This is a genomic window from Neobacillus cucumis (assembly GCF_002860255.1).
Lineage (GTDB): Bacteria > Bacillota > Bacilli > Bacillales > Cytobacillaceae > Neobacillus > Neobacillus cucumis_A.
In genome coordinates this window covers 1-230,686 of sequence record NZ_PGVE01000028.1, presented here as the reverse complement: position 1 = coordinate 230,686, position 230,686 = coordinate 1, and the positions used below count along the sequence as shown (strand labels likewise).

236 protein-coding genes, 1 other RNA gene, 3 pseudogenes, 6 riboswitches and 1 other annotated feature (1 of these 247 cut by a window edge) are annotated in these 230,686 nt (G+C 39.1%); of the genes and pseudogenes, 169 read left to right on the top strand and 71 right to left on the bottom strand.

What is annotated here, in order from left to right; all coding sequences use genetic code 11:
• Positions 1–1,583: the 5' portion of an FAD-binding dehydrogenase gene (locus tag CVD27_RS06280; RefSeq protein WP_101647026.1), read on the bottom strand. 70 nt of this gene lie to the left of the window's left edge; only the first 1,583 of its 1,653 coding nucleotides appear in the window; its start codon is at positions 1,581–1,583; its stop codon lies beyond the left edge, outside the window.
• 167 nt (positions 1,584–1,750) lie between these two features.
• On the opposite strand from CVD27_RS06280, the gene CVD27_RS06275 reads away from it, so the two are divergent.
• From CVD27_RS06275 to CVD27_RS06265, 3 genes are all read left to right on the top strand, one after another.
• Entirely contained in the window at positions 1,751–2,260 is a 510-nt protein-coding gene (locus tag CVD27_RS06275) for a hypothetical protein (protein ID WP_101647025.1), read from the top strand.
• A 167-nt stretch (positions 2,261–2,427) separates the two neighbouring features.
• Positions 2,428–2,838: a VWA-like domain-containing protein gene (locus tag CVD27_RS06270; RefSeq protein WP_101647024.1), complete on the top strand. Its 411-nt coding sequence runs from the start codon at positions 2,428–2,430 to the stop codon at positions 2,836–2,838.
• Between the two features lie 56 nt (positions 2,839–2,894).
• A complete protein-coding gene (locus CVD27_RS06265) occupies positions 2,895–3,359 on the top strand; it encodes a GNAT family N-acetyltransferase (protein WP_101647023.1) in 465 nt (154 codons plus the stop codon).
• A gap of 21 nt (positions 3,360–3,380) precedes the next feature.
• Here CVD27_RS06265 and CVD27_RS06260 read toward each other — a convergent pair whose 3' ends face one another.
• Positions 3,381–4,685: an Nramp family divalent metal transporter gene (locus CVD27_RS06260; RefSeq protein WP_101647022.1), complete on the bottom strand. Its 1,305-nt coding sequence runs from the start codon at positions 4,683–4,685 to the stop codon at positions 3,381–3,383.
• Between the two features lie 273 nt (positions 4,686–4,958).
• On the opposite strand from CVD27_RS06260, the gene selB reads away from it, so the two are divergent.
• The gene (selB, locus tag CVD27_RS06255) at positions 4,959–6,842 is read left to right on the top strand and encodes a selenocysteine-specific translation elongation factor (protein WP_101647021.1); all 1,884 of its coding nucleotides are present in this window, start codon (positions 4,959–4,961) and stop codon (positions 6,840–6,842) included.
• A gap of 50 nt (positions 6,843–6,892) precedes the next feature.
• Here the strand turns inward: selB and CVD27_RS28985 are convergent, their stop codons facing one another.
• The 3 genes from CVD27_RS28985 to CVD27_RS06240 form a co-directional block, all read right to left on the bottom strand.
• Complete coding sequence (locus CVD27_RS28985) at positions 6,893–8,365, bottom strand: TerD family protein (RefSeq protein WP_101647020.1); 1,473 nt, start codon at positions 8,363–8,365, stop codon at positions 6,893–6,895.
• Positions 8,366–8,538: 173 nt separating this feature from the next.
• Positions 8,539–11,706 (bottom strand): MMPL family transporter, encoded by a 3,168-nt coding sequence (locus tag CVD27_RS06245; protein ID WP_101647019.1) that lies wholly within the window; start codon positions 11,704–11,706, stop codon positions 8,539–8,541.
• A gap of 3 nt (positions 11,707–11,709) precedes the next feature.
• On the bottom strand, positions 11,710–12,171 hold the full coding sequence (locus CVD27_RS06240) for a MarR family winged helix-turn-helix transcriptional regulator (RefSeq protein ID WP_101647018.1): 462 nt from the start codon (positions 12,169–12,171) through the stop codon (positions 11,710–11,712).
• 164 nt (positions 12,172–12,335) lie between these two features.
• On the opposite strand from CVD27_RS06240, the gene CVD27_RS06235 reads away from it, so the two are divergent.
• The 7 genes from CVD27_RS06235 to CVD27_RS06210 all read left to right on the top strand — a co-directional run bounded on the left by CVD27_RS06235 (position 12,336) and on the right by CVD27_RS06210 (position 18,015).
• Positions 12,336–13,289: an efflux RND transporter periplasmic adaptor subunit gene (locus CVD27_RS06235; RefSeq protein WP_101647017.1), complete on the top strand. Its 954-nt coding sequence runs from the start codon at positions 12,336–12,338 to the stop codon at positions 13,287–13,289.
• Positions 13,289–13,999: an ABC transporter ATP-binding protein gene (locus tag CVD27_RS06230; RefSeq protein WP_101647016.1), complete on the top strand. Its 711-nt coding sequence runs from the start codon at positions 13,289–13,291 to the stop codon at positions 13,997–13,999. The genes CVD27_RS06235 and CVD27_RS06230 overlap by 1 nt, the downstream gene beginning before the upstream one ends.
• Entirely contained in the window at positions 13,977–15,143 is a 1,167-nt protein-coding gene (locus tag CVD27_RS06225; RefSeq protein WP_101647015.1) for an ABC transporter permease, read from the top strand. Before CVD27_RS06230 ends, CVD27_RS06225 begins: the two co-directional genes overlap by 23 nt.
• A gap of 85 nt (positions 15,144–15,228) precedes the next feature.
• Positions 15,229–15,900 carry a response regulator transcription factor gene (locus tag CVD27_RS06220; RefSeq protein WP_101647014.1) on the top strand — a complete coding sequence of 224 codons (672 nt, stop codon included), beginning with the start codon at positions 15,229–15,231 and terminating at the stop codon, positions 15,898–15,900.
• An 8-nt stretch (positions 15,901–15,908) separates the two neighbouring features.
• On the top strand, positions 15,909–17,177 hold the full coding sequence (locus CVD27_RS06215) for a sensor histidine kinase (protein ID WP_101647013.1): 1,269 nt from the start codon (positions 15,909–15,911) through the stop codon (positions 17,175–17,177).
• Between the two features lie 42 nt (positions 17,178–17,219).
• The gene (locus tag CVD27_RS27965) at positions 17,220–17,393 is read left to right on the top strand and encodes a hypothetical protein (RefSeq protein WP_180960183.1); all 174 of its coding nucleotides are present in this window, start codon (positions 17,220–17,222) and stop codon (positions 17,391–17,393) included.
• Between the two features lie 79 nt (positions 17,394–17,472).
• Positions 17,473–18,015 (top strand): PepSY-associated TM helix domain-containing protein, encoded by a 543-nt coding sequence (locus CVD27_RS06210; protein WP_101647012.1) that lies wholly within the window; start codon positions 17,473–17,475, stop codon positions 18,013–18,015.
• A gap of 116 nt (positions 18,016–18,131) precedes the next feature.
• On the opposite strand, the gene CVD27_RS06205 is transcribed toward CVD27_RS06210, so the two are convergent.
• The gene (locus CVD27_RS06205; RefSeq protein WP_180960171.1) at positions 18,132–19,016 is read right to left on the bottom strand and encodes a cupredoxin domain-containing protein; all 885 of its coding nucleotides are present in this window, start codon (positions 19,014–19,016) and stop codon (positions 18,132–18,134) included.
• Between the two features lie 102 nt (positions 19,017–19,118).
• A complete protein-coding gene (locus tag CVD27_RS27960) occupies positions 19,119–19,262 on the bottom strand; it encodes a hypothetical protein (protein ID WP_180960170.1) in 144 nt (47 codons plus the stop codon).
• Positions 19,263–19,365: 103 nt separating this feature from the next.
• Positions 19,366–19,586, top strand: a binding site (T-box leader).
• An 81-nt stretch (positions 19,587–19,667) separates the two neighbouring features.
• On the opposite strand from CVD27_RS27960, the gene proS reads away from it, so the two are divergent.
• Together proS and CVD27_RS06195 are read left to right on the top strand one after the other, a co-directional pair.
• Entirely contained in the window at positions 19,668–21,098 is a 1,431-nt protein-coding gene (proS, locus tag CVD27_RS06200; protein ID WP_101647010.1) for a proline--tRNA ligase, read from the top strand.
• A 500-nt stretch (positions 21,099–21,598) separates the two neighbouring features.
• Entirely contained in the window at positions 21,599–22,159 is a 561-nt protein-coding gene (locus CVD27_RS06195; RefSeq protein ID WP_101647009.1) for a GNAT family N-acetyltransferase, read from the top strand.
• 33 nt (positions 22,160–22,192) lie between these two features.
• Here CVD27_RS06195 and CVD27_RS06190 read toward each other — a convergent pair whose 3' ends face one another.
• On the bottom strand, positions 22,193–22,777 hold the full coding sequence (locus CVD27_RS06190; RefSeq protein WP_101647008.1) for a YdcF family protein: 585 nt from the start codon (positions 22,775–22,777) through the stop codon (positions 22,193–22,195).
• A gap of 127 nt (positions 22,778–22,904) precedes the next feature.
• Between CVD27_RS06190 and CVD27_RS06185 the strand changes: the two genes are divergently transcribed.
• Positions 22,905–23,570 carry a vWA domain-containing protein gene (locus CVD27_RS06185; RefSeq protein ID WP_101647007.1) on the top strand — a complete coding sequence of 222 codons (666 nt, stop codon included), beginning with the start codon at positions 22,905–22,907 and terminating at the stop codon, positions 23,568–23,570.
• A 37-nt stretch (positions 23,571–23,607) separates the two neighbouring features.
• On the opposite strand, the gene CVD27_RS06180 is transcribed toward CVD27_RS06185, so the two are convergent.
• Positions 23,608–24,456 (bottom strand): DegV family protein, encoded by an 849-nt coding sequence (locus tag CVD27_RS06180; RefSeq protein ID WP_101647006.1) that lies wholly within the window; start codon positions 24,454–24,456, stop codon positions 23,608–23,610.
• 254 nt (positions 24,457–24,710) lie between these two features.
• Here CVD27_RS06180 and hmpA point away from each other — a divergent pair, with 254 nt between their 5' ends.
• The 5 genes from hmpA to CVD27_RS06155 all read left to right on the top strand — a co-directional run bounded on the left by hmpA (position 24,711) and on the right by CVD27_RS06155 (position 29,273).
• The gene (gene hmpA, locus CVD27_RS06175; protein WP_101647005.1) at positions 24,711–25,925 is read left to right on the top strand and encodes an NO-inducible flavohemoprotein; all 1,215 of its coding nucleotides are present in this window, start codon (positions 24,711–24,713) and stop codon (positions 25,923–25,925) included.
• Between the two features lie 171 nt (positions 25,926–26,096).
• Positions 26,097–26,873: an SGNH/GDSL hydrolase family protein gene (locus CVD27_RS06170; RefSeq protein ID WP_101647004.1), complete on the top strand. Its 777-nt coding sequence runs from the start codon at positions 26,097–26,099 to the stop codon at positions 26,871–26,873.
• Positions 26,874–26,884: 11 nt separating this feature from the next.
• Positions 26,885–27,799 carry an ABC transporter ATP-binding protein gene (locus tag CVD27_RS06165; RefSeq protein ID WP_101647003.1) on the top strand — a complete coding sequence of 305 codons (915 nt, stop codon included), beginning with the start codon at positions 26,885–26,887 and terminating at the stop codon, positions 27,797–27,799.
• Positions 27,792–28,772: an ABC transporter permease gene (locus CVD27_RS06160; RefSeq protein WP_101647002.1), complete on the top strand. Its 981-nt coding sequence runs from the start codon at positions 27,792–27,794 to the stop codon at positions 28,770–28,772. The genes CVD27_RS06165 and CVD27_RS06160 overlap by 8 nt, the downstream gene beginning before the upstream one ends.
• Positions 28,773–28,904: 132 nt before the next feature.
• Positions 28,905–29,273 carry a VOC family protein gene (locus CVD27_RS06155; protein WP_101647001.1) on the top strand — a complete coding sequence of 123 codons (369 nt, stop codon included), beginning with the start codon at positions 28,905–28,907 and terminating at the stop codon, positions 29,271–29,273.
• 164 nt (positions 29,274–29,437) lie between these two features.
• Here CVD27_RS06155 and CVD27_RS06150 read toward each other — a convergent pair whose 3' ends face one another.
• Positions 29,438–30,664, bottom strand: coding sequence for an NAD(P)/FAD-dependent oxidoreductase (locus tag CVD27_RS06150; protein ID WP_101647000.1), 1,227 nt, complete (start codon positions 30,662–30,664; stop codon positions 29,438–29,440).
• 276 nt (positions 30,665–30,940) lie between these two features.
• Between CVD27_RS06150 and CVD27_RS06145 the strand changes: the two genes are divergently transcribed.
• Positions 30,941–31,486, top strand: coding sequence for a hypothetical protein (locus tag CVD27_RS06145; RefSeq protein WP_101646999.1), 546 nt, complete (start codon positions 30,941–30,943; stop codon positions 31,484–31,486).
• A gap of 271 nt (positions 31,487–31,757) precedes the next feature.
• On the opposite strand, the gene CVD27_RS06140 is transcribed toward CVD27_RS06145, so the two are convergent.
• From CVD27_RS06140 to CVD27_RS06120, 5 genes are all read right to left on the bottom strand, one after another.
• Positions 31,758–31,973: a twin-arginine translocase TatA/TatE family subunit gene (locus CVD27_RS06140; protein ID WP_101646998.1), complete on the bottom strand. Its 216-nt coding sequence runs from the start codon at positions 31,971–31,973 to the stop codon at positions 31,758–31,760.
• A gap of 81 nt (positions 31,974–32,054) precedes the next feature.
• Complete coding sequence (locus CVD27_RS06135) at positions 32,055–32,639, bottom strand: hypothetical protein (RefSeq protein WP_101646997.1); 585 nt, start codon at positions 32,637–32,639, stop codon at positions 32,055–32,057.
• A gap of 156 nt (positions 32,640–32,795) precedes the next feature.
• Positions 32,796–33,818 (bottom strand): M42 family metallopeptidase, encoded by a 1,023-nt coding sequence (locus CVD27_RS06130; RefSeq protein ID WP_180960179.1) that lies wholly within the window; start codon positions 33,816–33,818, stop codon positions 32,796–32,798.
• Positions 33,819–33,872: 54 nt separating this feature from the next.
• Positions 33,873–34,823, bottom strand: a complete 951-nt coding sequence (gene corA, locus CVD27_RS06125; protein WP_101646995.1) for a magnesium/cobalt transporter CorA — start codon at positions 34,821–34,823, stop codon at positions 33,873–33,875.
• Positions 34,824–34,901: 78 nt separating this feature from the next.
• Positions 34,902–36,326: a hypothetical protein gene (locus CVD27_RS06120; protein ID WP_101646994.1), complete on the bottom strand. Its 1,425-nt coding sequence runs from the start codon at positions 36,324–36,326 to the stop codon at positions 34,902–34,904.
• Positions 36,327–36,475: 149 nt separating this feature from the next.
• Here CVD27_RS06120 and CVD27_RS06115 point away from each other — a divergent pair, with 149 nt between their 5' ends.
• Genes CVD27_RS06115 through CVD27_RS06105 form a run of 3 tightly spaced genes read left to right on the top strand, consistent with a single transcriptional unit; the run spans position 36,476 to position 39,997 of the window.
• Entirely contained in the window at positions 36,476–37,810 is a 1,335-nt protein-coding gene (locus tag CVD27_RS06115; protein WP_101646993.1) for a spore germination protein, read from the top strand.
• A complete protein-coding gene (locus tag CVD27_RS06110) occupies positions 37,794–38,900 on the top strand; it encodes a GerAB/ArcD/ProY family transporter (RefSeq protein ID WP_308301769.1) in 1,107 nt (368 codons plus the stop codon). The genes CVD27_RS06115 and CVD27_RS06110 overlap by 17 nt, the downstream gene beginning before the upstream one ends.
• Complete coding sequence (locus CVD27_RS06105) at positions 38,900–39,997, top strand: Ger(x)C family spore germination protein (RefSeq protein WP_257984283.1); 1,098 nt, start codon at positions 38,900–38,902, stop codon at positions 39,995–39,997. The genes CVD27_RS06110 and CVD27_RS06105 overlap by 1 nt, the downstream gene beginning before the upstream one ends.
• 44 nt (positions 39,998–40,041) lie before the next feature.
• Here the strand turns inward: CVD27_RS06105 and CVD27_RS06100 are convergent, their stop codons facing one another.
• Entirely contained in the window at positions 40,042–41,223 is a 1,182-nt protein-coding gene (locus CVD27_RS06100; protein WP_374703046.1) for a TIGR04053 family radical SAM/SPASM domain-containing protein, read from the bottom strand.
• Between the two features lie 361 nt (positions 41,224–41,584).
• Here CVD27_RS06100 and CVD27_RS06095 point away from each other — a divergent pair, with 361 nt between their 5' ends.
• From CVD27_RS06095 to CVD27_RS06085, 3 genes are all read left to right on the top strand, one after another.
• On the top strand, positions 41,585–42,346 hold the full coding sequence (locus tag CVD27_RS06095; RefSeq protein WP_101646990.1) for a C40 family peptidase: 762 nt from the start codon (positions 41,585–41,587) through the stop codon (positions 42,344–42,346).
• Positions 42,347–42,537: 191 nt separating this feature from the next.
• Positions 42,538–43,962 (top strand): PAS domain S-box protein, encoded by a 1,425-nt coding sequence (locus tag CVD27_RS06090; protein WP_101646989.1) that lies wholly within the window; start codon positions 42,538–42,540, stop codon positions 43,960–43,962.
• A 56-nt stretch (positions 43,963–44,018) separates the two neighbouring features.
• Positions 44,019–44,684 (top strand): TVP38/TMEM64 family protein, encoded by a 666-nt coding sequence (locus CVD27_RS06085; RefSeq protein ID WP_374703045.1) that lies wholly within the window; start codon positions 44,019–44,021, stop codon positions 44,682–44,684.
• Here the strand turns inward: CVD27_RS06085 and CVD27_RS06080 are convergent.
• Positions 44,677–45,027, bottom strand: a complete 351-nt coding sequence (locus CVD27_RS06080; protein ID WP_101646988.1) for a hypothetical protein — start codon at positions 45,025–45,027, stop codon at positions 44,677–44,679. The genes CVD27_RS06085 and CVD27_RS06080 overlap by 8 nt on opposite strands.
• A 92-nt stretch (positions 45,028–45,119) precedes the next feature.
• On the opposite strand from CVD27_RS06080, the gene CVD27_RS06075 reads away from it, so the two are divergent.
• From CVD27_RS06075 to CVD27_RS06050, 6 genes are all read left to right on the top strand, one after another.
• Positions 45,120–45,728, top strand: coding sequence for a LysE/ArgO family amino acid transporter (locus CVD27_RS06075; RefSeq protein ID WP_101646987.1), 609 nt, complete (start codon positions 45,120–45,122; stop codon positions 45,726–45,728).
• 145 nt (positions 45,729–45,873) lie between these two features.
• Positions 45,874–46,236 (top strand): hypothetical protein, encoded by a 363-nt coding sequence (locus CVD27_RS06070; protein ID WP_101646986.1) that lies wholly within the window; start codon positions 45,874–45,876, stop codon positions 46,234–46,236.
• 344 nt (positions 46,237–46,580) lie between these two features.
• Positions 46,581–47,597 (top strand): XdhC family protein, encoded by a 1,017-nt coding sequence (locus tag CVD27_RS06065; RefSeq protein WP_101646985.1) that lies wholly within the window; start codon positions 46,581–46,583, stop codon positions 47,595–47,597.
• Positions 47,598–47,622: 25 nt separating this feature from the next.
• The gene (locus CVD27_RS06060; protein ID WP_101646984.1) at positions 47,623–49,953 is read left to right on the top strand and encodes a xanthine dehydrogenase family protein molybdopterin-binding subunit; all 2,331 of its coding nucleotides are present in this window, start codon (positions 47,623–47,625) and stop codon (positions 49,951–49,953) included.
• Positions 49,940–50,779: an FAD binding domain-containing protein gene (locus tag CVD27_RS06055; RefSeq protein WP_101646983.1), complete on the top strand. Its 840-nt coding sequence runs from the start codon at positions 49,940–49,942 to the stop codon at positions 50,777–50,779. The genes CVD27_RS06060 and CVD27_RS06055 overlap by 14 nt, the downstream gene beginning before the upstream one ends.
• A gap of 16 nt (positions 50,780–50,795) precedes the next feature.
• On the top strand, positions 50,796–51,257 hold the full coding sequence (locus CVD27_RS06050) for a (2Fe-2S)-binding protein (protein ID WP_101646982.1): 462 nt from the start codon (positions 50,796–50,798) through the stop codon (positions 51,255–51,257).
• A 23-nt stretch (positions 51,258–51,280) separates the two neighbouring features.
• Here CVD27_RS06050 and CVD27_RS06045 read toward each other — a convergent pair whose 3' ends face one another.
• Positions 51,281–53,350, bottom strand: a complete 2,070-nt coding sequence (locus tag CVD27_RS06045; protein ID WP_101646981.1) for a peptidoglycan D,D-transpeptidase FtsI family protein — start codon at positions 53,348–53,350, stop codon at positions 51,281–51,283.
• 202 nt (positions 53,351–53,552) lie between these two features.
• Between CVD27_RS06045 and CVD27_RS06040 the strand changes: the two genes are divergently transcribed.
• The 3 genes from CVD27_RS06040 to pssA all read left to right on the top strand — a co-directional run bounded on the left by CVD27_RS06040 (position 53,553) and on the right by pssA (position 57,198).
• Positions 53,553–55,088: a carboxypeptidase M32 gene (locus CVD27_RS06040; RefSeq protein ID WP_101646980.1), complete on the top strand. Its 1,536-nt coding sequence runs from the start codon at positions 53,553–53,555 to the stop codon at positions 55,086–55,088.
• Positions 55,089–55,356: 268 nt separating this feature from the next.
• Positions 55,357–56,130 carry a TerC family protein gene (locus tag CVD27_RS06035; protein ID WP_101646979.1) on the top strand — a complete coding sequence of 258 codons (774 nt, stop codon included), beginning with the start codon at positions 55,357–55,359 and terminating at the stop codon, positions 56,128–56,130.
• Positions 56,131–56,496: 366 nt separating this feature from the next.
• Positions 56,497–57,198 (top strand): CDP-diacylglycerol--serine O-phosphatidyltransferase, encoded by a 702-nt coding sequence (gene pssA / locus CVD27_RS06030; protein ID WP_180960169.1) that lies wholly within the window; start codon positions 56,497–56,499, stop codon positions 57,196–57,198.
• Between the two features lie 67 nt (positions 57,199–57,265).
• On the opposite strand, the gene qoxD is transcribed toward pssA, so the two are convergent.
• The 4 genes from qoxD to qoxA are packed head-to-tail and all read right to left on the bottom strand — an operon-like array spanning position 57,266 to position 61,078.
• A complete protein-coding gene (gene qoxD / locus CVD27_RS06025) occupies positions 57,266–57,559 on the bottom strand; it encodes a cytochrome aa3 quinol oxidase subunit IV (protein WP_101646978.1) in 294 nt (97 codons plus the stop codon).
• 1 nt (position 57,560) lies between these two features.
• Positions 57,561–58,166, bottom strand: coding sequence for a cytochrome aa3 quinol oxidase subunit III (qoxC, locus tag CVD27_RS06020; protein ID WP_101646977.1), 606 nt, complete (start codon positions 58,164–58,166; stop codon positions 57,561–57,563).
• The gene (gene qoxB / locus CVD27_RS06015; RefSeq protein WP_101646976.1) at positions 58,156–60,132 is read right to left on the bottom strand and encodes a cytochrome aa3 quinol oxidase subunit I; all 1,977 of its coding nucleotides are present in this window, start codon (positions 60,130–60,132) and stop codon (positions 58,156–58,158) included. The genes qoxC and qoxB overlap by 11 nt, the downstream gene beginning before the upstream one ends.
• Positions 60,122–61,078 (bottom strand): cytochrome aa3 quinol oxidase subunit II, encoded by a 957-nt coding sequence (gene qoxA / locus CVD27_RS06010; RefSeq protein WP_101646975.1) that lies wholly within the window; start codon positions 61,076–61,078, stop codon positions 60,122–60,124. Before qoxA ends, qoxB begins: the two co-directional genes overlap by 11 nt.
• Positions 61,079–61,455: 377 nt before the next feature.
• On the opposite strand from qoxA, the gene CVD27_RS06005 reads away from it, so the two are divergent.
• The 13 genes and pseudogenes from CVD27_RS06005 to CVD27_RS05945 all read left to right on the top strand — a co-directional run bounded on the left by CVD27_RS06005 (position 61,456) and on the right by CVD27_RS05945 (position 74,057).
• Positions 61,456–61,767: a heme biosynthesis protein HemY gene (locus CVD27_RS06005; RefSeq protein ID WP_101646974.1), complete on the top strand. Its 312-nt coding sequence runs from the start codon at positions 61,456–61,458 to the stop codon at positions 61,765–61,767.
• Between the two features lie 145 nt (positions 61,768–61,912).
• Positions 61,913–62,668 (top strand): Cof-type HAD-IIB family hydrolase, encoded by a 756-nt coding sequence (locus tag CVD27_RS06000; protein WP_374703050.1) that lies wholly within the window; start codon positions 61,913–61,915, stop codon positions 62,666–62,668.
• Between the two features lie 103 nt (positions 62,669–62,771).
• On the top strand, positions 62,772–62,972 hold the full coding sequence (locus CVD27_RS05995; RefSeq protein WP_101646972.1) for a cold-shock protein: 201 nt from the start codon (positions 62,772–62,774) through the stop codon (positions 62,970–62,972).
• 304 nt (positions 62,973–63,276) lie between these two features.
• The gene (katA, locus tag CVD27_RS05990; protein ID WP_101646971.1) at positions 63,277–64,740 is read left to right on the top strand and encodes a catalase KatA; all 1,464 of its coding nucleotides are present in this window, start codon (positions 63,277–63,279) and stop codon (positions 64,738–64,740) included.
• A gap of 222 nt (positions 64,741–64,962) precedes the next feature.
• Positions 64,963–65,433: a GyrI-like domain-containing protein gene (locus tag CVD27_RS05985; protein ID WP_180960168.1), complete on the top strand. Its 471-nt coding sequence runs from the start codon at positions 64,963–64,965 to the stop codon at positions 65,431–65,433.
• A gap of 117 nt (positions 65,434–65,550) precedes the next feature.
• A riboswitch (FMN riboswitch) is annotated at positions 65,551–65,698 on the top strand.
• A gap of 168 nt (positions 65,699–65,866) precedes the next feature.
• Positions 65,867–66,526 carry a riboflavin synthase gene (ribE, locus tag CVD27_RS05980; RefSeq protein ID WP_101646969.1) on the top strand — a complete coding sequence of 220 codons (660 nt, stop codon included), beginning with the start codon at positions 65,867–65,869 and terminating at the stop codon, positions 66,524–66,526.
• A gap of 31 nt (positions 66,527–66,557) precedes the next feature.
• Positions 66,558–67,184: pseudogene (ribB, locus tag CVD27_RS05975) on the top strand (3,4-dihydroxy-2-butanone-4-phosphate synthase); the annotation flags it as partial.
• A gap of 28 nt (positions 67,185–67,212) precedes the next feature.
• Complete coding sequence (gene ribH / locus CVD27_RS05970; protein WP_101646967.1) at positions 67,213–67,683, top strand: 6,7-dimethyl-8-ribityllumazine synthase; 471 nt, start codon at positions 67,213–67,215, stop codon at positions 67,681–67,683.
• Positions 67,684–67,806: 123 nt separating this feature from the next.
• Positions 67,807–67,995: riboswitch (cobalamin riboswitch) on the top strand.
• A 126-nt stretch (positions 67,996–68,121) separates the two neighbouring features.
• On the top strand, positions 68,122–69,969 hold the full coding sequence (locus CVD27_RS05965; protein WP_101646966.1) for a DUF4430 domain-containing protein: 1,848 nt from the start codon (positions 68,122–68,124) through the stop codon (positions 69,967–69,969).
• A 52-nt stretch (positions 69,970–70,021) separates the two neighbouring features.
• Positions 70,022–70,864 (top strand): DUF4430 domain-containing protein, encoded by an 843-nt coding sequence (locus CVD27_RS05960; protein WP_101646965.1) that lies wholly within the window; start codon positions 70,022–70,024, stop codon positions 70,862–70,864.
• An 18-nt stretch (positions 70,865–70,882) separates the two neighbouring features.
• On the top strand, positions 70,883–71,761 hold the full coding sequence (locus CVD27_RS05955) for an energy-coupling factor transporter transmembrane component T (protein WP_101646964.1): 879 nt from the start codon (positions 70,883–70,885) through the stop codon (positions 71,759–71,761).
• The gene (locus CVD27_RS05950; protein ID WP_101646963.1) at positions 71,743–73,386 is read left to right on the top strand and encodes an ABC transporter ATP-binding protein; all 1,644 of its coding nucleotides are present in this window, start codon (positions 71,743–71,745) and stop codon (positions 73,384–73,386) included. Before CVD27_RS05955 ends, CVD27_RS05950 begins: the two co-directional genes overlap by 19 nt.
• Complete coding sequence (locus CVD27_RS05945; protein WP_101646962.1) at positions 73,365–74,057, top strand: ECF transporter S component; 693 nt, start codon at positions 73,365–73,367, stop codon at positions 74,055–74,057. The genes CVD27_RS05950 and CVD27_RS05945 overlap by 22 nt, the downstream gene beginning before the upstream one ends.
• 31 nt (positions 74,058–74,088) lie before the next feature.
• On the opposite strand, the gene CVD27_RS05940 is transcribed toward CVD27_RS05945, so the two are convergent.
• The gene (locus tag CVD27_RS05940) at positions 74,089–76,191 is read right to left on the bottom strand and encodes a transglycosylase domain-containing protein (protein WP_101646961.1); all 2,103 of its coding nucleotides are present in this window, start codon (positions 76,189–76,191) and stop codon (positions 74,089–74,091) included.
• Between the two features lie 172 nt (positions 76,192–76,363).
• On the opposite strand from CVD27_RS05940, the gene CVD27_RS05935 reads away from it, so the two are divergent.
• Positions 76,364–76,630 (top strand): phage holin, encoded by a 267-nt coding sequence (locus CVD27_RS05935; RefSeq protein ID WP_101646960.1) that lies wholly within the window; start codon positions 76,364–76,366, stop codon positions 76,628–76,630.
• A 96-nt stretch (positions 76,631–76,726) separates the two neighbouring features.
• Here the strand turns inward: CVD27_RS05935 and CVD27_RS05930 are convergent, their stop codons facing one another.
• Complete coding sequence (locus CVD27_RS05930; RefSeq protein ID WP_101646959.1) at positions 76,727–77,671, bottom strand: aldo/keto reductase family protein; 945 nt, start codon at positions 77,669–77,671, stop codon at positions 76,727–76,729.
• A gap of 186 nt (positions 77,672–77,857) precedes the next feature.
• Between CVD27_RS05930 and CVD27_RS05925 the strand changes: the two genes are divergently transcribed.
• The gene (locus tag CVD27_RS05925; RefSeq protein ID WP_101646958.1) at positions 77,858–78,067 is read left to right on the top strand and encodes a hypothetical protein; all 210 of its coding nucleotides are present in this window, start codon (positions 77,858–77,860) and stop codon (positions 78,065–78,067) included.
• A gap of 31 nt (positions 78,068–78,098) precedes the next feature.
• Here CVD27_RS05925 and CVD27_RS05920 read toward each other — a convergent pair whose 3' ends face one another.
• A complete protein-coding gene (locus CVD27_RS05920) occupies positions 78,099–78,335 on the bottom strand; it encodes a hypothetical protein (protein WP_101646957.1) in 237 nt (78 codons plus the stop codon).
• A 138-nt stretch (positions 78,336–78,473) separates the two neighbouring features.
• Between CVD27_RS05920 and CVD27_RS05915 the strand changes: the two genes are divergently transcribed.
• Genes CVD27_RS05915 through CVD27_RS05905 form a run of 3 tightly spaced genes read left to right on the top strand, consistent with a single transcriptional unit; the run spans position 78,474 to position 82,474 of the window.
• A complete protein-coding gene (locus CVD27_RS05915) occupies positions 78,474–80,096 on the top strand; it encodes a spore germination protein (RefSeq protein WP_101647072.1) in 1,623 nt (540 codons plus the stop codon).
• Complete coding sequence (locus tag CVD27_RS05910) at positions 80,093–81,307, top strand: Ger(x)C family spore germination protein (RefSeq protein ID WP_101646956.1); 1,215 nt, start codon at positions 80,093–80,095, stop codon at positions 81,305–81,307. Before CVD27_RS05915 ends, CVD27_RS05910 begins: the two co-directional genes overlap by 4 nt.
• Positions 81,308–81,328: 21 nt before the next feature.
• Positions 81,329–82,474: a GerAB/ArcD/ProY family transporter gene (locus CVD27_RS05905; RefSeq protein WP_101646955.1), complete on the top strand. Its 1,146-nt coding sequence runs from the start codon at positions 81,329–81,331 to the stop codon at positions 82,472–82,474.
• Between the two features lie 52 nt (positions 82,475–82,526).
• Here the strand turns inward: CVD27_RS05905 and CVD27_RS05900 are convergent, their stop codons facing one another.
• The 4 genes from CVD27_RS05900 to CVD27_RS05885 all read right to left on the bottom strand — a co-directional run bounded on the left by CVD27_RS05900 (position 82,527) and on the right by CVD27_RS05885 (position 85,433).
• Positions 82,527–84,179 (bottom strand): PAS domain S-box protein, encoded by a 1,653-nt coding sequence (locus CVD27_RS05900; RefSeq protein WP_101646954.1) that lies wholly within the window; start codon positions 84,177–84,179, stop codon positions 82,527–82,529.
• 122 nt (positions 84,180–84,301) lie between these two features.
• Positions 84,302–84,559 carry a YpbS family protein gene (locus CVD27_RS05895; RefSeq protein ID WP_101646953.1) on the bottom strand — a complete coding sequence of 86 codons (258 nt, stop codon included), beginning with the start codon at positions 84,557–84,559 and terminating at the stop codon, positions 84,302–84,304.
• A gap of 27 nt (positions 84,560–84,586) precedes the next feature.
• Positions 84,587–85,090, bottom strand: a complete 504-nt coding sequence (locus CVD27_RS05890; protein ID WP_101646952.1) for a GNAT family N-acetyltransferase — start codon at positions 85,088–85,090, stop codon at positions 84,587–84,589.
• A gap of 190 nt (positions 85,091–85,280) precedes the next feature.
• Entirely contained in the window at positions 85,281–85,433 is a 153-nt protein-coding gene (locus tag CVD27_RS05885) for a YpzG family protein (RefSeq protein WP_101646951.1), read from the bottom strand.
• Between the two features lie 294 nt (positions 85,434–85,727).
• Here CVD27_RS05885 and CVD27_RS05880 point away from each other — a divergent pair, with 294 nt between their 5' ends.
• The 18 genes from CVD27_RS05880 (at position 85,728) to CVD27_RS05795 (ending at position 104,582) form a co-directional block, all read left to right on the top strand.
• Entirely contained in the window at positions 85,728–86,087 is a 360-nt protein-coding gene (locus CVD27_RS05880) for a DUF3147 family protein (RefSeq protein ID WP_101646950.1), read from the top strand.
• 18 nt (positions 86,088–86,105) lie between these two features.
• Complete coding sequence (locus CVD27_RS05875; RefSeq protein ID WP_101646949.1) at positions 86,106–86,477, top strand: DUF3147 family protein; 372 nt, start codon at positions 86,106–86,108, stop codon at positions 86,475–86,477.
• Between the two features lie 183 nt (positions 86,478–86,660).
• Complete coding sequence (locus tag CVD27_RS05870) at positions 86,661–87,839, top strand: acyl-CoA dehydrogenase family protein (RefSeq protein ID WP_101646948.1); 1,179 nt, start codon at positions 86,661–86,663, stop codon at positions 87,837–87,839.
• A gap of 48 nt (positions 87,840–87,887) precedes the next feature.
• Positions 87,888–88,652, top strand: a complete 765-nt coding sequence (gene fabG / locus CVD27_RS05865; protein WP_101646947.1) for a 3-oxoacyl-ACP reductase FabG — start codon at positions 87,888–87,890, stop codon at positions 88,650–88,652.
• 19 nt (positions 88,653–88,671) lie between these two features.
• On the top strand, positions 88,672–89,121 hold the full coding sequence (locus CVD27_RS05860; RefSeq protein WP_101646946.1) for a MaoC family dehydratase N-terminal domain-containing protein: 450 nt from the start codon (positions 88,672–88,674) through the stop codon (positions 89,119–89,121).
• Positions 89,118–89,519 (top strand): MaoC/PaaZ C-terminal domain-containing protein, encoded by a 402-nt coding sequence (locus CVD27_RS05855; RefSeq protein ID WP_101646945.1) that lies wholly within the window; start codon positions 89,118–89,120, stop codon positions 89,517–89,519. The genes CVD27_RS05860 and CVD27_RS05855 overlap by 4 nt, the downstream gene beginning before the upstream one ends.
• Positions 89,520–89,710: 191 nt before the next feature.
• A complete protein-coding gene (locus CVD27_RS05850) occupies positions 89,711–90,859 on the top strand; it encodes an acyl-CoA dehydrogenase family protein (protein ID WP_101646944.1) in 1,149 nt (382 codons plus the stop codon).
• A gap of 22 nt (positions 90,860–90,881) precedes the next feature.
• Positions 90,882–92,063 (top strand): thiolase family protein, encoded by a 1,182-nt coding sequence (locus CVD27_RS05845; protein ID WP_101646943.1) that lies wholly within the window; start codon positions 90,882–90,884, stop codon positions 92,061–92,063.
• A 108-nt stretch (positions 92,064–92,171) separates the two neighbouring features.
• Positions 92,172–93,377, top strand: coding sequence for an acyl-CoA dehydrogenase (locus CVD27_RS05840; protein WP_101646942.1), 1,206 nt, complete (start codon positions 92,172–92,174; stop codon positions 93,375–93,377).
• A 14-nt stretch (positions 93,378–93,391) separates the two neighbouring features.
• Complete coding sequence (locus CVD27_RS05835) at positions 93,392–94,165, top strand: SDR family oxidoreductase (RefSeq protein WP_101646941.1); 774 nt, start codon at positions 93,392–93,394, stop codon at positions 94,163–94,165.
• A gap of 138 nt (positions 94,166–94,303) precedes the next feature.
• Complete coding sequence (locus CVD27_RS05830) at positions 94,304–95,473, top strand: thiolase family protein (RefSeq protein ID WP_101646940.1); 1,170 nt, start codon at positions 94,304–94,306, stop codon at positions 95,471–95,473.
• A 57-nt stretch (positions 95,474–95,530) separates the two neighbouring features.
• Positions 95,531–97,198: a long-chain fatty acid--CoA ligase gene (locus CVD27_RS05825; protein ID WP_101646939.1), complete on the top strand. Its 1,668-nt coding sequence runs from the start codon at positions 95,531–95,533 to the stop codon at positions 97,196–97,198.
• Between the two features lie 123 nt (positions 97,199–97,321).
• Positions 97,322–98,242, top strand: a complete 921-nt coding sequence (locus tag CVD27_RS05820) for an MBL fold metallo-hydrolase (RefSeq protein ID WP_219621285.1) — start codon at positions 97,322–97,324, stop codon at positions 98,240–98,242.
• Between the two features lie 24 nt (positions 98,243–98,266).
• Positions 98,267–99,784, top strand: coding sequence for a long-chain-fatty-acid--CoA ligase (locus tag CVD27_RS05815; RefSeq protein ID WP_101646937.1), 1,518 nt, complete (start codon positions 98,267–98,269; stop codon positions 99,782–99,784).
• 23 nt (positions 99,785–99,807) lie between these two features.
• Positions 99,808–100,698, top strand: a complete 891-nt coding sequence (locus CVD27_RS05810; protein WP_101646936.1) for a R2-like ligand-binding oxidase — start codon at positions 99,808–99,810, stop codon at positions 100,696–100,698.
• 38 nt (positions 100,699–100,736) lie between these two features.
• Positions 100,737–102,260, top strand: coding sequence for an aldehyde dehydrogenase family protein (locus CVD27_RS05805; protein ID WP_101646935.1), 1,524 nt, complete (start codon positions 100,737–100,739; stop codon positions 102,258–102,260).
• A gap of 19 nt (positions 102,261–102,279) precedes the next feature.
• Complete coding sequence (locus CVD27_RS05800; protein ID WP_101646934.1) at positions 102,280–103,488, top strand: iron-containing alcohol dehydrogenase; 1,209 nt, start codon at positions 102,280–102,282, stop codon at positions 103,486–103,488.
• 158 nt (positions 103,489–103,646) lie between these two features.
• Positions 103,647–104,582: a manganese-dependent inorganic pyrophosphatase gene (locus CVD27_RS05795; protein WP_101646933.1), complete on the top strand. Its 936-nt coding sequence runs from the start codon at positions 103,647–103,649 to the stop codon at positions 104,580–104,582.
• A gap of 83 nt (positions 104,583–104,665) precedes the next feature.
• Here the strand turns inward: CVD27_RS05795 and CVD27_RS05790 are convergent, their stop codons facing one another.
• The 3 genes from CVD27_RS05790 to CVD27_RS05780 all read right to left on the bottom strand — a co-directional run bounded on the left by CVD27_RS05790 (position 104,666) and on the right by CVD27_RS05780 (position 107,951).
• Positions 104,666–105,424, bottom strand: coding sequence for a hypothetical protein (locus CVD27_RS05790; RefSeq protein WP_101646932.1), 759 nt, complete (start codon positions 105,422–105,424; stop codon positions 104,666–104,668).
• Between the two features lie 126 nt (positions 105,425–105,550).
• Positions 105,551–106,372, bottom strand: a complete 822-nt coding sequence (locus CVD27_RS05785) for a Cof-type HAD-IIB family hydrolase (protein WP_101646931.1) — start codon at positions 106,370–106,372, stop codon at positions 105,551–105,553.
• A gap of 121 nt (positions 106,373–106,493) precedes the next feature.
• A complete protein-coding gene (locus CVD27_RS05780) occupies positions 106,494–107,951 on the bottom strand; it encodes an aldehyde dehydrogenase family protein (protein ID WP_101646930.1) in 1,458 nt (485 codons plus the stop codon).
• A 423-nt stretch (positions 107,952–108,374) separates the two neighbouring features.
• On the opposite strand from CVD27_RS05780, the gene CVD27_RS05775 reads away from it, so the two are divergent.
• Complete coding sequence (locus CVD27_RS05775) at positions 108,375–109,061, top strand: Dph6-related ATP pyrophosphatase (protein WP_101646929.1); 687 nt, start codon at positions 108,375–108,377, stop codon at positions 109,059–109,061.
• A gap of 48 nt (positions 109,062–109,109) precedes the next feature.
• Here the strand turns inward: CVD27_RS05775 and CVD27_RS05770 are convergent, their stop codons facing one another.
• On the bottom strand, positions 109,110–110,045 hold the full coding sequence (locus CVD27_RS05770; protein ID WP_101646928.1) for an amidohydrolase family protein: 936 nt from the start codon (positions 110,043–110,045) through the stop codon (positions 109,110–109,112).
• A 28-nt stretch (positions 110,046–110,073) separates the two neighbouring features.
• A complete protein-coding gene (locus CVD27_RS05765; protein WP_101646927.1) occupies positions 110,074–110,850 on the bottom strand; it encodes an IclR family transcriptional regulator in 777 nt (258 codons plus the stop codon).
• A gap of 257 nt (positions 110,851–111,107) precedes the next feature.
• Here CVD27_RS05765 and CVD27_RS05760 point away from each other — a divergent pair, with 257 nt between their 5' ends.
• From CVD27_RS05760 to CVD27_RS05735, 6 genes are all read left to right on the top strand, one after another.
• Positions 111,108–112,577, top strand: a complete 1,470-nt coding sequence (locus tag CVD27_RS05760; protein WP_101646926.1) for an aldehyde dehydrogenase — start codon at positions 111,108–111,110, stop codon at positions 112,575–112,577.
• A 65-nt stretch (positions 112,578–112,642) separates the two neighbouring features.
• Positions 112,643–113,371, top strand: coding sequence for a 2-keto-4-pentenoate hydratase (locus tag CVD27_RS05755; RefSeq protein ID WP_101647071.1), 729 nt, complete (start codon positions 112,643–112,645; stop codon positions 113,369–113,371).
• A gap of 15 nt (positions 113,372–113,386) precedes the next feature.
• Positions 113,387–114,178 carry a 2-keto-4-pentenoate hydratase gene (locus CVD27_RS05750; protein WP_101646925.1) on the top strand — a complete coding sequence of 264 codons (792 nt, stop codon included), beginning with the start codon at positions 113,387–113,389 and terminating at the stop codon, positions 114,176–114,178.
• A gap of 102 nt (positions 114,179–114,280) precedes the next feature.
• Positions 114,281–114,475: a 4-oxalocrotonate tautomerase gene (locus tag CVD27_RS05745; RefSeq protein ID WP_101646924.1), complete on the top strand. Its 195-nt coding sequence runs from the start codon at positions 114,281–114,283 to the stop codon at positions 114,473–114,475.
• A 103-nt stretch (positions 114,476–114,578) separates the two neighbouring features.
• The gene (locus CVD27_RS05740; RefSeq protein ID WP_101646923.1) at positions 114,579–115,433 is read left to right on the top strand and encodes a DODA-type extradiol aromatic ring-opening family dioxygenase; all 855 of its coding nucleotides are present in this window, start codon (positions 114,579–114,581) and stop codon (positions 115,431–115,433) included.
• Between the two features lie 117 nt (positions 115,434–115,550).
• Complete coding sequence (locus CVD27_RS05735) at positions 115,551–116,144, top strand: DNA-3-methyladenine glycosylase I (protein ID WP_101646922.1); 594 nt, start codon at positions 115,551–115,553, stop codon at positions 116,142–116,144.
• A 25-nt stretch (positions 116,145–116,169) separates the two neighbouring features.
• Here CVD27_RS05735 and CVD27_RS27955 read toward each other — a convergent pair whose 3' ends face one another.
• Positions 116,170–116,331, bottom strand: coding sequence for a hypothetical protein (locus tag CVD27_RS27955; protein WP_180960167.1), 162 nt, complete (start codon positions 116,329–116,331; stop codon positions 116,170–116,172).
• Between the two features lie 258 nt (positions 116,332–116,589).
• Between CVD27_RS27955 and CVD27_RS05730 the strand changes: the two genes are divergently transcribed.
• From CVD27_RS05730 to copZ, 4 genes are all read left to right on the top strand, one after another.
• On the top strand, positions 116,590–117,243 hold the full coding sequence (locus CVD27_RS05730) for a TetR/AcrR family transcriptional regulator (RefSeq protein ID WP_101646921.1): 654 nt from the start codon (positions 116,590–116,592) through the stop codon (positions 117,241–117,243).
• Between the two features lie 113 nt (positions 117,244–117,356).
• On the top strand, positions 117,357–117,863 hold the full coding sequence (locus CVD27_RS05725) for a CBS domain-containing protein (protein ID WP_257984280.1): 507 nt from the start codon (positions 117,357–117,359) through the stop codon (positions 117,861–117,863).
• Positions 117,864–117,986: 123 nt separating this feature from the next.
• Positions 117,987–118,322: a metal-sensitive transcriptional regulator gene (locus CVD27_RS05720; protein WP_101646920.1), complete on the top strand. Its 336-nt coding sequence runs from the start codon at positions 117,987–117,989 to the stop codon at positions 118,320–118,322.
• Between the two features lie 10 nt (positions 118,323–118,332).
• Positions 118,333–118,539, top strand: coding sequence for a copper chaperone CopZ (copZ, locus tag CVD27_RS05715; RefSeq protein ID WP_101647069.1), 207 nt, complete (start codon positions 118,333–118,335; stop codon positions 118,537–118,539).
• A gap of 39 nt (positions 118,540–118,578) precedes the next feature.
• Here copZ and CVD27_RS05710 read toward each other — a convergent pair whose 3' ends face one another.
• From CVD27_RS05710 to CVD27_RS05700, 3 genes are all read right to left on the bottom strand, one after another.
• Complete coding sequence (locus tag CVD27_RS05710; protein ID WP_101646919.1) at positions 118,579–118,983, bottom strand: VOC family protein; 405 nt, start codon at positions 118,981–118,983, stop codon at positions 118,579–118,581.
• Positions 118,984–119,126: 143 nt separating this feature from the next.
• Positions 119,127–120,401: an MFS transporter gene (locus CVD27_RS05705; protein ID WP_101646918.1), complete on the bottom strand. Its 1,275-nt coding sequence runs from the start codon at positions 120,399–120,401 to the stop codon at positions 119,127–119,129.
• Entirely contained in the window at positions 120,398–121,720 is a 1,323-nt protein-coding gene (locus tag CVD27_RS05700; RefSeq protein ID WP_101646917.1) for an alkaline phosphatase family protein, read from the bottom strand. The genes CVD27_RS05705 and CVD27_RS05700 overlap by 4 nt, the downstream gene beginning before the upstream one ends.
• Before the next feature lie 156 nt (positions 121,721–121,876).
• Here CVD27_RS05700 and CVD27_RS05695 point away from each other — a divergent pair, with 156 nt between their 5' ends.
• From CVD27_RS05695 to CVD27_RS05685, 3 genes are all read left to right on the top strand, one after another.
• A complete protein-coding gene (locus tag CVD27_RS05695) occupies positions 121,877–122,791 on the top strand; it encodes an alpha/beta hydrolase (RefSeq protein ID WP_101646916.1) in 915 nt (304 codons plus the stop codon).
• Between the two features lie 163 nt (positions 122,792–122,954).
• Positions 122,955–123,449, top strand: a complete 495-nt coding sequence (locus CVD27_RS05690) for a flavodoxin domain-containing protein (RefSeq protein ID WP_101646915.1) — start codon at positions 122,955–122,957, stop codon at positions 123,447–123,449.
• Between the two features lie 161 nt (positions 123,450–123,610).
• Positions 123,611–124,639 (top strand): ATP-grasp domain-containing protein, encoded by a 1,029-nt coding sequence (locus CVD27_RS05685; protein WP_101646914.1) that lies wholly within the window; start codon positions 123,611–123,613, stop codon positions 124,637–124,639.
• A gap of 47 nt (positions 124,640–124,686) precedes the next feature.
• Here the strand turns inward: CVD27_RS05685 and CVD27_RS05680 are convergent, their stop codons facing one another.
• Entirely contained in the window at positions 124,687–125,061 is a 375-nt protein-coding gene (locus CVD27_RS05680) for a nucleotide excision repair endonuclease (protein WP_101646913.1), read from the bottom strand.
• Between the two features lie 262 nt (positions 125,062–125,323).
• On the opposite strand from CVD27_RS05680, the gene CVD27_RS05675 reads away from it, so the two are divergent.
• The gene (locus CVD27_RS05675; protein WP_101646912.1) at positions 125,324–125,905 is read left to right on the top strand and encodes a TerD family protein; all 582 of its coding nucleotides are present in this window, start codon (positions 125,324–125,326) and stop codon (positions 125,903–125,905) included.
• A 162-nt stretch (positions 125,906–126,067) separates the two neighbouring features.
• Here the strand turns inward: CVD27_RS05675 and CVD27_RS05670 are convergent, their stop codons facing one another.
• Positions 126,068–127,402 (bottom strand): APC family permease, encoded by a 1,335-nt coding sequence (locus CVD27_RS05670; protein WP_101646911.1) that lies wholly within the window; start codon positions 127,400–127,402, stop codon positions 126,068–126,070.
• Positions 127,403–127,667: 265 nt separating this feature from the next.
• Between CVD27_RS05670 and CVD27_RS05665 the strand changes: the two genes are divergently transcribed.
• From CVD27_RS05665 to CVD27_RS28665, 16 genes and pseudogenes are all read left to right on the top strand, one after another.
• A complete protein-coding gene (locus tag CVD27_RS05665) occupies positions 127,668–128,063 on the top strand; it encodes a hypothetical protein (protein ID WP_101646910.1) in 396 nt (131 codons plus the stop codon).
• A gap of 268 nt (positions 128,064–128,331) precedes the next feature.
• Complete coding sequence (gene hutU, locus CVD27_RS05660; protein WP_257984279.1) at positions 128,332–130,005, top strand: urocanate hydratase; 1,674 nt, start codon at positions 128,332–128,334, stop codon at positions 130,003–130,005.
• A gap of 22 nt (positions 130,006–130,027) precedes the next feature.
• A complete protein-coding gene (gene hutI / locus CVD27_RS05655) occupies positions 130,028–131,320 on the top strand; it encodes an imidazolonepropionase (RefSeq protein ID WP_101646909.1) in 1,293 nt (430 codons plus the stop codon).
• Positions 131,298–132,338, top strand: a complete 1,041-nt coding sequence (locus CVD27_RS05650; RefSeq protein ID WP_101646908.1) for an agmatinase family protein — start codon at positions 131,298–131,300, stop codon at positions 132,336–132,338. Before hutI ends, CVD27_RS05650 begins: the two co-directional genes overlap by 23 nt.
• A gap of 287 nt (positions 132,339–132,625) precedes the next feature.
• Entirely contained in the window at positions 132,626–133,594 is a 969-nt protein-coding gene (locus CVD27_RS05645) for a hypothetical protein (RefSeq protein ID WP_101646907.1), read from the top strand.
• Positions 133,595–134,695 (top strand): glycosyltransferase family 4 protein, encoded by a 1,101-nt coding sequence (locus CVD27_RS05640; protein ID WP_101646906.1) that lies wholly within the window; start codon positions 133,595–133,597, stop codon positions 134,693–134,695.
• Complete coding sequence (locus CVD27_RS05635; protein WP_101646905.1) at positions 134,692–135,474, top strand: HipA family kinase; 783 nt, start codon at positions 134,692–134,694, stop codon at positions 135,472–135,474. The genes CVD27_RS05640 and CVD27_RS05635 overlap by 4 nt, the downstream gene beginning before the upstream one ends.
• Positions 135,475–135,595: 121 nt before the next feature.
• Positions 135,596–136,468 (top strand): UTP--glucose-1-phosphate uridylyltransferase GalU, encoded by an 873-nt coding sequence (galU, locus tag CVD27_RS05630; RefSeq protein WP_101646904.1) that lies wholly within the window; start codon positions 135,596–135,598, stop codon positions 136,466–136,468.
• A 205-nt stretch (positions 136,469–136,673) separates the two neighbouring features.
• Positions 136,674–136,946 (top strand): gas vesicle structural protein GvpA, encoded by a 273-nt coding sequence (gene gvpA / locus CVD27_RS05625; RefSeq protein WP_101646903.1) that lies wholly within the window; start codon positions 136,674–136,676, stop codon positions 136,944–136,946.
• Between the two features lie 75 nt (positions 136,947–137,021).
• Positions 137,022–137,924 carry a gas vesicle protein GvpN gene (gene gvpN / locus CVD27_RS05620; RefSeq protein ID WP_180960166.1) on the top strand — a complete coding sequence of 301 codons (903 nt, stop codon included), beginning with the start codon at positions 137,022–137,024 and terminating at the stop codon, positions 137,922–137,924.
• The gene (locus CVD27_RS05615; protein WP_101646901.1) at positions 137,921–138,667 is read left to right on the top strand and encodes a GvpL/GvpF family gas vesicle protein; all 747 of its coding nucleotides are present in this window, start codon (positions 137,921–137,923) and stop codon (positions 138,665–138,667) included. The genes gvpN and CVD27_RS05615 overlap by 4 nt, the downstream gene beginning before the upstream one ends.
• Positions 138,664–138,897 (top strand): gas vesicle protein GvpG, encoded by a 234-nt coding sequence (locus tag CVD27_RS05610; protein WP_101646900.1) that lies wholly within the window; start codon positions 138,664–138,666, stop codon positions 138,895–138,897. Before CVD27_RS05615 ends, CVD27_RS05610 begins: the two co-directional genes overlap by 4 nt.
• Before the next feature lie 25 nt (positions 138,898–138,922).
• Positions 138,923–139,753, top strand: a complete 831-nt coding sequence (locus tag CVD27_RS05605; protein ID WP_101646899.1) for a GvpL/GvpF family gas vesicle protein — start codon at positions 138,923–138,925, stop codon at positions 139,751–139,753.
• The gene (locus CVD27_RS05600) at positions 139,753–139,992 is read left to right on the top strand and encodes a gas vesicle protein (RefSeq protein WP_257984278.1); all 240 of its coding nucleotides are present in this window, start codon (positions 139,753–139,755) and stop codon (positions 139,990–139,992) included. The genes CVD27_RS05605 and CVD27_RS05600 overlap by 1 nt, the downstream gene beginning before the upstream one ends.
• On the top strand, positions 139,964–140,227 hold the full coding sequence (locus CVD27_RS05595; RefSeq protein WP_257984277.1) for a gas vesicle protein K: 264 nt from the start codon (positions 139,964–139,966) through the stop codon (positions 140,225–140,227). The genes CVD27_RS05600 and CVD27_RS05595 overlap by 29 nt, the downstream gene beginning before the upstream one ends.
• Positions 140,228–140,242: 15 nt before the next feature.
• Positions 140,243–140,530, top strand: a pseudogene (locus CVD27_RS28665) (gas vesicle protein); the annotation flags it as partial.
• Between the two features lie 298 nt (positions 140,531–140,828).
• On the opposite strand, the gene CVD27_RS05585 reads toward CVD27_RS28665, so the two are convergent.
• Together CVD27_RS05585 and CVD27_RS28660 are read right to left on the bottom strand one after the other, a co-directional pair.
• Positions 140,829–141,386 carry a hypothetical protein gene (locus CVD27_RS05585; protein WP_101646895.1) on the bottom strand — a complete coding sequence of 186 codons (558 nt, stop codon included), beginning with the start codon at positions 141,384–141,386 and terminating at the stop codon, positions 140,829–140,831.
• A 120-nt stretch (positions 141,387–141,506) separates the two neighbouring features.
• Complete coding sequence (locus CVD27_RS28660) at positions 141,507–141,635, bottom strand: hypothetical protein (RefSeq protein WP_257984276.1); 129 nt, start codon at positions 141,633–141,635, stop codon at positions 141,507–141,509.
• A gap of 396 nt (positions 141,636–142,031) precedes the next feature.
• Between CVD27_RS28660 and CVD27_RS05580 the strand changes: the two genes are divergently transcribed.
• The 10 genes from CVD27_RS05580 to CVD27_RS05535 all read left to right on the top strand — a co-directional run bounded on the left by CVD27_RS05580 (position 142,032) and on the right by CVD27_RS05535 (position 149,845).
• Positions 142,032–142,271 carry a glutaredoxin family protein gene (locus tag CVD27_RS05580; RefSeq protein WP_101646894.1) on the top strand — a complete coding sequence of 80 codons (240 nt, stop codon included), beginning with the start codon at positions 142,032–142,034 and terminating at the stop codon, positions 142,269–142,271.
• Between the two features lie 66 nt (positions 142,272–142,337).
• Positions 142,338–142,448: riboswitch (TPP riboswitch) on the top strand.
• 85 nt (positions 142,449–142,533) lie between these two features.
• On the top strand, positions 142,534–143,340 hold the full coding sequence (gene thiM, locus CVD27_RS05575) for a hydroxyethylthiazole kinase (protein WP_101646893.1): 807 nt from the start codon (positions 142,534–142,536) through the stop codon (positions 143,338–143,340).
• Positions 143,341–143,355: 15 nt separating this feature from the next.
• Entirely contained in the window at positions 143,356–144,165 is an 810-nt protein-coding gene (gene thiD, locus CVD27_RS05570; RefSeq protein ID WP_101646892.1) for a bifunctional hydroxymethylpyrimidine kinase/phosphomethylpyrimidine kinase, read from the top strand.
• Entirely contained in the window at positions 144,162–144,812 is a 651-nt protein-coding gene (thiE, locus tag CVD27_RS05565; RefSeq protein WP_101646891.1) for a thiamine phosphate synthase, read from the top strand. Before thiD ends, thiE begins: the two co-directional genes overlap by 4 nt.
• Before the next feature lie 5 nt (positions 144,813–144,817).
• Positions 144,818–145,333 (top strand): energy coupling factor transporter S component ThiW, encoded by a 516-nt coding sequence (gene thiW / locus CVD27_RS05560; RefSeq protein WP_101646890.1) that lies wholly within the window; start codon positions 144,818–144,820, stop codon positions 145,331–145,333.
• Between the two features lie 17 nt (positions 145,334–145,350).
• Positions 145,351–146,652, top strand: coding sequence for an acetylornithine deacetylase (locus tag CVD27_RS05555; protein WP_101646889.1), 1,302 nt, complete (start codon positions 145,351–145,353; stop codon positions 146,650–146,652).
• Positions 146,639–147,310, top strand: a complete 672-nt coding sequence (gene tenA, locus CVD27_RS05550) for a thiaminase II (protein WP_101646888.1) — start codon at positions 146,639–146,641, stop codon at positions 147,308–147,310. Before CVD27_RS05555 ends, tenA begins: the two co-directional genes overlap by 14 nt.
• 7 nt (positions 147,311–147,317) lie before the next feature.
• Positions 147,318–148,058, top strand: coding sequence for an ABC transporter ATP-binding protein (locus CVD27_RS05545; protein WP_101646887.1), 741 nt, complete (start codon positions 147,318–147,320; stop codon positions 148,056–148,058).
• Positions 148,045–148,818: an ABC transporter permease gene (locus CVD27_RS05540; protein ID WP_101646886.1), complete on the top strand. Its 774-nt coding sequence runs from the start codon at positions 148,045–148,047 to the stop codon at positions 148,816–148,818. Before CVD27_RS05545 ends, CVD27_RS05540 begins: the two co-directional genes overlap by 14 nt.
• A 19-nt stretch (positions 148,819–148,837) precedes the next feature.
• The gene (locus CVD27_RS05535) at positions 148,838–149,845 is read left to right on the top strand and encodes an ABC transporter substrate-binding protein (protein WP_101646885.1); all 1,008 of its coding nucleotides are present in this window, start codon (positions 148,838–148,840) and stop codon (positions 149,843–149,845) included.
• Between the two features lie 73 nt (positions 149,846–149,918).
• On the opposite strand, the gene CVD27_RS05530 is transcribed toward CVD27_RS05535, so the two are convergent.
• Both CVD27_RS05530 and CVD27_RS05525 read right to left on the bottom strand, forming a co-directional pair.
• The gene (locus CVD27_RS05530; RefSeq protein ID WP_101646884.1) at positions 149,919–150,665 is read right to left on the bottom strand and encodes a protein-glutamine gamma-glutamyltransferase; all 747 of its coding nucleotides are present in this window, start codon (positions 150,663–150,665) and stop codon (positions 149,919–149,921) included.
• 133 nt (positions 150,666–150,798) lie between these two features.
• Positions 150,799–152,043: an MFS transporter gene (locus CVD27_RS05525; protein WP_101646883.1), complete on the bottom strand. Its 1,245-nt coding sequence runs from the start codon at positions 152,041–152,043 to the stop codon at positions 150,799–150,801.
• Between the two features lie 336 nt (positions 152,044–152,379).
• Between CVD27_RS05525 and CVD27_RS05520 the strand changes: the two genes are divergently transcribed.
• The 3 genes from CVD27_RS05520 (at position 152,380) to CVD27_RS05510 (ending at position 154,988) form a co-directional block, all read left to right on the top strand.
• Positions 152,380–152,580, top strand: a complete 201-nt coding sequence (locus CVD27_RS05520) for a cold-shock protein (RefSeq protein WP_101646882.1) — start codon at positions 152,380–152,382, stop codon at positions 152,578–152,580.
• A gap of 143 nt (positions 152,581–152,723) precedes the next feature.
• Positions 152,724–153,515 carry a hypothetical protein gene (locus tag CVD27_RS05515; RefSeq protein WP_101646881.1) on the top strand — a complete coding sequence of 264 codons (792 nt, stop codon included), beginning with the start codon at positions 152,724–152,726 and terminating at the stop codon, positions 153,513–153,515.
• Positions 153,516–153,623: 108 nt separating this feature from the next.
• Positions 153,624–154,988, top strand: a complete 1,365-nt coding sequence (locus tag CVD27_RS05510) for an MATE family efflux transporter (protein ID WP_101646880.1) — start codon at positions 153,624–153,626, stop codon at positions 154,986–154,988.
• Positions 154,989–155,163: 175 nt separating this feature from the next.
• Here CVD27_RS05510 and CVD27_RS28470 read toward each other — a convergent pair whose 3' ends face one another.
• Both CVD27_RS28470 and CVD27_RS05500 read right to left on the bottom strand, forming a co-directional pair.
• Entirely contained in the window at positions 155,164–155,361 is a 198-nt protein-coding gene (locus CVD27_RS28470; RefSeq protein WP_101646879.1) for a hypothetical protein, read from the bottom strand.
• 137 nt (positions 155,362–155,498) lie between these two features.
• The gene (locus tag CVD27_RS05500) at positions 155,499–155,696 is read right to left on the bottom strand and encodes a hypothetical protein (protein WP_101646878.1); all 198 of its coding nucleotides are present in this window, start codon (positions 155,694–155,696) and stop codon (positions 155,499–155,501) included.
• Between the two features lie 311 nt (positions 155,697–156,007).
• Between CVD27_RS05500 and CVD27_RS05495 the strand changes: the two genes are divergently transcribed.
• From CVD27_RS05495 to clpP, 3 genes and pseudogenes are all read left to right on the top strand, one after another.
• Entirely contained in the window at positions 156,008–156,148 is a 141-nt protein-coding gene (locus CVD27_RS05495) for a YrzI family small protein (RefSeq protein WP_101646877.1), read from the top strand.
• Between the two features lie 102 nt (positions 156,149–156,250).
• Positions 156,251–156,952 (top strand): sigma-70 family RNA polymerase sigma factor, encoded by a 702-nt coding sequence (locus tag CVD27_RS05490; protein ID WP_101646876.1) that lies wholly within the window; start codon positions 156,251–156,253, stop codon positions 156,950–156,952.
• A 26-nt stretch (positions 156,953–156,978) separates the two neighbouring features.
• Positions 156,979–157,563: pseudogene (clpP, locus tag CVD27_RS05485) on the top strand (ATP-dependent Clp endopeptidase proteolytic subunit ClpP); the annotation flags it as partial.
• Between the two features lie 159 nt (positions 157,564–157,722).
• Here clpP and CVD27_RS05480 read toward each other — a convergent pair.
• Both CVD27_RS05480 and CVD27_RS05475 read right to left on the bottom strand, forming a co-directional pair.
• The gene (locus tag CVD27_RS05480) at positions 157,723–158,817 is read right to left on the bottom strand and encodes an AbrB family transcriptional regulator (RefSeq protein WP_180960165.1); all 1,095 of its coding nucleotides are present in this window, start codon (positions 158,815–158,817) and stop codon (positions 157,723–157,725) included.
• A 252-nt stretch (positions 158,818–159,069) separates the two neighbouring features.
• Positions 159,070–159,351: a hypothetical protein gene (locus tag CVD27_RS05475; protein ID WP_180960164.1), complete on the bottom strand. Its 282-nt coding sequence runs from the start codon at positions 159,349–159,351 to the stop codon at positions 159,070–159,072.
• A 181-nt stretch (positions 159,352–159,532) separates the two neighbouring features.
• Positions 159,533–159,633: riboswitch (SAM riboswitch) on the top strand.
• Positions 159,634–159,744: 111 nt separating this feature from the next.
• Between CVD27_RS05475 and CVD27_RS05470 the strand changes: the two genes are divergently transcribed.
• The 10 genes from CVD27_RS05470 to CVD27_RS05425 all read left to right on the top strand — a co-directional run bounded on the left by CVD27_RS05470 (position 159,745) and on the right by CVD27_RS05425 (position 169,924).
• The gene (locus CVD27_RS05470) at positions 159,745–159,855 is read left to right on the top strand and encodes a DUF2292 domain-containing protein (protein WP_374703049.1); all 111 of its coding nucleotides are present in this window, start codon (positions 159,745–159,747) and stop codon (positions 159,853–159,855) included.
• A gap of 76 nt (positions 159,856–159,931) precedes the next feature.
• Positions 159,932–160,648 (top strand): phosphoadenylyl-sulfate reductase, encoded by a 717-nt coding sequence (locus CVD27_RS05465; RefSeq protein ID WP_101646872.1) that lies wholly within the window; start codon positions 159,932–159,934, stop codon positions 160,646–160,648.
• A gap of 129 nt (positions 160,649–160,777) precedes the next feature.
• A complete protein-coding gene (locus CVD27_RS05460) occupies positions 160,778–161,845 on the top strand; it encodes an inorganic phosphate transporter (RefSeq protein WP_101646871.1) in 1,068 nt (355 codons plus the stop codon).
• A gap of 63 nt (positions 161,846–161,908) precedes the next feature.
• The gene (gene sat, locus CVD27_RS05455) at positions 161,909–163,060 is read left to right on the top strand and encodes a sulfate adenylyltransferase (RefSeq protein WP_101646870.1); all 1,152 of its coding nucleotides are present in this window, start codon (positions 161,909–161,911) and stop codon (positions 163,058–163,060) included.
• Between the two features lie 15 nt (positions 163,061–163,075).
• Positions 163,076–163,675, top strand: coding sequence for an adenylyl-sulfate kinase (cysC, locus tag CVD27_RS05450; protein WP_101646869.1), 600 nt, complete (start codon positions 163,076–163,078; stop codon positions 163,673–163,675).
• A 23-nt stretch (positions 163,676–163,698) separates the two neighbouring features.
• Entirely contained in the window at positions 163,699–164,475 is a 777-nt protein-coding gene (gene cobA, locus CVD27_RS05445) for a uroporphyrinogen-III C-methyltransferase (protein WP_101646868.1), read from the top strand.
• Between the two features lie 20 nt (positions 164,476–164,495).
• Positions 164,496–165,221: a sirohydrochlorin chelatase gene (locus CVD27_RS05440; RefSeq protein ID WP_101646867.1), complete on the top strand. Its 726-nt coding sequence runs from the start codon at positions 164,496–164,498 to the stop codon at positions 165,219–165,221.
• Between the two features lie 153 nt (positions 165,222–165,374).
• Positions 165,375–167,174: an assimilatory sulfite reductase (NADPH) flavoprotein subunit gene (locus CVD27_RS05435; RefSeq protein WP_101646866.1), complete on the top strand. Its 1,800-nt coding sequence runs from the start codon at positions 165,375–165,377 to the stop codon at positions 167,172–167,174.
• A 28-nt stretch (positions 167,175–167,202) separates the two neighbouring features.
• On the top strand, positions 167,203–168,921 hold the full coding sequence (gene cysI, locus CVD27_RS05430) for an assimilatory sulfite reductase (NADPH) hemoprotein subunit (protein WP_101646865.1): 1,719 nt from the start codon (positions 167,203–167,205) through the stop codon (positions 168,919–168,921).
• A 184-nt stretch (positions 168,922–169,105) separates the two neighbouring features.
• Positions 169,106–169,924: a rhamnogalacturonan acetylesterase gene (locus CVD27_RS05425; protein WP_308301751.1), complete on the top strand. Its 819-nt coding sequence runs from the start codon at positions 169,106–169,108 to the stop codon at positions 169,922–169,924.
• Positions 169,925–169,998: 74 nt separating this feature from the next.
• Here the strand turns inward: CVD27_RS05425 and CVD27_RS05420 are convergent, their stop codons facing one another.
• Positions 169,999–171,006, bottom strand: coding sequence for an NADPH:quinone oxidoreductase family protein (locus CVD27_RS05420; protein WP_101646864.1), 1,008 nt, complete (start codon positions 171,004–171,006; stop codon positions 169,999–170,001).
• 297 nt (positions 171,007–171,303) lie between these two features.
• Here CVD27_RS05420 and CVD27_RS05415 point away from each other — a divergent pair, with 297 nt between their 5' ends.
• On the top strand, positions 171,304–171,867 hold the full coding sequence (locus CVD27_RS05415) for a DUF2062 domain-containing protein (protein WP_101646863.1): 564 nt from the start codon (positions 171,304–171,306) through the stop codon (positions 171,865–171,867).
• Positions 171,868–171,919: 52 nt separating this feature from the next.
• Here CVD27_RS05415 and CVD27_RS05410 read toward each other — a convergent pair whose 3' ends face one another.
• The 3 genes from CVD27_RS05410 to CVD27_RS05400 form a co-directional block, all read right to left on the bottom strand.
• Positions 171,920–172,744 (bottom strand): GDSL-type esterase/lipase family protein, encoded by an 825-nt coding sequence (locus tag CVD27_RS05410; protein WP_180960163.1) that lies wholly within the window; start codon positions 172,742–172,744, stop codon positions 171,920–171,922.
• 79 nt (positions 172,745–172,823) lie between these two features.
• A complete protein-coding gene (locus tag CVD27_RS05405) occupies positions 172,824–173,954 on the bottom strand; it encodes a C40 family peptidase (RefSeq protein WP_257984275.1) in 1,131 nt (376 codons plus the stop codon).
• A gap of 114 nt (positions 173,955–174,068) precedes the next feature.
• Positions 174,069–174,980: an MBL fold metallo-hydrolase gene (locus tag CVD27_RS05400; protein ID WP_101647065.1), complete on the bottom strand. Its 912-nt coding sequence runs from the start codon at positions 174,978–174,980 to the stop codon at positions 174,069–174,071.
• A 258-nt stretch (positions 174,981–175,238) separates the two neighbouring features.
• On the opposite strand from CVD27_RS05400, the gene CVD27_RS05395 reads away from it, so the two are divergent.
• The 5 genes from CVD27_RS05395 (at position 175,239) to CVD27_RS05375 (ending at position 178,748) form a co-directional block, all read left to right on the top strand.
• Complete coding sequence (locus CVD27_RS05395) at positions 175,239–175,421, top strand: Fur-regulated basic protein FbpA (RefSeq protein ID WP_101646860.1); 183 nt, start codon at positions 175,239–175,241, stop codon at positions 175,419–175,421.
• Between the two features lie 176 nt (positions 175,422–175,597).
• Positions 175,598–177,025 (top strand): amino acid permease, encoded by a 1,428-nt coding sequence (locus tag CVD27_RS05390; protein WP_101646859.1) that lies wholly within the window; start codon positions 175,598–175,600, stop codon positions 177,023–177,025.
• 102 nt (positions 177,026–177,127) lie between these two features.
• The gene (locus CVD27_RS05385) at positions 177,128–177,388 is read left to right on the top strand and encodes an SRPBCC domain-containing protein (protein ID WP_180960162.1); all 261 of its coding nucleotides are present in this window, start codon (positions 177,128–177,130) and stop codon (positions 177,386–177,388) included.
• 17 nt (positions 177,389–177,405) lie between these two features.
• A complete protein-coding gene (locus CVD27_RS05380) occupies positions 177,406–177,594 on the top strand; it encodes a hypothetical protein (protein ID WP_180960161.1) in 189 nt (62 codons plus the stop codon).
• 149 nt (positions 177,595–177,743) lie between these two features.
• The gene (locus CVD27_RS05375) at positions 177,744–178,748 is read left to right on the top strand and encodes a DUF3231 family protein (protein WP_101646856.1); all 1,005 of its coding nucleotides are present in this window, start codon (positions 177,744–177,746) and stop codon (positions 178,746–178,748) included.
• Positions 178,749–178,815: 67 nt separating this feature from the next.
• On the opposite strand, the gene CVD27_RS05370 is transcribed toward CVD27_RS05375, so the two are convergent.
• Entirely contained in the window at positions 178,816–179,643 is an 828-nt protein-coding gene (locus tag CVD27_RS05370) for a YhcN/YlaJ family sporulation lipoprotein (RefSeq protein ID WP_101646855.1), read from the bottom strand.
• 21 nt (positions 179,644–179,664) lie between these two features.
• Between CVD27_RS05370 and CVD27_RS28655 the strand changes: the two genes are divergently transcribed.
• Together CVD27_RS28655 and CVD27_RS05365 are read left to right on the top strand one after the other, a co-directional pair.
• Positions 179,665–179,796 carry a hypothetical protein gene (locus CVD27_RS28655; protein ID WP_257984273.1) on the top strand — a complete coding sequence of 44 codons (132 nt, stop codon included), beginning with the start codon at positions 179,665–179,667 and terminating at the stop codon, positions 179,794–179,796.
• 41 nt (positions 179,797–179,837) lie between these two features.
• Entirely contained in the window at positions 179,838–180,863 is a 1,026-nt protein-coding gene (locus CVD27_RS05365) for a threonine aldolase family protein (protein WP_101646854.1), read from the top strand.
• Between the two features lie 100 nt (positions 180,864–180,963).
• Here the strand turns inward: CVD27_RS05365 and CVD27_RS05360 are convergent, their stop codons facing one another.
• Positions 180,964–181,305 carry a YkgJ family cysteine cluster protein gene (locus tag CVD27_RS05360; RefSeq protein WP_101646853.1) on the bottom strand — a complete coding sequence of 114 codons (342 nt, stop codon included), beginning with the start codon at positions 181,303–181,305 and terminating at the stop codon, positions 180,964–180,966.
• A gap of 164 nt (positions 181,306–181,469) precedes the next feature.
• Entirely contained in the window at positions 181,470–181,691 is a 222-nt protein-coding gene (locus tag CVD27_RS05355) for a hypothetical protein (protein ID WP_101646852.1), read from the bottom strand.
• Between the two features lie 164 nt (positions 181,692–181,855).
• Here CVD27_RS05355 and CVD27_RS05350 point away from each other — a divergent pair, with 164 nt between their 5' ends.
• Complete coding sequence (locus CVD27_RS05350) at positions 181,856–182,173, top strand: antibiotic biosynthesis monooxygenase family protein (protein ID WP_101646851.1); 318 nt, start codon at positions 181,856–181,858, stop codon at positions 182,171–182,173.
• 50 nt (positions 182,174–182,223) lie between these two features.
• On the opposite strand, the gene CVD27_RS05345 is transcribed toward CVD27_RS05350, so the two are convergent.
• Complete coding sequence (locus tag CVD27_RS05345; RefSeq protein ID WP_101646850.1) at positions 182,224–182,574, bottom strand: VOC family protein; 351 nt, start codon at positions 182,572–182,574, stop codon at positions 182,224–182,226.
• Positions 182,575–182,744: 170 nt separating this feature from the next.
• On the opposite strand from CVD27_RS05345, the gene CVD27_RS05340 reads away from it, so the two are divergent.
• The 4 genes from CVD27_RS05340 (at position 182,745) to CVD27_RS05325 (ending at position 187,326) form a co-directional block, all read left to right on the top strand.
• Entirely contained in the window at positions 182,745–183,512 is a 768-nt protein-coding gene (locus tag CVD27_RS05340) for a TSUP family transporter (protein WP_101646849.1), read from the top strand.
• A 12-nt stretch (positions 183,513–183,524) separates the two neighbouring features.
• A complete protein-coding gene (locus CVD27_RS05335) occupies positions 183,525–184,148 on the top strand; it encodes an NUDIX hydrolase (protein WP_101646848.1) in 624 nt (207 codons plus the stop codon).
• A 307-nt stretch (positions 184,149–184,455) separates the two neighbouring features.
• Positions 184,456–185,385, top strand: coding sequence for an LCP family protein (locus CVD27_RS05330; RefSeq protein WP_101646847.1), 930 nt, complete (start codon positions 184,456–184,458; stop codon positions 185,383–185,385).
• 393 nt (positions 185,386–185,778) lie between these two features.
• Positions 185,779–187,326 (top strand): malate:quinone oxidoreductase, encoded by a 1,548-nt coding sequence (locus CVD27_RS05325; protein ID WP_101646846.1) that lies wholly within the window; start codon positions 185,779–185,781, stop codon positions 187,324–187,326.
• Positions 187,327–187,466: 140 nt separating this feature from the next.
• Here CVD27_RS05325 and CVD27_RS05320 read toward each other — a convergent pair whose 3' ends face one another.
• Positions 187,467–189,191: a multicopper oxidase family protein gene (locus tag CVD27_RS05320; protein ID WP_101646845.1), complete on the bottom strand. Its 1,725-nt coding sequence runs from the start codon at positions 189,189–189,191 to the stop codon at positions 187,467–187,469.
• A 208-nt stretch (positions 189,192–189,399) separates the two neighbouring features.
• Between CVD27_RS05320 and CVD27_RS05315 the strand changes: the two genes are divergently transcribed.
• Together CVD27_RS05315 and CVD27_RS05305 are read left to right on the top strand one after the other, a co-directional pair.
• Positions 189,400–189,672, top strand: a complete 273-nt coding sequence (locus CVD27_RS05315; protein WP_101646844.1) for a hypothetical protein — start codon at positions 189,400–189,402, stop codon at positions 189,670–189,672.
• A gap of 553 nt (positions 189,673–190,225) precedes the next feature.
• The gene (locus tag CVD27_RS05305; protein WP_101646842.1) at positions 190,226–191,803 is read left to right on the top strand and encodes a phytoene desaturase family protein; all 1,578 of its coding nucleotides are present in this window, start codon (positions 190,226–190,228) and stop codon (positions 191,801–191,803) included.
• A gap of 95 nt (positions 191,804–191,898) precedes the next feature.
• Here the strand turns inward: CVD27_RS05305 and CVD27_RS05300 are convergent, their stop codons facing one another.
• Complete coding sequence (locus CVD27_RS05300; RefSeq protein WP_101646841.1) at positions 191,899–192,699, bottom strand: polysaccharide deacetylase family protein; 801 nt, start codon at positions 192,697–192,699, stop codon at positions 191,899–191,901.
• 396 nt (positions 192,700–193,095) lie between these two features.
• Positions 193,096–193,248 carry a lmo0937 family membrane protein gene (locus CVD27_RS27740; RefSeq protein ID WP_142384078.1) on the bottom strand — a complete coding sequence of 51 codons (153 nt, stop codon included), beginning with the start codon at positions 193,246–193,248 and terminating at the stop codon, positions 193,096–193,098.
• Between the two features lie 208 nt (positions 193,249–193,456).
• Between CVD27_RS27740 and CVD27_RS05295 the strand changes: the two genes are divergently transcribed.
• Entirely contained in the window at positions 193,457–194,941 is a 1,485-nt protein-coding gene (locus CVD27_RS05295) for a DHA2 family efflux MFS transporter permease subunit (RefSeq protein WP_101647064.1), read from the top strand.
• 286 nt (positions 194,942–195,227) lie between these two features.
• Here the strand turns inward: CVD27_RS05295 and thiC are convergent, their stop codons facing one another.
• A complete protein-coding gene (gene thiC, locus CVD27_RS05290) occupies positions 195,228–197,012 on the bottom strand; it encodes a phosphomethylpyrimidine synthase ThiC (protein WP_101646840.1) in 1,785 nt (594 codons plus the stop codon).
• Between the two features lie 136 nt (positions 197,013–197,148).
• A riboswitch (TPP riboswitch) is annotated at positions 197,149–197,263 on the bottom strand.
• A 163-nt stretch (positions 197,264–197,426) separates the two neighbouring features.
• Between thiC and CVD27_RS27950 the strand changes: the two genes are divergently transcribed.
• Positions 197,427–197,597 (top strand): hypothetical protein, encoded by a 171-nt coding sequence (locus CVD27_RS27950; RefSeq protein ID WP_180960160.1) that lies wholly within the window; start codon positions 197,427–197,429, stop codon positions 197,595–197,597.
• Positions 197,598–197,695: 98 nt separating this feature from the next.
• On the opposite strand, the gene CVD27_RS05285 is transcribed toward CVD27_RS27950, so the two are convergent.
• Genes CVD27_RS05285 through CVD27_RS05275 form a run of 3 tightly spaced genes read right to left on the bottom strand, consistent with a single transcriptional unit; the run spans position 197,696 to position 201,353 of the window.
• Complete coding sequence (locus CVD27_RS05285; protein ID WP_180960159.1) at positions 197,696–198,811, bottom strand: Ger(x)C family spore germination protein; 1,116 nt, start codon at positions 198,809–198,811, stop codon at positions 197,696–197,698.
• Positions 198,812–198,817: 6 nt separating this feature from the next.
• Positions 198,818–200,287 (bottom strand): spore germination protein, encoded by a 1,470-nt coding sequence (locus CVD27_RS05280; protein WP_101646838.1) that lies wholly within the window; start codon positions 200,285–200,287, stop codon positions 198,818–198,820.
• Complete coding sequence (locus tag CVD27_RS05275) at positions 200,277–201,353, bottom strand: GerAB/ArcD/ProY family transporter (RefSeq protein WP_101646837.1); 1,077 nt, start codon at positions 201,351–201,353, stop codon at positions 200,277–200,279. The genes CVD27_RS05280 and CVD27_RS05275 overlap by 11 nt, the downstream gene beginning before the upstream one ends.
• A 249-nt stretch (positions 201,354–201,602) precedes the next feature.
• Between CVD27_RS05275 and CVD27_RS05270 the strand changes: the two genes are divergently transcribed.
• The 4 genes from CVD27_RS05270 to CVD27_RS05255 all read left to right on the top strand — a co-directional run bounded on the left by CVD27_RS05270 (position 201,603) and on the right by CVD27_RS05255 (position 206,188).
• Positions 201,603–203,171 (top strand): amidase family protein, encoded by a 1,569-nt coding sequence (locus CVD27_RS05270; RefSeq protein WP_101646836.1) that lies wholly within the window; start codon positions 201,603–201,605, stop codon positions 203,169–203,171.
• A 425-nt stretch (positions 203,172–203,596) separates the two neighbouring features.
• Positions 203,597–204,034, top strand: a complete 438-nt coding sequence (locus CVD27_RS05265; RefSeq protein ID WP_101646835.1) for a MarR family winged helix-turn-helix transcriptional regulator — start codon at positions 203,597–203,599, stop codon at positions 204,032–204,034.
• A 261-nt stretch (positions 204,035–204,295) separates the two neighbouring features.
• A complete protein-coding gene (locus tag CVD27_RS05260) occupies positions 204,296–205,327 on the top strand; it encodes an NADH:flavin oxidoreductase/NADH oxidase (protein WP_101646834.1) in 1,032 nt (343 codons plus the stop codon).
• A gap of 36 nt (positions 205,328–205,363) precedes the next feature.
• Positions 205,364–206,188 carry an aldo/keto reductase gene (locus CVD27_RS05255; RefSeq protein WP_101646833.1) on the top strand — a complete coding sequence of 275 codons (825 nt, stop codon included), beginning with the start codon at positions 205,364–205,366 and terminating at the stop codon, positions 206,186–206,188.
• A 44-nt stretch (positions 206,189–206,232) separates the two neighbouring features.
• On the opposite strand, the gene CVD27_RS05250 is transcribed toward CVD27_RS05255, so the two are convergent.
• Positions 206,233–207,123, bottom strand: a complete 891-nt coding sequence (locus tag CVD27_RS05250) for a TetR/AcrR family transcriptional regulator (protein WP_101646832.1) — start codon at positions 207,121–207,123, stop codon at positions 206,233–206,235.
• Positions 207,124–207,314: 191 nt separating this feature from the next.
• On the opposite strand from CVD27_RS05250, the gene CVD27_RS05245 reads away from it, so the two are divergent.
• From CVD27_RS05245 to CVD27_RS05240, 3 genes are all read left to right on the top strand, one after another.
• Positions 207,315–208,841 (top strand): DHA2 family efflux MFS transporter permease subunit, encoded by a 1,527-nt coding sequence (locus CVD27_RS05245; RefSeq protein WP_101646831.1) that lies wholly within the window; start codon positions 207,315–207,317, stop codon positions 208,839–208,841.
• A gap of 137 nt (positions 208,842–208,978) precedes the next feature.
• Positions 208,979–209,140 carry a hypothetical protein gene (locus tag CVD27_RS27945; protein WP_180960182.1) on the top strand — a complete coding sequence of 54 codons (162 nt, stop codon included), beginning with the start codon at positions 208,979–208,981 and terminating at the stop codon, positions 209,138–209,140.
• A gap of 323 nt (positions 209,141–209,463) precedes the next feature.
• Entirely contained in the window at positions 209,464–210,639 is a 1,176-nt protein-coding gene (locus tag CVD27_RS05240; RefSeq protein ID WP_101646830.1) for a glucose-1-phosphate adenylyltransferase, read from the top strand.
• Positions 210,640–210,768: 129 nt separating this feature from the next.
• Here CVD27_RS05240 and CVD27_RS05235 read toward each other — a convergent pair whose 3' ends face one another.
• Complete coding sequence (locus CVD27_RS05235; RefSeq protein WP_257984271.1) at positions 210,769–212,544, bottom strand: bifunctional metallophosphatase/5'-nucleotidase; 1,776 nt, start codon at positions 212,542–212,544, stop codon at positions 210,769–210,771.
• A 144-nt stretch (positions 212,545–212,688) separates the two neighbouring features.
• On the opposite strand from CVD27_RS05235, the gene CVD27_RS05230 reads away from it, so the two are divergent.
• Positions 212,689–213,237, top strand: coding sequence for a hypothetical protein (locus CVD27_RS05230; RefSeq protein WP_101646829.1), 549 nt, complete (start codon positions 212,689–212,691; stop codon positions 213,235–213,237).
• A 207-nt stretch (positions 213,238–213,444) separates the two neighbouring features.
• Positions 213,445–214,158, top strand: coding sequence for an SDR family oxidoreductase (locus CVD27_RS05225; RefSeq protein WP_101646828.1), 714 nt, complete (start codon positions 213,445–213,447; stop codon positions 214,156–214,158).
• A 258-nt stretch (positions 214,159–214,416) separates the two neighbouring features.
• Here CVD27_RS05225 and rnpB read toward each other — a convergent pair.
• Positions 214,417–214,797, bottom strand: an RNA gene (rnpB, locus tag CVD27_RS05220) — RNase P RNA component class B.
• 111 nt (positions 214,798–214,908) lie between these two features.
• Complete coding sequence (locus tag CVD27_RS27940; RefSeq protein WP_180960158.1) at positions 214,909–215,052, bottom strand: hypothetical protein; 144 nt, start codon at positions 215,050–215,052, stop codon at positions 214,909–214,911.
• 211 nt (positions 215,053–215,263) lie between these two features.
• Between CVD27_RS27940 and CVD27_RS05215 the strand changes: the two genes are divergently transcribed.
• From CVD27_RS05215 to CVD27_RS05195, 5 genes are all read left to right on the top strand, one after another.
• Positions 215,264–215,491, top strand: a complete 228-nt coding sequence (locus CVD27_RS05215) for a hypothetical protein (RefSeq protein ID WP_101646827.1) — start codon at positions 215,264–215,266, stop codon at positions 215,489–215,491.
• 104 nt (positions 215,492–215,595) lie between these two features.
• Positions 215,596–215,679: riboswitch (cyclic di-GMP riboswitch) on the top strand.
• A 27-nt stretch (positions 215,680–215,706) separates the two neighbouring features.
• Positions 215,707–215,925: a hypothetical protein gene (locus CVD27_RS05210; protein ID WP_101646826.1), complete on the top strand. Its 219-nt coding sequence runs from the start codon at positions 215,707–215,709 to the stop codon at positions 215,923–215,925.
• A gap of 232 nt (positions 215,926–216,157) precedes the next feature.
• Positions 216,158–216,751, top strand: a complete 594-nt coding sequence (locus CVD27_RS05205) for a hypothetical protein (RefSeq protein WP_101646825.1) — start codon at positions 216,158–216,160, stop codon at positions 216,749–216,751.
• A 138-nt stretch (positions 216,752–216,889) separates the two neighbouring features.
• A complete protein-coding gene (locus tag CVD27_RS05200) occupies positions 216,890–217,192 on the top strand; it encodes a hypothetical protein (RefSeq protein ID WP_101646824.1) in 303 nt (100 codons plus the stop codon).
• Between the two features lie 214 nt (positions 217,193–217,406).
• The gene (locus tag CVD27_RS05195) at positions 217,407–218,285 is read left to right on the top strand and encodes an aldose 1-epimerase family protein (RefSeq protein ID WP_101646823.1); all 879 of its coding nucleotides are present in this window, start codon (positions 217,407–217,409) and stop codon (positions 218,283–218,285) included.
• A gap of 109 nt (positions 218,286–218,394) precedes the next feature.
• Here the strand turns inward: CVD27_RS05195 and CVD27_RS05190 are convergent, their stop codons facing one another.
• Positions 218,395–218,568, bottom strand: coding sequence for an aspartyl-phosphate phosphatase Spo0E family protein (locus CVD27_RS05190; protein ID WP_101646822.1), 174 nt, complete (start codon positions 218,566–218,568; stop codon positions 218,395–218,397).
• Positions 218,569–218,834: 266 nt separating this feature from the next.
• On the opposite strand from CVD27_RS05190, the gene CVD27_RS28650 reads away from it, so the two are divergent.
• The 4 genes from CVD27_RS28650 (at position 218,835) to CVD27_RS05175 (ending at position 220,925) form a co-directional block, all read left to right on the top strand.
• Positions 218,835–218,966: a hypothetical protein gene (locus CVD27_RS28650; protein WP_257984270.1), complete on the top strand. Its 132-nt coding sequence runs from the start codon at positions 218,835–218,837 to the stop codon at positions 218,964–218,966.
• A 10-nt stretch (positions 218,967–218,976) separates the two neighbouring features.
• On the top strand, positions 218,977–220,113 hold the full coding sequence (locus CVD27_RS05185; RefSeq protein ID WP_257984268.1) for an ATP-binding protein: 1,137 nt from the start codon (positions 218,977–218,979) through the stop codon (positions 220,111–220,113).
• A 110-nt stretch (positions 220,114–220,223) separates the two neighbouring features.
• Positions 220,224–220,598 carry a MerR family transcriptional regulator gene (locus CVD27_RS05180; protein WP_101646820.1) on the top strand — a complete coding sequence of 125 codons (375 nt, stop codon included), beginning with the start codon at positions 220,224–220,226 and terminating at the stop codon, positions 220,596–220,598.
• A gap of 15 nt (positions 220,599–220,613) precedes the next feature.
• Positions 220,614–220,925: a thioredoxin family protein gene (locus tag CVD27_RS05175; RefSeq protein ID WP_101646819.1), complete on the top strand. Its 312-nt coding sequence runs from the start codon at positions 220,614–220,616 to the stop codon at positions 220,923–220,925.
• 46 nt (positions 220,926–220,971) lie between these two features.
• Here the strand turns inward: CVD27_RS05175 and CVD27_RS05170 are convergent, their stop codons facing one another.
• From CVD27_RS05170 to CVD27_RS05160, 3 genes are all read right to left on the bottom strand, one after another.
• Positions 220,972–221,355 carry a GNAT family N-acetyltransferase gene (locus tag CVD27_RS05170; protein WP_101646818.1) on the bottom strand — a complete coding sequence of 128 codons (384 nt, stop codon included), beginning with the start codon at positions 221,353–221,355 and terminating at the stop codon, positions 220,972–220,974.
• Positions 221,356–221,536: 181 nt separating this feature from the next.
• Positions 221,537–222,025, bottom strand: coding sequence for a phosphatase PAP2 family protein (locus CVD27_RS05165; protein WP_101646817.1), 489 nt, complete (start codon positions 222,023–222,025; stop codon positions 221,537–221,539).
• A gap of 6 nt (positions 222,026–222,031) precedes the next feature.
• Positions 222,032–222,817 (bottom strand): alpha/beta fold hydrolase, encoded by a 786-nt coding sequence (locus tag CVD27_RS05160; RefSeq protein ID WP_101646816.1) that lies wholly within the window; start codon positions 222,815–222,817, stop codon positions 222,032–222,034.
• 242 nt (positions 222,818–223,059) lie between these two features.
• Here CVD27_RS05160 and CVD27_RS05155 point away from each other — a divergent pair, with 242 nt between their 5' ends.
• The 6 genes from CVD27_RS05155 (at position 223,060) to fdhD (ending at position 230,592) form a co-directional block, all read left to right on the top strand.
• The gene (locus CVD27_RS05155) at positions 223,060–224,559 is read left to right on the top strand and encodes a nitrate/nitrite transporter (protein WP_101646815.1); all 1,500 of its coding nucleotides are present in this window, start codon (positions 223,060–223,062) and stop codon (positions 224,557–224,559) included.
• Positions 224,560–224,944: 385 nt separating this feature from the next.
• Positions 224,945–225,757, top strand: a complete 813-nt coding sequence (locus tag CVD27_RS05150) for a formate/nitrite transporter family protein (RefSeq protein WP_101646814.1) — start codon at positions 224,945–224,947, stop codon at positions 225,755–225,757.
• Between the two features lie 146 nt (positions 225,758–225,903).
• Positions 225,904–228,876, top strand: coding sequence for a formate dehydrogenase subunit alpha (gene fdhF / locus CVD27_RS05145; protein ID WP_374703044.1), 2,973 nt, complete (start codon positions 225,904–225,906; stop codon positions 228,874–228,876).
• The gene (locus CVD27_RS05140; RefSeq protein ID WP_101646813.1) at positions 228,876–229,355 is read left to right on the top strand and encodes a DUF1641 domain-containing protein; all 480 of its coding nucleotides are present in this window, start codon (positions 228,876–228,878) and stop codon (positions 229,353–229,355) included. The genes fdhF and CVD27_RS05140 overlap by 1 nt, the downstream gene beginning before the upstream one ends.
• A gap of 49 nt (positions 229,356–229,404) precedes the next feature.
• The gene (locus tag CVD27_RS05135) at positions 229,405–229,761 is read left to right on the top strand and encodes a DUF2294 domain-containing protein (protein ID WP_101646812.1); all 357 of its coding nucleotides are present in this window, start codon (positions 229,405–229,407) and stop codon (positions 229,759–229,761) included.
• 27 nt (positions 229,762–229,788) lie between these two features.
• The gene (fdhD, locus tag CVD27_RS05130) at positions 229,789–230,592 is read left to right on the top strand and encodes a formate dehydrogenase accessory sulfurtransferase FdhD (RefSeq protein ID WP_374703048.1); all 804 of its coding nucleotides are present in this window, start codon (positions 229,789–229,791) and stop codon (positions 230,590–230,592) included.
• The last annotated feature ends 94 nt before the right edge of the window (positions 230,593–230,686 follow it).

Here is a 230,686-nt window from a genome sequence, read left to right as displayed (position 1 = left end):
TCTAATGATCGGTAGCCATGAATACCTCCGCCTCCAAAGCCTGAAACTTCTCCAGCGGCATAAAGTCCTGGAATAGGATTACCTGAGGCGTCCAAGACCCTTCCAGATAAATCCGTTTGCAGACCGCCGAGTGTTTTTCGGCTGACAATATTCAAGCGGACAGCAATTAATGGTCCCATCTTGGGATCAAGGATCTTATGCAGCGGAGCAACCCTGATTAATTTATCCCCTAAATAGTTACGTGCACCCCTCATGGCAGTAATTTGCAAATCCTTTGTAAATTTATTATCAATTTCCCGGTCCCGCGCGAGGATTTGGCGCTTGACTGCTTCAACTTGGAGGAGGTTTTCGCCAGTAAGTATATTCATCCCATCAACGAGGTCTTCCAGGGTTTTGGCAATAACAAAATCTTCTCCTTTGTCCATAAACGCTTTTACAGGTGCAGTAGGTCCAGGAAGGACACGGGCTAAAACCTTTTTAATACTCTTTTCTGTCAAATCAGGATTTTGCTCCGAACCAGAAAGGGCAAATTCTTTTTCAATTATCTTTTGGGTTAAAATAAACCACGAATAATCGTAACCCGACTTCATGATCGCTTCAAGTGTTCCGAGTGTATCAAATCCTGGGAAGTTTGGTGCTGGGAAACGGTTCCCTTTTGCGTCAAGCCAAAGGGAGGAGGGACCAGGGAGTATACGAATCCCATGGTTAGGCCAAACGGGATCCCAGTTTTTAATGCCTTCCGTATAATGCCACATTCGATCTCGATTTACAATACGGCCGCCCGCTTTCTCCGTGATAGCGAGCATCCTGCCATCCACATGTTCCGGTACCCCTGAAATCATGTGTTTCGGAGCTTCACCAAGACGTGCTGGCCAATTTTTTCGAATTAACTCATGGTTGCCCCCTAAGCCACCGCTAGTAACCAGTACGGCTTGGGAGTGAAACTTAAAATCTTTGATTACTTCACGGGAACTTGCTTCCCCACGAGCTGCAGAGCTGGCTATTAAAATATCGCCCCGTACGCCGACGACCTTTTCATTTTCCTTAAGTATTTCGTTCACCCGATGACGCGGTCGATAATCCACTAGACCTTTCACCATGGCCTCTCGCATTCGTTCCTCGAACGGTTTCACAAGTCCAGGACCAGTTCCCCAAACGATATGGAAACGTGGCACAGAGTTTCCATGTCCCTCTGCCGTATATCCGCCACGCTCAGCCCAGCCAACTACCGGGAAAAAGCGAACACCCATATCATACAGCCATTGACGTTTCTCCCCAGCAGCAAAATCCACATAGGCTTCAGCCCACTTTTTCCCCCAGTAATCCTCGTCCTCCTCGCGGTCATAGCCGGCGGATCCTAACCAGTCCTGCCAAGCCAGCTCCCGGGAATCCTTTATGCCCATTCTTCTTTGTTCAGGTGAGTCTACTAAAAATAAACCGCCAAACGACCACCACGCCTGGCCTCCCAATGAGGCTTGGGGCTCTTGGTCTAATAAAAGTACTTTTTTACCAGAACTAGCCAGTTCAGAAACTGCCACTAACCCGGCAAGGCCAGCACCAACTACGATCACGTCATATTTCAAAATTCTTCCCCCCATTTCGACTTAGACCTATGTATATTTTCTGAATAATCAATATTTTTATTATAGCATATATCGATCTCATGAAATAAGATGAATTCTATTAACAGAATAGATTTTCCATTAATGATGAATAATATGTTCAAACATGGTTAGGAGGATATTTTTCTATGAAAATGATAACATTCATATTATGGAGCCTGTTCATCGTTCTTTGTCCACTTAATACACGAGCCGATGAACTGCCTAGGTTATCTTCCGATTGCCTTGAGGATATGAAAATTCGAGATGTTGAATATAATAAATCCATTATGAAGGAGATTATTACTGAACTTGGGCTGGATATCGACAATCAAAATTATATTGAGGTTTCAGACAAAGCTTTAGACGCTGCCCATCTAATTTACGGCGGGAAAGAAATGGATGAAAACTACCGATCATTACATGAACAATTTATCGTGGCATCTCGAGGAAAACCGACCCTTTATATCAAACCAAAAGAAGCTTACCTGCTTTATAAACAGCCTGACAATACAAACGTAGCTGTTCATTTAAAACTGGCAGATTTCAAATGGGATGTAGTGGGTAAGAAAAAGAAAGAGGGAAATCCCGTTCATTACAAGCTTTTAAAGTGCGAAAAAGAATACTTAAAGAAAAAACGAGAGTACTTTAACCAATAATCATAATATAACCTGTACATCACAAAAAACGCTTGAGAAAAATATCCTGTTATTGTGATATACTTAAGAAATAGAGCAAATTTTCCCGCATTTAACCAATCATAAACCCCTTCACTAAAACCCAAAATAAGATAGTTCACTCATTCAATACAAAGGGGTTGTTGGGGTTGAGATGGCATAAAACGATACTATCAATGATTCAGCAGCGGCAGGATAAAAAGGTAGCATTAGCAGTGGATACCTCCACAAATGAGGCACCAGTGATCCTGATTAATAACATAGTAAAACTGTTTGAGCAGGTAAAACCCGACACATTATTAGTTCAAGCAGATTTTAAAATTAGAAGCATTTCCCCCATTCAAAGTGATTCGATTAAATATCATACTCATGGGAAGTCTTCTTATACATTAGTTTTAGAGTGGGCAAAAGAAGAGAAGATTGATACACTATTTTATATAACCGATGTCACAGGCTTTTTCTCTGAAGAGATGGAAAAGGTAGATTTTGAATTATTTTGGCTTGTACCAGGGGATTTCCTGCCTCGGGTTCCTTTTGGGAAGGCCATTAAAGTGGCATAATCCTTTATCCCTCACCTGGTGGGGGATTTTTTTAAGTTAGGGGAGAGGAGAACAAAGTGATAAAAGAACTGGATTTAAATCAAACCAGCGTACTGAAGGAGGTTTTTGACCTCCAAAAAGAATCCTATTTGGTTGAAGCCCAAATAATTAATTTTTATGAGATCCCTCCTTTTAAAGAAACAATCAATGAACTGAAAGACAGCGGTGAAACATTTTTGGGGTATTATAAGGGAGAGTGTCTCGCTGGTGCCATTTCATATACGCTACATAATCAGGAACTGACCATTTGCCGTATGGTCGTACATCCAGACCATTTCCGAAAAGGAATTGCTCAAAAACTGCTGACAAAAGTGGAGGAACACCATCAGGATATCTCTATACTGCATGTATCAACTGGAAGAGATAACCCTCCAGCCAAAAATTTATATTTAAAAAATGGCTACCAATGGATATCTGATCAAGAGGTAGTACCTAATTTTTATATTAGTCATTATAGAAAGGAAAAACACCATCCCGAATAAGATGGTGTTTCTTCATCTTCATTACCCAAAAATTACTTGTACAACCATCCAAATGTTTAAACCAAGGATGATTAAAGCAAATAGGGAAGAAAGAATTGTGGTAATTCGCTTATTTGTAAGTACACCCATAAGGTCTTTTTTCTGTGTAAAATAAATCAAAGCGATAATTGGAAACGGCAAGACAATGCTCAGGATGACTTGACTAATAATAAGTGTCTGAGTTGGGTCGACCCCAAGAGCGACGATAATCACGGTTGGCAGCATAGTTACTAATCGGCGGACCCATAAAGGAATGCTAAAGCCAACGAACCCTTGCATAATTACCTGGCCCGCCATTGTTCCGACCACCGAACTTGAAATACCAGATGCTAGCAGGGAGATTAAGAATACACTAGCAGCTGCCGAGCCTAGCAGTGGGGTAAGGGTATGGTAAGCTGTTGTCAAATCTGCAATATGACTTTGACCGGTTGTATTAAAAACAGAGGCGGCCATATACATCATCGCAAGATTAACAAAGCCTGCCAAAGTCATCGCAATCATAATTTCTTTCGTACTAAATTTTTGAATTTTAATCTTTTCCTGATTATTTCTAGGAACGATCCGATTTTGGGTTAAGCTTGAGTGTAAATAAATCGCGTGTGGCATAACCGTGGCACCAATCACACCAACGGCAAGCATGATACTTTCATTATTACCGAGCCAAGGAACCACACTATGATAGGCGATTTGTGAAAAATCAGGCTGTGATAGTACGGTTTCTACCAAGTAGCATAAACCAATTAACATCGCGAAGGCAGCGATGAATTTTTCTAATGGCCTGAATCCGAATTTCTCAAGCATCAGGATTAAATACGTGACCACACCAGTGATAAGGGTGGCATATAGCATAGGTATTCCTGCAAGTAAATTTAGTGCCAGTGTTGCCCCTAAAAATTCAGCGAGATCGGTAGCCATTGCAGCAAGCTCTGAAACAATCCACATTATTATCGTCAGCCATTTTGGCATATGGTCCCGACAAATCTCTGGTAAACTTTTTCCGGTGGCAATACCAAGCTTTCCTGACATATTTTGAAGGAGCATTGCCATAAGGTTCGCTAAAACAATGACCCATAGCATTTTATATCCAAAACGGGCACCACTTTGTATGTTGGTAGCAAAGTTTCCCGGATCTACATAAGCAATTGATGCAATAAAGGCTGGACCAAGGAATGGCAATAATGCCCGAATCCCTTTTACTTTTCCATTTATGGCATCCCTTGCGGCTAAAACAGTTTTGTTTTCTGCTGCTCGAGCCTTTTCAACGGCAAGTGAATTAGTCTGGCTCATAAGACACCATCCTTTCTTATGTTATTTTTCATAGGCGCAAGGTTTGTTCGTTAATCAACAAAAGTTGCACACGTGCAAAATCTTTAGATTTATTATAATAAATTTCTGATATTTTGTGTATATTTTTGCCTATTTAATTTTTATTTTTTTTGAAAAAAAATAAAACGACTTAGAACCGTTTTCTCTAAGTAAATATGTCTAAAAGTGTTCGCTTGAACAAATAACCATTTCAAGCTACAGTAGAATGGTAGAACGATTAAGAAGGTGCTTAATTTGGAAAAACGCTATTTTACGATTGGGATGGCAGGTCATATTGACCATGGAAAAACATCTCTAACAAAGGCATTGACGAATGTCGATACAGACCGTTTAAAAGAAGAAAAGGAACGGCAAATCTCCATAGAACTGGGCTTTGCTCCTTTATATGAAGACCAAGAAATCCAAATTTCCGTCATTGATGTTCCAGGGCATGAACGTTTTATCCGACAAATGATTGCCGGGGTAGCCGGTATCGACCTCGTCGTCCTTGTGGTTGCAGCGGATGAAGGTGTTATGCCGCAAACAAAGGAACATCTTGATATTTTAAAATTTTTAGGTGTGAAAACTGGGATTGTCGCCATTTCAAAAATAGACCGAGTTGATGAAGAATTCATTGAGCTGGTGAAAGATGATATTTTAGGAGAACTAACGGGGACTGTGTTTGAGGATGCCCCTTTTGTTTTAGTTGATAGTTTATCTAAAAAAGGGATAGAAGAAATAAAAGACTTAATTATTAGGACGCTAAAGGATCAAGAGATGCGAGATGCCAAAGGGGCTTTTCGTCTGCCGATTGATCAGGTGTTTACTGTAAAAGGTCAAGGGACCGTTGTACGTGGGACTGTTTATGAAGGAACAGTTGAGGAGGGACAAGTATTAAAAATTATGCCAAGGGGTCTTGAAGTAAGAGCTAGGCAAATTCAGGTCCATCATCACCCTGCAGAGAAAGCGTATGCAGGTCAAAGGGCAGCTATAAACATCTCAAACGTTTCAAAAGAAGAAATTGAAAGGGGAGATGTGTTAGTTTCCTCCGAGCATTTCATTGTAACAAAAACAGTCGATGTGGCGATTCGGGTTGTCGCAGACCTTGAACATATCGTCAAGCAGCGGATGCCGATCAAGCTTCATATTGGAACAGCGGAGGTTATGGGGCGAATTGTTTTCTTTGATCGGAATGAAATTAAAGAAGAAAACAGTGAAATTCTATGTCAGCTTCGATTGGAAGAAGAAATCCTAACAAAGCGGGGAGACCGTTTTATTCTTCGCCGCCCAAGTCCGCAGGAAACCATAGGCGGCGGATGGGTGATTGATCCACGTGGCAATAAATACCGTTTTGGAAACCAAACAATCGATGAACTGGGAAAAAAGAAAGTTGGAACACCAAGGGAGCGGATTTCGGCCGCACTCATGGAAGCAAAAAGCCTCCCATTAACCGAACTGATAAAACGTACGGCGCTTGATGAATCAACGTTAACAGAGCAGTTAGCTAATAAGGAATTTGTTTTATATAATGGAAAAGAGTATACACTTAAACTCTTAATTGAGTCCATTGAAGAAGCTATTTTTGACCAACTTCAAGAATTCCATCTAACCCATTCGATGAAGGCAGGGATCAATAAAGCAGAGCTGCTGCAGACACTTCAAGAAAGGTTCCCAAAACCACTACTTGATTTTATTGTGGAAGATGGTATGACGAATGGTATATTTAAGAGGAAAGAACAATTTGTATCCTTAGCAGCTTTTGTGCCTCATGTACCAAAAAGCTGGGCCAAACGTACAGATAATTTGTTGAATGAGTTAAAAAAAGACGGGCTTAAGGTACGTTACTTGAAGGATTATTTTGAAGCTGCAGGTATTCCAGCTGGACTTGAATATGACTTAAAAAAATTCCTAGAAGATCAAAGTATGCTTGTCCAGTTAGATGATCAATTTGCTTATCATGGGGATAGATTTAAAGAAGCTGTTGAAAGACTTCAAAACGGAACAGGAGCGGAGTTTGAAGTGGGGGACGCGAAGGATGTTCTAGAACTGTCGAGAAAATATATGATTCCATTTTTAGAAAGATTGGACGCAATGGGAATAACCAAACGCGTGGAAAATAAAAGAATATGGAAAAAATAATCTGAAAATGCCTCCATTCCATCTTGGACTGGAGGCTATTTTAGCTTAAATTACGAAAGGAACTCCGCTGGATTTAAACCAAGTTCACGGCAAATATCCGCAACCATTTGCTGTTCATTCTGATCAAAATTCCCATCTGCATAGCCAATGGCAATACAGTAGCGTGCCACTAATCGAGCAATTTCAGGCTTTGTCCTAATTTTACCCAGTGCACGAAATGCTTCCGCACGACCCATCATTCGATCATTTTCCATCCTTGATACAAACTGATTAAATTTTTGAATAACCTTTGCGGTATCAAATACTCGCAATTCCTCACTTTGATTCACAAAGTCAATCATTTTTTGACGCTCAGATGCATCTAAATAACCATCAGCCATGGCCACTAACGCACAAGCGGCCGTGACAGCATCAAGAAGGTCCTGACTTTTGTAACGATGGAACAATTCTTGTGCGCGTCGTTTTTGATTATTGGCCCATTCTACATAATCTGTTTGCGAAGGGGCCCATCCATGGCCGCAATGGTTACATGTAAACTTTAATTGGTTTTTTCCAATAAAACCTCCAAGTAATCCTACAGGTCCAAGAATTAAGCCGCCAATCGCTGCTTTCCCTATACCAAATCCTTTTTTTCCTGTTCTGACATTAGTTGAATGGCACCGAGGGCACATAATATCATCTCCGCCATATGACGATTGGCTGTGGGGATTTGAATAGGCCGTCTGTGGATATCCAAAAGCAGGCTGACGGTAAGATGATTCGGGTTGAAGATGGACATGCTGCTGTTGGTTCGTATTTCGGTTTATTTGGCTTTGCTGGTATGAGTCATAGTTCGTTTGGTTTTGTTGATTGGAGTTATATGAATTTGTGTTCATTGGTTGAGTAGAATGACTACTATAATTAACCGGCTGATTGGTTGGCTGCGGAGACGGTATGTATGGAGTCGGGTCATCAACAGTCACACCGAAGTTTTGGCATAAGGCTGCTAGTCCTCCTTGAAAACCGCTGGCAATCGCATTGAATTTCCACTCACCATTATGACGGTATAGTTCTGCTGCGACAATGGCGGTTTCGACTGTAAAATCCCTGCCTAGATTAAAGCGCAATAGCTCCTCGTTCGTATTTTCATCAAAAATACGTACATAAGCATCAGAAATTTGTCCAAAACTTTGCCTTTTTATCTGGGCGTCGTGAATGGTAATGGTGAAGGCAATCCGGTGGATATGGTCAGGAACCCTGCTTAAATCAATCCTAATTTGTTCATCGTCACGTACACCAGAACCTATACGATTATCTCCGCTGTATATAATCGATCCATTGGCCCCTGAAGGGTTATTGTAAAAGACAAAATCCTGGTCGCTGTTCACTTTCCCAGATGGTCCTAATAAAAACGCTGAGGCGTCTAAATCAAAATTTGAACCCAATTGGCTTATATTCCATCCCAGTCCGACAACTACTTTTTGAAGGCCTGGGTGTGATTTCGTTAAATCAACTTTTTGACCCTTGCTTAGAGTAACACCCATAATTTTCACTCCTTATCCTTTTATTTATGTACATTATAACGGTAAATCTAAAAAGGGAAAAATTTCAATTCAACTAATAAATTAGCTGCCTAAGTATGTACGAATGAAAAGGGGAAAAGTTTCAAGCTGAATATACAAAGGTACACTGTTCAGTTCGAACAGTGTACCAACTATTAATGATGATGATTTATACTGCTGTCATTATTTTTCATAAATGGCCACCAGTTTGCCTGACCAAATGTTTTTACCATTACCGGTACAAACAATGGAAGAATCACAAGTGAATACAGGCCTAAACCGATTAAGAGAATGGCGGCAATTTCTAACAATGAAAGTACTCCGGATGGCATCATTGCTGCAAAGGTACCACCTAAGATTACTGCAGCTGAAATGATGACACTGCCCATCTTTTTCATAGATATAAGAATTGCTTGTTGGACTGGCATATCCCGATACTCGTTAAATCGGTCCATTAAAAAGATGCTGTAGTCAATGCCTAGGGCTATTAAAATTACAAAAGCAAAAAATGGAACGGCCCAGCTAATTCCTGTATATCCAAGTATATTTACAAAAATAGATTCTGAGATTGCCATAGAAGTGTAATAGGTTAGGACTAGGGAACCAATTAAATAGAGCGGCATAATTAGTGAACGTAGCAGGATAATAAGGACGATACTAATCCCTGCCAGCATTAATACGACCGTTCTCGAGTAATCCGCTTTGGAAATAGTATCTAAATCATGGTGCATACTAGATACTCCGCCAACTTCTATTTTTGCGTTTTCAAGTTTTGTATTTTTCACCGCACGTTTTACCGCTTGGTTGATGTCAGGTACGCTATTAATTGCTTCATTTGAATAAGGATTTTTATTGAAAATAACATCGATCGTCATCACTTTGCGATCTTTTGACATATATGAATTTAAGACTTTTTCAAAATCCTTGCCATTCAGGACATCTTGAGGAATATAAAAACCGTTTTGTTTTTGCTTAGATACATCCGATAAATAATCCTGTGCGGAATTAAGGCCTTTCGATACTTGATTTAAGCCGTCAGAACTTTGGGTTAAACCGGTTGACAGTTTTGTTATTTGCCCGCCAATATCTTGGAAACCGGTAAGAAGCTGCTGCTGGCCATTTGCGATTCCCTCTAAACCACCAGAAAATTTAGGCAGATTAGCAATTGCCGTTTCTTGACCTTTTTCCATTTGATTAAGGCCATTTGCAAGTTTGTCAATACCATCAATTAGTTTGGCCATTCCATCAATCAGCTGTCCTTGCCCGGAAATCATCTTCGTTAGATTTTGATTAGCCGTATCAATGCCGTCCACGGCACTCTGTAAACCAGCATTAAGGGTGTTTAAACTAGTAAGCAAGGATACTCTTGGATCTTTAATAGAGGCATCAGTTGCAGTTTTTACACCGGTTACAGTCATTTTAATCATTTGATAGTTTTGATTTTGAGCAATATCTGCATATTGTTTTTCTAAATTTGCAAAGGCTTGGTCTGTTTTGACTAGGTTTTGATGGATAAGATTTAATCCGCCTGCAATTTCATCATAATGTTCTTTCATTGTACCAAGACCTGCACTTGCAGTCTTATAGCCTTCTAATAATTGTTTATATCCAGTTAATAATTTTTCAGATTGAAATTTTATTTGTTCTAAGCCTTTACGAGCTTCTGTTGCTCCCATGGAACCATCTCTCAGACCATTTTGAATTTTAGTCAGTCCATCTTGAAGAGAGCCCATACCCGTTTTAAGTTTGTTAGTTCCCGTAATTAATTGACTTATTCCATCCGTTGCTTCCTGCATTTTTGGCTGGTTAGCAGCCATCTGTGTGCCAGCCTCAGAAAGCCCATCACTGATTTTCTTTATCCCTTCATTTCCTTTGCCAAGTCCATCCCCAAGACTGGATACTTGTTTTGATAGATAAAAATCATCAATCGGTTTGCCAGTAGGGCGGGTGACGGAACGAACTGTTTCAACATTATTAACTTTCAGCAGTTCCTGGCTGATTTTATCTGTTAAAGTAATATATTCAGAGGTATTAAGTTTATCATCATTTTTAATAACAATTTGTGTCGGCATCGACTCACCAGGACCGAAGGAGTCCGCAATAATATTAAACCCTTTTATAGAAGGATAATCATCGCTTATTTCTTCTAGTGAGTTAAAAGATAGTTGATCTTGGTAAGTAAATAGAAAGGGAACAGAAATAATTACAACAAGGATAAATGCCAATAATGGACGTGCCAAAGCAAATTTACCCATGGCTCCCCATATTTTACTGTCACTATGCTCAAGTTTGCCTTTTGATGGCCAGTAAAGTTTCTTTCCAAGAACTGCCATGAAGAATGGAACGACAGTTAGTAAGGCAACTAAAAGGATAGCGACACCAACCGCTACAGCCGCGGCTGACTTGTAAAGCTGGAAGGTAGAAAGACCAATGGAAGCAAACCCAATCATAACAGCCATTCCACTAAAGAAAACCGTTTTTCCAGCAGTCCGATATGTTTCTACAATTGCATCGGTTACATTTTCATTCTTCGACATTTCTTCTTTAAAACGGCTTAAAAGTAAGATACAATAGTCCGTTCCAATTCCAAAAAGGACTGCCACCATAAAAGTTTGTGTAAAGGTGGATAACGGAAAATTCACATGATCCACTAATAGGCCGACAATAGACTGAGCGGTAAGATAACTGAATCCAACCGTCACTAACGGAATGATCGGTGCTACTATGGACCTAAACACAAGTAGAAGTACCGCCAAAATGAAAACCACGGTAATTCCTTCTGTTTTTTTCAAGCCCTCCTGTGAGTTAGTAACGAGGTCCTCACTAATTACCCAGTTGCCGGTATAATAATGATCCAGTTTGACGTTATCAAGTACATCATATAAATCCTTTGAAATCTCTTTTGCTTCCCTGCCTTTCGCTGTTACCTTGACAGAGACAAGAATGGTTTTACCATCTTTTGAAACGAGCTGATCCTTTAACTCCTCTTGGTTAAAATGAGTAAGTATTTCAGTGATGCCAAGTTTTTGTTTTTCTTTTTCAAGCTGATTGACGGCTTTTTCAGCAGTCGTAAAATCTTCGTTTGTCAGCTTTTTATTACTATGGAAGACAAGGGCTGTTTGTAGGTCAGATCCTTTATTTTCACTTGATTGAACATCTTTAAGAATCTTAGATGCAAGTGTAGATGAATATCCCTCCGGTACAGAAATTTGCCCTTTTTCACGTACAAGTGATTCCATATTTGGTGCCACCATAAAAAGCGCGGCGATAACAGCAATCCAAGCAATGAGGATAAACCATTTGCCTTTAATTATTGTTCTCACAAACTATTCCTCCATTTCTTCCCTTTTCTTGTCTAATATAGCTGCAAGTTTTTCGTAAGTATGAATAAAATTCTTAATTTCAACCTCTTCAAATTGAGTAATAATGGACTCAACTAGTTGCTCAATCTTTTCCTGACAGGTCTGATAAAGCATTTTTCCTTCCTCTGTTAGAGTTAAATAAACGACCCGTCTGTCATTCTGATCTCGAGTCCTCTCAATTAGCCCTCTTTCCGCCATTCGGTTAATAATTGCGGTAATGGCACTTTTATTTACTTCAAAAGCATCAGCCAATTCAGACGAGGTGCATTCTGCAGACTGAGAAATGTATCTAAGTATGTAGTGCTGATCATTGGTTAGATCATCTCCAATTTTCCCTTTAATTAACGTTTCAGCTTTTTTATGAACACGAAAGGAGACCGATACATAACGATCGATTAACTCCTGAATTGTAGGATGATGCTCCATTTTTTTTCCTCCTCAAAATTAGTTAAACTATTTAACTATTCACTTGTTTAACTATAAGTGAAAAGAAATTTTCAGTCAATGATTTCCTTTAAGGAAAAGTTAAGAAACAAAGATAATAATAGGCTTATTCAAATGAAACCGTATGGGAAAAGGAGTCAGCACAAATGAAAAAATGGATTTTAATAGCGGTGGCTGCAGTGGTTATTAGTATTGCTGGTTATCAATGGTATGCAGCAAAAACGAGTGCCGAGACCACATCTGAAGTACGGACTGCTGTTGCTAAAAAAGGCACCTTAGATGTAAACATTAGTGGCGCCGGAACTGTTCAGGCAGTCACTAGTCAAGATATCATGTCGACCTTTAATAATGATGAGATTGATGAGGTATTGGTCACGACTGGGGAGCAGGTCAATAAAGGGGATGAACTCATTACATTTACAGATGGAAGTGACCCGATACTAGCGACTGCAACCGGGAAAATTACCACATTATCCGTTTCGGCAGGAGATGGCGTTACATCCGGGCAAGTGGTAGCTCATGTAACGGACTATAGCAGTCTGCAAACAGCTGTACAAATTGATGAACTTGACATCTCTAAAATCCAAAAAGGGCAAACGGTAAACTTAAAAGTTAGTGCATTCCCTGATGAAAAATATACGGGGAAAGTATCCAATATTTCTAAAGAAGGTACTGCTTCCAATGGTATTTCTACTTTTACTGTTACGATTACAATTGATAAAATTGCTAACTTAAAAGTAGGGATGACTGTCGAGGCAAGTATCTTAACAGAAAGTAAACAAAACGTCATTTATGTTCCACTTGATGCTGTTCGATCATCAAATGACAAAAAATATGTCAATGTCGTTTCATCTGATGACACCTCAAACCCTACAAAGAAAACAGTTAAAACTGGCATTGCTAATGAAGATTATGTAGAAATAACGGAAGGCCTTTCAGAGGGAGAAACTGTTCAGCTGCCGAAATTAGCGAAAGCAAGTTCAACTACTTCTTCAACTCAAGGAAATAGTTTATTTAGCGGTATGGGAGGTACAGGTAGTATGAGAGCAATGTATCGGAGCAGTGGTGCCGGACAGTTTAGTGGAAGGAGTGGACAGTAATGGGTAAACCTATCATGCAAATTAGTAATCTAAAGAAAGCCTATAAATTAGGCGGAGAAATCGTCCACGCGTTAAATGACGTTTCCATTGAGATTGAAAAAGGAGAATTTTTGGCCATTATTGGTCCTTCAGGTTCTGGTAAATCAACATTAATGAATATGATTGGATGTTTGGATAAGCCGCAGTCGGGAAAGTATCTGCTTGATGGTAAGGATATATTTAAAATGGATGACAATGAATTAGCAACCATCAGGAATCAAAAAATCGGCTTTATCTTCCAAAATTTTAACCTATTAACCAAATTAACAGCGTTCGAAAATGTAGAACTTCCGTTATTATATGCAGGATTATCTTCAAAAGAACGAAAGGAGAGAGCCCTCGAGGCATTAGAAAAAGTAGGATTAAAGGAAAGGGCGGGACATTTGCCAAATCAGCTTTCAGGTGGACAGCAGCAGCGGGTTGCTATTGCAAGGGCACTTGCCGGTAATCCTTCCATTCTACTTGCCGATGAACCAACCGGAGCCCTTGACAGTAAAACAAGTAAGGAAATCATGCAGATTATGAAACAATTAAATGAATTGGGCCATACGATTATCCTAATTACCCATGACCTGGACATTGCCAAACAAGCAAAAAGAATGGTCAGCATTCAAGATGGACAATTACAGGAAAATGGAGGTGAACTCATTGGGCATCTTGCAATCTATTAAAATGGCTCTTAAAAGTATAAAAGGAAATAAATTAAGGTCTGTTCTTACCATGCTTGGGATGATTATTGGAGTTTCATCGGTCATTGTTCTTGTCTCCATTGCCCAAGGTTCTACAAAAAATGTGACGAGTCAAATCAATCAATTAGGGACCAATTTATTAACCATAAGCACATTTAGTACAGATGTGGCATTAACCGAGGATAAAATTAGTGAACTTAGTAAATTAGAGGGTGTAAAAGCCATCTCGCCGGTTGTTTCTGGACGGGTAAATGTTAAAAAGGATAGGACAACTTCACAAGTGAGCTTAACTGGAACGAATGCTGCCTATTCACAGGTGCGAGATACGAAAGTAAGTGCCGGGCGTTTTATCACAGACCTAGATATTGAATACAGGCAAAAAGTTGCCGTGATCGGTTCTTCTACGGCCACTACTTTTTTTGGAACAGAAGACCCCGTTGGTCAATATCTGCAAATTGAAGGAACTTCCTATAAAGTGGTCGGTGTACTAGTTTCAAAGGGAAGCTCAATGGGACAAGGCGGGGACAATACAGTGATCGTCCCACTAAGCACAGGCCAGCGTTTAATCGGAAGTACTACGATCAGTCAAGTTTATTTACAGGGTAAAAGTGAAGACCAGATGGATAATGTCATGAATGAGGTTGAAATGAAGATGGCCTCACTGTATCCAAATCAAAGTGATTCTTATAGTGTAACAAATCAACAGGATGTTATGGACACGATGAGTTCTGTCTCTGATACCATGACGTTAATGCTTGGCGGGATTGCAAGTATTTCCTTGTTAGTCGGTGGAATAGGTATCATGAATATCATGCTCGTATCTGTATCAGAAAGAACAAAGGAAATTGGAATCCGTAAAGCCATTGGAGCAAAAAGGAGAGATGTCCTTATCCAGTTCTTAATTGAAGCGGTTGTATTGAGCAGTGTCGGCGGACTGATAGGGATTATATCAGGATTAGGCATAGGGGAATTAGTCTCTTCCCTATTTAGCCTAAGTGTTTCTTTCTCATCATCCGTTATCTTATTCTCGTTTTTGTTCTCGTTAATAGTCGGAGTGGTATTTGGAGTATTCCCAGCGAATAAAGCTTCAAAATTAAATCCAATCCAAGCTTTAAGGTATGAATAATTTGGAAAAGAAGCGGATCGTCATTGTTGCGGCCGCTTTATTTCCTATATAATAGTATGAATTATATGTATTGAGGAGAGATTAGATGCGTTTACTAGTAGTAGAAGATAACCTTCCGTTATTAGAATCAATCGTTCAATTATTGTCGGATGAATTTGAAGTTGATCAAGCGTCAAACGGGGAGGATGCCTTATTCTTAGCTATGCAAAATATCCATGATGCGATTGTTTTGGATGTGATGATTCCTGAAATTGATGGCTTTGAGGTGCTTCAGACCATTCGTAAGGAAGGACTAAAGATTCCTGTTCTTTTTCTAACAGCAAGAGATTCTTTAGAAGACCGTGTCAAAGGATTAGACAGCGGCGGTGATGATTATTTAGTAAAACCATTTCAGGCAGCTGAGTTAAAGGCGCGAATCAGGGCATTACTTAGGAGAACTGGCAGCCTAACAACTAACCAAACCATTCAATATCGGGGGATTGAATTATTAGGAAAAGAACGAGATATTTTAGTGGATGGGGTTTCCATTAAACTCACGGCCAAGCAATATGAACTTCTTGAATATTTAATTCAAAATAAAGGGGTTATTTTAACAAAAGAACAAATTTATGACCGCGTATGGGGATTCGACTCAGATACAACGGTAGCAATTGTTGAAGTGTTTATGCACCATCTCCGTAAAAAACTTGAACCCTCTGGTTATCATTCTGACATTAAGACCATCCGCGGCGTCGGCTACATGCTGAATGAAGAATAGGGGCACTTATGTTTCGTCAAACACATATTAGACTTACTTTGATCAATTCTATTGTTTTTATTGTTTTAATCAGTATTCTAGGAAGCATTATTTATTTTTATACTGATAATAAACTATATCAAGATGTTAACCAATCATTATTAGAATCTGTCGATCATTTTCAAAGGCCCATCGGTCCAGAGAATAATCAAGTGGGGGATCATGATGGGGATACAAATTCAGAACCAAAAATTATGCGAAGAGATCCTCGAATTATTATGTTAATCTGGGATGAAAAAGGGCAGCTTTTGGCTGAGGAAAATCGAGGAACCGAGCTTTTTCAAGATAATGAAAAACTGATTCGTCCGAAAAAATACGGCACGTTAGAAGATGTAGATGTAGAGGACTTTACTTTTCGATATGTCGCATTCAAGACAGAATTGCCTCAAGTTGGAAAAATAACCGTACAAGTGATTCGAAATGTGGACTCCGAAAAAGAACTATTAGACAGGCTTTTATTAATCATGTTAATTGGTTGTGGTGCAGGGATTGTATGTGCGGTCGTTTCAGGTTATTTCTTGGCTGGAAGAGCACTTGTTCCTATTAAAAAATCTTGGCAAAAGCAGCAAGAATTTGTCTCTGATGCATCGCATGAGTTAAGAACGCCATTGGCGGTCATTCAAGCTAAAACAGATATCCTGTTTCGTTCACCATCTGCAACCATTCAGGATAAAATTTTAGATATCTCGACTATTTCAAAGGAATCTAGAAGGCTTTCAAAACTGGTAACCAATTTATTAACACTAGCCAGATCGGATTCTGATCAAATAGAAATGAAAAAATCTTCGTTCCAATTGGATGAACTTTTAAAAGAAATTATTCAACAGTTCGAAGATATCGCGTTGTATCAGGAGAAAACCTTAAGTTTAGAGGCAGTTGAACCTGTTACGTTTTTGGCAGACAAAGAAAGAATCCATCAATTGATTGTGATTCTATTGGATAATGCTATTAAGTATACAAAAGAAGGAGGAGAAATCTCTCTTTCCTGCACACAGAGTCATTCCTCTATATTCTTAAAAGTAACAGATACGGGAATTGGGATTCCTGAAGAGGATATTCCGAAAATTTTTGATCGCTTCTATCAAAGTGATAAATCCCGGACAGGAGTAGAGGGAACAGGACTAGGTTTATCAATTGCCAAATGGATTATAGAAAAGCATCATGGCAAAACAAAGGTTCAGAGTACCCTTGGTAAAGGAACAAAAATTGAAATCACATTTCCGAAGTCCCAAAAATAATTTTTGGGGCTTCTTAAATTTTGGCTCTTTTAAACGATAACGTTGTTTTTTTATACTCTGTTGATTGGAGCGGAAGGCGCTCGACTCCTGCGGGAGTACGGGGCAGGGGAGACCCCGCAGGCGATAATGTGCCGAGGAGGCTCCCCGGCACGCCCGCGGAAAGCGAGCGCCTGGAGCGGAAATCAACAGCCAAATTTAAAAGAGCCTAAAATTTAAGAAAATCTTAAGGAAACCTCTTCATAATGTTCTTATCTATTTAAACATGTTTCAAGATTTCCGAAGGGAGTAAAAAGAAATGAAAAGTACAAGAAAAGCACATTTATGGATTGGTCTCATTGCATCGATTTTTATCTTTATGGAATCAATTACCGGGTTATTGATGAATGAACCGTGGTTAATCGGACAAACACAGCAAGAAGGATTCAAAGGGAATTTTCAGCAAGGTCAATTTAACAGAGGCCAATTTAATAAGGGACAAGCAGGACAAGGGATGAACCAAAATTCCGGACAAGCAGCTGGACAAATACAAGGTCAAAATGGTAATCAAACTCAAAGATTTAATGGCAATGGACAATTCCAAAGACGTGGAAATTTTGGCGGAAATGGAAACTTTCCTGCTGGAATGACTAGGGAAGGTATGGGACAAACCTCGGCAATGGGGATCATCCGTGGTCTTCACGAAGGTAGAATTGGCAATACCAATATTAAATGGTTAATTGATTTAATTGCTATTGAGGTGATGGCATTAACAGGTACTGGAATCTATTTATCGATTAAGGTTCTAGGTGCTGAAGCTAAACGAAAAAAACGCCAAACTGATATGTTTTCCGATATCTAATTAACAAAAGCACACGTGTCAAGACTCCGTGTGCTTTTTGGTGTTTAAGAAAATGATAGAATAAAACTTTTTATAGGTTTAGACACGCAAAGTTTCGGCTCCTCAGCTTTTATTACTTACTCGACAATGATTTTCCCTGTGAACATCTTCATTCCACAGCTAAAGGTATATTCGCCCGTTTTATCAGGGGTAAAAGATAATTCCGTTATACCTGTTTTAAGGGGTATCTGATTAATATTGAAATCCGGGATCATGAAGGTTGATAAGCAGCTGCTACTATCTAACGGATTAGTAATTTCAAGTTTAACGGGAACGCCTTTTTTGACCCGGATTACATTTGGAGTATACCCGTTATTGTTCACAAGCAGTTTAACTCGTGGTGAACTCTCTCCAGTTACATTTACTTCCGTTGCAGCCGCCACTTGACTACTTGCTGCTTGTGCTTGAGTTGTATCGTTTTTACCTGGAATCTTTACGATATCACTGCTGTACATAAATAAGAATAATGAAACAAGGACTATGCCTCCTGCGATAATAGCAAAAGGTGAAAGTTCTTCTGTGTTGATTGAAAAATGGTTGTTCGTTGCTACTTGAATATAAATGATGACAAAGCCGATGATGACAATGTAAAATCCTAATAAGATTCCCAGCAAAATCGTTGGGTTGATATATTGTAGGAATAGACCAAGAATGGCCCCATTAATCCCGCCAATTAACCCAGAGATGGATCCCATTAATATTGATAAGATCCCGGCCGGATGGCCGGCCAAAAAACCCACCACAAACCCAGTGATCATGCTGATTCCTACAGTCAAAAAGGTCTCGCCAGATATAATCCCCATGATACTTCCAGCAAGTAAACCAGTGATGACAGCAATTACCATACTAATCAAGATTCCCGGAGTATTGTTCAATTTGTTTTTATTACGGTATAGAAGATAAATGGAATAGCCTGTGCCGAAGGAGACAAAGGCGGCTGAAATCATCAAAAATAGATTCATGTTTCTTCTCCTCTTATGTGCATTTTTAGTAAGCAACATAAGAGTATTATAAATATAAATAATGGCTGAAAATTTGTATATTCCGTGATTTATATGAACGTTTTATGACTCTTCATACTTTTCTTTGTTTTTATCTAATGTATTTTTATAGATTCTTTTAAGGGCTTCATTTTGGAGTTTCATGTATTCGAGTAAAATCTCTTTTTCTACTTCTTCCTTTTCAAACTCATCCTTATCTTTGGTCATTCGAGCACCCCTTTTTGTCCTGAATTTGGTTCACAGTGTAAAATAATCCATAATATATTTGACTTTTATTATAGAGAAATATATAATTTTTTCAAAAATACTATTTGAAACGTTGACGGGGATTAGTAAATTGACTTCAGTCTTACCAAGAGAGGAAACCATTGGTGTGAGGTTTCTTAAGACAATCAATTGAACCTGCCTCACGAGTTCTGTATCGGATTATTATTTGAAGATACATGCGGATAAAATCCGTTATCATGTAAGAGAGTTAAAAGCATTTGCTTTTTGAATTTAGGGTGGTACCGCCAGGCCTTGGTCCCTTTTTTTGGATCAGGGTCTTTTTGTATTCAAAAAGCAGAAATACGCTCGATAATTCTCTGTAATTAATAATAATGGGGTGTCAAAATGGCAAAGGAATTTGTAAAAGATGTAACCAGCATGGACGAAGATTTCGCCCAGTGGTATACAGATGTTGTAACGAAAGCTGATTTAATCGATTATTCAAGTGTACGCGGTTCAATGATTATCCGCCCATATGGTTATGCATTATGGGATAACATTAAAAATGAGCTTGACCGCCGCATTAAAGAAACAGGGCATGAAAATGTATATATGCCATTATTTATTCCAGAAAGCCTACTTCAAAAGGAAAAAGATCATGTCGAGGGATTTGCTCCGGAAGTGGCTTGGGTAACGCACGGAGGTTCTGAGCCACTAGCAGAACGGTTAGTAGTCCGTCCGACATCTGAGGTATTGTTCTGTGAACACTACAGCAACATCATTCATTCTTATCGTGATTTACCAAAGCTGTATAATCAGTGGGCAAACGTTGTTCGTTGGGAGAAAACAACACGTCCATTTTTGAGAACGCTTGAGTTCTTGTGGCAGGAAGGCCATACAGCTCATGCGACCGATGAAGAGGCAATGGAAGAAACCATTAAAATGTTAAATGTGTATGCTGCCGTATGTGAAGAAATTCTTGCGATTCCGGTTGTGAAGGGTCAAAAAACGGAGAAGGAGAAGTTTGCTGGTGCAAAAGCTACCTTTACTATTGAAAGCTTAATGCACGATGGAAAAGCATTACAATCCGGAACTTCCCATCACTTTGGTACTGGTTTTGCTGAAGCGTTTAACATTCAGTATACAGACAAAGAAGGTAAGCTTCAGTACGTTCATCAAACCTCATGGGGCTTCACAACAAGAATTATCGGTGCATTGATCATGGTTCACGGTGACGACCGAGGTTTAGTTATTCCTCCAAAAGCAGCTCCAACTCAGGTGATGATTGTTCCTATTGCACAGCATAAGGAAGGCGTACTTGATTTTGCTTATGATTTGAAAAAATCTCTTGGTGCGATTGCTCGTGTTGATATCGACGCTAGCGACAAGAAGCCAGGCTGGAAGTTCAATGAGTATGAGATGAAGGGAATCCCTGTTCGTCTTGAAGTTGGACCAAAAGATATTGAAAATAAACAAGTTGTGTTGGTTAGAAGGGATACATTAGAGAAGGTTATTGTTCCTTTAGCTGAATTAGAAACAAAGCTTGTTGAATTGTTGGATGATATTCAATCAAATCTTTATAATAAGGCATTAAATCACCGCGAAGAGAGAACCTCCGCAGCAACGACTCTTGGAGAGTTAAAAGATACTCTGGAGGCAAAGCCAGGGTTTATTAAAGCCATGTGGTGCGGTGATTTAGCGTGTGAAGAAAAAATCAAAGAAGATACGGGTGCAACTTCTCGCTGTATCCCATTTGAGCAAGAAAAAGTGGCAGATAAATGTGTTTGCTGTGGAAAAGAAACAGAGCAAATGGTTTATTGGGCAAAAGCATACTAAGATAGATGAAGGCTCTTCCAGTTTTGGGAGAGTCTTTTTATATATGGCGCCTAATACTAGGTCTGAGGACAAACTTTATAAAGAAACAAGGTCCCCAGTCCACATGAAAGGCCCATGAGGACAAACTGTGTGAAGAAACCAAGGTTCATGTCCACATGAAAGGCTCATGAGGACAACCTGCATCAAGAAACAAGATCCCATGTCCACATGAAAGGCTCATGAGGACAAACTGTATAAAGAAACCAAGACCCATGTTCACATGAAGGGCTCATGAGGACAACCTGCGTAAGGAAACCAAGGATCATGTCCACATGAAGGGCTTATGAGGACAAACTGTGTGCAGAAACCAGAAACCTGTCCTCATAGAGGTATATCTCGGACAACCCCTTAAAGGTATCTACAGGCTGACACATAATAAAGAAATCAACCTTTTCCCATTTAAAAAAGGAAAATTAAATATGAATATCGAAATTCTTTTATTCAGAAAGGAGCGAGATTAAATGAAACCAATTTTAATAGAGTTTCCAGAAGAAATTTATACTGAGAGACTATGGATTAGAAAGACGATGCCTGGAGATGGAAAAATGGTATATGAAGCTATACAGTCATCCATAAATGAACTGAAACCATGGATGCCTTGGGCTAATAGAGAACAAACCGAACAAGAGGTTGAAGCCAACATGCGTGATGCGCATGCCAAGTTTTTAACCAGAGAGGACCTTAGACTCCATATCTTTCATCGGGAAACAGGTGAATTTATCGGGGCTTCAGGTTTGCATCGCATGAACTGGGATGTACCAAAATTCGAAATCGGCTACTGGATTGATACCAGGTTCAGCGGTAAAGGATATATCACAGAGGCAGCTCAGGCAATTACCGAATTTGCTTTTCGCGAACTAAACGCAAAACGAGTGGAAATCCGTTGTGATAGGAAAAATACTAAAAGCAGGGCTATCCCTGAAAAACTAGGATTCAAATTGGAAGGCATCTTAAAAAATGACGGTATTTCTGCAGATAGCAAAGAAGTAAGAGATACCTGTATCTATGCAAAAATAAAATAATGAAGAAAACTCGACTAAAAATCAGTCGAGTTTTTATGCTATTACCTTTTTTAAGTAGTATTTAGTAATAGCCAAATATTCACGGGAGTAATTTTTTAAAACGGCTAACCATGGTGTTTTTGCAGGCAGACCCTTAACATGTAAACCTTGATCATTGGCAATAGAAAGCGCACGATATAAATGGAATGTATTCGTCACTATAACCCCAAGTTCAGCATTAGGAGGAATGAGCTTTTTGGAGAACTCTATATTTTCATAGGTATCCGTTGAGCGGTCTTCTAATAATATTCGAGATTTGTTAATTCCTTGCTTAACTAGCTCCCTTTTAATTGCCTTGGCTTCAGAGATGTCCTCGCCTGGTCCTTTGCCTCCTGAGGCAATGACAATGGTTTTTGGGTTTTCTTTTAGGTACGTAGCTGCTGTATCAATCCTGCTTGCAAACGCCAGAGAAGGCTTTTCACCTCTAACTCTTGCTCCAAGAACAATCAAATAATCCGCATCCTTTGGGGCTTTTAGATGGCTATATTGAATAATCTTAACCTGTAATATACTCACATAAATTAACCCTATTACTGTAAAGATACTTAGTATCCATAACATTCTTTTGTTTTTTTTCATCATTTCAAATCCATTTCACACATTTATTTTATAGAAAATAATCTAACATATTTTTTTAATGAAGTATAATAATAGAAGATGATTATTTTCTAAGAATCGCACCATTATCCATTGGGAGGAATAAAAAATGTCATCCATTAGTTTATTAAAACAAAAAGCAGGAATCGTTTTAGAAAAAAAGAAGCTAACCAATGTTGTTGCCAGAGTTGGTTTAGTGTTGGATATTTCAGGCTCAATGAGAAGTTTATATAAAAATGGTACTGTTCAAAAGGTTGTTGAGAGAATATTAGCGGTTGCCAGCCAATTTGACGATGATGGTACTTTAGATGTCTGGGTGTATGATAATGAATATTCCCGTTTAAAATCGGTTACGGAGCGGGACTTTGTGAATTATGTGGAAGAGTATATTTTAAACAACGACCTAATACATAAATTCGGAAGGAACGATGAACCACCTGTCATGGTAGATGTGATTAAGAAATATACAGAAGAGTCACCTTCATCAGAGCCTGCTTTTATTGTATTTATAAACGATGGAGGATGTAAAAAAACCATTAAGAAACCAGTAGTCGAATCATCTACAAAGCCAATCTTTTGGCAATTTGTCGGAGTGGGTGATTCCAATTTTGAAGTACTTGAAAAATTAGATACAATGGAAGGCCGCTTTGTAGATAATGCTAACTTTTTTCACATTAAAGATATTGAAAAAATAACAGATGAGGAATTGTATAATCAGTTATTAAATGAGTTTCCTGGGTGGTTAACAGAAGCAAAAGCTAAAGGTATATTATAGGGGATATACAAAAAAAGGACTGATGAGAATCAGTCCTTTACTCACATACCCATGAAAGCCCTAGTGTCCCGACACCGGTATGAACTCCTGCAACCGTGATGAGCATTAAAATTTCTGTTTCAATATCTGGAAAATGATCGTTCATGTATTTTTCAATCTCCGCAGCCTTTTCGGGATCATTCGCATGGACAATAGCTACTTTTTTTACTGTTTTTGTTTCAAGATCTTCTCTTAATTTAGAAGCAAGATAAGCAATGGCTTTCTTTTCAGTCCGAACTTTATCTTTAATCTGTGCAGCCCCATCTTCAATTGCCAGAATCGGCTTAATATTAAAGAGAGAAGCTAAGATTTTTTGACTGCCTGACACCCGCCCGCTTTTGTGAAGCTGGTCCAAATTAGAAGGGACCAAATACAATCTAGTATTGCTGCGCAAGGCATTCAGACGTTCAACCACCTCGTCCGCTTCTAAACCTTTCTCAACAAGTTCAATCCCCTTTTTTATTAAAAATGATAGAGGATAGGAACCTATCTTGGAGTCAATGGCGTATAACTTAAAATCTTCCATATTTGCTGCCATAACTGATGATTGATAGGTTCCAGTTAAAGTACTTGAGGCATGGACCGCGATTCCAAAATCATAGTCCTCTTTTAATTTCCTATATAGCTCAACAAAGTCGTTAATAGAAGGTTGGGAAGACTGAAATTTTCCTTCCTCGTTTTTCATCCGTTCATAAAATTCATGTTCCGTTATATCAATTGTTTCTTTATAAAATTCATCATTAATGACAACATGTAAGGGAATGACATAGATATCGTGTTCCTCAATAAATTTTTTGCTCAGAGAAGCAGTGGTGTCTGTAATCCACGCAATTTTTGCTTTACTCATAATAATCCTTTTCCTCCGGTAAATACACAAATTAGGTTGTCTTTAGAAGTCTATAATAAACATTACTATATTGAAAACAGTTTCACTAGTTATATCTGTCATATTAATCTTTGAACATTTTGTGAAAATTAGAAGAAAAATGCTGAAATTAATATATAAAAATAAAAATGTGTGATTTGAATCACTTAGTTACTTTGATTTATTGCATATAATCACTATGGATATAGTGATAACTAGATAAGGAGTGTTCTAATATGTTAGATCAAAAAACAATTGAAATTATTAAATCAACAGTACCAGTATTAGAAAAGCATGGAGAAACAATCACCACTACTTTTTATAAGTTAATGTTCGGAAATCACCCGGAATTATTAAATATCTTTAATCACGCTAATCAAAAACAGGGGAGACAGCAAAAAGCTCTTGCTGGAACGGTATACGCGGCGGCCATGTATATCGATAACCTTGAAGCAATTTTACCAGTAGTTAAACAAATTGCGCATAAACATAGAAGTCTTGGAATTAAGCCAGAACATTATCCTATCGTTGGAAAACATTTGTTAATGGCCATTAAGGAAGTATTAGGTGATGCGGCAACGGATGAGATTATCGATGCATGGGCTCAAGCTTATAACGTAATTGCTGACGCTTTTATCAGTGTAGAAGCTGAAATGTATGATGAAGCAACAAGCCAGCAGGGTGGATGGAGTGGCTTCCGGAATTTTGTGGTTGACCGTAAAGTAGTAGAAAGTGACGTCATTACATCATTCTATTTAAAACCAGAGGATCAACGTGATATCGCAAGTTTTAACCCAGGACAGTATATTAGTATTAAACTAGAAATAGCGGGTGAGAAGTTTACCCATATTCGTCAATACAGTTTGTCAGACGCCCCAGGAAAAGAGTATTACCGAATCAGTGTTAAAAAAGAATCAGGAACAGCAAACCCTGATGGAATGGTATCGAATTACTTACATGATCATGTGAATGAAGGAGATATTCTAAAAGTCAGTGCACCTGCAGGCGATTTTATTCTAGATACAAACAAGACTACACCTGTTGTATTATTAAGCGGCGGTGTCGGCCTAACACCAATGATGAGCATGCTAAAAACGGTTGTTGAAGTACAGCCTGAACGTAAAGTAACGTTTGTCCATGCAGCGTCTAACAGTAATGTCCATGCATTAAGAAGTGAGGTCGAAGAGTTAACCGCTCTTGATTATGTGAATTCATATGTTTTTTATGATTCACCAACAGAAGAAGACCGCTTAAATAAGCGTTTTGATGTTGAAGGCTATATAACACGTGAGTGGTTAAAGGATCATGTATCCTTTGAGGAATCAGAATTTTATTTCTGTGGGCCAGTACCATTTATGAAATCAATAAACCGCTCCTTAAAAGAACTTGGAGTAAATGAAAGCAGGATTCACTTTGAGTTCTTTGGACCAATGGGTAATTTAGAAGAATAGATTGTGCAAAGCCGATTTCCTAAATGGGAGTCGGCTATTTTTATAAAATCTAAAGAAATGGTTAACAAATAATGAATTTTAAATTAAAACCTATAAATCACAAGGGTCAAAAGTTTGATTCAAACCACAACTGTGATTAAATTAAAGAAAAGGCCAGAAAGGGTGTCACACATGGGTAAGAATACCATCCGTTCCATCACTGCTGTTGGGGTATTGTTCTGTCTCCTCTGGCTGATTGGACTTGGCTGGGCAGTAGGTCAATATTATGCAGGTAAACCTGATAAGCTTCCTGAAACAAATACGGTAAGCAAAAAAGTAGAAAACAAAAAGGGACTAACCATTGTGGCTATAGGAGACTCACTAACGAGAGGAACAGGTGACGAGACCGGGAAAGGATACGTCGGAGATTTGACCGATGAAATTAAGGAAAAAACCAAAAAGCCTGTGCAGCTGACTAATCTCGGCATTAATGGTCAAAGATCAGATCAGCTTCGTAAACAGGTTCAAGAAACTGAAGTGGCAAGGCAAATCCAAAAGGCTGATATCGTGTTAGTAACTATTGGAGGAAACGATTTGTTCCGAGGCGGCCAGGGATTAACCGATTATTCAACAGCCAATATTGCCAAAATTGAAAAGCAATATCTTGATAATTTAAAGTTTATTTTTGAGCAGATTCGAAAAAACAATCAGAATGCAAATGTGTTCTTCATTGGACTATACAATCCATTTATTGAGTTAGACCAAGGGAAAGAGATGTCTAGGGTGGTCCGCCACTGGAACTATGACAGTGCCGAAGTAAGTGCAGCATTCCCTAAAATCGTCTTTGTACCAACATTTGACTTATTTGAGTTAAGAGTAAACGATTATCTGTATTCGGATAAGTTTCATCCAAACACAAAAGGGTACCGTTTAATTGCTGAGCGTGTTGCCTCGCTGCTTACCTGGTAAGGAGAAGAATTATGGAGAAAAAGATTACCTTAGCTGTTGATAATTTGAGAAAGGTCATTGGAAAAAGAGAAATCATTAAAGGATTGACGTTTGATCTGCGCGAAGGAGAGGTATTTGGCTTTTTGGGACCAAATGGAGCAGGGAAAACAACGACGATCCGAATGCTTGTTGGGCTTATTAAACCGACTGCGGGAAGTATTTACATATGCGGATATAATGTAGAGAATCAATTCCGAGAGGCAATGAGCAACCTTGGCTGCATTGTCGAAAATCCGGAGCTATATCCATACTTATCGGGTTACAATAATCTCCTTCATTTTGCCCGAATGATTGATGGGGTAGGGGAGGACCGCATTAGGGAAGTCACTGAACTTGTCGGCTTGACTGATCGTATCCATGATAAAGTTAAAACCTATTCATTAGGGATGCGGCAGCGTCTTGGAATCGCTCAAGCCCTATTAGGACGCCCAAAGGTGTTAATTTTAGATGAACCAACAAATGGACTGGACCCGGCAGGAATAAGGGAAATGAGGCAGTTTATCCGCTTTTTGGCAGAACAAGAAGGGCTAAGTGTTCTTGTTTCGAGCCATTTGTTAAGTGAAATACAATTATTGTGTGACCGGGTGGCAATTATTTCAAAAGGAACCATTATTAAAATTGATACGGTAGAACAGCTGCTTTCAAATCGGGAACGTGTTGTCTGGCGGGTTTCACCGTTTGAAAAAGGAAAACAAGTATTAAGTTCCTTAACGGCAATTGAAGTAAAAGATGATGGCACCATTCTAACGGAATTTAATGAACAGAAGACGCCGGAATGGAATAAACAGCTTGTATCAGCAGGTGTCTCCGTTACAGAAATCAATCGAAAAATGCCAGTATTAGAAGACTTATTCCTCGAACTTACGGGGGGTGATACCATTGAATAAATTAATTCAAAATGAAATGATGAAGCTTATTGCCAAGAAGAGGCTTGTGGTCATTGCACTGATTATTGGTGTCCTTGTCATGCTGTTTACCTATGCGCAATATAAGCAGGTTCAAACACAGCGGGAAAAGTTAGGCACAAGTGATTGGCGGACCATTTTACAACAGCAAATTGTCGACACAACCAACCGCCTTAGCAGCAGCCGAATTTCTGATGAATGGAAAAAACAGCTGCAAATTTCGCTCCAACAGCAGCAATATTATTTAGATCATGATATTAATCCATCAGAGCCGGGCGCACCAACCTTCATGCGTATCTTTTTGGAAAACTCGATTGACTTATTTATTCCGCTAATGGTTATGGTCATTGCAAGTGATTTAGTTTCTTCCGAACATAGCCTTGGCTCGATCAAACTGCTTCTGACAAGGCCGGTAAAGAGGTGGAGGGTACTTTTAAGTAAATACATCACACTTTGTTTAGCAGTTTCGTTGATTATTGCGATAACAGGAATCATCTCTTATGTCATTTCTGGAGTCGTATTTGGCTATAAGGGGTGGGGAACCCCAATCCTGACTGGTTTTAACGTAACCGAATCAGGTTTAAATACATCCGATGTAAAACTCCTAAGCCTATGGAAGTTTTTATTGATGGATTTTGGACTAGTATGGTTTGTTGCCATCGTTGTTGGCACGTTATCCTTTATGTTGTCAGTTCTCATTCGAAGCACCGCTGCAGGGATGGGGGTTATGCTTGCAGCACTTATCTCAGGAGCCATCTTAAGTAATATGGTCTCATCCTGGGAATCAGCCAAATACCTTTTTATGGTCAATTTACGGTTAACGGATTATATGAAGGGGAATGCACCGCCAATTGAAGGCATGAACCTCTCATTCTCCATGATGGTACTATTAATCTGGTGGGCCGTTGCATTGGTGGTCTCTTTTACGGTTTTTACAAAAAAAGATGTGTATTAGACATTTAGCTATTCCTAGAATCATGGGAATAGCTTTTTCATTGACCATTTTAAATGGACACTTCTTAAAATTTGATAGAATATTATTAATTTTATAAAATAATGGTAAGCTCTAAATTACGGAGGGGTCTAAATGACATTTGAGATAAAAAAACTCGATCATGTACAACTTGCTGGTCCAAAAGGGTGTGAACAAACGGCAAGGGAATTTTTTTCAGGAATCCTTGGGCTTATTGAGGTTGAAAAACCCGAAGAGTTAGCGAAACGTGGCGGTGTATGGTTTGAATTTGCCACCTTTCAGCTTCATATTGGGATTGAGGAACCATTTTCCCCAGCAAAAAAGGCTCATCCTGCCTTCGTCGTTGAAAACATTGAGGGATTAAAGCATCACTTAAAAGAACATAAAATAGCATTCACAGAAGATGATAACCTCCCGGGAGCAAGCAGAATCCATGTCCTTGACCCATTCGGCAACCGTCTCGAATTTCTTGAATGGGATTAATAGATGTATCTATTTATAGTAAAAAACAGCCCTATCCCATTGAATGAATGATGGGTTAGGGCTGTTTTCGCCTTTCGGGGATTAAAGGCAATTATTTTTGGGATATATCAAATCATTAGCAAATAGGAGGGGGAATCCTACGCCTTGAAAGGAACCAAAATCATTTATTTAACTTTTGCGGTTACTTTTATCGGAGCACGGTCAACGCCAAAATGCTGCTTGATAATTAAGGATGGGCCGCCCAAATTAAAGAGATAACGAGCTTCAATGACTAGTTTCATGAAGGCTCCTATTACTCCGGATAGGCTGAGACTGCCGACCTTTCCAACACCAACTTTAAGTCCTATCGATGCGACAGATCCCTTATGGTGGTATTCAAATTTTTTTAAAGATTCACCACGAAGAGACGCAACAATATTTTTCGCACATACAGGTGCCTGTTGCAGTGCAACTTGGGCAGTTGGTGCTAAGGCGTTCTTTTCATCTTTCATAAAAAGGGAGCAATCACCAAGGCTAAAAACATTATTTATGTTTTTTACTCGAAGATAAGAATCAACAGCAATCTTGCCTCTTACAATTGGAAGTCCCCAATTATGAACAATTGTATTTCCTTTCACACCACAAGACCAAATTAAAGTTCGAGTGGGAATTTCCCAATTAGGTTCTATAACAACCATTTCAGGGGAGCATTTAAGAATTTTTCTGCCTGTGATTAATTCAATATTCATCTTTTCTAAAACTTCGGTTGTATACTCAATGGATTGTTTAGGGAAGAAGGGAATCACTGATGATGCCGCTTCAATTGCTACAATTTTAACTTTTTCAAATGGTATATTGTGTTCTTTACATAATTTGGGCATTCCATCAGCAAACTCTCCAAGCAGCTCCACACCTGTAAAACCTCCTCCAGCTACTACGAAAGTTAACCTGGAAGGATCTTGGTCTTGCTTATATAAGTTAAATTGTTTAATAATTTGATTATAAATTGCTTTTGAACTTCTAAAGCTTCTAATTTCGAAGGCGTTTTCTTTTATACCAGGTGTTCCATAGGTTTCAACTTCAAAACCAAGTGAAACTAACAGATAATCATATGGCACAGTGTCACCGCCTTCAAGGTGTACTTCTTGTTCATTAAGGTCAACAGATGATACAGTAGCTTGTAAGAATCTAGTTTTGTTCGGATTAATTAGGTTTGGGATAGACATAGCGATTTGGCGATCCGCTGCTGTTCCGACAACTGTTTTATGAAGCTGTGTTGTTATGTAGTGATATTCATGCTTATTAATTAGTGTAACATCTGCTTCCCCTGATTTTAATAACTTCTCGAGACTCTTGCTTGTGATGATTCCACCATATCCGGCACCTAGAATGACAATTTTTGGTTTATTCATTTAACTCCCCACTCCAAACTCATTTATATTTATCTTTATCTATTTTTTTGTGAAATTCTTCACAATAAAAATGATAAAAAAACGAGCAATGCTCCTTATCGAATTATTGTGAAATAATTCACATTTATTTATTTGATTTTAGGATACGTCAATTAGTATCATTTCTCAAGTATTTTTTTACTGAAAATTTGTCGATTTGGTAAATTTTTTTTTGACAAACGGGGAATGATAATCCCAGCTATAGGAAAAATTTAGACAGTTGGAAGGAGAGTTGTTATGAAGCTTAAAGGATTCATTCTTACTTTAACATTACTATTAATGCCTACTGCTGCATTTGCTAATGGAGGAATACCTGCAAATCATGAGGATAAGCCTTGTGATTGCAAGGGTGGTAAACGTCAGCATATGACACATAAAGATTGGCAGGCAATGATGGCGGAGAGAGAACAAAAGCTCCTTGTTTGGGTAACACAGTATACTCCTGATAAGAAGGCAGAATGGACGAAGGTACTTGAAGAAAAGAAAAAACTGCGAACTCAATGGTTGAGTCCGGAAAACTTAGCGAAGCGTGAACAATGGAAAAAAGAAAGAATGGCTAAAATAGAGGAACTGAAAAAGCAATTTGAATCAGGCAAGATGACAAAAGAGGAATTTATCAAACAAGCACATGGCGGTAAAGAGATGGGACACTGGAAGACCTTCCATGAATTAAGAATAGCTGTCGATAAAAAGGATAACAAACAAGCAGCCGTTCTTTTAAATCAGCTCTTAGAACAAACGAAGCAGCATAATCAATTAATGAAAGAAAAACTCGCTCTTTAAAAGGTTAAGAAGTCAATTTCTTTTTTTGAATTGACTTTTTTTATGTTAGAAGTCGTCGCTTTAAGGGAAAATAGATAAGGAAGGCATTTCTCGAGGAGGTTGTAAAATGAACAGAAAAAATTTGATGATGACAACGATTGGTTTAGGTGCTGCCTATTTGCTTCGTAACCCCAAAGCGAGAAGAAAATTAATGGATCAGTTCCAGGCCTTTTCAAAAAAGAGGTAAAGTAAGAGGCATCCACTTGTATACTGTGGATGCCTCTTTCATTTCTTATTTTTTTAAATCGATTGAGTTTTTCTTTGCTTCTACGATATCCTCTTTAATTTCTTCCTTAATATCATCTGCTATTCCTTCGGTCGCTTTTTTGAACTCACGTATCGATTTTCCAAAAGCACGTCCAATTTCAGGGAGTTTGTTTGGTCCAAAAATAACTAAAGCCACAATTAAAATTAAAATCAGACCGGGAACACCAATATTTGAAAGCATTTCTTCATCTCCTAGTGATGAGTTGTAATTATTCCACCGCTATTATATCGTTTTTTCCTCAATTGTACTAGTGATATTAAGCTAAGAGAAGTTAGCGTGGATAAAAAATAAGATTAAGAAACCGATGGCGAGTTTGAAATGCAAATTGCGGTCATTTCTTTTGAATCGCTTAAGCCCCATAAACATTAATGGAAGAAGAGTTATGGTTGATATAATACCTGAAATATAAGTAAAGTCCAGCTTAAATCCCCTTAATAGAGCCATGTAAACATGGAGAAAAACTATTCCTGTTGATAATAAAGCAATAGGAACATGCCACTGCCGAACCAGCTTTCCAATAAATTGTAAGATGGTTTTTAATTCGAAGGATCCCCATTTCAATCCTTTAATTTTCTTATTTTTTAAAAGGAAAAAGACTGGATAAATAGCCAGAGTAACATAAAAACCAATTTGCGCAATCGAGCCAAACTGTTTAAATGTTCCCTTATAATGCCGAAAATCTTGGCTCATTAATTGCTGGCGATACAGATAAACATAAAATACTTCTGCCAAAATTAAACAAATAGCAATAATAAGAAATACGTTGATTCTTTCCCGTTCTTTGGAATTAGGAATAAAATTGGCTAGGAAGCCGGTTTTTTTATGCGATAGGGAATCTTGTTTCATGTTCCTCACACCTTCTGCTACAAATTTATTTAATTATACAAAATAAAGATTAAATTTCTATTAAAAGTGTTCAAAGGGAGATTAATTTTAAATGAAGTGAAGGAAGGGCGGATCATCCGGAAGGTTTTCCGGCTGATCCTTCATAATATACCTGTATTAAATGACTAGTTTGGATTGTACGTAAAAATATAACAGCTTGGCTGTATTTTCTATGGAAGAAACATGGGTCCGTTCGAAGGCATGTGATGAATCAATTCCAGGACCGATTAAGCCGTGGATAATATCATGTCCAGAGCGAATGGCAGCAGAAGCATCTGAACCATAGAAAGGATAAATATCGAGTTTGTAACCAATATGGTTTTCTTCGGCAAGTCGAACCAAGTGTTTGCGTAAGTTATAATGATAAGGCCCGCTTGAATCTTTTACACAGATTGAAACTGTATATTCATCGGTAGACTGGCCGTCACCCATTGCCCCCATGTCAACAGCAAGGTATTCTACTGTTTCTGGGGTGATATTGGAGTTTCCGCCGTACCCAATTTCTTCATTATTCGAAATCAGAAAATGAGTAGTATACGGTAACTTTATTCCTTCTTGTTTGATTTGTTTTATTAATTGAAGCAGGATGCCGACACTTGCCTTGTCATCCAAATGGCGCGATTTTATGTAGCCGCTTGGAGTGACCTCTACTCGAGGATCAAACGAGACAAAATCACCTACTTCAATTCCAAGCGCCCGAACTTCTTCAACTGTATGTACTTTTTCATCGATACGTATTTCCATATTATCTTGATTTCGCTCTGCTTTACCTGCATCTTTATAAACATGAACAGAAGTTTGATGCATGAGGATGGTTCCGGTAAATTTTTTGCCGCTCTGAGTTTCAATTTGGCAGTATTCACCTTCGATGGAGTTAAATCGAAATCCTCCGATTAAGTCGATTTTTAATCTCCCATTTGCTTTTACTTCCTTTACCATCGCACCTAGTGTATCAACATGAGCGGTCAGCATCCGATGGCTGTGGGTATCATTCCCCTCAATGGTGGCAATTAATCCACCTTTACGATTACGGTAGGTATCAACCTGTAACTCTTTAAGAAAATTTTCTACAAAAGTAATGACCTCGTTAGTATTTCCTGACGGACTTGGAATTGATACTAAATCAGCTATTAACTTCATTGTTTCCTCTAAATTTATTTGAACCACTTTCAATACCCCTTTCTGTTATTGCTCTTATTTAAACCAGCCTTTCTTTTTAAACCATAAAGACATCCCGATGGTAATGACTGCCATGATAAATAATGCCCAAGGATATCCGTATTTCCACGTTAACTCAGGCATATAGCGGAAATTCATTCCGTACAAACCAGCAATGAATGTAATCGGCATAAAAATGGTGGTAATGACTGTTAAAACTTTCATGACATGATTGGTTTGATGGGAATTTAACGAAATATAGCTGTCACGAATATCAGTGGTTAATTCCCGATTGGCTTCGATCATTTCTGTTAGTTTAAGTAAATGGTCATGAATGTCAGAAAAATATTCGCTTCTCCCTTTTATGTATGTTTCTCTTTGGGCGTTCAGAATTCTGTATAGAAGATCTCGCATCGGAGTAACCGTATGTCTTAAGGATAATAAACTATGCCTTGTATCAAATAAGTCCTCGAGTAATTCTTCCATTGATCTTCTTTTTGAATTTTCATCCAGTTCATTTAACATATCTTCAATTTGGTACACAAGAGGGAAATAATTATCTACCATCTTATCTAAAATTAAGTAAAACACATAGGAAGCATCCCATTTTTCAAGATTTTCGGAAAGCACTAATCGTTTCCAGACTTCATCTATCTCCGTGCAAGACTGATGATGAAAGGTAATAATATAGTTTTTACCTAAGAAAAAATCTACTTCTTCTTTAAGTGTAGCTAATTGATTTAAGGTCTGTGTGACAAAAAATGTATATCCTTCATAGTAATCGAGTTTGGGGCGCTGCATATGGTGCATACAATCTTCAATTGCTAGTGGATGAAAAGAGAGGGGAGTCCGTAAATAATCCGTCTCTTTTTCTGTTGGCTGGTGAAAATCAACCCAGTACCACAGATAATTTCCATTCACGATTTTTTCTATTTCTAAATCTTTAACTAGTTGATTATTTTGGTCTAATGCAATTGTTCGTATCATAAAATCTGTTTCTATCTCCTTATCAACATTATACCTTTACTATAAAGGAATGTCTGAAAAAGAAAAGCCCGATTTGTCCTATCCATTTTTTTTCGAGGACCAAACGGTTTGACGAACCCATTTTTTACGTTTTTTTCGGTTCTTATATCCTTGTATTAATCCCTGAATGGTAAGAGTAAGTACGACGATCATCCCGCTAAAAACAATAAACACAGCAAAATATTCGAAGGGATTATAGGTTTTAAAGTGATCCCATTTTATATGGCCTTGTAAATCATGAGTAAAAAGATTCATACTAAAAATTCCGCAAATCACGGTATAGATCGTTAAAACTAACAGTAACATACTGTCTTTTTTAGCTACATTGTTATCTTCATACTTTACTATACTAAAAAGAATCTCTTTGGTGTTGGCATACAAAGGGTCAATTCCAAGGCTTTTTCTTAGCAGCCTAAACATTTCCTGTCCTTCAAAAGTCAGCGGATAGACTGTATAAAAGTAATTAGATGTAAAAGAGTTTAGGGTATAATTTAAGCTTTCAATTTTCTCTTTATCCTGTTCAATATGAATAGCCGAAAAGCAACTTGCTATTTTTAACAACACTAATTTATGGAAAAGATTAAGCAGTAGAGCATAATAATAAAACCCATAAAATCGTTGAGTTTGCGAACAAGAATTAACTATGGTTGTTATACCAGCAAAACAGTTTTGTTCAACAATATAATTAGTTGTTGGTGCAAATCGGTCATATGCGTAATCCTGAATAAACTGGGAAATAAAGTCCATGTTATTGGCATTTACAAAGGGTTTTCCAGCTGTATCATAGCTGCATAATGTTCCAAATCTATAAAGGTCGACTGTATCAATGGTTTCTTCTTCATTCAGGGAAAGTAATGATTGAACATACATATTTTTTTTCTCTAAGAAAAGTACTTTATCATTGTTCATGTGCTTGGATAAATCTGGGCAAAATTGATTGATTAGGAACATTAATAAATTTTGATAGGTATCTCCGTCAATAGTAAGCTCAAATTTAAGTGTGTCCCCATTTCGTCGTCGCATGCAGTTGGCAAACTCAATGGAATTGGATAGGGAACTGTTTCGTATTTCCGTCCGAATGGTTAAAAAACCTAAATCAAATGGGCAAGTAACAATATCGATTGAATGAATTTTAAAAGGAATAATAGTATCTTTTAAGTTTAAATCCCCCTCCAAACTAAGTTGTTTGGAATATCTTTGAAACCCCTTTTCATGCTGAGCAATGGGAAAAAGGATATTTGCCGTTAAAGGGAGGAAATAGGTTTCCATCTCACTATGATTTAAACGGAAATTTCCATAATAGGCATTTTCGCTTTCCATATCGCTTAAACGAAAAAGATTAAAATCAAGCTCCTCTAAATAAGTGATAACCTCCCGGGAGGCACCGGCTTTTAATGAAAAAGGTGCAATAAATTGAAAAAGTGCCTTAGAAACATGTTTTTCTTTTAAAGCGATTGGCTGCATCCAGTGTATTTCCCTCCATAAATATTTCTAAAAACAACTTTCCCAAAATAGAAGAAACTTAACCGCTAGCTTGTGGGTATTACCTTTTAGAATAAAATGGCAATAACGGAGGGAACTTATAAAGAAATAAGCTCGGTGAGGTAAGAGAAATGCCAACTTCCAAAACCATCAAAGATAGCTTAAAGGATAGCCTATCCAATTCAGAGGATGTTGTATTAAAAGAACTACATTCAAAGGAAAAATCAATTGAGGTATTATATATTAAATCCATTAGTGATTTTCAAGTTTTTCAAGAAAAGTTAATCATCCCGTTTTATGAAATTAAAGATCCTTTTCAATTTTTAGCTTATCTGCAATCCCATCCATTAGTGAAACCATATGAAAATAAACAAACAGCACTTGAAGAGCTTCTTAGGGGTGTGACAATTCTTTTTTACCTAGATTCCGTATTCCTTTTAGATAGTAAAGCGGATCGGAATAACTCAGTTTTGGATACAACAGTTGAGACAACGATTCAAGGACCACAATCAGGGTTTAGTGAAAGTTTGCCGACAAATATAGGATTAATTCGTCAGCGGTACCCAGAGCCTACCTTACAGGTTGATTCAACAACGGTTGGCAGTATTTCCAAAACAAAGGTCATGATTGTCCATGATAAAAGATTAGCCGACCCGTCCACTTTGAAAAGGATTAAAGAATTTTTATCCCAAATTGATGTACAGATGTTCGAAACGGGCGAGCAGCTACTAGATCTTATTAAAAAAAGTAATCGTGCTCTTGTACCTATGATGCTCGTTACGGAACGGCCTGATCGAGTAGTCGTAAATATAGCAGCAGGGAAAATTATTCTGCTGGTCAGCGGAAGTCCGTTTGCTGTTGTTTTACCTACCGTAATGAAGGACTTTATGGCTTCAATGGAGGATATTTATCAAACTTTTTGGGTGACAAAGTTCCTGCAGCTTTTAAGATATATCGGCTTTTTTACAAGCCTTGTTCTTCCAGGCCTGTATGTAGCGATTACCAGTTATAATCCTGAGGTTTTTAGGGTTCAATTAGCCTTAAGCATTGCAGGGAGCCGGACAGGTGTCCCTTATCCCTCTTTTATTGAGGTAACGATTATGCTGGTTATGATGGAAATGCTGACAGAAGCCAGTATCCGGCTCCCAAAGGCTATTGGTCCGACTGCCACAACAGTAGGTGGTTTAATTTTAGGCCAAGCGGCGACGGAAGCAGGTCTTGTCAGTAATATTATGATTATCATCACATCTACTGTGGCCATCTCGAACTTTGTAGTCCCGATTAATGCCTTTAGTTTTACACTACGAATTATGAAATACATTATTTTAGCCTTGGCAACGGTATTTGGATTAGTAGGAGTAGTTGTGGGTTTAATGATGCTAATAGCATACATGGTTAAGCTAGATAGCTTTGGAACGCCGTTTCTGACCCTAGTGCAAACTCAACCAAATAAAGAGGAAAGGTGATAAGGAGGGGAGGGCGCTGAATCGTTATTTTCTTTATTTAGTATTCTTGAATATGATCATAAATGTCATAATCTTTATTCCAAAGATTTTGATTAGGTATAGGTATGAGGGAGCTGTGATGGGGGTGATTTTGGCTATACCTGTTGGTGTGGCTCTTAGTTATATTTATAGTACAACTATTACCAAGTTCTCGGAAAAAGGGCTGCCCGAAATTCTCTCTACCTCAAAACGGTATTGGTTAAAGACTTTTCATCTTGTAAGTATTCAACTGTTCTGGTTTACAGCTGGTCTCCTTACTCTACTTGGATTTATTGATATTTTATCCCGTTTCGTAAACCCTGAGATGCCCAAACTTTTACTGCTGATGATTTATTTGGCCGCTATTTTTCTAATTATCCAGCTGCCTACCGAAAGGGTGATGTACTTACTGGAAATTGTCCTATTCCTAAATACACCACTGATTTTGTTCATTATTTTTAAGGCTTATACAAATGAATTCCTAAACTGGGATTCGATACTTGAAGTAGGTACCCACATTTTTAAATGGCCAAGTTTAAAGGCATTTGCTGCAGCCACCTATTGTTTTTCAGGTTATGGAAACTTAATTATATTTAATCGTGTGATAAAGGGAAAATTAAAGATTTGGAATTTTATTATTATCTTTGTTTTAGGAATAATAAACTCATTTACAACTTTCTTTATTCCTATTGGATTTCATGGTTCAGACGGTACACAGGAATACCTTTATCCATGGATCAGTACCGCCGATTCATTGAGGCTGGTGTATAGTCCTATTGAACGTGTTATCTTTCTATTTTTAATGTTTTATATGAACATTACACTGATGAGTATATCCATTCACTGGCACGTAGCACTCGAGTTAATAAAAGGAACGTTTAAAGGAGAAATGAGTAAGAAAAAGAGCTGGATGATTCTCCTCGTTTTCACAGGAATAGCTATGGCGTCAATTATTTTTTTAAATACCATCCTCTTAATGAAAGCCGCAGTTAACTGGTTAATTATTCGGCTACTCTTTGAGATTTTGGTCGTAGTCATATTCTTTATTTGGGCTAGGAGGAGACTGGCTTGATGTCCCTTGACAAATGGAGATACGCGTTACTAGTGCTTCTGTCCACATTGGTTTTAGCCAGTTGTGGGTTTAAAGATATTGATAAGCGTTTTTTTGTCGTGAGTATAGGTGTGGATGCAGCAAAGAATAGTTCAAAAAAATATCTGGTTAGCTTAAAGTTTGCCGTTCCCGGGGCTTCTAAAGATAATCCGAGCCAGTATCAAATTGTTTCACAAAACGCTAATTCCATGTCTGAAGCAGTTCGAATTATTAAAACAAAAGTCGATAAGGAAATTGATTTCAGCCATGCAAAGGTATTCTTGTTTAGTGAGGAAATAGTGAAAAACCACGGCAATGCAGGCATGTATTACTGGTTTACTCGAAGAAGGGACATACAAAAAATTGCCTGGGTGAATATTGCTAAGCCTACCGCTTTGGAGGTATTAAAAGTAAAACCAAAATCAGAGCATATCCCTTCAAATGCCCTCTTTCTAGCATTAGGGAAAGAAGGTTCAGAGACTCCTTATATTACTCCAGAATATTTATTTGACCTGAAATACAGGCTAATTGAAAGAGGAATAGACCCATTCATGCCAATTGTGAAGGCAAAAAAAGACTTATTTGAAATAAATACGGTTGGACTATTTAATAAAAGTGCTTTAAAACTTACACTTAACCCTGAGGAAGCCAAAATGCTAAATTTTATGATGAATCGTGAGGAAAAGAGTGCTATCAAAGTTACAAAAGGGAAAACAACCATAATCATCAATACAGACAAAGTAAAAACAAAATATAAACTCAATACACAAAAAGGAAAAACACCCATTATAAATGTACATGTTTCTGTAGATGGCAATTTGGAAGAAGCATCTGATCGGGTAGCCATTCCAAAATTATCTGAATTTGAGAAAGCAGCGGAAGAATCAATCAATAAGCGGTTTGAAAAATTTCTTGTCAAGATTCAAAAGGCTAACCTCGATCCAATTGGCTTTGGGCTAAGATACCGTTCAAGACATTTTAATGAAGATGATTGGGAGCAATGGAAAAGAATCTATCCAAACGTTGTATTTAAGGTACAATCTAAAGTACAAATCGAGGATACAGGATTAATAGATTAAAAAGGGCATTCCAGTTTAACCAGAATGCCCTTTTTAAGATAGAATTAAACTGAAGGTGCCGATTCTTTGTTACGCATTGTCTGTGGAATGTACACACAGAATGGCTCACTTTCCAAATAATCACCAGTCACTGCATAGGTTCTGGAACGGGAACCACCGCAGATTTTATTATATTCACAGATACCGCATTTCCCTTTATAATGATCCGGCTGCCTGAGCTCCTTAAATACTTTTGCCTCTCGGTATATTTTGGCAAGGGGGGTTTCCAGAACATTTCCGCCCACAATTGGAAGCAAACCGCTCGGCATGACGTCACCGATATGAGAGATAAAGGCAAATCCATTTCCATCATTCACTCCCTTTGGAGCACGCTTTAACCCATCGTGCATGGAAGCAAAATCTGTCGTAATCGAATCTTCATATTGAATATTGCCTTTTTCAATTAGGTGGTCACGCGTTTTTTGTTGTAATACAACGCGGCGGTAATGTTGTGCAGCTGTCGTTTTAATATCATAGGGTGCGGTCTTACTCAGCTCATATAGCCATCTGAATACCTTTTCATGATCAGCAGGAGAGATACATGCATCTATCTGTCCTCGGCCAGTAGGAACCAGCAGGAAAATATACCACATCACTGCACCAAGTTGGGCAACTAATTTTGACATTTCTTCGAGCGAATCATAATTATATCGAGAGATAACCGTGTTAATTTGTAAAGGCATATCAAGTTCATTTAAATATTTTATTTTTTCAACAGTTAAGTCGAAGGATCCTGGAGTTCCACGGAAATGATCATGGATTTCTGGAGTAGGTCCGTCTAAGCTAAATCCCCATCGTGATAGTCCAACATCTTTAAATAACTTCATTTTTTCCTTCGTTACATTAGCAGTGGCGCTTGGTGTCATCGAAACACGCATACCTTTTTTTATGGCATAATCAGCAAGTTCATATAAATCTTCCCTCATCATACAATCCCCGCCGGTAAAAACGAGCATTGGATTATCCATTTCATAGATTTGATCAATAAGATTCATGCCTTCCTCATGTGTTAGCTCCCTTGGGTCAGGAGTCAGCTGTGCATCTGCCCGGCAGTGCACACATTTGAGCTGACAGGCTCTTGTTACCTCCCAAATGACAATAAACGGGTTTTCATCATAATCTACTTTTTTACCTGCAGAATGCGGATGTCCCATTGTATGTGGGTGTCCTTTACTTATACCTTGCATCTTCATCACCAGAATTCATTAATATTTTTTTTCATAATAAGTGTTTCTATAGATTTATTATAAATAGGTCTTTTTTACCGTGGATGAAGGGTTTGTTACAATATTTCTACATTCGCTGATGTAGGTATAATTGTTACAGGAATATTACGATTTGATGAATGGAAAATCATAGATTTTAAGATGAAGGCATCATAATTCCTATTAATAGAGGGTTTTACTCTAAGAATACTTGTAACAATAGATGATGATTTTTCCAAATATGGGGATTCTTCTACTGAAAACCATATCTTTGGTATTTTAACCAATATCAGCTCTCTAGTAAGATAAAAGTATCAATCAATCGAAGGAGAACTGACCATCTATGAATAAACACCTACTGACAGCGGCTGCAGCTGTAAGTCTCTTGTTTGCTTCATTTACAGGAACGGCTAGTGCACATGAAAATATTTATACGGTTCAATCCGGTGATACCCTCTGGAAGATTGCACAAGCTAACCAAATATCTGTCACAGATTTAAAGACTTGGAATAACCTCACAAGTGACTCTATCTATGTAAATCAAAAACTATCTTTATTGGCGCCACACAGCCATGACACCACCTATACAGTCCAAAGCGGAGATACCCTATGGAAAATTAGCTCCCGGTTTGGAATTTCAGTTACTCAGTTAAAATCTATTAATAACTTAACATCTGATACAATTTATATAGGACAAGTCCTTAAAATTTCAACAGCTTCTACAACGGCTCCTGAAACTACAGTTTCAAAGGCACAAATGGTTATTAATGAAGCAAAAAAATATATTGGAACTCCCTACTTATGGGGAGGTAACTCTCCAGCGGGTTTTGATTGCAGTGGATATACAAGTTATGTGTTTGCAAAAGTAGGAATCACCATTCCAAGGACTGCAGCCACACAGTGGTCAGGATTAAAACCAGTTAGCGCGCCAAATCCCGGGGATCTTGTTTTCTTTGAAACTTATGCACCTGGCCCATCTCATGTTGGTATTTATTTAGGTAACAATCAATTTATTCAGGCCGGATCAAATGGGGTATCGATTGCGGATATGACCAACACCTATTGGAAACCAAGATATTTAGGAGCTAGGACGGCTATTAATTAAATATTAGATGGAGGATATCTATAACAGGATTTTAACCTGGTAAGGATATCCTCTTTTATTTTCAGAAAATCAGAAAATTAGTACTTTAAGATTTCTTCGTTTCGCTATATACTAATAAAGTGTCTTTTTTTTCTAAATACAAATGACCTCATAATTTTGAAAAAAATGGAATGGATTGGTTGGATGTTTAGATGTTTAATTTAACACAGTTTCGAGAGGTTTTTTATCAAGCAAAAATTCCTCAATTAATTAGTTCAGTAGATTATTCCACGACCCAATTTAACCCGGCATTTTGTGAGTTTTTGGGATATTCCTCGGATGAGTTGGCAAACCTGTCGATGGAAGAGATTTCACATCCGGATGATATGGTGAAGGACGCACAATTATTTGGGGAAGTTTTGAACCGGCAAAGGGATCGATACCAGCTTGAAAAGAGGTATTTCCACAAATCAGGTGAAATTAAAACTGGAATTCTAACAGTCTCTAGGATTCAAATACAGGTAACAGGGGAAGAGTTTTTACTTGGACAAGTTTTAGATATCACAGAGAAAAAACAAATGGAGAACGCTCTAAAGCACAGAGAGAAAAAATATCGGCTCCTTGCAGAGCATTCTTCCGATATGATTATGTTACATAAAGTTGATTACACCTACCTTTATATTTCTCCTTCAGTTAAAACCGTACTTGGGTTTCAGCCCGAAGAATTGATTGGAAAAAATCCTCGAGAATTTATCCATCCTGATGATTTAAACGAGTTAAGAAAGCAGCCCATTCGCAATGATGTTCATGCACCAAAGCTAATTACATACCGATTCCAAAGGAAAGACGGTTCATACGTTTGGATAGAATCAACCGTTAAAGCATTAATCGATCAAGTAACCGGGGAGATTAGTGAACTGGTTACGGTTTCACGGGATATTGAACAGCGTTTAGAAACCCAGGATCGGCTGCGTAAATCTGAAAAATTAGCTGTAGTTGGCCAGATGGCAGCGGCTGTTGCCCATGAGATTCGGAATCCTTTAACTCCTATAAAGGGTTTTATGCAGCTGTTAAATTCGGAAAAAGAAATAAATCCAGTATATTTAAGTATTATCTTAGATGAATTGCAGCGAGTGGAAGCGATTATTTCTGAATTTTTAACAATGGCTAAACCTCATACAGAAAAACTAAGAGGAGTTTATATAGACCATTTAGTTCGCCAGGTAGTACAGCTATTACAACCCGAAGCAAAGATGTCACAGAAGGGTTTGTATTTTTATGTCGAACACCCAAATCTATCCATTATGGGTGACACCGATTCTTTAAAACAAGTATTTCTCAATATTATTAAAAATGCGCTTGAGGCATTATCGAAGATGGGACAGGTTCATATTAGAGTGTTGGAGGAAAGTACAGGTGTGAAGGTTGAAGTTTCAGATGATGGGTGCGGAATACCTGAGAATCGATTACAAAAGCTTGGTGAACCGTTTTATTCAACAAAGGAAAAAGGGACAGGTCTTGGTTTACTAACTTGCTATCGAATTATTGAAGCTCATCAAGGAAAGATTCATATTGAAAGTAAAGAGGGAGAAGGGACAACTGTCAGCATATGGCTGCCTTATCATTTAAGAAAGTAATGGAGACTTACCACTCTTAAAGTTCTGATGTTCCTTTTAATGGTACAGAATATGGTATGATGGATTCAAAAAAGGTTGAGGAAAGTGCCATGCAAAAAAGAATCATCAGTATCTGTATTCTGCTTTTTATTATTGCCCTTGGTTTCTTGCAGAAAGATGAATTACTAGAAGTTGTAAAGCAGGGCGGAATTTTGGCCGTTCTAGTCAGCATGGTTTTTGTAGCCATTTGTGTTTTCTTTCCTGTTGTCCCCTTTCCTGTTTTAGCAGGTGTAATCGGCGCTGTATTTGGAATGATGCAAGGTGTATTTATATCGTTAGTAGGGGCGATGGCCGGCACAATGGGTTTCTTTTTTCTTAGCCGTTATGGTTTCAGGGACATAGCAGAAAGCAAGTTGTCCCATTATCCAAAAATCACCCAATACGAGGAGTTTTTTAATAAAAATTCATTTGTGGCGATTCTTACCTTCCGGCTTATTCCAATTATTCCTGCACCAATAGTCAATATTATTTGTGGTTTAAGCAAAGTTAAAGCAATCCCATTCTTTATCGCCTCGGTATTAGGGAAAATTCCGAACATCTTGATATTGTCCTATGCCGGGTCGCTTTTTAGCAGCAACAAGCTTTTTTCGTTTGGAATGTATGGCTGTTATGTAATAATTATTTTTTTAATAAATTTTGTCCTTCTTTTTCGAAGGTCAGCTAATAAACCATCAATTAAATAGCATGTTGTTCGTTCAAATTGTCCATTTTATGAATCAAGATGATTTCTTTAAAGTAACTTTTTAAGATTAACCATTTTGCTGGATAGGTATAAATAAACTCTTCAACTGTTTGTGGAGAGTAATAAATTAAGCAATCAAACGCGCTTTCTTTTTTACGTAGATCGTAAAGTAATGCATGAGGGAGAGTATAATACTCTTTCAATTGGTATGGATTTAGGGATACCACCTGAATGTCTTGCTTCATAATATATTCCTTAATAGACTGTTCTTGTAAAAGAGTACTTTCCTCCAGGGAACGCCCATCAATACTGATGCGATCATTTACAAGGTAAATTCCTTTCATACGAACCACCCTTTCACCTTCATTGGTATTGTTATTGACAGGGAGAGGGTGAAGTATACTTAGAGATAGAAAAATGATAGAGGAGATACATCATGGTTAGTGCAGCCATTCATGGTTTTTTACTTTCTTTAGGACTCATTTTGCCTTTAGGCGTACAAAATGTGTTTGTCTTTAATCAAGGGGCGGTACAAAAAAATTTGGTACGAGTACTTCCAGTAGTTATAACTGCCTCAATTTGTGATACATTATTAATTTCATTAGCTGTATATGGTGTATCAACAGTTGTTTTTGGTGTCTTTTGGATAAAATCCATACTACTGCTAGCAGGTGTCCTTTTTTTACTTTATATGGGTTTTACAACTTGGCGGAGTAAACCTAGTCAAAATGAGCCCTCGCAAGTATCTTTTACACCCAAAAAGCAAATTGCTTTTGCAGCATCTGTCTCTTTACTAAATCCGCATGCAATCATGGATACGATTGGCGTAATTGGGACAAGCTCATTATCTTATAATGGTACAGCGAAAATTATTTTTATGCTAAGCTGCATTCTTGTATCGTGGATATGGTTTTTTAGTTTAGCGCTGGCAGGAAAAATCATCGGCAGATTTGACCAATCTGGCAGATTTATTCTTTTATTAAATAAAGTTTCAGCCATTATTATGTGGGGGACCGCTGTTTTTCTTATTTTTTCATTGATTTAACTCCAAAACACCTCACAGTAATTGCCAGTTTTGTTCGGAATGAAAACCTCTAATTGCGCGAAATATAATCTTGGGTTGGAGCTTCAACCTATTGATTTTAAAGGGTTTGAACGCGTATGATATCCAAAAAATTGGAGGTAAATACATGAACACTCAACATTCGATTACACATATTAATCAATGCCGTCAACTTTCCCAGCAGCTCATTCAACAAACACAGATGAGTAATCAGCAATATCAACAAATGCTGCAAAATGAGCAGCAAAATGTGCATATGCTGGAGCAAATGCTGCAAAAGGAAAGAATGGCGGTACAAACGATTCAGCAAAGCTTACAAGGGCATGAAATGGCCATTCAGCGATGCCAAGAAGTTATTGCACAGTGTAATCAATTGGAGAGAGAGTTAGCGGGACAACAGGGGACGTTTGGATATCAATCTGTTTCAAATATAAATCCGGCTTTTCAAACCCAATCGTTTCAACAGTACCAACCCCATTCATACCGCTAAACAAACTAACAAAAGCACGCACATTTTAAAATTGTGCGTGCTTTTTCATGTCAAAAAAATGACCCGGCAAATGCCGGGCAGATCAAACCTAATCTATATTAAGGGGGGCGGAGGTTAAAAGGTTCTTCCTAGAACCTATTTATATCTTAAAAGATAATTATGAACAAACTATGAAGGATTAATTAATAGTTTAAGAAGGTTCATAGATTATATTAAACAAAATACAGCCTCTGGAGATTCGCCTTACATTTTTTATTATCTGAAATATTTCATTCTAGGAATAGCTTACAACCTAATATAAATAACAATAGGGAATTTATGAGTCTAAAGAGTGGGGGAAAAGTGTGGAGGATTTTTATCAAATTTTAGATGTTCTTCATTACCCAGGGGAAAAGGTCCTGGCCACGATTGTTGGTGTAGAGGGTTCGGCTTATAAAAAAGAGGGCTCCTCAATGCTATTTTTTTCGGATGGTACACAAATTGGAATGTTGACTGCAGGCTGTTTAGAGGAAGACCTGACTGTAAAAGCGCGGGAGGTGTTTAAGAAACAAGAGGCCGTGATCATCCAATACGATTTGTATATGGAAGATGACTTGAACTGGGGGCAGGGTACTGGCTGTAATGGCACCATTGATATATTGATCGAACCGGTAACAGAACGATTAATTGAGGATTATCTAATGGTTAAAGAACTTCTGCGTATGCATAAGCCTGTAATTGCCTTAAAAAAACTCGACGACCTAGGGGAATATGTTTTTATTGAGGAAAATGGTGAGCCGTTTGGTAATTGGTCCGGACCGCTCCCAACAATTGAGTTTTCCTCAAAGAGTGGACCTTTAACTAGAGATGGTTCAGCTGTCTTTCAACAAACATTCCATCCGAAACCTCGATTAATTGTCTTCGGTGCAGGACCAGATGCAAGACCACTTGTATCTTTTGCAGCTGAGATCGGCTTTTCAGTAACGGTTTGTGATTGGCGGGAAGCGTTATGTCAGAAAAAATACTTTACAGGGGCAAATGAGTTAATCATTGGGTTTCCTGCGGATCTCCTTAAACAAATCTCTTTTTCTCCTTATGACTTTGTTGTCATCATGACCCATCAATTTAAAAGAGATCAGGAGTTACTGATGAAAATAATAAATAAAAATATACGATACTTAGGGATTCTTGGTCCAAGAGAACGTACCAGAAGGTTATTAAATGGTAAAGAAGTTCCTGATGGCGTCTTTTCACCAATGGGTACGGCAATAGGGGCAAAAGGTCCTGTTGAAATAGCTGTTAGTGTGTTGGCTCAAATGATTGAAGTATGGAGAAAACCAGTGCACGAAAGAGTAGAATTGCTCTGGACCATTCCAGATTAGTATCAGCGTGTTAGGAGGGCTGGCTATGAAGGTTATTGGAAAAAGTATCATTCGAAAAGAAGCTCTCGACAAGGTGACAGGTCGAGCCAAATATACAAATGATTTTAATACAAAACCAATGCTGTCAGTCAAAATGGTTATCAGTCCTTACGGGCATGCGAAAATTGTTCATATTGATACATCCGAAGCTTCAAAAGTCCCTGGTGTGAGGGCTATACTAGCTGGTCAGCGCTTCCCCTTAACGGGTGAAGCGATTCGTGACCGTCCGCCGATTGCGGTTGATAAAGTCCGTTACCATGGTGAACCTGTTGCACTTGTTGTAGCAGATACTCCATTTCAAGCTAAAAAAGCAGCAGATCTGATTAAAGTTCAATACGAATTACTTCCAGTCGTAAATTCACCAACTCAAGCATTTCAACAAGGAGCACCTCTGATTCATGAACAGTTGGGATCCTATGATAAAGAAGTAGATTCACATCCGGTAGAGGGGACAAATATTGCTACTCTTATTAAAATTAGAAAAGGTCAAATGGAAGCAGGTTGGGCAGAAAGTGAAATAGTAGTGGAGGAGAGCTTTTCTTTTGCATCTTCTGACCATGCGGCCATTGAAACGAGATGTGCAACCGCAGAAATCGAGCCAAATGGAACGATTATCATCATGACTTCCTCACAAGCACCCTTTATGGTCAAACAATTAATTTCTAAATACTTTGGTGAGGAAATGGGCAAGATTATCGTCCATACACCCCTTGTGGGCGGAGCATACGGTGGGAAAGCCTCTGTACAGTTAGAGGTTCTCGCTTATTTGGCTTCTAAGGCTGTTGGCGGGAAACCTGTTAAACTTTTAAATGATAGAGAACACGATATGATTACATCCCCGTGTCATATTGGACTTGATGCCACCATTAAATTTGGAGCCGACCGTAATGGCAAAATAAGAGCGGCGGAAATCCATTATTTATGGGATGGAGGGGCTTATTCAGATAAGGCTGTAGATGTTACGAGGGCTGGAGCAGTCGATTGTACAGGACCCTACAATATTGAACATGTTTGGTGCAATTCCTATTGTATGTATACAAATCATCCCTTTGCCGCTCCGTTCCGAGGGTTTAGCCATTCTGAACTATCCTTTTGTATTGAACGTACAATGGATATTTTAGCCAAAAGATTAAATATGGATCCGCTTGAGCTTAGGAATATCAATGCGATAAGGCCTGGTAATACTACGCCGACGCGGGTAGTGTTGAACGAAAACAACCTTGGTAACTTACCAAAGTGTATTGAGAAGTTGCGATCTCTTATTAGATGGGAAGAAGGTGCTATTAAAGAAATAAATGAAAGGTTTGTTAGGGTAAAGGGTGTATCATGCAGTTGGAAAACATCCACTATTGACCCAAACGCTCCTTCAGGGGCCATTATTACCTTTAATCGCGATGGCAGTCTTAATTTAATGTCTGGAGTAATTGAGGTCGGAACAGGTACAAAAACCATTCTTGCTCAAATTCTTGCCGAAAGGTTGAAAATGGATGTTGATAAAATCCACGTCAAAATGGAAGTTGATACTCAAACGACCCCTGAACACTGGAAGACCGTTGCAAGCCGGGGAACCTATATGGGTGGAAGAGCGGTTTTAGAAGCAGCGGATGATGTAATTAGACAGTTAAAAGAGGTAGCGGCTTCTGTGTTAAGAGCACCCATTGAAGATATGGAAATAGCGGACAGTAGAGTATTTTTACGTGAAGAACCTTCGATCGGTCTTCATTTTAAAGATATAGGCTATGGATATCAATATCCGAATGGAAACACAATTGGGGGACAAATCATCGGCCGGGGTAATTTTGTCCTGCGTCATCAAACCTATTTAGATCCTGAAACAGGGGAAGGCAAGCCAGGACCCGAGTGGGGCGTTGCAGCATATGCGGTTGAAATCGAACTAGACAAAAGGGATTATACTTACCGGTTGATAAAAGCATGTACGGTTCTTGATGCTGGAAGAGTAATGAACGAAAAAGCAGCCATAGGTCAAGTAATGGGTGCAATGAGCATGGGATTGGCTTTTGCAGGGAGAGAGACGTTTTATTTTGACGAATTGGGCAGGGTCTTGAATCCACAACTTAGGACTTATAGGCCTCTAAGGTACGGAGAAAATCCTGAATACCTGGTAGGTTTTGTTGAAACACCAGACCAGGAGGGACCATATGGTGCACGAGGACTCGGAGAGCATGGTTTAATGGGCATGCCAGGGGCGCTTGGCAATGCCTTATCGATTGCTGCAGGTGTAGAGCTTCGGAATCTTCCGCTTATTCCTGAGTTAATCTGGAGAATAAAGGGGGAAGCCCATCATGCTTCCCTTTGATTTTGAATATTACCGTCCAAAAACAATAGAAGAATCGGTAGGTTTATTTCAATCACTATACAAGCAGGGAAAACAGCCATTTTATTTTTCCGGAGGAACAGAATTACTGACACTTGGAAGAATCGACTTAGCCTATACAGAAGCGGTTATTGATATTAAGGATATTCCCGAATGCAAGGTTATGCAAAACAGCGGGGATTATTTACTCTTAGGCAGTTCACTGACTTTGACGGCTGTGGAAGAAGCCAATCCTTTTCCTCTGTTAACAAAGACTGCCAGTGAAGTAGCCGATCATACTGCACGCGGAAAAATTACTTTAGGCGGAAATATTTGTGCGCGAATTTTCTATCGAGAAGCAGTTTTGCCCTTTTTACTAGCCGATAGCAGGGTATTGATTGCTGGCAATGATGGGAAAAAACTTGTTCCAATTAATGAAGTATTCCAAGAACATTTACGATTAAAACCAGGTGAAGTCTTAGTACAAACAGCTACAGAGAACCGGTTTATTCACGCCCCTTATTTTACGGTTAAAAGAAGACAGCAATGGGATACTGGTTACCCTCTGATTACGTTGGCTGCCATAAAAATTGACCAAATGATTCGTATAGCAATTAGCGGATTATGTCCATTTCCATTCCGTTCTACGTCGGTCGAAGCTGCTATAAATGCAAATGGTCAATCGAATACGAGCAGAGTGGAAGGAGCCATTGCTGCGTTGCCTCAAAATATTTTAGACGATATTGAAGGTTCAAGGGAATATCGTTTATTTATCGTTCGAAATTTGATGTTGGATGCCCTAGAAGCCCTAGATCGTGTACAGTATTGATGGGGAAGGAGAGAGTATGAAAACCTATACTGTAACTTTGGATGTGAATGGTGAAGCTCATACATTACAGGTTAGACCGGCGGACACGCTGTTGTACATTTTACGCAACAAGATTGGCCTGACAGGAGCTAAGCCCGGATGCTTAAATGGGGACTGTGGGGCATGTACCATTAATATTGATGGATGGCCGATGAAATCTTGTTTAATGTTGGCAGTAGAAGCAGAGGGGAAGAAGGTGACGACGATTGAAGGACTGTATGGAACAGCGATTCAGCAGGCTTTTATCGAACAGTTTGCCTTTCAATGCGGTTACTGTACTCCCGGATTTATTATGAATTGTCATTCGTTAATTGAACAGCACCCGGATGCTGATGATAAAAAAATAAAAGAATGGCTGGAATCAAATATCTGCCGCTGCACCAGTTATGAGGAGATTGAAAGAGCGGTAAAATCAGTTTTGAGAAGGGATACACCATAATAGGAGGGTACCGTTGTGGTACCCTAATTGTTTTTCATTTGAAAATACGTATCCAAAACTCTCCGGCCGATTTTTAGATTAGCCCGATTATCATCTTTTCCGTCGTATGCCCAAGGGACTAAAACTGCCATGGCTACTTCAGGGTTAGAGCTAGGTGCGTAACTCACAAGGCTTAAATTCATTACAGGAGGGGGCTCTTGACCAAAATGGCTTCGTAATGGGCCATCATAAAAGGCCTGTGCGGTTCCCGTTTTTCCGGCAGGTGAGTATCGTGCGCCTTTAAAAAACTTGTAAGCGGTGCCGCCTGGCTCTTGCATCACTTTTTTAAACCCTAATTGTACACGGCTCAGCCATACCTTTTTTACATCAATCGTATTTAGGACCGTTGGGTTAATTTCTTTTAGTATTGGACCCAGCTTTTCATCGTCACGTGCGGGCTCCCGAATTTGTTTAACTATATGAGGCTGCATACGGTAGCCTCCATTTGCAATAGTTGAGACATATTGTGCAAGCTGCATGGCAGAATAGGTGTCATATTGACCAATGACGAGGTCTAGTAGATATCCTGGCAGCCTGCTTTGTCCTTTAAATCCCGACTGCTCATTTGGTAAATCAATTCCGGTTCTTGTTCCTAAACCAAAGGAAGCAAAGGAATTTCTAATGGTTTCAAACGCCATTTTATTTGAAAAATTTAATGGTTTATCGTATTCATAATGTCCCTTACCAATCCTTATAGCAGTATGAAACATATAAACATTTGAAGATAATTTTAAGGCATTAATTTCATTTAAGCGCCCTAAATAAGCATAAGATTTCTTAATAGGAGTATCCTTGATTTTAATTCCAGCATCATCAAAATATGTATTAGGAGTGATCGCCCCAGTTTTATAGCCGGTTAAAATGGTAGCTCCCTTTACAGTTGAGCCTACATTATAGGTGGTCGTAAAAGTCCCAAGGGCATCATCCATCATTTCAGTCCTTCCGGTTTTACTATTTCTCACCATTTTCTTCCCTGACATCGCTAAAACATCCCCTGTTTTTGGATCCATTAAGACCACATACGCTCGATCCGTCAGTCTTGTGCCAGGCCATTTTTTTGCTGCCCAAAGTTCCTCTTCAATAATCTTATCTACAGCCATTTGTAAATCCATATTAATAGATAAAACAAGATCTTTCCCTTTATTTCCTGCAAATACGGTTTCTGTTTCAATTATATTTCCTGACTTATCTGTAATATTTTTCACCTTTGATTTATTTCCGTGCAAAACATCCTCATATTGCAATTCCAGCTGGCTCTTTCCCACCCGGTCATTCCGGCTGTAACCTCTAGCCAAAAAATATTCTAATTGATCTGCGGGAAGGCCTTCTCCGGATTTCGTCACGTTCCCTAAGACGGACCGCAGAGTATTTTCAAAGGCGTATGAGCGATCCCAATCAGTAGTCGTTTCGACACCTGGCAGTGATTGAAGATTTTCACTAACGACTGCAAATTCCTTTTCCGTGACGCCCTCATTCTTAATCATTTCCGGTAAAAATTTAAATCCTTTACTAAGTTCCCGGTAAATCGCCAAAATCTCAAGATCGTTGGCAGTTAATTGATTTAATTCTTGTGCGGTGATTCGTTTTAATTTTAAATTATATAGATCCCAATCTGATAGTTTCTTTTCAGCAAATAAAGCCAATTCTTGCTTAGTTATTTTGGCTTCAGCCTGTATTGGATATTTCAACATCCAAAAGTCCCGTATATCACGATCGGTGACCAAATCTGTTTTTTTCTCAATGAATTTTGCTAATTTTTCTGCAGTTTTCAACATTTCCGACTGGTTAAATCCCTGATTTGTAAAAGAAATAGCACTCTTGGGGATATTATCCACTATGACTCGATAATTGCGGTCGAATATGATTCCTCTAGGAACTGGATTACTAACCGTAATATCTTCCTTTCTTTCCAAATCCCGCTTGAAATTTTCTCCATAAACAATTTGCACAAAACCAAGTCTAAGAATCAATACAGAAAATAAAAAAAACACACTGAAAAAAAGCAAATTTAAGCGAAAAGGAAAATGAGATTTTTTCTTTTTCTGCTTTTCCAAATTGGTAACACATCCTTTTTTTCAAAAAGTTTCCTTTTAGTATGCCTGAATAATGTATTAGCTACTACATTATTAAAGGGAAAATTAGGAAAAATATTTGGTACATAATTAATGAAATTAATTGATTTTCCGAAACTTTTCCATAATTTAAATTTTTAATTTATAATAAATGAGTGAGTCAGATCAGACAGGGGGGCTAAATATGGAGCAGAAAGTGGTTCACCAAACAGCATTACAGAAGGTTTTGGAGCAATTTAACTATTTAGATGAGAAAATAACGCATTACTCAAGTATCTTGGGTCTAGCAGATTGGGATCTAAAGGTGATGGCACCGAAAAAAGGGCGGAGTGTTTTTGCAAAGGCAACTGGAACTTTACGTACCGAGATTTTTCAACTGTCAGTTTCAAAAGAAATGGGCGATTTATTAGAAACTCTTTCAACAGATGAACTTCATTCTCAATTGGATGAGGTGACAAAGGCCAAGGTGAGAGAGTATAAGGAATATTATCAGAAGTCTAAAGCCATACCTGCTGATCTTTTTAAGGAATATAGCATTCTAACAGCGCAGGCCAATGATGCGTGGGAGGAGGCTAGGGAGTACAATGATTTTGACCGCTATCTCCCTTTTTTAGAGAAAATCATCGATTTTAAACGGCGGTTTGCAGAAATATATGGATACGAAGAACATCCTTATGATGCTTTGCTTGATGAGTTTGAACCTGGATTAACAGTAAAAAAATTAGATCCTATATTTGCTAAATTAAGAGAATCAAGTGTAGACCTATTAAACCGCATTAGAGAAAGTGGTCAGCCAACTAAGGCAGAATTGTTTGACCAATCATTTGATATTGAAAAACAAAAGGCCTTTAATCGATATATATTACCTCTTATTGGTTTTGATATGGAGGCTGGGCGTCTGGATGAAACCGTACATCCTTTTGCTCAGACGGTTAATATAGGAGATGTTCGTTTAACAACACGTTATTTAGAGAAAAATGTAAGGTCAGCTTTATTTGGAACCATTCATGAGGCTGGACATGGCATCTATGAGCAGCATATTAATCCTGAATATGAAGAAACGGTTTTACAAAGCGGGGCATCCTTTGGGATTCATGAATCACAATCTAGATTTTTAGAAAATATGGTTGGACGCAGCAGGGAGTTTTGGCAATTCTTTTTTCCAAAGCTTAAAGAGCATTTCCCTGTTCAATTGGATGAGGTGTCAGTGGAAGAATTCTATCGTGCTGTAAATACCGTTCAACCTTCGATGATTCGGGTTGAGGCAGACGAATTAACCTATAATTTACACATCATGCTTCGCTATGATATTGAAAAATCTTTAATCGGCGGGGAAATTGAAGCAAAGGATTTACCGCAGATTTGGAATCAGAAAATGCAGGATTATTTAGGGATCACACCTTTGACTGACACAGAAGGAGTCCTGCAGGATGTTCACTGGTCATTCGGTGGGATCGGTTATTTTCCATCCTATTCATTAGGTAACCTATATGCCGCGCAAATTCTTCGTAAGATCCAAAAGGATATTCCGGAATTTTACCAACATATTGAGAATGGCAGATTTGAAAAAATTCAAGCTTGGTTGAAGGAGAATATTCATCAGTATGGGAAGCTCTATACACCGAATGAGTTAATTGTTAAAGTGACTGGTGAAGAGTTAAATGCCGATTACCTTATTGAATATCTTGAAAAAAAATATACTAAAGTATATGGATTATAAAAATTATTGACATTTTGATTATAGTTTAATATATTATAAGTAATTAAATATTTCCTTTTAAAGGGGAGTAGCTGCTACAATAAAGTCGTCATTTCGAGAATGTTATTTCTCCGGCTTTATTGGCAACATGAACGTTGTTAGCAAGACCTTTACTTTACTGTAAAGGTCTTTTCTGTGTTTTTTTAGGCCTTTACTGTTCACAGTAAAGGCCTATTTTTATGGCGTGAGGGAGTATTTTGAAAAATCAACCATTTAGGAGGTATTTTTGATGGATTTTACTTTATTACTAGAATACGGTTGGGTTTTACTGATTTTGATTGTATTAGAAGGCCTATTAGCTGCAGATAATGCCCTCGTCCTCGCAATTATGGTAAAACACCTGCCAGAAGAAGAGCGGAAAAAAGCATTGTTTTATGGGTTAGCCGGGGCATTTGTCTTCCGCTTTGCCTCTTTATTTGTTATTTCGTTTCTCGTTGATGTTTGGCAGGTGCAAGCAATTGGTGCGCTTTATTTAATATTCATGGCTGCTAATCATATTTTTCGGAAGGTCGTTAAAGGAAAAGCAGAGAATAATAATGAATCGAAGGTAAGAAAGAGCAGTGGGTTTTGGACGACTGTCTTAAAGGTTGAATTAGCTGATATTGCGTTTGCTGTTGACTCAATCTTAGCTGCAGTAGCCATGGCGGTTGTTCTTCCGGACACCCCGCTGCCAAATATAGGCGGTCTGGACGGAGGGAAGTTCCTGGTGATATTTGCTGGAGGAATTATTGGATTAGTTATCATGCGTTTTGCTGCTAATCAGTTTGTAAAGTTATTAGAGAAGAGGCCAGGTCTTGAAATCGCCGCCTTTACAATTGTTGGCTGGGTAGGGGTAAAGCTTGCCGTATACACTTTATCACATCCTTCATTAGCTATTTTAAACGAAGAATTTGCTCATTCAACGGAATGGAAAGTAAGTTTCTATCTAGTATTGGTTGGTATCGCTGCTGCAGGTTGGTTATTCTCAAAAGAGCCAGGGGAAACAAAAAAGGCAAATGTTTAAAAAAGGAAATTTTCGCAAAGATTGTTGTTTATCGTATAGGTTTATCAACCGTATAAATATATGCTTCGCGGCATCTTTTCGTAAGAAATTTTGCGAAAATTGACTGGAAAATTTGTAAATGACCCGTATTAAAGTCGAGAAGCAACACTGTTTACGAAAAGAGCCTTAATAAATTGAACTCGCCAATTGGCGAGTTTTCCTTTATTCTGTAATATAGTGTCAGTTTCCCATTCACATACTATTCAATATAAAAAGAGATATTATAGAGGAATTATTTTTTTTGTTTTTCCAAACTTATAAAGAAAAACGTTATAATAAAAAGTATAACCGGCAAAGGGAAATTGCCTAATTTTATTATTTTTTGGAGTGATACATATTATCAGAAACAGTATTCCTAACCTTTTTACCTTAGCAAATTTATTTTTTGGCTTTTTATCTGTCATGAACTCTGCAGAAGGGGATTATAAGAATGCAGCGATCTTGATTTTAATCGGGATGATGCTCGACAGTATGGATGGCCGGATTGCCCGAATGCTGCGAGCAGATAGCGAATTGGGCAAAGAATTAGACTCCTTGGCTGATATTGTCACCTTTGGAGTTGCACCTGCTATGATGGCTTATTATTCATATTTTTCATCTTTTGGTATTATTGGCATGTCAGTGGCGGGTCTTTTCCCTTTATTCGGAGCTTATCGTTTAGCTCGTTTTAATATCAACGCAGTTAAATCTTCGTTAAAATATTTTACGGGTGTTCCGATTACAGCAGCTGGTGGTTTGTTAACACTTTTAACTTTATTTCAGTTAAAAATGCCTGGTTTTGTTTTTGTCATTGCTTTTTGCCTATTATGTATTTTAATGGTAAGTACACTTAAAATACCGAGCTTAAAGGAAATACCACTCCCAAAATACGGGATTATTATTACATTATTCTTAGGGTATGCACTATACATAGTCTTTAAAAAAGAACAGCATCGATTTCCATACTTCATCTATGTGGCGATCCCGCTATATGTCGCATTTATCGGTTACCAATTAGTTCGGACAAAACGAAAAAACTCCACAAAATAAAAACAGGCACCATGTGAAGTATTCACATGGTGCCTGTCACCTTTATTTATGTTTTCACTATTTATATCTACATTCCAAATGACATGACCCAGATGGATCCGGCTACCGCTACGAATGCGATGAATACGCCGGAAGCGATGTTGATCATATTTGATTTGCCGTCTTCACCTTCGTTCAAGTGCATGAACATAAAGAGCTGCAGGGCAGCTTGGATGACGGCTAAGCTGCCAATCACCCAAATAATTGTTTTGAAGGAAAGGGATGTTTTTAAGGCTACGAAAAGGGCTGCGAAGGTAAGTACCAACGAGGCGATAAAGCCCAAGACGTGAGTTAAAGGAAAACCTTTTGTATTTTTAGCCATCTTATGCCACCATCCTTGCTAAATACACAAATGTGAAGATAAAGATCCAAACAACATCCAAGAAGTGCCAGTAAAGTCCGATAATAAACGTCTTACGTGCAGTAACAGGTGTTAAACCTCTCTTCAGTAATTGGATAATAACCATTGTTGCCCAGCCAATACCCATACTAACGTGAAGGCCGTGTGTACCAAGCAAGACAAAGAAGCTTGATAGGAAGGCGCTTGTTGTCCATGTTGCACCTTCATGTACATAATGAATAAATTCAGTTACTTCAAAGAATACGAAGCCTGCACCAAGCAGCAGGGTAATAACAAACCAAAGAATTAACCCATTACGATTGCTCCGGCGCATTTCATAAATAGCAAGGCCCATGGTAAAACTACTTGTTAATAGCAAGATGGTCTCAATCATGACACCTTTGATTTCAAAAAGTTCATGTGGAGTAGGACCACCCGCATATCTGGCATTAAGGACCGAGAATGTTGCGAAGAGTGTACCAAAAAGGATAATCTCGGCTCCTAGGAAGATCCAGAAGCCAAGAATGTTCATACGGTTTTGTTCTGTTTGATATTCAAGTGGTAAAGCTGTATTTACATTAGCTGACATGGTTGTTCACCCCTTTATCTTTACCGCGCCATGCCTTTTCAATCTGTTTAATTTCATCTACTTTTACATGGAATCCGTCATTATAATCGAAAGAACGTACAATTAATCCGCCAAGGATACCGACAGTTGCCACAAGGGCAGCAATCTTCCATTCAAAGACAAGGAAGAAACCTGCAACTCCAAAAATAACGCCCATATAGAATGGAAGACCTGAATTGCTAGGCATATGAATCTCTTCAATTTCTTCTTCTTTCAAAGTAAGACCTTCATTATGCTTTTTCATATACCAGAAAGCATCGATTGACTTTACTTCTGGTTGTTTAGCAAAGTTATAGAATTGAACAGGTGAAGCAGTTGCCCACTCTAGTGTTCTAGCATCCCATGGATCGTTAGATATATTACGGTCTGCATATCTAGCACTCCAGTAAATGTTATAGCAAAGAACTGCAAAACCAGCCGCTAAAATAACCGCACCAATAGCAGAAACTAAGAACAATGGAGCAAATCCTGATTCAGCAGAGAAAGTGTACGCACGACGTACGGCTCCATCAAGTCCAAGGAAGAACATTGGCATAAATGTTACGTTAAAACCAATGACGAATAACCAGAAATGAATTTTACCAAGCTTTTCATTTAACATATGACCAAACATTTTTGGCCACCAGTAATATAGCGCCCCGAATACCGCAAAAACGACACCAGGAATTAATACATAGTGGAAGTGAGCAACAAGGAATAGGGTGTTATGATATTGATAATCCGCTGCACCCATCGCAAGCATAACCCCTGTGACACCACCGATAACAAAGCAAGGAACGAACGCAAGTGCCCAAAGCATCGCTGTGGTAAATTGAATCCGGCCTTTTCTCATCGTGAATAACCAGTTAAACATCTTAACCCCTGTCGGGATCGCAATCATCATCGTTGTGATGGAGAATACGGAGTTAACTGCAGGGCCGGAACCCATTGTAAAGAAGTGGTGAACCCATACTAACATACTTAAAGCTGCGATTCCGACAATGGAAACTACCATTGATTTATAACCAAAAAGCGATTTACGAGAGAAAGTCGAAATAATCTCAGAGAACATACCGAATGCTGGAAGTACTACGATATAAACCTCAGGGTGTCCCCATAACCAGAATAGGTTTGCCCACATCATATCCATACCGCCTGCGCTTAATGTAAAGAAGTGAGTACCAAAAATACGGTCAAAAGTCATCAACGCAAGGGCAACTGTGAAAATTGGGAAGGCCGACACAATGATAACAGACGCAATAAAAGAGGTCCAAGTAAACATTGGCATTTTCATAAGGCCCATGCCTTTTGTTCTCATCTTTAGAACTGTAACAACAAAGTTAATCCCGGTCATCAGGGTACCGATACCTGCAATCTGCAAGGCGATCGCATAATAGTTGTTACCGATACCTGGAGTAAATTCTTTACCCGCAAGAGGGAAGTAAGCGGTCCAACCAGCATCTGGTGATCCACCGACAACAAACGAAATGTTGAATAGCATCGCACCTGCAAAGAATAACCAAAAGCTAAGGGCATTCAATTGAGGGAACGCCACGTCACGTGCCCCAATTTGTAAAGGAACAACAACGTTCATGATACCAATTAATAATGGCATCGCTGCAAAAAGAATCATGATAACGCCATGTGTAGTAAAAATCTCATTATAATGCTGTGCATCTAAAAACTTTAATTCCGGACGAGAGGTTTGAGCTTTCATTAAAAGTCCATCCACACCACCACGGAAAAACATTAACACACCAGAAATGATGTACATAATGCCGATTCGTTTATGGTCAACAGTGGTTAGCCATTCACGCCAAAGCCACTTCCATTTTTTTAAATAACTAACACCAGCTACTATACCAATCATCGTTAGTAAAATAGCAATCTGGGAACCTAAGATGAGCGGGTTGCCGACGATAAAGAAATCATGCCAATTAATGCCCATCGTGTTCACCTCCATTTGAGTTTTCAGTAGTTTCATTGGATGGTTCTTCATCCTTGAATATTTGGCCTTTCACGCCGTGAACTTCATATAATTCAGGATTTGTATAAGTACCAGAATTCATTTTTCCATGGTCAACCCATTGAAGATGTGTACCAATGTAGGTTTCACGTCCTAAATGTGTTGGTTTTAGTAATTCGTTGTATTTTTTCTCCGTTAATTTAGGAGCAGTAGCTTTTACTTCTTTAACCCATTTTTCAAAGTCTTTTGTAGACTTCGCTTCCACGGTAAATTCCATATCCGCGTAGCCTCTTCCGTTAAAGTTTGTATTTCTTCCTAAGTATTCTCCTACTTCATCAGCAGTAAGATATAGTTCTGTTTCCATTTTATTCATGGTGTACTTCTGACCGCCTAATTGCGGAACCCAGAAAGATTGCATGGTACCAGCAGAAGTCAATTTAAATTTAACAGGTGTGCCGGTTGGTATGTTTACATAATTGACTGTTTCAATACCTTGATCCGGATAGCTAAAAATCCATTTCCAATCAGCAGAAGTGACGTTAATTGTAATTGGCTTTTTATTTTCATACCCAGCTGGAACTTTCTCAAGACTGTAAATGGTTTTTACCGTAGGAATAGTAAGGGCAATGACAATTACAATTGGAATAAAGGTCCAAATTAATTCTAATTTGGTACTGCCGTGTTCCTCAGGCGGCTCATAGTCTTTATTCTCAGGTCTTGCACGGTACTTCCAAATGATATATCCAAATAATCCAAAGACAACAACTACCACAAGTGCCATAAATACAAGTGACCAGTTGATTAAGTCAAGAATTTCTCTCGCTGCCGGCCCTTTTGGATCAAAAACAAGCATTTTTGAATCACAGCCGCTTAGCAGGAGCACAGGCAATAATGCCAAAAGTGGAACAAATAAGCTCTTTCTAAACATGTTCGTATTTCCCTCCAAATTATTTGTTCATTTGTTCACAATTCCAACGTGAATGTATTCACAAACTTCATTAGAATAATACATTTACTCCAAAATTACAAGCAAATGATTTTAGATTAATTACAAGCTAATATTCATTAGCAATGATGTTTGATAACACAATATTAACAATATCGGCATAATGTTTATATAGGTTTTTTGAAAAAGTTGTGACAAATTTGTTAAGGATTTAAAATGCTAATCTGGATAATTACTGGAAAAAGTATTTGAAGTTACCAAACTTCGTTGATCCAATAGTGGCTTTAATACTTAACATTGTCTATTTTAGAACGTCCGTGGGATAATATAATGGAATACATAATAGAGGAGAGCATACAATGAAAGTGAAAATTAATCGAAATGCTGCTAAAGCTTTAAAAAAAATTATGGCAGACGAAGGTGCGGCTGCTGAAGGAAAGCTGTTCCGTGTGTTTGTGACAAGTGTTCACGGTGACCATGCTCACTATGATTTATCGCTTGATACACCAACTGAAAATGACGAAGTAGTAAAAACAGATAAGGATATCGATTTTATCCTTGATAAAAATGATGAGTATTTAGACGGTGTTTGGATTCAATTTTTTCAAGTTCCAAAAGAAGAATGGCTGATTACCAACCCTGCAAAAGGCGGACATCATCACCATCATTAACTATTGATAAATCCTGCCGATTAGAGCAGGATTTTTTTGTCAACTATAAATACATTATGTAAACTGATACACACCCTTTTGAAAAGTTACTAATAAAAATGTTATCTTTATAACAGATGAAGGGTGAAGGGAGTTTATGACAGTAATGGAAAACATCAAGAATGATGTTGAAATCAAGTTAGTTGCACTGGATATGGACGGGACCTTATTGAATAATAAAGGTCAAGTTTCAGAGGAAAATCGCAAAGCGATTAAAGCCGCACAAGATAAAGGAATTATCGTTGTCCTAAGCACGGGGCGTTCTTTACTTACTGCTCGAGAACATGCGGATGACTTAGAACTTACCTCTTATCTTGTAACAGTAAATGGCAGTGAGATTTTTGATGAAAAAAGGGAACTTGTTGAAAGAAATCTTGTGAATTCCGATCATATAGAGTGGATGTGGGACTTGTCGAAACTTCATAAAACTAAGTTTTGGGCCATTAACACGGAGCGGACCTGGCATAATGAAATGCCAGAAGAACTACATAAACTGGACTGGTTAAAGTTCGGCTTTACGATTGAAGATGATGCAACAAGAGAATTGGTTTTAAAGGAACTAACCGCAAAGGGGGAATTTGAATTAACGAATTCTACCTTAAAAAACATAGAAGTAAATGCGTCAGGAATTCACAAAGCTCGCGGACTTTCTGTTGTCTGCTCCAAGTTAGGAATAGAAATGAAGAATGTCATGGCTGTTGGAGACAGTAGAAACGATTTAATGATGATCAAAGAGGCTGGGCTTGGCGTTGCCATGGGAAATGCACAAGACGTAGTGAAAGAAGCAGCTGACTGGGTTACGGACACTAATGAAGAAGATGGGGTCGCTAAAGCGATTAAAAAATGGGTACTTGAGAAATAAAATAATTGATTGTATAAAGAATAGATACTTGGGTAAAACTAGATTTCGCAAGTATATTTTGCAAATTTATGTAATGGCTACATGCTAGGAGGCTACAAAGCAAATGGAACATGGTAAAGTAAAATGGTTTAACAGTGAAAAAGGATTTGGATTCATTGAGCGTGAAGGCGGAGATGATGTATTTGTTCATTTCTCAGCTATTCAAGGCGAAGGTTACAAAACTTTGGATGAAGGTCAAGAAGTTACATTCGAGATTGAAAATGGCCAGCGTGGACCACAAGCAGTAAACGTTCACAAGCAGTAAACGTTCAAAAACAATAACCTTTCAATAAACAGACTCTCACAATGGTGGGGGTCTGTTTTTTTAATTACATAAGTACACATTACGAAAGTACCTTTTAGGGTATCTAAAATATAATAAAATTTTTTGGACGTTATTTCTTTATTTTGGGAATAACGTCCTTCTTTTTTTAATACGAATGTAATAGTGAGTACAGGTTATATTTTATTTTTTATTAGATTATAATAATTATAAAATGATATTGATTTTTACTAAATTTATATTATAATCTACTTAATGTTTTAAAAATAGTTTACGAGGTGATTAAATGAGTAACACAAACAAAAAACATTTAACAACAGGAACAGGTGCCCCAGTCGGCGATAATCAAAATTCCATGACGGCTGGTTCACGCGGACCAACCTTAATACAAGATGTACACCTACTAGAAAAATTAGCTCACTTTAACCGTGAACGAGTACCTGAACGTGTAGTTCATGCGAAGGGTGCCGGTGCACATGGTTATTTTGAAGTGACAAATGATCTGTCTAAATACACAAAGGCCAAATTGTTCAATGGCATTGGAAAACGTACTCCGATGTTCATTCGCTTTTCAACTGTTGCTGGCGAGCTGGGGTCAGCTGATACCGTAAGAGATCCGCGTGGTTTTGCCGTTAAGTTTTATACAGAAGAAGGCAACTATGATTTGGTAGGAAACAATACACCTATCTTCTTCATTCGAGACGCAATCAAGTTTCCAGACTTCATTCATACACAAAAACGGGATCCTAAAACCCATTTGAAAAATCCAAATGCAGTCTGGGATTTCTGGTCGCTATCACCTGAATCGCTTCACCAAGTAACCTATTTAATGGGGGACCGTGGTCTTCCAGCTACATTACGCCATATGAACGGTTATGGCAGCCATACCTTTAAATGGGTCAATGAGGATGGGGAAGCCGTTTGGGTGAAATATCACTTTAAGAGTGAACAAGGTGTTAAGAACATGTCAGCTGATGTTGCGGAAAAATTAGCTGGTGAAAATCCTGATTACCATACAGAGGATTTATTTAATGCGATTGAAAACGGAGACTTCCCAGCTTGGAAGCTGCATGTTCAAATCATGCCATTTGAGGATGCAAATACGTATCGGTTTGATCCATTTGATGTAACAAAAGTTTGGTCACATAAAGATTATCCTTTAATTGAAGTCGGCAGAATGGTTCTAAACCGTAATCCTGAGAACTATTTTGCAGAGGTAGAGCAGGCAACCTTCTCACCTGGTACGATGGTACCTGGTATTGAAGCTTCACCAGATAAGATGCTTCAAGGCCGTATCTTTGCATACTCGGATGCCCATCGTTACCGTGTAGGTCCTAACCATAACCTATTGCCGATCAACCGTCCAAAGGTAGAAGTGAATAACTATCAGCGTGATGGTGCCATGAGGTTTGACAATAATGGCGGAGGATCTGTTTACTATGAACCAAACAGTTATGGCGGTCCAAAGGAAGTACATGAACATCGACAAACACCATTTGAAATTACTGGTGCTGCAGCACAAGCTGCCTATGACCATGATGATCATTATACACAAGCTGGAGACCTCTACCGCCTAATGGCTGAAGACGAGCGTACACGTTTGGTAAATACGATTATAGGGGCTATGAAACCGGTAGAGAGAGAAGATATCAAATTACGTCAAATTCAACATTTCTATAAAGCGGACTCTGAATACGGAGAAAGAATCGCAAAAGGTTTAGGTTTAGCAATTCCACAAGAAGTTAAGTAAAACGGATGCAGGCTGTTCCATTGAGGAATAGCCTGTTTTTTATTATTTTTAACATGATGCGACAACGTTTTTATATTTCTTATTAAACTAGCTAATAGATAGGGGGATTTGAAATTTAACTTTTTTAGAAAAATTTTTCGGGAGCGTCGAATTATTTAGGCAGGATTTTATGGATATTGTCCGAATTATAGGAATAGTATGGAACAAAAAGGGGGTCTTAAGATGAGTGTAAAAGTAATAGAGAAAGAAGAAATAAAAGTAGTAGGTCTTCCTTGGACTGGTACTTATGGAGAAGCAAAAACTTTACCAAGTCTTTTTAACAAAATGGAGGAAAGGCTCGAGGAAGTTGCCTGCCTGACAAATGAACCTGTCGTGATTGCTCCGTTCCATAGCAGGGAAACAGAATTTACTTATTATGTTACAAAACCTGTTCAAAAAATTGAGGATGTTCCAGAAGGGATGGTTGGTTTTACTATCCCAAGGAAAAACTATGTAGTCACTACTCATAAAGGACGGCTCGAGGAAGTAGAAAATACATATCATCAATTGTTTACCTGGATGAAAGAATATGGATATGAACAAGATCACCATGCATTAGGATTAGAAATCTTTAAAGAAGAACATAAACAGCAAAATGTATCAGGAGACTTGCATTTTGAGATATATTTACCTGTAAGGTCTTATAAAGAGTAATAACGAAGGAGTTTTTTAACTCCTTTTTTTAAAAATATGTGAAGAAATGAACAATTTGTTCGAGCATTTCCCTTTACTAATCCCATTTAGTATAATAACATAATAAACAAATCTAAATATTTCCTTCGGGGTCAGGTGAAATTCCTAACCGGCGGTGATGAAGCTATGCTTCTTAGTCCGTGACCCGGTTAACCGTAATGGTTAAACGGTGGATCTGGTGAAACTCCAGGGCCGACAGTTAAAGTCTGGATGGGAGAAGGAAAAAAAATGCAGGTTTTGAGAAGGGGTGAAATATGCCCATTTCTAACCTTTATTTCCTATTGTCATTTTTTAAAGACCCTGAAGAATTCTGTTTCTTTAGGGTCTTTTTTATTTAATTGAAGAAACTAAGTGAAACAAGGAATGCTGAACAAATTGAAGGAGAAGAAGGATTATGTTTACCGGAATCATTGAAGAGATAGGTAAAGTAGCGAAGATAAAGCGGACTGCCAATTCGTATGTATTAACGATTGAGGCTGAAAAAATACTACAGGATATACATCTCGGTGACAGTATTGCTGTTAATGGGGTCTGCCTGACAGTTACTTCTTTTTCAGGTAAGCAGTTTTCAGTGGATGTGATGCCAGAAACAGTTAAAGCGACCAGTTTAAATAACGTTCAAACTGGTACAAAGGTTAATTTGGAACGTGCAATGGCAGCAGGCGGAAGATTTGGCGGTCATTTTGTCTCCGGGCATATTGATGGAACTGGGATCATTAAAAGAAAACAAGCCTTTGAAAATGCAGTGTATTATGAAATAGAGGCAGATCCTGAGTTATTAAGATATGTTATTTTTAGGGGATCTGTTGCAGTAGATGGGACAAGTTTAACGGTATTTGAGGTTTCAGACACAAGCTTTACATTGTCATTGATTCCTCATACTTTATCTGAAACGGTAATTGGTTTTAAGGGTTCAGGTGATATTGTAAATTTGGAATGCGATATGATTGGCAAATATGTCAGTCATTTTATCAAAAACCTTGGCAATGAACCACAGCAAATGAAAAAATCTGGAATTACTCAAAGTTTCTTAGAAGAAAACGGATTTTATTAAACAGTATCTTAATTTGAAAAGGAGTGGTCACATGTTTAACACAATTGAAGAAGCCCTTTCGGATTTAAAAGAAGGCAAGGCCATCATCGCTTGTGATGATGAAGACAGGGAAAATGAAGGGGACTTTATCGCCTTAGCCGAAAAAACGACTCCAGAGGTCATTAACTTAATGGCTACATATGGAAGAGGGCTGATCTGTGTTCCTATCGAAGAAGAATTGGCCGTAAAACTTGATTTACCACCCATGGTCTCCACCAACACCGACTATCATGGGACAGCTTTTACAGTAAGTATAGACCATAAATTTTCTACTACAGGAATCTCTGCCTATGAGCGATCAGCGACCGTGTTAAGTTTGCTAGATCCAGAAGCAAAAGCGGAGGATTTTAAACGGCCAGGGCATATTTTCCCACTTATTGCAAAAAAAGGCGGCGTGTTACAAAGAAATGGACACACCGAAGCAGCCGTAGATCTTGCCAAATTATGCGGTGCCAAGCCTGCTGGGGTTATATGTGAAATAATGAATGAAGATGGCACAATGGCCCGTATTCCGCAGCTTAGAGAAGTAGCCGATAAATTAAACTTAAAATTGATTACAATTAAATCATTGATTGACTATATAAGCAAAAAAGAAAGTCCTTTAAAAACGAAGGCAGAATAATAATATAATTTTGGAGGGAATCAACATGACAAATATTTTTGAAGGAAATTTAGTAGGTACTGGGTTAAAAGTAGGGATTGTTGTAGGAAGATTTAATGAGTTTATCACTGGTAAATTATTAGATGGTGCACTAGATGCGTTAAAACGTCATGGTGTCAACGAATCGGAGGTAGATATTGCTTGGGTTCCAGGTGCGTTTGAACTTCCGTTAATTGCTCAAAAGATGGCATTTAGTAAAAAATATGATGCAGTCATTACACTTGGAACTGTAATTCGCGGTGCAACCCCACACTTTGATTATGTATGTAATGAAGCTGCTAAAGGCATTAACGCAACAGCATTAGCAAGCGGTATTCCAGTCATATTTGGAGTTTTAACAACCGATTCAATCGAGCAGGCGATTGAGCGTGCAGGAACAAAAGCAGGAAATAAGGGATGGGATTCTGCAACTGCAGCGATTGAAATGGCGAATTTATGCAGAACTATTGAACAGTAATATATCAGCAGTAAAAATAAGAACAGGCAGACTAATGCCTGTTCTTATTTCAAAATCTCATTGAATTTTCAAGTAGGTATATACAAATCAAACGATTTATCTATATAATGATCTTATCATAAAAAAATAATCGGAAAAACAGGTGCTTTAAGTCTATACTAGACTATAAGCTTAATAGGGAAGTTGGTTTAAAGCCAACGCGGTCCCGCCACTGTAATTGGGAGCAACCTATAGAAGTCACTGTCGTAAGATGGGAAGACGTAGGGAGCGATGATCATGAGCCAGGAAACCTGCCTGTTTTAGACACCAATAGCCTACGCGGATAGGAGAGTGTTAAGATAGGAACGTATTTGTTTCTGCTTAACGTACATAACACTCCTCCTCCTTTATAGGGGGATTTTTTTATGTCTATTTTTTAATGAAAGGAATGCAAGTAGAATGCTAAAAAGAAAGAATCTATGGATGTCTTTATTGCTTGTCTTTATGGTTTTGACAAGTGGTCTGCAAACACCAGTATTGGCGGCCGAGGCAAAACAAGGAACTGTAACAGTACTTGGACTAGACTCTACGGCGGTAGTTCCAGAAAAGACACTCCCATTGGGTGAGAAAGAAACAGCTGCCGAAGCATTAATCGATGCGGTTGGAAAAGATAACCTCGAATATACGGATACCAGTTATGGGCCGATGCTAACAGGGATTAATGGAGTTAAAGCGGGAGAAAACCAATTTTGGGCGTTCTTTATTAATGGAATCTCAGCACAGGTCGGACCGGATTCTTATGTCCTTCAAAATGGTGATAAAGTAACCTTCCGGTTAACCGATTTTACGAAACCAGCAAACTCATCTGTTTCTCTTAAAATTTTGGATGACAAAAAGAATACAGTTGCTGAACTTTCATCCATTGAGGTGATTGGCAGTCCAAATGCCTTTCAGCTTTTACAAATTGCCTTAGGTACAGATCAGGTTGGTTTTGAAGAAACACAATATGGAAAGTTGATTACCTCTATTAAAGGAATCAAAGCGGAAGGATCAAACTACTGGGCATTCTATGTGGATGGGAAAATGGCTGCAGTTGGCGCAGAGGGCTATCAGCTGCAAAAGGGTAACCAAATTAGTTTTCAACTTGAATCCTATGACCCAGCACCTGGAGATGGCGGTAACGGTGAAACAACAACACCAACAACACCGACGGCTCCAACCACTGGAACAATTACAGCACAAGATTTGCAAACAGCTGTGAACTCTTCAAGTGCTTATGTACTAAAAAACGAAGTTGGAGAATGGCAGGTAATTGCCTTAAAACAAGCAGGAAAAGAAATTCCTAAAAACTATCTTACTGATGTACAATCAGTTTTAAAAGAAAAACAAGGTAAGTTTTCAAGAATCACAGATACAGAACGGTATGCTTTAGGGATATTAGCCGCTGGCGGCAATCCGTCAAATGCAGAAGGTTTTAATTTGATTGAAGCTATATATAATGGAAATGTAACTAAACAAGGTTTAAATGGAGTTGCCTATGCACTAATTGCTCTAGACAGCGCAAACTTTTCTGTACCAAGCTCAGCACAATGGACAAAAGAAAAACTCATTAGTTATCTGACCGATAGACAAAATCGTGATGGAGGCTGGGCTTGGGACGAAAGTACAACAAGCGATATTGATACAACAGCCATGATTTTAACAGCTTTAGCACCATTTAAAGATCAGGCTGGAGTAAAGGAAAAGGTCGATGCAGCTATCAAGTATCTATCTAGCCAATATCAAGCTTCAAAAATTGATAACAGCTCGACTGCCGCTCAAGTCATTATCGCTTTATCGTCTCTTGGAATCGATTCAAATACAGGAGATTTTTCAAAAGACAATAGCGGGCTTGTTCAATACTTGCTTTCTTTCCAAAATAAAGATGGCGGTTTTGATTGGCAGGGCGGAGACACAAGTGATCCATTTACTACGTCTCAAGGGATTCAGGCATTAGTTGCCTACCAATTATTTACTAAAGAAAAAGGATCCTTATACCATTTCAATCTGCCAGAGGAAACTCCTGCTGCAGAGACACCTGCTGCAAAGACACCTGCTGTTGACACTACTAAAACACCACAACCTACTACAGTTGTGGTGGAGACAAAGACTAAAACAAATTCAAATACAAATACAAATTCAAATACTCAGACAGGGCATGCACTTCCAAATACAGCCACAAACATGTATAACCTCTTGGCTATAGGAATTTTACTGTTGATTGCTGGTAGTTACATGTATATGAGACAAAGAAAACTTAACGCATAAAAATCCTAATCCCCTCTTGGTTTCCAAGAGGGGATTGATTGGAGGAAGGACAATGAATAGATTTATTAATAAGATTACATCTCTTTTATCTATTATATTAATAATAGTTAGCTTAGCTGGATGTAGTTCAAATGAAGTTTCTCCGAAGGAAACAAAAAAAGAAACAACAACTGAAGTAAGTGCAAAAGCAGAGAAAGAATCAAAGCCGGATACGAAACAACAGCCTGCTGAAGATAAAACAAAAACGTCAGCTGCTTCAACAGAAACAAAGCAACAACAGCCTGCGGCTGAGAAAACAGAGACTGAAAAAAGTACACAACCAGCTCAGCAAAGTTCCTCTACTACAAGTAAAAAAACAACAAGTGTGCCTTCAACAACTACTAAAGATAGTGGAACGGCAACAACACAAACAACAGGAGCCACAACAACAAAAACGACAGGAACAACTTCAACAAAAACGACAGGTTCAACTTCGACCAAAACGACAAGTACGCCAACGGGTAAAACAACTAGCACAACACCTGGGACAACAACCAATTCAACTCCTGCTACAAAGCCGGCAGCAACTGCACCCAAGCCAGTCGCAATGGTCTCTTTATCTATAGTGGGGCCAAAAGATCGCGGGACCATTTTAGGAACTTCAAAGATTAACATACAAGATGGGTATACTATTTTTGATGTGGTAAAACAAGCAGCTAAAGCGAAAGGAATCGTTGTAGATTCAACAGGAAGCGGTGCATCCACCTATATCGAGGGAATTGACAACATTTATGAATTTGATTATGGTGCGAAAAGCGGCTGGATGTTTAAACATAATGGTGCTACTATTACCAAGAGCGTCGGGGTTATAAAAGTTAAAGCTGGTGATCGTATTGAATGCTACTATACTGAATAATATTTGGGGGAACAAGCGATGAAAACATGGTTTGACCGATTTCATCCGCTTGTTACCTTTCTTTTTTATGCAGGGGCTGTTTCGTTGCTGATCTTAATGCTGCATCCTCTTTTTTTGGTCATCTCGATGGGGGTTGTTGTTTTTATAAATATCCTTCATGATCACTTGGGCGGTTTACGACGATGGTCATTTTTCATGATCATTACCTTTCTGCTTATGTTAATTATGAATCCACTTTTTAATGAGAGAGGACGCCATTTATTATTTGAAATAAACCAACACCGTATTACAGCAGAAGCAGTCATTTATGGCGGAATGAATGCACTCTCAATTATTGGGATTATTGCCTTATTTGTTTCTTATAACGTAATTATGACACCAAATAAACTTTTATTTTTATTTGCAAAAATCCTGCCGCAGTTTGCTGTACTTCTTATGCTGACACTCCGATTTATACCATTAATGAGAAGAAGACTGGAAGAAATATCAGTTGTTCAAAGGAGTAAAGGTTTATCTGTAAGTCATGGCAATTTGAGGTCAAGGGCAAAGACTGGTATGCTCTATGTTCAAACATTACTAACCTTTTCATTAGAAGAAGCAATACAAACGGCTGATTCTATGAAAGCCAGGGGATATGGCGAAGGCACTCGTTCCTCTTATGAATATTTTAAAATAAACCAAGCAGATGTCCTGGCGATTATTTATTTATTAAGTCTTTTTGGTTTTATATTCTTTGGATGGGTTTCAGGATATGGTGTGTTAACGGTCTATCCGATCATGGAATTCTGGCATTTATCGTTGATGGACACCTTGGTTCTAATTTGTTATACCATGTTTTTAAGTTTTCCTATACTAGTTGAAGCAGGTGGACCATTCCGATGGCGCTTATCGAATTAAATAATGTTAGCTTTACCTATCCGGATTCTACCAAACCGGCCATTCGGAATTTCTCCCTAAACATCAACAAAGGAGAATTTGTTGTTTTATTTGGTGCATCAGGTTCCGGAAAAAGCACGCTTTTACGCTTATTAAAAAAAGAAATCCAGCCTTATGGAACGTTGACAGGAAAGATTATGATAAATGGTCAGCCTGTACATGAGAAGGACGGGCTGACTAAGGATGTTGGCTTCGTTTTTCAAGATCCGGAGAATCAGATTGTGGCCGATGATGTTTTACATGAATTGGTCTTTGGTTTAGAGAATATTGGTCTTAGTACAAATGTGATGAGAAACAGAGTGGCAGAAATGGTTCACTTTTTTGGTGCAGAATCCATACTTTCCCGGAAGTCGGAAGAGCTCTCGGGCGGGAAAAAGCAACAAATTAATTTAGCTTCGGTACTATTAATGCAGCCGAATATTTTAATATTAGATGAACCCACTGCTCAGCTGGATCCAGTAAGTGCGCGGGAATTTATTGATATGCTTAAAAGATTAAATGAAGAATTTGGTATGACTGTTATTTTAGCCGAACATCGGCTGGAAGAAGTATTTACGTTGGCCGATCAAATCATCATGATGGAAAATGGACATGAAAAAATTTCAGGTGAGCCGAAAGAGGTGCTTCGTGAGCTTTGGAACACCTGTTATAAGGCTTATGTGCCGAAGATACCGGCGTTATTCTTGAGCCTGGATGGTCTTGGACAGGTTCCTCTAACCGTAAAAGAGGGTAGGGACTGGGTACAAAATCTGAAAATAGAGCCCGATCTTTTAAAAGGAGACAAAAGCTCTCTAAAAACAGGAGTACGGATACAGGTGAAAAATATTTCGTTTCACTATGATAAAAAAAGTGAGGTTATCTTGAATGAGCTTGAGCTGAGCTTAAAGAAAGGTGAGTTTTATGCCTTATTAGGAGGCAATGGTTCGGGAAAATCTACGCTGTTAAAGGTGATTGCTGGTTTGATCAAACCCGATCATGGGAAAGTCATTTTAGATGTTTTACCTCTTAGGAAATATAAACAGAACGAATTAGCTAGTAAAATAGGTTATTTACCACAAAATCCGAAGCTGTTTTTCATACAGGATACGGTAGAAAAAGAGCTTAAAATGGCGATGGAGCAGTGTAATATCACAAGTGATATTGAAGTAAAAAAGCTATTGGAAAAATTAGAGATAGCGCATTTAATGGCTAAACACCCGTATGACCTCAGCGGGGGAGAATTGCAAAAGGCAGCTTTGGCTTGTATTTTAATACGGAGGCCGGAAATTCTATTATTGGATGAACCGACCAAAGGGCTAGATCCTATTTCAAAAGAAAATTTAGCTAAAATTCTCCTCTCACTGCAAGCAGCTGGAATGACTATTCTTATGTCCACACATGATGTTGAGTTTGCCGCACAATACGCCACCAAATGTGGGATGATGTTTCAAGGCAAAATTACTTCTGAAGACATACCTGAGAAATTTTTCAGTGGGAACTTTTTTTATACCACGATGATTCAAAGGGTATTTCGAGGGTTATCTGATAGGGTTATTCCGATGACGCTTGAGGAGGTTACGCATTTATGCGCAAACACAAGGCAGTAGTGATCGCTTTTCTTTTTATCATGATGATCGTTTTGCTGGGGCTGAACTATATCTGGGACGATTCCTATTTATGGTTCAGCTTCGGTCTAATTATTTTAGCTCTTGTTCTTTTTCTCTTTAAATTTGAATCTAGAAAGGTTGAACCTCGTGAACTCGTACTTTTAGCAGTATTGGCATCGATTGCAGCTGTGGGAAGAATCCCTTTTGCAAGTCTCCCGAGTGTGCAGCCGACCACCTTTGTGATTATGATGTCCGGATATGTGTTTGGGGCGGAAAGCGGTTTTGTGATTGGAGCTGTTGCTGCTCTAGCTTCAAATATGATCATGGGGCAGGGGCCATGGACACCATGGCAGATGGTGGCATGGGGCTTGGTAGGTATGACAGCTGGCCTGTTAAAAAATACTTTTTTTATGAACAGAAGATGGGGACAAATAACTTTCGGGGTAATCTGGGGTTACCTGTTTGGCTGGATTATGAATCTATGGGGATTTCTAGCTTTGATTCAGTCCGGCGGCTCGCAAACTTGGAGGGCATTTATCGTTTATATGATTGGCAGCGCCACGTTTGATACCTTTCACGCCATCTCGAATGTTTTCTTTTTAGTAGTTTTCGGTGCCATTTGGATTAAGATCTTAACACGATTTAAAAGGAAATATGGGTTGCTAGAATAAAAAAACTCCAGTGTTAGCTGGAGTTTTTTAGTTATGGATTTAGGCTCTTTGCCTTATCGATTAAAGCATTAATACCCTTGCCGATGGTATACAAAGCCTTTTCAACACCATTTTTTATCTCAGGAGCATGCTCTTTAATAGTCGAGCCAATTTTCTTCGCGTTGTTATTTAACTCTTTGCCTATTTCTTTTGCTTGGTCGTTGAATTTGCTTTGCTGTGCTGCTTCACCGGCCAGTTGAGCGTTTATCGAGGTAACTTCAAAACTTTGATTAGGGAGGTGCCGTATTGATTCACGCATAATTTCTTTGAAAATCGGAACCACATTGGACGAGCTAGCACTTGGCAAATAGTGCTGTCTGTCTGTTTGGTCATAGCCAATCCAAATCGCACCAACAAGGTTCGGCATGTAGCCGACCATCCACTGATCCTTCGTTCCGTTAACTCCGCTGAATGGCAGCTGAGTCGAGCCAGTTTTTCCAGCTATCTGGACACCTTGGATATGAGCTTTTCTACCGGTACCTGTCTCAATCACATTTAATAACATCGAGGTCATTTCATTCGCGACCTTATTCGATGTGACTTTAGTCGTTTTTTCTTCATGTTCAGCTATCACATTCCCAGTCGGACCAACGATTTTTGTAATCAAGTGACTATCCTGACGATTTCCCTCATTGGCAAAAGTAGAAAATGCATTAGCCATTTGCAGTGGAGAAACCCCTTTGCTCATTCCTCCAAGGGCGATTGCTAGGTTTTCGTCTCCTTTTTCCACAGGAATACCAAAACGCTTCAAGGAATCCAAGCCTTTATTGAGTCCAATTTCATTTAATAACCAAACAGCAGGAACATTTAAAGATTCCTCAAGGGCTTTGTACAATTGAACCTTTCCTTGGAACGTTTTTGAAAAATTCTCCGGTTTATAATTTCCAAAGGTGGTTGGCTTATCTTCAAGTTCGGATGAATATTTATAGCCTTCTTCAAGAGCAGGTGTATAAACGGCCAGAGGCTTGATGGAAGATCCTGGCTGTGCCTGTAATTGGGTGGCCCTGTTAAAACCGCGGAATACGTGTTCTCCACGTCCCCCGACTAGGGCACGGACACCGCCTGAAGATGGATCCATTAATACTGAACCGCTTTGTACCAATTTTCCTCCCATGCCGCGAGGAAATAAGTAACTCTTGCTATAAACCTTTTCAAGTCCGGCTTGAAGATTTTGATCCATTTCGGTATAAATTCGATAGCCTCTAGTTAAAATCTCATCCTGTGTTAAGCCATATTTAGATATCGCTTCATTTAATACGGCATCGACATAATAAGGATATGTCCGCTCCACATTGCTTCCGCCGCCGTCATGAAGATGTATCTTTTCTTTCTTCGCTGTATTGTACTGTGAAGCCGTAATCATACCCAATTCTTTCATCTTAGCTAAGACGACATTCCGGCGCTTCATTGCTAAATCATAATTATTATAAGGATTAAGATAATTGGGTGAATGTAATAACCCGGCTAGCATGGCTGCCTCACTAATGGTGACGTTTTTAATATCTTTATTAAAGTATTTTTTCGAGGCGCTGCCAATCCCCCAGGCACCTCCACCAAAATAAACCTGATTTAAATACATTTGTAAAATTTCATCTTTTGTATAAACCTTTTCGATTTTTACCGCTAAAAATAATTCTTCGGCTTTTCGTTTATAGGTCCTCTCTGGCGAAAGAAGTGCATTTTTTGCAAGCTGTTGTGTTAAGGTACTGCCGCCAGCTGTAACCCTGCCAGCAAACAGATTCCCGAAAAGGGCCCGGGCAATCCCTTGTATATCAAATCCGCCATGTTCGTAGAAACGTTCATCTTCAATGGCCACGACCGCATTCGGGACATACTTAGGGACATCACTAATAGCAATTCCCTTCGTTCGATTGGTAGCCACATTGCTGGCTACTTCTCCATCTTTATCATAAATCACGGTCGGCTGACTTAAGCCTTGTTTTAATGACTCTACGTTGGCCCTCGAGGCCAGCCATCCAAAATACGCAATCGTTACTAATACCACAACAAGAAGCAATAATAAGAGAATTTGTGTTAGATGTCTCTTTTTCCAGAAACGGACGATCATTCCCCATAAGGGTTGTAATTTTTCCATGCTATCTCCTATCTTTCAAAAGGAATTTTCGTTTTATCTATTATAGAGTTTCTCAACTAAAAAAACCAATATTTCGCTATCAAGGATAGAATCGTGATAACCGTGGACAACCTTTTTATATGGAAAGCATATATTAATAGAAAAAGTAGATTAATAGGAAAGGATGGGGAAAATGATTAACTGGAAAGTCCGTTTTAAGAACCGGAATTGGGTAATAGCCTTTATTTCACAATTAATGATTGTAGCAGAAATGGTTTTGTCTGGCTTAAATACAATGGGACTCATTCATTTTCAATTAACAGATGCAATCCAAAGTTCAATCTTAACATTTGTTAATGCAGTGTTTGTATTGCTGTCCATGTTAGGAATTGTACAAGATCCTACTACTAAAGGTTATAGGGACAGCGATCAAGCATTAAAATACAAAGAGCCTAAATAAACTCAAGAAAGTCAGTATCATTTGATACTGGCTTCGTTATTTTAAATGCAATTAAAAAGAAATGCCTCCTTTGGAAAATGGAGGCATTTCTTACTCTTATCTTAGAATATCTTCAATTCTAGCTAATGTTTCTTCACTTAATTTCACACCTGAAGCTTTTACGTTTTCTTCCATTTGTTCAGGACGGCTGGCACCAACTAATGCACTTGCTACATTATTTTGTCTTAAAATCCAAGCAAGAGCTAGATTGGCAAGTGAGAGTTCATTTTCAGCAGCAACTTCTTTTAAAAGTTCGACCCGGTCTAAATTTTCGTCAGTTAACAATCCAAATAGGCCTTTATAATTTTCTTGCGCTGCCCGGCTGCCTTCTGGGGCCTTTTCACCTTTTTTATACTTACCTGTCAATACACCTTGAGCAAGTGGAGACCAAACTACTTGGCCAATACCGTGTTTTTCGGAAACAGGGAGGACTTCTTTTTCAATATATCGTTGAAGCATGCTGTATTGCGGTTGATTCACCACAATACGGTCCAGCAATTTTTTATCCGCTAAATGAACAGCTTCGGTAATTTGCTCCGCCGTCCACTCACTAACACCAACGTATAAAACTTTTCCTTGTCGGACAAGGTCATCCAATGCCCGCAATGTTTCTTCGAGTGGTGTTTCAGGATCATACCGATGGCAATAATAAATATCAACATAGTCTGTATTCAGACGTTTTAAACTAGCATGGCACTGTTCAATCACATGTTTACGAGAAAGACCGCGATCATTTGGACCGTCACCCATTGGCCAAAACACTTTCGTTGCGAGTACATAAGAATCACGTACATATCTTTTAAGCGCTTTACCAACAACGATTTCTGCTTCGCCGCGCATATAAACATTAGCAGTATCGAAAAAGTTAATTCCTAAGTCGTAAGCCTTTTCAATTGAGGCGGCAGCATTTTGCTCCTCCACATATCCTCCATATGTAAGCCAGCTTCCCAAGCTAATTTCACTAACCTTTAATCCGGTGTTCCCTAAACGGCGGTATTGCATATGATCCTCTCCTTAAAAAATTTCGTTTTACAAAATAAAAATACTATATTTGTTACCAAAATGTCTACAACTTGGTAAAATTTTGATAAGATAAATAGAGTAATAGGAAAAAAATTACAAAGCAAATAGACTTCTTTGAATGAATTGTCAAAAAGGTGGGGCATCACTATTTAAAGGGGGCTTGTCATGTCAGTACGGTTTTGGGGCACGGTGTTATTTTTGCTTTTTGTGATTTTAGAGGAAGCTATTTATTATAGTTGGAATCGGTATCTTTATGGTAAAAACATTGAAATGAGACAAAAATGGAAAACAAGAATATTAAATGTTAGGTCCCTTTTTAGAAGAAAAAAACAGATGGTTATCCAACATAGTGACCAAGAAAAGAGCTCCAGTTAATTATAGCGGAGTTCTTTTCTTTTTGAACAGGTTAATTGGTTTGTGAGTCTCCCTGCTGTCTCTTTTTTAGGAAGGATTTCAGCAAACGAAGGCAAAAGAGCAGAGTAAATAAAAAAACAATCACATATTCAGCTGGCTCCATTACACGGAAAGGGTTTAAGGCCTTCCAAACAAGTCTTATGGGAGCTGTCCCCATAATAAAATCAAGAAAAATAATTAAGGAAAGCAGGCCGCCTGCAAGGACTAAAACAATTAATATCGGTTTCATTCTGTTCACCCTCATTCCACGTTATGACTTATTATTTAGCCTTTTAAAAGGCTTTATTCTTCTGAACTATTGAAGTTTTTGTCAATATGGATATTCATGTGCCTTTTGGGCAAAATACCCAATATTAATCGCTTGGAAATGAGGTGGAAGCTTGTGTCAATTTTGTCACAGATTTTAAAAAAGAAACAGCAGAAAAGACAGAATGATAACTATAGGCAAAATCAAGATCCACTTAAACCAGAGGAATTGCCAATCCTTCGCAACTATAAAGAGAATATAGACCGGATAAAAGGTGAATTAGGTAATAGTTCGGATGTAGGTATCCGTGTGGTTAGTGCAGGTAACCACAAGTGTGCATTGGTATTTATAGATGGATTAATTGACATAAAAATGATCAATGACTTTATATTAGAACCGTTTATGGAAAAGAATCTTATACCTGAACAACAGGATATTTATCAATATCTTATCGATAATGCAACTGCCATAGGAAGTGTACAAACGATCGATAATTGGAATCAGGTATATGATTCTATCCTATCTGGTAATACAGTTATTTTTATAGATGGTTATAACAAAGCGATCAGTGCTGAAACAAAGGGCTGGGAAAAACGTTCAATAACCGAACCATCAACGCAGCTCTCCATTAGAGGGCCAAAGGATTCGTTTACTGAAACACTTAGAACGAATACAGCTTTAATAAGAAGGCGGATTAAAAGCCCTAATCTTTGGTTGGAAACTATAAAATTAGGCTCCGTCACTCAAACGGATATTGCAATCATGTATATAAAAGGGATTGCCAACGACAAAATTGTGGATGAAGTCAAAAAGAGATTAAAACGAATTGATATGGACGCGATTACCGCATCGGGATATATTGAACAATTAATTGAAGATCAAACCTGGACCACCTTTCCAACTACTTTTCATACAGAAAGACCGGATGTAGTCGCATCACATATTCTAGAAGGAAGAATTGCCCTTGTTGTTGATGGAACACCCTTCGTCCTCACGGCACCTGCCCTTTTTGTTCAGTTTTTTCAGGCGCCGGATGACTATTATTCCCGGTTTGATATCTCAACTGGAATTAGGCTCCTTAGGATCATAGCCTTTTTAATTGCATTAATAGGGCCTGCCACGTATATTGCTGCAACAACATTTCATCAAGAAATGATTCCAACAACCATGGCTATTGCGATTGCGGCACAAAGGGAGAATGTTCCTTTCCCTGCCTTTATCGAAGCTCTAATTATGGAAATTACCTTTGAAATCTTGAGGGAGGCAGGCTTAAGGCTCCCTCGTGCCGTCGGCCAGGCGGTATCAATCGTAGGAGCGCTTGTAATTGGGCAGGCCGCTGTTCAAGCTGGTTTTGTTTCACCTGTGATGGTCATCGTGGTGTCGGTCACAGCTATCGCTAACTTTTCCACACCGATCTTTGCTATGGCCATCGCTGCTAGATTGCTTCGCTTTGTCTTAATGGGCTTGGCTACGATGTTGGGATTTTATGGGATGATGCTTGGACTGATGTTTATGGCACTCCATTTATGTTCACTTCGATCTTTTGGCGTACCTTATATGATGCCGCTTGCACCATTTAATATTAGTAATCAACAAGATGCTTTTGTTCGCTTTCCACTCTGGGCATTTAAAAATAGACCTCCATTTATCAGTAAAGGGAATATGAAAAGGGTTGGAGAAAATCAAAAGCCCGGTCCCCCAAGTTCTGATGAAGGAAAAAGCGATAAAGGTGATAAGTCATGAAAAAGGGCTTAATCATTTTAACGATACTAGTAATGCTTTTGCCGTTATTAACCGCATGCTGGAATCAAAAAGAATTGACGGACTTGGCTTTTGTCATGGCTATGGGGATTGATAAAGGGAAGGATAAAAAATTTAAGGTTTCTTTCCAATTAGTTAATCCCGGTAACGTAACAGCCGGTCAAGGCGCAGGCGGGGGGGGAGGTCAAGGACTTCCCATTGCCGTTTATAGGAGTACTGGAGACACGATAACAGAAGCTGCTAGAAATGCGACGAAAAAGGTTTCCCGACGTCTATATTACGCACATACCAATGTAGTGGTTGTCAGTGAGGAGATTGCCAAAAAAGAATTGATATATATTCTTGATGCGCTTGATCGAGATCCTGAATTTAGAACCACGACCGAGATGGTTGTGGCAAGAGGCTGCAGTGCAGAGGAAATTGTTACAACTCTTACCATTCTCGACAGGCTCCCAGTAAATAAGATTACTAAGCAGATTAAGGCTTCAGAAGCAATGCTGGGTGAGAATACTTCAGTAAATATAGATGATTTTATTTTGGGGGTAGTAAGTAAAGGAAAGCAGCCTTTTTTAAATGGCTATCGCTTAATAGGTGATAAACCTAAGGCAAGGACCGCGGATAACCTGACAAAAACCACAACTGATGCCTACCTTGCATCAGATGGAATAGCGGTATTTTATCAAACTAAATTGCATGGCTGGCTGGATAAAGAAAAAGCCCGCGGGGTGGTTTGGCTTCGGGATAAAATAAAAAGTACGGATATCAATGTCGAATGGAAAAAGAAAAAGAAAGCAATTGTGGTTGCTCCATTACGCTCTAAAACAAAAATTTCTATAAAGTTTATTCATCAGAAGCCTGTGATAAATATTGCTATTGAAAGTGAGGGTTGGATTAGTGAAGCCAATACAGACATTGACTTAAATAATCCGGAGATTATCAGTAAAATCGACAAGCTGGTGGAAAAAGAAATCACCAAGGAAATTTTAACCACTGTTAAAGCGGCGCAAAAACTAAAATGTGATATCTTTGGTTTTGGAGATAGAGTGCATTTATCCTACCCGAAAAGGTGGAAGAAATTAGAGGGGAATTGGCCTGAGGAATTTGCAAACTTAAATGTGAATGTGAAAACAAACTTTTATATTCGCCGTGAAGGTATTCGAACACTGCCGATTTGGTCCACAATGGGGAAATAGCTCAGGCAAGGGGGGGTGTACATGGAAAGTGCAAAAATTAAGGCCTATCAGCTCTTTGTACTAATTGTCTTGTTTGAAATGGGAAGTGCGATACTCGTTGGCCTGGGAGCACAGGCAAAACAGGATGCCTGGATTTCTATATTAATCGGTCTTTTTGGAGGATTGGGTGTTTTTCTTATTTATTATCGTCTATACAAATATTATCCTGATCTCCCACTCACAAGTTATGTTCAAAAAATAATGGGTAAATGGATCGGCCGAGCAATTGGAGTGGCATATATTATTTACTTTCTCTACTGTGCTGCCAGGGTACTCAGGGACTTTGGGGAATTATTAACCTCAACCATTTACACCGTTACCCCTCTCATAGTCATTAATTGTTTAATGATATTTACGATTATTTACGGTATTTACAAGGGATTTGAAGTTATTGCCCGTGTAGGGGAACTTTTTTTTATGATCGTTTATATGATGGCAGTAGTCGGTTTCGGATTAGTTATCTTTTCGGGATTAATTCATCTAGAGAATCTTCGACCCATTCTTGAGAATGGCATAAAGCCGGTTTTAAAAACTGCTTTTACAGAGACGATTAATTTCCCTTTTGGAGAGATGATTGTCTTTACCATGTTGTTGCCCTTTTTAAATGATGCCAAAAAGGCAAAATGGGTTTGCTTAGGAGGAATGATTCTAAGTGGAATTAATATTACCATTACAGCAGTCATTAACGTTGCTGCATTAGGAACGGATTTATTTATGCGAGCTAATTTCCCATTATTATCCACCGTATCGAAAATTCAATTGGCAAATTTTATTGAACGGCTTGATGTTCTTTTCATGTTATATCTGGTTATAGGGGGATTTTTCAAGATTTCGATATTCTTCTACGCCGCGGTTGCAGGGACGGCAGATATTTTTGGAATTAAACATCAAAGTAAGCTTAGTTTTCCTATGGGGGCTCTTGTATTGTTTTCTTCCATTACGATTGCCTCCAATTATGCAGAGCACATTAAAGAGGGATTAAATATTGTTCCTATTTATTTACACTGGCCATTTCAGATTATACTTCCTTCGTTTCTATTAGTAATGGCTTTCTTTCGTAATCGAAAGAAAGGAAACAAGCAGGAGAATGAAACTCCATCAAAAAAACAGGAAGAAGCTAAATCATAAAAGAATGTAAAGAACAAAGACTGCCTTACGGAACATAAAGGCAGTCTTTTCGTTAAGAATAATTCCTTTTTTTATTTATTTGTTTAATTGGAAGGGAAATCTGTACAGATGTTCCTTGATTCTTTTGGCTGTCAAAACGAATCGTTCCATTGTGGGTTTGCACGATTCTATAACTAACTGTTAATCCTAAACCCGTACCTTTTTCTTTTGAAGAGTAAAACGGTTCACCAATCCGAGCTAATCGTTCTTTTGAGATTCCACAGCCATGATCCTTTACATTGATCAACACTGTCTCACCTTGGTCTGAATTCAGCTCAATTTCAACTGTACCACCTTTTTCAGAAGCTTCAATAGCATTTTTAATAATATTAATAAATACTTGTTTTAATTGATTTGGTTCACATTCAATTAATAGTTCATCTTCTGTAAAAGAGGAAATGATCTGAACATTATAGTAAATGGCTTCAGTACTTAACAGAGAAATGACATCACCTAACAGCTTTTGAATCACTGCCTTAGAGAATTTTAAATGCTGCGGTTTAGCCAAGAGTAATAATTCACCTACAATATGATTGATGCGGTCTAATTCATCATGCATAATTCGATAATAAAATTGATGCTTTTCGTCTTCTACTTGTAAAAGTTGGACAAACCCTTTAAGAGAGGTAAGCGGATTCCGAATCTCATGGGCCACACTTGCAGAGAGTTCACCTACCACAGACAGCTTTTCTGTTCTTCTTAACCGTTCCTCCGTTATTCTCAAGGTAGTTACATCACGTCCATAGCCAATAATACCGGAAATTTTTCCATCCACGATAATTGGCAGTGACGTACATTGTAAGGTGATACTTGTTCCGTTTTTATGAGGAATGTGAATTTCATACATAATCGGCTTAGCTTCATCTACAACAGAATGAATAAATTTTGGCAGAGATCGTTGATACTCTTCAGGCAGGAGAGTACGAACATTTTGCCCAATCATTTCTTCACGCTTGTATCCAGTAATCACATCAAAATGCGGATTTAAATTGGTAATATTACCAGCCAGGTCAAGCATATATACAATATCCGGGCTATATTCAAATAACGACTTATATTGCTGCTGACTTTCAGCAAGCTGTTTTGCCATTTCCATATTTTCTGTAATATCACGGCCAATAACAACTAGCCCTTTCCGGCTGTGATCTGGATTAAATAAAGGGACTTTAATCGTGTCAAACGTTCGATAAGTCCTATCCGGCATTTGGAGAACCTCTTCCATCCGGGTGATTTCCCCTTTTTTCCATGTTTCTTCATCGGATATCTCACAATATCTAAGGGCATCACCATGGAATTCAGAATAATCGGCTAGCTCGGCGTCCGTTTTTCCACGATAATCAACATTTTCAAGCCCAAACAACTTCAGTCCAAAATTATTCGCTTCAATCCATCGTCCTTCCCCATCCTTAAAATTAACAAAGTCAACCATTGAATTAATAAGGGTGGAAAGCTGCTTTTGGTCTTCTTGGGAATCTGTTAATTCTTGCTGTTTGCTGTATGAGAAATAAATAAAAGCACCTGTAACTGCTATATATAAAATTTCTTTTGTTCTCTCTACAATCCAAATAAACGAAGAGGGCAGAAACTCTTCAATCAGGTAATTTGAACTATAAATCCATATAATACTACTAATTATATAAAGAAGAACTAGCTTTTTTTTATCCATATTATTCTCCGAGTCCTTTCTAGGATTAGTTTCCTAGAATAATAGAAAACATTTCTACTATATAGTACAAGAAAATGTTCTTTTTTGGAATAATAAAAAGCTATGTTCTATTTAATGGAAGCTTATGCGTCTTTCAGCGTATATTCTCTAACCATGTCAACTGTAACTAATTTGCGAGAGGGAATGATGCCTTGCCGCGCTAAATCATTAATTTGATTCGTAATCTCATTTATTTTTTCTGTTGTAAAAGGTTTTCCGGCTTTACATAATGTTACTGCTTCATCAATGTACATTTCTCTTAGCTGGTCTAATTTAAAAAAATTATTAATCTTCTTATTTTGTTTGTTGACGTGTTCTGTAATTGCCTTATGTACGCTCATGTTATTTACCCCTTTGTTTCATTAGTTTTAGTACACTCTTTTCCCAAGGATAAGGAGATCTCTTTCTACTCCATCTAATTCTGCTACATTTGGCAGGTGGGCCCATTTTTCAAATCCAAAGCTTGTAAATAGCTTAAGGCTTGGCTCATTATGTCCAAAAATAAATCCGAGCAACGTCTTTATTCCTACTTTCGGACAATGATCAATGGCTTTTTGAATAAGAAATTTCCCGAGCTTCTTGCCGCGGAAATCGTGATGAATATAAATACTTACCTCAGCTGTTGCGTTATAAGCAGGCCGGCCATAAAAAGATTGAAAACTGACCCAGGCGCAAATCTCACCGTTCGTCTCTACGACCCATAAAGGACGAAAGGAAGGTGAGTGTTCATTGAACCACTGCATCCGGCTTTCAACGGATACTGGCTCTAAATCGGCTGTAACCATCCTTCCTGGGATGGTGGAATTGTAGATATCAACAATAATCGGCAAATCATTTACTTCTGCATCTCTAATTGTAAAAGATTCAAACATGCGAAACACTCCGTTTTGTATTATGTAATTAGGTTTTATCATATCGTTGAAACATTATCTTTTCAAGCCATTTGACATAATAATTCCGTATAAAGAAAGACCCTTTTCGAATAGAGAAAAGGATCTTTCCTTCTTTGGACTGCACGAGTCATTGTACAGTCCGAATTCGTTTCGATACTAAGACTCTTGCTTACCAGCGATGTGCCTTAGCATTGCTCCTTAAGATGATCTGATTTTGTGACAATCTTGTCTGACCGTTCACCTGTGCTTTGGTGTGCTTCGGTCTTGTGAAAGTGTAGTGAAAAAGCTCCGACTGTGAATCTAATGTGTCTCTATAGCTCATCAACAATCACCTCATCATAGGATACTTGAAACGGATATTCAAATGAATATCATCTTTATCATTTGTAAAAAGGGAGGAAAATAGTCAATAATTTTAAATGAATCAAAAAAGTACTAAACGTTACAATATAAAAGCAGTCAAAAAAATAATCCCCACATGAAACCGCTTCGAAAACAGTAATAAAGTGTTCACAAGATTATTTGAAATATTGATGTAAAATGGATACATAAATTAGTTTGTGACTTCACTCACAAACTTAAAATCAACGAGGGACACAAAAGAGGCGAATAAAAAATGGCTCATTTATCCTTAAGTGCACTGCTTATCCGATTCATATTAGGCGGACTAGCTGTTGTGGCATGTACAATCGCAGCGAAAAAGCTGGGTGAGAAGGTTGGCGGAATTTTTGCAGCCTTCCCTGCTGTCTATTTAGCTGCCCTGCTTACAATTGGTCTGGATTTTCATGGCGGGCAGTTGATCTCCCATTCAATTATGTTATCTAGAGGTGCCATTTTCGGAATGGCGATTAATATATTAGTTGCACTTATGGCAGGATACCTCTTACCTAAGTTTGGATGGAAAAAAGGAATACTGCAATCAATGGCTTGTTGGTTTGCTATCTCTATCATCGTTGTATTGATAATATCACATTAATTGGAAGGGAAGATCAACGTGAATAAACAGGATTTATTTATGCGATTTTTACTCGGTGGGTCAGCCGTTTCCCTTAGTTATTTAATCACAGTTGTTTCTCCTTGGAAGATTCTAGCAGGAATTTTTGCAGCGTTTCCGGCAGTTATGCTGACTGCAGTAATAATGGTAGGAATCGCATCAGGTACAAAGAAAGCTGCGAATATTGCCAGAGGTTCTGTTTATGGAATGATCGGCGGTATTATATGTGTCATTGCAGTACTTCTTTCATTGCAAGGGACCAACAATTGGATTTTTAGTATCACATTTGGACTTATTTCTTGGCTTGTCAGCTCCGTGACGATTTCTACATTGCGTGAGCGCATGACAAAAAAAGCGATCCGTCAAATATAAATCCTCAGCTCTTTGGAGTTGAGGATTTTTTTACAAATAATCTAGTTAACGCTTGTATTATCTGAAATTTCGGAATAAAATTAGTATTAACATACCAACCGGTAGGTATGTGTTAAATCCTTCCTGCATACTCTTTTATTGAAGAAAAAACTAGATTTCAAGATTAAGAATGGAGTGAAAAAAATGCATTTACGCCTTACTGATGAACAAAAAATGGTGCAAAAAACAATTAGAAGATTTGTTGAAAAAGAACTCATTCCACTTGAAAATGACGTTTTAAGAAATGAGCGTGAAGGTAGACCAAGCCTGCCTCCAGGTAAATTAAAAGAGCTGCAGTTAAAGGCGAAGGAAGCTGGGTTTTGGGGAATTAATACACCTGAGGAATACGGCGGTGCAGATCTTGGACAAATGATGATGGCCATTGTCTTGATGGAAGTATCAAAGACCTTTGTCCCCTTTTCATTTGGCGGCTCTGCAGATAATATTCTTTATTATGGAAATGAAGAACAAAAACAAAAATATTTACTGCCAACAATTAATGGAGAGAAAAAATCCTGTTTTGCCATGACGGAACCAGGAGCAGGCTCTGATACAAGAAACCTCAAAATGACGGCCGTCAAAGATGGAAATGACTGGGTTTTAAATGGAGAAAAGACATTTATTACTGGTGGAAATGAAGCCGATTTTGTTATGGTAATCGCCATTACAGATAAAGAAAGGCATCAAGCCACACTTGGCCGTGAGGGCGTGACCTGCTTTATTGCAGACCGTGATATGGGCTGGAAATCCGAGTATATACATACGATGGGGGAATGGGGTCCAGCTGGCTTAGTATTCGATCATGTTCGTGTTCCTGAGGAAAATATCCTAGGAGAATTACACAAAGGGTATAATATCGGACTTGAATGGATTGGCTTTGCAAGATGGATTGTCGGCGCCAGAGCCGTTGGAGCAGCAGAGCGCCTGCTGCAAATGGCGATTGATTATTCAAAAGAACGGATCACCTTTGGAAAACCGATTGCTGAAAGGCAAGCGATTCAATGGCAAATCGCTGATTCTGCGGTTGAAATTGAAGCAGCAAGATGGCTTGTATTGAATGCTGCTTTTACTCTTGATCAAGGTGAAGATAACCGGCACCTTGCGTCGATGGCAAAATTATATGGCTCCAATATGGGGAATAAAGTGGTAGATCGCGTTCTGCAAATCCATGGTGGAATGGGTTACACAAAGGAATTGCCGATTGAGCGCTGGTACCGTGAAGCAAGGTTATGGAGAATTTACGACGGAACGGATGAAATTCAACGAATGATTATTGCACGCAACCTAATCAAAGGTCATGTGAGAGTTGGCCAGTATGTGTAATAAAATGTAAGCGTTAACTAATAAATTTTTAAAAGAGGGGGAAGAGGAATGGCTAAAAGATTTTCAGGAAGAGTGGCATTTGTAACAGGAGGGAGCCGTGGAATTGGGAAAGGCATTGTTGAACTATTTGCCGAAGAGGGAGCAAAGGTAGCATTAATTGATTTAAATGAGGAGGCATTAAATGAAACAACCAGTGAATTAAGAGAAAAGGGCTATGAAGTCTATTCAAAGGTTGCAAATGTAGTTGATGCGGAGCAAGTGGAAAATGCAGTAAAAGAAGTATTTGAAACGCTTGGATCGATTGATATTTTAGTTAATAACGCAGGGGTGATCAGAGATAATTTGTTATTTAAAATGACAGATTCTGACTGGCAAACGGTAATGGATGTACACTTAAAAGGTTCGTTTAATGCCGCTCGTGCTGCTCAAAAATACATGGTTGAGCAAAAATATGGGCGGATCATCAATATTTCATCTACCTCCGCTCTTGGAAATCGCGGGCAGGCCAATTATGCAGCTGCCAAAGCGGGCTTACAAGGCTTTACAAAGACATTAGCGATTGAGTTGGGGAGATATGGAATAACGGCAAACTCTGTTGCACCGGGATTTATTGAGACAGAAATGACGAAAGAAACCGCTGCCCGAATTGGAATTACGTTTGATCAGTTAATTCAAGCAAGTGTGGCACAGATTCCAGCCGGAAGAAGCGGTAAACCTGCCGACATTGCCAATGCCGTGGCCTTCTTTGCCGATGAAAAGTCCTCATTTGTAAATGGCCAGGTCATTTATGTCGCCGGCGGACCTAAATGCTAATAAGGTGAGGTGAAGAACATTGTTTAACGAACAAATTGGTAAACAATCAAACAAAGTGAAAAATACCGTGGAAAGAGGAGCGGTAAAGAAATTTGCAGAAGCGATTGGCGATCTCCATTCGATTTACTTTGATGAAGACACGGGGCGATTATCAAGATATAAAAACAATATTGCTCCACCAACCTTCCCTCGGGTATTTGATTATGGAACGATTGAGGGATTGAATCTGCCAAACAAAGGTTTAATTCATGGGGAACAAACCTTTCATTATAAACGTCCATTAGTGGTGGGCGAAGATGTATACTGTTATTCAAAAGTAAAAAACTATTTTGAGAAAAAAGGCAACTTTGGTCAAATGGGGTTCCTAGTATTAGAAAGCTTTGGGGAAGATGAAGCAGGGAATGTCATTTTTAGTTCTACTTCGACCGTTGTAATTTCCGAAGCCGTAAGGAAGGTGTTGGTAGAATGAGTACACTGACACAGATACAATTGGGGGAGTCACTGCCGGAAATTCAGCTTCAACCTGTTTCACGGATGGATCTTATAAAATATTCCGGAGCATCCGGTGATTTTAACCCAATTCACACCATTGACGATGAAGCGAAAAAAGCGGGATTACCAGGGATCATTGCCCATGGGATGTGGACGATGGGTAATTTGGCTAAGCTGTTTACCTCTTATTATGAGGAAGGTTTCGTAAAGGATTACTCGATTCGTTTTAAAGGAATGGTATTTTTAAATGATGTAGTGATATTAAAGGCGACCTTGAAAGAAAAGCAGGAACAAACTCTCCGCTTTGATGTTCAAGCGATAAACCAGGAAGGAAATGTAGTCCTAAAGGGTGAAGTTGTCTATTACCTATATTAAGATTTAATTGACCTTTTGACCCGGCATGTATGGTAAGTTCTTTTTCATGCTGGGTTTCTTTCTATTATCAACCTAACAGGATGGAAGATTCTCATCCTTACATAAACAAAACATAATATGAGGTGGTTAAAATCCCAGAAAGAGGAAGATGGGAGCGCTCGGGCAGATAAATTTATATGGAGGTGTCAGCGTTGAACTTTGCGTTAGACGACGACATACTTACTCTAAAAAAGAACGTCAGGGATTTCATTCAGTCAAAAGTAGAAGCGGTGGCTATGCAAATTGAAGAGGAAAACCATATTCCGGAAAGGATTATACAGCTGTCCAAGGAAATGGGTCTATTTGGGCTTAGTATACCAGAAGAATATGGCGGTTTAGGGATTGATATGGTAGGTAAATGCGCGTTATATGAGGAAATTGGGCAAACACATAACGGATTTACGACCTTAATCGGGGCTCACACAGGAATTGGGACAGTCGGGATCGTTGAGATGGGGAATGAGCATCAAAAGAAAACATATTTACCTGATATGGCAAACGGCGATAGGATTGGCGCATTTGCCCTAACAGAGCCGGATGCCGGTTCGAATGCGGCCAATCTAAAAACGACTGCTGTGCGTAAAGGGGATAAATACATTTTAAATGGATTAAAGCATTATATAACAAACGCAACGGAAGCAAGCGTGTTTACGGTCATGGCGGTAACTGACTCTGACAAAGGGGCAAAGGGAATTACCTCCTTTATCGTAGAGAAGGATTTTCCAGGGTTCCAGGTAGGGGCAGTTGAGAAAAAGATGGGGTTACGAGGTTCGCACTCAGCGGAATTGATTTTTGAGGATTGTGAGGTACCCACCCGAAATGTTCTGGGGTTTGAAGGCCAGGGCTATATGAATGCTTTGAAGATACTAGCAAACGGAAGGGCCGGTTTGGCTTCTCGTAATTTGGGTTCTTGTCAAAAGCTCTTGGACATGTCTACTAAATATGCGAAGGAAAGAATTCAATTTGGTAAACCCATTATTATGAACCAAGCGGTAAGCCATATGCTGGCGGAAATGGCGGTCGAAATTGAAGCGTTACGTTCGTTTACCTATCGGGTTGCCTGGATGGTAGATCAGGGAATGAAGGTGATTAAAGAAGCGGCTATGTTAAAACTCTATGGTTCTGAAGTGTATAACCGAGTAGCGGATAAAGCTGTCCAGATACATGGGGGGCTTGGCTATATTGCCGATTATCCAATCGAGCGCTTTTATCGGGATGCGCGGATTACTAGGATTTATGAGGGAACTTCGGAAATTCAGAAAAATATCATTGCCGCACAATTAGAAAAGGAGTACAGCTAATCTTTCAAAAAGGAGGAAGAAGATGGACGATATTGTGATTTTAAGCGCCGTCCGTACGCCGGTAGGGAGGTATGGGGGTGCTTTAAAAAGCATCCAGTCTGGTTATCTTGCTTCAGTTGTTGTGTGTGAAGCCGTCAAGAGGGCAGGAATCTCACCAGCACTTGTGGATGAAGTCATATTAGGTGAGGTCCGGCAAACAACTGAATCTTCAAATGTTGCAAGAGTTGCGGCATTACGTGCTGGTATACTGGAAAATGTTCCTGCTTTTACCATAAACCGCTTGTGTGCATCAGGGCTTCAAGCGGTGGCTACAGCTGCACAGCAAATCCTTACCCAACACGCTGATATTGTGGTGGCCGGCGGAACTGAAAGCATGAGTAATGCGCCGATCTATCTAAGAAACTCCCGGTTCGGCGGCGATTCTGCTAAACTCGTGGACTCAAACAACGAAGCCGGCCAGCAGCCGCACGAAATTTACGGCAGTGAGCTCGGGATGGGGATAACAGCAGAAAATGTAGCCGAAAGATTTTCCATCTCAAGGGAGGACCAAGATGCTTTTGCCCTTGAAAGTCAGCGTCGCGCAGCAAAAGCAATCCATGAAAATCGATTTGAGGATGAGATGGTTCCTGTTGAAGTGACAGGGAAAAAAAGTTCCTATTCATTTTCGGTTGATGAACATCCACGCCCGGAAACAACTCTAGGGGACTTAACGAAACTTCAGCCAGTCTTTAAAGAAAACGGCACCGTCACCGCAGGAAATTCTTGCGGCCGAAATGACGGAGCAGCTGCACTTGTATTGACATCGGCAAATCACGCGAAAAGATTAGGGTTAAATCCAATGGCAAAAATAGTGGATTGGTCTGTGGCAGGTGTGTCACCTGAGGTTATGGGAATAGGTCCTGTTCCTGCGGTTAGACAGCTTCTTGAACGTACTGGATTGACGTTGGAAGATATTGATTTAATTGAGTTAAATGAGGCGTTTGCTTCGCAGGCATTAGCTGTTATTCGCTCCTTAAAACTTGATTGGGAGAAAGTAAATGTGAATGGCGGTGCTATTGCTTTAGGACATCCGTTGGGAGCGACTGGCGCAAAAATTTTAACTACATTGCTCTATGAATTAAAGCGGCGACAGTTAAAAAGAGGAATTGCTGCTCTGTGTGTTGGAGGAGGGCAAGGAATGGCATTGATGATTGAACTCATATAAAGGTATGGGGGAAATTGTCGGATGATTGAGTGTTGAGTACTGTCTTTAATTACATTAAGATATGATTAGCAACATACTAACTAGTTGGTATGTTAAGGAGGGAATACGATGAATTTTAGTTATTCTGAAAAAGTTCAAGAGCTGCAGAAAAAACTAACAAAGTTTATGGACGAATATATTTATTCAAATGAAAAGCTCTATCATGAGCAAATTGATAAAAATGACTCTTTTTCAAAAATACCACCGATCATGGAGGAGTTAAAGGAAAAGGCGAAACAGCACGGATTATGGAATTTATTTTTACCGGAGAGTGAGTACGGTGCCGGCTTAACTAACTTAGAATATGCGCCGCTTTGTGAAATTATGGGAAGATCTGCAATTGCCCCTGAAGTCTTCAATTGTGCGGCTCCGGACACAGGAAATATGGAAGTTCTAGTCCGTTATGGGACACAAGCTCATAAAGAACAATGGCTTAAGCCGCTTTTAGCAGGGGAAATTCGTTCCTGTTTTTCAATGACAGAACCAGATGTGGCATCGTCGGACGCTACCAATATTCAAGCGAGTATTATTCGAGATGGGGACGAGTATATCATAAATGGAACAAAATGGTGGTCATCGGGTGCAGGAGATCCCCGCTGTAAGATTGCGATTGTTATGGGGAAAAATGATCCATCTGCCCCTGCCCATGAACAGCAATCTATGATTCTAGTACCTCTAGATACACCAGGGGTAACCATTAAAAGAGTTTTACCAGTGTTTGGATATGATCATGCTCCGCATGGTCATGCCGAAATTGAATATAAAAATGTCCGGGTTCCTGCTTCTAATATCCTTTGGGGAGAAGGGAAGGGCTTTGCGATTGCCCAGGGAAGGCTTGGACCAGGAAGAATCCATCATTGTATGAGAACCATAGGGGCAGCAGAGAGAGCTCTTGAAGAATTGTGTGAGCGTGTTCAAAGTCGAGTGGCTTTTGGAAAAAGACTCTCTGAACAGGGGGTAATCCAGGAATGGATTGCTGAGGCCAGAATTGAAATCGAACAGGCTAGATTGCTTACGCTAAAAGCAGCCTACATGATGGATACAGTTGGGAATAAAGAAGCAAAAGCAGAGATTGCGATGATTAAAGTGGTAGCCCCTAATATGGCATTGAAAATCATTGACCGTGCAATTCAAGCATTTGGCGCTGCCGGGGTGAGTGAGGATACTCCGCTTGCCGCCAGCTGGGCGAATATCCGTACGCTTAGATTAGCAGATGGGCCCGATGAAGTTCACAAACGGGCAATTGCCAGATACGAACTGAAAAAATATCGATAAGGGGGTATAAGCCAATGAACGTAAAACAGCTCTTCGATTTAACGGGTAAGGTGGCAATAGTGACAGGTGGCGGCCGGGGGCTTGGCCAGCAAATAGCGGAAGGTTTTGCGGAAGCAGGGGCGAATGTGGTGGTCTGTTCTCGAAACTTAGAGGCGTGTGAGGAAGTGAGTGAAGAATTAAAAAAGCTGGGCGTTGAAAGCCTGGCTTTAAAATGTGATGTTTCAAATCCTGAGGATGTAAGGAATGTGGTTGAGAAGACGGTCGAAAAATTTGGCCGGATTGATATATTGGTTAACAACAGCGGCGCATCTTGGGGGGCACCGGTGGAGGAAATGCCGCTAGAGGCGTGGCAAAAGGTTATGAATGTCAATGTAACTGGCACGTTCTTAATGTCCCAAGCTGTGGGAAAAGTAATGCTTGGACAGCAGTCCGGAAAAATCATTAATATAGCCTCCGTTGCTGGCTTAAAGGGCAGCAATCCTAAGGTAATGAATGCAATTGGGTACAACGCCAGTAAAGGGGCCGTTATTACGTTTACGAAGGATTTAGCTGTGAAGTGGGGACCAAAAGGGATTTATGTAAATGCTATTGCCCCAGGGTTTTTCCCGACGAAGATGTCGAAAGGGCTTTTGGATGCTGGAGGAAACGCGATTCTTGAAGGCACACCGCTCCGAAAGTTCGGCTCTGATACGGATATGAAGGGTGTAGCATTGTTCTTAGCATCACCAGCTTCTGATTTTGTGACGGGAGATGTGTTAGTGGTGGATGGAGGAGCCCATGCAATGTAATTTGCGGTTAGGGTGAATGAACTTGCGGATTTAAAAGAGATAAATGGTCACCGGGGGGCACTTAGAAGATCATATAAAAATAAAAAACATTGTTGTCGGAGGTCCAAAAAACTATTAAAAAAAGGGGGAAATCTATTAATGAAAAGAGATGCAGTCATCGTTTCGGCTGTCCGAACGGCTATTGGCAGACAAGGCAGCGCTTTGGCAAGTGTGCCTGCCCACGTATTAGGGGCAGAAGTGATCAAAGAAGCCGTAAAAAGAGCAAATATTCACCCTAAAATGATTGATGATGTCATTTTTGGCAACGTCCTCTCAGGCGGAGGTAATATTGCTAGATTAACAGCTTTACAAACAGGGCTATCCATCGATCTACCAGGACTAACCGTTGACCGGCAGTGCGGTTCGGGAATCAATGCGATTAATCTGGCGGCACAAGCCATTCGTGCTGGAGACGGAGATGTTTATATTGCCGGAGGAACCGAAAGTATGAGCAAGGCACCCTATTTAATGGAACGGCCTGAAAAACCTTACAGCCCAATGCCGCCAAGCTTTCGGAAATCACAGCTTTCACCAAAGGAAATCGGGGACCCTCCAATGGGGATTACGGCTGAAAATTTGGTGGAAAAATATGGCATAACAAGAGAAGAACAGGATCAATTTGCTCTGCAAAGTCAGCAACGGATGGCCCGGGCGATGGTTGAGGGACGTTTCGATGAACAAATCGTTCCCATTACTATTCCTAAAAAAAAGGGAGAGCCGATTGTTTTTAAAACAGACGAACATCCAAGACCACAGACAACGTTTGATGCACTGTCAATATTACCGCCTGCCTTCTTGAAAGATGGAACCGTAACAGCGGGTAATAGTTCAGGCTTAAATGACGCAGCCTCTGCGCTTGTCATCATGTCGAGGGAAAAAGCGGAAGAATTAAATCTAACCCCGCTGGCAGTGGTTCGAGACTATGCAGTAGCTGGAGTAGATCCTAACATCATGGGGATTGGTCCCGTACCTGCCGTTCAAAAGGTTATGGGGAAATCTGGTCTATCACTAGCTCAGATAGATTTAATCGAAATAAATGAAGCCTTTGCGGCCCAGGTATTAGCCTGCATACGTGAACTGGAAATGGAAATGGAAAAGATAAATGTAAACGGCGGAGCGATTGCCCACGGACACCCGCTTGGTGCAACCGGTGCAATCCTTGTTACTAAAGCAATTTATGAGTTACAGCGCACCGGGGGCAGATTTGCCTTGATTACAGCTTGTATCGGCGGGGGACAGGGTATTGCCACCATCATAGAACGAGAATAGAAACTTTGTTTACTTAAAAATGACAGCGTTTGCAAAAATTGATAGGGAGAGATGTTAATGGTGACTCTTCATTACCCATTCTGGCCAAAAATCTCTAAATCTTTAAAAGTTCCTTCTACATCTTTGTATGACAACCTCAAAGTTAGTGCAAGTCGTTATCCTGATCAGGACGCTATTTTTTACTATGGCAATAAAATCACCTACGAGCAATTGGATCAAGAGGTCACTGCACTTGCAGGATATTTAGAACATAAGTTAAACGTCCAAACAGGGGAAAAGGTATTGCTCTTCATGCAGAACTCTCCACAGTTTGTGATTGGCTATTACGCTATCCTTAGAGCCAATGCCGTTGTGGTCCCAATAAATCCAATGCTAGTGAGTAACGAACTGGAATTCTATGTTAAAGATTGCGGGATAAAGACGGCACTTGCAGGTCAAGAATTATACGACCGGGTCGCTCCGCTTATTGGTAAAACTTCCTTAGAAAATTTAGTTATTGCAGCTTATTCTGATTATGCCGGATCTGGATTTGAAGGATTGCTGCCAAAGGAAGTGGAAGACCCAAGGTTCAATTATACCCAGTCTGGACATTATTTGTGGAGTCATGCCATTGAAGCGGAGCTATCCCCTTCAGAACACACTGCTGTGGGAGACGACTTGGCTTGTCTGCCTTATACATCTGGTACAACGGGGCTGCCAAAGGGATGCATGCATACAAACCGGACTGTGAATGCGAACACTGTCGGTGCCTATCACTGGTCATCTTCGACACCAAATGCCGTTCATCTCATGACATTGCCTCTCTTCCATGTAACCGGCATGGTTCATAGTATGCACATGCCGATTTTTAGCGGAAGTACAATCGTGATTATGACGAGATGGAATCGCGATGCAGCAGTGGAGTTAATTAAAAATCTAGGTTGTACCCACTGGGTAACCATTGCGACCATGATCGTTGATTTCTTGGCCAATCCTAATCTAAAGAAAGAGGATATGGCCTCCTTAACTTCTATCTCAGGAGGGGGAGCAGCTTTACCCGAGGCCGTTGGTGAAAAATTATTTAATCTATCAGGATTGCGTTTCGTAGAGGGATACGGCTTATCCGAAACCATTGCCCAGACCCATTTTAATCCACCTGACCGTCCAAAAATGCAATGTCTTGGCATTCCATCCTTTGATGTGGATGCTAGAGTGATTGAACCAATCACAGGAAAAGAACTGAGTGTTGGAGAAATCGGTGAAATTATTGTGAATGGTCCGCAGGTAATGGTCGGCTATTATAATCGGGACGATGAAAATAGAAACTCTTTTATTGAGATTGATGGGGTAAAGTTTTTTAGAACGGGGGATATTGGCCGATATGATGAAGAAGGATATTTCTTCATTGTCGATCGGGTAAAACGAATGATTAATGCTTCCGGTTTTAAAGTATGGCCAACCGAAGTAGAATCTTATCTCTACAAACATCCTGCAATTCAGCAGGCATGTGTGGTTGGAGTCCCTGATCCAAGAAGAGGAGAAACCGTCAAAGCCTTTGTTATTTTAAATGAAGGGTTTGAAGGTAAAGTAAGTGAGGATGAAATTATTGAATGGGCAAAACAGCATATGGCTGCTTATAAATACCCAAGGCAGATTGAATTTAGAAAGCAATTCCCGATGACTTCCAGCGGAAAAATTTTATGGCGTACTCTTCAAGAGGAAGAGAAAGTAAAAGCACAAAATTAATAAAAAAATTCGGGGAGCAGACAAATAAGGGATGCTCCTCCATAAAAGCTCTCCGCCAAATAAAAAACAGCAAAATGCTAGAGAAGGGAGGGGCATAATTTGTTAGAATTCATTCCCATTGTATTGGAAACCGACTTCGCCGAAGGAACAGTCAATGCTTTTTTAGCTATTGGCGATGATCTAACCTTAATCGATACAGGGAATCCCGGCAAAGAGTCCTTTCAACAACTGAAGACAAAACTACATAAACATGGCGTGACCTTCAATGATTTAGACAAAATCGTCCTTACCCACATTCATATCGATCATGCAGGAGGTATTCCGTACATTCAAGCTGAAACGGATATCCCAATATTTGTGCATGAACAAGCAAATGGATTGATCAATTCAAGCATTGCTAGGTTTGAAAAAGACCAGCAGTTTTTCGGGGATTTCCTCCAATCATGCGGCGCAGATCCTACAAAGCATATCGTTCAGCGGCAATTTAAAGAAGAAAATTGGAGAAATGTTACTTATATAAACGATGGTGATACGGTTTTTATTGGGGGCAAACCCTTTGAAGTGATTCATGTGCCAGGGCACAGTCAATCAGACATTTTAATGTGGAACCATGAGACGGGAGATACATTTGCAGGGGATCATTTAATTAAAGCATTTTCTGTTAATGCCTTTATTGAACCACCGCTTTTAGACGGTGAGGGTCGTCCTAAGCCGTTGTTGCAGTACCGGCAATCCCTTGAAAAAGTTAGCCGTCTTCCACTGAACACTATCTATCCTGGTCACGGAGAGCCATTTACTGAACACAAAGAATTGATACAGACACGTTTGCAAGAGCAAGAAAAACGATGTGAGCAGATTCTAGCTATTCTTGCTAATAATAGAAAAAGTATTTTTGAGATTTGTAAAGTAATGTATCCCCGCTTGAAGGGAAAGACAATCTTTCTAGGGCTATCTCAAATCCAAGGACATTTAGACTTATTGGAAACTAGGCAAAAAGTAAGCTTTGAACAGAATGGGCTGCTGGTAGAGTATTTTGCAATATAAATTTCTGCTAAAGGAGAGGAATTTGTGAAGCTAACAGACTTGCTTGAAACCAATATCGCGGATTTTGGTGAGTATCCGTTTCTATTTTTTAAAGAAAAAACATATACAAACGTGGAAACAAAGCGATTTGCAGAACAATTTGCTGGCGGTCTTAGGAACCTCGGAATATCAGAAGGTGACCGGGTTATCGTTTGTATGCCGAACTGTCCAGAAGTCCTCTTTGCTTATCAAGGGGTGACAAGAGCAGGAGCAATTATCGTGCCTGTCATGTTTACGCTGCATCCTAAAGAACTTTTTTATATTGCCCATAACTCCGGGGCCAAAGCAGTCATTACTTCTTCTTATGTCCTTCAAAATGTTGAAAAATCACTAGAAGCCCTGCCTGAAAGACCAACAATTATCGTCACCGATCTCCCAACAGATAAAAACAAACTTAACTTTTACGATGCAATGGTACGTGTGGAAAGAGAATTTGCGGACAATGTAAAAGCTGATGACATTGCCGTTATTTTATACACTTCAGGGACTACTGGAAATCCTAAAGGGGTCCTGTTAACGCATAAAAATTTATTTTCCAATGCACAAAATTCAGCAAAGCACAATGAAACAGAGCGAGGTACCACCCTGGGCGTTCTGCCGCTTGCCCACGTCTATGGTCTTACGGTTTCTAATGTATGTTACCATACGGGCAGTGCGATTGTTGTTTTTTCCAGCTTTGATGTAAAAGAAGTTTTAAAAGCAATAGAAAGGTATAGGGTACGGACCTTTTCAGCCGTACCAGCGATTATTCATGCCTTAGTTTCGTACCCGAATGCCGCAGACTATAATACTTCAAGTCTAGAATCAGTAGGCTCTGGTTCGGCCCCGCTTCCAGTTGCCCTTCTAAATGCCTTCGAACAAAAGTTTGGTGCTAAGGTGTTAGAGGGCTATGGTTTATCGGAGGCAGCCCCAGTTGTCACTGCTCATAGCAAACGCATTGAGATGAAGCCAGGTTCGGTCGGTGTGCCAATTCCGGGTGTGGAAATCAAGATTGTCGATGAAATGGGTGAGGTGGTTCCTGTTGGAAAGGTCGGTGAATTAGTGGTTCGCGGGGAGAATGTCACACCGGGATATTATCAAAACCCAGAAGAAACAAACCGTGTCATAAAGGATTCCTGGTTATTTACAGGGGACATGGCCAGGGTTGATGATGAAGGCTATGTATATATTATCGACAGGAAAAAAGATTTGATTATCCGCGGCGGATTTAATGTCTACCCTCGTGATGTGGAGGAAATCTTGAACAGCCATGAAGAAGTGCTTGAAGCCGCTGTTGTGGGTGTTCCTGATGAAAGGATGGGCGAGGAAATGATCGCCTGTGTCGTGAGGAAACCTGGTTCCCAAGTGGCTGAAGACGAGTTAATCCGTTTTTGTCAAGATCACTTGGCTAAAAACAAAACACCTAGAAGAGTCATTTTCCTTGAGGCCATGCCCCGAAATGGAGTAGGCAAGATTTTAAAGACCCATTTGCGTCAAACGGCCTCCGATTTAGTGGTTGGTTAAAAATAAGGAAGGGAGAGTTAAGGATGGAAAAAAGGACTATTTTAACGACGAGCACAAGGGGATTACTGGAGGATTCTTTTCCATATCGTCTTTATCAAAAAGCAAAACGGTTAGGAAATTGGAACCCGGCAGATATTGATTTTACCCAAGACCAAAAAGACTGGAAATCAATGACTGTAGAGCAACGTGAGGATATTCTTCGGTTAATCTCACAGTTTCAAGCAGGAGAAGAGGCAGTAACTTTAGATTTGCTCCCGCTTATTATGGCAATTGCCAAGGAAGGCCGGCTTGAAGAGGAAATGTTTTTAACGACCTTTCTGTATGAGGAAGCGAAACACACAGAGTTCTTCCGGCTGATATTGAATGCTCTTGGTGAAAGGGGAGATTTGTCCCATTTTCACACCGAAACCTATCAAAAGATTTTTTATGAGATCTTACCAACTACGATGGCCCGTCTTATGACGGATCAATCTCCTGAGGCGATTGCCGAAGCATCGGTGGTATATAACATGTTTGTCGAAGGAGTTTTGGCGGAGACTGGTTATTTTTCCTTCTATAATGCTTTGGAAACCGCTGGGATTATGCCCGGTTTGTTGGAGGGAATAGGCAATTTAAAAAGAGATGAGTCGCGCCATATCGGTTACGGGACATTTCTTTTGCAGCGTTCGATATGTGAACATCCCCATCTGTTCGATTTTGTAGCCGCCAAGATGGGGGAGCTGACCCCATTAGCCATTAGACTCAATCAAGAGGGAATTGCAGGTAGGAAGGTAAGTGCATTCGGAGGGAATCCTGATGACATTATGAATTTTACCCTTAAACAGTTATCTGTCCGGATGGAAATTTTAGCGAGGGCGAAGGGCAAAAAAATTGAAGAGATTTATAGTTATTCAGATAGCGAGTTAGGTGTGTAGCAGGGGATAAAAACAATTTAGCAGAGGAGGAAGAAATCATGACAGTTAATGTAGACGTGCAAACATTTTCCCACTTTATTAATGGAAAGTGGGAGCAAACGAGCAGCGGGGAAACCTTTGATGTGTTTAATCCTGCAACAGGAGAGCTTGTCGCAAAAGTAGCAAAAGGAACGGTGGCGGATGTCGATCGTGCCGTCAAAGCAGCCCGCTCCGCTTTTGACAAAAGTGACTGGAAAAACATGAAACCGAAGGAACGGGCAAAGGTACTTTTTGCGATTTCATATAAAATTGCCGAGCACGCACAAGAACTAGCATACTTAGAAGCTATTAGTTCAGGAGGAACCGTCCGGCGCATTGGAAATAGTGATATTTTACAAATGGTCGATCTATTCCAGACACTTGCTAACTTTACATTAGAATATCCATTCTCAGAAACGCTTCCGGTTCCGCCGTTTCCAGGACCTGCACATAACTTCATTTGGCGGGAACCAATCGGTGTTTGTGCAGCCATTACGCCGTGGAACCTGCCAATGGTTATTGCTACATGGAAAATTGGCCCAGCGCTTGCCATGGGGAATACCATTGTCATTAAACCTGCGAGCTATACCCCGCTTTCAACATTAAAGTTGGCGGAAATTATCTCAGAAGTTGTCCCACCAGGTGTCATCAATGTAGTAACTGGAGCGGGGGCAGAAGTCGGGGAAGCCTTAGTGAACCATCCAGAGGTTGATAAAGTTGCTTTTACCGGTTCAACTGAGGTTGGCCGGAGAATTATGGGTCTTGCTGCCGGCACCATTAAAAATACAACCTTAGGGCTTGGCGGAAAATCACCAAATATCCTTTTAGAAGATGTCGACCTAAGCATCGCCTTGCCGGGAAGCCTTTTTGGCGTATTCCTTCATTCCGGACAGCTCTGTGAATCCGGCACCCGTTTATTTGTACCTGATGCACTCTATGATCAAGTTGTCGCAGGACTTACTGCACTTGCCAGTAACCTAAAATTAGGTAATCCGCTTGACCCAACAACAGATGTTGGACCTGTCATCTCGAAAAAACAAAAAGAAGCCATTCTCGGCTTTATTGACTCAGGCAAACAGGAAGGGGCAACACTTGTTTGCGGCGGAAAAGAAGTCATCGTCCCGGGCTGTGAGCAAGGCCATTTTATTGAGCCGACCATATTTACAAATGTCACCAACGATATGAAAATTGCCCAAGAGGAAATTTTTGGACCAGTCCTATGTGTGATTCGTTATTCAGAATTAGATGAAGCCATTCAAATGGCCAATGATACCATTTATGGATTAGCAGCGGGTGTATGGACACGCGATGTAAATAAAGCTTATGAAGTGGCAAGAAAGCTTCAGGCGGGTGTGGTTTGGATCAATGACTGGCATATGTTTCGCAGTGACGCACCGTTTGGCGGATATAAGCAAAGCGGGATCGGAAGGGAGATGGGCAAGCACTCTCTAGATGCCTATACACAATTAAAACATGTGCATACATCAATGTCACCTGAATTGGAAAGACGCAGCTGGTATGGAATTTTGTTTGGCCAAAACTAATAAAGAGGTGAGGAGAAGGATGAAAACAACCTTATCACAGTTTATGTTACGTACTGGCATCTACAGTGGATCAAATTCTCGCGCAATGGTGCCAAGTTTATTTGGCGGCCTTGGGGCAAAGCGAGTCCTCTTGTTAAGTGACCGGGGTTTGGAAAAAGCAGGGATAGTAGAAAAAGTGGCCTCCATTTTTGAATTGACAGGTCATGGCTCTGGACCACAGCTAGTCGGTACGTACTTGGATATCGCCCAGGATGCTGAAAGCCGTTGTATCAATGATGCTGTCCGCTATGCGAAGGAAGTGGGTGCTGATAGTTTACTTGCCGTTGGCGGCGGAAGTGTACTTGATACGGTAAAAGGGGTCAAATATGCCCTTCATAAAGGCTTATCAGATATTAAAGAGGCCATTCCTGGCGGTCTTCTATATGAGCAATTCCCGAAAGCAACCCATATTCCCATCCCGCATATAGCCATCCCGACAACGGCTGGTACCGGGTCTGAAGTTTCGCCAATCGCTGTTATTTTTAATGAAGAGATTCAAATGAAAACAAATATTATTAATCCATTTATTAATGCTGATATGGCGATATTAGATCCGGATTTAACCGTTGGTCTGCCCCCAGTGATAACAGCGTTTACAGGATTTGACGCATTAACACATGCGATTGAAGCACTAGCTTCGCCAACTTCAACTGGTTTAACCGATGCCTATGCCCTTCATGCCATCCGCTTAATTGAAAAAAATCTGCCGATCGCTGTGGATGATGGAGGCAATCTGAATGCTCGTATGGATTTGCTGCAGGCAAGTCTGATGGGAATCACCGCTTTTAGCTTTGCGTTAAATGCCATTCCGGTCCATAATATGGCCCATGCCTATGGAGCCATGTTCCGTATCCCACACGGCTTAGCCAATGCCGTCTTTTTACCAGTGGTCATGGAGCTTGTACCACAGCTATATTTACCAAAGGCCGTAGAACTGGCCCAGGCGTTGGATGTGGATGTGAAGGATGATACAAAAGAAGCAGCACTCACCAAAGTAATTGAAAAAATAAGATGGCTTCAGCAAAGCGTCGGCTTGCCGGCAGACTTCAAGCAATACAATATTAGTGAAGAAGCACTTGCTGCAACGATTCCTGCCGTTATGAAGGACCCTGCAGCCCTAAGTTTCCCAATGCCTCCTGAACTGATCGCAGCTATTGGACAAAAGGTTGTACCTGTAGCTGTTAAATAAGGATGAAAAGAAACAAAGGAACTCTTCGGAGAATCCCTTTGTTTCTTTTTGTATTTTTTGCTTTGTATCCATAAACATCTTGATATATAATTTGCAATAGGGTCATTTTGTTAAAGGACTTGATCTACATAAAAATTTAGATGAGTAGGAGTAGTAAAATGGAAAAAGTACTTATTTTCGGTCATAAAAATCCAGACACCGATACCATTTGTTCTGCAATCGCTTATGCAGATTTGAAAAAACAATTAGGCATAGACGCAGAACCGGTTCGTCTTGGTCAAATTAATGGAGAAACACAATTCGCGCTTAACACATTCAATGCCGAAGTGCCTCGTTTAGTAGAAACAGTGGCAACTGAAGTAAATTCTGTTATCTTGGTTGACCACAACGAGCGCCAGCAAAGTGCCAATGACATTGCCGATGTTCGTGTTTTAGAGGTTATCGACCACCACCGTATCGCTAATTTTGAAACAAGTGATCCTTTATACTACCGCTGCGAGCCTGTCGGCTGTACAGCAACGATTTTAAACAAAATGTACAAAGAAAACGGTAAAGAAATAAAGAAAGAAATCGCTGGTCTTATGTTATCTGCAATCATTTCTGACTCTTTATTGTTCAAATCACCAACTTGCACTCCTGAAGATGTAGCGGCTGCCAAAGAATTAGCTGCCATTGCGGGTGTAGAGGCAGAAACTTATGGTTTGGAAATGTTAAAAGCTGGTGCTGATGTTCGCGATAAATCTATTGACGAACTTTTAAGCCTTGATGCTAAAGGCTTTGAAATGGGTTCTAGCAAAGTTGAAATTGCTCAAGTAAACGTTGTGGACACTGCTGATGTCCTAGAACGTCAAGCAGAATTAGAAGCAGCGATTTCTAACATCATTGCTGAAAAGAACTTAGATTTATTCCTCTTTGTCGTTACAGATATCTTAACAAATGATTCTGTTGGGTTAGCATTAGGAAGCAAGACAGCTGCCGTTGAAAAAGCATACAATGTACAGCTTGAAAATAATACAGCAACTTTAAAAGGTGTTGTATCCCGTAAAAAACAAATTGTACCAGTATTAACTGATATCTTTAACCAAGGTATCTAATAAAAGCAAAAACCGTTCATACGTAAGTATGGACGGTTTTTTATCATCCATCCAACAGTGCGAAGCTAACGCTAGATGTGTCCTTATTCAACACGTTCCTGGTTATCGTCTTTCTTCTGATTCATCAAGAAAAATGTGAGAGGCTGCTCGGAACCTGTCATTAATTTGTATACATATGAAGAGGTGAGTTTATAGCCTTCTTCAATTTTCCCCGCTAAGTAATTGGTTCGTTCAAATAGGATGGAACGGATTTGGTTTACTTGACGGGCCAATTTATCTAATAAAGCATCCTGCTGATCGAGACGCTCTAACATCCCGCCGTGAATCTCCTCTTGTTTTGTTAATTTTTCAGCTGCCTGTTCTTGCATTTCCAGCTGTTTTTTCATTTGATTGGCGATCTGTTGCTGTGCCTCTTCATTCTTTTCTAAACGAATCGCAATACTGTCACAAGTCTTACTTATTTGACTTATTTGACTAGTTAAGGATTCTCTTGCATGTGTTTCTTTTTCAACCATAGCTTCTAATTGGATATTTTTTTCGTGGAGGGAATGTAAGTTTGTAACTATTTCATTTTCAAATTTATGTTGCCTTAAGGTACTATTTTTTAAATCATTCAATTGATAATCCACTTGCTTCCACTGGGAGTTCTGGTCCTCTGTCTGTTGCTGATACCGCTTTTGCAAATCAGTCAATGCTTGATTCAAAGCATGATTTGCTTTTTGCTGCTCCTTCATTAGTTCGGTTAGGAAGTCTTGCCTTGATTCAACTTGGTTTGGTGCCGCCAATTGGCTGCTATTTTTAAATAAACTTGGATGTGCCTTCTTATTAATGTATAATCCCATACCTCTCTCCGCCTTTGATTTTTTAATTGTGATAGTTTATGCAAAGAAATTGATTCTGGGGACAGGATTGGGCTAGAGCACAATTGGACAAATAAAAAAATGCTTGGAAAATCCAAGCATTTTCAATTAAACAAGCTGAGGTGCTTTCAAAACGAACTTTTCAACAACCTTAGCTACACCATCATTCATATTGGTGTCAGTTACATAATTTGCTTTTTCTTTGATATCTTCTGGGGCATTGCCCATGGCAACACCGAGGCCAGCGAACTCAATCATTGCTAAATCGTTGTAACTGTCGCCTATCGCCATTACTTCTTCGCGGGTTATGCCAAGTTTTCCAATTAAATGATTTAAGCTAGTACCTTTCGTCACACCCTTTTCGGTAAATTCCAAAAAGAATGGTTTAGAGCGCATGACACTTAGTTCATCTGCTAATTCTTGTTGAAGCTTTTTTTCTACTTCAGCAAGTTTTTCCGGGGCATCCAGCATCAATACCTTAACAACCGGTTCATTTACTGATGCTACAAAACTGTCCACTTCAAAAATATCTAAGCCTGTTATGTCAGATTCAATATCAGTATATTGATTACCTGCTTCGGTAACAATCAAATCACCAATATAAGTGTGAATCCATACATCTTCACGTCTACTTAAGTTATATAGACGGTGAGCGGTCTCAGGTGATAAGGTGCTGCTAAAAATTTCTTCACCTGTTTGGCAGTTGGTGATTTTTGCACCATTAAAGGATAGAATGAAGCTTCCGTATTCCTTCAATTCAAGTTCTTCAGCGATATCGTACATTGCATAGGTTGGCCGGCCGGATGCCAGTACAACTTTTACACCTAATTTTTGAGCATCCATTAACGACTGTTTGGTGCGAGGGGAAATGGTGTGGTCGTCTTGAAGCAATGTATCATCTAAATCTAGTACAATCATTTTATATGACATTTTTGATGTGTCCTTTCTTTTGTTATACTTATTCCATCTTACTATAAGTCTAGGGAAATACATATAACAAATGAAGGGAAAAAATATAACAAGGTGGAATTCCTTCCACCTTGTTGCAAGTTTAAAATGGATATTGACGGTCTTTCATTGTCACTGAGACCCATTTTGTTATGGTAAATTCTTCTACAATCCATGGATTACCAAATCTTCCTAAACCACTGGCTTTGTTTCCGCCAAATGGTATATTCGGTGCATCATTTACCGTTTGGTCGTTCACATGTGTCATACCGCTATCAATTTCAAGTGCTAATGCTTCACCACGGGCTAAATCACTCGTGAAGATAGAAGAGCTTAGGCCATAAATCGTATCATTGGCCATTTCGATCGCTTCGCTATCAGTTTTTGATTTGATAATGGTAGCAATCGGGGCAAATAGCTCGGTTTGAGCTAGCTTACTAGAGTTGTCTACATCTTTAAAAACATAGGGTGTTAGGATATTACCAACACGTTGCCCCTCTAAAGCAACTGTGGCACCTTCTTGCTTCGCCTCCTCAATATATTGCAGTGCTTTTTCTATCTGTCTTTCATTGATTAACGGCCCAATGACGATTGCCGGATTACTTGGGTCCCCATAAGGGAGTGCCTTGGCACGAGTAACAAACTTGTCTACAAATTCATCGTATTTGTCTTGGTGAACAATCATACGGTTAATAATCATACAGATTTGTCCTTGGTGAATAAACTTACCGAAAATAGCTGCATTGACGGCTTGATCAACATCCGCGTCAGATAAAACCACAAATGGACTGTTACCGCCTAATTCAAGGGCAACACGTTTTAAATTTTGTCCTGCAATGCTTCCGATGTGTCTGCCCACAGCAGAGGAGCCTGTAAAGCTAATCAGCTTTGAATGTGGATTGGTTAACATGTCATCGCCAATTTCTTCAATATCTGTTAAGATCACATTCAAAACACCCTTTGGCAGGCCTGCATATTCAAATGCTTTTGCAATGATTGATCCACCAGAAAGACCGACCTGAATATCCGGCTTATGAACCACACTATTTCCTAAGGCAATGGCAGGAGCGATCGTCCGCATGGATAGATTCATAGGGAAGTTGAAAGGGGAAATCGATGCGATTACTCCCAATGGCAAGCGATAAATGTGATTTAATTTTTCAGATGAACCAGGGGCCTCTCTCACTTGATAGATTTCGTCTGCATACTTAATAGCTTCTTCTAAAAATTCCAACGTAAGATGAAACTCAGCATTTGCTTTCAACATCGACCCGCCTGTTTCTTTGACGATGGTCTGTACACATTCTTCACGGTGATCTTCTAAATATTGAGCTGCTTTGTGGAGAACTCCGCGCCGTTCTTCTACTGTTGACTTAGACCATTGGTTTTGCGCTTGCTTAGCAATCTCAAAGGCTTCAGAAAGCTGTTCTTTAGTTGCTAATTGAACAGTTGCAATGACAGAGCGGTCATACGGATTCAAGATATCATAGGAACGGCTGCTTTTTCCTTCTGTCCATTCACCATTAATGTAACTTTTGTTTAAGACACCAACTGTTTGCATAAAAAAGACCCCTCTCAAATTAATTTAAAATAAATACCCTTTAAATTTTAATAGCCATTTCTTCATTTGAAACAAGAGATTAATGTACAAAAAGTTCGTTTCGGTTTTATAAACAGCTGCAACCTCTTTGCGGGTAATTTTTTATGAACGTTGTGTGATGCCTCATTAACAGCTGCTTTTCTTGGCTCTCTCATAAATAAATTATAATATTTTGAATTATATAATTTAAAATAAGGGGTTGTATATTCACTTATTGCTGTATATGAAACAAATGGAAAAAAGTTTTTAAAAAGAACTAGTTCTTTAAAATAGTAAATAAATGAGGGGGGACGGTTGGTTTTCTTTGCTCAGAATAACAAAAAGAAATTTCACTGCACAAGAAACGAATAAATTCTGTTACCATGATATTAGGAGGAGGAGAAGATGAAAAAAACAGCGGTTTCCTTTAGTGGGAAGGATTCGACCTTAGCTTTACATGATCTATTAAATTCAAATGAATATGAGGTCAAACTATTATTTTCTACCGTGACCGATGGATTTAATCGGACGAGTATACATGGTGTGAGAGAGGAATTACTTGAGGCTCAGGCAGAGTCTATTGGTCTTCCATTGAAAAAAATCAGAATCCCCGAACAGTGTTCGAATGAAAAATATGGAGAAATTATGTTGAAAGAAATCAATGACATGAAGGAAATGGGGATAGACCACATCGCATTTGGCGACTTATTTCTTGAGGATGTGCGCAAGTATAGGGAAGAAATGTTAAAGTCTGTAGGGATCAAACCAATTTTTCCTTTGTGGGGAATAGATACAATGGAGGTAATTCAACGATTTCTTTCTCTTGGATATCAAACCATAACCACTTGTGTAGACTTAACTCAATTGCCCGAAAGTTTTTCAGGCAGGGAAATCACTCAACAATTTTTGGAGGAGCTGCCAGCTGAGGTGGACCCTTGTGGAGAAAATGGGGAATATCATTCCTTTGTTTTTGATGGTCCTATTTTTAAAGAGCCTATTTTGTTTAAATTGGGAGAGAAAAAGTTTACAAACGACATCTATACTGGCCACATTAGGTTTTGCTATACAGATTTAATTCTTAGTAAAAAATGAAGCAGAGGGCCCCTGCTTCATTTTTTGTCAGATTTTTAAATAGAAATATTAATCTAGTAATGAACGTACCGCCAATTCTAGTTTTCCAGTTGGTGGCCAAACGGAAAGATCAAATGGGTAATCAGAACCGGGAACCACTCGGTCCTCGCCAACTGCTTTGATAAGGAACTCTAAGCTGTCCTGATTCCATAGAACAGTATCATACCAAAAGCGTTTTAAATATTCTGAAGGCTTTGCTGTTAATTTTGATGAAACAAGCGGCCATTGTTCATAACCTTTATCAAGCCTGCCAATCTGATAAGGAAGAAAGCCGCCGCCATGGGCAAATAATATTTTTACATGAGGGAACCGATCCACTAGCCCGCTTAATAACAAGTCGGTCGCACAAACCGTTGTTTCCCAAGGAACCCCAATTAAATTAGGCATCATTCTTCTCTTTAACCGCGGATCTTCACATAATAACGGATGGATAAACACAATTGCTCTTAATCGATTCGCTTCCTCAAAAAAGGGATAGAAAAATTCGTCAGATAACATATGATCGGCAAGACCAGGACCAATAATAGCCCCTTTAAGTCCAAGATTCATGGCCTCATGTAAGACTTCGGCTGCTTTGTTTGGATTAGTTAGCGGAACCGTACCTAATGCAGAAAGTTTCTTAGGAGTTTGCTCTGTCCACTCGGCTAAGGAATGGTTGTAGACTTTGGATAGATCAAGCGTAATTTCTTCAGGAAAATCATACATAAATAGCTGGGGAATCGGTGATACGACAGAATGTTTCACACCTGCTTTTTCTTGCTCTTCGAGGTACAAGCTTCCATCAATAAACGCCTTTTTTAATTCAAAACCCCATTTTTCATTAATAACTAGAAAATCATCCTTATTTTCCTCTTTTTTTATCCATTTTGCCTTTACCGAATTCTGATGATCTTTTAACCAAATCAAAACATGAGGGGGGATGAAATGAGTATGAAAATCGTGCACCTTGTACAGCTCCTTTATGATAAATTAGTTATCCTCGATATCCCATCCGCATGGAAATTTCCTTCGCAGCACTTATCACTTTTTTTGCATACCCAGGGATTTTCTGCGGAAGGATTCTTTGCATAGGCCCCACGACCGAAAGAGCAGCAATCACTTTCCCTCGATAATCATAAATGGGTGCCGCAATCGAGGTGACGCCTTCAAGAATTTCTTCGGCACTGCTTGCGTAACCGCTTTCTTTTACTTGTTTTAAATGTGTTCGCAACTTTTCTGGGCTCGTAATGGTGTTCTTTGTGAATTTTTTTAATCCTTTTTCAAGCACTTGTTCAAGAACTTCTTCGTTAGAAAAAGCTAATAATACTTTACCAGAACTAGTGCAGTAGGGAGGATTTCTTTTCCCAATATGGGTTAAAAATCTTACAGGATGATTACATTCTACTTTTTGAAGATAAATAACATCTAAATTATCTAGAACGGAAATATGCGCCGTTTCACCGATCGTTTCGACTAATTTGTTCAATACGGGCTGTGATTCCCGATAGATGTCCATGTTACTGTTTACAATTCCACTTAAGGAAAGGATGGATAGGCCTAATCGATACTTTTTGGATTCTGGGTCTTTGTAAACAAAACCTTCACTTGCAAGCGTTGTCATTGTTCGGCTTACTGTACTCTTGTTGAGTCCTAGCGAAGCGGATAGATCACTAATCTTTTTTTCTGGTTGGTCCATAGTGAAGCTTTTTAAGATACGCAGGGCATTTTTAACAGATGATAGATGGCTATCCTCTTGATTTTTAAGTTCCAAATGGCTTCCTCCTTCTTTTTTGTTCCGTTATGTAAAACCGTGTTGCTCTATAGTGGGCAATATAACAGAAAATTTGAAAAAGGGAAAGAGAGAATTAAAAATTTTTCAAATAATTTATGCCATGCCTAAATAGTCAAAAAAATGTTGCAAAAAAACATCAGTTGTTGCATATAGAGAAACAACTGTGTTGTACGTGAAATTCGGAAGCGTTACCATAATGTTAAGAAAATAAGAAATATAAACTTTTTAGGAGGAGTATGAAAATGCAAGTAGAAACTAGAGTAAGAGCCATTAATTGTTTACACTTTATCAACGGTCAATTTGTCGAATCACAAAACCAAAAGACATTCGATAATATTAACCCGGCAACAGAAGAAGTGTTAGGTACGGTTGCAGAAGGGGGAAAAGAAGAGGTTAATTATGCGGTGGCCGCTGCCCGCAGAGCATTAAATGGAAGATGGAAAACGATGTCTATTGTTGAGCGTTCAAAGATTCTCCGCCGTATCGGGGATTTAATTCTCGAAAGACAGGAAGAACTGGCGCATCTTGAATCCATGGACACCGGTAAACCATTTTCTTTAGCCAATAGTGTAGATATCCCTCGGGCAGCATTTAACTTTCACTTTTTCGCTGATTATATGATTTCAGTCAATACCGATTCAAATATGCAAGATGATATTGCCTTGCATTATACGTATCGCCGTCCAGTAGGTGTTGTTGGTATTATTAAGCCATGGAACCTGCCACTATTATTGTTGACCTGGAAGTTAGCCCCATGCTTAGCAATGGGAAATACGGCTGTTATTAAACCTGCTGAATGGACGCCAATGACAGCTACTGTATTAATGGAGATTTGTAAAGAAGCAGGAGTTCCGGATGGAGTAGTAAACTTAGTTCATGGGTTTGGCCCTAATTCTGCAGGTGCAGCCATCTCGGAACATCCGGATGTAGATGCAATTTCATTTATTGGTGAGCCAAGAACTGGTACGGCTATTATGAAATCTGCAGCCGATAGCTTGAAAAAGCTTTCCTTTGAATTAGGAGGTAAGAATCCTAATATTATCTTTGCAGATGCTGATTTAGATGAAGTGATTGAAACAACCATTAAATCGAGTTTTGTGAATCAAGGAGAAGTTTGCCTTTGCGGTTCACGTATTTATGTAGAGCGTCCAATATACGAAGAATTCTTAACAAGATTTGCTGAAAGGGTTAGAAAGTTAAAGGTAGGCCACCCGCTCGAAGCAGATACAAATGTCGGTGCACTAGTCAGTAAAGAACATTATGACCGGGTGAATAGCTATATTGAGATTGCCCGTCAAGACGGTGCTGCCATTTTGACAGGCGGGAAACGTCCGGACGGATATGAAAAAGGTTATTACTTAGAACCTACTATTTTAACAGGGCTTGATCGTAATTCTCGTTGCGTCCGTGAAGAAATTTTTGGACCAGTAGTAACAGTTATGCCATTCGATATGGAAGAAGAAGTAATCATGCAGGCAAATGATACTCATTATGGTTTGAGTGCTACGATTTGGACAAATGATTTGAGAAGAGCCCATCGGGTCGCGCACAGCCTTGAGGCAGGCATTATTTGGGTAAATACTTGGTTCCTGCGCGATTTAAGAACACCATTTGGCGGTATGAAGCATAGTGGAATCGGCAGAACAGGCGGCATGCATAGTATCGATTTTTACTCAGAACTTTCCAATGTCACTATTAAACTATAAGAAAGGAAGTAAGGGATTTGACTAGTAAGGTAAAGCAATTTGCAGAACAGTTGGCGGAAGCAGAAATGACGAAAGTAGGGATAGCCCCTTTAACATCTGTGGACTCTGGGCTAACCGTTGAAGAAGCATACCATATCCAGCTTGAGAACATTAATAAAAAATTAGCACAAGGGCAAAAAATCGTTGGTAAGAAAATCGGGTTAACTTCCTTAGCCATGCAAAACTTACTCGGAGTGGATGAACCGGATTACGGTCATTTATTAGACAGTATGGTTGTTGAAAATGGGGGATATATTTCAATTGAATCCGTCCTACAGCCGAAGGTAGAGGCTGAGATCGCCTTTATTTTAAAAAAGGACTTACGTGGACCAAATGTGACCGCTCTTGATGTTCTTCAGGCAACAGAATTTGTGGTTCCAGCGCTTGAAATCGTCGACAGCAGGGTGCAAGATTGGAAGATTAAACTGCAAGATACGGTGGCAGATAATGGTTCATCCTGTTTGTACGTATTAGGAGGAAAGCCTGCTAGAATAGAAGATATTGATCTTGAATTAATAGGGATGGTCTTAACGAAAAACGGTGAACTCGTTAATACTGGTGTCGGCGCTGCGGCGCTAGGAAATCCAGCTGCATGTGTGGCGTGGTTAGCAAATAAACTATCAGAATTTGATATTTCTCTTCGAGCTGGTGAAGTTATTCTTTCAGGTGCATTGTCAGCAGCGGAAGCAGCGAATAAAGGAGATTCATTTACGGCAAGATTTGCGCATATTGGACAGGTCAGTGTGCACTTTTAAATTGAAGAAAAGAAGGTGAAAAGTTTGAGTCAAATAAGGGAAATTGCCAATTATTTAGTTTCTGCTGAAATTGAAAAACGTGAAGTGGTAAAGGTTACAGCCAACTTAAAGCCTAATTTAACTGTAGAGGAAGCTTATCAGGTTCAAGAAGAAATCGTACAAATGAAACGCCAAGAAGGCAGAAGAATTATTGGACCTAAGATGGGTTTAACCAGTCATGCCAAAATGAAACAAATGGGAATTGAAGAACCTATCTATGGATATGTTTTTGATTATATGCTGATTGAAAATGGCGGAAAGCTGCCATTACATGAGATGATTCATCCGAAAGTGGAAGCAGAAATTGCGTTTGTGATTGGTGAAGATATTGAAGGTCCGGGAGTGACTGGAGCTCAGGTCCTTGCAAAGACGGAATATGTGCTTCCGGCTTTAGAGATTATTGACAGCCGTTATGAAAATTTTAATTTTACCTTACCGGATGTTATTGCTGATAATGCCTCCACTTCTAGGGTTGTTTTTGGTTCCAACTTAAAGAAACCAGAGCAATTTGAACTGGATTTACTGGGTTCGACTCTTTCTATTAATGGGAGAATGGTGGAATTAGGAGCGGGTGCAGCGGTACTGGGTCACCCGGCACATTCAGTAGCCATGCTTGCCAATATGCTTGCAAGAAAGGGCGAAAAGGTGCGTAAGGGTGATGTCATTTTAACAGGTGGAATTACTAGCGCAGTGATGCTGAAATACGGAGATGTCGTTAGCGGAAAATTTGATGGACTGGGTGAAGTTACCTTTACAGTTACGGATTAAATAACTGATTAAATAACTGATTTAAATAAAGGCTCTGTTAAACGATACCTGTTTATTGGAGCGGAAATCAATAGCCAAATTTTACAGAGCCTAAATAAAAGGATGAGGAAAATGCCACTGATAAATGTGCAGATTATGGAAGGACGGCCTCCAGAGAAAGTAACAGAATTAATTCAAAATCTTACCAATACGGTTCAGGAAACTTTAAACGCACCAAGAGAAAGTATCCGAGTAATTGTCACGGAAGTTCCAAAAACCCATTGGGGGATTGCAGGAATACCTGCATCAGAAAGATAGAAATTCAAAATGGGAGCATGGGGAATATCAGTGCTCCCCGCCTTTTTTTCTTTTTGTAAGCGTTAACTTAATGCAGAAGATAAAATTTTTACAGGAGGATATTATGACGATTGAGTTTAGTATGATAGTTCCCCATGTCCCTAGTATGTGTCATGAAAATCAGGTCCCAGAATTCCAACAAGATATGGCTTCCTCTATGAAAGTAGTAGCCCAACAAATGAAAGAAATCAACCCAGATGTGATTGTATTAGTTTCCTGTCACTGGCCGTCCACTTTTTTCCATTATGTAGATTGTACGCCTGTTCATAAAGGCATCTTAACTGCTTTTGAGGCGCCTGACTTAATCAAGGATGTTCCCTATCAGTTCCCTGGAGATGAAGAACTAGCCAATCAGTTGGTGAAGGCAGGGGAAGATGCAGGCCTCCAGGTCCAAGGTGTAAATGATCCTTATTATCTCTGGGATTATGGGAGTGTTGTTCCATTACGGTACCTAAATCCAGATGAAGATATTCCTGTCATTAATTTATCGGTTACATTGGCAGCGAGCATCGAAGAAACCTATAAATGGGGTCAGGTAATCGCCAAGGTTTTACAAGAAACCGATAAAAAAGTGGTCTTTATTTCCAGTGGCGCCTTATCACATAATTTAGTGAGAGGCAGACATAACAAGCCAACCGTCACAGAACATGCGATGGATAAACAATTTCTTGAATTTGTGATGAATAAAAACTATCAGGCTGCGTATGATATGCTTCCCGAATATGCAAGAATGGCAAGAGTAGAATCGGGCGGTCGTCATCTTGCGATGTTACTTAGCATGCTCGATAAAGAATGTAAACCAACTTTCTATGCAGATGGGCAGTCTTCCGGCAGTTGGAACGTATTGATTACCTTTAATAAAGTCACAGCACCAACGGCCAATTTATTGACAGAGAACGAATTCGTACAAAATAACTAAGAATCTTTTTGAAGCTGGATAAATCCGGCTTTTTTCAATGGAAAAGTGTGAACTATACCTTTTTTAGGTGAACTATGTAATACTTAAAAAAATAATAACTTTATGGGAGAATAGGCAATGAATGAAAAACAAATTAGGTGTGGCTGGGTGAATAAAGACCCACTCTATATCGATTACCATGATCATGAATGGGGGGTTCCGGTATATGATGACCGCTTGCTCTTTGAGTATTTGAATCTCGAAGGCGCACAAGCAGGACTTAGTTGGTATACCATTTTAAAAAAACGGGAGAATTATCGTCAAGCTTTTGATAACTTTGAACCTGAAAAAATTATCCACTTCGATGATCATAAGATAAATGAACTTTTACATAATGAAGGAATCGTCAGGAATAAACTAAAAATAAATGCTGTGATTACAAATGCGAAAGCTTTCTTTAAGGTTGTAGAGGAATTTGGATCCTTCAAGGATTACATCTGGTCGTTTGTGGATGGAAAGCCCATCCAAAATCACTTTAAGGAATTAAGTGAAGTGCCGGCAACTACTGAGATAAGTGACCGATTAAGTAAGGATTTAAAGAAACGAGGCTTTAAGTTTGTAGGTTCTACCATTTGTTATGCCTTTATGCAGGCCGTAGGGATGGTCAATGATCATCTCACGATATGTATGTGTTACAATAGTTTAAATAGGAATAAGAAAGGCCCATCATAAAAATGAAGGGCCTTTTTAACATTGTTTATTTTGTTGGTTTTTCCATTAAAAAATCAGAAGCTGGGACTGGAATGACTTTTCCGCCTATTTGGACATGAACGGTATCGTTGAATATGGCTTTGACAATTCCTTTTAATGATATAGTGGAATTAACAGATATTTTTTTAGAATCAGATTGATTTGCCAAATTAATCAACACCTTCCGATTGTTATAAAAACTATATGATTAAAACTTTAAAAATCAAAATTAAGATACTTTAAATTATTCGCATTAAAATTGTAAATTCCTTCTTTGTAGGATAATTTTTCAAGTATTTATTTAAAATAATGTGATTATAATGTGAACTATAATTCAAGTATTTCATAACTAACTTAAAGTGTCAATTTAAACATGAACTATGGTTCAAATTAGTGGAACGTGGTATGATAATAGTGAGGTGAAAACATGTCAGATGATGAAAAACTTGTAGGTGAATTTCCATTTTTGCCAAAACAGGAACGGGCTCAAGTTAAAAGAAATGCATTAATTGAAAGTGGCTATGCGTTGTTTCAAGCAAAGGGTTATGAGCAGACAACGGCAAAGGATATTGCTGCACATGCAGGGGTAGCAACAGGAACTTTTTATCGATATTTTTCTGATAAACGGCAGCTCTTGATGTCATTGCTTGAGGATAAGATTGAGACCTTTCTTCCTCCTGAAATTAGCTGGATTTCTAATGATCCGGTTTCATCATTGGCGACTTCATTGGAGAATCATTATAACCGGATCCATGAATTCGGGCTACGTCATGTTTTGCCAGAACTGTTATCAAAGGATTCTGAGCTTGCGAACGTACTGGAAAAGGCCAGAAAGAGGATACATGAAAGGATCCAATCTAGCTTAAAGCAAGCGAGGGAAAAAGGGTTAGTCTGGAGTGATCTGGATCTAGATACGGTCTCTTGGGCGATTATGATCATTGTTGAGAACGGACTTGATAAGATAAATAAAACGGAGAATAAGTGTGCCTATCAAGACATAGCCAAACTCATATGCCGGATGGTTTTTCCACCTACAGTATTAAATCAACTACGTGGAAGTGATGTTGAAGCATTTGAATAATGATAAATTGGATGCAGCTCTTCATTAATTAAAGTTTGAAATAGTATCTAGAAAGATGGAATTTATTATATTCTGCATAATATGCATTTAGAACAAAATGGATTTAATTCAGCATGAATTATTTTGGAAATGATCCAAAGGAAGCGGTGACCATAATGAAAGTAAGAGATTTTATGGTGAGAGACGTTATTGGTGTGAGTCCGGAAACTACGATTAAAGACGTTATGTCTACTTTTGTGGAAAAGAAAATTGGCGGTGTACCAATTATGAAAAAAGACGGGACGTTATGCGGAATTGTAACAGATGGGGATATTTTACGCGCTCTTAAACCATTAGACCGACGAATTCATGATTATTTTAGCTTTATTACCTATATAGCAGTAGAAGATAGGGAAGTTCACTTGAGTGAAATCATTAATCGGGAGATTATTAAGATTGCAAAAACAAATGGTATCGTTACTGTCCGTCCAGAGGATGAAATGGAAACAGTTATTAATCTCTTAGCTAAGCATCACTTTAAAAAACTCCCAGTTGTAAATGGTGCAGGCCGTGTAGTTGGTGTAATCAGCCGCGGAGATGTCATTCGCAATATCCAGCAAACCATAGTAGAAAGTTTGTAATCTTAGTGGTTTAAAAGTAGGCTTGTGATTTTTTAAAAAATGACAAGTCTATTTTTTATTTTTTGTTGATTATATAGAATAGGGGGGTATGATATAATAAGTCCAAAAAAGGAGGCGTTTTGTATGTCTCATGAACAGGAGTTAACCGAAGAATCGTTCTGCGAACCAGGGGGGAACCATCGCAAAAGTCACCATTCGGATAAAGTAAAGAGCAATTTGATCACAAGGTTAAACCGGATTGAAGGGCAGATTCGCGGGATTAAAGGATTAATTGAAAAAGATACGTATTGTGACGATGTCATTAACCAGATCGCTGCAACACAATCTGCGTTAAATAGTGTTGCGAAAGTTTTGCTTGAAGGTCATATGAAAAGCTGTGTCGTGGAAAGAATTCAAGAAGGTGATTTCGAGGTCCTTGATGAGGTCCTTGTTACCATCCAAAAATTAATGAAAAAGTGAGGAATTTATGATGGACCATGTTACGTTAACTGTAAGTGGAATGTCTTGTGGACATTGCGTTAAAGCAGTTGAAGGCAGTGTTGGAGAACTTCAAGGTGTAAAAAAGGTGGCTGTGGACCTTGCGAAAGGCCAAGTAGATGTAGAATTTGATACGAAACTCGTTTCAATCGATAAGATTAAAGAAACAATTGATGATCAAGGATATGATGTGAAATAAGAATGGGCACCCAGGTTTAAAACCTGGGTGTTATTCTTGTTAATTAACTGTAAACATCCAAGTTACTCCATATTTGTCCTGTACAGAACCATGCAGCTTGGCAAAAAAGGTTGGCTGGAGTTCCATATATACAGATCCGCCTTCTTTAAGAATCTCCCAGGCGTTTAAAGCCTTTTCTTCAGAATCAAGCTCTACGCTGATAGTTACTTTTGGGCTGCCTTCATAATTGCGTTGTCCATCAGATCCATAAATCATTCCAGATTCTGTTAACTTTAATTGGGCATGTAACACTAGGTTTTTATCATTTTCAGCCACAGGAAATTCAGGATTTGGAGGCATGTCTCCATACTTTTGGATGGCAACCATTTCACCATCAAAGGCTTTTTGGTACATTTTAAAAGCCTCATCACATTCTCTGTTAAACATTAGATAAGGTGTAATCATTTATATATGCTCCTTCCATTTTATTTCAGTATAAATCAATGATGTTAGTACCATTATAAACGAACGTTAGTTCTGTAATCAATCAAAAATAAAAACAGTGCTTATTCAAAGAAGAAGAATGCACTGTTTTAAGGATTTTACTACTATTGTGAAAGGGTATTAGATTTGGGGATAGGGTCGGTTTCGGGTACTCGTATTAGGAGGATTCCGCCGATAATAAATAAAACAATCAGGCTAAACACACCGCTATTGGTATTCCCGGTTAATTGTGCGGTTAATCCAACTAAAAACGGACCTAAGATGGCTGCAAATTTATAAAAGATACTATAGAAGCCAAAGAACTCATTTACACTCTCCTTCGGGACCAGCTTAGCAAAATAGGAGCGGCTTAGTGCCTGAATTCCGCCTTGTGAGGATGCCACAAGCATCGCGAGAATCCAGAAATCCAAGGTTGTTTTTAAAAAATAAGCATAGATACAAATCACAACATAAACAAAAATTCCCACTAAAAGCATTGTTTTTCCTTTAAATCGATCAGCTAGTTTTCCATATAGAATGGCAAAGGGTGCCGCCACCACTTGTGTAGCAAATAAGATAATTAAAAGATTAGTTGAGGTGATTCCTAAATCCGAACCGTAGGCGGTGGACATGGTTATAATTGTATTAACCCCATCAATGTAAAAGAAATAGGCAAATAAAAATAAAAATAATGGTCGATAAAGTCTAATCTTTTTAAAGGTTAAGAAAAGCTGTCTAAATCCATTTATCACTGGGTTTGGGACTCGGTCTTTATAATAGACTTGCTTAACATTCTTCAGCATTGGAATGGTAAATACCCCCCACCATAGTGCGGTGATGGCAAATGCAGCTTGGCTTGCAACTGTTACAGAAAGAGGGATAACACCCTGCTGCGACATAATGATAAGTGCGATACCCATAATAAATGGGATGGTACTGCCGATATAGCCCATTGCATAGCCTTTAGAGGAAATTTGGTTCATGCGGTCTTCAGATGTCACATCGACAAGAAAGGCATCATAGAAAATATTTGTTCCTCCAAATCCAATGACGGTCACCATGTAGCATATTAAGAGAATCAGCCACTCTCTGCTAGGAACAACGGCAAGTAGTAAGGTAAAGATTATACCGAGCGCAAAGAAAAAGGTAAAGAATCGTTTTTTGAAGTCTTTAAAATCGGCGATACTCCCTAATATAGGGGCGCAAAGCGAGATTAATAGGGTTGCAAATGAATTGGCATAGCCCCAGTAGGCTGTAGAGGTAGACGCAGCAAGACCTGCTCCGTTCGCAGCTGCTTTAAAATATAATGGAAAAATAGCAGTTGTAATCAGGATGGAATAGGCAGAATTTGCCCAATCATAGAATACCCAGCTCTTTTCTTGCTTGGTCATAGCACTCATATAACTTCCTCCTTTAATGTTAACAACTCTTCAATCACTTTCCCATCGGTATTGCCCAAGCTGACACCCAGAAGCCTAGCGAAGGTTGGACCCTCATCAATAAGCCGGATATAAGGTAATGTGATTTTTTGAATTCCATTTCCCGCAGCCATCAAAATCGTTCCGTAGTTTTCTTTTTCTGGTGAATAGCCGTGACAGGCTAATGTATATTTTTTATCTGCCGCTGATTCTTTTTTCGAAATCGTTTTGATAAATTCCCCTGAGAAGTCTTCTAAAAAATAAAATCCCTGTCTTGCTTCAAGCATAAAAGCGCAGGCGGGGTCTGCTCCTCTTGCTGCTGCTTCTTCTCCAGTTATGAATGTTTCAATCCCAAAATCTGGTTCCTCCAACAATAAATTCAAGAGATTGTGGACCTTTTGAAACGTGTCAACATCTGTAGGATTTTTAAGATAAATATATGCGGACCCATCACAACTTTTACAGTAGGCCTTCCAATCCAACAGCTTCCTATTTGCATTTGTGGTGATTAAGTTTTGGGTAGTAAAAAGAACATTGAGATGAATAGCTTTTTGTTCATCTAAAGCACTGTGATCACCAAGAGCAATAACGGTGGATTGTTCATAGATTCTAGCTTCCTTCAGTGCTTCGAGTATCCTTCCAAGTCGTTGGTTATGTCGGTGGAGAGCCATCATGGACTCCTCAGAAGAAAAGCCATGCTCATGACGCTGGGTATCCAAATCGGTAAAGTGAACCATTAAAAGATTCGGTTTTTTAGTTTTAATGGTATCGACCGTTGTTTCTAAGATAAAATTATCTAATTCTGGTTGTTGAAGCCCTTTGCGGATATGACCGTAGCGTTTGCTCATCTCCCATTGAAATCGGGGGCTTCCGTTCATTAAAGATACTAGTATTTGATTTTGCCATGGTCGGTTACTGAAGATTTCAGGCATGTTATAGTCAATGTCTGCCTTTGCTGTTACTGGCCATAAAAGGGCGGCTGTTGTCATATTTGCCTTTTTTACTTCATCATAAAGGGTAGTTCCGTGAATGCATTTCCGGTACCAGTTCCAATCCGGTGAGGCCATACCAGGTTGAAGGAGTGTATTATTAAAGACCCCGTGACGGTTTGGATAATTTCCGGTTACAATCGTTGCATGACAAGGGTACGTGACTGAAGGGTAAATGGATTCAACATGTTCCACCAGTGCACCTTCAGAAAGAAGGGTTTGAAAGTGTGGTAATTCTCTTAAGATGGGAAGGTCTAATGCAGAAAGACAATCAAAGGAAATAATAATTAAATGATCGGTGAGACGATTCATAGAACACCCCCTGTTAAGCTAATTGTACTATAGGCAGGACGATTGTTACAGAATATTTACAAAACTTTAGAATACAAGTTGAATGGTTTCTTTTTTGGATGACTTTTTTAGTATAATGAAATTAACAGATATTGGGTGAAAAGGTGGAGGGGAACCATGCCAAGTTTCCAAAGTTATTTTTTTGAAAAAGCAATTAAGCTTTCGGTAAAAAGGGCCGTTAAAAAAGGCATCCGTCAAAAGGGAATAGAGGAACAGCGGGAGATGCTGGATGCTGCCGCCAGCAAAATGGGCAAGCTTCCGAAAAATTGTCAGGTAGAACATTTGAAAATCGATGGGTTATATGCAGAATGGCTGACGACGGGTGCTGTGTTGGAAAATAAAGTGATTCTCTATCTCCATGGCGGGGGTTATGCTTTGTGTTCAGCGAATACACATCGTCCGCTTGCTGCCCGGATTGGTCACGCAGCCGGTGTGAATGTGCTGTTTCCTGAATACCGCTTGGCACCTGAACATCCTTTTCCTGCAGCGATAGAGGATTCAGTCAATGTTTACCATTGGCTTTTAAAGCAGGGATATGAGGGAAAGGATATCATTTTTGCAGGTGATTCAGCGGGAGGAGGCTTGTGTTTGGCAACAGCTCTCGTATTAAGGGATCAAAATGAACCGCTTCCAGCAGGAATTATATGTCTTTCACCATGGGTAGATTTAACGAGCAGCGGGGAAAGTTATCAAAAAAATGGCGAAGTGGATCCTTATTTAAGTCTAAAGGCCGTGAAGGAAGCGGCTCGTATATACGCTGGAACAGAATCGCTAGACCATCCTTTAATTTCACCTGTTTTTGCAGATTTAAGTGGATTACCACCACTAATGATTCAAGCGGGGAATCACGAAATTTTGCAAAGTGACGCCCTATCGCTTGCCGCTAAGGCTAAGGATGCAGGGGTGGATGTGTCATTAAAGGTGTGGGACGGAATGTGGCATGTCTGGCAAATCAGCGGGGATATATTGCCAGAAGCAAAAAAGGCGACAAGAGAAATCGGTCAATTTATAAGAAAGGTATTTAAAACGTGAAGGTCTGTTGAAGGACCTTCACGTTTTTTTTTGTAATAAGATTGCCAATATTTGTACAAATTTTGTATTTAAAAGGATTTATAATGGAATTAGTATATTCGCACCTTTGTTCCAGAATGTCATGGTGCCTTTTTTCTTGTAAATTGAAGGAGGGGTTAATAGCATGAAAAGTTTAATTGTTTATTGCTCGTCCCATGGGACTACGGAAAAAGTAGTTGGAATATTAAGTGAAAACCTGGCTGGTGAGGTGACATCAATAGATTTAAAAAAAGAGAAATCAAATCTTAATTTAAATGATTATGATGCAGTAATCATAGGCGGTTCGATACATGCCGGCATGATTCAGCGAAGAATTAAAAAGTTTCTTCAAACCTATCATGATGAATTATTGGAAAAGGAATTAGGCCTATTTCTAGTCTGTATGCGTGAGGGTGAATTGGCTGTTGAACAATTTAATCATGCCTATCCACAAGACTTGCGAAAAAATTCCGCAGCACTCGGATTGTTCGGCGGGGAATTCCTCGTCTCCAAAATGAATTTTTTTGAAAGACAAGTAGTGAAAAAGGTGGATGGAATTACTACCGACCAATCGAAGATAGATTTGGAAGCGATTAAGGAGTTTGCTTCAAGATTTAATCATTTAAAGATCTTCGCTTAAGACTTTAGAAAGGGTTTTTATTCACCAAAAAACCAACTTACTTAGAAATTTTAAATCGTCCCAGCATAGGCTGGGCTTTTTTTATTTTAATTTAAAAGTTATAAAATTTTTCCTCGTTGTCCATAATGGAAAGGTCAATTTTAAAGTAAGAGAGGTTTACAATGAAAATTTGGTTTAATCGATGGTTTACAACGGTCACGCATTATATGGATATGATTCGAGATAATGAAGATCATCGGAAGTTTACAATTTATGGAACAAGCCCTAATAAAGATGCCCTCTATTTGCAGAAATGCGATTTTGCCTTTGTTGAACCAGATATCTCTGGGAACGAATATATAGAGTTTTGTCTTTATTTTTGCCAAACGCATGGGATTGATATTTTTATCCCTCGAAAAGAAAATGTTCTCATTTCCAAGCGGTTAGGTGAATTTGAGAAATTGGGTGTTAAAGTTCTTGTGTGTCCTGATGCAGCACTTATGGAAACAATGGATAACAAGGCGGCAGCCTATCAAGCCTTAACAAACGGCATACCGATTTTTTCAATACCTGACTATTATGTCGTCAATAATATTAATGATTTTAAAAAGGCTTACTCTGCCCTTAAGGAAAAGGGCCATACGGTTTGCTTTAAACCTGCGGTTGGAGAAGGGGCAATGGGATTTCGGGTAATCAAGGAAGAAATGGAATCCATCCATCATCTTTTCCATAGCGGGGGCGGCTATCGGATCTCATACAATCATGCCTGTGAGGTCCTAAGTCAGCAGGAGACGTTTCCAGATTTAATGCTATTGGAGTATTTAGAGGGCAGGGAATATAGTATTGATTGCTTGGCATCACCGGAACGATTGTATGCAGCCATTCCTCGGATGAAGGGGGATGGGCGTGTTCGGGAGCTCGTGGAAAGTGTGGAGTTAATTGAATTGGCGCACAAGTTTCACCAGACGTACCGATTGCCTTTTGTGTTTAATATTCAGGTGAAATACAGTAAGGGAGTGCCTAAGCTGCTCGAGATCAATCCACGGATGAGCGGCGGCTTGCATTTCAGCTGTTTGTCCGGGATTAATTTTCCGTATATGGCAATTAAGATTTTATTAGGTGAAAAAATAAGGCCCTTAAAGCCTCGGTTTGGTATACGGGCCAGTCACCTTGAAAAAGAAATGATTTTAAAGTATGACGAAATTAGTTAAAACAAAGAGCAGGTCCCGCTTAAAAAGCGAATACCTGCTCTTTCTGCTTATTTATAGAAAACTTTCTCGACATTGTATTTCGCTTGAAGGGTATTAATGATATAGGTTTCGTAGATTTCTCTTTCCATTGGTGAGTCCACCACTAATACGGCAATTTTATATATATCGTCGCGATGCGCTTTGATTGGAGAAACCGTATCCTCGAAGTGGCGCTTAACCCGAGGTCGAAGCTTTCTCGCTTTTCCTACAAAAAGCAATTCATCCTTGGCGTTAAAAAATAAAATGATTCCGCCTTTGTCTCTGGGAATTTTATTATAATTAGTAAAACCATAGACACTGCTCAAAGGGGCCTCTACTTTTTCGCCGACTTGTCTGCTTTTAGTAATCACGACATCTGGATTTGGTATTTCAATTTTTATCATAAAATGATTCGCTCCCTGCTGAATAATAAAAGGCTAAACCTTAGCCAAGAGTCCATTATAGCATATCTTGCCAGTTTAGGTTTGACTTTCTTAATTTAACCATTTATGTCGATTTGAAACCGATTTAATTATTGTTGTGGTTATGTGTTAAAAGTAGTAAAACTAATTTTATTTTTGTAGAATAAAGGAAGGTATTGGGAACTTTTTATGGTGTCCAATAGACCTGAGTAGTTACATAAATATTTTTAGAAAGGGTGTTAGTATGGCAATTTCATTGTCTAAGGGTCAAAAGATCGATTTAACGAAAACCAATCCTGGTTTATCCAAGGTTATTGTCGGACTGGGCTGGGATACCAACCGTTATGATGGCGGTCACGATTTTGACTTAGATTGCAGTATTTTTCTTTTAGGTGCCAACGGAAAGTGTGCTTCTGAAAAGGATTTTGTTTTCTATAATCAGCTTGAAGGCGGAAATGGCTCCGTAGTACATACAGGTGATAATCGTACTGGAGCAGGAGACGGTGACGATGAGCAGGTGAAAGTGGACTTAGCAGCAGTTCCGGCACAAGTGGAACGCATATCATTTGTTATCACGATACATGACGCCGAGGCGAGAGGGCAAAATTTTGGACAAGTTTCAAATGCCTTCTGCCGTGTTGTAAACGAAGAAACCAATCAAGAGATTATTCGTTACGATCTAGGCGAGGATTTCTCCATTGAAACCGCCATTATCGTGGGCGAACTATACCGCCATAACGGCGAATGGAAATTTTCAGCAGTCGGATCAGGCTATCAAGGCGGCCTAGCCCGTATCGCCACAGATTTCGGACTAGACGTTGGATGATCCAGTTTGGAGTCACTGTAGGATAAAACACAGTGGCTGGTGAAAAATCGGCTAAAAATTTAATTTCTACAAAAAGGGCAAGAAGAGCATCACTCTCCTTGTCCTTTTTTACGTCTTTTTTCTATCTCGTTGGTAGTGTAAATGGTGACAGGCACCATTGGATTAGCTTGCTTTTTTGGATAGGCTTTGTTTTTGTTTATTGGCGTTTAGTTTTAGGTAGACGGGAATGCCGATCAAAGTTACGACGATTGATAACAAAGCGTCCACTGGTTTAGTGATGAGTGTATTGCCAAGTATATATAAACCACCTATGATGGCGAGGCTTGGTGTAAGTGGATATAATGGCACCTTGTACAAGTTTTGGCTTAATCCTTGTTTACGGAGTTTGAATACCGCTGCAAAGGAGAAAACATAAAAAGTAAAGACAGAAAAAATTGCAATATCAGACAAACGATCAGGGTTTGTTAATACCATCATTAAGATAGCAATAATAAGCTGCCAGATGGTAGCCCCCACTGGAGTTTTTGTTTTTGGATGAATATATGCCATGGATTTTGCAGCTGGTAAATATCCATCTGCGGCCATTGCATAAGGAATCCTTGGGAACGTTAGAATTTTACCGTTTAAGCAGCCGAAAATTGAAATGAGAATTCCAATGGTTAATAGGTTTCCACCCATTTTTCCAAATAGAATGGTAGCAGCACTACTAGCTGCATTAGGTCCGAGCTCAACAATTTTCCTAGCAGGAAGAACATGCAGCATAGCGATATTAACGGTTAAATAAGCAACAATGACAATAACAATTCCTGAAATAATCGCACGTGGCAGAGTTTTAGCAGGGTTTTTCATTTCTCCTGCCATATAGCCCACGTTCATAAAGCCATCGTAGGCCCAAAGAGTAGCTAATATCGCAGCACCCATATTAAAGGATTGGTGAACTCCGCTATCCATATTAAGAACTGGGACATCCCCTTGGAAAATACCAAAAGCGGCAATAAGTATTATTGGTATTAGTTTACCAATCGTGGAAATATTTTGGATAAATCCGCCGTAACGTGTTCCTAAAAGATTCATAAATCCTAAGAAAAGAATGGTGATGATTCCGATAAGCGTATTACTTTCCGGTGATAAACCAAATAATGCTGCCACAAGAGATCCAAAATACAGTCCGAGTGCACCCATAATTGCAGGGCCATAGATTAGGGTTTGGACCCAGCCACACAGAAATCCCCAAAACTTTCCGTATACTTCTTCAATGTATGCATATAATCCGCCGGTTTTTGGGATTTTGACGCTCACTTCAGCAATCGTTAAACCGCTTGCGAGGGTAATAATCCCGCCGATAATCCAGGCCCATAGGGCATAAGTGGAATTTCCGGTCTCTGAAATGACAATCCCAGGTTTCATAAATATTCCGGAACCAATAACAGTACCAACGACTAGTGATGTCGCGACGAAAAAGCCAATATTTTTCTGTAAATGCGCCTCTTTTCCCATGTGTTGTGTCCTCCTCCAGTAAACAGCTGTATTTTTAAGGTATACACTGGATTATAACATGAAAAAATTTGGATTTATTTTTTTAAAATATTTAAATTATTATATAACGAAAGTAATGTTGAAGATATCGACTCTCCAGTGAAAGGGAGATGCAATATAAAACTAGTGAAAATAATAACCTAATTATACCTTAGTATTATCATTACACGTCTCTTTGTGTTATGGTAATTAGGTGAATGAATTAGCAGTTTGAGGTGAAAATTAGATGAAATATTTGCTTAAAACGCAAATAGTTGCAATATTATTAACTTTATGTTGGAGCATTTATTTAGTTATTTTAGCCTTTCTAGATCAGCCTGACAGGGCACTTCGTTATATAAATACATTTGTGTTTGGGTTGGCGGTTGTTTTAGCCTTAATTTATTTTGTGTTGGCGAAGCGTCTCCTAGGGAGAAACTGGTCAGCGCTTGTTTTGGTCCTAATCCCGTATTTACTTTTATATAAGCCCATCTTTGAGGGGATTCTGCTAAATATAACCAATGACGGCAATGGAAGTATAATTAAATTCCTTTCCATATCGACTGGAACCGTCCATTTGCTTGCAGCTCTCTTTGGAATCGGTTTTGGCATTCTCTTCTCCAGACCAAAATTCAATAACTAAAACCAAAAAGGATAAATCCCGCCATGGAAAATTATTTGCCGGGATTTATTCTTTTTTTTTTTTACCATGGCTTATTCAGGATGTGGGATAGATGTGCACACGGAATGGACAGTGTCTACGTTTGGTGTCAGGCAACAAAAAGGCACCAAAAAGGCACCAATATCACTATTCACGTGTTACTAAAGAAAATGTTGAAATTTATCCGTATTTTTCGGAAGATTTTGTTTTTATAATGAAGATAGATTGATATGTAAAGGGAGTGAAGAGAATGGGGAGGAATATGGATAAACAACGGGAGATTCAGAACTATACGGGAACAGAATTGCATGCAAAGGGTTGGATACAAGAAGCTGCTTTGAGAATGTTGATGAACAATCTAAATCCGGAGGTTGCGGAAAGACCTGTGGACTTGGTGGTATATGGAGGGATCGGCAAGGCGGCGCGAAACTGGAAGTCCTATGATGCGATTGTCAAAACACTTCTTGAATTAGAAAATGATGAAACCTTACTTATTCAATCCGGTAAACCTGTTGCTGTTTGGAAATCCCACAAAGATGCACCACGTGTTTTACTGGCTAACTCCAATCTTGTTCCAGCATGGGCTACCTGGGAGCATTTTCATGAGCTTGATCGAAAGGGATTAATGATGTACGGCCAGATGACTGCCGGCAGCTGGATTTATATCGGAAGCCAAGGAATCGTCCAAGGAACCTATGAAACTTTTGCTGAATTAGCACGACAGTCATTTGGCGGTTCATTAAAACATACGATTACACTAACCGCCGGTCTTGGAGGTATGGGGGGCGCACAGCCTTTAGCTGTTACGATGAACGACGGAGTCTGTCTTGCGATTGATGTCGATGAAACTAGAATCGACCGGCGAATCCAAACCGCTTATTTAGACATCAAATCAAAAGACCTTGATGAGGCATTAAAATTAGCTAGAGAAGCGAAAACAAAAGGTAAGGCAATATCAATTGGGTTACTCGGTAATGCTGCAGAAATCCTGCCGCAGATGATTGAAAAAGGGTTTACTCCCGATGTATTAACTGACCAAACTTCGGCCCACGATCCATTAAACGGTTATCTCCCTTCCGGACTCACGCTCGAAGCCGCAACAGCTTTACGGAAGAAAGAGCCTTCAAAATATGTGAAGCTTGCCAAGCAAAGTATGTCCACTCATGTGAAGGCGATGTTAAAAATGCAGGAAAAGGGTGCCGTTACCTTTGATTATGGAAATAACATTCGTCAGGTGGCCAAAGATGAGGGGGTCGAAAATGCTTTTGATTTTCCCGGGTTTGTGCCAGCCTATATTCGTCCTCTCTTCTGTGAAGGGAAAGGACCATTTCGGTGGGCGGCTCTTTCTGGTGACCCGGAAGATATTCGGAAAATTGATGAAGCTCTCTTACGTGAATTTAAAGAAAATCAACACTTATGCAAATGGATACAGATGGCACAGGAAAAAATCAGCTTTCAAGGGCTTCCTGCACGGATTTGCTGGCTAGGCTACGGAGACCGTGCCCGATTTGGGAAGCTCATCAATGATATGGTGGCATCAGGCGAAGTCACGGCACCAATTGTCATTGGCCGCGACCATTTGGACGCAGGTTCGGTCGCCTCACCAAACCGGGAGACGGAAGGGATGAAGGATGGCAGCGATGCTGTATCAGACTGGCCGATATTAAATGCCTTGATAAATGCTGTCGGTGGTGCCAGTTGGGTATCCGTTCATCATGGAGGAGGGGTTGGAATGGGATACTCACAGCATGCTGGTATGGTTATTGTTGCAGATGGGACGAAAGAGGCAGCCATACGGCTCGAACGGGTCCTTACCACGGACCCAGGAATGGGAGTCGTCCGTCATGCGGATGCCGGATATGAATTAGCTATTAAGACCGCAAAGGAAAAGGGCATTAAAATGCCAATGCTCGACGAGGACTAACGAAAGATGGATGGTGAGAGACATGGGAAAGGCAATTTTTATAAGAAATGCTGCTCAGCTAATTACTATAGGGGGGAGTTCCTGTGCTCCTTTAGTAAAAGAAGCAATGTCTGAACTAGGAATTATTGAAAACGGCAGTTTGTGGGTGGAGGAAGGGATTATTCAAGCGGTTGGCAAGGATGAGGAGATTGTTGGAAAATTTTCCGACCGGCTAGCACTGGCCGAAATCGTTGATGCTACAGGAAAACTTGTCACTCCAGGCCTCGTTGATCCACATACCCATTTAGTTTTTGCCGGAAGCAGAGAAAACGAATTTGATATGAGGCTCAAGGGTTTGTCTTATATGGAAATTATGAACGCCGGGGGAGGTATTCATGCCACGACAAAGAGGACCAAGAAAGCCACCTATGAGGAGCTTCTTCATGAAAGCTTCGAGCGGTTAAATCAATTCTTGCTGCATGGAGTAACAACGGTTGAAGCAAAGAGCGGCTATGGGATGGAATGGGAAACCGAACGTAAGCAGCTGGAAGTGGCAAAGTTATTAAACATTAAGCATCCAATTGACGTGGTCTCAACATTTATGGGGGCACATGCCATACCGAAAGAATATAAGGATCAACCGGATGGTTTTGTGGAACTTTTGGTGAAAGAAATGATTCCGAAAGTGGCAGAGCTGAGACTCGCAGAATTTAATGACGTTTTTTGTGAGCAGGGAGTTTTTACACCCGAGCAATCCCGAAGGATCCTCGAAGCGGGGAAGGCTTACGGTTTAACGCCGAAAATCCATGCTGATGAGATTGAACCATATCAAGGGGCAGAGCTGGCTGCCGAGACAGGGGCCCTATCTGCCGATCATTTATTAAAAGCATCTGAAAATGGGCTGAAGGCGATGGCGGAAAAAGGAGTCGTCGGAGTACTTCTGCCGGGGACTGCTTATTTTTTAATGACGGAGCCGGCTAATGGCCGTAAGGTGGTTGATTTAGGGGTACCCGTAGCTCTGGCGACCGATTGTAATCCAGGCTCCTCTCCAACCGTTTCCCTGCCCTTTATTATGAATCTTGCATGTCTACAAATGGGGCTGACACCAGCAGAGGTTATCACAGCAGCTACAATAAATGCAGCACATGCCATAGGGCGCGCCAGTCAAATAGGCAGTTTAGAACCAGGGAAAAAAGGGGATGTAACGATTTTTAATGTAGAGAATTATATGAAACTCCAATACTTATATGGAATGAATCATATCGATACCGTCATCAAAAATGGCAGAGTCGTAGTAAAGGGAGGTAGGCTGGTTGAAAAGCTTTCTCTTTCCTAAATTAAATCCACCGAGTTTTATCTGGGTAAGACCTGAAGCAAGTGCCCAAGTAACCAAGGTTCATGAATGGATCCAACCGCTGACAACGGATTCTAATCCGGAACAAACCAGAAACGCGGATGTTGTTATTGTGGGCGTTCCACTTTCCCGTTCATCCATTAGTCCTTCTGGCGCATCTGAATTTCCTGATGCGTTCAGACGTGCCTGGAAGGGATTCACCACATATAACATTGATGAGGATTTGGACTTAGCAGATTTGATGGCACTGGACGTGGGGGATGTTCCCATGCACGTAACCGATATCCGCCGCTGTCATGACAATATTGTCGAGGCATCAGCGACCATCCATCGGAATTTTACTAACTCCACAGTCGCTGCTATTGGTGGTGACCATTCGATTACGGCTATGATGGTAAAAGGATTACATTGGGCGAAGCCACAAGAGAAGATCGGAATATTGCAATTTGATACCCACTTTGATTTAAGAAGTTTAGCAGAAAATGGACCATCTAACGGAACACCTATGCGAAACTTGATCGATAGCGGTGTGGTGAACGGAGACGATTTATACAACATCGGCTTGCATGGGTTTTTCAATACTAAAGATTTAAAGCAGTACGCAGATGAAAAAGGCGTAAATTATATTACACTCCGCCAGGCCAGAAAAAGAGGCGTTGCAAAAACGGTTACTCAATGCTTAAAAAAGCTGGAAGAAAAGGTCGATGCAATTTACTTAACTGTTGACATGGATGTTCTAGATATTGCCTATGCACCAGGTGTGCCGGCCTCAACTCCAGGTGGAATGACTTCAGCGGAACTGCTTGATGGTGTATTCACTGCTGCCAAGCATCCAAAAGTAAAAGCCATCGACATCGTCTGCCTTGATCCACTAAGAGACACACCAGTCCAACCAACCGTAAAACTCGGAACCCACGTCTTATTAACCTTTCTAACAGGGGTAATGATACGAAAGGTGACAGGCACCGAAAAGTGGGTTAACAAGTTAAATAAGGAATAAATCCTTTCAGGTGGTCAATCATTCGTTTGTGCTCTAGCTTTTGCTGGCGCGGAATGTTTGGCCATCTTTTTTCGATTTTGTGGACAAACGCCTTTACCAATTTTTAGCTGAATGAATTAATTATAGTAAGCGGCGGTGAAAGTTTAGATTTTGGTTTTGACTAACTAAATGGAAACGTTTATTAGACAAGCACCTAAATGTGTATAAAAAGTTTTAACTTACATACCAGCTTTAGATAAATAAGGTTGATAATGGCTGGTAAGATTATTAATGTTAGGAGGAAAAAAGTGGATACTGAACAATTAAAAAAGTGGATTAAGGATATTAAAGTTAACAATCTAGAAAATGCTGATGTTGAAGTGGAAAATAATTCTCCATTAGAGATGCTTGGGAAAGGACGGCAAGGGGCGGTCTTTAAAGTAACAGATGATATTTGCGTAAAGGTATTTGGCAATGAAGAAGATTGTGAACGGGAACATTACGCTCTATCTCTAGGACAGCACACAGATCTCTTCCCGAAGATTCATGCTAAAGGAAAGCGTTATATAGCAATGGACATAATTAAAGGTATTGATTTACGTGAATATTTACAATCACAGCCGCTAACACCGGAACTTTCTTATAAATTAATAGAGATGTTAATTACGTTTAAAGCCATTGGCTATGAGCGGATTGACCATCACAAAAGGCAAATTTTTATACAGCCTGAAGGGAATTTAAAGGTCATAGACGTGGCAAGAACTGTTTGGCGTGACCGTGTTTACCCATACCCGCGTAAATTATTAACCTCTCTAGGGGAAGAGAATAAAGAAATATTTTTAAAGCATGTTCAAGAGATGGCTCCCGAAGTATATGAAGAATGGCAGCACTATATTCAAATGGAAGAATTGGCCAGATATATTACAGAACACGCGCTCCCGGAAAATGATAAAGAAAAATTAAGAGAGATTAGCAATCAATTGATCACAACAGACGATGAGGAAAAATACGTAAAACAATTAGAAGGGTTAGTGAAAAAGGTATTCAAGGAAGAGTGGATTAAGGTTATGATTGCCCGCGGAGCAAAGCCTGAAAAAGTGATGAAAAAAGTGGATGAGTATTGGGATTACCGTGAAAGACGAGGAAGTTCTAAAGGCTATTCTGGCAGCCGCTACTCTGGATCAAGCCGCCGTGATTCTGATAGGAAACGTTATGAAGGAGAAAGATCTCATAGAAGTTCCTCCCGACGTGATAATAGGAAGAGGAGACATAGTTAAATGAAGGTGCTCGTAATCTGGCGGCTTTTAACCGTTGGCGGTGTTAACGCTGGCTGGAGAAATCGCTCGATTTACTTTAAAAAGCATGGAATTGAAACAGAATTCCTCTATACTACAGACCATGGCGGTCTTCATATCATGCAGGATGTGGCCACTGTGTATTTAACTAAGGATGAAGAAAAGATTATTAAAATCATTAAAAAGAATAACTACGATGCCATCATAGTGGTTGATACGAGTGCGGCATATAAATGGATACGTAAGGCTAAATATAAAGGTCCCGTTATTATTGAAGCCAGAACCCCAGAACTTATCAAACTGACACCACATTTAAAATCATTTAAAGGAATTCATCCTAAATTAATTGTTGTCCCCTCCAATTACCAAAAACGTTTAGTCTCTATTCTTACAGATGAAATCCCAATCCAAGTGATATACAACGGAGTCGACACATCTTTTTTCCGAGCGCTCTCGTCTGAAGAAATTGATTTCAATGCCGCTCCACTTCTTCCCAAAAATAAAAAAGTGATCGGCTGGATTGGCCGATTAGACAAACGCAAAAACTGGCAGATGATGATAGAAATCGCCAAAAAAATAAAAGCTGTACGCAGTGATCTGGAAATCTGGGTCATTGGCGGGGCACAAAGTGTTCAGCGTGAAGAGTTTAAGACTGCTTGGGAAGAAGAGCAGCTAACTGACATCATTAAATGGTTTCCGGTCATCCCATATCAACAAATGCCTCATATGTATGCAAAAATCCGGCAATCGGGAGGCTGTACACTTGCAACAACCAAGACAGAATCCTTTGGTAATACGTTTATCGAATCGATGATTTGCGGCGTTCCGGTTGTAGCTTCTAAAATGATGCCAGTAACGGAATTAGTAGTTGATGGGGTGACGGGCGGTCTTTATCGGGGGCAAAATGTGGATGATGCTGTCCGTCAGATTTATAACATTGTGGATGATCCAATCAAACATCAGGAAATGTCTCAAGCATCTATTGAACGGGTTCAGGAAAATTTTGCGATTGAAAAAGTCGCAGATGAGTATATCCACTTATTAAAAAAACTCACCAATAATAATAGGGTGATTGAACAATGATTGAACCAGTTCGTATTTTGACAAAGCTAGAAGGAAAATCAAATGCTCATTTAATCTCGTTTAATGATGGAAAAGACTACGTCGTGAAATTTTTCCAACCCGGTATGGAAAAAACTCTTCCAAATGAGTGGATTGGATACTGTTTGGCCCGCTATTTAGGACTGCCTATTCCTTTTGCCCGGATAGTTGAAATTCCTCCCGAGTTTTCTTCGCGTGAGCCTGAACTTGCTAATTCTTCTTTTACTCAATATCAATTCGCTTCTTTATATGTGAAGGATTGTAAAAATGGACATCAAGTAGAACAAGACCCAATTATTTTAAATCATCAACCATTAGCTGGAATTATTATACTAGACTATTGGCTATGTAATCAGGATCGGACACGAAAAAATATCTTATTAAAGGAAGCAGAGGATGACAGTCATTTTTTGTGGATGATTGATCAGGCGGAGATTTTTGGTACGTTCAGCTGGCTCCGTACCGATTTGGAGGATCTGCCAGTAGAGGTGTTTAAGAGTGCTACGCACCAAATCATGGCACAAAACATACGTGATGAGCAAAGTTTTTATGAGTATTTTGAACTCATTCAAACCATGCCGATCTATTTAATAGAAGAAATTGTATCTGTTATCCCGGATGAATGGATGGTTACACCGGAGGAAAAGAAGGCCATCGTCACAACCTTGGTGACTAGACGCAGGAAAATTCTCCCTGAGTTAATGCAAAGGTTCATAAAAAAGGTTTACCGTCCATTGCATAACAAGAGTGATAGCAGATAAATAGAAAACTAGAATTGATTTTCTATAAAAGATAAATTGAAAACAACTAGGCAGCTTGTGTGACTTAGGGCTGTCTAATTGCATATACAAGAGTAAGAAATTTTAAGGAAGGAGGCAGATTATGAAAATCCGAAAGGCCATTATACCAGCGGCTGGTCTCGGGACTCGTTTTTTACCTGCAACGAAAGCATTACCGAAGGAAATGCTGCCGATTGTTGACAAACCTACTATTCAATATATTGTTGAAGAGGCAGTAGCGTCGGGGATTGAGGAAATCATCATCATAACCGGCAGGGGAAAACGGTCAATTGAGGATCACTTTGATAAATCATATGAGCTTGAGGATACACTGTTCAAAAAAAATAATCTGGACATGTTGGCAGAGGTTCAGAAAATCTCTAATCTTGCAAAAATTTATTATGTACGACAAAAAGAACCGAACGGGTTAGGTGACGCTATTTTATGTGCCAAAAATATTGTGGGAGATGAACCGTTTGCGGTCATGCTGGGGGATGATATAGTTACCTCAGATGTTCCATGTTTAAAGCAGCTAATGAATATTTTTGAGTATTATAATAGTTCGGTTGTAGCGATTCAAACCGTTCCGGAACAAGAGGTTGATAAATATGGAATCATTAGTCCACGGGCGGCATTAATAGAGACAAACCTCCTTACCATAGACTCGTTGGTAGAAAAGCCAACAATTGATGAGGCCCCTTCAAGATACGCAGTCATGGGTCGTTATGTATTAGTTCCTGAAATTTTTACCCTCCTTGAGCAGCTTCCACATGGACATGGAAGCGAACTGCAACTAACCGATGCAATCAACGAATTAAATAAACAGCATGCTGTACTAGCCTACAACTTCCAAGGCACCCGCTATGACATCGGAGATAAAATTGGCTACATCAAAGCAACCCTCGACCACGCCCTAAACCGCCCCGACATTCGACAAGAAATTCTAACTCATTTAGAAAAAATAGTAAATGGGTGACAGGCACCATAAACTGGGTTGTCCAATTGGCAATAGTGAAGAACTTGTCTAATCCAAGTTTCTACTTGTTTCATATAATATTGTAATTCGTTTATTCGAAGAATTTATGTAGCTGATTAGGGCTGGGTATTACTCGCTTAAAAGAAAAAGTGGAGAAAAGGAAAGTCCTATTTAGTTGCAATGAATGGAAGGAGGGATATTAATTATGGCTGCTATTCAAAAAAGTGTGGACTCCTCAAGCTTAGCTGAAGTTATTGACCGTATTCTGGATAAAGGTGTTGTAATTGATTTGTGGGCTCGTGTTTCGTTGGTTGGTATTGAATTGCTGACAATTGATGCTCGTATTGTTATCGCAAGTGTTGAGACATGGTTAAAATACGCAAAAGCCGTAGGTCTGTTGAAACATCATCATCATCACGACCATCATGATGATCACCATCATCATGGAGAAGAGACAGGGTTAGAGGCTGCACTTTAAATAGTGTCTTTAGTAGGAGCCAAGGCAGAGCACTGCCTTGGCTCATCTTATGAAAATTGTAAAGGAGGAAGGATGTTGAATCAGCCAAGGAAAGCAAATGAGACAGGCGGATTTGTGAAAACGGCATTTTTTGAGGACATTATTAAACGATCGCTCCGCTACCTGAAAGCGGGATATCCGGTGCATTTTGTAGGCCCTTCCGGAGTTGGGAAAACCAGTATTGCTCAGTATATTGCCTCACTATTAAACAAACCGGTTACGATCATCCGAGGTCACCATGAACTCTCTAATCATGATTTGATCGGTCATTATTCGGGATTTACTAAGAAGGAAGTAATCGATAATTATATCCATTCTGTATATAAAACAGAACAAGAAGTGAAACAAAACTGGGTTCAAGGTCAACTGATCGAGGCTGTTAAAAAAGGACATGTAGTAATTTATGATGAGTTCTCACGTTCCCGCCCAGAAACGAATAATATATTTTTATCATTATTAGAGGAGAAGGTACTTCCTATTTACGGGAAGGGGAAAGAATCGTTCATCAAATGCCACCCAGACTTTACGATCATATTTACGAGTAATCCTGATGAATATGCGGGTACCTTTCATACACAAGATGCACTTTTGGACCGATTAATCACAATTGATGTAGATTATTGTGATAAAGAAACAGAGATTGAAATCATAAGACAAAAAACGGGTGTTAATCAACTTCAAGCTAAAGAGATTGTTAGACTTGTATCTATTTTAAGGTCATATGGAAAAGAAACCTGTCCTAGTTTAAGGGCTTCCATCATGATCGCCTCTGTTGCCAAAAAAATGAATATCCCCATCATTTCGGAAGATAAACATTACCAAAGGCTTTGTCTTGATGTGTTAACACGGCCGGTAAATCAAATATTTCCGGAGTTGAGCCGGGGTGAGGTGGAGGAGTTCATTTTAAAAAAATTGGTTAGAAAGGAGAAGCACCCATGAGTGTGTATGTTTTTTGTGTCATTCCGGAAAAGAATCGGCAGAAATTTGGCAAGGTGACTATAAACGGACAAGAAAATGAAATTTATACAATTCATCACCAAGACACCGCTATGGTGGTTACAAAAGTAACCGATGAAGTATTACCAGACCGAAAAAACCTATTTGCGCACCAGCAAACCATTTCAAAAGTAATGCAACATTACACCGTCATACCAATGAGTTTTGGAAATGTCTTTCATTCAGAGAGAGATGCTCTGCTAATCGCAAAACATCTACAACAGGAATTTGAAAAGCTATTATTACAATTAGAAAATAAAATCGAGGTTGGATTAAAGATTATTGCGAAACAAGACTGGATGGATCGATTAACCAAAGAAGACCCCATTCTAAGTGAATGGAAAGCAGGTAATAAGGACATTGATAATCCGGCCACTTTTTATGACCAAATTCATTTAGGGGAACGTGCGCAAAACCTTGTTTTAGGAATAGAGAGGAAAGTGGAGGAAGAAATCTATCGTCCATTATTGGAGTTAGCTGAGGCTGGGAAGCAAAATAATACAATTCCAGGAAAAGTAGTCTTAAATGCAGCATTTTTAATTGATCGAAATAAAGAAGACGTATTTGATCAAAAGGTGAATGATTTATATGAATTGTGGAAGGAACAAGTGGAATTTAAATATTCCGGCCCATGGCCTGCCTATAATTTTGTCAATATTCGCTTAAGGATAGAAGGGAAAATATGATTCATAAATTATTTACTCTGCCGATCCGTTCCTTAATCAAACTGGGGGAAAAAATTCAAGAAGAAGTTGACCAAGAAATGTACAATTTACCTTATCTGCAGCAGCAATTAGTAGAATTGCATATGATGTATGAACTAGGCGAAATTGACGAGGAAACATACGAAGAGCAAGAAAAGGAACTGCTAAGGAGATATAAGATAGCGAAAGAAAGCGAACAAAATATGGACTAAAGATTGTATTTTAGGAGGAGACAATATGGCTTCTACAAGGATTGTTCCCGATTATTTATATTTGTATGGGGTCATTTTAGCAGAGGAACTTCAAGATTCAGAGGTTCCTTCTATTATGGGGATCGATGGGGAACTTATTAAGATTAAAATCCATAAAGAACTAGCTGCCATTATTACCCCCGTAAACGCCGATAGCTTTTCGCAACAACAAATTGATTTGCAGTTGAAGGATCCAGAATGGCTGAAAGAGAAGGCCTTTCACCACCATGAGATGATATCAGTAATCCATAAGCATTTTACAGTTCTCCCAATGTCTTTTTGCACCGTTTTTCAAAATATCGATAATTTAGAAGTCGTCCTTCATGAACAATATTCGGACCTTTTCGATAAATTGCTAAGCTTAAAGGGTCAACAAGAGTGGAATGTGAAAATTTACAGTAATAAGGAAAAAACATTATCCCATATCCAATTCCATCATCCTCCAGTTGTAGAGTTAAAAGAAAAAATTCCATCCATGCCAAAAGGTAAGCAGTTTATCATGAAAAAAAAGCTCGAACAGTTGATTGCTTCGCAAGTTGAACTAGAGCAAGCCAAATGGTGGCAAGAGATTAATAATGAATTAACTCCATATGTAACTGCCGCTAATTATCGAAAAATTTGGAGCAGAGAAGTAACTGAGCGTACAGATGACATGATGGTAAACTGTGATTTCCTTGTTGAAATAGAGGCAGCTCCTCGTTTTTTTCATAAGATTCAAGAGCTAAGACTAATATACGAAGAATTTGGCTGCACGTTTCAACTCACCGGCCCATGGCCTCCTTATCATTTTTCAAAAACTGTGAAGGAGACCTTGTGATGCAGGAGTATCAACTGCTTGAAAACAAAGAAATGACCCTATTAGACCTCTTGGATGGAATCATTGATACAGGCGTTGTGGTAAGAGGGGAAATTTTGATCTCTATTGCCAATATTGATTTAATTGTTATCGATTTAAAACTGCTTATTTCATCGATTGAAAGTGCCTTTGGAAATTATGAGAGCAGAACAAGCGGGGAGGCAATCGAACATGGAGCGATTACCGCTGGAACCAGGTAATGTGGAGCAAGGGTTAGCGAAATTAGTCCTAACCATTATTGAATTGCTCCGTCAGCTGATGGAACGACAGGCAATGCGAAGAGTCGAAAGTGATTCCTTATCAGATGAACAAATTGAGGAACTGGGATTAACTTTAATGAGACTTGAAGAAAAGATGGAAGAATTAAAAATCAATTTTGGTTTGGAAAATGAAGAATTAAATATTGAACTCGGGCCACTTGGGAAACTTCTTTGAGAGGAGAGAGCGTTTATGCCCATTCAACATCACTCACAATCATCCAATTTACTGGAAGTATTAGAAAAGATATTAGATAAAGGTGTTGTCATCGCTGGTGATATTAAAATAGCGCTGGCGGATGTAGACTTGTTAACGATTAAAATAAGGCTGTTGGTTGCCTCAGTTGACAAGGCAAGAGAAATAGGGATGGATTGGTGGGAAAATGATCCTTATTATTCTTCAAAAGGCAAAATCGCAGAAAAAGAGAACGCTATTCTACTTGAAAGAATGAACCGGTTAGAAGAACTTGTAGAGGCAAAAGCATTGCCTCAAGAAAAGTTATTACTGGAAGTTTCTGAAGAAAAAAAACAACCTAATGAAAAAGTATTGCTCGAGACTGCTGAAGAAAAAGTAATGCTTAACCATGAAGGACAGAGCGTAACTGCTAAAAATTCCAAAATCGATGAAAAAGGAAAACAAAAAAAGAAGCACAAAAGGAAAAAAAAGTAAAACAGGAGAAGCTTTTTTTGGAAGTGGCTTCAGCGCTATATTTTTAAGTAGTAAAATAAAAACCTTGATTACTCAAGGCTTACAAATGATAAAAATTAGTACAGATTGTTTACTTATTTTTCTTCTTCTTTATTTTAAAGTTATTTTGGATGTATGAAATTTGCTCTACTAGTTTTTCATTTTGAACTTTTAAATCGGTCAGTTCTGCATGGATTTCCAGGAATTGCTTAGTGAATTCTTCTTTCATGGCTGAAAAAAGGTTAGCAAGAATAGTTTCGATAGCTGAAATATCATTAGAAAGTTCTGTTTGAATAACCGCAAACTGTTTAAAGTATTCTTCTTTCATGGCTGAAAAATGGTTAGAAAGTTCTTCTTGGACATCTAAAACTTTTTCGGGGGCCACTGCTTGTGCCGATACTTTTTTATTTGCTGGTAATAATTTGCTCTCATCAACTATTGGTAAGTTCATTGAGGCATTCTGTTTAAGTTTTCCAAAATCCTTTAAAAGCTTTTCATCCTTTAATAGATTCGTTGCCATCCGCATTATCGACCCCATATCAAATGTGTTTTCATCTTTTATAAGGTTGTTTGCCAGATTCATAATTGAGTCCTTATCAATTGAACTTCCCATAGTTTTTTCAAAAGACTCTTGATGATTTTCACTCATTTTTTAACCACCTTTACTATTTTAAAAATCTAGAAGGTTATTTAAATTGCTTATAACCTTCTAGATTCTGAAATCTTTTTATCAGGTAATTCTTGATAGGATCGACCTATCTAGGGGTCATTACATGCTGCAGCCAATTGTTGAGCAAATAGCTGCTACAATAGGTGCTTGATCCACACCAAGTAAACTTGCTAATAACGCAGCAACTAATAAAACTAAAACAACTAGAAAAGTTGCAAGATTAATCAAGCTAATCCCCCCCTTCTTTACTGCACGGTTGTTAAGGGGCCCCTTACAAGATATATCCTATTCAAAAATAGCGGACAAGCATAAACTTATATCACGATAATTTAAAAATAGGCGGACTAACCTGTTAGATATGAGCTACAAGAGAACGATTTAAATTATTTTTTTTCTAAAAATAACTTCACTGTCCGACAGAAAACCGCGAGAAATGTCTGTTTATGCGCTTTCCCGAGGAATAAAACGCAGTATTCACGAGGATTCAACAGTTTGAAAGATGTATTATATAGTGAAGGTAACGTACTTTATGTTGAACGGTCAGAAGATGTATTCCTTTGGCATTTTTCCTTTTGGTGATACCATAGAGGTATAGCATATCTTTTTTAAATAAAGGAGAAACCAATGAATAAAAATGTGATAGTCTATACCACTAACGATTGCATCGAATGTACCATGGTGAAGAAGGTACTAACCGAAGAAGGTATTCCTTTTGAGATTAGGGATATTTCAAAGAATCCTTCTTTCCAAAAAGAAGTCGAACAATATGGTTACCTTGGCGTTCCCGTTACAGTGCTTGAGAACCGGGCAGTAAAGGGATTTACCAATGAACTGAAGGAGATTATTGATCTCGCAAAACGTTAGGATGTCAAACTAAATTTCTTTACATTGTCGAAAATTAGAGTTAATATGAGGGTAATTTAATAAACGAAGATCTACTAGGGGTGCCCTGTATTCAGGCTGAGAGAAAGCGATTCAGTTTTTAACCCTTTGGACCTGATTCTGGGTAATACCAGCGTAGGAAAGTAGTTAAGTGAAATATTTTTTTGTTACGCAAACATAACTAACCAGGTCCATTTTTGGGGTCTGGTTTTTTTATTTTATAAAAAGAAATGAGGAGTTTAGGATGGAAAAGAATGACGTATTTGAAACATTACAGAAGGTAAGAGAGGTTAGCCCGCTTGTACATAATATAACCAATGTTGTTGTAACAAATTTCACCGCCAATGGTCTGCTTGCCTTGGGGGCATCACCCGTCATGGCATATGCCAGTGAAGAAGTAGCGGATATGGCAAGGATTGCTAGTGCGCTAGTGTTGAATATTGGTACGTTAAATGCCCAAAATGTCTACAGTATGGTGATCGCAGGGAAAGCAGCGAATGAACAAGGTGTTCCTGTTATTTTTGATCCCGTGGGAGCAGGGGCAACACCATATCGAACCGATACTGCTCACAAAATTATGAGTGAAGTCAAGGTTTCCGTGGTTCGAGGAAATGCCGCTGAGATTGCGAATGTGATTGGTGAGAAATGGGAAATTAAAGGTGTTGATGCTGGTGCAGGAAACGGAAACACCGTTGAACTTGCCATCAAGGCAGCCCGAGAAACTGGCAGCGTAATTGCAATAACCGGAAAAGAGGATATCGTATCAGACGGTGAAACGACTTATGTTGTTTCAGGGGGACATCCCATTTTAACGAAAGTAACAGGCACAGGCTGTTTATTAACGTCTGTCATCGGTGCCTTTGCTGGAGTGGAAAAGGATGTGCTTCGTGCAGCGGTTGCTGCTTTAGCCTATTACGGAGTAGCTGCGGAAAAAGCTGCAAAGAAAACAGCTGAAGCGGGTCCGGGCAGTTTCCAAATTGAATTTTTAAATCAACTAGCACTAGTAACAGAAGAAGACATTACGGCCAATGTTTCTATTAAAAAGATCTAACGGAGGTTTACTAAGATGAATAAAGCATTAACGATTGCCGGATCAGACAGCGGCGGCGGTGCCGGAATTCAGGCTGATTTGAAGACATTTCAAGAATTAGAAGTCTTCGGTATGTCCGCTATTACGGCAGTGACTGCCCAAAACACATTAGGGGTTCATGGGGTTTACCCGATGACACCGGAAGCGGTTGTACAACAAATTCAGGCAATCGGGGAAGATATCGGGACGAATGCGGTCAAAACAGGGATGCTGTTTAGCTCGGACATCATTGAAGCTGTTTCAGAGCAAATCCGCAAATATAGATGGGAGAATCTTGTTGTAGATCCTGTGATGATTGCCAAAGGCGGTGCCTCGTTATTACTACAGGAAGCCATTTCTGCCATGAAAACCCACTTAATACCACTCGCGAAGGTAATAACACCGAATATACCTGAGGCAGAGGTTTTAACAGGTTTGACGATTAGGAGCCATGAGGATAAAAAGGAAGCAGCCTTAAAACTGGTTGAACTAGGCGTTCAAACGGTTGTAATTAAAGGCGGTCATGATGAAGATGAGTCTGAGTCTACGGATTTACTATTCGATGGTTCGGAGTTTCATACTTTTACAAACCAACGAATTCCTACGAAAAATACACACGGGACCGGATGTACCTTCTCAGCAGCCCTAACGGCTGAACTGGCAAAAGGATCATCTATTTATGATGCGGTCTTAACAGCGAAGGAGTTTATACAAGCGGCAATCGAGGACGGAATTGATGTGGGTCACGGGCACGGACCGACAAACCATGGAGCTTTCCGCAGAAGAAGGGAGTTCGGAAATCGATGAAAAACTTGAGTGAAGCTTTAAAGGTTTATTTTATCATGGGCAGCCCCAACTGCTTAAAAGAGCCTGCCGATGTATTAAATGAAGCAATTGCTGGCGGTGTGACCATTTTTCAATTCCGCGAAAAAGGGAAGAATGCTTTAACTGGAGCTGAAAAGTACGACCTTGCAAGACAACTGCAGAGCATCTGCAGAGAACATCAAATTCCATTCATCGTAAATGATGACATTGAGCTGGCAATCGAATTAGGTGCTGACGGTGTACATATAGGGCAAGAAGATGAGCCAGTAAATGTCGTACGAGAAAGAATTGGAGACAATAAAATTCTTGGTGTTTCTGTCCATACTATAGAAGAAGCAGAGACGGCACTTCATGCTGGCGCCGATTATTTTGGAATTGGCCCCATTTATCCTACAAGCACGAAGGATGACGCCAAGCCAGTCAGGGGAACAGAGCTCATAGAAATTCTCCGTGAACAAGGTTTTACCATTCCAATCGTAGGAATCGGCGGAATTACTAGCGAAAACGCAGCAGCAGTCGTAAAGGCAGGTGCAGATGGTGTTTCGGTGATAACGGCCATCAGTCACGCAGACTCCCCACTGGAAGCAGCGAAGGCATTGAAAAATAATGTTGAGACAGTGGAGGGCTAAAAAACATGAATAAAACGTATAAGCTGACACTAAGCGCCATGATGATTGCCATTGGTACCATTACTAGTAATGTGGTAGCCATACCCATAGGGTTTACTAAGGTATTCCCAATGCAGCATTTTTTAAACGTTTTATCCGCTGTGTTGTTAGGGCCTTATTATGCTGTTGCCCAGGCCTTTTGTGTGTCATTGATCCGAAACTTAATGGGAACAGGTTCCATTTTTGCTTTTCCTGGCAGTATGGTTGGTGCCTTACTTGCCTCTCTTTTATTTTTAAAAACCAAAAAGATCTACCTGGCATTTGCCGGTGAAGTAATCGGAACGGGGATTCTTGGTGCACTTTTATCCTATCCAATTGCTACACTGATTCTAGGACAAAAAGCAACCTTATTTGGATTTATTCCGTTATTTATCTTCAGCTCTTTTGCGGGGGCGCTGCTTGGCTTTGTGGTATTAGTTGTATTTTTACGAAAGAAAGTAGTAGTGATGGATGAGAGCAAATCACCAGCTATTAAAAACTAATCAGTGGGTGTGTGAAAATGAAAGAGGAATTAATGGGGAAACTAACCAATGAGATAGAGGCACGAAAAGGGGAGTTGCTTGAGTTACTATCCAAGCTGGTTGCCTTTCCAACCGTGAGCCCTCCCGCCCGTAATACAAACGGTGTTCAGGAATTTATTAAGGGATATCTCGAAGAATTAGGGTTTACGACCGATAAATGGGATGTATACCCTGGTGACCCAAATGTGGTCGGCATTTTACACGGTCAATCTTCAGATCAATTTAATAGTTTAATTATCAATGGACATGTTGATGTAGCCGAGGTTGGAGATGCTAAAGAATGGAGTTCATCCCCATTTGAAGCCTATCTAAAGGATGCTCACATTTATGGACGAGGGGTTGCGGATATGAAGGCTGGAATTGCCGCCTCCCTATTCGCAATTAAACTATTAAAAGAACTAGGGGTCACCTTTCAAGGAGACCTTCAATTTCAATCGGTTATAGGAGAAGAGGTTGGTGAAGCGGGGACACAGGCCTGTGTTGAGCGGGGCTATCGTGGGGACTATGCTTTAGTGGTTGATACCAGCGACTTACATATCCAAGGCCAAGGCGGTGTGATTACTGGCTGGATCATTGTGGAAAGTAAAGAAACGTTTCATGATGGAATCCGCCGGAAAATAATTCATGCCGGCGGCGGGGTAAAAGGGGCCAGTGCGATTGAGAAAATGATGAAAGTTATCTCAGGTCTTCAGGAGTTGGAGCGCCACTGGGCAGTGACCAAAAACTATGAAGGTTTTCCACACGGTACCAATACGATTAATCCTGCGGTTATTGAGGGAGGACGGCATGCGGCTTTTATAGCGGATCGCTGTGCATTATGGGTTACGGTTCATTTTTACCCGAATGAAGATTACGAAGCAGTTATTAAAGAAATTGAGCAGCATATCAATGCGGTTGCTGCTGCTGATCCATGGCTTAGAGACAATCCTCCACAGTTTATTTGGGGAGGAAAATCAATGATCGTCGACCGGGGTGAAATTTTTCCTTCACTAGAAATCGATCCGGAGCACCCTGCAACAAAGCTTTTAACAACCTCCTTTGAAAAAATGGTAGGACAAGAGCCGGTAGTCGGCATGTCTACAACTGTAACAGACGCAGGCTGGCTCGGACGTGCTGGGATTCCGACTGCCATTTTTGGACCTGGAAAGTTAGAAGATGCACATGCAGTAAATGAAAAGCTGGAAATACAGCAGCTGCTCGATTTTACAAAAGTAATAGCTGTCTTTATTGCTGAATGGTGCAACACGAAGAGAGGGGAAAATCAGCATGAAATTTTCTGAGCGGCTTTTTCAAAAGGTAAGTGACATCTGGGAGAAAACCCATCAGCATCCATTTGTTGTCGGGATGGGGAAAGGGGATCTTCCAGTTGAATCATTTATTCGCTATATGAAACAAGATTACGTGTTTTTAATCGATTATTCAAAGCTGTTTGCTTTTGGAACGGTAAAAGCAAGAGATATTGAAACAATGGCTGCCTTTGCGAAACTTCTTCATGAGACCTTACATGGAGAAATGGATCTACATCGCCAGTATGCTGAAAGGTTTGGAATTACGAATGAACAGCTGGAAGAAACGAAACCAACGCCCATTAATTTAGCCTATACACGTTATATGTTAAATGTTGCACAAAATGGTTCGCTTGAGGAATTGATTTCAGCGTTATTGCCGTGTATGTGGAGCTATTGGGAAATTGGCAAGGTGTTAGCAAGAGACTATCAAGGTGCTAGCAGTCACTATCTATATGGTGAGTGGGTAACCATGTACTCCTCTGATGAATTTGGTTCCCTGGCGGAGTGGCTGATTAATTTATTAGATCAATTGACAGAAGGAAAGCCTGAATGGGAGTTAACAATCCTAGAAGAACATTTCCTTACGACATCTCGCTTTGAATATATGTTCTGGGATATGGTATACCAGGGGGGCGAGTGGCCTGTCTAATTCATCCATGTTACAGATTAACGAACTATCATATACGTTTGGTGTGGGAAAATCAATTTTTGAAAAAATCTCACTTGACGTGAAAACAGGAGAATTTGTTTCCATCATAGGGTCTAGTGGTTCTGGAAAAAGCACACTTTTTAAGTTGGTCACCGGATTACTCGAACCTGATCAGGGAGAAATCCTAATCAATGGCGGTAAAGTAACGGGTAAAAGATTAGGCAGTGTTGGCTATATGCCGCAAAAGGATTTGCTTTTACCCTGGAGAACGGTTTTAGACAATGTCTTACTTCCAATCGAGGTTTCGAAGGAAAATAAGAAAGCGAAGTTATCAGAAGTGCGCGAGTGGCTGGACCGCTTTGGACTGGCAGCCTACGAACATTCTTTTCCCAATGAGCTGTCAGGAGGAATGCGGCAGCGTGTAGCTTTTTTAAGAACTCTGATGACAGGGAAAGATTTATTATTATTAGATGAACCGTTTGGTGCACTTGACTCAATGACGAAACGGAACATGCACAGCTGGTTATTAGGCTTGTGGGGCGAATTACAAAAGACGGTCCTGTTTATCACCCATGATCTAGAGGAAGCCATTTTGCTCAGCGACAGGATTTATGTGCTTAAAGCGGATGGGATAAAGGAATGGAAGGTTAATCTGCCGAGACCGAGAAGTTCAGAACTAATCTACCAAGAGGATTTTATCAGGATGAGAAAAGAACTGGAGTGGCTGATTCAACATGAAAACAACTAGAATTAAAAAATGGACCAGTGACTACGGATTGTTTCTAATCGTCGTGATTCTCCTGGTCAGCATCTGGCAATGGGTTGTCAATCACGGAATCATTCCCGCTTTTATTTTACCATCACCTTCAGCAATATGGAACTCATTAATGGACAACAGCGAACTTCTGTTTGAAGAGCATTTGCCAGCCACGCTGAAAGAGGTCGTGATTGGATTTGTGATTTCAGTAACTGCTGGTACTCTTTTAGGAGTGGGTATGCACTTTTCTCGTTCGTTAGAAAAGGTCCTTTATCCCTTCCTTGTTATTTCACAAACGATCCCGCTGATCGCGATTTCACCGATTTTTATTATGTGGTTCGGTTATTCTATATGGAGCAAGATTGCTGTTACCATCTTAACGGCGTTCTTTCCCATTGTAGTTAGCACTTATGATGGGTTAAAATCCGGTGGAAACGAGTACCGGGAGTTGCTTTTAACCATGGGGGCCAACCGATGGACGATTTTTAAAAAAATACAGATCCCGCTTGCTCTGCCGTCGTTTTTGTCTGGTTTAAAAATGTCGGTTGTTTATTGTGTTGTTGGGGCAACGATTGGGGAATGGCTTGGTGCAAGTGAAGGTCTAGGGTATTTTAGCCGCCGGATGTCGGGAAGCTTACAGGCCGATGCTGTGTTTGCTGCCATTTTTCTATTATCTTTACTTGGGATTGTTCTGTTCTTACTAATTAGTTTCCTAGAAAAACAATTATTGAAAAATAAATATCACATCTAAGAGAGGAAGAAAAAAATCAATGAAGAAAACTGCATTAATCCTGCTAAGCTTTATGTTGCTTATTTTAAGTGCTTGCGGGAAAAACAACGAAAAGACAACTGAGAAGAACACAACAGGCGGTGATAAGAAGCTTGAAAAAGTGAGCTTAATGCTAGATTGGTATCCAAATGCTGTTCACTCTTTCCTTTATGTTGCACAGGAAAAGGGCTATTTTAAAGAACAGGGCTTGGATGTAGATATTCAGATGCCTGCAGATACTAATGACCCGTTAAAGCTTGTGGCTGCGAACCAAATTGATATGGCACTCAGCTATCAACCACAGGTACTTGTCGCACGTGGGGAAAATATTCCTGTTCAATCTTTCGGCGCAATTGTACGTCATCCGCTTAATCAATTAATGGTTCCTGAAGATAGTTCAATCAAATCACCTAAGGACTTAGCTGGAAAAACGATTGGTTATCCATCGATTCCACTAGACGAGGCAATTGTCCAATCGATGGTAAAGTCTGATGGAGGAGACCCGTCTAAAATTAAAATGGTTGACGTTGGCTGGGACTTAATTCCGGCAATGGCAACAAAGAAAACAAATGCCCTTATTGGCGGTTATATTAACCATGAAAAATTATTGCTGGATAAAGAGGGCCATCCAATGCGTACTTTAAATCCCGCAGATTATGGTGTTCCGGATTACTATGAATTAGTATTGGTGGGCAGTGAGAAGGGATTAAAAGCAAAGCCTGCGGTATTTAAGAAGTTTATGACGGCCATTGGAAAGGGCCAGAAATATGTTCAGGACCACCCAGAAGAGGGCTTGTCCGTTTTACTAAAGCATGAGGACAAATCTTCCCCATTAGAGAAGGACATTGAGACAAAGAGCTTACAGATCCTATTGCCTCTAATGGACGCAAAAGATAAAGCATTCGGCTACCAAGATCCACAAACTTGGAACCAGGTAGCAGCGTGGTTAAAAGAAAACAAGGTTATCAAAGAAAACGTCAAAGCAGAAGACGCATTTATTAACTTTTAAGGTGTAATAAGAATAGTAAAGTTAGAAAAGGTGACAGGCACCACCCGTGGACACTGTCCACGGGCGGTGCCTGTCACCGAAAATACTCTGATGATCTTAAAAAAGATTTATACTGTGGTCTTGTTATCAACCGCATGAGGTAAGCCGAATTCTTAGAATTCGGTCTTCTTTTTTTGTTAAGGAAATTGATGATGTTGGCGGCGTTTTGGATGCCAACCCCATGACCATAGTACCTGTCATCGCCAAAATAAACGACGTTTTCGGCACGCCAATGTGGTTGTTTTGGATCAAAATCAGGGTTATTAAAATGCAATACATCTCCAGGCAGAAAATCATCCTCATACACTTGATAAATGGGTAGATCTTCATCAAATTGCCAATCCATTAAATAAAGCCCGTCAAATAATACATCAAACTGTTGGCGCCCAATCGAATAAAGCGCAGCAAGATATAAAACTATGGCAATACCAGTAGAACATTCAAAGGCATAAAGCTTTCCATTTTTTAAAATGTCTAAAATAGCAACTGATGGACTCATCGTCGGCTTTAACAAGAACCCTCCATTACTTAACCGATTCCAATAGGTTTTATTACAAAACGCATAAGTGAAGGTCGTAAACTTTGCCCCGCTTTTGTTAAGCTCGCGTGCTGCCTTCATGGTATTGGTACGAAAAAGGAGTTCGAATTCTAGCTGATTTATCGTTAGATATTCAAACGTTGAATGATACTCGGCCATTAATTTAATAATATTACTCTTTTCTGGGTTAGTGATTCCCTTAAGGTCTTTTGGCTCAACAACCTGATGATTAATTTTAATCATTGGACCCTCCCGAATACGAATATCCACTCCTTCTAAAATATGAATCTTTTAAAAATATATTTGCCTGTAAAACAAATTTACTGTTATTTACCACAACTTTTCACGTTTACAAACAAAAAAACGCCCCATCGCTTTAAGCTGAAGGGGACGTCTTTTTGTTTGGTCGATAACTAGTAAAATTTTTATTCTTCATAAATTTAATGTACATGAGAAAGAAGACAAAGGCACTTACACAACGTAAGATGGAGCTGATTTCCATTGATAAACCCATGTCGGATATTTCTAAAAGCCAAATGCCAACTTGCGGGGCTACAAAAGCAACAAAGGATAGAAGAACATTATAAGTGGTAATGCAATACGTTCTCTTATCTTCCGGCGATTGTTCCAACAATAGATTGAACAATAACAGCGTAGTTCCCGATACAAAAAATCCAGATGTCATCGAAACAAAGGTAATATAGATAACATTCGTGGACACGATATTTAAAACCGGAGCCGTAGCCATCCCGATTGCCACCCAAACGAGAACCAAGGTGTTAGATTTTTGTTCGGCCCATTTCTTCCATAAAGGGAAAGAGAAAATCTGTACAAGCTGATTGGCAACAGAAAATATACTAATCCAAAGGATCGTTGCATGCACATATCTGACATTATAAATATTAAATAACCCCCACGCCATTTGCCACGTAAAGTTAAAGCACAAAGCGGTAATTAAAAACCACCTATACCCTGGATCTTTAAAAATCGACCAATCCATAGATGAGTGTTTTTGTTGACCAGTTGATTTCTCTTGCGGTTTCTCTCTATGTTTCAGAAGGAAATAAACTTCAAGCAAACCAAAAAGGAAAGCAATGAAAAACAAAATTTGATAAGCCGAGGCATGATGGGTTTGATTCTTCATCACGACACCAATGATTAATGTAGTAATCATCCCAACAATCGTTAATAGTCGATTACGATCACTAAAAAAGGCTCCACGCCGTTTTTCTTGGATCATTCCACTAATCAAGGTTTGCCAGCCAATATTGGATATGGTGCCAGGAACGTTCATTAATGCGACGATAATCAAAAATGTCCATGCTTGATAGGAGGATTGAATAAAAACGACCCCTGCCAACAATAAAAATAGGATCCTTGCCCATAGAACAGACATGGCAACCGTTTTCTTTTGTAATTCTAACCGGTTTAATACAATAGCTGCCGGAACCGTCATGATTAGGGCAACCAATGGAGGAAGAGAACTAATTAAACCAACCTGATAATTGGTGGCGCCCAGAATGGAGATGGCAAAGATAGGGAAATAGTTACTTGCAAGATTCACCGCAATGGTAGATACCATTCCATGGTAAATACTTACCTTTTCGTTATACGTCCGCATAAGTCGGTCACCAGATTTCTTTTTAAATTCCTTAGATATTATACAATCAAACGCTATCAATCTAATAGTAAAAGTTGAAATGTTTTTTAAAAATTTAGAAACACTAAATATATTGAAAAAAGCATGTATATATGTTCCAAAACTCCTGTATAAAGTCCGACTTTCTTACTAAATAACGAAGAGGGATTTGCTTTATCCAATTAATTCTGTTATAGTTAGGAAGAATTATTTTTGTGAGTCGGAAAGAACGTTAAAGTGAAACTGCTTTTTGTCTGGAAGATTTGAGCAAGGATAGTAACAAATTGTGTGCACAGCACACAGCAGGAGGAACCACACATGGAACAAGGTAAAGTAAAATGGTTTAACGCAGAAAAAGGCTTCGGATTTATTGAGCGCGAAGGTGGAGACGATGTATTCGTTCACTTCTCTGCAATCCAAGGCGAAGGCTTCAAATCTTTAGACGAAGGTCAATCAGTTTCTTTCGACGTTGAACAAGGTCAACGTGGACCACAAGCTTCTAACGTTCGTAAATTATAATTGCAGGCTGTATGAAAAGACTCTCGTTTGAGAGTCTTTTTTTTATTGCGCCCAGATACCCCACAGCAGCTATAATTATTTTTTTCGAATATCCATGTTATAATCAAGAGAATATACATATACAAATGGAGGGAATTGTCATCATGGCCATTCTGCGATCACAATTAGAACAGTCTGAGATAACTATATATATTCCGCCAAAAGGGGACTATGATACATTTCGTGACGACGATCATTTTAAAGAAAAACTTAAGGAGTGGGGACTGCCGACAGCGAAAAAGGAGTTTTGGTATAAGGAACTTAACTACCAGCGTCTAGTGACCCTTAAAGGCTATGAAACTTATGGGAATGCCGGTGAATTTAACACGCTTGTGATTGAATTCCAAGATGGAAATCTTACCTGTATCCATCCTGCTTTTTTAAAAGAAATGCAGAAGGGGAGTTTTGGCAAGGAAAGCTTGATTAATCTTGAAGAAAAAGATACCTTGGAGGAAGAGGCAAAAACGATAAATACAGAAACGGTCACTCCTGTAGAAGCGCCAAATAAGGAAAAGGCAGCGAAACCTTCTAAAGAACCGAAACCTAAAACGAAGAAGGCTCCAAAAATCGAGCTTCCTGCCGATAAGGTACATTTTACAGCGGCCGTTAAACAATTTGCTTTAGTCTACAATCCATTTAATGAGGAAAATGATGAAGTAGTTGTATTAGAAAACGTCCAAATCGTTCAAGAAAATCCAATTGAATTAGGACTAGCCTGGTGCAGCCACAGTAAGACATTGAAAAAATTTGAATTAGCTCCGGGAGATTTGCTTGAATTTGATGGGAAAGTTGCTGCTAAAAAAATGGGAAAAGGCAAAGATGCTCCTGAGGATTTCATTATTGATACGCCCGTGTTATATAAAATAAACAACCCTTCTAAAATAAATAAGAAATAGGACTTCTATCGAGGCCCTATTTTTTTTATAACATTATGAGGAAAATTAACCCAAAGTACGGTATAATGAAATTTCGGATTTTTATTTTTCACAGGAGTAATAAATAATATGAATCAAACTTTTACACTTAAAGAAAAGACGAAGCAAATCTTTGTCTTGTTAGTCCCCATCTTAGTTACTCAACTTGGCATGTTTTCTATGGTGTTTTTTAATACCATTATGTCAGGTCGATATAGTAGTTCGGATTTAGCGGGCGTGGCAATCGGTACGTCTATATGGAGTCCAGTCTTTAATGGAATAAGCGGGATTTTTCTTGCTGTGTCCCCGATTGCGGCACAGCGCTTCGGACAAAATAAGAAGGAGGAAGTATCAACTGTTGTTAAAAATGGGATCTACCTATCAGTAATTATAGCTATCCTAATTATTATACTTGGTTATTTCTTTTTAAATCCTATTTTAGATTACATGGATCTTTCTCCAAGAGTTCATGAAACAGCCTTTGATTATTTGGTTGGACTTAGTTACGGGTTACTGCCATTATTTATTTTTAATGTTTTACGATCTTTTATTTATGCTTTGGGTAAAACACGGGTTATTATGATCATTATGCTTTTATCTTTACCGATCAATTTAGTCCTCAATTACGTCCTTATTTTTGGAAAGTTCGGTTTTCCAGAGCTTGGCGGTGCAGGAGCTGGCTATGCAACTGCCATCACCGATTGGGTGTTTTTAGCCATGACGATTTTTATTGTTATGAAACAGGACCCTTTTTCTACTTTCAGGATTTTTTCAAATTTAAGAGAGTTTTCTTGGGAACGGTGTAAGGAAATTTTAAAAATCGGTGTACCGATGGGGCTTTCTGTGTTTTTCGAGACGACTGTGTTTGCGATTGTTACGATTCTCCTAAGCAAGTTTAGTGTCACGACGATAGCTGCTTATCAGTCGGCTTTAAATGTTGTCTCATTCATTTACATGATTCCGATTAGTATTTCAACTGCACTGACCGTTCTCGTTGGGTTTGAAGTGGGGGCACGGAGATACAAGGATGCGAAACAGTACAGTTGGCTGGGAATTGGGGTGTCTGTTTTAATAGCGATCGGAACAGGGTTGTTGGTTGTTGCGTTTCGCTATCAAGTAGCAGGCCTTTATTCGAATGAATCAGCAGTGATTAATCTAACGGCTAATTTTTTAATCTTTGCGCTGTTCTTCCAAATCTCAGATGCCATTCAGGCAACGGCACAGGCAGCATTAAGAGGGTATAAGGATGTTAATGTAGCTTTCATCATGACACTCATCGCTTATTGGCTCATCTGTTTGCCAACCGGATACCTGCTGGCCAATTTCACGAGCCTAGGAGCTAGAGGCTATTGGATCGGACTAACCATAGGCTTACTCGCCGCCGGAATCTGCCTCTCCATCCGGCTCATCCACATCCAAAAGCACAGATTTACCGTAGAAGCGGCACAACAATAGAAGTAGCGTGGTGTCAGGCACCATTAGCTACCTATCTACCTTATTTATGAGGAGAGCGGTACTAATGGTGCCTGACACCATTTTTAATATTTTCTAGTTTGTTAATTCTGTATGTGTTAAATGGATGAAACGGGTATGAATAAAGCAAAAAAATGCAATGGGGAAACGAGCCCCATTACATTTTCTCTGCTTTCTTTTTTTCCTTTTTTTTCTTCACAACACTTCTAATTATGTATGCACCTGCAAGTAAAGCTAATAAATTCAAGGAATCACCAAAATTAATCGTCAAACTGAAGCGATTATGGACCCTGATATTATTAGTATTATTAACTGTTTTAGATTGTCCTTTTTTCTCCATTACTCCATTCGTCAAAAAGAACCCCCCTTAGAAAATTATACCATATTCATCTATATGCGGATATTTGATTGTTAAATTATTAAATGACTAAATATTAGTTTAGTAAATTATTAATAATAGACGCCATTCTTTTTAGAGAATGGCGTCTGTGGTTAATATAATTTTTTTAGGCCGAACCATTTGGAGAATAAACTTTGTTTTTTATCCTTAATGATGAGTTCATCCATAACTAATTTTTCACGATTGTTGTGGATCCAATTCTGTAATTCTTGTTTATCTTTACAGAGAGTATAATATGTTTCGCCACCTTTTCCAAGAGCGTTGACAACATATCGACTTGTGTTCTCCATAATGCCCACCTTTAACATGTATTGTTTAATTTGCATTATATCAGGCTGATAAAAATAATCCATGGTTAATTTTCATCAAAATAAATCCATTTAATTTCAAATAATGCTACAACCATTGTAGGATGTATTGTTATTAAATACAAGCCTTATTAACGTTATAGTTTTTTATTTTAATATTCTCGAATATTACATAATAATATTATGTAAACTACAAATTCGATCAATAAAATTTAGTTCATTCCCCCGTATCTTAAACACGTATTCAAACGTTAAAAGTAAAAAAAGAGCTAAAAGAGAAAGAGGGGAATACAATGACCATAAATCTCTTAATGTTTACCATTTCTTTCAATAAGCGTAAGAAAACCCTAGAAGAAGCTGAAAGAGAAGAATACGTGGAAAAAATGTATCAGCAAAATAAAGAAAAGCAGATAACCGTTCATCACATGATGTGAAGCATCCAAAATTCACATATAATAAAAAAATATCATTGACCCGTATCTTATTAACCTTCTTGAAACGTTTATAGAACAGAGAGTGCAAAAGGAGTGAAATTCATGTCAGCTAAGCTAGACCCATTCAGTATAGCGGGCCCGAAAAATGACGAGAACCACTGGAATGAAAAGTATCCTAAACTACAACAGTATTGCCGTTTTCTAGCCCAAAACCAATGGGAGGGAGATGACATTGCCCAGGAGACCTATCTGAAGGCTCTAAAATATCCACAGCACCAGATAAGCACCGCCCTGTTAAACAAAATTGCCTATCATCATTGGATAGATCAACTTAGAAAAAGAAAACATGAAACATTCGAGCCAAATCTTGATCAGTCCCATTACGAAATAACAAGATCGCTCGAAGAAGTCACCAATACTGTTGAAATGCTCATTCAAAAGTTCACACCAAAGCAGGCCGTCATCTTTTTATTAAAAGAAGCATTTCAATATCAGCTAAAGGAAATAGCTCAGATCCTTGGTACAAATGAATCAGCAGTAAAGGCTAGTCTTCATCGCGGAAAAAAACGACTGGAAAAAACAACAGAAGAAGAGGAGGCTTTTTCAGTTGAATCGTTTTGGAATGAGGAAGAAAAAGAGCAGATGACCGACATTTTTTATGAAGCATTGAAAGAAGAGGACCCATCTGTATTGATTGAAGCTATTCCTTCGATTACGGCCAATAGTAATGTCCCTAATTTCAGTTCAAAATTACTGGAAACCCGCTATCCGTCTCCTTCAAGCACTCTCTGTATGGCTGCATAGCCTAATCATCGCTTAAGGAGGATAAAAAAATGAGTACAATACCATATGTAATTGAGCAATCCAATCGAGGAGAACGTTCCTACGATATTTATTCCCGGCTGTTAAAGGACAGAATCATTATCATTGGGGAGGAAATTACCGATCATACTGCCAACAGTGTCGTTGCACAATTATTATTTTTAGCCGCAGACGACCCAGAAAAAGAGATTTCTCTTTATATTAACAGCCCGGGCGGTTCAACCACAGCTGGATTTGCGATCTACGATACTATGCAGATTATTAAGCCTGATGTACGAACGATATGTACAGGAATGGCTGCATCATTTGGTGCTATGCTACTCCTGGCAGGAACCAAGGGGAAACGTTTTGCCCTGCCTAATAGTGAAATTATGATCCATCAGCCATTGGGTGGTGTGCGAGGGCAAGCGACAGAAATCGAAATCTCTGCACGCCGTATTTTAAAGCTTAGAGAACATATCAATCAAATCATCGCTGAGCGTTCAGGCCAGCCGGTAGAAAAAGTAGCCAAGGATACAGACCGCGATTATTTTATGAGTGCAGAAGAAGCTAAAGCCTATGGGATTATTGATGAAATATTAAAACCAATTTGATTGTTGAAAAAGCAATGCAAAGGATGAAATCTTGCATTGCTTTATTTATTTGAATAAAACCTACATTGGATCGAGAAATCGGTCCTTTTGTTATTTAACTAAAATACACAGTAATTTTTAAAAAAATAATTTGGATAAAAAAAGACACTATTCGTGTCTTTATGCAGGCTTCTTCTTCATTTTTCCTGTTCCTACCTTAAAGAACAATCTCAGCATTGGAGGGACAACGAAGTAGATAAAGAAGAGCCTGAATAGTTGAAAGCCTGTAACCATGGATAAGTCCGCATTCACTTCATGAGCGAGGATGGCCATTTGATCCATTCCCCCAGGGGCCAAGCTCAGTAAACTAGTCGAAGGCGTGATATGGTAGAAAACAATGAGCAATAATCCCAAGCCGACAGACCCAGCAATCATGAATAGACCGCTCAGAAACGCCAGACTAATAACTTTCGCTTTATTTTCTAGTTTTTCAGGCTTCAGCAGCAAACCAATGTATGTACCAATCATAAACTGTGAAACATCCAAAATGGATGGTGGCACGGCAGGTCCATGCAGTCCCGAAATACCCGCAATAGCAGTCCCGAGGATGGGTCCTAATAAATTAGGGGTTGGAAATTTTAGTTTTCTTGCCAAGAAAGCACAAAAGACACAAATCATCGCTAACAAAATCACATTTGGAAATACAGGACCTGAAAAGTGAACGGCCTGGTCGCCAACATTAACTGCAGAACCAGAGCTAGGAGAAGTATGATTAAATAAAGGTCCCAAAATAAGAAAAGGGACAACAAAAATAATCATCATCAAACGAGCCACCTGAAGGAAAGTCACCGTGGTAATATCGATCCCTTTCATTTCTTCCGCAAAAATAATCATTTGTGAAAGTCCTCCAGGAATACTTCCTGTTAATACGGTTGGATAATCGACTCCAGTTAGTTTGGAAACTACCAGCGCAATAGCTGCACAAAAACAGACCAGTAATACTGTCATAAGCAGCATCGAAGGCAATTTGGAGAGTATTTGTACTAGCGCTTCTTTTGTAAAGGACAACCCAATCGAGTAGCCAACAACAATTAAGCCTGTATCACGAATCCCAACAGGCCAATAAAAAGCGACTTTTGAAAATCTGGCACCGATTAATACTGCAGCCATCGGTCCGAGCAGCCAAGGAATCGGTGTATGCAAGACAGTGAAAAGTAAACCGCCAATCACAGCTGTAATGAAGGTAATCGAAAAACGAAGTAATTTATTTTCCAAATTCTGCGATGAATTTTTCAAGAAGAACCCTTCAATCTTTAAAAATTTTATTCTCGTCCTAACATGAAGGAAATTCGGTATTATATGTAATTTCAGAACCAGCAAAACTTTGCTTATTGGACTAAGGTAATAAACAAAATCGATCCTCCATTTCTAACCATTTTAATATTTTATCACGCTAATAGGAAGAAGGGTAGTGTTCACTTTTATATAAAAAGAGAAAGCAAAGATTGCTTCCTCTTTATTCTTACATTAATGACTGCTGCTTTCCTCATGATGAGATTCACTTTCAACTTCACTTGGATTAAAACCAAATGGTCCTCTAGGTGCGAAATTTTCTACACGGAAGATCGCCACAATCGTTTCAATTCTAATGGCCAAAACACGTTCGCGCATTCTGCCTCTACTTTCCAATACAATAACATCTCTGCCAACCTCAAGAAGTCTTCCGACAAAATTCCCTTGAAGGGTAACGACTTCTACTTCCTTCTTCAAGAGTTCATGGGCAATTTGATGAAAAGTTAATTCGGTCACATCCATCCTCCTCCTTCACATTACAGTAAATGCAAATTTTCAAAAAAGGGCATTCGTTTCTAAAAAATTTTTTCGTCCAATGTTCTACAGAAAAAGAAGACAAAGGAATTTTTAAAATTTTAGATTTTTTTATTTACATAAAACCTATTGGTATGGTAGGATTAATTTCATCGATTAATAATTCTTATCAAGAGAGGCGTAGGGACTGGCCCGATGAAGCCCGGCAACCTGCTAAGCAAGGTGCCAATTCCAGCAAAATGATTCTCATTTTGGAGATAAGGTGTTCACTAGACTAACGCCTTTCCTAAAATGGGAAAGGCGTTTTTTGTGAAAAGGAGGCGAATCAAGCTGAACGCTATTGAAAGGGAAGAACTGATCACTCATTTAGAGAAAATGCTGGTTTCCTTGCAATTTGGCTCTATTACACTAGTAGTTCAGGATGGAAAGATTGTTCAAATTGAAAAAAACGAAAAGGTTCGTCTTAAACAGAATAAAATCCGCTGACCAGAATTCTGGAGGCTGACTAAAACGTCAACCTTCCAGGAAGACGCTTTTTTTATAAAAAAAGGAGGCATGTGGCATGACAGCTGCAATAACCTATCAAAATTGGCAACAAATTTCAGACACTTTCTCTTTCGATGATGAGACAAAAGGGGCACTGTCCGTATTAAAGTGGGCATACAACACGTATCCTGACCAAGAGATTGTCTATGCATCAAGCTTCGGTGCTGAAGCCATCGTGTTAATTGACCTGATCCAACAGGTAAAACCAGATGCTCATATTGTTTTCTTAGATACTGGACTTCATTTTCCGGAAACCTATGAGGTCATCGACAAAATGGAGGCTCGTTTCCCAACACTAAGAATCGAGCGGAAACAACCGAAAGTCACTCTTGATGAGCAAGCAGCAGAATATGGCTCTGCGTTGTGGCTAAGAGATGCCAATCAGTGCTGTAACATTCGTAAGGTTATTCCATTAAGGGAAACACTGACTGCGAAACAAGCGTGGATTTCAGGCCTTCGCCGTGAACAGTCTCCAACAAGAGCTAACACTGAATTCCTTAATAAGGATGACAAATTCGAGAATATTAAAATTTGTCCGTTGATTCATTGGACTTGGGATGAGGTATGGGATTACATCAAGAAAAAGGATCTTCCATACAACACCTTACACGATCATAATTACCCTAGCATTGGATGCTTCCCATGTACAAAACCTGTTGCAGATGGCGGGGATTCACGTGCAGGACGCTGGGTAGGCAGCGGCAAGACAGAATGCGGCTTACATACCCGCTAACCAGTCATCCCCACACCTTAGGATTGTCGGGCATTGATGGGCAGTGCCCGCCGCTTTAGGCTATGAATCTAGCAAAAAACACGTGGGGGATTTTAGCCTAGTAAGCGGGTGTAAAGGAGGGTGTTCCAAATGCTCACAATTATCGCAATTACGGTTGGTTTATTTTTTGCCATCAATATTGGCGCCAGCGGAGCAGCAGCATCAATGGGAATTGCTTATGGTGCAGGCGTTGTAAAAAAACGTTTGGCCTTGATTCTGTGCAGTATTACTGTATTCCTTGGTGCCTGGCTTGGTGGAGGAGAAGTAGTTAAAACATTAGGAAGCGGAATTGTGCCTAGCAGCACGTTTACGGTTCCTGTCGCATTAATTGTTTTAACTTCAGCAGCTTTAGCATTGTTTCTAGCTAATATCTTCGGCATCCCGCTATCTACGAGCGAAGTAGCGGTGGGGGCTGTGGTTGGTGCAGGGATTGTCTATCAATCTGTGTTTGCCAGTAAACTTGTATGGATCATGTTATTCTGGCTACTGACACCGTTTGTTGCTTTTATCATAGCCATCTCTGTTACATTTTTATTAAAAAACAAACATTTGAAAAAGTGGATGGAAGCACCGAAAGCAGTACCTTATCTTTCCATTCTGGTTGTCTTTATGGGCCTTTTCGAAGCCTTTTCAGCTGGAATGAATAATGTTGCAAATGCAGTTGGTCCGCTTGTCGGTGCCAAAATTCTTTCCACTGGAAACGGGATTTTCTGGGGCGGGTTATTCGTAGCCGGAGGAGCACTTATGCTCGGCCATCGAGTTCTTGAAACCAATGGGAAGAAAATTACTTCCCTTCGTCTTGAAGAGGGATGTGTGATTTCAGGAACAGGCGCGACAATCGTGACCATCGCATCTGTTTTCGGAATTCCGGTTCCATTGACACAAATTACCACGTCCTCCATTATTGGGATTGGCTATGCTAAAAACGGCAAATCTGTTTTGAAAAAAGATATCGTTGTACAACTTCTTACAGTTTGGATTGTATCACCTGTTTTATCCATGGTATTATCATATACATTAATCCAATTGATTATTGAACATAACTTTTACCCAATCATTGCAATGGCCGGTGTCTTGATTTCCGTCATAGGTATCATGTCATTAATGAAAAAGCAAAAATCAAGTATAACAGTGCACCAGGAGATTGCAAAAGAGTAAACCTGCTAGTTTCATAATTTTATTGATATATAATTTTTTAAAAAAGAAAGGACTTGATTAAAAGTGTCATTTTTACCAGCACCTCACGGAGGAAAACTAATCCAAGCATTCGATCCAACTTATGATTTAACAAACATTGAGAAAGAAATTGAAATTGATGCCATTGCCTTGAGTGATCTAGAGTTGATTGGTGTTGGACTATTCAGCCCGCTAACAGGGTTCCTTGGAAAGGCCGATTACGAAAATGTTGTTGCTAATATGCGTTTGGCTGACAATACGATCTGGTCCATCCCAGTTACATTGCCAGTTTCATACGAAATTGCTGCAACACTTAAAGCCGGAGAAGAAATCAAGTTAGTATTTCAAAACGAAGTTTATGGTGTCATAAAGGTATCTGAATGGTATGAGCCAGATTTAGATAAAGAAGCAATCGAAGTATACAAAACAGACGAAGTTGCTCACCCAGGCGTGAAGCGTTTATATGAAAGAGGACCTGTTTATGTAGCAGGGGATATTGTTCTTGTGAAGAAATCAGAAAAAGGCGTTTTCGCTGATGTTTGGTATGAGCCAAAAGAAACACGTGCTATGTTTGAAGCAAAAGGCTGGAAAACAATCGTTGGTTTCCAAACTAGAAACCCAATTCACCGTGCACACGAGTACATCCAAAAAGCTGCCTTAGAAACGGTTGATGGATTATTCGTAAGCCCACTTGTAGGAGAAACAAAATCAGATGATATTTCAGCAGAAGTTCGTTTAAAAAGCTATCGTGTATTACTTGAAAATTACTATCCTGCTGAACGTGTACAGCTTGGAGTATATCCTGCGGCAATGCGTTATGCTGGTCCAAGAGAAGCGATCTTCCACGCCATTGCACGTAAAAACTTTGGCTGCACACACTTCATCGTTGGCCGCGACCATGCTGGTGTAGGCAATTACTACGGAACTTACGATGCACAGCACATTTTCAGTAATTTCGCTGAAGGCGAGCTTGGCATTAAACCAATGTTCTTTGAACACAGCTTCTATTGCAATAAATGCGAAGGTATGGCATCTGACAAAACTTGCCCGCATACTAAAGAAGATCGCGTAATCCTTTCTGGAACAAAAGTAAGAGAAATGCTTCGTGCTGGTGTTCTTCCTCCTGCAACTTTCAGCCGTAAAGAGGTTGTGGAAGTACTGATTGAAGGCATGAAGGAAGAAACTGCAACAGTTTAAGGAGGAAAATCAACAATGTCAAAAGCATCAAATATCACATGGCATGCTGCAACCGTCACTAAAGCAGACCGCCACTCACAAAATGGTCATGCCAGCTGCGTACTTTGGTTTACAGGTCTTTCTGGCTCTGGTAAATCAACTATTGCAAATGCTGTATCTGGTGAATTATACCGCCAGGGAATTAGTGAATATGTACTCGATGGCGATAATATCCGTCATGGTTTGAATAAGGACCTGGGATTTTCTGATTATGATCGGACAGAAAATATTCGCCGCATTGGGGAAGTAGCTAAACTATTTGTTGATAGTGGTACAATCGTAACCACTGCATTTATCTCTCCATTCCGTTCTGACCGCGATCAGGTTCGTGCTTTGTTTGAAGAAGGCGAGTTTATTGAAGTATTCATTGACTGTCCGCTTGAACAATGTGAAGCGCGTGATCCGAAGAAGCTTTATGAAAAAGCACGCCGCGGGGAAATTAAAGATTTTACAGGAATTGATTCACCATATGAAGCACCGGAGCGTCCAGAAGTGACGATTCGCTCTGACCAATTATCGGTGGAAGAGGCAGTACAGCAAATTCTTCAATACCTGCAAGAAAAGAATATTATCTAGTTTTTAGGAAAGGATGAACAGCCATGGTTGGCAAGGTTTATTTAGTGGGTGCGGGTCCTGGCGATCCAGATTTAATAACGGTCAAAGGATTACGATGCCTTAAGCAAGCCGATGTCATCCTCTATGATCGGCTCGTAAATCCGGAACTATTAAATTATGCAAAAGAGGGGGCGCAGCTGGTATACTGCGGCAAACTCCCCAACTACCATACCATGAAGCAGGAAACGATTAATCACTTTTTAGTGAAATACGCTAAAAAAGGATTTCAGGTTGTCCGCTTAAAAGGCGGGGATCCATTTGTATTTGGCCGCGGCGGCGAGGAAGCGGAGGAATGTGTGAAACATGATGTACCGTTTGAAGTGGTTCCCGGAATTACTTCTGGGATTGCCGCCAGCGCTTATGCAGGGATTCCGGTGACTCATCGCAATGTAAGCAAAAGTTTTGCTTTCATCACTGGCCATCAGGCAGGAGATGTGGCAGCGGATCATCAATGGTATCATTTGGCTAATGGGGTGGATACACTTTGTATCTATATGGGTGTATCCCATCTGCCAACCATCATTCAGCAGTTAATCGAAAACGGCAAATCACCTGACACTCCGATTGCCCTCGTTCATTGGGGAACGTTAAGTGATCAGCAGACGGTGGTAGGAACGCTTGAGAACATTGAAGACCGTGTAAAGGAAGCAGCGATTTCAAACCCAAGCATGATTGTGATTGGTGAGGTTGTGAAGCTTCATAATCGGTTAAACTGGTTTCAAGAAGAAATTGTTCCAAATCTCCCGGTTGTTCATGGGTAATGTGCTTGGAGGGTATGATGATGAAAGCCGTTTTATATATCGGTCATGGGACACGCTCGAAAAAAGGAGCAGACGAGGCAAGGGCCTTTGTTGCGAGAGTCAGTGAGCGGGTGGATGTACCCATACAGCAAATTAGTTTTCTAGAATTAACAGATCCATCGATTGAAGAAGGATTTAGGCAGTGCGTGGAAAGAGGTGCAACAGAAGTAACGGTTGTTCCCTTATTTCTATTGGCTGCCGGGCATATCAAACAAGATATTCCCCATGTTCTTGAATCGATTAAAGAGCAGTTTCCTCATGTTTCAATAAAAGTAAAGGATCCTTTCGGTGTTCAAGGAATGATTCTTGATGCAGTGGCTGAATTGGTTAGAGAAACCGCAGGCTCAGTCGGGATTCAGGATCAGGTTTTGATTGTCGGAAGGGGAAGCAGTGATCCGGATACTCTAGCTGATTTCGGTTTGATTACGGATGGTATAAAGGAACGGCTTGGGATAACCGGCGTTTCGGTATGCTATTTGGCAGCTGCAGAACCCCGATTACAAGAGGGGTTAACTACAGTGATGGAAAAAGCTGAGGGCAAGGTGATTGTGATTCCTTACTTATTATTCTCAGGACTCCTGATAGCAGAAGTAACTGCTGAAATTCGAAAGTGGGCGAAAATGGGCAGAGAGATCTATCATACAGGTATCTTGAGCAGCCATCGGGTGATTGAGGATATTGTGATGGAGCGGGCATTGGGAAGATAGTCCTTTTACGATCAAAAAAACAATTTTTAATAAAAATTCAGTATATTTTTAGAATAATAGTTGTCTGAAACAAAAAAAAGTGGCATCCTAGTTTATTAGAGAGAGTTTTCTCAGTAAAATAATTAATTTTTTATTCCATGTGAGGTGGTATTGTTGCAACTTCAGGTATTGAACAGCCCGTTTACACAGGAGCAAGTGGAGCTCCTTAACAGACTCCTGCCAACCTTGTCAGAAACACAAAAGGTTTGGCTTAGCGGCTATCTTGCTGGCTCCCAGCTAGGAACCGCAGCAGCCCAATTAACTCAGGTTCCAACTGAAAGCCCAAAAATCTCAAAAGAGGTAACCATCCTTTACGGCTCCCAAACAGGGAATTCTAAAGGTTTAGCGAAAAAATCAGCACAAGCACTAGAAGCGAACGGATACCAAGTAACTGTCAGTGCGATGAGTGATTTCAAACCTAACAATCTTAAGAAGCTTCAAAACCTTCTTATTATCGCGAGCACACACGGAGAAGGGGATCCGCCAGATAATGCGATAAGCTTCCATGAATTTCTATACAGTAAGAGGGCACCAAAATTAGAAGACTTACATTTTTCCGTTTTAGCCCTTGGAGACAGCTCCTACGAATTTTTCTGCCAGACAGGAAAAGACTTCGATGCTCGTCTTGAAGAACTTGGAGGAACACGTCTATATCCACGCTTTGACTGTGATGTGGATTTTGATGAACCAGCTGCTGAATGGCTTGAAGGAGTTCTTGCAAGCTTAGGTGATGCCGTTGGATCAACTCAAGCACCTTCTCAGACGGCAATAAACCCAGCACTCGAATCGGTTTACTCAAGAACAAATCCATTCAAAGCTGAAGTTTTAGAAAACATTAATCTTAACGGCAGAGGCTCGAATAAAGAAACACACCACCTTGAGATTTCACTTGAAGGTTCCGGTCTGACCTATGAGCCAGGAGATGCTCTCGGGATTTATCCAGACAACGACCCAGAGTTAGTGGACCTTTTAATTAAGGAATTAAACCTGAACCCTGATGAAAAAGTAAACGTGAAACAGGGCGATGTCCGTACTTTAAGAGATGCGCTTGTTTCCTATTATGAAATTAGCGTACTAACAAAACCATTTCTTCAAAAAGCGGCAGAGCTGACTGGAAATAAAGAGTTACAAGATCTTCTTGTTCCTGGTAAAGAAGAAGAAGTAAAAGGTTATATTCATGGACGCGATTTAATCGATTTAGTTCGCGACTATGCTCCATGGAACGTAACCGCACAGGAGTTTGTTTCGATTTTACGAAAAATCCCTGGTCGTCTTTACTCGATTGCTTCAAGCTTAGCGGCCAATCCTGATGAAGTTCATTTAACCATCGGTGCTGTTCGCTACGAAGCACATGGACGCAGCCGAAACGGAGTTTGTTCGACATTAGTAGCTGACCGTATCAACCCTGGGGATATTCTAAACGTATATGTACAGCAAAACGAAAACTTTAAATTGCCACAAAACACTGAAACACCTATCATTATGATTGGCCCTGGTACAGGGGTAGCTCCGTTCCGCTCATTCATGCAGGAACGTGAAGAAACGGGTGCAGAAGGGAAATCATGGTTGTTCTTCGGTGATCAGCATTTCGTAACAGACTTCCTTTACCAGGTTGAATGGCAAAAATGGCTGCAAAATGGAACATTAACGAAATTAGATGTTGCTTTTTCAAGAGACACCGATCAAAAGGTATATGTACAGCACCGTATGCTTGAAAACAGCCAAGAGTTATTCGAATGGCTTCAAGAAGGTGCCGCTGTATACATCTGTGGAGATGAGAAACATATGGCACATGATGTTCATCAAACACTCATCGACATCATTGAAAAAGAAGGCAGCATGAGCCGTGAGGAAGCAGAGGCTTATCTTGCTAACATGCAGCAGCAAAAACGTTACCAGCGAGATGTATACTGATTTTAAGGGGAAGGAGTTTTTATTCAACATGGTTAATCAAATTTTAAAAGCACCAGATGGACCACCAAGTGATGTTGAGGATATAAAAGTACGAAGCAACTATCTGCGCGGAACCTTGAAAGAAGTTATGCAGGATCGAATCAGCGCCGGTATTCCAGACGACGATAACCGTCTAATGAAACACCATGGCAGCTACTTACAGGACGACCGTGACCTTCGCAACGAGCGTGCAAAACAAAAGCTTGAACCAGCCTATCAATTTATGCTGCGTGTACGACTCCCAGGAGGAGTGGCAGCCCCGAACCAGTGGCTTGTGATGGATGAACTTGCTGACAAATATGGTAACGGCACCTTAAAGCTGACCACCCGCGAGACATGGCAAATGCACGGAATTCTAAAATGGAATATGAAAAGTACCATTCAAGAAATTAATGCGGCACTTATGGATACCATTGCAGCCTGCGGAGATGTAAACCGTAACGTAATGTGTGCATCGAATCCATATCAATCTGAGATTCATGCTGAAGTGTATGAATGGTCTAAAAAATTAAGTGAGGATCTACTTCCGAAAACAAGAGCGTATTATGAAGTATGGCTCGATGAAGAAAAAGTAGCCGGCACTCCTGAATTTGAGGAAGTAGAACCAATGTATGGTCCAACCTATTTGCCGCGTAAGTTCAAAATTGGTATCGCTGTACCGCCATCCAATGATATTGATGTCTTTTCACAAGACCTGGCTTTCATTGCAATTGTGGAAGATGGCAAACTAATCGGCTTTAACGTAGGGATTGGCGGCGGTATGGGTATGTCACACGGTGATACCGCAACCTACCCGCAGCTGGCAAAAGTGATCGGCTTCGTTAAACCGCACCAACTTTATGAAGTGGCTGAAAAAACCATTACGATTCAACGCGATTACGGAAATCGTTCTGTTCGTAAAAATGCCCGCTTTAAGTACACAGTTGACAGACTTGGGCTTGAAAATGTCAAGGCGGAGCTTGAAAGCCGTTTAGGCTGGAGTCTGGATGAAGCGAAACCATTTAAATTCGACCATAATGGCGACCGCTATGGATGGGTTAAAGGGGTTCAAGGAAAATGGAACTTTACCTTATTCATCGAAAATGGCCGCGTGGCGGATTACGATGATTATAAATTAAAAACTGGCTTGCGCGAAATTGCCAAAGTTCATTCTGGTGATTTCCACTTAACCGGTAATCAAAACGTCATTATTGCCAACGTTTCAAGCCAGAAAAAGAAGAAAATCAATGAATTAATTGAAAAATACGGATTAACGGATGGAAAGCATTACTCTGCGCTTCGCCGCAATTCTATGGCATGTGTCGCACTTCCAACTTGTGGATTAGCGATGGCAGAAGCTGAGCGTTATCTACCATCTTTGATTACAAAAATTGATGAGATTGTTGATGAGGCAGGCATACGTGACGAAGATATTACCATTCGTATGACTGGCTGTCCAAATGGTTGTGCAAGACACGCCCTTGGTGAAATCGGCTTTATCGGTAAAGCGGTAGGTAAATACAATATGTATCTTGGGGCAGCACATGACGGCAGCCGTTTAAGCAAAATGTATCGTGAAAATATCGGTGAAGAAGAAATTCTTAAGGAATTACGTGTCATTCTTCCACGCTATGCGAAAGAAAGACAGGAAGGCGAGCACTTCGGTGATTTCGTTATCCGTGCGGGAATCGTTCAAGCAACAACTGACGGTACAAATTTCCACGAATAGACCTATTTCAAAGGAGAGGCAGGAATTCTGTCTCTCTTTTTTTTGTTTAAGAACCTAAAAATTTATGAAAAAAGGATGAAAAAGCTGTACAGAAGATTAAAAAAGATGTAAAAATGGATTGATTACGAAAGTTACAGGAAAAATATATTTACATGAGTGGTTCTATTTATAGGGGGAAAGAAGGTTGAAAAAAAGAGTAAAAATGAAGATCGGATTCATTTCATTGCTGGTCATCCTAACGGGTCTGTCCGCTTGTATTATTTATAACAAATCAGTAGCTACACCAAAGCCTGCCATGGCACAGCAAGCACCAAAACCTGTTACTATCTATCTTGCTGGGGATTCAACTGTATCCGATTATCCAAGTTCACTATTTCCGCGTTCAGGGTGGGGCCAAGTGTTACCAACCATGCTTGACCAACAAGTCACAATCCGGAATTTTGCAAAACGAGGAAGAAGTTCGAAAAGCTTTATCAATGAAGGGAGATTAAACTGGATTTTAAACAGTATTCAAAAGGGAGATTATCTGTTTATTCAATTTGGCCACAATGATGAAAAAGTGAAATATCCGAATCTCCACACAAATCCAAACACAACCTATAAGAGTTATTTGAAACATTATATTGATGGAGCAAGGAAAAAAGGGGCTATTCCGATTCTAGTCACACCAGTTCAAAGGATGAGCTTTTCAAGTGATGGCAGGGCATTGAATACTCACGGACGTTATCCAGCAGCCATGAAGGCCCTTGCTAAAGAAGAAAATGTCCCTGTGATTGATTTAGCTTCTAAAAGTAGAAGACTATACCAACAGCTAGGTTCCGTTGATACTAAAAGATTATTTTTATGGCTAAAAGCAGGAAAATATCCAAACTACCCGCAAGGAGTTAAGGACCCAACTCATTTTCAGGAATATGGGGCAGAGCAAATCGCTAAATTGGTCATTGAGGGGATAGAGGAGCTGCATTTACCCTTAGAAAATCATATTCTTGCTAAATATCGTTAAGTAATGAAAGAAAGACTGCTTCTTTTCTTTAAAAGCAGTCTTTCTTTTAATGTTTTGGTTTTAGAAATATCATCTTATCGGCGATTTTCGATTAAACTCACAATAATTCTACCTCGTCCCTGACCCTTTAAGAGAGTGGGAAGTATCTCAGGCAGCTGCTCAAGCGTTACTTCTTCTTGGATAAGTTCCTCGAGGTTAGCCGGTTTAAAATCGCCTGCAAGACGATCCCATATTTTTAATCTTGCCTCCATTGGACAATAAACAGAGTCGATCCCAAGCAAGTTTACGCCTCTAAGAATAAAAGGAAACACCGAGGCAGGCAGTTTTGTCCCAGCCGTTAATCCGCTTGCAGCAACCGAACCGCCGTATTGAATTTGACTCAATAACGAAGCAAGCGGCTCCCCACCAACAGGATCGACTGCAGCAAACCAATTTTGCTTGCCTAAAGCTCTAATTTTTCCATCATACACTTCCTCACGGGAGATAACTGCCGTTGCACCAAGCTTTTTCAAATACTCATGCTCGGATTCTTTGCCTGTACTAGCTTCCACTTGGTAGCCAAGATTAGCGAGAATGGAAACGGCAAAGCTGCCAACACCCCCAGTTGCCCCGGTAACAAGTACCTTACCTTTATCTGGCGAAACATGATTTTCTTCTAAGCGTTGAACAGAAAGGGCAGCTGTAAATCCGGCTGTACCAATTACCATTGCTTCTTTTAGCGTCAAACCGCTTGGCAGCGGGACGATCCACTTCGCAGGAATACGGGCATATTCACTGTATCCGCCAAAATGGGAGACCCCGATATCATAACTAGTGGCAATCACCTCATCTCCTTCTTGGAATCGACTGTCACTGGATGAGACGACAACACCTGCTAAATCAATTCCAGGTACAAATGGATAACGAGTAACAATGTTACCATTTGGAATGCTTGCCAAACTATCTTTATAGTTCACACTGGAGTAGTGAACTCGAATTAAGACATCTCCTTCTGGCAGATCGGCTAAGGTTAGTTTTTGTATCTCGACAGAAAAGTTCTCGTCCTGCTTATCAACAATCAGGGCACGAAACGTTTGCGGCATAATTATTAACTCCTTTGCTTGTACAAAAATAAAATCACTTACATCATATAATAATAATATCATTTTATCTTTATATAGAATGCGCTATTTGTGAAAATACGAGGAATTTCATAGGTCAGAATGTTCACTAGATAAATTTCGTGTACCTTAGGATGAACTTTTAATTAAATAATCTGCCATTAGATTAAATTTATATTAATAATCAAATATCCTGAATAGTACTTCTGGTTTATTTGGCTTATTTAGAATATAATTAACCTATAATCTTTTTATTGTATTCGGTCGGGGGGGTAACTTATGAGCATAAAACATAAAAAGTATAATTTCTTTCAACGTCTAGGACGTGCTTTTAAGTTAAACTTTTTAAAACTTCTCCGTTCTCCAGGAGGGGCGAAAAAGGTTTCATTAGGATTTGCAATAGGATTCGGGCTAGAAATGTTAGTCATTTCGTCTGCGTCCCTAATATATATACTATTTGTACCGATCGTCCGTTTAGCTAAAGGCTCATTGCCAGCTTCCATCATCGGAAATGTAATTGGAAAACTTACCTTGCTTCCGGTAATTTTACTGCCTTTTGCCAGAAAATTAGGGAAACTTATTTTTCCAATGAAGGTAAAAATGGGGCACAATGGTTCCTTTTCATTCGAAAGACTTATACATGGTGATTTCCATAGCTTAGTAAGTCTGATCCATGGAGGGTTTCACGCTCTAATCGGGATGACGATTTTTGGAGTTATCCTAAGCGTAATTTCTTATTTTATTGTTCATTATTTTTATGAAAAAGAACGAGTGAATCGATTAAAAAGAAGACGAACTAAAAGTGAAATCCGCATCAAAAGAATAAATAAAAATTTTATTTGACCGTGTAAACGTTCGCACAAAAAAAACGAAGGAGTCGCACTCCTTCGTTTTTTTATACTGCACTTTTACGAAATTGATGTTTAAATTGATAAATCATCTGCTCAGATATAGCAGTGTAGCCTGCTAAATTTGGATGAACACCATCGGCTGACAGGTTTTGTAAATGCTCGCCATTAATTACTTTTGTTGTTTCAATGACGATGGAAGAGGGCAGTTTATTAGCCACTTCATAGATATGAACATTCCATTTTGGCAAAAGTTTATCGGCTAAGGAATACATTTTGTTATCAGGAGATAACGGATTGTATAATTCCAACAAAACAACCGTAGCATGTGGATTTAATTTTGTGACTCGCGATGTAATATCGGTTAAATTTTTCGTATAGGTGGTTTGAAGTTGATCATAGGTCTCAAATACGGATTGCAGGTCTAGCCCTTTTGCAGCTTTTAGAATATCATTTCCTCCAACATTAATGGTAATAATATCTGCCTGCTTAATAGACTCATCAAATTTACCAGCTTGAACTAACTGGTTCAATTCGCCACTAGTGATTCCATTGATCCCTTGATTGTTAAACTCAATCTTTTTTGCAGCTTGTTCTCCAAGCATATTAGAAAATTGGGTAACCATGTTTTCTGTCTGTCCGGCACCAACGCCGCGAATAATGGAATCTCCCAAGGCTAAATGATGCAAGGTATCAGCTTTTGAGTTTTTAAAATATGATAGATAAGAAACTTTATGTTCAGTTGCTGTTTGGCTTGCTTTGACAGTGTGTTTTTTCAACTGGTAAAGCTGGTAATGAGGATAATAAATCCATAGGGCAGTACCAATTCCAATCAGTAATACCAAACAAACCAAGTATTTAATAATTTTCATATATTTCACTCCCTGATATTTCATTATAACAAGGAAAACAACAGAAATATGTAGGAGCTGATTTCCAACAAATTGGGCATTAAATTCTTATGACCCGTCCGTTAAAAGTTTCCTTCCAATAGCCTTGTTTCATATCGGCAATCGCCACCCCTGTCGAGGATTGGGAACCGATGAATTTCCCGTTTCCAATATAGATCCCAACATGACCATCTTTTTTATAGGTGTCAAAGAACACGAGATCGCCCGGCTGCATATTAGCAGAAGAAATCTCGCGGCCCTCACGCTTGATTGAATCCGTATTCTGACCAATGTTTATCCCGGCTTGAGCAAACGCCCAATGAACGAAACCAGAGCAATCAAATCGACCATTGGCAATATCATAAGCGGTTCGGCCGCCTCCAAACACATAAACAGATTTTCCAATATATTTCTTCCCTGCATTTGTGACCGTATGTATATAACCATTTTTTGATTTTACAGGAACCGTTATGTTTGGTTGAGAATCTTGAGGAACTTCACGTTCAGCCTGCATTGCGATTTGTTTATATTCAGCTTGCTGTTTTTCCAAGTATGTTTTTCTTTTTTTTAGATTATCTTTTAATTGGGCTAGTACTGTCAACTTATTGTTTAAACTTTCTTTTTTATAGACAAACTTCCGTTGCTCATTTTCTTGTTGTTTGATCAATTCCTGATCAGCATCAGCAATCGCTGCAACTGCCCCAACCCGGTTGAAAAAATCACTCAAACTTGTTGAACCAAGCAAAACTTCAAGATAGGCAATATGTTGATCACTGCGCTGATAGGCAAGGGCCCGTTGTTTTAATATTGTTGTTCGCTTTTCTAAATTACCCTTTATTATATCAATGTCTTTTTCAAGCTTTTCAATTTCAACCTGCAGCTTTTTTTGGTTTTGGTCGGCCTCTTGAATGGCCGCTGTATTCTCTTCGATATCCTTCGAAACTTGAATGAATTTATTATTTAAATTGGATGAAGGTACGGAAGGAGGAAGGGAAGGTTTATTATGTAAGTCACCTAAGACTTCTGCATGAACAATAGGTTTAGAGAAATCAACCCCGGCAGTTGAAAGGAAGATCGATATTCCCCAAAGTATGAGAACCTTTTTGATCACAATCACACCACTACTTTCTTTAAAAATTGATTTACTATGATTATCTAAAATATCCTTAAATCTTGCTGTTGATTGTAGCAAATCATTTTATCAGGTGTGTTATGAGAGTATTACAGTTTAATATCAGAAGAAAAGGGGAATGAAATAGAAATGGAGGGTGTCTGTCTTATAAGATAAATATCCTCCATTTGACAACTACATAATTGATTCGCCTATTAATAGAACCTTTAATTTTTCCTTTGGAAGCTGGTGACTTTCCCAAGCTCGGTATAAACGTTCAAGAGCTTCGGGTCCCGTGTCGTCTGCTAAACGATAGGCTCCGTAATGCATGGGAACAAATGTTTTTGCCTTTAACTCGATGAAGGCTTTGACACTGTCTTCAGGAGAAATGTGGGAAACAGCCATAAACCATTCCGGTTCATAGGCCCCAATCGGCATAAATACGGTATCAATTTCAAATCGTTCAGAGATTTGTTTAAAACCGTTAAAGTAGCCAGTATCACCCACAAAATATAAGCTTTCTTTTCCTGTTTGAAAAATATACCCACCCCAATGTGATGTATTCATATCGGTAAGGGTCCGCCTAGTCCAATGCTGAGCGGGGACGAAATGAATGTTAATTCCATTGTGTTTGGCATTTTCCCACCAGTTTAGTTCTGTTACTTTTTGATAACCCTTTTTTGAAAAGAGGTCTTTTAATCCAGCTGGTACATAATAATGGGGATTGCCTTTTAATTTTTTTAATGTTGGAAAATCCAAATGATCATAGTGACCGTGCGAAATGACGACAAGATCAATCTCTGGCAGATCTTCTAAAGCTATGCCAGGCTCGGTTAATCTTTTCTGAAAGCCCATCCGTTTTGCCCAGACTGGGTCTGTTAAAATATTTACTCCATTTAACTGGATTAAAAAGGTGGAATGGCCAATCCAGGTATAAGAGGTCTGGCTCCTGTTTTTATGAATTTCCTTTATCTTTTTTACAGGTGACTGTTCAATATTTATTGTTAAATCCTTCACCTTGGATTTTCGTTCTTTTTGCCATTTTCTCATGTCTTTAAAGCTTTTATTGTTTTCTACACCTTCTAAATTTGAGTACTTTTTCATGATCATCACCTTAGTCTCTTGGGAAGTCTTTATATAAATCGAGTATAGCAATTATTTTTTAACCCATCAAAAATTAGCAATTTTGACAAACAGATTAAATATAGTGAAAAAATAATTGTCCATATTATTAAATGGTTGCGTTCATTAAAATAACGTTAAAATTGAATCGACAGTGCCGGTTCGACAATATTCTAAAATAGGACTATTTATAATGATAAACAGAAGGTCAAAAATTTAAGTCTATGAATGGAGGTTTCTAGGGTGAGTGAATTACTTAAGGAAGCTATCCAGGAGAAGAGGCAAATTTTGATGGATGAACTACTCAATTCAGGGGTGTACAAAATTAAAAATAGACATCTATATGAAATGACCCTGAGCGAGCTAGAAAAGGAATATTTTAATCTAGGCATGGCAAGCCCGCCAATCCAACATACTTATATGTAATACTTGAAATATCCAACATAAGAAAGAGAAGGAGCCGCCCCGTTAGGGCGGCTTCTTTGTTATTATCCAGTTTTCACATAAGGTCCAATTGGTCTCTTTTAAGAATCAAACGGAAAAGGGGGGTAAATAATATGTCTACATGTGAAAAAATTTAGAGTATGGGGAGAAAACATTTAATGGAGACAAAACAAAAAGGACTGTCGGCAGGGCAGTTAACGATGATGGCCTTAGGAAGTGTCATTGGAGGTTCCTTTTTTCTAGGATCATCCGTTGCCATTCATGCAGCAGGGCCGTCTATTTTATTGTCCTATATTTTAGCAGGAGTCCTTGTTTATTTAATCCTATATGCACTCTCAGAAATGACGGTTGCCAATCCTACGGTGGGCTCTTTTAGTAATTTTGCTGCACGGGAACTAGGGCAAGGATTAGGATTTATTGTAGGGTGGCTGTATTGGACGGGTACCGTATTATCGATGTCGAGTGAGGCTACCGCCATAACTATTCTGCTTCGTCAATGGTTTCCACATCTATCAATCGCTATTTTCGGCAGTATACTCATTGTCGGGGTTACATTTGTTAATTTATTAGGTGCAGACAAATTTGGCAAAATTGTAAGCGGATTGTCCGGAGTAAAAATATTTGCAATAGTGTTTTTTATCCTTACAGCAATAGTGTTAATTGCAGGTCTGCTTCCTGGCGCGAGAGCGATTGGGGCAGGGGAGTTGGCTAGAGAGTCTTTAATGCCTGGCGGGGTAAAAGGAATTGCCGGAAGTATGTTACTTGTGGTTTTTGCTTATGCAGGTTTTGAAATCATTGGCCTGGCAGCTTCAGAAGCAAGAAATCCCCGTGAAACAATTCCAAAGGCGATTCGCTATACGGTGTTTTCCTTAGTTGGTTTGTATATTTTATATGCAACAGCCCTTCTACCATTAATACCGACAGCATCACTAAATGAAACCGTCAGTCCGATGGTAGTCTCACTTGATCGTTGGGGGATTGGTTGGGCTGGTTCTGCCCTTAATCTGGTGTTGATTTCGGCGAGCTTGTCTGCGATGCTTGCCGCGATTTTTGGGCTTGGGAGAATGATTCGTTCACTTGTAGATGAAGGACATGCACCACAGTTGTTGAAAGATACAAAAGATGTACCTTATCGTGGCATTCTTTTTTCTGGTCTTGCTATGCTTCTAGGCTTAGGCTTTGGCCTGTTGTTTCCGAGGGTTTATTTGGTTTTGATCAGCACCAGCGGTTTCACTTTGATTTTCACGTATGCAGTTATCATGGCAAGTCATATCCGTTTTCGAAAAAGAGCAGGTTGTCCTCCTGAAGGTATCTGCCAAGTGAAGGGCTTTCCGTATACTTCGTATATTGCATTCATTAGTTTGATTGTCGTACTTTTGAGTATGCCTTTAATTCCTGGACAAGGAACCGGTCTTGTGTCTGGGATTGTGATGACTGTAATTTTTGGTGCCATCTATTTTGTGTCGAGATCCCGGATTAATGCCAAAACCAGCTCTAGAAAAGGACAGGTAATACAAAAACCAGCCTTATTAACGGAATTCTCTGAAGAACTAACCTCAATTAAAGATGATAAGGAAGAAAAATAAAAAAGAGAGAACTCAGTGTTAATCTTATAGTTTCTTTTAACCACTTCGCCCATCATTGAATAATAATAAATGACTAGATCTGTTGGCATTGGGGGAGGAACGGTGGAGATTGAGTACCAATATCACTTCGGGTTACCGAGAACTGTGGTTTGGAAGTATATAAAAAATGATAAAGTCCTTAGGAATGCACTCCCGGGATGCAAGTCCTTTGCCCAGATTTCAACGGGGGTTTACTTGGCAGAAATCCAAATGAATATGGGACCCATTCAGGACCTATTTAAATTAGAGATTCAATTGGATGGGGAAAAGGAGCCATCGTCCTTTCGTCTTAAAATGAAAGGGAACGGCAATTTAGACAAATGAATGGCAGTGCCATACTTATGCTGAAAGAGAATCAAGGGGGCACTCAATTAAATTGCAAGGCAAAAGGGCAGGTATCAGGGGCAATCGGCTTAGCAGGAAAAAGGGTTCTAGATTCCGGAGCCGAAAAAGGGTTAGAGAACTTTTTCACGCAGCTTGAAAAGGAAATCAAGAGGAGGATTTACCAATTAAAGAAAAGAAGAACATGAAAGAGCGGTTGTGACCGCTCTTTTTGTGTGGAAATAGTGAACATTATTTATTCATATTTTTACTTTCCATTGGAAAAACTAACCTCTAAAGAAATATTGGAGGTACGTAGTAAGAATAAAAATAATCCAATGTTCGGGAGAGTGTTTAAATGGAAAAACAATCTGAACTTCGATTAACGGTAGCGGAAATGTCGAGTTTATGGGCTCAATACATCAATGATACAATTGCTATATGTGTCAATAGCCACTTCCTAATGAAAGCAACAGATCCAGAAGTACGCCCGATTATTGAATTTACCTTATCCATTGCAAAAGGAAATATAGAGATCCTTGAAAATGTATTTACCAATGAAAAATTCCCCATTCCTATTGGATTTACAGATAAGGACGTTTTGCCGGGTGCCCCGAAGCTTTTTTCGGATACATTTGTACTCATGTACTTAAGACAAATGTCGATTTTAGCCATGGCCGCTAGCAGTGCGGCAATCGGATTTGGAACCCGTGAAGATGTCATTTCTTTTCATAAAAGGGTTTTAAATGGTGCAGTTAAACTACAGGATTTAACTCGGGAGTTAATGTTAAAGGAAGGTACATATGTAAGACCTCCGTTTATTTCGACGCCGGACAAAGTAGATTTTGTGGAGAAACAACAGTTCTTAACTGGGTTTTTTGGAAAAAAACGATCCTTGACCTCAGTTGAAATTAGTCATTTATTTATCAATATTCAAACTAACGCGATTGGAAAAGCTTTAATTACAGGTTTTGCGCAAATTGCCAGAAATGAAGAGGTTACCCAATACCTAAAAAGAGGGAAGCAAATTGCACAAAAACATATTGAAATCTTTAGTCAATTCCTTATCAAAGAAGACCTGCCAGCCCCAATGAGTTGGGATTCCGCTGTTCTGGATAGCACGGCTTCCATTTTTTCAGATAAATTAATGATGTTTCATACATCTGCCATGATTGCTGCAGGTATTGGAAATTACGGGATGGCGATTGCGGCAAGTCCGAGAAGAGATTTAGGAGCAAGGTATGCCTCGTTATTACCGGAAATATCACTGTATGCGGAAGATGGAGCTAATATAATGATTAAACATGGCTGGTTAGAGGAACCGCCGCAAGCAGATGACAGGGATCAGTTAATTGATAAATAGTTTGTGTCCAAAACGAAAAGAAGCCTTGCCACTCAAGCAGAGGCGGCAAGGCTTATTTTCGTCTCCATTATCGGAAGATGTTATTGACTGTGTTTGAAAAATCGTTCCAAAGGTTATTTCTGTTGAATCCTTTTCTGTTTAGATCATTTGAATAGTCGGTCATTTTACTGAAAAAATCACGATCGTATGAAATATAGACATTATTGACCGATTTATCGGCCGTTCGTACTTGTTTCGAAATTTTTCGGTCTAATGCAGAAGAAACATTGTGATAGTTTGCTCGGGTGCCGTCGTAGGTTCCTGTAGTACCGTCATTAGTACCAGTAAATGTATTGTTATTGTTGTACACATTTCCAGTTGTGCCATTCCCGCGAATTCCTACTGTACCACGAGTAGTTCCAACTCCCGGGTTTAAACCTGTTCCAGTGTTATCAATACCTGTAACACCAGTCGTACTTGGGTAATTGCCATTTAGGCCAGTTCCCGCACCAGGTGCGGTAATGTGGTTGTAACGTCCGTTTGTGCTAGTAATATTTGTTGTGCCTGTAGTTCCCATGTTTCGGTTCGTGGTTGTCCCAGTATTCGTTTGGTAGCGGCCATTTTTTAAGCGAACTGCCACATAGGCATCATTGTTTCGAATGATGACGTGTGCTAGGTCTACTTCTTGAAGTTTTTCAACAGCACGTCCGGCACGATTCGAATATCGTAAGTTATGATCATTAACTGTATTAACATTTAAACGATTGTCCACATCGTTTCTAACATTACGGACATCAAGACGGTTGTTCATGTCATTTCTCAGGGTGTTTTTTGTGGCAGTATCTCGATTATCAGCACAGCCAGTTAACCCAACAAGGGTAGAAGCTAACACGAAAGTGACTAAACCTTTTTTCAAGAACTTCACTCCCTAAAAATAATGTGGTACATATTTATCGTCACCCATTTAAGAGGAAGTATTCGAGGACGTGCAAAGGTAAATATTGAAATGGGAGGGGTCTATCAACAGGCTTCCTCTTTCACCAATATTGTTGGATTATGGTACGATTGAAAATGCAACGAAATTGGTAAAATAAAAACGGGGGAATTAACATGTACAGCTTTAAGAATGACTACAGTGAGGGCGCACATCCACAAATTTTAAAAGCATTAATGGAGTCCAATTTAGTTCAAGAGGATGGATACGGAGAGGACCAATATACACTAAAGGCAATAGAGCTGATTAAGGAGAAAGTGGGGCGGACTGACGTTGATGTTCACTTGTTAACAGGCGGGACGCAGACCAACTTGACAGCTATTTCTGCTTTCTTAAGACCGCATGAGGCAGCAATATCGGCAAGCACGGGACATATCCTTGGTCATGAAACAGGAGCAATCGAGGCAACAGGACATAAGGTACTTTCTGTTGACTGTAAAGATGGAAAGCTTACGCCAGATGGCGTGAAAGCTGTATTAGAGGGTCACCCTGATGAACATATGGTAAAACCTAAGCTAGTATACATATCTAATTCGACTGAAATTGGCTCCATTTATAAGAAAGAAGAGCTCAAAAAGTTAGGTGGATTTTGTCGTGAGAATAATCTAATTTTATATATGGACGGAGCAAGACTGGGGTCTGCACTCTGTTCTGATGAAAATGATCTTCAATTAAATGATTTGCCTGAATTGGTGGATGCTTTCTATATTGGCGGGACAAAGAATGGGGCTTTGTTAGGGGAGGCTTTGGTCATTTGTCGGGATTCTCTTAAGGCGGATTTCCGTTATCATATGAAGCAAAAAGGGGCAATGTTGGCGAAAGGGAGATTATTGGGAATCCAATTTTTTGAACTATTTAGGGACAATTTGTTTTTTGATTTGGCAGAGCACGCCAATAGAATGGCAGGAATGCTAAGGGAGGCACTGATACAAGCGAAGGTTCAATTCCTAACGCATTCTCCGTCAAATCAAATTTTTCCGATATTTCCTAATTCGTTGATTGCTGAACTGGAAAAGAAGTATTCATTTCATGTGTGGGAAAAGGTAGATGCAGACTACTCTTCCATTCGTTTGGTGACTTCGTGGGCAACGAAAGAGGAAGCGGTTGAAGGGTTTATTGAGGAATTGAAGAAGTGGATGTAATCTGATAGGGTTAATGCTGAAAAAATACCAGAGTACTCAACCATAGAGTGGACTCTGGTATTTTATTAAGTCTCTTTTCGTAAGCTTTGTTGCTTTTGGACTAAAAATCCTTCCAAGTATAATCAATCGATAGGATTCCAACTGGTTCTTCTCTATGCCCATGTTGTTTTGTTGCTAATTCCGGCTTGCGAAAACAGGCCATTCCTTTATAGTAGCCAAACATACTGCAGGGCTTCGGACGGGCGGAATAAATTCCGCACCGGTCTTTTTCCATATCATAAAAAATACAAGTCCCATGAAAGCGGAGTTGATTCTCTAATTGTTCACGCGTTTTTCGCGGCATCGCCTTGATTTTTTTCTTAATCTTTTTTAACTCTTGTTCTGTTATCGCAACTGGACCACAGCACAACCCCTTGCAGCCCTGACATGGTAAGTGCTCCATCTCTTTTCCACTTCACTTTCATTGTTGTACAATATGAAACTGTAAATCTATAAAAATGAATTTGTTTCCATACATTAGCATGATAACGGTTTCAGGTCAACAGAAAAGAACGAAATGCAAAAAACCATCATTTTAAATTGATGGTTTTTAATCCTTTTTTGAAATTAGCGTTTTCTCTTTTTAGCAGGATCGATAACCGCCGTTTTCCCTTTTGTCACTTTTTCTATAACAACTTGGACATGAAACTTATTTCCTTCCACATTAGTCACACTAGAAATCTTTCCTTTACGGCCTTTTATCTTTAATTCTTCACCAACGGAAGGCACGCGCTGCAGGAGCTGGCTTAACAAAAGGTTTTTGTTTTCAAAAAAATGAACAGCAAACATTTTGGTCTCACCTAATTTCATATAAATTGTTTAAGAAAAAAATCCTTAACTAAATATATGATTATGGTTAAATTAGAGACCATGTTACTAAAAAAATCATCATTTTAGTTTTTTCCTTTTCATTTGAATTTTGTATTATAGTGAATAAAAAGGGGGAATGAAGGATGAATACAAAACCTGAGCCGCCATATTATGCCGTGATATTCACTTCACAGCGTACAGAAGGAGACAGGGGATATGGAAAGATGGCTGAAAAAATGGAAGAACTGGCTTCCATGCAGCCGGGTTTTTTAGGAGTTGAAAGCTCGAGGGATAATCATTTGGGGATTACGGTTTCTTATTGGGATTCACTGGAATCCATTGAGAACTGGAAAAACAATACTGCGCATAAAATGGCGCAACAAAAAGGCCAAGAAGAATGGTATAAGAATTATTTTGTTAGAGTTTGTAAAGTGGAAAGAGCTTACTCTTTTGAAAAATGAACAAAAAGGTAACAAGAGGAACCCCTTGTTACCTTTTTGTTTTATGTTCATTAACATTGGCAAACCATTAAATGGTTTCCATCCGGGTCCTTAAAATTAAACCAATGGTTATGCTCAATCTTTGTGATTAATTCTACAGGCTTTTGCTTCATATACTCGTATGCTTCCTCTATATTGTTTGTGTTGAAATGAAAGGGAGGCGTATTAAAAATGGTTTCTTTTGAGTAAATCTTACTATCTAACACAATCCCTGTTCCATTCATCGGTAGCATATATAAGTGACCAAAAAGGATCTCTCCGTCGGTTGGAAATCCTAATAAATCACAGTACCAATTACGAGCTTCTTCGATATGACGAACGGGGATAAAAATCGTTCCTACTTGATTTAATATTGGGTTCATAGGTATGTTACCTCCTTATAAAATATATTAATACTTCTCTCAAATCCGCTGAATTCCTTCCTTTTCCAAAATCTATATTAGGATAATGACCCAGAAGCAAACTTTAACTATTTACAATCCTTTAAATCTTAGCTACTATTTCAATAGTCATATGAGAGAAGGTAGATTTGATGCATTTTGATTTAGACCCGGCATTATTAATTATTTTAGTTGTATTTGGTTTTTTAGCTGCATTTATTGATTCGGTTGTCGGCGGAGGCGGACTTATTGCTTTACCGGCATTGTTATTTACGGGATTGTCACCGGCTTCAGCGGTAGCGACAAATAAACTTGCCGGGACAATTGGCTCTTTAACGAGTACCATTATGTTCTATCGCTCAGGCAAGCTCGACATTAAATCTGTCTATAAGTTATTTCCTTTAACATTCATTGGCTCTATGATTGGAGCCTGGACTGTCCATTTGATGAATCCTGCAGTGTTAAAGCCTTTGATGCTTGTCATGCTCGCCGTTGTGGCGATTTATACGATTTTCAAAAAGGACTGGGGAAGTGTATCAACCAATAAAAAATTACCATTTCGTCATCTAACTATTTTAATGATTCTTATCTTTGCCATCGGATTTTATGATGGATTTATTGGTCCTGGAACAGGTTCGTTTTTAATATTTTCATTTTTAATGATCGGTTTTGATTTTTTAAAGGCAGCAGGGAATGCTAAGTTTTTAAACTTCGGAAGTAATATTGCGGCCCTGCTTATGTTTATCTTTTTAGGGCAGGTTAATTATGCCTATGGTATCCCCATGGGAATTGCTCAAGTAGTAGGAGCGGTCTGTGGCTCAAAGTTTGCTATTGCGAGGGGAAGTGCTTACGTCCGAGCATTGTTTATCGTTGTGACCTTTTTACTTCTGGCAAAAAATACGTACGATTACCTTCATTAAGGAGGGCTAAGGATGGAAAAAGAGCTCATAAAAATATTTGACTATGCGAGAAATGAATTGGGTGTGGCTGATCGAGAAGAGGTACATAAACAAGGCTATTGGCACGAGGTTTTCCACTGCTGGTTTCTTAGTAAAGATAATAATGACAATAACCTTATTTTACAGCTTAGAAGTGAACGTAAAAAGGAAAATCCCAGGCTCTATGATATTACAGCTGCAGGGCACTTATTAGCCAATGAAACCGTGCAAGACGGAGTTCGCGAAGTAAGTGAGGAATTAGGTATCAATGTAACTTTTGAAGAGTTACAGCCATTAGGAATCATTGATTATTGTTCTATCCAAGGTAGTTACATTGATAATGAAATCGCAAACGTATTTTTATATCAATGTCATGTGCCGATAGAAGAATTTATCCTCCAAAAAGAAGAAGTGGCAGGAATTGTCCAAGTGGATTTTAATTATTTTCGCGAACTGTGGACAGGATCTAAAGACGAAATTCGAGTAGTAGGATATGAAATAAAACAAGATGGTAGTAAAGAGCTGATTAATAAACTTGTAGGACGAAATCAATTTGTTCCGCATCCTGATGGTTACTATAAAACCATAATTCAAAAAATAGCAGAAAAAATCAACTAGAGACAGTTGGGAGTGTTGAAAATGAACACTCCCATTTTTATTTGTTAAAAGTTATCTGTAGCAGCTTGGTGATTAATCACCAAGCTTTTTTTGATTTATGTGTTTAATTCAACCATTTTCTTTGGTACCTTTATAATGATAGAAATTACTTATTTACAAATTTTTAACCTACGCTTATTCTGTAGTAGGTTTGGAAATGAATCTAGTATTGACAAAAGGTTTACAAATAAGTATATTAATTGTTTTGTAGAGAACATAATGAAAATTGTAACTTTAACTTATTAACAATGATGAACGAAGGTGTATTATGGAAAGAATGCGTAGAAGAAGACGAGTGCGATGGAAAAGGGTTTTTATGTTCTTTTTCATTTTGATGATCATTGGTGCAGGTGTTTATAGTGCTTATGAATATACACAAGGAGTTTTGCTAGGTAAGGCTGATAAACAAAATGGTGAGAAAAAAGCCTACGCTTTTAATGGAGAAGAGGTAAAATTCGGTAAAATTAATGTACTCCTTTTAGGTAGTGATTCTCGTGGCGAAGAGCATTCGCGAACAGATTCTATTATGATTGCCCACTATGATCAAAACACTCATCAAGCAAAGTTGATTTCGATTATGAGAGATTGTTATGTTGATATACCAGGACACGGAAAGCAAAAGTTAAATGCTGCTTATGCATATGGCGGGCCAGAACTTCTTAGAAAAACGATTAAGGAAAATTTTAATATCGATGTTAATTACTATGCAGTTGTTGATTTTAAAGGGTTTTCCAAAATTGTAGATATTATTGCCCCTGATGGTATTAAAGTAGATGTACAACATGAAATGTCCTCTGGAATTGCTATGACGATCGAGCCAGGAAAACAAACATTACATGGTGATAAGTTATTGGGATATGTACGTTTTAGACACGATAACCTAAGTGATTTTGGACGAGTTCAAAGGCAGCAGGAAGTCATTGGAAAATTAAAGGATGAAGCCTTAAGTGTCGGTACTTTAGTCAAGCTTCCTAAAATAATGGGTGTCGTCGGTTCATATGTGGATACCAATTTAGATAAAGAAACCATGTTCTCCTTGGGAAAAGATTTGCTTACAAAAAAATCTGGTGACATACAAACGATGCGTGTTCCAATTGATGGTTCCTTTAGGAATGAGGAATTTAACGATGTAGGAGCGGTTCTTAGAATTAACCTAGATGAAAATCAATCCGCAATCAGTGAATTTTTAGCATCATAATAAAATAATTCCTGTTAGAAGTTAATTTAAAAAGAGTTTCCACAAAGGGTTGCTAAAAGCAGCTCTTTTTTTTTGTCATTAAAAAATTGCAAAATGTTCTAAAAAATTCACAAAACTAGCAGGAGTTTGGTAAAATTAATATGAATCGTTTTCAATGTAAAATTACTTACCTGGATAAAGAATTAGTTTGAAAGGTTTTACAGCAGGTATTAGATAACTTATAATTATCAGATAATAGTAGATATTTTAGTCTATTAATAATTATAATAGTATATGAATAGTTATAAAGGATACAGAAAAGGTGTGTTTCTAGGTGGCGCATTTCTTTTTGTAACAGAGCTAAGTAGGAGCATGTACTCTTTTTTGCAAATATAGGGGATGAGGAAGGGTAAAATGAGCAACTTACAGAATCAAACAGACGTTATCTTAATTGGCGCCGGTGTCATGAGTGCAACTTTGGGGGCATTACTGAAAGAATTAGCACCGGAATGGGAAATCAAAGTATTTGAGAAACTTGCATATGCAGGAGAAGAAAGCTCTAATGAATGGAATAATGCGGGGACGGGCCATTCAGCACTGTGTGAGCTAAACTATACATCCGAAAAAGCTGACGGATCTATAGATATTAGCAAAGCAATAAAAATTAATGAACAGTTTCAGCTGTCAAGACAGTTTTGGTCTTATCTAGTAGACAGTAATCTGATAAGTAATCCGCATGATTTTATCATGCCTATACCTCATATGAGTTTAGTTCAAGGGGAAAAAAATGTAACGTTTTTGAAAAAACGTTTTGAAGCACTGTCAAACAATCCTTTGTTTCAAGGAATGGAATATTCAGATGACCCTGAAAAGCTAAAGGAATGGATTCCGCTAATCATGGAAGGCCGTACAATAAATGAATCGATAGCAGCAACAAAAATTGATTCTGGAACAGATGTTAACTTTGGTGCATTAACACGTATGTTGTTTGATCACTTATCGAATCAAAATGTAGAGATTAAATATAAACATAGTGTTAAGGATATTAAACGTACGAATGACGGCTTGTGGGAATTAAAAATTCATGATATTGAAAACGGCAGAATGGAATACCATACTGCAAAATTCGTCTTTATCGGAGGTGGGGGAGGAAGTCTGCCTTTACTTCAAAAGACTGGTATTCCAGAGTCAAAACATATTGGAGGATTCCCGGTAAGCGGACTATTTTTGGTCTGTAACAATCCAGAGGTGGCAGCACAGCATCATGCCAAAGTATACGGTAAAGCTAAGGTAGGGGCTCCTCCAATGTCTGTTCCGCATCTTGATACAAGATTTATCGACAACAAAAAGTCCTTACTATTTGGTCCATTTGCTGGTTTCTCACCTAAATTCTTAAAAACTGGATCAAATCTTGATTTAATAAGTTCAGTAAAGCCCAATAATCTCTTAACTATGCTTGCAGCAGGTGTAAAAGAGTTATCTCTGACAAAATATCTGATCCAGCAAGTATTGTTATCGAATGAAAAGCGCATGGAGGAACTGCGCGAGTTTATTCCGAACGCGAAAAGCGAGGATTGGGATATTGTGGTAGCAGGTCAACGTGTACAAGTTATCAAAGATACAGAGACAGGCGGTAAAGGAACGCTTCAATTTGGTACGGAAGTGGTCAGTGCTTCTGATGGATCGATAGCTGCTTTGCTAGGTGCTTCTCCTGGTGCTTCTACGGCAGTTCATGTGATGCTTGAGGTATTAGAAAAATGTTTCCCACAACATATGAAAGAGTGGGAACCGAAAATTATAGAAATGATTCCTTCTTATGGCGTTTCACTAGTAGATAACCCAGAGTTTTTCCAAGAAATCCAGAATAAAACAGCACAGACACTTGGTCTAAGCGAAAAGGGACATGTCCAGTCAACAACGCAGACAGATGGTTTAAGTGTAAAAGAACTTGTCCATAGTTAATTCTTTGAAAGTAGAAACATATTCGTTGTATAGAAGAAAACCCGATCTTCCTACGAAGGAAGATCGGGTTTCTTATTTATAGCCTTTAAATAGATTTTTTTAGATGCAGGGGATGAGGATGTATATGTTTATGTTTATGTTTATGAACTCGATTCATCATGATGATGATTGTTAAAACTGGAATCTTCAATGTCATGACCATCATGACAATTACAGTGTTCATGGTCTTGATGACAACATTGTGTGAATGAATCATCCGGACACACCCCTGGAATAGGAGTACAAGGGTTAAAATTAGGATTATGGAGATTTTCGAATGGTCTCATCATCTCGTGATCTTCGTGTTCAAGAATGTGGCAGTGCCACGGATAGATTCCTGTAAATGGTCCAAAACGTGCAATGATACGGGTTACTTCACCAGGGTTGGCACGAACAGTATCTTTCCAGCCACTCTCACTTGGATCAAGAGGAAGTGGTTGCCCGATGTAAGGATTACCCGTAGGATTACCGGAGAACTTTGCTCGACTCAAAATTTGAAAAGTAACAAGATGCAAGTGAATAGGGTGAGTGTCCAAGGTGGTATTGTAAAGCTCCCAAATCTCTATAGTTCCATTCTGTGGGGTTTCTGTTATAGGCGGTTTATCCCAATCCATATTGTTTAATAAAAGCTTTAAACGGCCAAATTCATCCTTCGTTTCAACCAAGGTGTTTTTCCGGACGAAAACAGCATCTTTAGGATCAAGTCGCTCCAAGCAGCTCAGCTTTGCGGGAATTTTACTTTTATCCGGTTTAGATAGTTTTGATTTAACACGAAATTGCATAATCTGTGTAAGGTCAAAATCAGGTGCATCACCGTTAGGGAATGGCGCACGAGCGTCGTTTGTTAAGATAATATTTTTCCCTTTATGATTTGAAAAATCTACAATTACATCGACTCGTTCTGCTGGTGCCAAGAGGATCTGTGATACAGGATCTGATGGTTTTTCCAGCAGTCCTCCTTCTGTGCCAATGATGATAAATTTTAAATCAGGTTCAGTAGTATTTAGCCTTATATTGTAAAAGCGGGCATTGGAGCCATTCAGAATCCTGAAACGGTATTTTCGTGGTTCAACCTCTAGGTAGGGCCATACTTTACCATTGACTAAGATTGTGTCGCCAAAAAACTCTGGGACTACAGATGGATTTGGTAATTTGGGTGCTGGCGGCGGATCTTGAGGTGGCTGGGATGGATAGAACAGTTCACCAAACTGATTACTATTAGGATCGAGATAGAACGAACGATCCTGGATAACTAATGGAACTTCAAATTTTCCGCTGGGAAGGTCTAATTTTTCCTCTTCTTTATCTCTAAGAATATAAAAGCCTGCAAGACCTGCATACACGTTCAAACGAGTGATTCCAAGGGCATGATCATGATACCATAGCGTTGCAGGACGTTGACAATTAGGATAATAATAAACTTCATGCACGAATTTCGGTCCGACATTTTTAAAATCACGTGTAAACCAAGCCTCTGGATATCCGTCATTTTCTGGTCTAACCCGACCTTCATGTAAATGTACGACCGTTCTAACAGAAGGTTTATCGGGTTCTGCACCATGTAGTGTTCGATCCACTGGCAGCAGATGTTCAAATGGCAATTTATTTTCCCATTTTACTAAAATCGGTTGATTTCTTCGTACTTCAAATGTAGGACCAGGATACATCCCGTTATAACCCCAAATAGTAGTGGGCGGTAAATCACGATGCAACTGTTGCTTTACTTGTTTCATGGTTACTTCGTAGTAGGGGATATCTGCAGATTTAGTACTGGGTTTCAAGACGGGTGGTAAGGGTAATGCATCTACAAACTTCTTTAATGACATCTACCTGCCTCCTTAAAAACTTGAGCATAACTACCTTTTTATATTTAGTTCTTCAGGGGGGAAGTTATGACAATAAACAGTACTTCTTTGGTGGGTGAAAAAGAGTGTAATTAGAAAAATAGACAAAATTTTGGGCTTGAAATGATTCAATAATTATGGTTACATTATTTTGTAAAACATGCTTATAAAATGAAGGAGCAAGGAAAAAATGAAGTTTCCCAAAAATATAATACTAGATTCTGTTGCCGAACGTAGAAACCACCAAAGTTATGGACTTGAATTTGTTCAGGAACTTGGACATGATGATGCTGGATATTCCGAGATGTTAGTTATTATCTTTAAGTACAAAGATAAATATTATAGTGTGGATATTCAACATGTAAATGGAGAAAACAATTATGACCATTGGGAAGATGAAATTGAATGTCCAGAGGTAATTAAGAAAGAGGCTGTTCAATATTATTGGGAAGAAGTTAGATAGAAAGATAAATAAATAATTAAAGGTGTTTTCTCAGATTCATTTCTTGTATTGATATCTGTTGGAATCATATAGGTAAAGCCTATCGTCTGACGAAACGATAGGCTTTTTTATATAACTAGATTTTGTTTATTAAATGAAGTATTTACATTTGAGAGTATCGGATGTTATGACTCTTTTTTTTCTTTAAAAGATTTTATACACGAAATACAGAGCCAAATGGATAAAACGAAAGAAAGCATTCCCGCAAAATTCGTGCTAATCCGATGGTTTTGGTCTATAAATATTGCATATGTACCGAATATGAGACCTAAACAAATTAATATAAGGTCAAAAATAGGAATCTTCATTTTTATTTCTCCTTACCTCTACTAAAAAACAAATTGAAAAAATTATCATTTTATTAAGGGGTGTAAAAAATGTTTACATACACCATGATTTATTATACATGGAAGCTATGAAAAAGTTCAAAGAATAAACTAGAATTAGTACTTAGTATCCAGGGAACTGAATATCTTTTTACGTAGATATGACTAATTTATTAAGGGGAGATTGGATGGAGAATTTTGATGTGATTATCATTGGCAGCGGCCATAATGCTTTAATAGCAGCTGCCTATTTGACACGCGCTGGACGCAGTGTACTCGTCCTAGAAAAAAATGATCGCCCAGGGGGTTTTCTTCGTACGGAGGAATTGACTCTTCCTGGATTTAAACATGATGTCTATGCGGCGGCACATCCACTCTTTACGACCGGGCCAGCTTACGCTGATCTAAGAAAGGACTTAGAAAAGCGGGGGTTAAAATATTTAAATACAGATTTGCCAACTGGGATTTCAATGGAAGATGGCCGGACAGCTGTTCTTCCGACTGCTTTTGATGCGCTTATGGAGGAAGTAGAGAGATTGGCTCCTGGTGATGGGGCAGCTTTAGCCAGTATGTTTGAGCAATTGAATCCATATGTTAATGATGTTTTTGGATTATTTAATATGGATCTTTCCAGTCCAGAAGCTGCTCCTATTATTAATCGCCTGCTTCATGTTGAGGGAGGAGCTGGTTATTCATCCTTTGCAGCATCACTAATGACAACGGCACGTAACACAGTTAGTGCACTCAAGTCACCAGTAACGCGGGCGATGCTTGCTTCCTGGGTGACCCATCTAGGGCGAACACCGGATGAGGTGGGCAGCGGTATTTGGGTGCCGCTGACAACAATGGCACTGATGGGCGGCGGGATGCCTACACCGGAGGGCGGAAGTGAAAAATTGGTTCAAGCCTTGGTACGATTAATTAAAGATCAAGGAGGAGAGATTCTAACCCATTCGCACGTTGATCGCATTATAGTAGAAAACGGTAAAGCCGTGGGCGTTCGGACAGACACAGGGAGAAAATTTCTTGCGAAACAGGCAGTGGTGGCCTCAACAACACCGGATCAGCTTTATCTCTCCCTTTTAAAGGATACGGAGATTTCGCCGCCACTCCGGACACAAGCTAAACAGTTTCGTTATGGCCGCGGCTGTGTGCAGATTCATTTAGCTCTTAGTGAACCGCCAGAGTGGCTGGATGAACGGTTTCATCGAGTCGGGCAGCCTCATCTGACGGACGGATTGGATGGATTTACGTTGGCCATCGCTCAAGGAATGGCGGATCTGCTTCCTGCTAAACCAACATTCACTGTTGACTGTTCAACAAACTTGGACCCATCGCGTGCACCAGAAGGAAAGGCCATCATGAGAGTTCAGGTGTTAGAAGTCCCAATCCGTCCACGAGGGGATGCCGCCAGCCAAATTGATGTAAGAGATGGAAGTTGGACGCGTGATTTAACAGAGAGGTTTACAGAACGGGTATTAGGTGTGGTTAGCAAACATATCGCGAATATTCCAAGTGCGGTAATTGGTAAATACGTTGTCACTCCTGACACGATCGCAAGGTTTAACCCGAACTCAGGACCAGGGGACCCATATGGCGGTGCACATGATTTGGCGCAAAGCTATTTGTTTAGACCATTGCCAGGTCAGCCTGGACACCAGACGGCGATTCCAAATGTTTATATGCTTGGTGCGGCTACTTGGCCAGGCCATGGAGTAAATGGAGGGTCTGGATATATAGTCGCGCAGAAGCTTTTGGCACAATAATAAAATAACTAAGAAACCCTATCTTCAAAAAATAAAGGTAGGGTTTTTATATATTGTTTTTAAGTAGCGACCTTAGAAAGATGCAATGGTAAGATTTATTGCTGGATTATATCAATAGGTGAAGTTCTCTTTTTAACAGGATAGATATCCAATGGCTGTGGTATGAGTTTAGATGAATGGTAAAGTAATTCAGAAACGGTTACAGATTTATAACCATTTTTGTGTAAATAATTCAAAATCGTATCTAATGCTTTTACTGTTGAACATTTATTTGTAAATTCACTGCCATGCCAATCATGAAAAAGGATAATATTACCTGGTTTTATCCCTTTTGTGATCGTGCTGCAAATTTGGCTTGCGGGAGGGTCGGTCCAATCCCGGGAATCTTGGTCCCATGACCATAATACAACTTCTTTGCGGTTTTTTATTGCTGTTTGAATAACAACATCATTATAAACACCTCCTACCGGTCGATAGAGAGATGGCTTAATTCCAGTGAATATTTTAATCACTTTATCTGTTTCTTCTAACTCAGATGTAAGTTTTGAGGAGGAAATATGGTGACCATAAATATGGTGAAAAGTATGATTGGCAATCTCGTGGCCTTCTTTTACTTCTCTTTTTAATACCTCTGGAAATCTTACAACCTTATTGCCTGCTACAAAAAAGGTAGCCTTCGCATGATATTTGGATAATATATCAAGTATTTCAGGGGTAAAGATGGGGTGGGGACCATCATCAAAGGTGATAGCAACTAGTTTATCATTGGTTTGGATATCCCAGAATACATGCCCCGTTTTTTCATATTCCTCCCGACTTTTAGTGGCGGCAGAAGCTTGGCTTTGAAATGTGAAAGCTAGAATAAATAAAAGAGCGCAAACAATAGATCTTCTCATATAAACACTTCCCCACATTTAGTGAGATTAGTTTGTGAAGAAAGAATAAAAAGTATGAAAACAAGGAGTTTAAAAAAGAAATAAAAATGTGGTGTTACGTTAAAAATTTGATTCACATATTTTAACAACCGTCATATAGTAACTTCTGTGCTAGGAATGTTAGGAAGGAAGATTAAATAATGAATAATAATAACCAATTATTAATGACTACAAAGAAGAATGAGTGCAAAGATGGAGGAAATGGATATAAGATTATTGAATTCAATGTATCAGATCCAACTGAGAGTTTGTTTGCTGTGGTTACACCTATTAAAAAGCAGTAAGAGTGAAGAGGCAGGTAGTAAGTGACAGGCACCAACCGGAGAATAATGGAAGGTGCCTGGGACTTTACTTTGATTAAGCTCTATTTTTCGTTCTGCCTGAAATGAGTTTGAAAATAAACACGACAACAGCGACGACAAGTAGTAGATGAATCAGTCCTCCTGCAATATGGAATACAAGCCCAATGATCCAAAATAATAGTAATAAACCTATAATGGTCCAAAGCATTATAATCCCTTCTTTCTTTAAATATGGTTTGGTTGTATAATACCCTAAATTGACAAAAGTAAATCTAGGGAAGCATGAGAACCGTCCCCATGAATTTAAAATTGTTTCAAATTTCTCTTGTATTCACATACTATCAAGGACTATACTAACTAAGTTAATTAGAATTACATATCTTGGGAGGACTTATTACTTGGATACTACTGAAACAATGAAGAAGCCAATTCGAACGACACCCATATTTGCGGTGTTGCTAGCTGGGGCGTTTGTTGCGTTTTTGAATCAAACCGTCATTAATGTAGCCTTACCTCAAATTATGGAGACTTTTGATATCTCAGCTTCTACCGCGAACTGGTTAAGTACGATTTTTATGTTAACGAATGGGATTGTTATCCCAGTTACAGCATTTTTAATGGAAAGATATACAACTAGGCAATTATTTCTATTCTCGATGGGTGTATTTGCGGTTGGTACCTTTATATGTGCGTTAGCACCTGCCTTTTATATTATTTTAATCGGCCGGGTTGTTCAGGCGATCGGGGCAGGAATCCTTTTTCCGCTCATCACCAATGTGATTTTTACAATTTTCCCAATTGAGCGGCGCGGGTTTGCGATGGGGATCTTTGGGGTAGCGATGAACTTTGCTCCAGCTATTGGACCAACCTGGGCAGGATGGGTAATTGAAACCTATTCTTGGCATACGATGTTTTATATTATTGCCCCAGTTGCCTTAATTGACTTTTTAATCGCCATTTTCTTAGTGAAAAATGTAACGGTAACAAGCCGTCCAAAACTGGATGTACTCGGTGTGATTTTATCAACCATTGGATTTGGCGGATTACTCTATGGTTTCTCAACAGGAGGAACAAAAGGGTGGACGGATCCGGAGGTTGTAACCTTGTTTGTTATCGGCGGAATCAGTTTGATTTTGTTTGTATGGCGTCAGCTTACGGTCGGTCATCCTATATTGGAATTTAGGATATTCAAGTACCGCATGTTTACGTTGACGACGATCATCAACGTGATTGTAACAATGGCGATGTTCTCGGGTATGATTTTAATGCCCATTTATATGCAAAATATCCATGGCTTTACTCCGCTTGAAGCTGGATTCATGCTCCTTCCTGGCGGCGTGGTAATGGGCATTATGTCCCCAATTACAGGAAAGCTGTTTGATAAATATGGAGCTAGATGGTTAGCCATTACCGGATTAGCCATAACCATTGTCACTACTTACGCTCTGACAAAGCTGCATACTGATACATCTTATTCTTATGTTCTATGGATTTATACAATACGGATGTTTGGGATGTCCATTTTAATGATGCCAATCTTTACAGCTGGATTAAATGATTTGGGTCTCAGTTTAAATCGTTACGGGACCGCGATGGTTAACACGTTAAGAATGGTAGCCGGTGCGGTTGGCATGGCATTTTTTGTTTCGATCATGACCAATCAAGGCGAGGCACACGTGAAATCCATCATGACTCAGGAACAAATATCTCCAGCAGATAAGGTTCAGATGGCGTTGGCTATTAAGCAGGGAACCGTGATGGGGATTGATGATGCTTTTATGATAGCAACTTATTTATCAATCGCTGCCTTTATTTTAGCTTTCTTTATCCGTAGCGGTGGTAAAAAGGAAGAAGCACCCATCCAAAAGAAAGCCATTAAAAAAGTACCACAACTGCAGTAATTAATTTTTTATTAATAAGGCTGTGTAAAAAGTAATTGTTGATTAAGGAACTATGTTGATTGGAGCGGAAGGTGCGAGACTCCTGCGGGAGTACGGGGCAGGGGAGACCCCACAGGCGCAAAGCGCCGAGGAGGCTCCCCGGCACGCCCGCGGAAAGCGAAGCTCCTGGAGCGGAAAATTAACATACAAGTTTAACACAGCCATTAATAAAAAAGAATTGACGTATGCGCTGGCATACGTCAATTTCTTTTTACTATATATATCTTTTAGGGGAAAGTTAAACAATTTACTGGTATAGATTGCCACCAGATTGTTTAAACTCTTCTGCTTTTTCCCGCATTCCTTTTTCAATCGCTTCCTTGGTATCTAGTTTGTTTTCCATTGCATAGGTCCGAATATCATGAGAGATTCTCATACTGCAAAATTTAGGGCCGCACATAGAACAGAAATGGGCTGTTTTTGCCCCTTCAGCTGGAAGGGTTTCATCATGATACTCCAGGGCACGTTCAGGATCCAAAGATAAATTAAATTGATCTCTCCAACGGAATTCAAACCGAGCTTTTGATAAAGCATCATCTCTTATTTGTGCCCCTGGATGTCCTTTCGCTAAATCAGCCGCATGCGCAGCGATTTTGTAAGTAATAACACCTTCTCGAACATCATCGCGATTAGGTAGTCCTAAATGTTCTTTTGGCGTCACATAGCATAGCATGGCGGTACCATACCAACCAATCATAGCGGCCCCAATGGCAGAGGTTATATGATCATATCCGGGAGCAATATCCGTTGTAAGAGGTCCAAGTGTATAGAAGGGTGCTTCCTTACATACCTCTAGTTGTTTATCCATGTTTTCTTTAATTAGATGCATTGGGACGTGGCCCGGTCCTTCAACCATTACCTGGACATCATGTTCCCAAGCTTTTTTTGTTAATTCTCCTAGTGTTTCTAATTCAGCAAATTGAGCTTCGTCGTTTGCATCGGCAATGGAACCCGGACGTAAACCATCACCTAGCGAGAATGCTACATCGTATGCTTTCATGATTTCACAGATTTCTTCAAAGTGTGTATATAAAAAGTTTTCTTTATGGTGGTGTAAACACCATTGTGCCATAATTGATCCACCCCGTGATACAATGCCTGTTACACGTTTCGCTGTTAACGGAACATATCGTAATAGGACGCCAGCATGAATGGTAAAGTAATCGACCCCTTGTTCTGCTTGTTCAATTAATGTATCACGGTAAACTTCCCAAGTCAGATCTTCAGCAATTCCATTTACTTTTTCAAGGGCTTGATAAATTGGAACCGTACCTACAGGAACAGCTGAGTTTCGTATGATCCATTCACGGGTAGTGTGAATGTTTTTCCCAGTAGAAAGATCCATAATCGTGTCAGCACCCCAGCGTGTGGCCCACGTCATTTTTTCAACCTCCTCCTCAATCGAAGAGGAAACAGCCGAGTTCCCAATATTAGCATTAATTTTGACGTGAAAATTGCGACCAATGATCATGGGTTCTGTTTCTGGATGGTTGATATTAGATGGGATGATTGCCCGGCCTCTTGCCACTTCATCACGCACAAATTCAGGTTTCATATTTTCCCTGATTGCGATAAATTCCATTTCAGGAGTAATGATACCCTTTTTTGCATAATGGAGCTGTGTCACATTGCTGCCTTTTTTTGCTCGTAATGGTTTACGTTTTAATCCAGGAAAAACTTTATGATTGGCACGTGGGTCATTGATGTCTTGATACCCATTATCTTCCGGCTGAATATCTCGCCCTTCATATTCTTCAACATCGAGTCGTTCATGGATCCAATTGTTTCTAAGTGCAGGTAGACCTTTTGTAATGTCTACGGAATAATTTGCATCGGTATACGGTCCACTTGTATCGTATACTCGTACGGGTGGATTTTTTTCTTCTCCAAAAGAACCAGTGGTCGGGCTTAATTCAATTTCGCGCATTGGAACCTTAATATCGGGTCTTGAACCCTCCACATAAACTTTTTTACTGCCTGAAAAGCTTGACATAATGGAAATGTTTTTTTCATTTAATGAGGTGGATACCATAGAATAAATCTCTCCCTTTATAAAAGTGTAAAGGACGAGTTCTAGAACAAAACGGATGGGATGAATGAAGTACATCAAAAAGCCGGGTCCATAAATGGATGGACCCGGCAAATGTATGTAGAAGTTAATCTTAAGAAAGATGTTAGTTCAACTTCCCCACGCTGGTATGATCCAGATCAGGTCCAAAGGGTCAAGAAACTTAAGCGTGTTTCTCTCTCAGCCCAAACTATTGGACTCCCCTAGTTATTTTTATTTAACTTGTTTCAGTATACAAAAGCAGCTAAAGAAAGGAAAGGTAATTTTTAAAAAATTTGTAAGATGAGGAATAGGGTGGGGTACTTTCTTACTATATAATGTATATTCTTCCACAAACAAACAGAAAATAAAAAGTAAAAAAATAGGGAGGAATGGATAATGGTACGCTATCAAAATCAGAACGATCCGGAAAATAAAATGAAAGCTTTTAAAAATATGAATCAGTCTGCATTAAATTATGTGCAGTCTGCGATTGAGAATCCGGCAGAATCGACGGATGATGCGACGCAAAACCTGGTTAACCAAACAATGAAAAACCTAGGAAAGTGATAGAGACTGGTTCAACTTTGTATAGGGTATTGTTTTTAACATAACTTAAAATACACATTTTCAAAAGGGTGCCCCAATCCGGAGCATCCTTTTTCGTGTTAGCGTTTATAATTTATGTTTTGTTGTACCTTTATCGTAACATTGATATGTTTTATGGAGTTCTTATTCATGTTATTGATAACCTGAATGTCCCACTTTTTGTGATGATACCGATAAGGTATTTCACTAATATTTAAAAGGTCCGCATTCATTTGATTGCTTTTTTCCAAGGTTATTAAAATTTCATTTTTCACTTTTTGTTCTAATTCTTTTTCAATGTTACTCACACTTAAATTCTCTACATTTTGATTTATATAGGCGTTGGCTTTTACAATTAAGTCATAGGCAGGTTTTGGAGCACTTATCACTTTAATGGTACTTTGGGGTTTTATTATTTCTACACTCACTCTCTCGTTATAGAGAGAAATCGGGATTCGCGCTGCCTTTTCGGAAAACCACTTTAAGCCAATCAGATCATGTTTTTTGACCCAGCCCTTGTATTGATGCTGGGCAACAACAAATCCTCCGGTTAAAGCTGCAATATTTATGGGCTTTTCATCCTGCAAGAAAATCTTTTTCTTGATATCAATTGAAGGAATGATCAAGGTACCTACTGATTGATTATATCTTGAAATTAACCGATGGTATTTTTCAATCTGCATTGAATAATTTTCCTTTAATAACGGACTAGGACTATGGAGGACGGTATAGATAGAGGGGTAATTAAAAAAACTTTCAGCTAAAAGAACCTTTTTAATATCACCTTTTGTTCCATACAGCCAACTATTGTACCTGAGGTAAGAGTTCTGCCCGATAAATTCAACAACAGATGCTAATTGTTTCTCAATCACCTGTTTACTTAACACAAAAGTATTCACATGACCGTAGTACAGTGGAAGAGCAGCATGCTGCTCTAATTTATTGATTGCGGACTGGATACTTTTACCTGTAGCTTGACCAATTAAAATTGGTGAAGCCTGTTGCAATCCAGAACCACCTTCTTGTTTGGCGATATTGGAAAAATTTAATGCTTGAAGATACACGGTATACTGTCCTTTAGAATAATCAAATCCGATGGCAGTTATATAAGTTTCATTTTGAATTTCCTTTGCACCTGTACAACCTGTCACCACCAAGAGGAGACAACTGAGTATAGATAGGAATATATATCTCATCATTCATTACTCCTTTTGACGATCGGGATCAATAGGACGATAGGCTGTGTTCCGTTTCTTGAGAAATCGAAATGGCAGCCTGATGAAGTTTTTAAGAATGTCGGTTCTATTTGGGTTGGATAAATATGAGATATAAGGCTGTCCAAAACTTTCCAATGAGACGACATGGGTTAATAACAAATAGAAAGCAATAAAGAAACCAAATAAACCTAAAAAGGATGAAAATAGTAAGACAACCATACGAAGCAGGGCAATATTACCGCCAATGTTTTGGTTAATCAATGTATAACCAGAGATCACGGTGATAGCAATAATCACTAACATCGAGGGAGAGGTTAACCCTGCACGGATGGCAGCGTCCCCGATAAATAACCCGCCAAGAACAGCCACCGTCTGGCCAACCGCTTTCGGAAGCCGTACACCTGCTTCTTTAAATAATTCAAATAAAATCAACATGATCATAGCCTCTGCAGGTGCTGATAAAGGCAACCCGATTCGCGAGATGGCAATGGTTGCTAATAGTGAATAGGGTACCTGATCTAATTGAAACGTAATTAAGGCAATGTAGAAACCTGGTAAAAAAACGGTGGTAAAAACACCAATGATCCGTTGGATTCGAATAAAGCTTATATAATAAAAACTTTGGTGTACATCTTCGGGTGAGTATAGAACTTGGTTGAAATTAGTTGGACCTATAACAACAGAAGGATTTCCATCTACGACAATGACAAACCTCCCTTGGTTTAAAGATTGAACAACAAAGTCTGGTCTCCCGGTATGGTCCATTAATGGAAAAATAGAATAGAGATGATCATAAAGATGCTCTTCCAGCTCGTAACTGCTGACAATAATATCAATCTTGATGGATTCTAAACGTTTTTTTACTTCATCTAGAAGGGAAGGGTTGATAATGTCATCTATATAAAGCAACAATACTTTGGTTTGGCTCCGCTCACCTAGTGTATATTCCATACTTTTTAAAGAGGAGGTCTTTAATCTCTGCCGGATTAATGCCATGTTATCCGATATATTTTCAACAAATCCATCTCTCGGTCCTCGGACGGAAGTCTCTAAAGTGGATTCTTCTGGACTTCTCTTTGGAGCGTTGGAGATAGGGATTGATATGAAATCATTCACATCATAGCAAAAAATAAGTAGTTCTCCTGAAAACAGTTTCTTTTCCAAATCAGCTTTGATGTTTTTACCTTTTTTAAGCTGGCTTACCTCCAAAATCTTGCTTAAAAGCTCAATGGTGAAAGAACCATGCTTTTCTATCACCATATTAATTTGAGGAAAAATGACTTCGTTCAAGGATTTTATATCCACTAAATTAGGACAAAAGAAGAATTCTAATGAGCAAGTGGAATTCTTCCCTTTATAGGTTCTTTGTTTGACTGTAATATCAGAAGAACCTTCAAACCAACTTTTTACTTGGACAATGTCTATGGTTTGTTTCGAAGACTGATTATTTTTCATGGCTCACACCTTTTAACTTGATGAGTAGGAAAACCAGCAGCAGTAGGCAAATTTGAAAGATTAGGTTAATGGGAAAGTAAAAGTTTTTCAAAAAATAAATAAATGAGACGGAATCCCAATGAATGCTAGCTGCAATCATTAATAAAATATAAAGCATTGGAAGGACCCACTTATGTTCTGAATTCAATGAAAATCCCTTTGCAGCGATAAATAAAGATAAACTGATTCTGACAAAGGCACCTGACAGCCACTGGAAAATAGAAAGAAAATCAAGGCGGGTGAGATGCGTTCCGATTGTAAGCAATCGCCACTCTTCATACGCCGGATTCCTCATTTTTTCCGCTTCTACTGAGCCAAATTCGGCAAGTGCACCAACTAAAGGTCCAAAAGATAACCCTACAAGTATGATCCCCATTAATAAGAGCCATTTCATTTTTAATTTACCTGTAAGGTTTGAGGTTAAAAATAAGATAAAGGATACTTCAACTAAACCGGAACATGCATATCCTAATCCTTTAAAAAAGTCGATATAGCCATTTTCAAAAATAGGAAACAATTGTTCATAATCCTTATTTGGCATATTTCCCACCCCAACTACTAAACCAAATATGACAACAAAGGGCAGGATCAGCATAGCCATGGAACAGATGGTGCGCAGCCCTTTAGCGGATGAATAATAGCAAATCAAAGCAAACAAGGAAACAATCACATAATTCGGAACATCAAAGGTATAATTGGCATTCGCCCAATAAATGGTAAATTTAAGAGTAATTAAGGCGATAACAAAGAAATGAGCACAAAACACGATTGAAAAAATAATCGAGACCCATTTGCTATAAGCATGATTTAGAAATGAGAGAAGGTCATACTGGTTTATTTTTTTATAAATATAGAAAATGAACAACAACCAGAGCGTAATAGGAACAGCACTAGCAAGAGCGCTAAGCCAAGCATCTCTTTTAGCCGTTGATAACAAAATGGGGAGGCTTAAGACATGAACCATAAACCCTGAAAAAAGAATCAGTAAAATATAAATATGTGAGGCTTGGATTAGTTTTTGATTCATTCAAACCACCTGTCTAACACTTTTTATTAGTGTAACCCCTGCATAATGGGATATGTATGGATTTTCCAATTTCGGTTGACTTCATATAGGGTATTTTTTTTGGTAGTAGTTGGAGCAAATAAGACTCGCTAACACAAGCTGGCTTACCAAACATTTGCATTTTCTTTGTTAGAAAATCTCCCGTATATTAGGACAATTAAAAATAAGATTGCTATATTCATAGAATCTTAGATTAAGGGGAGAATCAGAATGGGGAAGTGGAGTAAGAAATCGATTTCGTTTGTAACTAGTTTTGTATTAGCAGGAAGTTTGCTTGCAGTGCCAGTAGGTTCCACGGCACAGGCCGCTGCGACCCATGCCAGTCCTGTCGCGAAAAGTGTTTTATCCGTTAAAATTGAGGAGGCGACAATCTCAGAATTGGAGCAGGCTATGCAGACGGGGAAGTTAACCTCTGAACAATTGGTCCAATTCTACTTGGATCGTATCGCGGAATACGATGATAGTATTAACTCTATTATTACGATTAACAAAGATGCGTTGGCAGAGGCAAAACAATTGGATCAAGAACGGAAAGCCGGCAAAGTTCGTGGCGCCTTACATGGAATCCCGGTTATTTTGAAAGATAACTTTGATACATACGATATGCCTACAACAGCCGGTTCCTTGTCGCTTGAAGGATCAATTCCATTAGATGACGCTTATCAAACGAAGAAATTAAGAGAAGAAGGGGCTATTATTCTAGGAAAAGCCAATCTTCATGAATTTGCATTCGGTTTTGAAACAATCAGTTCTATGGGAGGACAAACCTATAATCCATATGATACGACGAGATATCCTGGCGGCTCGAGCGGGGGGACTGCTGCAACTGTTGCCTCAAACTTTGTTACTGTCGGATTAGGAACAGATACAGGTGGTTCGATACGAATACCTTCTTCCTTCAATGACCTTGTTGGGATTCGTCCTACAATGGGACTAGCCAGCAGGGATGGGATTATTCCACTTGCGCTTTCGCAGGATGTGGGAGGACCTATTGCACGTACAGTAGAAGATGCTGCAGCGGTGCTTGATGCCATTGCAGGTTACGACCCAGCCGATCCTGTGACAAAAGCAAGCATTGGTAAAGTTCCACAAACGTATACTCATTATCTAAAGAAAAATGGGTTGAAAAAGGCTCGTATTGGGGTCGTTCGAGCCTTATTCGGAAATGATCCACAAATCAATAAGGTCATGGAACAGGCGATTGCGGATATGAAATCACAAGGGGCAGAAGTTTATGAGGTGACTATTCCGAATCTGAATGAAATTTTAGCGTACCCAAGCTTAAGCGGTTTTGAATTTAAATTCCAGTTGAATGATTACTTAGCTTCACTAGGACCCAATGCTCCTGTTCACACTTTGACAGATATAATCAACAGCGGATTATTTCATCCAAGTTTAAAAAGCGGTTTAATCGCAAGAAACAATAAAGTTTCGTTGGAAAATGATCCAGAATATTTAAGAATTATCACGAATCGGCCGAAATTGGCAAAGGAAAGTTTACTGTCAACCTTTAATGAAAATGTGCTGGATGCGTTAGTGTATCCAACTTCTAGTGCCTTACCAGCAGTGGTGGGGAGTGGTCAGGGAGCAGGAAATGCCAATCGTTTGAGTCCGTTTTCAGGTTTCCCGGCTATTTCGATTCCAGCAGGCTTTAGTGATAATGGTCTTCCAATCGGAATGGAAATGCTAGGAAAAGCTTTTGATGAACCGACTTTAATCAAGTTGGCCTATTCCTATCAAGAAGCAACCCATCATCGGGAAGCACCTGTTTTAAAATAAGAGGTTAATGGATTTTAATATTGATAGGGGATAATGGTTATATTCATAACTCCCGAAGGCAAAGAAAAAATTGTATTTCGGTAGATAAGAGGGGTTCATAACTCCCGAAGGCAAAGAAAAAATTGTAGTTCTGCAGATAAGAAGGGCACATAATCCCAGAAGGCCAGAATAAAACATAAGTTCGACAGAAAAGAAGTCTACTATAGCTAAAAAAAGGTGACGAGTTAATCCTCGCCACCTTTTTTTGTCATCAACCCGCATGTAATTCCATCTTTACCTTTAATATTTCCTTTAAACGAACGGCCACGATGAATACGATTATAATCCATCGCAAAAACCCTAAGGTCCAATTGACTAGTAATTTGATTCCTTGTTAGTATAAGGATATTATTAAACTAAGTAAGCATTTAGAATAGGTGATACAAATGCAACAAAATCAACTGATAACCCATTGGCTATCATTCTCCAATCTACAAATGAAAATAACCAATGAGCTAGAAAGCAGCCTTCAAGAGAAACATCAATTATCACTGAATGAATTTTATGTGCTCTTATTTTTATCTGAAGCCCCGCATAAAAAATTGAAATTGCAGCAGTTGCAAAATCGAGTTGGTTTAAGTCAAAGCGCTATGTCTAGGCTGGTCAGCCGATTTGAAGCTAGAGATTGTGGTGTTTTAGAAAGAAATATTTGCATAGATGATCGAAGAGCCATTTATACTTCTTTAACAGCAGAAGGAGAAGTAAAGCTAAAAAACGCATTAGTTTCATTTAATGAAACACTTGAACGAACTTTTTCTAAGGAAAGCGTTCTTGAAGAATTACAACAAATAACAAATCAATTAAAAGAGGATGGGAGCAAGTAACTCTCGAATGATGTTTACCATCCATTCGGATTACAAGGATCCCATCTTTTTTAGTCGAGTCTTGTGACTTGACGTGATGGAAAAGGCCATGTTAATTTATATGCATGCACATACATTTTAAAAATGTGACTAATAAATTAGCAATTTAGGTGTAAAAATAAGTTGGTTAAATGAGCTGTTAACTAGACGCTAACATGTTAACCATTAAAGGAGAGCGCAAGTTTCTCTACATCTTTGCTAATACATAGAAGGAGTGTTCACATGGATCATTTATTTACACCTTATCAAATAAAAGGGCTGCAGTTAAAGAATCGCGTTGTTATGCCACCGATGTGTCAATACTCTGTGACTAATAAAGACGGTATTGCAACAGACTGGCATTACGTGCATTACGTTAGCCGTGCCATTGGCGGTGCGAGCTTGATCATTATCGAAATGACTGATGTGGAGCCAGATGGCCGCATTACAGATTATGATTTAGGCTTGTGGTCGGACGAGCAGATTCCTGCGCTAAAACGAATTGTGGATGCCTGCCACCAATATGGAGCGAAGGTGGGGATTCAAATTGCTCATGCAGGGCGTAAAGCCGAAGATGCCGAGGAGCCTGTTGCACCTTCTGCCATTCCATTTGATGAAAAATCAAAAACACCAAGAGCCCTTCCTACTGAAGAAGTAAAAGAAATGGTCGAAAAATTCCGCTTGGCCGTACAAAGAGCAGTAAAAGCAGGGGTAGATGTCATAGAACTACATGGTGCACATGGCTATTTAATTCACCAATTTACATCTTCATACACGAATAAAAGAACAGACGAGTATGGACAGGAATTGACCAAGTTTGGGAAAGAAATCATTCAAGCTGCAAAAAGTGAAATGCCTGAAGAGATGCCATTAATTATGCGTATTTCGGGAACAGAATATGTAGAAGGCGGTTATGGAATCGAGGATGCAATTGAATTTTCAAGAGAATTCCAAAAGGCAGGAGTCGATATGTTTCATGTAAGCTCAGGAGGAGAAGGGCAAATCGCTGCTGCTGGAAGACCAGGAACACATGTAGCCTACCAAGTTCCTTTAGCAAGAGCCATTAAGCAAGCATTGAATATCCCTGTGATTGCCGTAGGCAGATTGGATGAACCAGAACTGGCTAACTCTGTCATCGGTAACCAAGACGCAGACCTAGTAGCTGTCGGCAGAGCTATGTTAAGAAATCCATATTGGGCTCTGGAAGCTGCAACAGTACTTCATAAAGATACAGAAATCCCAAGACAGTATACACGAGGGTTTCCAAGCCGCTAATCTAATAAAAAATTCACGTACAAAGGAGCAAGAAACATGAATTTTGTTACATTAAATAACGGTTTAAAAATGCCCCAGCTTGGTTTTGGTGTGTGGCAGGTAGAAGATGATCAAGCAGCATCGGCAGTGAAAACGGCGATTGAAGTAGGGTACCGTTCGATTGATACGGCTATGATTTATCAAAATGAAATTGGCGTCGGGAAAGCAATTAAAGAAGCGTCAGTACCACGTGAAGAGTTGTTTATTACAACAAAAGTTTGGAATAGTGACCAAGGCTATGATAATACATTACGTGCATTCGATGAGAGCTTAGAAAGACTGGGACTAGACTATGTAGATCTTTACTTAATTCATTGGCCTACTCCTCAATTTGATCAATATGTGGAAACGTATAAAGCACTAGAAAAGCTTTATCATGAGGGACGTGTAAAAGCAATCGGTGTTTGCAACTTTGAAGTGGAACATTTAGAGAGACTTTTAAAAGAATGTGAAGTAGTCCCCGTTCTAAATCAAGTGGAGTGTCATCCGTACCTTGCGCAAAATGAATTGAAAGAGTTCTGTGCAAAGCATAATATTTTTGTAGAAGCTTGGAGTCCTCTAGACCAAGGCGGAGAAGTATTACAAGATGAAGTCGTACAAAGAATTGCTAAAGCATACGGAAAGACTCCAGCTCAAACCGTACTCCGCTGGCATTTGCAAAATAATACAATTGTGATTCCTAAATCTGTAACGCCTTCAAGAATTGAGGAAAACTTCCAAGTTTTTGATTTCGAACTCACATCTGATGAAATGAACGAAATCAATCAAATTAATCGCAATCGACGTAAAGGTCCACATCCGAGTGAAATGAATGTAAGATAATATACAACAAAAAAAGTGCGAATGAAATTCGCACTTTTTTTTATTTATGATTTTTGAACAAGAAAGTCATTGATAAGTTTCTCGAGCTTTTCTAAATCGCCCTGCCATTTCTTACCCGAGATTTCTCTTAATGTCGAGAGAGCACTTTTAATAAGGAATTTCCGTGGGGTCTTGGAATGGACAATTTCTTCCTGTATGAAGTCCAATAATTCAATAGGTTCTAAATGATTTTCTCCTTCATTTATATATTTCTTTAAGGCAGAAATGATATGATGTAATTTCCTCTCAAAAGCCAATCCATTCTTATTACATTCCGGGAGCCATTTTGTAAAAATCTCAGGGTCCAATAGTTGTTCGCCACTTTTTACAACTTCCTCTACCATCTTTACAGCCCGTTCTACGCTATAACGAATGACATGTTTTAAACTGCTATCCATTTCATTGGCGAAAAAATGATGATGAATATTATGATGGAGCATGCCAAGAAACATAATCGAACAATCAAGCAAATAGGGTTGTTTATTTTTCCCAAAAAGGTCCAAAAAGCGGTTATAGATCCAATGAAGGTACATTATTTGAAATTGCTTTAAAAATTGCTTTAAAGCAGGATCATTGGAGACAAAAACCTCTTCGAAAAGTGTTAGCAATTTATTCCGCTTATTAAAGGCCATTTGCAGCTCCAGCTGTTTAATAAAGATCTCAATATCAGCAGGATCCTGTCCGATTAATAATTCATTTCGCTCCTTAGCAATCCTTTCGCTCAAGGAAGTGAATATAGCAATCAACAGTTCATTTTTGGAGGAAAAATAATTATAAAAGGTACCTTTGGAGATACCGCTGAATTCTATGATTTCGATAATCGAAGTGGCTTGAAAGCCCTTTTCGATAAACAACTGATGAGCTTTTGTAATAACATGCTGCTTTCTATCGTTCATAATAATCACCTATATTTTCTGATTAGACTGATAGTACAAAAAATATTGTACCTTATTTTCGGCTTTTAGACAAATATAGTTCATTTTCTGATATTTTTTAGTTGCAAAAAATGAACTATCGGTATATGATAATGTCTATGCAGAATAGCAGTACAAAAAAATGTACCAACAGTTTACAAGGGGGAATATAAATGGAATCACCGTTAACTGATAAACGCCCTCCATACGGGATCATTGCAATATTAATGATCGGTGCGTTTATTTCAATGTTAAATGAAACACTATTAAATGTTGCACTTCCTTCTATAATGAAGGATTTAGATGTCAATGCATCGACTGTTCAATGGTTGGCAACCGCGTATATGCTGGTCAATGGGGTTATGATTCCAGCAACAGCGTTTTTAATTCAAAAATACACAGTAAGAAGACTATTCCTTACAGCGATGAGTTTATTTACCTTAGGAACGATTATTGCTGGATTTTCTCATGTCTTTCCGCTGTTATTAGCGGCCAGGATGATTCAAGCATCTGGTTCAGCGATCATGATGCCATTATTAATGAACGTGATGCTTACGAGCTTCCCGCCTGAAAAAAGAGGAGCAGCGATGGGTCTGTTTGGTTTAGTATTTATTTTTGCTCCGGCAGTTGGACCAACACTTTCCGGTTACCTAGTAGAACATCACAGCTGGAGAATCTTGTTCCATTTAGTATCACCAATTGCGGCTGTAGTTCTATTGATTGCCCTCTTCATATTAAAGGATAAAAAAGGGAAAGTTGACCTTACACTTGATAAATTTTCCTTATTATTATCTAGTGTAGGTTTTGGGGGATTACTTTATGGTTTCAGCTCTGCAGGAGATAAGGGCTGGGATAGCCCAGAGGTGTATTTAACAATTGCTATTGGGGCAATCAGCTTAGTATGGTTCATTCTTCGTCAAAACAAACTAGAAAAGCCGATGTTGAATTTCAGAGTATATAAATACCCGATGTTTGCTTTATCTTCTGTGATCTCGATTGTAATTGCTATGGCAATGTTTTCAGCGATGTTACTTTTACCTATTTATGTACAAACAATTCGCGGGATCACTCCGTTTAAATCCGGATTATTAATGCTTCCTGGTTCTATCTTAATGGGAATCATGAGTCCTATAACTGGAAAACTGTTTGATAAATTCGGCGGCAGGGTACTTGCTGTTGTAGGTTTATCGATTACCATCTTTACTAGTTACATGTTCAGTAAATTAACATTAGATACTACTTATACAGAATTAATGATTTTATACTCCGTTCGTATGTTTGGTATGTCAATGGTTATGATGCCAGTTATGACAAATGGATTAAATCAGCTGCCAGCACGTTACTATCCGCATGGAACAGCCATGAACAATACACTGCAGCAGGTATCCGGTGCGATTGGTTCAGCTCTTCTGATAACCATTATGTCAAACCGTACCAAAACACATGCTACTGAACTGGCAGATTCTGCAATGAAGCATGTGACAGGAAAACCAACTGCAGAAATGGTCGCACAAATGAAACAAGAAATTGCCATGAAGGCAATGTTGGAAGGGATTAACGATGCATTCCTAGTTTCCGTTGGTATTGCTTTTGTGGCCCTTGTACTTGCTTTCTTCATTAAACGTGCGAAACAAGCGGAAGATCCTGAAGAATCTAAGGCTTCACAGCAAAAAGTCGTTAACAAGCTTGCAGAAAATTAATAAATGTTAGGGTGCCCATCGTTTGGGGCATCCTTTTTTCTTAATGAGCGGAAAAATAAGAGAATATCGAATAGCTGAGCCGATTGATAGCAAACTAACCATGTGGGTGCCGTAAACTAACATGAAAAGCATCCTAAATGAATACAATCAAACTATGGGCGGGTGTAAAAATGACTAAAAACAAAAAGAGTAAATTTTCAAAAAATAGAAAGGGCGTTGGCGTGGCTGATGTAGAATTTGACAGAGAAAATGGACTGGAAAAAGTAGCGATAAAAGCACAGCAAAATCATAATAAGTAATCAAGGTGGGACAGTCTATCTGTCCCTTTAGTGTATACATAATTTGCATAGGAAAAAAATGATTATTCTATTTCGAGACAACTAGAATTGAAAGCCCATTCTTTATTATCTTAATAAAATGTTTGTAAGAAGATCTTACCACATACTTGTGATTCTGAATTTTTGGATTATTATTTAATTATTAGAAAGTTACTTATACTCCTGCCTCAAAAGCTTCGCTAGTTAAACACCAATTAAAAATATTAAATTCCTCAATTTTTTCAGTTTAAACTTATGTAAAAAAAGGTATTAAACTTTATATAAAAATAACAAGGAGGGACACCATGACTAAAAAACAATGTATTGCCATGCTTTTAGCAGGTGGCAGAGGAACGAGACTAAAAGAATTAACCACATATACAGCGAAACCAGCCGTTCCATTCGGTGGAAAATATCGGATTATTGATTTTACACTAAGTAACTGCAGCAATTCTGGTATTGATACGGTAGGAGTTTTGACACAGTATCAACCTCACACTCTTCATAATTATATTGGTGATGGAAAGTACTGGGACTTGGATCGGAAAAATGGCGGCATCACGATTCTTCCTCCTTACCAAAGTGAGAAAGGTGATAGATGGTATGAAGGAACAGCCCATGCTATTTATCAAAACCTCCACTATATCGAAAGTCATAAACCGGAGTATGTTCTTGTTTTATCTGGCGATCACATTTATAAAATGGATTATAGTAAAATGCTAGAGCAGCACGAAGAAACAAACGCTGATGTCACGATTTCTGTTATTAATGTTCCTTGGAGAGAAGCGAATCGGTTTGGTATTATGAATATTGATGCTGATTCCATGAGGATACTAGATTTTGAAGAAAAACCCAAACAACCCAAATCCAATCTAGCATCTATGGGGATCTATATTTTTAAATGGAAACTGTTAAAGAGGTATTTAGAAAAAGAGGAGAAAAGACCCTTCTCATCGAAGGATTTTGGTAAAGATATTATCCCTGCGATGATCGAAGATAACCACCAGGTATATGCTTATCGCTTCAAAGGTTATTGGAAAGACGTAGGAACAGTGCAAAGCCTTTGGGAAGCCAACATGGATTTACTTTCTTACGAAACGAATCCGATTTTACAAAATGAAGAGTGGGGGATCTATACGCGTGAATCCTCTAAGCAGCCATTTTATTTGGACGGAAAAGCTGCTATCAATCAATCGTTAGTTTCCGAAGGCTGTAAGGTGTTTGGTAAAGTGGAGAACTCGGTCCTATATCACGGAGTAACGGTTAGTAAAGGTGCGGTCATAAAGGATTCAGTCATTTTGCCAAATACCTTTATCGGAGAAAATGTTGTGATTAATCGAGCCATTGTCGGTAGTGATACATTCATTTATTCGAATGTTAAAGTGGGGGACACCAATCCATTTAATGAAATCACCTTAATTGGAAACCACCAAATCATCAAGAAAAATAAAACAGAACAAATGAAAGGAAATGTTGTTTGAGTTAACAAGAATATTATTATGTAAACCTAATCTAAAAGGTTAAGGTTTTTAAGGTATAATTGATAGAAAAAGGTCGCTTACGGGCGACCTTTTTGTTGGGCAAGTGCACTAGCACTATTTGATTTAATACTAATATTGAACCCTATGAATTCTGTTACCCATACTGTAGGTAAAGGGGGTTGGTAATGTTTTTAAATAATCAACAAAAGCATCTAGATCAATTGGACCAGTTTCTCGATTTTGACCTTGGTTAAATACAGTAAATCCATCCCCACCACCAGCAAGGAAGGCGTTAGCGACAACTGTGTATGTTTTATTTGGGTCAATAGGTGTTCCATCTGGAAGCAAAATGCTGGTAACCTTTTGTCCAGTAGGATGGTTTGCATCCCATGTATAAGTTAACCCTGAAATTTGAAGCATGTTTGTGGAAGTCGCCCCCCACTGTTGATTAAGGACGTCTCGTACCTGTTGACCTGTCATTGTCATTTTAATTAGAGCATTATTAAAAGGCTGAACAGTATAAGCTTGACCCCACGTAATATCTCCTGGATCGAGATCTGCTCTAATTCCACCTGGATTCATAAAAGCAAAATCCGTTTTCATTGAATTTCTTTGGGAATCAGCAATTAAATCACCAAGCACAGATTCTCCATTAGCATTTTGCAGTGATGTCAGACCGTCAGTGGTTGTACCAATTACCCGGTTTACTAACGGTGCTACTTTTGCCTCATAGCCCTCTACCATGTTCTTTATTTCTGAATCTGGCGTTATCCCATCCTGAAAAGTCGTCACAATATCTGCCTTTTTGGATACAATATCCTTCGTTTTAGGGTCAATTTGTAAATAAACATCAGAAAAAGCTGTTCCATAGGAATAAGCCTGAATAACTAACTTATTGTTAATGGTTGCATTCATATATGCATGATTGTGACCGCCAAAAATCACATCTACTTCATCATCTACGCCATTGGCCATATCGACAAGCTTACCGGTTGGATTTTCGCCATTAATTCCCGATGTTCCAGGATCATGAGCCAGAACAACAATTGATCTGACTCCTTGTTTTTGCAGCTCTGGAACATAGCGATTGATTGCATCTACTTCATCGGTAAATTTAACTCCCTCAACACCGCTAGGAATGACGATGCTTGGCGTATCAGTTGTTACTACGCCAATAAATCCAATCTCGATACCATTAACTTTCAGAACCTTGTAGGGAGACAAAATTGGATCACCAGTCTTTTTATCTACAACATTTGCAACAATGTTTGGAAAATTAGCTCCAACGAAATTTCCTGTTTTATCACTAGTTCCTCCATTGATAAGTCGAAGAAGTTCCTGTACACCTTCATCAAATTCATGGTTTCCAACTGTTCCAATCCCGTAATTTAATTTGTTCAAAATCTCAATGGTTGGTTCATCCTGTAAAAGTGCAGAAAGGGGGGGGCTTGCTCCCACCATGTCTCCAGAATGTACCATAATAGTATTTTTATTCTGTGATGCCCGTTGTTTTAAATAAGCGGCCAAATAGTCTACTCTGCCTACTGGTTTTCCATTTACTTTCCGAGTGACATTTAATTGGCCATGTAAATCATTAATCCCTAACAATTGAACCTGGATGAAGCGTTTATCCGCAGCAGGTGGATTTTCTTTTTGAAGGTTTGCCTCTGGACGGTTTGAAAAATGTCCATGGTATTCTTTTGATAAACCTTGAGTATCACCAGGAATCCCTGCTTGATTTGTACGGATGTCCATATTATGAATTTTGTTACTTCGATCGACCACATTTCTAACTTTTTGGTTGTTTGCAATGTTTTGTTTTGAATTTTCTGCATTTTGATTTCCCATACAACCAACTAAACCAAAAATAGTTAAGGAAATAAATGTCCTATAAACCCATTTCATAACATTCCTCCATCTCTTTACTAACTAACCTAATGTATTTTTTGCTTGTCGTGTTATGGATATACAGAAAAGGAAACTATAATTGATAAAGAAGCATAAATGATTCCCAAAAATCTAGGTAATTTAAGAAAGGAGGGCATGCTTATGATCGTTTATCATGGTTCAATTAAAAAACTTGACTACTTGTCTAAAGAAACGGTGGTTCAACAATTACCAAACGATATCGATACTATTGGAATATGGTTTACTTCAGACATCAAATCTGCCAAACCATTCGCTATCGGTACAGAGACCGTTATCGAAAAATCAAAAACAGAGTTTTGGGATGATGATCAACCGAAAGTCGTGCAATATGAAAGGATGGTCCGCGGCTTTATTTATAGAGTATATATTGATGAACCAAACCTAAAGGAATACGAATCCTATGATTTGTTTATGAGTGAACGTGACAAATATTGTGATTATTTTACGACTAGGAAAAAGATTCCAAGCTGGGTAGATCGGGCTACATTATTAAATAAAGAAGAAGCTAATGAGAAATTTCAGCAAAAACTTATAAAACAGGGATTTGAGGGCTTTGTAATACAAAAAACTAACCTTCATAATCTGGTTTCAGATTTGTATTGTATTTTTTCCGAGGATGCTCTCTTTATTGCTGATGTCCTATCTGTGGATGATATAGAGACAAATTAGATTTAATTTAACACAACTATCTTCCCAAGCGAACTATATCAACAATTCCTCAAAAAAAGTCAGACACCATAAACAAACTTAAAAAATAACCTGCAGTTATTTATTTTAAATACAAGGATATATACTTTTAATGGAGAATACCTATAGGGTGAAAGTGTTTACATTATTACGGTACTGCGTTAAAAAGAGAGGAGAGAATTGGCATTTATGAAAAGGACTATTTATATTACTGGGGCGGACAGAGGCTTAGGTTTTGCTCTAACAAAGGTTTTCCTTCAATCTGATTTTACAGTATTTGCTGGACAATATTTGAATGATTGGACGGAACTGAACGAATTAAAAAAAGAATATGGCGAGGATTTACATATTGTTACATTAGATGTAACAAATCAGCAATCAGTCGATGCGGCTGCGGATTATATTAAGGAAACAGCGGGCCAATTAGATATCTTGATTAATAATGCGGCTATTTATGTAGATCGTTCCGAGGATATACTCGGTGAAATTAATTATGAAGATATAATGAAACACTATAACACGAATACGTTGGGACCGTTACGTGTCTCCAAATCTGTCATTCCATTATTAATGAAAGGCAAAAGCAAAATTCTCGCGAATATTTCCTCCGAAGCAGGAAGTGTGGCAGATTCCTGGAGAAAAAAGGAATACGCCTATTGCATGTCAAAGGCTGCACTAAACATGCAATTAACCATCATGCAAAATCATTTAAAGGAATATGGAATCAAGGTTTTAGCCTTCCATCCAGGATTTGTGAAAACCTATATTTTTGGTGAATTTAACCCAAATGCTACCATTGATGCGATCGAATCCGCAACTGGAATTGCAAATGAAATCTTGAAATCCCCTGCCATAGAAGAACACATGTTCATTGACTATCAAGGGAACAAAATGAACTGGTAAAAAACTGAAGGAACTAAAACCCTATTTTAGTACGTTTAATAAGAGAATTTTTAATCCTTGCCACCCCCCTTTGATCAAACGAACTAGACAATATTCATCATTATTTATAATTTGTTCAGAAAGTATCTTTTGAATGCGTTCACAATAAATTATAAAAAAATAGGAATTTGATTGAGGGGGTGAGGGATTTAGAATGTTATAAACACGATCCCCGCAATCATTTTTCTTCATTAAACGATTAAATTCAGCTAATGAAATGGCTGTAAGCCAGGTTCTGTACTTCCGTACTGCAAACGGCTGCAAGCCTTGTACAGGAAGTAGTAGTCATATAACTAACGACCATGTGTCGTTTCATCCGTTAGGTTCATTTCCCGCAGGATGATGCCCCTACCTAAATTTGGGTTGCTCGCTCGTGGGGTTTACCCGTTCCACCTTTTCCGTTTCCAGAAAAGCATCGTCACTGTGGCACTTTCAGGTTACTTTTAGCATATCTCGAGTGGACTTAGCATGATTTCACCGCCGTCAGCCGAAACTCGACTGCCCACCTTTGCAGATGGCACGAACACTACAGGCATCTCAGCACTGTGCGAGCCTGGACTTTCCTCAGTTCCTAAAAAGGAACCGCGACTACTCACCATTTCATTATTTAATTCGTTATTGAAGCGACAATAAAAAATATAACAGGTTTAAACGAACAAATCATTAGTAGACTCATTCCAATTTTACCAACCACAAAATAGAGTTAAGGTGTTATTCCCGTATTTTATCTTTTGTATAAGCAATCACTACAACCTCTTGCTCAGTTTCAGTTCTTAATTGATTTTCCAGTGATTTGATTGCTTGTAGTTCCGAATTGTTTAATTCGGCTGGTTTATATTGTTGATTTACCTCCATTTTAATCCCTCCTTTTATATATAAAAGTATGTCCAGTTGTCTAAAAAAACTATAAATTAAAATAGAGGATGTCGAAATTTGACGATTAAATAAATGAGATTGTATGCGTTTACCACTGTTATTATATTATTTATTAAAAAGTTTAAATATTTTATTTGTTACGACTACTTAAAAAAATGTAGTTTTTAATCACTGGATAGGAGGTTTACATATGAGCCAGATACAAATTAAGGAAGAAATGAAGGGAGTGGAAGGAAAGCCAGAAACCGTTCGATTAATCATTGAAATTCCAGTATGCATAAGAGATGAATTTAAAAATGCAGTGGAGAGAAACGGAAAGACGATGAAAGATGTACTAAAGTTATATATGCAAAAATACATATGGAAACAAAGTGAATTACAAAGAAATCGACAAAAACGACGTCAATCAATTGGGTGAATGTACCAGTTAACTAGAATTATTGTCAATTTTTGTCGATATTTATATTGTAATATTTTTAATAAATGTAATATTATTAACATATATAGAAATTAATATCTTTAAATAGTAAAAGGCAAACCATTCGAAAGATTGGGACGCAAAGCTACAGGTCTAAGGTTTATTACTATGACGGCTGAGTTGCCTAAAATAGACATATTTTAGGGGGCCTTTTTATGAATGCTGTTGCTCTAGAAAAAGAACTAACTGCTGATTTGGAGAAGTTTAGCGATGAAAATGTAGTAGAGGCATATATAACGGCCATACTAAATTTGTGTGACAAAAATAGAAAAAAGTTAGAGAAAGAATTGTTGAAAAGAAAATTATTTTTGGTTGCTTTAGAACGCTATGATATCCAAAAAACTTTAGGGCGTCTGGATTCGCACTTTTTCTAAGAAAGTTCATACAACAAAACCTCCCAGGAAATTTATTGGGAGGTTTTGTTGTTTAAGAAAAGGATACTGATTTTTTCACTTGGCCTTTTGATTGTAAAAAAATCTATGCATCAGTTGATGTTACACGAATACATGTTAGAGATGGCTCCAAATTCTATTCTAAATGAGGTCAACGTCTAATCAATTTTCGTAGTCTGAAAATCGCCATTGACCAGATGAAGGAGGGATGATTATGAGAGCAATGAGGTGGGTATCGAGCGTATTCAAAACAGAGCATGAAATCACAGCGGTGCAGAATACCAAGAATAGGAAGTTGGTCGTCGGCAGTCTGCTGGGGGCGATGGCTGCCATCCTTCAATCGGCGGGATTGATTGGAGGGGTTGGTTATGCGTTTAGCATTATGGCAACTGGACCGATTGTGCTGGCGACGGTCACTTCAATCCAAATCGGCTTGTTAACGTATGCTGTTACCACATTTTTATTGGTCATCCTTCATCCTAGCGAAGTCTTAGTCTTTCTGTTTACAACGGGTCTTCTTGGTATTGCTCTTGGGATAGGATTCAAACTTTATAAAACCAGGTCTATGGTATCCGTGTTAGGAGGAATCGCTCTAACCGCTGGGATCTTAATTTTACTTTATCTGTTCCATTTCCCAGTATTAGGCCCGTCGATCTCAAGCAAGGTAAGTGGGACGGTAATAGTGGGCGTTTTGCTTTTTGGTCTATTATATAGCTGGATTTGGATGAACTTATGCATTGTAGGAAAAAAGCATCTTAATAAGTTCATGACAAGGAAGTTTATACAAGAGAAGGATGAATCTGGCTGAAACGTTGGCGGAAAGTCCCTTCCCGTCGTCCTGATTGTTCATGGAATTTTCCTAAAGCAGGGGAACAGAGGATAACTCTACCAAACTATTAACAGATTATGTTAAAATAGCTAGAAAGAAGAAGGTGGTGAGAGAAATATGAAATTGATAGTTTCCAAGAAAGATATTGAGTATTTCCTAAATAACTTCTTAGACATAGCAGAATTTGATAAACAGGGAAACAAACATTACTTTTTATTCCAAGATTATACCCGAAATGGGGATTGGACATTGATGTTTTATAAGGAAGAAGAGAAATGGACGATTCACGGGAAAGGCTTGGATTACTGTGATGAAAGTGAACAGGAATTAGAAAGAAATGAACTCATTCAATTTTTGTATAAAAACAGAAAGTATATTAATAACGAGTTAAGAAGTAAAAAAGCAAGAGTCACTTCTTAACAATAGTTCTTTTACCTACAGGTGAGAGTTATATAGGAGCTGCTAAAGCAGCTCCTTATTTATTACCAATCATCCACATTTTAAGTTTATACTCATCTAAACGGGCAGGACGTAATCAAGTTAGTATCAATTCAGGAATGCAAGAAGCATTTTACTAGTAATTGATCCATTAGTATAATAATTTTTATGACACAGAAATAAGGGGGTTTAGATCATGATTGTTATTGAAAACGAATGGTTGAAGGTAGGTATAGCAGAAAACGGGGCAGAAGTACGAACAGTAAAGCATAAGAAAAATGGCCTAGACTATATGTGGACAGGGGATAACGCCTACTGGGGACGCGTCGCACCGATCTTATTTCCGATTGTCGGACGTTTAAAGGAAGATCGATATGAAATCGATGGTAAAATATACGAGATGTCGCAACACGGCTTTTTGCGTGATGTTTTATTTGATGTAGCCGAGCAAACAAAGAAAAACGTTTCTTTTGAGTTTGAGTCTGCTGGACGCTTCCTACAAGTTTATCCCTACGAGTTCAAAGCAATGATTCATTATGTACTAAAAGAGGACTCACTCATTGTTCAGTGGGAGATAGTGAATCAAAACAAGGAAGAGATGTATTTTTCCATTGGTGCGCATCCTGCATTTAAGATTCCACTTTTAGAAAATGAAGGAATGGGGGACTATAGTTTAACTTTTACGCCTGCTGCGAATAAGGATGTGATTGAATATGAGCTAAAGGATTCTCTGATTCATGAGAAAGATCCTGCTAGCGGTATTTCAACAATTCAACTCAAAAGCTCACTGTTTTCACATGATGCTCTCATTTACAGCAATATCGATCAAATAACGCTCCAATCTAATAAATCAAGTCATGGGGTAGAAGTTATATTCAAGAAGTTTCCGTTTGTTGGGATATGGTCAAAATACATGGACAAAGACGGTACCATGGCTCCGTTTGTGTGCATAGAACCGTGGTTTGGTATTGCCGATACATATATCACATCTGGCAACTTAAAGGAGAAATTTGGGATAAATAAGCTTGATAAAGAAGAAACATTCCAAGCAGAATATAAAATGAAGTTTTTATAATAGTAGATAGATACCTAAATTCTTTAAAAAAGACTTTATAAGTCTTTTTTTTTGGTTTCTTATTACGATGAAAGAGTAAATGTGTTCGGTTTAGGGAGTCCATTGTTTTTTAATTATTAACCTTCTTATATTCATTAAGAAAGTAATCCAATTTCTCACTAGCTTGAATAGTTAATTGATGGGATAAACCCATTTTCTGTCCAACATCTAACAGTTCTTCTCTCAAATATTCTATGTATACTCGAAGCTCATACGGACCTAACTTAATCGGTTCCTTACCCATATAGATCCCTCTTTTGGAAAAGTTAGTAAATGATAAAATTTATTTTACCAATTACTTAAAAAGCTTACTATTGGATTTTTTCTATAGATATTAATCGATAGAGTAGATATGTTAAAGAAAAAAGCAAAAGTCGACAAATTTGGATCACTTTAAAGTATAATATGGAATAATTACAAATTTTTTTCCTATTTCTCAAATTATCGCTGTTTGTATAGCCAATCATAAACATATTTACATGGCTATCCATCTTATTAGGTAGAATTGATATGGAGCAGAATATGAAAGGTAACGAAGATGAGTATAATAAAGGATTTTTTATTTCAACTAACCTTGATGGTAATACCCATATTTATATATTTTACATTTTTAACCGAGAGGGTAAAGAGCAGCAGAAATAGAACGGTATTAATGACCATTTTATGGGGAATTTCAATCATATTTTGCATGTCCTTTCCAGTGAACTTTGGTCACAATGCACGTGTGGAATTAAGAATTATTCCTTTATTATTTGGAAGTTTATATAGCGGATTTTGGTCGGGAATCTTTCTATCTGCCCTGATTATCCTTTATCGACTATACTTTGGCATTAGTATAGGATTTTATAATACGGTTCTTGTCCTATTATTTTCACTGCCTGTTATTTTGTTTTTTCAAAAATCGTTTGCTAGTTCGAAAAAAGAAAAACGGGTTAAGATTGCGGTTGGTCTTTCCTTTTACTACTGCTTGATTGGCCTTACTTTTTCTGGTATTCTAAGAGGTTTTTCCATAGAATATCTTAAAGTACAGGTTATTCACTTGTTCTTTGTAGCCGTAGTTACTTGGTTTTTCACCACCTTAAATGAAACAATCCGGGAGATTCACCAGTTGAGATTTGAAATGCAAAACTCAGAGAAATTACGAGTGATTAGTGAGTTAACAAGTGTATTTGCTCATGAAATTAGAAATCCAATGCAAGTGACACGTGGATTTCTTCAGCTTCTTAATGAACCTGATTTGCCTAATAAAAAGAAGGAATATATCCAAATGTCCATAGATGAATTAGATCGTGCCAATGAAATTATTAATGACTTTTTATCATTTGGAAAACCTTCTATAAATAACCATGAACGAATCGACGTAGGGTATCAGTTACAACGTGTCGTCAATATCATTCAAAGTTACTCCTTAAACCATAATGTTGAGATTAAAACTGATTTTCTTAATAATTGTTGGATTTATGCCAATCCTCAAAAATTGCACCAATCTTTGATTAACATTTTGAAAAATGCGGTCGAGTCTATGCCTAATGGTGGAATCGTTTGGTTTTCATGTACTTCAACGGATGATGGATATATAAAGATTACCATTAAGGACCAGGGAATAGGTATGACAAAAAAGCAATTGGATCAGCTTGGATCTCCGTTTTATTCTTTAAAGGAAAGTGGGACAGGATTAGGAATGATGGTAAGTTTTCAAATTGTTCGTTCCTTTAAAGGTAAAGTGGAAGTGAACAGTGAAAAGGATAGGGGGACAGAATTTATCATTCTTCTACCTCAGGTAGTCTAAAGGAAGAGAGCGAAATGATTTATTTTTATAATTTATAATAAAACCTATTGACCCTCACATTAATGTGAGGGTTTATAATTTCCTTAACACACTTGAAGGGGGGATACCACGTGAAAATTGGTGAACTTTCTAAATTAACAGGGGTAAGCATTCGTTCATTACGGTATTACGAAGAACAAGGAATTTTAAGTCCTATGCGTTTGGAAAACGGATATCGTGTATATCATGATTTGGCCGTTGAACAAGTAAATACGATAAAGTTTTATTTGAATTTAGGACTTACGATTGAGCAAATCTCAGGCTTTTTGAATTGTGTCTTAAAAAACAAAGAAGCGTTCTGTGAGGAAATTCTCCCCATCTACGAAGAAAAACTGGAGGAACTTGATCAGCAAATTGAATTACTCACGATGATTCGCTCCAACCTCGTGGAAAGGATGACGGCAATTAAAAACGAACGAATCCCTCCTACGGGTGATGGAAATTAAAAGGAGGTTTTATTAATGATTCAAGAATTAGAATTTCATACATTTGATAAGTTTATAGAAAAAGGTCTTACTCTTGTTGAATTTGGGGCTCCAAGATGTGCTCCTTGCCGGATTCAAGAGCCAATTCTGAAGGAGTTAGCAGAAGAGTGGGGGACAAACATTTTGGTAGCCAAGGTAGATGTCGATAAAGAAACGGATTTGGCAGTGAAATATAGAATTCAAGGAATCCCTACGATGAAGGTATTTAACAATGGAAAAATTGTGGACTCTCTTAGAGGTCTCCATGATAAAGAAGAAATAAAATCAATAATAGCAAAAGTAATTTAACGATGATGAAAAAGCTTGGATTTACTCCAAGCTTTTTTCGTATGTTTTAAAAGGTACAGACTGGACTTTGTGTGATTTTAGGTGAAATATCACATTTAATCAGAAACGATTTTGTATATTCATCAGGAATCAAATCAGGGTCTGGATAAAGTTCTTTTAGAGCCTTTATCATTTTTTTTCCAAGGCCTTGACCACGATGAGAGGGATTTACAGAAATATGTATGATTTGCATTAAGTCCTTATCTACAAATAAAACACCAATCAGTCCAATTATTCCTTCGTCTTCTTTCCATAAGAAAAGTTGGCGGTCCCGTTCTGTTTCATATTGGGTCATCGTCATCATTAGTTTTTGTAGATCTTTTTCATTCGGCATAAAAGATAATAAACCTGTAGCTATTTTGTTATACATTTTTTTGTAACGTGTCAACATAGTAATCCCTCATTCTAAAGATTTAGATTGATGCAGCTAACCGTTCAAGTAATCAATTAATGACTTTTTTTATTATATAACAGTTACAAACAATGTACCATACATAGAAGATAATAGTTTTACAATCGTATTGAATTCTTGTTAAAAATTGATGGCAAAAACAATATAGAGGAAAAATCCATCATTTTCTTTTTACAAATTTATGGATGAATGAACTTGTAAAAGTGCCTAATACAGCACTGCCTGCAATGTCGGAGGGATAATGATGTCCTAACCATATTCGTGATACGCCCGTTAAAATCGAGAACCCGAACATAATAGACCCAAGGATGCGTTGATAAATGAAGACGATTGTTGAAACAGCAAAAACTAATAGTGTATGTTTGCTGGGAAAGGATGAATCAACTTTAGAAGGGAGAAGAATACCTACTCTCCTTTCTAAGAATGGACGGGGCTTAAAATAGAATACCTTTATAATAAAATGCATGAATAAAGAAATCAGAATAGACACAACTGCTTCAAGGGTTATATTCTTTTTTTTAAACAGCAAAACCACCAGAATAATAAAGAAAACAAACTTCATCTTGGTAGAAATGAATATCATTAATTTATCTAAAAAGATAAAACGGCCGGAAAGCAAATTTATGAAGCGGAATAGTTTGATATCCAAATTGATTCACCTACGTTTACTAGAATGATTTCGAATAAATTGATCAATCACATGATTCAATTTACTTGCTGCTTTTGTCGGGACCTGATGTTTAATCCCTTCAACAAAGGTTAATTCATTATGAGGAAGGTTCCTATGTAATTGCTGTGCATAAGGATAAAATGGTTTATCCTCTTCCCCATAAATGAGGGAAATTGGCAGGGTAATATTCTCTAGTTGATTGGAACAATTGTATTTTAAACTGTAATCATAGTATTGGGAGATGTTCAGAGCATCCCCTTTTTTAGCTTCTTTCAACATCCTCTCGCACAATTCTTTTGTATTTGAATTACTATTTGATATGGACCAAGCTAAAGCAGGCAATGCACCAATCTTGGCCATGTTTTTAGCCAGCTTTATTCTGTTTTTTAGGCGCCAGTCACTGACCTCAGCCATTCCACTAATAATGATTCCACCTAAAGCACGCCCCTTTGATGTTGATAACAAAAATTCCAAAAGAATACTTGCCCCTGTGGAATAACCGCATAAAAAGGCTTGCTTAATATCCAGATGGTCCATTAGTATTTTGACATCTTCTACAATTAGTGGGTAGGTAATTGGTTTCCTTGAAAAAGAACTCCTTCCATGTCCCCGTATATCAAAAGTGATGACCTGAAAATAACGGGATAGATATTCTGCCTGGTATATGAAGTTTATTGAAGTTAGAACAGGTGGATGAATAAATATGACAGGAATACCTTCCCCTTTAACCGTATAGTAAAGGGTACTTTCGTCAACTTCGAGGAGTGGCATTTGATCACCTCAATGAATAATACCTAGATTTCCTTCATTATTATTGGACACATTTAGTTGAGGCATACAAAAGAACACTTTTTTTTGAAAAGACACAAAAGTTTAACAGAAAATGGTTGATTTGACTGATTATTAGAAATAAATTGAACGTATAAACAAGGTTTAAATGTTTCACTTTATGTAAAAATTCCTAGTAAAATGGCTCATTTTGCTCCCTATTTTGAAAGGAGGAGGAAGAATAAATGCAATCTCAAAAATGGCAATTATCTCTTCAAACTTTAAGCCTTGTAGTTGGATTTATGTGCTGGGTTATTATTTCATCCTTAATGCCGAAAATTAAGATGGACATATCCCTCACGGCTAACCAGGTTGCCTTAGTTACAGCCATCCCGGTTATTTTAGGCTCCATTTTACGGATCTTTTTGGGATATTGGACAAATCGATTTGGTGCTAGAAGCATGTTTTTTCTTAGCTTTCTCATGTTGATTTTTCCAGTCCTCTATTTAAGTAAGGCGGATTCATTTTCGGATTTAATTATTGGAGGATTGGTGCTGGGGATGGGTGGGGCCGTGTTTTCCATTGGTGTTACGTCCTTGCCAAAATATTACCCTAAGGAACGGCATGGGTTTGTAAATGGGATTTATGGTGCAGGGAACATAGGTACCGCAGTCACTTCTTTCACTGCTCCTGTCCTTGCTAATGCATTGGGCTGGCATAATACAATCCGTTTATTCTTAGTGCCAGTTATTTTGTTTGCTATTCTAAACTTTTTGTTTGGCGACCGCAAAGAGCAAAAAGTGAATAATCCCCTTATAGGGCAAATCAAAAGTGTTTACAAAAATGAAAAGCTTTGGTTTTTAAGCTTGTTCTATTTTATTTCCTTCGGTTCATTCGTTGCGTTTACTGTTTATCTTCCCAATTTTTTAGTCACAAACTTTAACCTAACAACTGTTGATGCGGGGCTTCGAACGGCTGGATTTATTACATTAGCCACCATCCTTCGGCCGATAGGCGGGTGGCTGGCTGATAAATATAATCCCTTCAAAATTTTACTAGTAGTATTTACGGGGTTAACTTTTGCTGGCGTTCTCCTTTCCTTTTCGCCAACAATTAAGTTATATACAATAGGCTGCCTAATTGTTGCCATTTGTGCAGGGATTGGAAATGGGACGATCTTTAAGCTGGTGCCGTACTATTTTTCAAAACAAGCAGGGATTACGAATGGAATTGTATCGGCAATGGGAGGGTTAGGTGGATTTTTTCCTCCCCTCGTATTGACAATGGTGTTTGGGATCACTGGACAATATGCCATCGGTTTTATGTCACTTGCCATGTTTTCACTTGCAAGCTTTGTCATCGTAGTGTGGATGTATTTTCTTGAAAAATTAGATATGGAAACAAAAATTTTAGAGAATGTAGGACAAAGCATGATGGTAACAAACACGCACGGAATCATTGAGAAAGTAAACCATGCCTTCACGAAGGTTACTGGCTATAGTGCAGAAGAGGCAGTTGGTCATAATCCCAATATCCTTCAATCCGGTAAACATGATCAGCATTTTTATCAAAAAATGTGGGGATCGATACGTGAACAAGGCTATTGGCAAGGGGAAATATGGAATAAACGAAAAAATGGAGAAGTCTATTTAGAATGGCTGACTATTAGTGAGGTAAAAAATGATGCGGGAGAAGTTAAATATTATATAGGTTTATTTAGCGATATTAGCAAGCAACAGTGCTGAGGAAAACTTCAGCTTTTTTTTATTTCAGGGCTTAAGAGGATATATGGTTAGTAAAGAAAAATTTCATAAAATGTTCACAAATTACATTTTCCATGATAATATAAGAAAGGTTTATAGAGTATGGAAAGTTCATTGATGCCGGTTAATTAAAAATTGACTGTACATCCTGTTCTTGACGTAGTGTCTATGGCGGGAAAGATCGCTAGTATAAATAAATGCTCAGCTGTCAGCCCACTGTAAAACGGTACATGCCAATGCATGAAAACCGATTTATAGTGGGCTTTTTTGCGTTTTGGGAGCATGGGGACGGTTCTCCTGCTTCCAAAAGAAGCAGGAGAACCGTCCCCATGCTTACCCATGATTATATAAATAGGAGGAAAAGAATATGGCATTCCATAGTTCTCAGCGCATAGCGGAATTAGCGGTTGAGGCTGGTGCGAAGAAGGCAACGATGCGTCCTAGTCATGCGCTTTTATTAGGGTTTTTAGGCGGAGCCTTTATTTCACTTGGTTTCTTATTAGACATTCGAGTAATTGCAAATCTCCCAAAAGAATGGGGTTCCTTTAGCTCGCTCTTAGGTGGAGCGGTTTTCCCTGTAGGTTTAATGCTGATCATTATTGCAGGGGGAGAGCTATTAACAGGAAATATGATGGCGCTTCCCATTGCCGTTTTGTCAAGACGAGCAACGGTAGGGCAGCTATTGCAAAATTGGTTCTTAGTATTAGTAAGTAATTTTATTGGAGCGATCTTTGTAGCTTTTTTCTTTGGCCACATCGTAGGTTTAACGGAAACAGGACCATTTCTAACCAAAACCATTGCTGTGGCAGAAGGTAAAATTGACGAAACCTTTATTAAAACCTTAATTTCTGGTGTGGGCTGCAACTGGCTCGTTTGTTTAGGCGTGTGGCTCGCTTATGGCGCAGATGATATTGGCGGGAAAATCCTTGCGATTTGGTTCCCGATTATGGGATTTGTTGCCATTGGGTTTCAACACGTGGTGGCAAATATGTTCGTCATCCCTGCTGCGATCTTCGCCGGGCATTTCACTTGGGCTGATTATATAAGTAATTTTGTCCCGGTAGTCATTGGAAATGCCATTGGCGGCGGCGTATTCGTTGCCTTGATCTATTGGATGGTGCATAAGGATTCCCTGCAAGCTCAATCTAAAGCGAAGTCAAGTAACAAGAAAGTTAGTTAATGTAAGATTTGGATGATTATCCTTTTACATGATGCATATTAATAGTTTTAAAGAAAAGGTTTTAATAGTTAAATATTCTGCTATTAATCGAAAACTAGTTTTAAAAAATAATAGATTTCTCTGTTTTTAACTAAGGAGGACTTACAGTGATAGAAAAAGTGAATGTTCTAATTAATGGAACAGCACATGAAGTGGAAAAGGGAACCCGTATTTTGGATTATTTACTGCAACAGGAAATGGAGCATCCGCACATTTGCTATTCAGAAGTTCTAGGACCTGTTCAGAGCTGTGACACCTGTATGTGTGAAATAAACGGCAGCATTATGCGTGCTTGTTCGACTGTAGTAGAAGAAGGCATGGATATTTTGACCTCGTCTGAGCTTGCAAAGGAAGCGCAGGAGGAGGCAATGGACCGTATTTTAGAAAATCATCTCTTATACTGTACTGTTTGTGATAATAACAATGGTAATTGCCGTGTACATAATACGGCAGAAATGATGGGGGTAGAACACCAAACACGCCCACATCGCTCAAAGGGCTATGAAGTAGATATGTCCCATCCGTTTTATCGGTATGACCCTGATCAATGTATCTTGTGCGGACGTTGCGTGGAGACATGTCAGGATCTTCAAGTGAATGAAACGTTAACGATTAACTGGGAAAGTGGTCAGCCGCGAGTGTTATGGGACGGGGGGAAAAGTATTAACGAATCCTCTTGCGTATCCTGCGGTCAATGTGTGACTGTCTGCCCATGTAACGCCTTAATGGAAAAATCCATGCTTGGAAATGCCGGGTTTATGACAGGCATTTCAGATGACTTGCTGACACCAATGATTGACATCGTAAAAGCTGTAGAGCCTGACTATCAAACCATTTTTGCTGTTTCTGAAGTAGAAGCCGCGATGCGTGAAACTCGTATAGAAAAAACTAAAACCGTTTGTACGTTTTGTGGTGTTGGCTGCTCATTTGAAGTTTGGACAAAAGATCGTGAAATTCTTAAAATTGAGCCATCTGAGAACGCACCTGTAAATAGTGTCTCTACCTGTGTAAAAGGTAAATTTGGATGGGATTTTGTCAATTCACAAGAACGGATTACCACACCATTAATCCGCAAAGGTGATGTGTTTGTGGAAGCTAGCTGGGATGAGGCTCTGACTCTCGTAGCGAACAAATTGGGCGGAATCAAAGATACTTACGGCAGCGATTCGATAGGATTTATTGCATCCTCTAAAATAACTAACGAGGAAAATTACCTGATCCAAAAATTATCCCGCCAAGTGTTTGGAACGAACAATGTAGATAACTGTTCACGGTATTGTCAGTCACCTGCCTCATGGGGATTACAGCAAACGGGAGGCATTGGCGGCGACAGTGGAACGATTAAGGATATAGCTGGTGCAGGTCTTGTCATTCTTGTAGGATGCGCCCCTGCCGAAGGCCATCCGGTACTTGCCACACGTATTAAGCGAGCGCAAAAACTTCACGGACAAAAATTAATAACGGTGGACGTGCGCAGACATGAAATGGGAGATCGAGCTGATTTGTTCGTTCGTCCAAAACAAGGAACAGATTATGTCTGGCTTTCAGCAATTACAAAGTATATGATTGACCAAGGCTGGCATGATGAGGCATTTATTAAGGCCCATGTTAATCATTATGATGAATTTTTAAAAATGATCGAGCCGTATACGCTGGATGAGGCAGAAAAGATCACTGGTATTTATAAAGAAACATTAATACAAATGGCAGAAATGATTCGTGATGCCGATGGTACAGCGATATGCTGGGGTATGGGTGTAACGCAAAATATAGCAGGTTCCCACACATCGGTTGCCATTGCCAACCTGCTTCTCGCAACTGGAAACATGATGCGTCCAAATGCAGGTGCCTATCCTTTACGCGGACATAATAACGTACAAGGTGCGGCTGACATGGGAACCATGCCAAATATCTTCCCAGGCTATCAACCTGTTACAGATGATCAAATACGTGCTAAATTTGAGAAGGCATATGGTGTAGACATTCCAGCAATTCCTGGATTAGACAATATTCAGATGCTCGAAGCCATTGATAATGACAGGATCAAGGCGATGTTTATTGCTGGGGAGGATATGGCTTGGGTCGATGCAGACTCCAATCATACACAGGAAATGCTTTCTAAGTTAGATTTCCTTGTCGTACAAGAAATCTTTTTAACTACAACGGCTCAATTTGCGGATGTGATTTTGCCAGGTACACCATCACTTGAAAAAGATGGAACCTTTACCAATACGGAGCGCCGTGTACAGCGCTTGTACCAAGCATTAGAGCCGATGGGCAATAGTAAACCGGACTGGTGGATCTTAACAGAATTAGCGAAAAAAATGGGCTTTGATTGGAATTATTCTCATCCAAGTGAAATTTTTGCTGAAATGGCGAGCTTAACTCCATTCTTTGCACAATGTAATTATGATGTTCTTGAAGGATGGAACAGCTTCCATTGGGGTTCTCTTGATGGATCAAACACGCCGCTCCTTTTCCAAGAAGGGTTTAACTTCCCTGATAAAAAAGCGCGCTTTGGTCTGTTTGATTATGTGCCGCCAGTAGAGTTCCCTGATGAGTTCGATCTCTCATTAGATAACGGACGTCTGTTGGAGCATTTCCATGAAGGAAACTTAACACAAAAATCGGAAGGACTTAACTACAAATTCCCGAAAGTGTTCGTAGAGGTGTCTCCTGAGCTGGCAAAAGAACGCGGCGTGAAGGATGGTTCCTTGGTACGTCTTGTCTCACCATATGGGGCCATTCGCCTTCCAGTTCTTGTAACAGATCGTGTCGTTGGAAAAACAGTGTATGTCCCAATGCACTCTTCCAGCCACGAGAGTGCGGTGAACCTTCTTACTGGAGGAGCAGTAGATGTGGTGACACATACACCAGCTTACAAACAAGCAAAAGTACGGATGGAAGTCCTCACACTTGACGGTGAAAATCCACTGCCAAAATACAATCCGCGTAATGCGGTCCGTACACCACAAATGGGCCTTGAAATTTACCGGAAGTGGGAACGCGGAGATTATGTGCCGATAGCAAGTGTGAATGAGTACGTCAAGCCTGGGTTCTATGACAGGAGGAATGCGTAATGGCCAAGCCGATTCAAACCATTCAGAAAACAGAATGGACGGATGAACAGAAAAAAATACAATCCCTGGAGAATCTTCTCTCCGGGGTGGCAGATAATAAGGATTCGCTGCTCGAAACGTTAAGTCTGCTGCAGGAATTACATGATAGCGGGATTTTGGAGGCTTTAGGAAGTCTTTTGATAGTAAAAGAAAGTGCAGCAAAAATCGCGGTTGGTCAAATTGCACGAAAACCAGTGACAAACATGATCAATAATGCGATGGCTGCTGGAGGGATCTTGACGGAATTGGAGCCAGAAACGACTAGTAAGCTTGCAAAAAGCTTAACCGCTGGGATGCAAAAGGCAGAGCAAGGCTTAAAAGCCGACACTAAACTTGGGGTGTTTGATATAATGAAGGCTCTAAAGGATCCTGATATCAATCGCGCTTTAGGGTTTGGGTTTAATTTGTTAAAAGGAATCGGGGAAGGTTTAAAAGAGTAACAAGAAGTAAGAAGGGAAATGTACCTGTAAAGACGAGGAGGGACGGTCGATGACAAAGAATATGGAGCATCAATTTAGTATGCTGGTCCGTGAAATAAGAAAAGAATATGTAGGTAATGGACCTAAGGAGATTACTACTAAATTTAACGGGGCTTGGGCGATTAGTGAAATGAGGGGCAACCTGACAAATGTCGAAAAGTTTATGATCCATTCAGAACAAGGCAAACAAATGGTTCATGAAACGAGAACAAGATTTGTGAAGGAAATCTATAAAAAGCCAGAGGTCCTGCTAAAATTTGAAAACTTGATGGGAGCAAAGGTGCTGAGGCTGTTTTCCGATATTAATATTGAAGAAGATATTGCCATGACTGTATTCGTCTTTGACCAACCTATCGAGGGTAAGTAACGAGGAGGGAAAAGTATGGATCAGCCTATGAAAATGGAAAGCCAGGTTTGGCGGTATGAGGGCGGCGCCATACAAAAAGTAACGGACTCCATTGTAACAGAATATCCCATCACCATTGTGTTAAATGAGCAAGAATTCGCTACTCTTGTTTGCAGCCCTGAGTATATTGAGGATTTAGTGGTTGGCTTTTTGGCTTCAGAAGGGATCATTAGGAGTTATAAAGAAATCAAAGAGCTCACCTTCATAGAAACCACTGGCCGTGTGATTGTGAATACGTTTAAGGTCAACAAACTGAACGAAATGTTCCATTCCAAACGCTATGTCACGTCTTGCTGTGGGAAAAGCCGGCAAAGCTTTTATTTTTATAATGATGCGAGAACGGTCAAACCACTTAAAAACGTAGATGTGACCGTTTCTATTGACCAATGCTTTCAATTAATGAGACAGATGCAGGAGTCGTCTGTGATCTTCCAGGATACAGGTGGAGTTCATAATGCTGCCCTATGTGACATGAACGGAATTGTGGTGGATCGAACAGATATTGGACGACACAATGCACTCGATAAAATTTATGGACATTGTTTAAAGCATTCGATTTCACTTTCGGATAAAATTATTGTTTTTAGCGGCCGGATCTCCTCAGAGGTGTTACTAAAAGTAGCGAAAATAGGTTGCGGCATTGTTCTTTCAAAGTCAGCCCCGACCGAATTGGCCCTTAGGCTCGCGGAAGAGCTGAATATTACGACGATTGGTTTTTTACGCAATCATTCATTAAATATATATACAAGACCCGAACGGATTAAGGTTCCGGGGGTTCCATCTCTTACGTAAAAAATGGCCGTTTCAGGAATGAAGCGGCTTTTTTTTTGTCCAGCAATCCAGGTACAATGTCCGCATGCGCTCCATGAGGACATCAATGATTCAA

Excerpts from the sequence above, each read along its gene's own strand:
- CVD27_RS06275 (WP_101647025.1), top strand. The coding sequence starts at position 1,751 with ATGAAAATGATAACATTCATATTATGGAGCCTGTTCATCGTTCTTTGT.
- CVD27_RS06260 (WP_101647022.1), bottom strand. The coding sequence starts at position 4,685 with ATGAGCCAGACTAATTCACTTGCCGTTGAAAAGGCTCGAGCAGCAGAA.
- CVD27_RS28985 (WP_101647020.1), bottom strand. The coding sequence starts at position 8,365 with ATGGGTGTTACTCTAAGCAAGGGTCAAAAAGTTGATTTAACGAAATCA.
- CVD27_RS06240 (WP_101647018.1), bottom strand. The coding sequence starts at position 12,171 with ATGGAGCATCATCCTACAATTCAGGAGTTAATCGATCGTTATGTATCG.
- CVD27_RS06235 (WP_101647017.1), top strand. The coding sequence starts at position 12,336 with ATGAAAAAATGGATTTTAATAGCGGTGGCTGCAGTGGTTATTAGTATT.
- CVD27_RS06230 (WP_101647016.1), top strand. The coding sequence starts at position 13,289 with ATGGGTAAACCTATCATGCAAATTAGTAATCTAAAGAAAGCCTATAAA.
- CVD27_RS06220 (WP_101647014.1), top strand. The coding sequence starts at position 15,229 with ATGCGTTTACTAGTAGTAGAAGATAACCTTCCGTTATTAGAATCAATC.
- CVD27_RS06215 (WP_101647013.1), top strand. The coding sequence starts at position 15,909 with ATGTTTCGTCAAACACATATTAGACTTACTTTGATCAATTCTATTGTT.
- CVD27_RS06210 (WP_101647012.1), top strand. The coding sequence starts at position 17,473 with ATGAAAAGTACAAGAAAAGCACATTTATGGATTGGTCTCATTGCATCG.
- CVD27_RS06205 (WP_180960171.1), bottom strand. The coding sequence starts at position 19,016 with ATGAATCTATTTTTGATGATTTCAGCCGCCTTTGTCTCCTTCGGCACA.
- CVD27_RS27960 (WP_180960170.1), bottom strand. The coding sequence starts at position 19,262 with ATGACCAAAGATAAGGATGAGTTTGAAAAGGAAGAAGTAGAAAAAGAG.
- proS (WP_101647010.1), top strand. The coding sequence starts at position 19,668 with ATGGCAAAGGAATTTGTAAAAGATGTAACCAGCATGGACGAAGATTTC.
- CVD27_RS06195 (WP_101647009.1), top strand. The coding sequence starts at position 21,599 with ATGAAACCAATTTTAATAGAGTTTCCAGAAGAAATTTATACTGAGAGA.
- CVD27_RS06190 (WP_101647008.1), bottom strand. The coding sequence starts at position 22,777 with ATGAAAAAAAACAAAAGAATGTTATGGATACTAAGTATCTTTACAGTA.
- CVD27_RS06185 (WP_101647007.1), top strand. The coding sequence starts at position 22,905 with ATGTCATCCATTAGTTTATTAAAACAAAAAGCAGGAATCGTTTTAGAA.
- CVD27_RS06180 (WP_101647006.1), bottom strand. The coding sequence starts at position 24,456 with ATGAGTAAAGCAAAAATTGCGTGGATTACAGACACCACTGCTTCTCTG.
- hmpA (WP_101647005.1), top strand. The coding sequence starts at position 24,711 with ATGTTAGATCAAAAAACAATTGAAATTATTAAATCAACAGTACCAGTA.
- CVD27_RS06170 (WP_101647004.1), top strand. The coding sequence starts at position 26,097 with ATGGGTAAGAATACCATCCGTTCCATCACTGCTGTTGGGGTATTGTTC.
- CVD27_RS06165 (WP_101647003.1), top strand. The coding sequence starts at position 26,885 with ATGGAGAAAAAGATTACCTTAGCTGTTGATAATTTGAGAAAGGTCATT.
- CVD27_RS06155 (WP_101647001.1), top strand. The coding sequence starts at position 28,905 with ATGACATTTGAGATAAAAAAACTCGATCATGTACAACTTGCTGGTCCA.
- CVD27_RS06150 (WP_101647000.1), bottom strand. The coding sequence starts at position 30,664 with ATGAATAAACCAAAAATTGTCATTCTAGGTGCCGGATATGGTGGAATC.
- CVD27_RS06145 (WP_101646999.1), top strand. The coding sequence starts at position 30,941 with ATGAAGCTTAAAGGATTCATTCTTACTTTAACATTACTATTAATGCCT.
- CVD27_RS06140 (WP_101646998.1), bottom strand. The coding sequence starts at position 31,973 with ATGCTTTCAAATATTGGTGTTCCCGGTCTGATTTTAATTTTAATTGTG.
- CVD27_RS06135 (WP_101646997.1), bottom strand. The coding sequence starts at position 32,639 with ATGAAACAAGATTCCCTATCGCATAAAAAAACCGGCTTCCTAGCCAAT.
- CVD27_RS06130 (WP_180960179.1), bottom strand. The coding sequence starts at position 33,818 with ATGAAGTTAATAGCTGATTTAGTATCAATTCCAAGTCCGTCAGGAAAT.
- corA (WP_101646995.1), bottom strand. The coding sequence starts at position 34,823 with ATGATACGAACAATTGCATTAGACCAAAATAATCAACTAGTTAAAGAT.
- CVD27_RS06120 (WP_101646994.1), bottom strand. The coding sequence starts at position 36,326 with ATGCAGCCAATCGCTTTAAAAGAAAAACATGTTTCTAAGGCACTTTTT.
- CVD27_RS06115 (WP_101646993.1), top strand. The coding sequence starts at position 36,476 with ATGCCAACTTCCAAAACCATCAAAGATAGCTTAAAGGATAGCCTATCC.
- CVD27_RS06105 (WP_257984283.1), top strand. The coding sequence starts at position 38,900 with ATGTCCCTTGACAAATGGAGATACGCGTTACTAGTGCTTCTGTCCACA.
- CVD27_RS06100 (WP_374703046.1), bottom strand. The coding sequence starts at position 41,223 with ATGCAAGGTATAAGTAAAGGACACCCACATACAATGGGACATCCGCAT.
- CVD27_RS06095 (WP_101646990.1), top strand. The coding sequence starts at position 41,585 with ATGAATAAACACCTACTGACAGCGGCTGCAGCTGTAAGTCTCTTGTTT.
- CVD27_RS06090 (WP_101646989.1), top strand. The coding sequence starts at position 42,538 with ATGTTTAATTTAACACAGTTTCGAGAGGTTTTTTATCAAGCAAAAATT.
- CVD27_RS06085 (WP_374703045.1), top strand. The coding sequence starts at position 44,019 with ATGATGGATTCAAAAAAGGTTGAGGAAAGTGCCATGCAAAAAAGAATC.
- CVD27_RS06080 (WP_101646988.1), bottom strand. The coding sequence starts at position 45,027 with ATGAAAGGAATTTACCTTGTAAATGATCGCATCAGTATTGATGGGCGT.
- CVD27_RS06075 (WP_101646987.1), top strand. The coding sequence starts at position 45,120 with ATGGTTAGTGCAGCCATTCATGGTTTTTTACTTTCTTTAGGACTCATT.
- CVD27_RS06070 (WP_101646986.1), top strand. The coding sequence starts at position 45,874 with ATGAACACTCAACATTCGATTACACATATTAATCAATGCCGTCAACTT.
- CVD27_RS06060 (WP_101646984.1), top strand. The coding sequence starts at position 47,623 with ATGAAGGTTATTGGAAAAAGTATCATTCGAAAAGAAGCTCTCGACAAG.
- CVD27_RS06055 (WP_101646983.1), top strand. The coding sequence starts at position 49,940 with ATGCTTCCCTTTGATTTTGAATATTACCGTCCAAAAACAATAGAAGAA.
- CVD27_RS06050 (WP_101646982.1), top strand. The coding sequence starts at position 50,796 with ATGAAAACCTATACTGTAACTTTGGATGTGAATGGTGAAGCTCATACA.
- CVD27_RS06040 (WP_101646980.1), top strand. The coding sequence starts at position 53,553 with ATGGAGCAGAAAGTGGTTCACCAAACAGCATTACAGAAGGTTTTGGAG.
- CVD27_RS06035 (WP_101646979.1), top strand. The coding sequence starts at position 55,357 with ATGGATTTTACTTTATTACTAGAATACGGTTGGGTTTTACTGATTTTG.
- qoxD (WP_101646978.1), bottom strand. The coding sequence starts at position 57,559 with ATGGCTAAAAATACAAAAGGTTTTCCTTTAACTCACGTCTTGGGCTTT.
- qoxC (WP_101646977.1), bottom strand. The coding sequence starts at position 58,166 with ATGTCAGCTAATGTAAATACAGCTTTACCACTTGAATATCAAACAGAA.
- qoxB (WP_101646976.1), bottom strand. The coding sequence starts at position 60,132 with ATGGGCATTAATTGGCATGATTTCTTTATCGTCGGCAACCCGCTCATC.
- qoxA (WP_101646975.1), bottom strand. The coding sequence starts at position 61,078 with ATGTTTAGAAAGAGCTTATTTGTTCCACTTTTGGCATTATTGCCTGTG.
- CVD27_RS06005 (WP_101646974.1), top strand. The coding sequence starts at position 61,456 with ATGAAAGTGAAAATTAATCGAAATGCTGCTAAAGCTTTAAAAAAAATT.
- CVD27_RS06000 (WP_374703050.1), top strand. The coding sequence starts at position 61,913 with ATGGAAAACATCAAGAATGATGTTGAAATCAAGTTAGTTGCACTGGAT.
- CVD27_RS05995 (WP_101646972.1), top strand. The coding sequence starts at position 62,772 with ATGGAACATGGTAAAGTAAAATGGTTTAACAGTGAAAAAGGATTTGGA.
- katA (WP_101646971.1), top strand. The coding sequence starts at position 63,277 with ATGAGTAACACAAACAAAAAACATTTAACAACAGGAACAGGTGCCCCA.
- CVD27_RS05985 (WP_180960168.1), top strand. The coding sequence starts at position 64,963 with ATGAGTGTAAAAGTAATAGAGAAAGAAGAAATAAAAGTAGTAGGTCTT.
- ribE (WP_101646969.1), top strand. The coding sequence starts at position 65,867 with ATGTTTACCGGAATCATTGAAGAGATAGGTAAAGTAGCGAAGATAAAG.
- ribH (WP_101646967.1), top strand. The coding sequence starts at position 67,213 with ATGACAAATATTTTTGAAGGAAATTTAGTAGGTACTGGGTTAAAAGTA.
- CVD27_RS05965 (WP_101646966.1), top strand. The coding sequence starts at position 68,122 with ATGCTAAAAAGAAAGAATCTATGGATGTCTTTATTGCTTGTCTTTATG.
- CVD27_RS05960 (WP_101646965.1), top strand. The coding sequence starts at position 70,022 with ATGAATAGATTTATTAATAAGATTACATCTCTTTTATCTATTATATTA.
- CVD27_RS05955 (WP_101646964.1), top strand. The coding sequence starts at position 70,883 with ATGAAAACATGGTTTGACCGATTTCATCCGCTTGTTACCTTTCTTTTT.
- CVD27_RS05950 (WP_101646963.1), top strand. The coding sequence starts at position 71,743 with ATGGCGCTTATCGAATTAAATAATGTTAGCTTTACCTATCCGGATTCT.
- CVD27_RS05945 (WP_101646962.1), top strand. The coding sequence starts at position 73,365 with ATGCGCAAACACAAGGCAGTAGTGATCGCTTTTCTTTTTATCATGATG.
- CVD27_RS05940 (WP_101646961.1), bottom strand. The coding sequence starts at position 76,191 with ATGGAAAAATTACAACCCTTATGGGGAATGATCGTCCGTTTCTGGAAA.
- CVD27_RS05935 (WP_101646960.1), top strand. The coding sequence starts at position 76,364 with ATGATTAACTGGAAAGTCCGTTTTAAGAACCGGAATTGGGTAATAGCC.
- CVD27_RS05930 (WP_101646959.1), bottom strand. The coding sequence starts at position 77,671 with ATGCAATACCGCCGTTTAGGGAACACCGGATTAAAGGTTAGTGAAATT.
- CVD27_RS05925 (WP_101646958.1), top strand. The coding sequence starts at position 77,858 with ATGTCAGTACGGTTTTGGGGCACGGTGTTATTTTTGCTTTTTGTGATT.
- CVD27_RS05920 (WP_101646957.1), bottom strand. The coding sequence starts at position 78,335 with ATGAAACCGATATTAATTGTTTTAGTCCTTGCAGGCGGCCTGCTTTCC.
- CVD27_RS05915 (WP_101647072.1), top strand. The coding sequence starts at position 78,474 with ATGAGGTGGAAGCTTGTGTCAATTTTGTCACAGATTTTAAAAAAGAAA.
- CVD27_RS05910 (WP_101646956.1), top strand. The coding sequence starts at position 80,093 with ATGAAAAAGGGCTTAATCATTTTAACGATACTAGTAATGCTTTTGCCG.
- CVD27_RS05905 (WP_101646955.1), top strand. The coding sequence starts at position 81,329 with ATGGAAAGTGCAAAAATTAAGGCCTATCAGCTCTTTGTACTAATTGTC.
- CVD27_RS05900 (WP_101646954.1), bottom strand. The coding sequence starts at position 84,179 with ATGGATAAAAAAAAGCTAGTTCTTCTTTATATAATTAGTAGTATTATA.
- CVD27_RS05895 (WP_101646953.1), bottom strand. The coding sequence starts at position 84,559 with ATGAGCGTACATAAGGCAATTACAGAACACGTCAACAAACAAAATAAG.
- CVD27_RS05890 (WP_101646952.1), bottom strand. The coding sequence starts at position 85,090 with ATGTTTGAATCTTTTACAATTAGAGATGCAGAAGTAAATGATTTGCCG.
- CVD27_RS05885 (WP_101646951.1), bottom strand. The coding sequence starts at position 85,433 with ATGAGCTATAGAGACACATTAGATTCACAGTCGGAGCTTTTTCACTAC.
- CVD27_RS05880 (WP_101646950.1), top strand. The coding sequence starts at position 85,728 with ATGGCTCATTTATCCTTAAGTGCACTGCTTATCCGATTCATATTAGGC.
- CVD27_RS05870 (WP_101646948.1), top strand. The coding sequence starts at position 86,661 with ATGCATTTACGCCTTACTGATGAACAAAAAATGGTGCAAAAAACAATT.
- fabG (WP_101646947.1), top strand. The coding sequence starts at position 87,888 with ATGGCTAAAAGATTTTCAGGAAGAGTGGCATTTGTAACAGGAGGGAGC.
- CVD27_RS05855 (WP_101646945.1), top strand. The coding sequence starts at position 89,118 with ATGAGTACACTGACACAGATACAATTGGGGGAGTCACTGCCGGAAATT.
- CVD27_RS05845 (WP_101646943.1), top strand. The coding sequence starts at position 90,882 with ATGGACGATATTGTGATTTTAAGCGCCGTCCGTACGCCGGTAGGGAGG.
- CVD27_RS05840 (WP_101646942.1), top strand. The coding sequence starts at position 92,172 with ATGAATTTTAGTTATTCTGAAAAAGTTCAAGAGCTGCAGAAAAAACTA.
- CVD27_RS05835 (WP_101646941.1), top strand. The coding sequence starts at position 93,392 with ATGAACGTAAAACAGCTCTTCGATTTAACGGGTAAGGTGGCAATAGTG.
- CVD27_RS05830 (WP_101646940.1), top strand. The coding sequence starts at position 94,304 with ATGAAAAGAGATGCAGTCATCGTTTCGGCTGTCCGAACGGCTATTGGC.
- CVD27_RS05825 (WP_101646939.1), top strand. The coding sequence starts at position 95,531 with ATGGTGACTCTTCATTACCCATTCTGGCCAAAAATCTCTAAATCTTTA.
- CVD27_RS05810 (WP_101646936.1), top strand. The coding sequence starts at position 99,808 with ATGGAAAAAAGGACTATTTTAACGACGAGCACAAGGGGATTACTGGAG.
- CVD27_RS05805 (WP_101646935.1), top strand. The coding sequence starts at position 100,737 with ATGACAGTTAATGTAGACGTGCAAACATTTTCCCACTTTATTAATGGA.
- CVD27_RS05800 (WP_101646934.1), top strand. The coding sequence starts at position 102,280 with ATGAAAACAACCTTATCACAGTTTATGTTACGTACTGGCATCTACAGT.
- CVD27_RS05795 (WP_101646933.1), top strand. The coding sequence starts at position 103,647 with ATGGAAAAAGTACTTATTTTCGGTCATAAAAATCCAGACACCGATACC.
- CVD27_RS05790 (WP_101646932.1), bottom strand. The coding sequence starts at position 105,424 with ATGGGATTATACATTAATAAGAAGGCACATCCAAGTTTATTTAAAAAT.
- CVD27_RS05785 (WP_101646931.1), bottom strand. The coding sequence starts at position 106,372 with ATGTCATATAAAATGATTGTACTAGATTTAGATGATACATTGCTTCAA.
- CVD27_RS05780 (WP_101646930.1), bottom strand. The coding sequence starts at position 107,951 with ATGCAAACAGTTGGTGTCTTAAACAAAAGTTACATTAATGGTGAATGG.
- CVD27_RS05775 (WP_101646929.1), top strand. The coding sequence starts at position 108,375 with ATGAAAAAAACAGCGGTTTCCTTTAGTGGGAAGGATTCGACCTTAGCT.
- CVD27_RS05760 (WP_101646926.1), top strand. The coding sequence starts at position 111,108 with ATGAAAATGCAAGTAGAAACTAGAGTAAGAGCCATTAATTGTTTACAC.
- CVD27_RS05755 (WP_101647071.1), top strand. The coding sequence starts at position 112,643 with ATGACGAAAGTAGGGATAGCCCCTTTAACATCTGTGGACTCTGGGCTA.
- CVD27_RS05745 (WP_101646924.1), top strand. The coding sequence starts at position 114,281 with ATGAGGAAAATGCCACTGATAAATGTGCAGATTATGGAAGGACGGCCT.
- CVD27_RS05740 (WP_101646923.1), top strand. The coding sequence starts at position 114,579 with ATGACGATTGAGTTTAGTATGATAGTTCCCCATGTCCCTAGTATGTGT.
- CVD27_RS05735 (WP_101646922.1), top strand. The coding sequence starts at position 115,551 with ATGAATGAAAAACAAATTAGGTGTGGCTGGGTGAATAAAGACCCACTC.
- CVD27_RS05730 (WP_101646921.1), top strand. The coding sequence starts at position 116,590 with ATGTCAGATGATGAAAAACTTGTAGGTGAATTTCCATTTTTGCCAAAA.
- CVD27_RS05725 (WP_257984280.1), top strand. The coding sequence starts at position 117,357 with ATGAATTATTTTGGAAATGATCCAAAGGAAGCGGTGACCATAATGAAA.
- CVD27_RS05720 (WP_101646920.1), top strand. The coding sequence starts at position 117,987 with ATGTCTCATGAACAGGAGTTAACCGAAGAATCGTTCTGCGAACCAGGG.
- copZ (WP_101647069.1), top strand. The coding sequence starts at position 118,333 with ATGGACCATGTTACGTTAACTGTAAGTGGAATGTCTTGTGGACATTGC.
- CVD27_RS05710 (WP_101646919.1), bottom strand. The coding sequence starts at position 118,983 with ATGATTACACCTTATCTAATGTTTAACAGAGAATGTGATGAGGCTTTT.
- CVD27_RS05705 (WP_101646918.1), bottom strand. The coding sequence starts at position 120,401 with ATGAGTGCTATGACCAAGCAAGAAAAGAGCTGGGTATTCTATGATTGG.
- CVD27_RS05700 (WP_101646917.1), bottom strand. The coding sequence starts at position 121,720 with ATGAATCGTCTCACCGATCATTTAATTATTATTTCCTTTGATTGTCTT.
- CVD27_RS05695 (WP_101646916.1), top strand. The coding sequence starts at position 121,877 with ATGCCAAGTTTCCAAAGTTATTTTTTTGAAAAAGCAATTAAGCTTTCG.
- CVD27_RS05690 (WP_101646915.1), top strand. The coding sequence starts at position 122,955 with ATGAAAAGTTTAATTGTTTATTGCTCGTCCCATGGGACTACGGAAAAA.
- CVD27_RS05685 (WP_101646914.1), top strand. The coding sequence starts at position 123,611 with ATGAAAATTTGGTTTAATCGATGGTTTACAACGGTCACGCATTATATG.
- CVD27_RS05680 (WP_101646913.1), bottom strand. The coding sequence starts at position 125,061 with ATGATAAAAATTGAAATACCAAATCCAGATGTCGTGATTACTAAAAGC.
- CVD27_RS05675 (WP_101646912.1), top strand. The coding sequence starts at position 125,324 with ATGGCAATTTCATTGTCTAAGGGTCAAAAGATCGATTTAACGAAAACC.
- CVD27_RS05670 (WP_101646911.1), bottom strand. The coding sequence starts at position 127,402 with ATGGGAAAAGAGGCGCATTTACAGAAAAATATTGGCTTTTTCGTCGCG.
- CVD27_RS05665 (WP_101646910.1), top strand. The coding sequence starts at position 127,668 with ATGAAATATTTGCTTAAAACGCAAATAGTTGCAATATTATTAACTTTA.
- hutU (WP_257984279.1), top strand. The coding sequence starts at position 128,332 with ATGGGGAGGAATATGGATAAACAACGGGAGATTCAGAACTATACGGGA.
- hutI (WP_101646909.1), top strand. The coding sequence starts at position 130,028 with ATGGGAAAGGCAATTTTTATAAGAAATGCTGCTCAGCTAATTACTATA.
- CVD27_RS05640 (WP_101646906.1), top strand. The coding sequence starts at position 133,595 with ATGAAGGTGCTCGTAATCTGGCGGCTTTTAACCGTTGGCGGTGTTAAC.
- CVD27_RS05635 (WP_101646905.1), top strand. The coding sequence starts at position 134,692 with ATGATTGAACCAGTTCGTATTTTGACAAAGCTAGAAGGAAAATCAAAT.
- galU (WP_101646904.1), top strand. The coding sequence starts at position 135,596 with ATGAAAATCCGAAAGGCCATTATACCAGCGGCTGGTCTCGGGACTCGT.
- gvpA (WP_101646903.1), top strand. The coding sequence starts at position 136,674 with ATGGCTGCTATTCAAAAAAGTGTGGACTCCTCAAGCTTAGCTGAAGTT.
- CVD27_RS05615 (WP_101646901.1), top strand. The coding sequence starts at position 137,921 with ATGAGTGTGTATGTTTTTTGTGTCATTCCGGAAAAGAATCGGCAGAAA.
- CVD27_RS05610 (WP_101646900.1), top strand. The coding sequence starts at position 138,664 with ATGATTCATAAATTATTTACTCTGCCGATCCGTTCCTTAATCAAACTG.
- CVD27_RS05605 (WP_101646899.1), top strand. The coding sequence starts at position 138,923 with ATGGCTTCTACAAGGATTGTTCCCGATTATTTATATTTGTATGGGGTC.
- CVD27_RS05600 (WP_257984278.1), top strand. The coding sequence starts at position 139,753 with ATGCAGGAGTATCAACTGCTTGAAAACAAAGAAATGACCCTATTAGAC.
- CVD27_RS05595 (WP_257984277.1), top strand. The coding sequence starts at position 139,964 with ATGGAGCGATTACCGCTGGAACCAGGTAATGTGGAGCAAGGGTTAGCG.
- CVD27_RS05585 (WP_101646895.1), bottom strand. The coding sequence starts at position 141,386 with ATGAGTGAAAATCATCAAGAGTCTTTTGAAAAAACTATGGGAAGTTCA.
- CVD27_RS05580 (WP_101646894.1), top strand. The coding sequence starts at position 142,032 with ATGAATAAAAATGTGATAGTCTATACCACTAACGATTGCATCGAATGT.
- thiM (WP_101646893.1), top strand. The coding sequence starts at position 142,534 with ATGGAAAAGAATGACGTATTTGAAACATTACAGAAGGTAAGAGAGGTT.
- thiD (WP_101646892.1), top strand. The coding sequence starts at position 143,356 with ATGAATAAAGCATTAACGATTGCCGGATCAGACAGCGGCGGCGGTGCC.
- thiE (WP_101646891.1), top strand. The coding sequence starts at position 144,162 with ATGAAAAACTTGAGTGAAGCTTTAAAGGTTTATTTTATCATGGGCAGC.
- thiW (WP_101646890.1), top strand. The coding sequence starts at position 144,818 with ATGAATAAAACGTATAAGCTGACACTAAGCGCCATGATGATTGCCATT.
- CVD27_RS05555 (WP_101646889.1), top strand. The coding sequence starts at position 145,351 with ATGAAAGAGGAATTAATGGGGAAACTAACCAATGAGATAGAGGCACGA.
- tenA (WP_101646888.1), top strand. The coding sequence starts at position 146,639 with ATGAAATTTTCTGAGCGGCTTTTTCAAAAGGTAAGTGACATCTGGGAG.
- CVD27_RS05545 (WP_101646887.1), top strand. The coding sequence starts at position 147,318 with ATGTTACAGATTAACGAACTATCATATACGTTTGGTGTGGGAAAATCA.
- CVD27_RS05540 (WP_101646886.1), top strand. The coding sequence starts at position 148,045 with ATGAAAACAACTAGAATTAAAAAATGGACCAGTGACTACGGATTGTTT.
- CVD27_RS05535 (WP_101646885.1), top strand. The coding sequence starts at position 148,838 with ATGAAGAAAACTGCATTAATCCTGCTAAGCTTTATGTTGCTTATTTTA.
- CVD27_RS05530 (WP_101646884.1), bottom strand. The coding sequence starts at position 150,665 with ATGATTAAAATTAATCATCAGGTTGTTGAGCCAAAAGACCTTAAGGGA.
- CVD27_RS05525 (WP_101646883.1), bottom strand. The coding sequence starts at position 152,043 with ATGCGGACGTATAACGAAAAGGTAAGTATTTACCATGGAATGGTATCT.
- CVD27_RS05520 (WP_101646882.1), top strand. The coding sequence starts at position 152,380 with ATGGAACAAGGTAAAGTAAAATGGTTTAACGCAGAAAAAGGCTTCGGA.
- CVD27_RS05515 (WP_101646881.1), top strand. The coding sequence starts at position 152,724 with ATGGCCATTCTGCGATCACAATTAGAACAGTCTGAGATAACTATATAT.
- CVD27_RS05510 (WP_101646880.1), top strand. The coding sequence starts at position 153,624 with ATGAATCAAACTTTTACACTTAAAGAAAAGACGAAGCAAATCTTTGTC.
- CVD27_RS05500 (WP_101646878.1), bottom strand. The coding sequence starts at position 155,696 with ATGGAGAACACAAGTCGATATGTTGTCAACGCTCTTGGAAAAGGTGGC.
- CVD27_RS05495 (WP_101646877.1), top strand. The coding sequence starts at position 156,008 with ATGACCATAAATCTCTTAATGTTTACCATTTCTTTCAATAAGCGTAAG.
- CVD27_RS05490 (WP_101646876.1), top strand. The coding sequence starts at position 156,251 with ATGTCAGCTAAGCTAGACCCATTCAGTATAGCGGGCCCGAAAAATGAC.
- CVD27_RS05470 (WP_374703049.1), top strand. The coding sequence starts at position 159,745 with ATGCTGGTTTCCTTGCAATTTGGCTCTATTACACTAGTAGTTCAGGAT.
- CVD27_RS05465 (WP_101646872.1), top strand. The coding sequence starts at position 159,932 with ATGACAGCTGCAATAACCTATCAAAATTGGCAACAAATTTCAGACACT.
- CVD27_RS05460 (WP_101646871.1), top strand. The coding sequence starts at position 160,778 with ATGCTCACAATTATCGCAATTACGGTTGGTTTATTTTTTGCCATCAAT.
- cysC (WP_101646869.1), top strand. The coding sequence starts at position 163,076 with ATGTCAAAAGCATCAAATATCACATGGCATGCTGCAACCGTCACTAAA.
- cobA (WP_101646868.1), top strand. The coding sequence starts at position 163,699 with ATGGTTGGCAAGGTTTATTTAGTGGGTGCGGGTCCTGGCGATCCAGAT.
- CVD27_RS05440 (WP_101646867.1), top strand. The coding sequence starts at position 164,496 with ATGAAAGCCGTTTTATATATCGGTCATGGGACACGCTCGAAAAAAGGA.
- cysI (WP_101646865.1), top strand. The coding sequence starts at position 167,203 with ATGGTTAATCAAATTTTAAAAGCACCAGATGGACCACCAAGTGATGTT.
- CVD27_RS05420 (WP_101646864.1), bottom strand. The coding sequence starts at position 171,006 with ATGCCGCAAACGTTTCGTGCCCTGATTGTTGATAAGCAGGACGAGAAC.
- CVD27_RS05415 (WP_101646863.1), top strand. The coding sequence starts at position 171,304 with ATGAGCATAAAACATAAAAAGTATAATTTCTTTCAACGTCTAGGACGT.
- CVD27_RS05410 (WP_180960163.1), bottom strand. The coding sequence starts at position 172,744 with ATGAAAATTATTAAATACTTGGTTTGTTTGGTATTACTGATTGGAATT.
- CVD27_RS05390 (WP_101646859.1), top strand. The coding sequence starts at position 175,598 with ATGGAGACAAAACAAAAAGGACTGTCGGCAGGGCAGTTAACGATGATG.
- CVD27_RS05380 (WP_180960161.1), top strand. The coding sequence starts at position 177,406 with ATGCTGAAAGAGAATCAAGGGGGCACTCAATTAAATTGCAAGGCAAAA.
- CVD27_RS05375 (WP_101646856.1), top strand. The coding sequence starts at position 177,744 with ATGGAAAAACAATCTGAACTTCGATTAACGGTAGCGGAAATGTCGAGT.
- CVD27_RS28655 (WP_257984273.1), top strand. The coding sequence starts at position 179,665 with ATGTGGTACATATTTATCGTCACCCATTTAAGAGGAAGTATTCGAGGA.
- CVD27_RS05365 (WP_101646854.1), top strand. The coding sequence starts at position 179,838 with ATGTACAGCTTTAAGAATGACTACAGTGAGGGCGCACATCCACAAATT.
- CVD27_RS05360 (WP_101646853.1), bottom strand. The coding sequence starts at position 181,305 with ATGGAGCACTTACCATGTCAGGGCTGCAAGGGGTTGTGCTGTGGTCCA.
- CVD27_RS05355 (WP_101646852.1), bottom strand. The coding sequence starts at position 181,691 with ATGTTTGCTGTTCATTTTTTTGAAAACAAAAACCTTTTGTTAAGCCAG.
- CVD27_RS05350 (WP_101646851.1), top strand. The coding sequence starts at position 181,856 with ATGAATACAAAACCTGAGCCGCCATATTATGCCGTGATATTCACTTCA.
- CVD27_RS05345 (WP_101646850.1), bottom strand. The coding sequence starts at position 182,574 with ATGAACCCAATATTAAATCAAGTAGGAACGATTTTTATCCCCGTTCGT.
- CVD27_RS05340 (WP_101646849.1), top strand. The coding sequence starts at position 182,745 with ATGCATTTTGATTTAGACCCGGCATTATTAATTATTTTAGTTGTATTT.
- CVD27_RS05335 (WP_101646848.1), top strand. The coding sequence starts at position 183,525 with ATGGAAAAAGAGCTCATAAAAATATTTGACTATGCGAGAAATGAATTG.
- CVD27_RS05330 (WP_101646847.1), top strand. The coding sequence starts at position 184,456 with ATGGAAAGAATGCGTAGAAGAAGACGAGTGCGATGGAAAAGGGTTTTT.
- CVD27_RS05325 (WP_101646846.1), top strand. The coding sequence starts at position 185,779 with ATGAGCAACTTACAGAATCAAACAGACGTTATCTTAATTGGCGCCGGT.
- CVD27_RS05320 (WP_101646845.1), bottom strand. The coding sequence starts at position 189,191 with ATGTCATTAAAGAAGTTTGTAGATGCATTACCCTTACCACCCGTCTTG.
- CVD27_RS05315 (WP_101646844.1), top strand. The coding sequence starts at position 189,400 with ATGAAGTTTCCCAAAAATATAATACTAGATTCTGTTGCCGAACGTAGA.
- CVD27_RS05305 (WP_101646842.1), top strand. The coding sequence starts at position 190,226 with ATGGAGAATTTTGATGTGATTATCATTGGCAGCGGCCATAATGCTTTA.
- CVD27_RS05300 (WP_101646841.1), bottom strand. The coding sequence starts at position 192,699 with ATGAGAAGATCTATTGTTTGCGCTCTTTTATTTATTCTAGCTTTCACA.
- CVD27_RS27740 (WP_142384078.1), bottom strand. The coding sequence starts at position 193,248 with ATGCTTTGGACCATTATAGGTTTATTACTATTATTTTGGATCATTGGG.
- CVD27_RS05295 (WP_101647064.1), top strand. The coding sequence starts at position 193,457 with ATGAAGAAGCCAATTCGAACGACACCCATATTTGCGGTGTTGCTAGCT.
- thiC (WP_101646840.1), bottom strand. The coding sequence starts at position 197,012 with ATGGTATCCACCTCATTAAATGAAAAAAACATTTCCATTATGTCAAGC.
- CVD27_RS27950 (WP_180960160.1), top strand. The coding sequence starts at position 197,427 with ATGGTACGCTATCAAAATCAGAACGATCCGGAAAATAAAATGAAAGCT.
- CVD27_RS05285 (WP_180960159.1), bottom strand. The coding sequence starts at position 198,811 with ATGAGATATATATTCCTATCTATACTCAGTTGTCTCCTCTTGGTGGTG.
- CVD27_RS05280 (WP_101646838.1), bottom strand. The coding sequence starts at position 200,287 with ATGAAAAATAATCAGTCTTCGAAACAAACCATAGACATTGTCCAAGTA.
- CVD27_RS05275 (WP_101646837.1), bottom strand. The coding sequence starts at position 201,353 with ATGAATCAAAAACTAATCCAAGCCTCACATATTTATATTTTACTGATT.
- CVD27_RS05270 (WP_101646836.1), top strand. The coding sequence starts at position 201,603 with ATGGGGAAGTGGAGTAAGAAATCGATTTCGTTTGTAACTAGTTTTGTA.
- CVD27_RS05265 (WP_101646835.1), top strand. The coding sequence starts at position 203,597 with ATGCAACAAAATCAACTGATAACCCATTGGCTATCATTCTCCAATCTA.
- CVD27_RS05260 (WP_101646834.1), top strand. The coding sequence starts at position 204,296 with ATGGATCATTTATTTACACCTTATCAAATAAAAGGGCTGCAGTTAAAG.
- CVD27_RS05255 (WP_101646833.1), top strand. The coding sequence starts at position 205,364 with ATGAATTTTGTTACATTAAATAACGGTTTAAAAATGCCCCAGCTTGGT.
- CVD27_RS05250 (WP_101646832.1), bottom strand. The coding sequence starts at position 207,123 with ATGAACGATAGAAAGCAGCATGTTATTACAAAAGCTCATCAGTTGTTT.
- CVD27_RS05245 (WP_101646831.1), top strand. The coding sequence starts at position 207,315 with ATGGAATCACCGTTAACTGATAAACGCCCTCCATACGGGATCATTGCA.
- CVD27_RS27945 (WP_180960182.1), top strand. The coding sequence starts at position 208,979 with ATGAATACAATCAAACTATGGGCGGGTGTAAAAATGACTAAAAACAAA.
- CVD27_RS05240 (WP_101646830.1), top strand. The coding sequence starts at position 209,464 with ATGACTAAAAAACAATGTATTGCCATGCTTTTAGCAGGTGGCAGAGGA.
- CVD27_RS05235 (WP_257984271.1), bottom strand. The coding sequence starts at position 212,544 with ATGAAATGGGTTTATAGGACATTTATTTCCTTAACTATTTTTGGTTTA.
- CVD27_RS05230 (WP_101646829.1), top strand. The coding sequence starts at position 212,689 with ATGATCGTTTATCATGGTTCAATTAAAAAACTTGACTACTTGTCTAAA.
- CVD27_RS05225 (WP_101646828.1), top strand. The coding sequence starts at position 213,445 with ATGAAAAGGACTATTTATATTACTGGGGCGGACAGAGGCTTAGGTTTT.
- CVD27_RS27940 (WP_180960158.1), bottom strand. The coding sequence starts at position 215,052 with ATGGAGGTAAATCAACAATATAAACCAGCCGAATTAAACAATTCGGAA.
- CVD27_RS05215 (WP_101646827.1), top strand. The coding sequence starts at position 215,264 with ATGAGCCAGATACAAATTAAGGAAGAAATGAAGGGAGTGGAAGGAAAG.
- CVD27_RS05210 (WP_101646826.1), top strand. The coding sequence starts at position 215,707 with ATGAATGCTGTTGCTCTAGAAAAAGAACTAACTGCTGATTTGGAGAAG.
- CVD27_RS05205 (WP_101646825.1), top strand. The coding sequence starts at position 216,158 with ATGAGAGCAATGAGGTGGGTATCGAGCGTATTCAAAACAGAGCATGAA.
- CVD27_RS05200 (WP_101646824.1), top strand. The coding sequence starts at position 216,890 with ATGAAATTGATAGTTTCCAAGAAAGATATTGAGTATTTCCTAAATAAC.
- CVD27_RS05195 (WP_101646823.1), top strand. The coding sequence starts at position 217,407 with ATGATTGTTATTGAAAACGAATGGTTGAAGGTAGGTATAGCAGAAAAC.
- CVD27_RS05190 (WP_101646822.1), bottom strand. The coding sequence starts at position 218,568 with ATGGGTAAGGAACCGATTAAGTTAGGTCCGTATGAGCTTCGAGTATAC.
- CVD27_RS28650 (WP_257984270.1), top strand. The coding sequence starts at position 218,835 with ATGGAGCAGAATATGAAAGGTAACGAAGATGAGTATAATAAAGGATTT.
- CVD27_RS05185 (WP_257984268.1), top strand. The coding sequence starts at position 218,977 with ATGACCATTTTATGGGGAATTTCAATCATATTTTGCATGTCCTTTCCA.
- CVD27_RS05175 (WP_101646819.1), top strand. The coding sequence starts at position 220,614 with ATGATTCAAGAATTAGAATTTCATACATTTGATAAGTTTATAGAAAAA.
- CVD27_RS05170 (WP_101646818.1), bottom strand. The coding sequence starts at position 221,355 with ATGTTGACACGTTACAAAAAAATGTATAACAAAATAGCTACAGGTTTA.
- CVD27_RS05160 (WP_101646816.1), bottom strand. The coding sequence starts at position 222,817 with ATGCCACTCCTCGAAGTTGACGAAAGTACCCTTTACTATACGGTTAAA.
- CVD27_RS05155 (WP_101646815.1), top strand. The coding sequence starts at position 223,060 with ATGCAATCTCAAAAATGGCAATTATCTCTTCAAACTTTAAGCCTTGTA.
- CVD27_RS05150 (WP_101646814.1), top strand. The coding sequence starts at position 224,945 with ATGGCATTCCATAGTTCTCAGCGCATAGCGGAATTAGCGGTTGAGGCT.
- CVD27_RS05140 (WP_101646813.1), top strand. The coding sequence starts at position 228,876 with ATGGCCAAGCCGATTCAAACCATTCAGAAAACAGAATGGACGGATGAA.
- CVD27_RS05135 (WP_101646812.1), top strand. The coding sequence starts at position 229,405 with ATGACAAAGAATATGGAGCATCAATTTAGTATGCTGGTCCGTGAAATA.
- fdhD (WP_374703048.1), top strand. The coding sequence starts at position 229,789 with ATGAAAATGGAAAGCCAGGTTTGGCGGTATGAGGGCGGCGCCATACAA.